Source organism: Alistipes dispar (genome assembly GCF_006542685.1).
GTDB lineage: Bacteria > Bacteroidota > Bacteroidia > Bacteroidales > Rikenellaceae > Alistipes > Alistipes dispar.
Map to the genome: position 1 here is coordinate 1 of NZ_AP019736.1, position 228,190 is coordinate 228,190.

At 54.2% G+C, this 228,190-nt stretch carries 244 protein-coding genes, 1 tRNA gene, 2 pseudogenes and 2 riboswitches (1 of these 249 cut by a window edge); of the genes and pseudogenes, 106 read left to right on the top strand and 141 right to left on the bottom strand.

Features of this window, described 5'->3' with window-relative positions:
• The 14 genes from dnaA (at position 1) to FME97_RS00065 (ending at position 13,924) form a co-directional block, all read left to right on the top strand.
• Positions 1–1,410, top strand: a complete 1,410-nt coding sequence (gene dnaA, locus FME97_RS00005) for a chromosomal replication initiator protein DnaA (protein WP_141427364.1) — start codon at positions 1–3, stop codon at positions 1,408–1,410.
• An 80-nt stretch (positions 1,411–1,490) separates the two neighbouring features.
• Positions 1,491–2,441, top strand: coding sequence for an alpha/beta hydrolase family protein (locus FME97_RS00010; RefSeq protein WP_141427365.1), 951 nt, complete (start codon positions 1,491–1,493; stop codon positions 2,439–2,441).
• Position 2,442: 1 nt separating this feature from the next.
• On the top strand, positions 2,443–3,342 hold the full coding sequence (locus tag FME97_RS00015) for a helix-turn-helix transcriptional regulator (protein WP_141427366.1): 900 nt from the start codon (positions 2,443–2,445) through the stop codon (positions 3,340–3,342).
• Between the two features lie 155 nt (positions 3,343–3,497).
• Positions 3,498–3,710 carry a hypothetical protein gene (locus tag FME97_RS00020; RefSeq protein WP_141427367.1) on the top strand — a complete coding sequence of 71 codons (213 nt, stop codon included), beginning with the start codon at positions 3,498–3,500 and terminating at the stop codon, positions 3,708–3,710.
• A gap of 79 nt (positions 3,711–3,789) precedes the next feature.
• A complete protein-coding gene (gene bcp, locus FME97_RS00025; RefSeq protein WP_141427368.1) occupies positions 3,790–4,251 on the top strand; it encodes a thioredoxin-dependent thiol peroxidase in 462 nt (153 codons plus the stop codon).
• A gap of 9 nt (positions 4,252–4,260) precedes the next feature.
• Positions 4,261–4,725 carry a hypothetical protein gene (locus FME97_RS00030; protein ID WP_141427369.1) on the top strand — a complete coding sequence of 155 codons (465 nt, stop codon included), beginning with the start codon at positions 4,261–4,263 and terminating at the stop codon, positions 4,723–4,725.
• Between the two features lie 81 nt (positions 4,726–4,806).
• Positions 4,807–5,820, top strand: a complete 1,014-nt coding sequence (recA, locus tag FME97_RS00035) for a recombinase RecA (RefSeq protein ID WP_141427370.1) — start codon at positions 4,807–4,809, stop codon at positions 5,818–5,820.
• A gap of 3 nt (positions 5,821–5,823) precedes the next feature.
• Entirely contained in the window at positions 5,824–8,040 is a 2,217-nt protein-coding gene (locus FME97_RS00040) for a RelA/SpoT family protein (RefSeq protein ID WP_141427372.1), read from the top strand.
• Between the two features lie 529 nt (positions 8,041–8,569).
• Positions 8,570–8,713: a hypothetical protein gene (locus FME97_RS12365; RefSeq protein WP_162502035.1), complete on the top strand. Its 144-nt coding sequence runs from the start codon at positions 8,570–8,572 to the stop codon at positions 8,711–8,713.
• 420 nt (positions 8,714–9,133) lie between these two features.
• Positions 9,134–9,520 carry an HIT family protein gene (locus FME97_RS00045; protein WP_141427374.1) on the top strand — a complete coding sequence of 129 codons (387 nt, stop codon included), beginning with the start codon at positions 9,134–9,136 and terminating at the stop codon, positions 9,518–9,520.
• Positions 9,521–10,180: 660 nt separating this feature from the next.
• Positions 10,181–10,648: a helix-turn-helix domain-containing protein gene (locus FME97_RS00050; protein ID WP_141427375.1), complete on the top strand. Its 468-nt coding sequence runs from the start codon at positions 10,181–10,183 to the stop codon at positions 10,646–10,648.
• A 794-nt stretch (positions 10,649–11,442) separates the two neighbouring features.
• A complete protein-coding gene (locus FME97_RS00055; protein ID WP_141427377.1) occupies positions 11,443–12,300 on the top strand; it encodes a metal ABC transporter solute-binding protein, Zn/Mn family in 858 nt (285 codons plus the stop codon).
• Complete coding sequence (locus tag FME97_RS00060) at positions 12,297–13,067, top strand: metal ABC transporter ATP-binding protein (RefSeq protein ID WP_141427378.1); 771 nt, start codon at positions 12,297–12,299, stop codon at positions 13,065–13,067. Before FME97_RS00055 ends, FME97_RS00060 begins: the two co-directional genes overlap by 4 nt.
• A 242-nt stretch (positions 13,068–13,309) precedes the next feature.
• The gene (locus FME97_RS00065) at positions 13,310–13,924 is read left to right on the top strand and encodes a DUF4251 domain-containing protein (RefSeq protein ID WP_141427380.1); all 615 of its coding nucleotides are present in this window, start codon (positions 13,310–13,312) and stop codon (positions 13,922–13,924) included.
• Between the two features lie 169 nt (positions 13,925–14,093).
• On the opposite strand, the gene FME97_RS00070 is transcribed toward FME97_RS00065, so the two are convergent.
• A complete protein-coding gene (locus FME97_RS00070) occupies positions 14,094–14,384 on the bottom strand; it encodes a hypothetical protein (RefSeq protein WP_141427381.1) in 291 nt (96 codons plus the stop codon).
• Positions 14,385–14,880: 496 nt separating this feature from the next.
• Between FME97_RS00070 and hisG the strand changes: the two genes are divergently transcribed.
• The 8 genes from hisG to hisIE are packed head-to-tail and all read left to right on the top strand — an operon-like array spanning position 14,881 to position 21,921.
• Positions 14,881–15,732, top strand: a complete 852-nt coding sequence (gene hisG, locus FME97_RS00075) for an ATP phosphoribosyltransferase (protein ID WP_141427383.1) — start codon at positions 14,881–14,883, stop codon at positions 15,730–15,732.
• 17 nt (positions 15,733–15,749) lie between these two features.
• Positions 15,750–17,042, top strand: a complete 1,293-nt coding sequence (gene hisD / locus FME97_RS00080; RefSeq protein ID WP_141427385.1) for a histidinol dehydrogenase — start codon at positions 15,750–15,752, stop codon at positions 17,040–17,042.
• The gene (gene hisC / locus FME97_RS00085; protein ID WP_141427386.1) at positions 17,039–18,088 is read left to right on the top strand and encodes a histidinol-phosphate transaminase; all 1,050 of its coding nucleotides are present in this window, start codon (positions 17,039–17,041) and stop codon (positions 18,086–18,088) included. The genes hisD and hisC overlap by 4 nt, the downstream gene beginning before the upstream one ends.
• Positions 18,085–19,212 carry a bifunctional histidinol-phosphatase/imidazoleglycerol-phosphate dehydratase HisB gene (hisB, locus tag FME97_RS00090; RefSeq protein ID WP_141427388.1) on the top strand — a complete coding sequence of 376 codons (1,128 nt, stop codon included), beginning with the start codon at positions 18,085–18,087 and terminating at the stop codon, positions 19,210–19,212. Before hisC ends, hisB begins: the two co-directional genes overlap by 4 nt.
• Positions 19,209–19,808 carry an imidazole glycerol phosphate synthase subunit HisH gene (gene hisH, locus FME97_RS00095; protein ID WP_141427390.1) on the top strand — a complete coding sequence of 200 codons (600 nt, stop codon included), beginning with the start codon at positions 19,209–19,211 and terminating at the stop codon, positions 19,806–19,808. The genes hisB and hisH overlap by 4 nt, the downstream gene beginning before the upstream one ends.
• Before the next feature lie 13 nt (positions 19,809–19,821).
• Positions 19,822–20,550 carry a 1-(5-phosphoribosyl)-5-[(5-phosphoribosylamino)methylideneamino]imidazole-4-carboxamide isomerase gene (gene hisA, locus FME97_RS00100; RefSeq protein WP_141427392.1) on the top strand — a complete coding sequence of 243 codons (729 nt, stop codon included), beginning with the start codon at positions 19,822–19,824 and terminating at the stop codon, positions 20,548–20,550.
• Positions 20,532–21,284, top strand: coding sequence for an imidazole glycerol phosphate synthase subunit HisF (gene hisF, locus FME97_RS00105; RefSeq protein ID WP_141427393.1), 753 nt, complete (start codon positions 20,532–20,534; stop codon positions 21,282–21,284). Before hisA ends, hisF begins: the two co-directional genes overlap by 19 nt.
• Before the next feature lie 16 nt (positions 21,285–21,300).
• The gene (gene hisIE / locus FME97_RS00110; protein WP_141427395.1) at positions 21,301–21,921 is read left to right on the top strand and encodes a bifunctional phosphoribosyl-AMP cyclohydrolase/phosphoribosyl-ATP diphosphatase HisIE; all 621 of its coding nucleotides are present in this window, start codon (positions 21,301–21,303) and stop codon (positions 21,919–21,921) included.
• Positions 21,922–22,062: 141 nt separating this feature from the next.
• Here the strand turns inward: hisIE and argS are convergent, their stop codons facing one another.
• Positions 22,063–23,853 (bottom strand): arginine--tRNA ligase, encoded by a 1,791-nt coding sequence (argS, locus tag FME97_RS00115; RefSeq protein ID WP_141427397.1) that lies wholly within the window; start codon positions 23,851–23,853, stop codon positions 22,063–22,065.
• Between the two features lie 209 nt (positions 23,854–24,062).
• On the opposite strand from argS, the gene FME97_RS00120 reads away from it, so the two are divergent.
• Positions 24,063–25,349: a hemolysin family protein gene (locus FME97_RS00120; protein ID WP_141427398.1), complete on the top strand. Its 1,287-nt coding sequence runs from the start codon at positions 24,063–24,065 to the stop codon at positions 25,347–25,349.
• Entirely contained in the window at positions 25,346–26,368 is a 1,023-nt protein-coding gene (gene dusB / locus FME97_RS00125; RefSeq protein WP_141427401.1) for a tRNA dihydrouridine synthase DusB, read from the top strand. The genes FME97_RS00120 and dusB overlap by 4 nt, the downstream gene beginning before the upstream one ends.
• A gap of 57 nt (positions 26,369–26,425) precedes the next feature.
• On the opposite strand, the gene FME97_RS00130 is transcribed toward dusB, so the two are convergent.
• The 3 genes from FME97_RS00130 to FME97_RS00140 form a co-directional block, all read right to left on the bottom strand.
• Positions 26,426–26,914 (bottom strand): methylglyoxal synthase, encoded by a 489-nt coding sequence (locus FME97_RS00130; protein WP_141427403.1) that lies wholly within the window; start codon positions 26,912–26,914, stop codon positions 26,426–26,428.
• A gap of 86 nt (positions 26,915–27,000) precedes the next feature.
• A complete protein-coding gene (locus FME97_RS00135; RefSeq protein WP_141427404.1) occupies positions 27,001–27,405 on the bottom strand; it encodes a DUF5606 family protein in 405 nt (134 codons plus the stop codon).
• 27 nt (positions 27,406–27,432) lie between these two features.
• Complete coding sequence (locus FME97_RS00140) at positions 27,433–28,371, bottom strand: mechanosensitive ion channel family protein (RefSeq protein ID WP_141427406.1); 939 nt, start codon at positions 28,369–28,371, stop codon at positions 27,433–27,435.
• Positions 28,372–28,477: 106 nt separating this feature from the next.
• On the opposite strand from FME97_RS00140, the gene serB reads away from it, so the two are divergent.
• The 3 genes from serB to FME97_RS00155 are packed head-to-tail and all read left to right on the top strand — an operon-like array spanning position 28,478 to position 31,237.
• Complete coding sequence (serB, locus tag FME97_RS00145; protein ID WP_141427407.1) at positions 28,478–29,701, top strand: phosphoserine phosphatase SerB; 1,224 nt, start codon at positions 28,478–28,480, stop codon at positions 29,699–29,701.
• Entirely contained in the window at positions 29,698–30,468 is a 771-nt protein-coding gene (locus FME97_RS00150; protein WP_141427409.1) for a DUF5689 domain-containing protein, read from the top strand. Before serB ends, FME97_RS00150 begins: the two co-directional genes overlap by 4 nt.
• Complete coding sequence (locus FME97_RS00155) at positions 30,443–31,237, top strand: DUF5689 domain-containing protein (RefSeq protein ID WP_141427410.1); 795 nt, start codon at positions 30,443–30,445, stop codon at positions 31,235–31,237. The genes FME97_RS00150 and FME97_RS00155 overlap by 26 nt, the downstream gene beginning before the upstream one ends.
• Before the next feature lie 55 nt (positions 31,238–31,292).
• Here FME97_RS00155 and obgE read toward each other — a convergent pair whose 3' ends face one another.
• The 5 genes from obgE to FME97_RS00180 form a co-directional block, all read right to left on the bottom strand.
• On the bottom strand, positions 31,293–32,306 hold the full coding sequence (gene obgE, locus FME97_RS00160; protein ID WP_141427412.1) for a GTPase ObgE: 1,014 nt from the start codon (positions 32,304–32,306) through the stop codon (positions 31,293–31,295).
• 211 nt (positions 32,307–32,517) lie between these two features.
• Positions 32,518–33,624, bottom strand: coding sequence for an alanine dehydrogenase (gene ald / locus FME97_RS00165; RefSeq protein WP_141427414.1), 1,107 nt, complete (start codon positions 33,622–33,624; stop codon positions 32,518–32,520).
• Between the two features lie 89 nt (positions 33,625–33,713).
• Positions 33,714–36,137, bottom strand: a complete 2,424-nt coding sequence (locus FME97_RS00170) for a TonB-dependent receptor (RefSeq protein ID WP_141427416.1) — start codon at positions 36,135–36,137, stop codon at positions 33,714–33,716.
• Between the two features lie 114 nt (positions 36,138–36,251).
• Positions 36,252–37,703, bottom strand: a complete 1,452-nt coding sequence (locus FME97_RS00175) for an aminoacyl-histidine dipeptidase (protein WP_141427418.1) — start codon at positions 37,701–37,703, stop codon at positions 36,252–36,254.
• 295 nt (positions 37,704–37,998) lie between these two features.
• Positions 37,999–39,501 (bottom strand): glutamine synthetase family protein, encoded by a 1,503-nt coding sequence (locus FME97_RS00180; protein ID WP_141427419.1) that lies wholly within the window; start codon positions 39,499–39,501, stop codon positions 37,999–38,001.
• Between the two features lie 232 nt (positions 39,502–39,733).
• Here FME97_RS00180 and ispF point away from each other — a divergent pair, with 232 nt between their 5' ends.
• The gene (gene ispF, locus FME97_RS00185) at positions 39,734–40,213 is read left to right on the top strand and encodes a 2-C-methyl-D-erythritol 2,4-cyclodiphosphate synthase (protein WP_141427421.1); all 480 of its coding nucleotides are present in this window, start codon (positions 39,734–39,736) and stop codon (positions 40,211–40,213) included.
• A 99-nt stretch (positions 40,214–40,312) separates the two neighbouring features.
• Here the strand turns inward: ispF and FME97_RS00190 are convergent, their stop codons facing one another.
• The 3 genes from FME97_RS00190 to FME97_RS00200 form a co-directional block, all read right to left on the bottom strand.
• Positions 40,313–40,855 (bottom strand): DUF4251 domain-containing protein, encoded by a 543-nt coding sequence (locus FME97_RS00190; protein ID WP_141427423.1) that lies wholly within the window; start codon positions 40,853–40,855, stop codon positions 40,313–40,315.
• A gap of 51 nt (positions 40,856–40,906) precedes the next feature.
• Positions 40,907–43,723: an excinuclease ABC subunit UvrA gene (uvrA, locus tag FME97_RS00195; RefSeq protein WP_141427424.1), complete on the bottom strand. Its 2,817-nt coding sequence runs from the start codon at positions 43,721–43,723 to the stop codon at positions 40,907–40,909.
• A gap of 107 nt (positions 43,724–43,830) precedes the next feature.
• A complete protein-coding gene (locus FME97_RS00200; protein ID WP_141427426.1) occupies positions 43,831–44,595 on the bottom strand; it encodes a nitrilase-related carbon-nitrogen hydrolase in 765 nt (254 codons plus the stop codon).
• A gap of 184 nt (positions 44,596–44,779) precedes the next feature.
• Here FME97_RS00200 and FME97_RS00205 point away from each other — a divergent pair, with 184 nt between their 5' ends.
• Entirely contained in the window at positions 44,780–45,622 is an 843-nt protein-coding gene (locus FME97_RS00205) for a CvfB family protein (protein WP_141427428.1), read from the top strand.
• On the top strand, positions 45,615–46,379 hold the full coding sequence (locus tag FME97_RS00210) for a class I SAM-dependent methyltransferase (protein ID WP_141427429.1): 765 nt from the start codon (positions 45,615–45,617) through the stop codon (positions 46,377–46,379). The genes FME97_RS00205 and FME97_RS00210 overlap by 8 nt, the downstream gene beginning before the upstream one ends.
• Positions 46,380–46,597: 218 nt before the next feature.
• Here the strand turns inward: FME97_RS00210 and FME97_RS00215 are convergent, their stop codons facing one another.
• Positions 46,598–48,616 (bottom strand): hypothetical protein, encoded by a 2,019-nt coding sequence (locus FME97_RS00215; protein WP_141427430.1) that lies wholly within the window; start codon positions 48,614–48,616, stop codon positions 46,598–46,600.
• Positions 48,617–48,619: 3 nt separating this feature from the next.
• Between FME97_RS00215 and FME97_RS00220 the strand changes: the two genes are divergently transcribed.
• The 5 genes from FME97_RS00220 (at position 48,620) to FME97_RS00235 (ending at position 51,640) form a co-directional block, all read left to right on the top strand.
• Positions 48,620–48,847, top strand: a complete 228-nt coding sequence (locus tag FME97_RS00220) for a hypothetical protein (RefSeq protein ID WP_141427432.1) — start codon at positions 48,620–48,622, stop codon at positions 48,845–48,847.
• Positions 48,848–48,996: 149 nt separating this feature from the next.
• Positions 48,997–49,218, top strand: coding sequence for a DUF2795 domain-containing protein (locus FME97_RS00225; protein WP_019150042.1), 222 nt, complete (start codon positions 48,997–48,999; stop codon positions 49,216–49,218).
• Between the two features lie 53 nt (positions 49,219–49,271).
• Positions 49,272–49,430 carry a hypothetical protein gene (locus tag FME97_RS12370; protein ID WP_162502038.1) on the top strand — a complete coding sequence of 53 codons (159 nt, stop codon included), beginning with the start codon at positions 49,272–49,274 and terminating at the stop codon, positions 49,428–49,430.
• Between the two features lies 1 nt (position 49,431).
• Positions 49,432–50,637: a DUF3987 domain-containing protein gene (locus FME97_RS00230; RefSeq protein WP_232522898.1), complete on the top strand. Its 1,206-nt coding sequence runs from the start codon at positions 49,432–49,434 to the stop codon at positions 50,635–50,637.
• 220 nt (positions 50,638–50,857) lie between these two features.
• On the top strand, positions 50,858–51,640 hold the full coding sequence (locus tag FME97_RS00235; protein ID WP_232522899.1) for a hypothetical protein: 783 nt from the start codon (positions 50,858–50,860) through the stop codon (positions 51,638–51,640).
• 662 nt (positions 51,641–52,302) lie between these two features.
• Here the strand turns inward: FME97_RS00235 and FME97_RS00240 are convergent.
• From FME97_RS00240 to FME97_RS12480, 67 genes are all read right to left on the bottom strand, one after another.
• Positions 52,303–52,506: a hypothetical protein gene (locus tag FME97_RS00240; RefSeq protein WP_004303920.1), complete on the bottom strand. Its 204-nt coding sequence runs from the start codon at positions 52,504–52,506 to the stop codon at positions 52,303–52,305.
• A 10-nt stretch (positions 52,507–52,516) separates the two neighbouring features.
• Complete coding sequence (locus FME97_RS00245) at positions 52,517–52,915, bottom strand: ribonuclease H family protein (RefSeq protein WP_055205351.1); 399 nt, start codon at positions 52,913–52,915, stop codon at positions 52,517–52,519.
• Positions 52,912–53,442 carry a hypothetical protein gene (locus FME97_RS00250; RefSeq protein ID WP_055205352.1) on the bottom strand — a complete coding sequence of 177 codons (531 nt, stop codon included), beginning with the start codon at positions 53,440–53,442 and terminating at the stop codon, positions 52,912–52,914. The genes FME97_RS00245 and FME97_RS00250 overlap by 4 nt, the downstream gene beginning before the upstream one ends.
• A 162-nt stretch (positions 53,443–53,604) precedes the next feature.
• A complete protein-coding gene (locus tag FME97_RS00255) occupies positions 53,605–54,261 on the bottom strand; it encodes a hypothetical protein (RefSeq protein ID WP_055205353.1) in 657 nt (218 codons plus the stop codon).
• Complete coding sequence (locus tag FME97_RS00260) at positions 54,233–54,556, bottom strand: MutS N-terminal domain-containing protein (RefSeq protein WP_004293682.1); 324 nt, start codon at positions 54,554–54,556, stop codon at positions 54,233–54,235. The genes FME97_RS00255 and FME97_RS00260 overlap by 29 nt, the downstream gene beginning before the upstream one ends.
• A gap of 154 nt (positions 54,557–54,710) precedes the next feature.
• Entirely contained in the window at positions 54,711–55,121 is a 411-nt protein-coding gene (locus FME97_RS00265) for a hypothetical protein (RefSeq protein ID WP_118160638.1), read from the bottom strand.
• Positions 55,122–55,134: 13 nt separating this feature from the next.
• Entirely contained in the window at positions 55,135–55,443 is a 309-nt protein-coding gene (locus tag FME97_RS00270; protein ID WP_008143065.1) for an LPD28 domain-containing protein, read from the bottom strand.
• A gap of 22 nt (positions 55,444–55,465) precedes the next feature.
• Positions 55,466–56,122 (bottom strand): hypothetical protein, encoded by a 657-nt coding sequence (locus FME97_RS00275; protein ID WP_055205356.1) that lies wholly within the window; start codon positions 56,120–56,122, stop codon positions 55,466–55,468.
• A 3-nt stretch (positions 56,123–56,125) separates the two neighbouring features.
• Positions 56,126–56,461 carry a helix-turn-helix domain-containing protein gene (locus tag FME97_RS00280; protein WP_055205357.1) on the bottom strand — a complete coding sequence of 112 codons (336 nt, stop codon included), beginning with the start codon at positions 56,459–56,461 and terminating at the stop codon, positions 56,126–56,128.
• Positions 56,437–57,030 (bottom strand): hypothetical protein, encoded by a 594-nt coding sequence (locus FME97_RS00285; protein ID WP_055205358.1) that lies wholly within the window; start codon positions 57,028–57,030, stop codon positions 56,437–56,439. Before FME97_RS00285 ends, FME97_RS00280 begins: the two co-directional genes overlap by 25 nt.
• 12 nt (positions 57,031–57,042) lie before the next feature.
• Positions 57,043–57,549 carry a hypothetical protein gene (locus tag FME97_RS00290; protein WP_004322683.1) on the bottom strand — a complete coding sequence of 169 codons (507 nt, stop codon included), beginning with the start codon at positions 57,547–57,549 and terminating at the stop codon, positions 57,043–57,045.
• Between the two features lie 22 nt (positions 57,550–57,571).
• On the bottom strand, positions 57,572–58,018 hold the full coding sequence (locus FME97_RS00295) for a hypothetical protein (RefSeq protein WP_141427434.1): 447 nt from the start codon (positions 58,016–58,018) through the stop codon (positions 57,572–57,574).
• 38 nt (positions 58,019–58,056) lie between these two features.
• Complete coding sequence (locus tag FME97_RS00300) at positions 58,057–58,533, bottom strand: MutS N-terminal domain-containing protein (protein ID WP_008143055.1); 477 nt, start codon at positions 58,531–58,533, stop codon at positions 58,057–58,059.
• A gap of 101 nt (positions 58,534–58,634) precedes the next feature.
• Complete coding sequence (locus tag FME97_RS00305) at positions 58,635–59,537, bottom strand: hypothetical protein (protein ID WP_141427436.1); 903 nt, start codon at positions 59,535–59,537, stop codon at positions 58,635–58,637.
• 20 nt (positions 59,538–59,557) lie between these two features.
• Positions 59,558–60,262, bottom strand: a complete 705-nt coding sequence (locus FME97_RS00310) for a radical SAM protein (RefSeq protein WP_141427438.1) — start codon at positions 60,260–60,262, stop codon at positions 59,558–59,560.
• Positions 60,263–60,270: 8 nt separating this feature from the next.
• Positions 60,271–60,753: a hypothetical protein gene (locus FME97_RS00315; RefSeq protein ID WP_055205363.1), complete on the bottom strand. Its 483-nt coding sequence runs from the start codon at positions 60,751–60,753 to the stop codon at positions 60,271–60,273.
• Between the two features lie 37 nt (positions 60,754–60,790).
• A complete protein-coding gene (locus tag FME97_RS00320; RefSeq protein ID WP_118132329.1) occupies positions 60,791–61,006 on the bottom strand; it encodes a hypothetical protein in 216 nt (71 codons plus the stop codon).
• Between the two features lie 12 nt (positions 61,007–61,018).
• Positions 61,019–61,444 carry a hypothetical protein gene (locus FME97_RS00325; RefSeq protein WP_141427439.1) on the bottom strand — a complete coding sequence of 142 codons (426 nt, stop codon included), beginning with the start codon at positions 61,442–61,444 and terminating at the stop codon, positions 61,019–61,021.
• On the bottom strand, positions 61,401–61,697 hold the full coding sequence (locus FME97_RS00330) for a hypothetical protein (protein WP_232522900.1): 297 nt from the start codon (positions 61,695–61,697) through the stop codon (positions 61,401–61,403). The genes FME97_RS00325 and FME97_RS00330 overlap by 44 nt, the downstream gene beginning before the upstream one ends.
• Positions 61,678–61,857 (bottom strand): hypothetical protein, encoded by a 180-nt coding sequence (locus FME97_RS00335; RefSeq protein WP_055205367.1) that lies wholly within the window; start codon positions 61,855–61,857, stop codon positions 61,678–61,680. The genes FME97_RS00330 and FME97_RS00335 overlap by 20 nt, the downstream gene beginning before the upstream one ends.
• 34 nt (positions 61,858–61,891) lie before the next feature.
• Complete coding sequence (locus FME97_RS00340) at positions 61,892–62,410, bottom strand: hypothetical protein (protein WP_055205368.1); 519 nt, start codon at positions 62,408–62,410, stop codon at positions 61,892–61,894.
• A gap of 32 nt (positions 62,411–62,442) precedes the next feature.
• Positions 62,443–62,862, bottom strand: a complete 420-nt coding sequence (locus FME97_RS00345; RefSeq protein ID WP_232522901.1) for a hypothetical protein — start codon at positions 62,860–62,862, stop codon at positions 62,443–62,445.
• Positions 62,863–62,881: 19 nt separating this feature from the next.
• Entirely contained in the window at positions 62,882–63,178 is a 297-nt protein-coding gene (locus tag FME97_RS00350) for a hypothetical protein (RefSeq protein ID WP_055205370.1), read from the bottom strand.
• Positions 63,179–63,190: 12 nt separating this feature from the next.
• Positions 63,191–63,535: a hypothetical protein gene (locus tag FME97_RS00355; protein ID WP_055205371.1), complete on the bottom strand. Its 345-nt coding sequence runs from the start codon at positions 63,533–63,535 to the stop codon at positions 63,191–63,193.
• The gene (locus tag FME97_RS00360) at positions 63,532–64,203 is read right to left on the bottom strand and encodes a hypothetical protein (RefSeq protein ID WP_055205372.1); all 672 of its coding nucleotides are present in this window, start codon (positions 64,201–64,203) and stop codon (positions 63,532–63,534) included. Before FME97_RS00360 ends, FME97_RS00355 begins: the two co-directional genes overlap by 4 nt.
• A 139-nt stretch (positions 64,204–64,342) precedes the next feature.
• A complete protein-coding gene (locus FME97_RS00365; RefSeq protein WP_055205373.1) occupies positions 64,343–65,215 on the bottom strand; it encodes a DpnD/PcfM family protein in 873 nt (290 codons plus the stop codon).
• Positions 65,212–67,116, bottom strand: coding sequence for a hypothetical protein (locus FME97_RS00370; RefSeq protein WP_055205374.1), 1,905 nt, complete (start codon positions 67,114–67,116; stop codon positions 65,212–65,214). Before FME97_RS00370 ends, FME97_RS00365 begins: the two co-directional genes overlap by 4 nt.
• A complete protein-coding gene (locus FME97_RS00375) occupies positions 67,103–67,693 on the bottom strand; it encodes a hypothetical protein (RefSeq protein WP_032534407.1) in 591 nt (196 codons plus the stop codon). The genes FME97_RS00370 and FME97_RS00375 overlap by 14 nt, the downstream gene beginning before the upstream one ends.
• Positions 67,694–67,823: 130 nt before the next feature.
• The gene (locus tag FME97_RS00380) at positions 67,824–68,492 is read right to left on the bottom strand and encodes a hypothetical protein (RefSeq protein WP_055205375.1); all 669 of its coding nucleotides are present in this window, start codon (positions 68,490–68,492) and stop codon (positions 67,824–67,826) included.
• Positions 68,493–68,573: 81 nt separating this feature from the next.
• Positions 68,574–69,164, bottom strand: a complete 591-nt coding sequence (locus tag FME97_RS00385; protein ID WP_055205376.1) for a tyrosine-type recombinase/integrase — start codon at positions 69,162–69,164, stop codon at positions 68,574–68,576.
• A gap of 11 nt (positions 69,165–69,175) precedes the next feature.
• Positions 69,176–70,075, bottom strand: coding sequence for a hypothetical protein (locus FME97_RS00390; protein ID WP_055205377.1), 900 nt, complete (start codon positions 70,073–70,075; stop codon positions 69,176–69,178).
• A 69-nt stretch (positions 70,076–70,144) separates the two neighbouring features.
• Positions 70,145–70,903: a hypothetical protein gene (locus FME97_RS00395; protein WP_225982484.1), complete on the bottom strand. Its 759-nt coding sequence runs from the start codon at positions 70,901–70,903 to the stop codon at positions 70,145–70,147.
• A 15-nt stretch (positions 70,904–70,918) separates the two neighbouring features.
• Entirely contained in the window at positions 70,919–71,731 is an 813-nt protein-coding gene (locus FME97_RS00400) for a hypothetical protein (RefSeq protein WP_055205379.1), read from the bottom strand.
• Between the two features lie 27 nt (positions 71,732–71,758).
• Positions 71,759–71,968 (bottom strand): hypothetical protein, encoded by a 210-nt coding sequence (locus FME97_RS00405; protein ID WP_055205380.1) that lies wholly within the window; start codon positions 71,966–71,968, stop codon positions 71,759–71,761.
• A 14-nt stretch (positions 71,969–71,982) separates the two neighbouring features.
• Positions 71,983–72,519 carry a hypothetical protein gene (locus tag FME97_RS00410; protein WP_055205381.1) on the bottom strand — a complete coding sequence of 179 codons (537 nt, stop codon included), beginning with the start codon at positions 72,517–72,519 and terminating at the stop codon, positions 71,983–71,985.
• Positions 72,520–72,521: 2 nt separating this feature from the next.
• A complete protein-coding gene (locus FME97_RS00415) occupies positions 72,522–73,544 on the bottom strand; it encodes a hypothetical protein (protein ID WP_055205382.1) in 1,023 nt (340 codons plus the stop codon).
• A 58-nt stretch (positions 73,545–73,602) separates the two neighbouring features.
• Entirely contained in the window at positions 73,603–73,812 is a 210-nt protein-coding gene (locus FME97_RS00420; RefSeq protein WP_055205383.1) for a hypothetical protein, read from the bottom strand.
• A gap of 231 nt (positions 73,813–74,043) precedes the next feature.
• Complete coding sequence (locus tag FME97_RS00430; protein ID WP_055205385.1) at positions 74,044–74,307, bottom strand: hypothetical protein; 264 nt, start codon at positions 74,305–74,307, stop codon at positions 74,044–74,046.
• Positions 74,308–74,315: 8 nt separating this feature from the next.
• Entirely contained in the window at positions 74,316–75,251 is a 936-nt protein-coding gene (locus FME97_RS00435) for a hypothetical protein (RefSeq protein WP_055205386.1), read from the bottom strand.
• 3 nt (positions 75,252–75,254) lie between these two features.
• A complete protein-coding gene (locus FME97_RS00440; protein ID WP_055205387.1) occupies positions 75,255–75,470 on the bottom strand; it encodes a hypothetical protein in 216 nt (71 codons plus the stop codon).
• 33 nt (positions 75,471–75,503) lie between these two features.
• Positions 75,504–76,088 carry a hypothetical protein gene (locus FME97_RS00445; protein WP_118132328.1) on the bottom strand — a complete coding sequence of 195 codons (585 nt, stop codon included), beginning with the start codon at positions 76,086–76,088 and terminating at the stop codon, positions 75,504–75,506.
• Entirely contained in the window at positions 76,075–76,593 is a 519-nt protein-coding gene (locus FME97_RS00450; RefSeq protein WP_055205389.1) for a hypothetical protein, read from the bottom strand. The genes FME97_RS00445 and FME97_RS00450 overlap by 14 nt, the downstream gene beginning before the upstream one ends.
• 1 nt (position 76,594) lies before the next feature.
• Positions 76,595–77,320 (bottom strand): hypothetical protein, encoded by a 726-nt coding sequence (locus FME97_RS00455; RefSeq protein ID WP_055205390.1) that lies wholly within the window; start codon positions 77,318–77,320, stop codon positions 76,595–76,597.
• Between the two features lie 13 nt (positions 77,321–77,333).
• Positions 77,334–77,621: a hypothetical protein gene (locus FME97_RS00460; RefSeq protein WP_055205391.1), complete on the bottom strand. Its 288-nt coding sequence runs from the start codon at positions 77,619–77,621 to the stop codon at positions 77,334–77,336.
• Positions 77,622–77,633: 12 nt separating this feature from the next.
• Positions 77,634–77,813: a hypothetical protein gene (locus FME97_RS00465; protein WP_081032621.1), complete on the bottom strand. Its 180-nt coding sequence runs from the start codon at positions 77,811–77,813 to the stop codon at positions 77,634–77,636.
• Complete coding sequence (locus FME97_RS00470; RefSeq protein ID WP_081032622.1) at positions 77,788–77,973, bottom strand: hypothetical protein; 186 nt, start codon at positions 77,971–77,973, stop codon at positions 77,788–77,790. Before FME97_RS00470 ends, FME97_RS00465 begins: the two co-directional genes overlap by 26 nt.
• Positions 77,974–78,172: 199 nt before the next feature.
• A complete protein-coding gene (locus tag FME97_RS00475) occupies positions 78,173–79,264 on the bottom strand; it encodes a hypothetical protein (RefSeq protein WP_055205392.1) in 1,092 nt (363 codons plus the stop codon).
• A 12-nt stretch (positions 79,265–79,276) separates the two neighbouring features.
• On the bottom strand, positions 79,277–79,738 hold the full coding sequence (locus FME97_RS00480) for a hypothetical protein (protein ID WP_055205393.1): 462 nt from the start codon (positions 79,736–79,738) through the stop codon (positions 79,277–79,279).
• Between the two features lie 856 nt (positions 79,739–80,594).
• Complete coding sequence (locus FME97_RS00485) at positions 80,595–81,857, bottom strand: RNA-directed DNA polymerase (protein WP_055205394.1); 1,263 nt, start codon at positions 81,855–81,857, stop codon at positions 80,595–80,597.
• On the bottom strand, positions 81,850–82,500 hold the full coding sequence (locus tag FME97_RS00490) for a hypothetical protein (protein WP_055205395.1): 651 nt from the start codon (positions 82,498–82,500) through the stop codon (positions 81,850–81,852). Before FME97_RS00490 ends, FME97_RS00485 begins: the two co-directional genes overlap by 8 nt.
• Before the next feature lie 35 nt (positions 82,501–82,535).
• Complete coding sequence (locus FME97_RS00495) at positions 82,536–83,177, bottom strand: hypothetical protein (protein WP_055205396.1); 642 nt, start codon at positions 83,175–83,177, stop codon at positions 82,536–82,538.
• Between the two features lie 27 nt (positions 83,178–83,204).
• Positions 83,205–83,426, bottom strand: a complete 222-nt coding sequence (locus FME97_RS00500; RefSeq protein ID WP_055205397.1) for a hypothetical protein — start codon at positions 83,424–83,426, stop codon at positions 83,205–83,207.
• A 12-nt stretch (positions 83,427–83,438) separates the two neighbouring features.
• Complete coding sequence (locus FME97_RS00505; protein ID WP_055205398.1) at positions 83,439–83,777, bottom strand: hypothetical protein; 339 nt, start codon at positions 83,775–83,777, stop codon at positions 83,439–83,441.
• Between the two features lie 2 nt (positions 83,778–83,779).
• Positions 83,780–84,103, bottom strand: coding sequence for a hypothetical protein (locus FME97_RS00510; RefSeq protein ID WP_055205399.1), 324 nt, complete (start codon positions 84,101–84,103; stop codon positions 83,780–83,782).
• Positions 84,104–84,108: 5 nt separating this feature from the next.
• The gene (locus FME97_RS00515; protein WP_055205400.1) at positions 84,109–84,588 is read right to left on the bottom strand and encodes a hypothetical protein; all 480 of its coding nucleotides are present in this window, start codon (positions 84,586–84,588) and stop codon (positions 84,109–84,111) included.
• Between the two features lie 4 nt (positions 84,589–84,592).
• A complete protein-coding gene (locus FME97_RS00520) occupies positions 84,593–84,868 on the bottom strand; it encodes a DUF3846 domain-containing protein (protein WP_055205401.1) in 276 nt (91 codons plus the stop codon).
• Positions 84,865–85,113, bottom strand: a complete 249-nt coding sequence (locus FME97_RS00525; RefSeq protein WP_055205402.1) for a hypothetical protein — start codon at positions 85,111–85,113, stop codon at positions 84,865–84,867. Before FME97_RS00525 ends, FME97_RS00520 begins: the two co-directional genes overlap by 4 nt.
• 2 nt (positions 85,114–85,115) lie before the next feature.
• Positions 85,116–86,006 carry a hypothetical protein gene (locus FME97_RS00530; RefSeq protein WP_055205403.1) on the bottom strand — a complete coding sequence of 297 codons (891 nt, stop codon included), beginning with the start codon at positions 86,004–86,006 and terminating at the stop codon, positions 85,116–85,118.
• 10 nt (positions 86,007–86,016) lie between these two features.
• Entirely contained in the window at positions 86,017–87,114 is a 1,098-nt protein-coding gene (locus FME97_RS00535; protein ID WP_055205404.1) for a hypothetical protein, read from the bottom strand.
• A 40-nt stretch (positions 87,115–87,154) separates the two neighbouring features.
• Entirely contained in the window at positions 87,155–87,664 is a 510-nt protein-coding gene (locus FME97_RS00540; RefSeq protein ID WP_232522902.1) for a hypothetical protein, read from the bottom strand.
• A 23-nt stretch (positions 87,665–87,687) separates the two neighbouring features.
• Positions 87,688–87,927 (bottom strand): hypothetical protein, encoded by a 240-nt coding sequence (locus FME97_RS00545; RefSeq protein ID WP_055205406.1) that lies wholly within the window; start codon positions 87,925–87,927, stop codon positions 87,688–87,690.
• Positions 87,928–87,931: 4 nt separating this feature from the next.
• On the bottom strand, positions 87,932–88,144 hold the full coding sequence (locus FME97_RS00550; protein WP_055205407.1) for a hypothetical protein: 213 nt from the start codon (positions 88,142–88,144) through the stop codon (positions 87,932–87,934).
• 149 nt (positions 88,145–88,293) lie between these two features.
• Complete coding sequence (locus tag FME97_RS00555) at positions 88,294–88,551, bottom strand: hypothetical protein (RefSeq protein WP_055205408.1); 258 nt, start codon at positions 88,549–88,551, stop codon at positions 88,294–88,296.
• A 16-nt stretch (positions 88,552–88,567) separates the two neighbouring features.
• Positions 88,568–88,960, bottom strand: a complete 393-nt coding sequence (locus FME97_RS00560) for a hypothetical protein (protein WP_055205409.1) — start codon at positions 88,958–88,960, stop codon at positions 88,568–88,570.
• 270 nt (positions 88,961–89,230) lie between these two features.
• Positions 89,231–89,500, bottom strand: a complete 270-nt coding sequence (locus tag FME97_RS00565; protein WP_055205427.1) for a hypothetical protein — start codon at positions 89,498–89,500, stop codon at positions 89,231–89,233.
• 167 nt (positions 89,501–89,667) lie between these two features.
• Positions 89,668–90,240, bottom strand: coding sequence for a hypothetical protein (locus tag FME97_RS00570; protein ID WP_004303961.1), 573 nt, complete (start codon positions 90,238–90,240; stop codon positions 89,668–89,670).
• A gap of 669 nt (positions 90,241–90,909) precedes the next feature.
• Positions 90,910–91,125: a hypothetical protein gene (locus FME97_RS12480; RefSeq protein WP_232522903.1), complete on the bottom strand. Its 216-nt coding sequence runs from the start codon at positions 91,123–91,125 to the stop codon at positions 90,910–90,912.
• A gap of 1,009 nt (positions 91,126–92,134) precedes the next feature.
• On the opposite strand from FME97_RS12480, the gene FME97_RS00585 reads away from it, so the two are divergent.
• The 3 genes from FME97_RS00585 (at position 92,135) to FME97_RS00595 (ending at position 95,315) form a co-directional block, all read left to right on the top strand.
• On the top strand, positions 92,135–92,926 hold the full coding sequence (locus FME97_RS00585; RefSeq protein ID WP_004293621.1) for a hypothetical protein: 792 nt from the start codon (positions 92,135–92,137) through the stop codon (positions 92,924–92,926).
• A 534-nt stretch (positions 92,927–93,460) separates the two neighbouring features.
• On the top strand, positions 93,461–94,708 hold the full coding sequence (locus FME97_RS00590) for an AAA family ATPase (protein WP_004293619.1): 1,248 nt from the start codon (positions 93,461–93,463) through the stop codon (positions 94,706–94,708).
• Positions 94,683–95,315, top strand: a complete 633-nt coding sequence (locus FME97_RS00595) for an RloB family protein (protein ID WP_004293618.1) — start codon at positions 94,683–94,685, stop codon at positions 95,313–95,315. Before FME97_RS00590 ends, FME97_RS00595 begins: the two co-directional genes overlap by 26 nt.
• Before the next feature lie 151 nt (positions 95,316–95,466).
• Here FME97_RS00595 and FME97_RS00600 read toward each other — a convergent pair whose 3' ends face one another.
• The 6 genes from FME97_RS00600 to FME97_RS00625 all read right to left on the bottom strand — a co-directional run bounded on the left by FME97_RS00600 (position 95,467) and on the right by FME97_RS00625 (position 98,654).
• Positions 95,467–95,910, bottom strand: a complete 444-nt coding sequence (locus tag FME97_RS00600) for a hypothetical protein (RefSeq protein WP_004293617.1) — start codon at positions 95,908–95,910, stop codon at positions 95,467–95,469.
• Positions 95,897–96,136: a hypothetical protein gene (locus tag FME97_RS00605; RefSeq protein ID WP_004293616.1), complete on the bottom strand. Its 240-nt coding sequence runs from the start codon at positions 96,134–96,136 to the stop codon at positions 95,897–95,899. The genes FME97_RS00600 and FME97_RS00605 overlap by 14 nt, the downstream gene beginning before the upstream one ends.
• 156 nt (positions 96,137–96,292) lie before the next feature.
• Entirely contained in the window at positions 96,293–96,730 is a 438-nt protein-coding gene (locus FME97_RS12685; protein WP_004293615.1) for a hypothetical protein, read from the bottom strand.
• Between the two features lie 2 nt (positions 96,731–96,732).
• Entirely contained in the window at positions 96,733–97,866 is a 1,134-nt protein-coding gene (locus FME97_RS00615) for a phage antirepressor KilAC domain-containing protein (protein WP_004303966.1), read from the bottom strand.
• Positions 97,853–98,191 carry a hypothetical protein gene (locus FME97_RS00620; protein ID WP_004303967.1) on the bottom strand — a complete coding sequence of 113 codons (339 nt, stop codon included), beginning with the start codon at positions 98,189–98,191 and terminating at the stop codon, positions 97,853–97,855. The genes FME97_RS00615 and FME97_RS00620 overlap by 14 nt, the downstream gene beginning before the upstream one ends.
• A 10-nt stretch (positions 98,192–98,201) precedes the next feature.
• Positions 98,202–98,654 (bottom strand): hypothetical protein, encoded by a 453-nt coding sequence (locus tag FME97_RS00625; RefSeq protein WP_004293612.1) that lies wholly within the window; start codon positions 98,652–98,654, stop codon positions 98,202–98,204.
• Between the two features lie 288 nt (positions 98,655–98,942).
• Between FME97_RS00625 and FME97_RS00630 the strand changes: the two genes are divergently transcribed.
• From FME97_RS00630 to FME97_RS00675, 10 genes are all read left to right on the top strand, one after another.
• Positions 98,943–100,265 (top strand): phage portal protein family protein, encoded by a 1,323-nt coding sequence (locus FME97_RS00630; RefSeq protein ID WP_008142945.1) that lies wholly within the window; start codon positions 98,943–98,945, stop codon positions 100,263–100,265.
• A 224-nt stretch (positions 100,266–100,489) separates the two neighbouring features.
• Positions 100,490–101,125, top strand: coding sequence for a phage minor head protein (locus FME97_RS00635; protein WP_141427443.1), 636 nt, complete (start codon positions 100,490–100,492; stop codon positions 101,123–101,125).
• Entirely contained in the window at positions 101,106–101,684 is a 579-nt protein-coding gene (locus tag FME97_RS12675) for a hypothetical protein (protein WP_008860784.1), read from the top strand. Before FME97_RS00635 ends, FME97_RS12675 begins: the two co-directional genes overlap by 20 nt.
• Positions 101,681–102,385, top strand: coding sequence for a hypothetical protein (locus FME97_RS00645; RefSeq protein WP_004293608.1), 705 nt, complete (start codon positions 101,681–101,683; stop codon positions 102,383–102,385). Before FME97_RS12675 ends, FME97_RS00645 begins: the two co-directional genes overlap by 4 nt.
• A 283-nt stretch (positions 102,386–102,668) precedes the next feature.
• The gene (locus FME97_RS00650; protein ID WP_004293607.1) at positions 102,669–103,907 is read left to right on the top strand and encodes a Clp protease ClpP; all 1,239 of its coding nucleotides are present in this window, start codon (positions 102,669–102,671) and stop codon (positions 103,905–103,907) included.
• A 126-nt stretch (positions 103,908–104,033) separates the two neighbouring features.
• The gene (locus FME97_RS00655) at positions 104,034–105,083 is read left to right on the top strand and encodes a hypothetical protein (RefSeq protein ID WP_004293606.1); all 1,050 of its coding nucleotides are present in this window, start codon (positions 104,034–104,036) and stop codon (positions 105,081–105,083) included.
• A gap of 75 nt (positions 105,084–105,158) precedes the next feature.
• Positions 105,159–105,506 carry a hypothetical protein gene (locus FME97_RS00660; RefSeq protein WP_004293605.1) on the top strand — a complete coding sequence of 116 codons (348 nt, stop codon included), beginning with the start codon at positions 105,159–105,161 and terminating at the stop codon, positions 105,504–105,506.
• Complete coding sequence (locus tag FME97_RS00665; RefSeq protein ID WP_004303973.1) at positions 105,506–106,858, top strand: DUF2586 family protein; 1,353 nt, start codon at positions 105,506–105,508, stop codon at positions 106,856–106,858. The genes FME97_RS00660 and FME97_RS00665 overlap by 1 nt, the downstream gene beginning before the upstream one ends.
• Positions 106,859–106,861: 3 nt before the next feature.
• Positions 106,862–107,317 (top strand): hypothetical protein, encoded by a 456-nt coding sequence (locus FME97_RS00670; protein WP_004293603.1) that lies wholly within the window; start codon positions 106,862–106,864, stop codon positions 107,315–107,317.
• Positions 107,318–107,323: 6 nt separating this feature from the next.
• Entirely contained in the window at positions 107,324–107,815 is a 492-nt protein-coding gene (locus FME97_RS00675) for a DNA N-6-adenine-methyltransferase (RefSeq protein WP_004293602.1), read from the top strand.
• A gap of 84 nt (positions 107,816–107,899) precedes the next feature.
• On the opposite strand, the gene FME97_RS00680 is transcribed toward FME97_RS00675, so the two are convergent.
• The 3 genes from FME97_RS00680 to FME97_RS00690 are packed head-to-tail and all read right to left on the bottom strand — an operon-like array spanning position 107,900 to position 110,420.
• Positions 107,900–108,664, bottom strand: coding sequence for a metallophosphoesterase (locus FME97_RS00680; protein WP_004293601.1), 765 nt, complete (start codon positions 108,662–108,664; stop codon positions 107,900–107,902).
• Positions 108,661–109,443: a hypothetical protein gene (locus FME97_RS00685; RefSeq protein WP_004293600.1), complete on the bottom strand. Its 783-nt coding sequence runs from the start codon at positions 109,441–109,443 to the stop codon at positions 108,661–108,663. The genes FME97_RS00680 and FME97_RS00685 overlap by 4 nt, the downstream gene beginning before the upstream one ends.
• On the bottom strand, positions 109,437–110,420 hold the full coding sequence (locus FME97_RS00690; protein ID WP_004293599.1) for a hypothetical protein: 984 nt from the start codon (positions 110,418–110,420) through the stop codon (positions 109,437–109,439). The genes FME97_RS00685 and FME97_RS00690 overlap by 7 nt, the downstream gene beginning before the upstream one ends.
• Before the next feature lie 218 nt (positions 110,421–110,638).
• Here FME97_RS00690 and FME97_RS00695 point away from each other — a divergent pair, with 218 nt between their 5' ends.
• The 5 genes from FME97_RS00695 to FME97_RS00715 all read left to right on the top strand — a co-directional run bounded on the left by FME97_RS00695 (position 110,639) and on the right by FME97_RS00715 (position 117,434).
• The gene (locus tag FME97_RS00695; protein WP_008860783.1) at positions 110,639–110,995 is read left to right on the top strand and encodes a hypothetical protein; all 357 of its coding nucleotides are present in this window, start codon (positions 110,639–110,641) and stop codon (positions 110,993–110,995) included.
• 11 nt (positions 110,996–111,006) lie between these two features.
• Complete coding sequence (locus FME97_RS00700; protein ID WP_004293597.1) at positions 111,007–111,192, top strand: hypothetical protein; 186 nt, start codon at positions 111,007–111,009, stop codon at positions 111,190–111,192.
• 93 nt (positions 111,193–111,285) lie between these two features.
• Positions 111,286–115,128, top strand: coding sequence for a phage tail tape measure protein (locus tag FME97_RS00705; protein ID WP_117974407.1), 3,843 nt, complete (start codon positions 111,286–111,288; stop codon positions 115,126–115,128).
• A gap of 12 nt (positions 115,129–115,140) precedes the next feature.
• Entirely contained in the window at positions 115,141–116,118 is a 978-nt protein-coding gene (locus tag FME97_RS00710) for a DUF6046 domain-containing protein (protein WP_004293595.1), read from the top strand.
• A complete protein-coding gene (locus FME97_RS00715) occupies positions 116,109–117,434 on the top strand; it encodes a hypothetical protein (RefSeq protein ID WP_117974409.1) in 1,326 nt (441 codons plus the stop codon). The genes FME97_RS00710 and FME97_RS00715 overlap by 10 nt, the downstream gene beginning before the upstream one ends.
• Positions 117,435–117,638: 204 nt before the next feature.
• On the opposite strand, the gene FME97_RS00720 is transcribed toward FME97_RS00715, so the two are convergent.
• The gene (locus FME97_RS00720) at positions 117,639–119,429 is read right to left on the bottom strand and encodes a DUF262 domain-containing protein (RefSeq protein WP_198418188.1); all 1,791 of its coding nucleotides are present in this window, start codon (positions 119,427–119,429) and stop codon (positions 117,639–117,641) included.
• Between the two features lie 71 nt (positions 119,430–119,500).
• On the opposite strand from FME97_RS00720, the gene FME97_RS00725 reads away from it, so the two are divergent.
• Genes FME97_RS00725 through FME97_RS00740 form a run of 4 tightly spaced genes read left to right on the top strand, consistent with a single transcriptional unit; the run spans position 119,501 to position 125,665 of the window.
• Positions 119,501–120,391 (top strand): hypothetical protein, encoded by an 891-nt coding sequence (locus FME97_RS00725; RefSeq protein ID WP_117974413.1) that lies wholly within the window; start codon positions 119,501–119,503, stop codon positions 120,389–120,391.
• Positions 120,388–122,076 carry a hypothetical protein gene (locus FME97_RS00730; protein WP_117974415.1) on the top strand — a complete coding sequence of 563 codons (1,689 nt, stop codon included), beginning with the start codon at positions 120,388–120,390 and terminating at the stop codon, positions 122,074–122,076. The genes FME97_RS00725 and FME97_RS00730 overlap by 4 nt, the downstream gene beginning before the upstream one ends.
• A 3-nt stretch (positions 122,077–122,079) precedes the next feature.
• Complete coding sequence (locus tag FME97_RS00735) at positions 122,080–124,350, top strand: hypothetical protein (RefSeq protein WP_117974417.1); 2,271 nt, start codon at positions 122,080–122,082, stop codon at positions 124,348–124,350.
• Between the two features lie 4 nt (positions 124,351–124,354).
• Complete coding sequence (locus FME97_RS00740; RefSeq protein ID WP_117974419.1) at positions 124,355–125,665, top strand: hypothetical protein; 1,311 nt, start codon at positions 124,355–124,357, stop codon at positions 125,663–125,665.
• 85 nt (positions 125,666–125,750) lie between these two features.
• Here the strand turns inward: FME97_RS00740 and FME97_RS00745 are convergent, their stop codons facing one another.
• The 9 genes from FME97_RS00745 to FME97_RS00785 form a co-directional block, all read right to left on the bottom strand.
• Entirely contained in the window at positions 125,751–126,515 is a 765-nt protein-coding gene (locus FME97_RS00745; RefSeq protein ID WP_004293588.1) for an ABC transporter ATP-binding protein, read from the bottom strand.
• The gene (locus tag FME97_RS00750; RefSeq protein ID WP_004293587.1) at positions 126,512–127,492 is read right to left on the bottom strand and encodes a FecCD family ABC transporter permease; all 981 of its coding nucleotides are present in this window, start codon (positions 127,490–127,492) and stop codon (positions 126,512–126,514) included. The genes FME97_RS00745 and FME97_RS00750 overlap by 4 nt, the downstream gene beginning before the upstream one ends.
• On the bottom strand, positions 127,493–128,632 hold the full coding sequence (locus FME97_RS00755) for an ABC transporter substrate-binding protein (protein WP_004293586.1): 1,140 nt from the start codon (positions 128,630–128,632) through the stop codon (positions 127,493–127,495). It abuts the gene before it with no gap.
• A gap of 24 nt (positions 128,633–128,656) precedes the next feature.
• Positions 128,657–130,714 (bottom strand): TonB-dependent receptor, encoded by a 2,058-nt coding sequence (locus FME97_RS00760; RefSeq protein WP_004293585.1) that lies wholly within the window; start codon positions 130,712–130,714, stop codon positions 128,657–128,659.
• Positions 130,711–131,208, bottom strand: coding sequence for a transposase (locus tag FME97_RS00765; RefSeq protein ID WP_004303978.1), 498 nt, complete (start codon positions 131,206–131,208; stop codon positions 130,711–130,713). Before FME97_RS00765 ends, FME97_RS00760 begins: the two co-directional genes overlap by 4 nt.
• Complete coding sequence (locus FME97_RS00770) at positions 131,208–132,278, bottom strand: glutaminyl-peptide cyclotransferase (protein WP_004293583.1); 1,071 nt, start codon at positions 132,276–132,278, stop codon at positions 131,208–131,210. The genes FME97_RS00765 and FME97_RS00770 overlap by 1 nt, the downstream gene beginning before the upstream one ends.
• Positions 132,279–132,349: 71 nt before the next feature.
• Positions 132,350–134,476 (bottom strand): receptor L domain-containing protein, encoded by a 2,127-nt coding sequence (locus FME97_RS00775; RefSeq protein ID WP_004303979.1) that lies wholly within the window; start codon positions 134,474–134,476, stop codon positions 132,350–132,352.
• Between the two features lies 1 nt (position 134,477).
• Positions 134,478–136,286 (bottom strand): PKD-like domain-containing protein, encoded by a 1,809-nt coding sequence (locus tag FME97_RS00780; protein WP_004293581.1) that lies wholly within the window; start codon positions 136,284–136,286, stop codon positions 134,478–134,480.
• A 53-nt stretch (positions 136,287–136,339) separates the two neighbouring features.
• Positions 136,340–137,299 (bottom strand): DUF4465 domain-containing protein, encoded by a 960-nt coding sequence (locus tag FME97_RS00785; protein WP_004293580.1) that lies wholly within the window; start codon positions 137,297–137,299, stop codon positions 136,340–136,342.
• 157 nt (positions 137,300–137,456) lie between these two features.
• Positions 137,457–137,644: riboswitch (cobalamin riboswitch) on the bottom strand.
• A gap of 91 nt (positions 137,645–137,735) precedes the next feature.
• Here FME97_RS00785 and FME97_RS00790 point away from each other — a divergent pair.
• The 29 genes from FME97_RS00790 to FME97_RS00925 all read left to right on the top strand — a co-directional run bounded on the left by FME97_RS00790 (position 137,736) and on the right by FME97_RS00925 (position 167,421).
• Positions 137,736–142,505 (top strand): hypothetical protein, encoded by a 4,770-nt coding sequence (locus FME97_RS00790; RefSeq protein ID WP_141427445.1) that lies wholly within the window; start codon positions 137,736–137,738, stop codon positions 142,503–142,505.
• A gap of 51 nt (positions 142,506–142,556) precedes the next feature.
• Positions 142,557–142,844 (top strand): hypothetical protein, encoded by a 288-nt coding sequence (locus FME97_RS00795; RefSeq protein WP_004293578.1) that lies wholly within the window; start codon positions 142,557–142,559, stop codon positions 142,842–142,844.
• A 5-nt stretch (positions 142,845–142,849) separates the two neighbouring features.
• Complete coding sequence (locus FME97_RS00800) at positions 142,850–143,173, top strand: hypothetical protein (RefSeq protein WP_004293577.1); 324 nt, start codon at positions 142,850–142,852, stop codon at positions 143,171–143,173.
• 110 nt (positions 143,174–143,283) lie between these two features.
• Positions 143,284–143,961 (top strand): hypothetical protein, encoded by a 678-nt coding sequence (locus FME97_RS00805; RefSeq protein ID WP_004293576.1) that lies wholly within the window; start codon positions 143,284–143,286, stop codon positions 143,959–143,961.
• Positions 143,954–144,886 carry a hypothetical protein gene (locus FME97_RS00810; RefSeq protein WP_004293575.1) on the top strand — a complete coding sequence of 311 codons (933 nt, stop codon included), beginning with the start codon at positions 143,954–143,956 and terminating at the stop codon, positions 144,884–144,886. The genes FME97_RS00805 and FME97_RS00810 overlap by 8 nt, the downstream gene beginning before the upstream one ends.
• Positions 144,883–145,776 carry a hypothetical protein gene (locus FME97_RS00815; RefSeq protein WP_004293574.1) on the top strand — a complete coding sequence of 298 codons (894 nt, stop codon included), beginning with the start codon at positions 144,883–144,885 and terminating at the stop codon, positions 145,774–145,776. The genes FME97_RS00810 and FME97_RS00815 overlap by 4 nt, the downstream gene beginning before the upstream one ends.
• Positions 145,766–146,326, top strand: a complete 561-nt coding sequence (locus tag FME97_RS00820) for a hypothetical protein (protein WP_117974423.1) — start codon at positions 145,766–145,768, stop codon at positions 146,324–146,326. The genes FME97_RS00815 and FME97_RS00820 overlap by 11 nt, the downstream gene beginning before the upstream one ends.
• Positions 146,327–146,332: 6 nt before the next feature.
• Positions 146,333–148,915 (top strand): hypothetical protein, encoded by a 2,583-nt coding sequence (locus FME97_RS00825; RefSeq protein WP_117974425.1) that lies wholly within the window; start codon positions 146,333–146,335, stop codon positions 148,913–148,915.
• Positions 148,916–148,917: 2 nt separating this feature from the next.
• Positions 148,918–149,130, top strand: coding sequence for a hypothetical protein (locus FME97_RS12485; RefSeq protein WP_191835317.1), 213 nt, complete (start codon positions 148,918–148,920; stop codon positions 149,128–149,130).
• Positions 149,131–149,164: 34 nt separating this feature from the next.
• Complete coding sequence (locus FME97_RS12490) at positions 149,165–149,524, top strand: hypothetical protein (protein ID WP_224241394.1); 360 nt, start codon at positions 149,165–149,167, stop codon at positions 149,522–149,524.
• Between the two features lie 281 nt (positions 149,525–149,805).
• The gene (locus FME97_RS00835; protein ID WP_004293566.1) at positions 149,806–151,065 is read left to right on the top strand and encodes a hypothetical protein; all 1,260 of its coding nucleotides are present in this window, start codon (positions 149,806–149,808) and stop codon (positions 151,063–151,065) included.
• A gap of 74 nt (positions 151,066–151,139) precedes the next feature.
• Positions 151,140–152,207, top strand: coding sequence for a metallophosphoesterase family protein (locus tag FME97_RS00840; protein ID WP_004293565.1), 1,068 nt, complete (start codon positions 151,140–151,142; stop codon positions 152,205–152,207).
• Positions 152,195–154,519: an AAA family ATPase gene (locus FME97_RS00845; protein ID WP_117974427.1), complete on the top strand. Its 2,325-nt coding sequence runs from the start codon at positions 152,195–152,197 to the stop codon at positions 154,517–154,519. Before FME97_RS00840 ends, FME97_RS00845 begins: the two co-directional genes overlap by 13 nt.
• A complete protein-coding gene (locus FME97_RS00850; RefSeq protein ID WP_004293563.1) occupies positions 154,494–154,979 on the top strand; it encodes a crossover junction endodeoxyribonuclease RuvC in 486 nt (161 codons plus the stop codon). The genes FME97_RS00845 and FME97_RS00850 overlap by 26 nt, the downstream gene beginning before the upstream one ends.
• A 144-nt stretch (positions 154,980–155,123) precedes the next feature.
• Entirely contained in the window at positions 155,124–155,726 is a 603-nt protein-coding gene (locus tag FME97_RS00855) for an RNA polymerase sigma factor (protein ID WP_004322848.1), read from the top strand.
• Positions 155,704–156,321: a hypothetical protein gene (locus FME97_RS00860; RefSeq protein WP_008672745.1), complete on the top strand. Its 618-nt coding sequence runs from the start codon at positions 155,704–155,706 to the stop codon at positions 156,319–156,321. Before FME97_RS00855 ends, FME97_RS00860 begins: the two co-directional genes overlap by 23 nt.
• The gene (locus FME97_RS00865) at positions 156,318–157,673 is read left to right on the top strand and encodes a DnaB-like helicase C-terminal domain-containing protein (protein ID WP_004293560.1); all 1,356 of its coding nucleotides are present in this window, start codon (positions 156,318–156,320) and stop codon (positions 157,671–157,673) included. Before FME97_RS00860 ends, FME97_RS00865 begins: the two co-directional genes overlap by 4 nt.
• Positions 157,674–158,307: 634 nt before the next feature.
• Positions 158,308–159,348, top strand: coding sequence for a toprim domain-containing protein (locus tag FME97_RS00875; RefSeq protein WP_004293559.1), 1,041 nt, complete (start codon positions 158,308–158,310; stop codon positions 159,346–159,348).
• A complete protein-coding gene (locus FME97_RS00880; RefSeq protein WP_004293558.1) occupies positions 159,345–161,102 on the top strand; it encodes a PHP domain-containing protein in 1,758 nt (585 codons plus the stop codon). Before FME97_RS00875 ends, FME97_RS00880 begins: the two co-directional genes overlap by 4 nt.
• 73 nt (positions 161,103–161,175) lie before the next feature.
• The gene (locus FME97_RS00885; RefSeq protein WP_229119263.1) at positions 161,176–161,835 is read left to right on the top strand and encodes a DNA-methyltransferase; all 660 of its coding nucleotides are present in this window, start codon (positions 161,176–161,178) and stop codon (positions 161,833–161,835) included.
• Entirely contained in the window at positions 161,828–162,370 is a 543-nt protein-coding gene (locus FME97_RS00890; protein ID WP_004322855.1) for an HNH endonuclease, read from the top strand. The genes FME97_RS00885 and FME97_RS00890 overlap by 8 nt, the downstream gene beginning before the upstream one ends.
• Positions 162,367–164,544 (top strand): helix-hairpin-helix domain-containing protein, encoded by a 2,178-nt coding sequence (locus FME97_RS00895; protein WP_009316564.1) that lies wholly within the window; start codon positions 162,367–162,369, stop codon positions 164,542–164,544. The genes FME97_RS00890 and FME97_RS00895 overlap by 4 nt, the downstream gene beginning before the upstream one ends.
• Before the next feature lie 6 nt (positions 164,545–164,550).
• Positions 164,551–165,318, top strand: coding sequence for a 3'-5' exonuclease (locus FME97_RS00900; protein WP_008860772.1), 768 nt, complete (start codon positions 164,551–164,553; stop codon positions 165,316–165,318).
• Entirely contained in the window at positions 165,315–165,674 is a 360-nt protein-coding gene (locus FME97_RS00905) for a hypothetical protein (RefSeq protein ID WP_009316565.1), read from the top strand. The genes FME97_RS00900 and FME97_RS00905 overlap by 4 nt, the downstream gene beginning before the upstream one ends.
• Positions 165,643–166,164, top strand: coding sequence for a hypothetical protein (locus FME97_RS00910; RefSeq protein ID WP_009316566.1), 522 nt, complete (start codon positions 165,643–165,645; stop codon positions 166,162–166,164). Before FME97_RS00905 ends, FME97_RS00910 begins: the two co-directional genes overlap by 32 nt.
• Positions 166,145–166,303 (top strand): hypothetical protein, encoded by a 159-nt coding sequence (locus FME97_RS12435; protein ID WP_008860769.1) that lies wholly within the window; start codon positions 166,145–166,147, stop codon positions 166,301–166,303. The genes FME97_RS00910 and FME97_RS12435 overlap by 20 nt, the downstream gene beginning before the upstream one ends.
• 3 nt (positions 166,304–166,306) lie before the next feature.
• Positions 166,307–166,606: a hypothetical protein gene (locus tag FME97_RS00915; RefSeq protein ID WP_004322861.1), complete on the top strand. Its 300-nt coding sequence runs from the start codon at positions 166,307–166,309 to the stop codon at positions 166,604–166,606.
• Positions 166,607–166,628: 22 nt separating this feature from the next.
• Positions 166,629–166,835: a hypothetical protein gene (locus FME97_RS00920; protein ID WP_008860768.1), complete on the top strand. Its 207-nt coding sequence runs from the start codon at positions 166,629–166,631 to the stop codon at positions 166,833–166,835.
• Complete coding sequence (locus FME97_RS00925) at positions 166,828–167,421, top strand: DUF6549 family protein (RefSeq protein WP_008860767.1); 594 nt, start codon at positions 166,828–166,830, stop codon at positions 167,419–167,421. The genes FME97_RS00920 and FME97_RS00925 overlap by 8 nt, the downstream gene beginning before the upstream one ends.
• 553 nt (positions 167,422–167,974) lie before the next feature.
• On the opposite strand, the gene FME97_RS00935 is transcribed toward FME97_RS00925, so the two are convergent.
• A complete protein-coding gene (locus FME97_RS00935; RefSeq protein WP_018665654.1) occupies positions 167,975–168,271 on the bottom strand; it encodes a WG repeat-containing protein in 297 nt (98 codons plus the stop codon).
• 104 nt (positions 168,272–168,375) lie between these two features.
• On the bottom strand, positions 168,376–168,771 hold the full coding sequence (locus FME97_RS00940; protein WP_009316570.1) for a hypothetical protein: 396 nt from the start codon (positions 168,769–168,771) through the stop codon (positions 168,376–168,378).
• Between the two features lie 135 nt (positions 168,772–168,906).
• Between FME97_RS00940 and FME97_RS00945 the strand changes: the two genes are divergently transcribed.
• From FME97_RS00945 to FME97_RS00955, 3 genes are read left to right on the top strand one after another with little or no spacing between them, the layout of a single operon-like run.
• The gene (locus tag FME97_RS00945; RefSeq protein WP_141427447.1) at positions 168,907–169,515 is read left to right on the top strand and encodes a DUF4948 family protein; all 609 of its coding nucleotides are present in this window, start codon (positions 168,907–168,909) and stop codon (positions 169,513–169,515) included.
• 10 nt (positions 169,516–169,525) lie between these two features.
• Positions 169,526–169,807 carry an Imm17 family immunity protein gene (locus FME97_RS00950; RefSeq protein ID WP_009316572.1) on the top strand — a complete coding sequence of 94 codons (282 nt, stop codon included), beginning with the start codon at positions 169,526–169,528 and terminating at the stop codon, positions 169,805–169,807.
• 4 nt (positions 169,808–169,811) lie between these two features.
• Positions 169,812–170,207: a hypothetical protein gene (locus tag FME97_RS00955; RefSeq protein WP_018665652.1), complete on the top strand. Its 396-nt coding sequence runs from the start codon at positions 169,812–169,814 to the stop codon at positions 170,205–170,207.
• Here FME97_RS00955 and FME97_RS00960 read toward each other — a convergent pair.
• Both FME97_RS00960 and FME97_RS00965 read right to left on the bottom strand, forming a co-directional pair.
• Entirely contained in the window at positions 170,191–170,607 is a 417-nt protein-coding gene (locus FME97_RS00960; protein ID WP_009316573.1) for a hypothetical protein, read from the bottom strand. The genes FME97_RS00955 and FME97_RS00960 overlap by 17 nt on opposite strands.
• 13 nt (positions 170,608–170,620) lie before the next feature.
• A complete protein-coding gene (locus FME97_RS00965) occupies positions 170,621–171,451 on the bottom strand; it encodes a hypothetical protein (protein ID WP_009316574.1) in 831 nt (276 codons plus the stop codon).
• A gap of 274 nt (positions 171,452–171,725) precedes the next feature.
• Between FME97_RS00965 and FME97_RS00970 the strand changes: the two are divergent.
• Together FME97_RS00970 and FME97_RS00975 are read left to right on the top strand one after the other, a co-directional pair.
• A pseudogene (locus FME97_RS00970) lies at positions 171,726–172,486 on the top strand (ParA family protein).
• Between the two features lie 4 nt (positions 172,487–172,490).
• On the top strand, positions 172,491–172,748 hold the full coding sequence (locus tag FME97_RS00975; RefSeq protein ID WP_004328504.1) for a hypothetical protein: 258 nt from the start codon (positions 172,491–172,493) through the stop codon (positions 172,746–172,748).
• Positions 172,749–172,936: 188 nt separating this feature from the next.
• Here FME97_RS00975 and FME97_RS00980 read toward each other — a convergent pair whose 3' ends face one another.
• From FME97_RS00980 to FME97_RS00990, 3 genes are read right to left on the bottom strand one after another with little or no spacing between them, the layout of a single operon-like run.
• A complete protein-coding gene (locus FME97_RS00980) occupies positions 172,937–174,058 on the bottom strand; it encodes a fimbrillin family protein (RefSeq protein ID WP_141427448.1) in 1,122 nt (373 codons plus the stop codon).
• 45 nt (positions 174,059–174,103) lie between these two features.
• Positions 174,104–175,024, bottom strand: coding sequence for a DUF5119 domain-containing protein (locus tag FME97_RS00985; protein ID WP_004328506.1), 921 nt, complete (start codon positions 175,022–175,024; stop codon positions 174,104–174,106).
• Positions 175,021–176,250: a DUF3575 domain-containing protein gene (locus tag FME97_RS00990; RefSeq protein WP_141427450.1), complete on the bottom strand. Its 1,230-nt coding sequence runs from the start codon at positions 176,248–176,250 to the stop codon at positions 175,021–175,023. Before FME97_RS00990 ends, FME97_RS00985 begins: the two co-directional genes overlap by 4 nt.
• 294 nt (positions 176,251–176,544) lie before the next feature.
• Here FME97_RS00990 and FME97_RS00995 point away from each other — a divergent pair, with 294 nt between their 5' ends.
• Entirely contained in the window at positions 176,545–177,603 is a 1,059-nt protein-coding gene (locus FME97_RS00995; RefSeq protein WP_018665648.1) for a helix-turn-helix domain-containing protein, read from the top strand.
• Between the two features lie 218 nt (positions 177,604–177,821).
• Here the strand turns inward: FME97_RS00995 and FME97_RS01000 are convergent.
• From FME97_RS01000 to FME97_RS01095, 19 genes and pseudogenes are all read right to left on the bottom strand, one after another.
• Positions 177,822–179,026 (bottom strand): annotated as a pseudogene (locus FME97_RS01000) (IS256 family transposase).
• A gap of 466 nt (positions 179,027–179,492) precedes the next feature.
• Positions 179,493–179,939, bottom strand: coding sequence for a hypothetical protein (locus FME97_RS01005; protein WP_232522904.1), 447 nt, complete (start codon positions 179,937–179,939; stop codon positions 179,493–179,495).
• A 73-nt stretch (positions 179,940–180,012) separates the two neighbouring features.
• Positions 180,013–181,131 (bottom strand): tyrosine-type recombinase/integrase, encoded by a 1,119-nt coding sequence (locus FME97_RS01010; RefSeq protein WP_004328538.1) that lies wholly within the window; start codon positions 181,129–181,131, stop codon positions 180,013–180,015.
• Between the two features lie 12 nt (positions 181,132–181,143).
• Positions 181,144–181,968 (bottom strand): toxin-antitoxin system YwqK family antitoxin, encoded by an 825-nt coding sequence (locus tag FME97_RS01015; RefSeq protein WP_004328539.1) that lies wholly within the window; start codon positions 181,966–181,968, stop codon positions 181,144–181,146.
• Positions 181,965–182,720: a DUF4261 domain-containing protein gene (locus tag FME97_RS01020; RefSeq protein WP_004328540.1), complete on the bottom strand. Its 756-nt coding sequence runs from the start codon at positions 182,718–182,720 to the stop codon at positions 181,965–181,967. The genes FME97_RS01015 and FME97_RS01020 overlap by 4 nt, the downstream gene beginning before the upstream one ends.
• Before the next feature lie 145 nt (positions 182,721–182,865).
• Positions 182,866–183,786 carry a hypothetical protein gene (locus FME97_RS01025; protein WP_004328541.1) on the bottom strand — a complete coding sequence of 307 codons (921 nt, stop codon included), beginning with the start codon at positions 183,784–183,786 and terminating at the stop codon, positions 182,866–182,868.
• Positions 183,787–183,836: 50 nt separating this feature from the next.
• Positions 183,837–184,103, bottom strand: coding sequence for an immunity 17 family protein (locus FME97_RS01030; RefSeq protein WP_004328542.1), 267 nt, complete (start codon positions 184,101–184,103; stop codon positions 183,837–183,839).
• Positions 184,104–184,114: 11 nt separating this feature from the next.
• On the bottom strand, positions 184,115–184,573 hold the full coding sequence (locus FME97_RS01035) for a hypothetical protein (protein WP_004328543.1): 459 nt from the start codon (positions 184,571–184,573) through the stop codon (positions 184,115–184,117).
• 35 nt (positions 184,574–184,608) lie between these two features.
• The gene (locus FME97_RS01040; RefSeq protein ID WP_004328544.1) at positions 184,609–185,262 is read right to left on the bottom strand and encodes a hypothetical protein; all 654 of its coding nucleotides are present in this window, start codon (positions 185,260–185,262) and stop codon (positions 184,609–184,611) included.
• Between the two features lie 37 nt (positions 185,263–185,299).
• Positions 185,300–186,328, bottom strand: a complete 1,029-nt coding sequence (locus FME97_RS01045) for a DUF3137 domain-containing protein (protein ID WP_004328545.1) — start codon at positions 186,326–186,328, stop codon at positions 185,300–185,302.
• Positions 186,329–186,331: 3 nt separating this feature from the next.
• Positions 186,332–186,892 carry a LemA family protein gene (locus tag FME97_RS01050; RefSeq protein WP_004328546.1) on the bottom strand — a complete coding sequence of 187 codons (561 nt, stop codon included), beginning with the start codon at positions 186,890–186,892 and terminating at the stop codon, positions 186,332–186,334.
• A gap of 14 nt (positions 186,893–186,906) precedes the next feature.
• Positions 186,907–187,614 (bottom strand): hypothetical protein, encoded by a 708-nt coding sequence (locus FME97_RS01055; RefSeq protein WP_004328547.1) that lies wholly within the window; start codon positions 187,612–187,614, stop codon positions 186,907–186,909.
• A 46-nt stretch (positions 187,615–187,660) separates the two neighbouring features.
• Positions 187,661–188,689, bottom strand: a complete 1,029-nt coding sequence (locus FME97_RS01060) for a DUF1266 domain-containing protein (protein WP_004328548.1) — start codon at positions 188,687–188,689, stop codon at positions 187,661–187,663.
• 41 nt (positions 188,690–188,730) lie between these two features.
• Positions 188,731–189,702 (bottom strand): ankyrin repeat domain-containing protein, encoded by a 972-nt coding sequence (locus FME97_RS01065; RefSeq protein ID WP_004328549.1) that lies wholly within the window; start codon positions 189,700–189,702, stop codon positions 188,731–188,733.
• A 10-nt stretch (positions 189,703–189,712) separates the two neighbouring features.
• Positions 189,713–191,272 carry an ankyrin repeat domain-containing protein gene (locus FME97_RS01070; RefSeq protein WP_004328550.1) on the bottom strand — a complete coding sequence of 520 codons (1,560 nt, stop codon included), beginning with the start codon at positions 191,270–191,272 and terminating at the stop codon, positions 189,713–189,715.
• On the bottom strand, positions 191,269–191,718 hold the full coding sequence (locus tag FME97_RS01075; RefSeq protein ID WP_040293443.1) for a hypothetical protein: 450 nt from the start codon (positions 191,716–191,718) through the stop codon (positions 191,269–191,271). The genes FME97_RS01070 and FME97_RS01075 overlap by 4 nt, the downstream gene beginning before the upstream one ends.
• A 1,016-nt stretch (positions 191,719–192,734) precedes the next feature.
• On the bottom strand, positions 192,735–193,754 hold the full coding sequence (locus FME97_RS01085; RefSeq protein ID WP_004328553.1) for a hypothetical protein: 1,020 nt from the start codon (positions 193,752–193,754) through the stop codon (positions 192,735–192,737).
• A 15-nt stretch (positions 193,755–193,769) separates the two neighbouring features.
• The gene (locus FME97_RS01090) at positions 193,770–195,359 is read right to left on the bottom strand and encodes a phage terminase large subunit (RefSeq protein WP_004303996.1); all 1,590 of its coding nucleotides are present in this window, start codon (positions 195,357–195,359) and stop codon (positions 193,770–193,772) included.
• Between the two features lie 5 nt (positions 195,360–195,364).
• Positions 195,365–195,799, bottom strand: coding sequence for a DUF5675 family protein (locus tag FME97_RS01095; RefSeq protein ID WP_009316602.1), 435 nt, complete (start codon positions 195,797–195,799; stop codon positions 195,365–195,367).
• Positions 195,800–195,935: 136 nt separating this feature from the next.
• Here FME97_RS01095 and FME97_RS01100 point away from each other — a divergent pair, with 136 nt between their 5' ends.
• Positions 195,936–196,217, top strand: coding sequence for an HU family DNA-binding protein (locus tag FME97_RS01100; RefSeq protein ID WP_008142902.1), 282 nt, complete (start codon positions 195,936–195,938; stop codon positions 196,215–196,217).
• A gap of 23 nt (positions 196,218–196,240) precedes the next feature.
• Here FME97_RS01100 and FME97_RS01105 read toward each other — a convergent pair whose 3' ends face one another.
• The 7 genes from FME97_RS01105 to FME97_RS01135 form a co-directional block, all read right to left on the bottom strand.
• Positions 196,241–196,477, bottom strand: coding sequence for a hypothetical protein (locus FME97_RS01105; protein ID WP_009316603.1), 237 nt, complete (start codon positions 196,475–196,477; stop codon positions 196,241–196,243).
• Positions 196,478–196,773: 296 nt separating this feature from the next.
• On the bottom strand, positions 196,774–196,950 hold the full coding sequence (locus FME97_RS01110; RefSeq protein WP_009316604.1) for a histone H1: 177 nt from the start codon (positions 196,948–196,950) through the stop codon (positions 196,774–196,776).
• A 178-nt stretch (positions 196,951–197,128) separates the two neighbouring features.
• Positions 197,129–198,406, bottom strand: coding sequence for a phage integrase SAM-like domain-containing protein (locus FME97_RS01115; RefSeq protein WP_004293508.1), 1,278 nt, complete (start codon positions 198,404–198,406; stop codon positions 197,129–197,131).
• A 180-nt stretch (positions 198,407–198,586) separates the two neighbouring features.
• Positions 198,587–201,838, bottom strand: coding sequence for a type I restriction enzyme subunit R domain-containing protein (locus FME97_RS01120; RefSeq protein WP_141427452.1), 3,252 nt, complete (start codon positions 201,836–201,838; stop codon positions 198,587–198,589).
• Positions 201,839–201,852: 14 nt separating this feature from the next.
• Entirely contained in the window at positions 201,853–203,169 is a 1,317-nt protein-coding gene (locus FME97_RS01125; protein WP_141427454.1) for a restriction endonuclease subunit S, read from the bottom strand.
• Positions 203,166–205,082: an HsdM family class I SAM-dependent methyltransferase gene (locus FME97_RS01130; RefSeq protein WP_232522906.1), complete on the bottom strand. Its 1,917-nt coding sequence runs from the start codon at positions 205,080–205,082 to the stop codon at positions 203,166–203,168. The genes FME97_RS01125 and FME97_RS01130 overlap by 4 nt, the downstream gene beginning before the upstream one ends.
• Positions 205,083–205,183: 101 nt before the next feature.
• Positions 205,184–205,387, bottom strand: a complete 204-nt coding sequence (locus FME97_RS01135; protein ID WP_141427458.1) for a helix-turn-helix domain-containing protein — start codon at positions 205,385–205,387, stop codon at positions 205,184–205,186.
• Positions 205,388–205,539: 152 nt separating this feature from the next.
• Here FME97_RS01135 and FME97_RS01140 point away from each other — a divergent pair, with 152 nt between their 5' ends.
• The 3 genes from FME97_RS01140 (at position 205,540) to FME97_RS01150 (ending at position 208,852) form a co-directional block, all read left to right on the top strand.
• Positions 205,540–206,382, top strand: a complete 843-nt coding sequence (locus FME97_RS01140; protein WP_141427459.1) for a P-loop NTPase family protein — start codon at positions 205,540–205,542, stop codon at positions 206,380–206,382.
• A 570-nt stretch (positions 206,383–206,952) separates the two neighbouring features.
• Positions 206,953–207,690 (top strand): ATP-binding protein, encoded by a 738-nt coding sequence (locus FME97_RS12495; RefSeq protein ID WP_232522907.1) that lies wholly within the window; start codon positions 206,953–206,955, stop codon positions 207,688–207,690.
• 238 nt (positions 207,691–207,928) lie between these two features.
• On the top strand, positions 207,929–208,852 hold the full coding sequence (locus tag FME97_RS01150; protein WP_141427461.1) for a hypothetical protein: 924 nt from the start codon (positions 207,929–207,931) through the stop codon (positions 208,850–208,852).
• Between the two features lie 337 nt (positions 208,853–209,189).
• Here FME97_RS01150 and FME97_RS01155 read toward each other — a convergent pair whose 3' ends face one another.
• The 3 genes from FME97_RS01155 to FME97_RS01165 are packed head-to-tail and all read right to left on the bottom strand — an operon-like array spanning position 209,190 to position 211,529.
• Positions 209,190–209,741: a cob(I)yrinic acid a,c-diamide adenosyltransferase gene (locus tag FME97_RS01155; protein ID WP_141427463.1), complete on the bottom strand. Its 552-nt coding sequence runs from the start codon at positions 209,739–209,741 to the stop codon at positions 209,190–209,192.
• Positions 209,738–210,250 (bottom strand): hypothetical protein, encoded by a 513-nt coding sequence (locus FME97_RS01160; protein WP_141427465.1) that lies wholly within the window; start codon positions 210,248–210,250, stop codon positions 209,738–209,740. Before FME97_RS01160 ends, FME97_RS01155 begins: the two co-directional genes overlap by 4 nt.
• A 7-nt stretch (positions 210,251–210,257) precedes the next feature.
• A complete protein-coding gene (locus FME97_RS01165; RefSeq protein WP_141427466.1) occupies positions 210,258–211,529 on the bottom strand; it encodes a BaiN/RdsA family NAD(P)/FAD-dependent oxidoreductase in 1,272 nt (423 codons plus the stop codon).
• A gap of 143 nt (positions 211,530–211,672) precedes the next feature.
• Here FME97_RS01165 and FME97_RS01170 point away from each other — a divergent pair, with 143 nt between their 5' ends.
• The 3 genes from FME97_RS01170 (at position 211,673) to yajC (ending at position 213,471) form a co-directional block, all read left to right on the top strand.
• Positions 211,673–212,608 carry a transcription antitermination protein NusB gene (locus FME97_RS01170; protein WP_141427468.1) on the top strand — a complete coding sequence of 312 codons (936 nt, stop codon included), beginning with the start codon at positions 211,673–211,675 and terminating at the stop codon, positions 212,606–212,608.
• An 11-nt stretch (positions 212,609–212,619) separates the two neighbouring features.
• A complete protein-coding gene (locus FME97_RS01175) occupies positions 212,620–213,072 on the top strand; it encodes a DUF1573 domain-containing protein (RefSeq protein WP_141427470.1) in 453 nt (150 codons plus the stop codon).
• A gap of 75 nt (positions 213,073–213,147) precedes the next feature.
• The gene (gene yajC, locus FME97_RS01180; RefSeq protein WP_162852156.1) at positions 213,148–213,471 is read left to right on the top strand and encodes a preprotein translocase subunit YajC; all 324 of its coding nucleotides are present in this window, start codon (positions 213,148–213,150) and stop codon (positions 213,469–213,471) included.
• Positions 213,472–213,546: 75 nt separating this feature from the next.
• Here the strand turns inward: yajC and nrdG are convergent, their stop codons facing one another.
• Both nrdG and FME97_RS01190 read right to left on the bottom strand, forming a co-directional pair.
• The gene (gene nrdG, locus FME97_RS01185) at positions 213,547–214,032 is read right to left on the bottom strand and encodes an anaerobic ribonucleoside-triphosphate reductase activating protein (RefSeq protein ID WP_141427472.1); all 486 of its coding nucleotides are present in this window, start codon (positions 214,030–214,032) and stop codon (positions 213,547–213,549) included.
• A gap of 254 nt (positions 214,033–214,286) precedes the next feature.
• Positions 214,287–216,674 carry an anaerobic ribonucleoside triphosphate reductase gene (locus FME97_RS01190; RefSeq protein ID WP_141427474.1) on the bottom strand — a complete coding sequence of 796 codons (2,388 nt, stop codon included), beginning with the start codon at positions 216,672–216,674 and terminating at the stop codon, positions 214,287–214,289.
• Positions 216,675–216,724: 50 nt separating this feature from the next.
• A riboswitch (cobalamin riboswitch) is annotated at positions 216,725–216,924 on the bottom strand.
• A 119-nt stretch (positions 216,925–217,043) separates the two neighbouring features.
• Here FME97_RS01190 and FME97_RS01195 point away from each other — a divergent pair.
• The 3 genes from FME97_RS01195 to FME97_RS01205 all read left to right on the top strand — a co-directional run bounded on the left by FME97_RS01195 (position 217,044) and on the right by FME97_RS01205 (position 218,056).
• Positions 217,044–217,292: a TIGR03905 family TSCPD domain-containing protein gene (locus tag FME97_RS01195; protein WP_141427476.1), complete on the top strand. Its 249-nt coding sequence runs from the start codon at positions 217,044–217,046 to the stop codon at positions 217,290–217,292.
• An 84-nt stretch (positions 217,293–217,376) separates the two neighbouring features.
• A complete protein-coding gene (locus FME97_RS01200; protein ID WP_141427478.1) occupies positions 217,377–217,634 on the top strand; it encodes a GlsB/YeaQ/YmgE family stress response membrane protein in 258 nt (85 codons plus the stop codon).
• Positions 217,635–217,985: 351 nt separating this feature from the next.
• Positions 217,986–218,056, top strand: a tRNA-Gln gene (locus tag FME97_RS01205).
• Positions 218,057–218,202: 146 nt separating this feature from the next.
• Here the strand turns inward: FME97_RS01205 and FME97_RS01210 are convergent.
• Entirely contained in the window at positions 218,203–218,577 is a 375-nt protein-coding gene (locus FME97_RS01210; RefSeq protein ID WP_141427480.1) for a thioesterase family protein, read from the bottom strand.
• Between the two features lie 129 nt (positions 218,578–218,706).
• Between FME97_RS01210 and FME97_RS01215 the strand changes: the two genes are divergently transcribed.
• Positions 218,707–219,282, top strand: coding sequence for a DUF4294 domain-containing protein (locus FME97_RS01215; RefSeq protein WP_141427481.1), 576 nt, complete (start codon positions 218,707–218,709; stop codon positions 219,280–219,282).
• A gap of 5 nt (positions 219,283–219,287) precedes the next feature.
• Here the strand turns inward: FME97_RS01215 and FME97_RS01220 are convergent, their stop codons facing one another.
• Together FME97_RS01220 and FME97_RS01225 are read right to left on the bottom strand one after the other, a co-directional pair.
• A complete protein-coding gene (locus FME97_RS01220) occupies positions 219,288–220,013 on the bottom strand; it encodes a hypothetical protein (RefSeq protein ID WP_141427483.1) in 726 nt (241 codons plus the stop codon).
• Between the two features lie 128 nt (positions 220,014–220,141).
• On the bottom strand, positions 220,142–222,493 hold the full coding sequence (locus FME97_RS01225; RefSeq protein WP_141427485.1) for an alpha-N-acetylglucosaminidase TIM-barrel domain-containing protein: 2,352 nt from the start codon (positions 222,491–222,493) through the stop codon (positions 220,142–220,144).
• Between the two features lie 293 nt (positions 222,494–222,786).
• On the opposite strand from FME97_RS01225, the gene ffh reads away from it, so the two are divergent.
• The 3 genes from ffh to era form a co-directional block, all read left to right on the top strand.
• The gene (gene ffh / locus FME97_RS01230; protein WP_141427487.1) at positions 222,787–224,109 is read left to right on the top strand and encodes a signal recognition particle protein; all 1,323 of its coding nucleotides are present in this window, start codon (positions 222,787–222,789) and stop codon (positions 224,107–224,109) included.
• Between the two features lie 161 nt (positions 224,110–224,270).
• On the top strand, positions 224,271–227,684 hold the full coding sequence (locus FME97_RS01235) for a DUF5689 domain-containing protein (RefSeq protein ID WP_162502040.1): 3,414 nt from the start codon (positions 224,271–224,273) through the stop codon (positions 227,682–227,684).
• A 211-nt stretch (positions 227,685–227,895) separates the two neighbouring features.
• Positions 227,896–228,190: the 5' end (the start) of a GTPase Era gene (gene era / locus FME97_RS01240; RefSeq protein ID WP_141427491.1), read on the top strand. 587 nt of this gene lie beyond the right edge of the window; 295 of the gene's 882 nt are visible here — the first part of the coding sequence; it begins with the start codon at positions 227,896–227,898; its stop codon lies off the right edge, out of view.

Sequence of the window (228,190 nt, forward strand, 5' to 3'; positions counted from 1 at the left end):
ATGCTGAATAACACGCAGACATACAGCGATATGTGGCAGAACTGCCTCGATCGGATCAAGGCGCAGACCTCGGCCGAAGAGTTCGAGAAGTGGTTCCAGCCCATCGTTCCGCTCGAATTCGACGGCACGACGCTCCGCCTGCGCGTTCCCAACGAAAGCTACGTGCGCCAGATCGAAAAGAACTACATCCCGTTCCTCAGGCCGATCATCTCGCAGCTCTACGGGCAGCAGACACGGCTCCACTACGCCGTGCCGCGCGCCGCGCAGCCGGTTCCCGTGGCGGCGGAGGCCGACACGACGGCCATCTCGCGCTTCAACACGCAGACGAACACCGCAAATATAAAGAATCCGTTCGTGATTCCGGGACTCAAGCGCATCGTAATCGACCCGCAACTGAACCCGAACCTCACCTTCGCCACCTTCATCGAGGGCGAATGCAACCGGCTGGCCCGCTCGGCGGGCATGTCGGTGGCCGTCACGCCGGGCAACAACCCCTTCAACCCCCTCTACATATACGGGGACTCGGGGCTGGGAAAAACCCACATCGTGCAGTCGATCGGCCACGAGGTGCGGCAGCGGCATCCCGAGTTGCAGGTGCTCTACGTCTCGATGAACAAGTTCCAGGCGCAGTTCCAGACCGCCTACAAGAACGGCGAGATACCCGACTTCATCCACTTCTACCAGATGATCGACGTGCTGATTATCGACGACATCCAGGAACTGACCGGAAAGACGGGTACGCAGAACGCCTTCTTCAATATCTTCAACCACCTGCAACTGGCCGGCAAGCAGTTGATCCTCACCTCGGACAAGCCGCCCGTGGAGCTGAAGGACATCGAGCAGCGGCTGCTCACGCGCTTCAAGTGGGGGCTTTCGGCGCAGCTCAATACGCCGGACTACGAGACGAAGCTGAAGATCATCCGCGCCAAGGCGCAGAAACTCGGCGCACAGATCTCGGACGACGTGGCGGTGTACCTCGCCGACAACATCTCGGCCAACGTGCGGGAGATCGAGGGCGCGCTGTCATCGCTCGTGGCGAACGCCTCGTTCCTCGGCCGCAAGATCACCACGTCGCTGGCCAAGGAGATACTGAAGGTCTATGTACAGCTCTACCAGAAGGAGATCACCATCGACCACATCATCGAGGTCGTATGCGACTACCTGAACCTCGACTTCGCGCGCTTCAACTCCACGGAGCGCACGCGTGAAATCGCCCAGGCGCGGCAGATCGCCATGTATCTGGCCAAGCAGCACACCAAGGCACCGCTGACGACCATCGGCGCGGCCATCGGAGGGCGCAACCACGCCACGGTGCTCCACTCGTGCAAAGCCGTCTCGAACCTGCTGGAGACCGACAAGGCGTTCCGCCGCCAGGTCGAGGAGATCGAAAAGAAGGTGCTCGCCCAATAACAGGGCATACATAGCGTCAGTACAAACAGAAGATCGTGACAAACAATGTCACGATTTTTCGTATATTTGCAAGAAACGGTATGAAATCGTTCGTCATTCTTTTGATCGCTTTATTTTCAGGAATCGGGAACTGCCATGCAATCATTCCGGATACCGTATATATTAGGAAGCCGGAAAGCATGGGGCTGATATATAAAAATTTAGAAGTCATCACAAACGACGGGTACAAAATCGAAACCTGGTTTTTCCCCGCACAAAGCCCGCTGTCCGAGGGTGAGCTGCGGGATCTGAACGGAAACCGCCGAACCTACGAAACGCAGGACGAGACAAAGCGCCCGACCATAATCGTATGCAATGGCGATGCAGGCAACATGTCTTACTTCCAACTTTATCTGGCGAAGAGCTGGACTTCCCGAGGGTTCAATGTCGTCACTTTCGACTGGCGCGGATTCGGCAAAAGCTCACCCTTTGCAATGGATCGCAACTACCTGTGTTATACGGAAATGCTGGAAGATTACCGGGCTGTCGTACGAACCACCTCCGAACAGGAGGAGGTCTTGAACGGAGCGATAGCCGTCGTCGGCTGGTCGACAGGCGCCTATCTGTCCATGATTACGGCCTACACCGACGATCTGGTGAATGCGTTCGTCGGCCGTTCCCTTCCGACCGATTTCGACGATTTCATCCCTTTGGTCATGAAGTACAAAAACAAGACCCGCAATGAATTGCTGGTCCCGGAGGATTTTCCGACCGAACTGATGCCCGTACATATTGCTCCGGAATTCGGAAAACCTCTTTTCCTGATCGTAGGCGAGAACGATTTCCGCACTCCCGTCTGGATGAGCAGGAAAATAATCGAATCCGTGCCCGGAACGACTCCCAAAGAGTTGATGATCGTAGAAAATGCCGCTCACGGCGGAAAGGAAGACCCGATACTGATCGCATTCGACGACTTCATAAAAAGAACATCCGATTTTCTTATGGCCAATTTACGACCTCTGCACGGTAAACAGCCGTCTGCCACCGAATAATATGGACCAACCCAAACTGGAACGCCTGCTGCGGCTCATGAAGCTGCTCACGGCCAACACGACCTACAACGTGGACCAGCTGGCCGAGCGGCTCCGCATGTCGCGCCGCACGATCTACCGCTATATCGACACATTCCGCGAGGCGGGATTCGTCATCAAGAAGTCGGGCGACTGCATCCGACTCGACAAGGAGTCGCCGCACTTCCGCGACATCTCGCAACTGGTGCACTTCACCGAGGAGGAGGCCGTGATCCTCAAGAACGCCATCGAGAGCATCGACGACTCGAACCTGCTGAAACAGAACCTCAAGCGCAAACTCTGCTCGGTTTACGACAACAAGACGCTGGCCGACACGGTCGTGCGCGGCCGGAACGCCCCGAACATCCGCCGCCTGATCGAGGCCATCGAGGAGCGGCGGCAGGTCGTCCTGCACGGCTACCGGTCGGCGCACGGCGGGGAGGTACGCGACCGCCGGGTGGAACCTTTCGCCTTCACGACGAACTACGTGCAGGTGTGGTGCTACGACCCCGAAAGCGGTTCGAACAAGCTCTTCAAGACCCTGCGTATCGGCGAGGTCGAGCCGACCGAGACTCCGTGGGAACACGCCGGAGAGCACGCCGAAGGATTCATCGACGCATTCCGCATGCACGGCGAACGACGCATCCGCGTACGGCTGGAGATGGGGCTGCTGGCCTGCAACCTGTTGTGCGAGGAGTATCCGCTCGCCGAACGCGATATTCGCCCGGCAGGCCGGGGACGGTGGCTGCTGGACACCGAGGTGGCCGGCATGGCGGGCGTGGGGCGCTTCGTCGTGGGACTGCTCGACGACATCCGCATCATCGACTCCCCCGAACTGACCGACTACCTCCGGAACTACCTCCGCCAGCACGCCCTGCGGTAGGCTACCCGGAAAACGGCGGCCCGGACGGAATAAGAGACTCCGGGCGGTCCGCCCCGGAAATCGGCGGCCATTTTTTGCAAAAAAATCGAACCGTGTCAAAAGCTGACACAAACAAGCCGTTCCTTTGTACCGTGAACCTAAAAAAACAGTAGAGTATGGGAACAGCTTACAAAATCCGCTGCAAACATTGCGGCGCCCGGTTCGACCACTACATGCAGCCCGGTTACGGCATCCTACCCGCGTGCGTGGGCTGCGGCGAGACGGTCGAAACCGAAACGGCCATCCGCTGCCCGGCCTGCCGCCGCAGGCTCAACGCCACGCAGGAGGAGTTCAACCGACAGATCGAAGTGACCTACCAATGGGACTGACCTGCAAAAAAACAGCCCCGAAACGCGGAAATCCGGGGAAAATCGCTATCTTTGAAAGGTAAATTCATTTTTCGGAACGATGACACATTTGCAGGAGGGAGACATGGCTCCCGATTTCAGGTCCACGACGCAGGACGGCATGCCGCTGACACTCGCCGATCTCCGGGGACAGCGCACGATTCTCTACTTCTACCCGAAGGACAACACCTCGGGCTGCACGCTCGAGGCCCAGAGTCTGCGCGACGGCAGGGAGGAGCTGGCCCGGATGGGATTCCGCATCGTCGGCGTGAGCCCCGACAGCGAACGGTCGCACCGGAACTTCTGCGCCAAGCACGACCTGAACTTCACGCTGCTGGCCGACACCGACCACTCGGTCTGCGAAGCCTACGGCGTGTGGGCCGAGAAATCCATGTACGGCCGCAAATACATGGGGGTCCTGCGCACGACGTTCGTCATCGACGCCGAAGGTCGGATCGAACGGATTTTCACGAAGGTGGACACCAAGAACCACTACCGGCAAATCCTCGACGCATACGAATAGAGAGGAACTATGAAACGTCCGAACCGCATCGCGCTGCTGCTCGCAGGTCTGCTGCCGGCTCTCGCCGGGCGGACCCAGGAGCTCCCGGGCTGCATGACACCGGGGGTGCGGGCCGAAATGCGGGTCTTCCTCTACGGAAGAAGCGCTTTCGAACCGGCCCGGCCCGACGTGGGATGGATACGCGAGGAACTCGACCCGGTTCAGCGTGAACGCAGGCATCTGGAGCGTATGATGCGCTCCCGGGCCAGAGAGCGGGCGCTGGAGGCAGTCGAAGGGGCGGAGCGGTCCGCCGCGCCCGCCGACCCGTCGGTCGCGATCGGCGAATGGCGCGTAAGCGTCGGCAACAACGGCAACTGGAGCCCCTATCCGGACCGGGCGCTGGACGCACGGGCCATCCGTTACCCGATGCGCGACATCCGCGAACTGGACCGGGCGAAAAAGGCAGGGCCGCCCCGGCCCGCACCGCCGAAATAGCGGAACAGGAGAGGGAACGCCCGATGCGGCGCCCCGAACGGAACAAAAGAAAAAACGATAAAAAAAGGAACAACAACATCCATGGCAGAAAAAGTACAGGTGAACCCGGACAAGCTCAAAGTCTTGAACGCGGTGATGGAGAAGATCGAGAAGGACTTCGGCAAGGGGTCGATCATGCGCATGAACAGCACGGAAGTCAATGACATTCCGGTGATCCCCACGGGGTCGATCACCCTCGACATGGCCCTCGGCGTCGGCGGCTACCCCAAAGGCCGCGTCATCGAGATCTACGGCCCCGAATCGTCGGGCAAGACCACGCTGGCGATCCACGCCATCGCCGAGGCGCAGAAGGCGGGCGGCATCGCGGCCTTCATCGACGCCGAACACGCCTTCGACAGCTTCTATGCCCAGAAACTGGGCGTGGACGTGGACAACCTGCTCATCTCGCAGCCCGACAACGGCGAACAGGCACTCGAAATCGCCGACTCGCTGATCCGCTCGAGCGCCATCGACATCATCGTCATCGACTCGGTGGCGGCCCTCACGCCCAAAGCCGAAATCGAGGGCGAGATGGGCGACGCGAAGATGGGCCTCCAGGCGCGTCTCATGTCGCAGGCCCTGCGCAAGCTCACCTCGAGCATTTCGAAGACCAAGACCGTCTGCATATTCATCAACCAGCTGCGCGACAAAATCGGCATCGTCTACGGCAACCCCGAGACCACGACCGGCGGCAACGCGCTGAAATTCTACGCTTCGGTGCGCATCGACATCCGCCGCATGTCGGTCATCAAGGACGGCGAGGAGCAGCTCGGAACCCGCACGAAGGTCAAGGTCGTGAAGAACAAGGTGGCGCCTCCGTTCAAACGTGCGGAGTTCGACATCATGTTCGGCGAGGGCATCTCGAAGATCGGCGAAATCATCGACCTCGGCGTGGATTACGGCGTACTGAAGAAAGCCGGGTCGTGGTTCTCCTACGGCGACAGAAAGATCGGCCAGGGCCGCGACGCCGTGAAGGAGCTGCTGAAAAACGATGCGGCGCTGGCCGCGGAGATCGAAGAGAAGGTCCGCGAGGCGATGAAGAACCAAAAACAGTAGCCTATGGGATATACTGCCGAGGATGAAGCCCTGATCCGGGAAAAATGGGACGACCTGTTGTTCTCGTGCACGAAAATCTGCAAGAACGACGAGGACTGGAATTTCATCAAACGGGCGTTTTTCCTGGCCAAGGAGGCACACGAGGGGGTACGGCGCCGCTCCGGCGAACCGTATCTCCTGCATCCCATTGCAGTAGCCAAAATCGTCATCGACGAGATCGGGCTGGGCGTGAAGTCGGTCGTCGCGGCGCTGCTGCACGACGTCGTGGAGGACACGGAGTACACCGTGGAGGACATGGAGCGCATCTTCGGCCCCAAGATCGCCTCGATGGTGGACGGACTGACGAAGATGGCCGGCGTGTTCAACGCCGACACCTCCGAGCAGGCCGAATACTTCCGCAAGGTGCTCCTCACGCTTTCGGACGACGTGCGGGTGATCCTCATCAAGATCGCCGACCGGCTGCACAACATGCGCACGCTGGGGTCGATGCCCATGAACAAGCAGATCAAGATCACGGGCGAGACGATCTACCTCTTCGCGCCGCTGGCCTACCGGCTGGGCCTCTATTCGATCAAGAGCGAGCTGGAGGACCTCTGCATGAAGTACCGCTTCCCGCAGCAGTACGCCGAAATCACGCAGAAGTTGCAGGAGAGCGAGGCGTCGCGCCGGGAGTTCATCGACAAATTCAGCGCCCCGATCGTCGCCGCGCTCAACCGCGACAACTTCAACTACGAGATTTCGGGCCGCGTAAAGAGCGTCTATTCGATCTGGTCGAAGATGCAGCGCAAGCAAATCCCCTTCGAGGAGATCTACGACCTGTTCGCCGTGCGCATCGTCTTCAAGCCGCTGCCGTTCCCCTCGGAAAAGACGCAGTGCTGGCAGATTTACTCCACGATCACCGATATCTACACCCCCAAGCCCGACCGGCTGCGCGACTGGATTTCGATGCCCAAGGCCAACGGCTACGAAGCGCTGCACTCGACGGTGATGGGGCCCGACGGCGTATGGGTCGAAGTGCAGATCCGCACGCAGCGCATGGAGGACATCGCCGAACGGGGATTCGCCGCGCACTGGAAATACAAGCACGCCACCATTTCGCAGGACGAGGACGAATTCGACAAGTGGCTCAAGCAGATACGGGCGGCGCTGAACAGTCCGACGGAAAACGCCGTGGACTTCCTCGATAACTTCAAATTATCGCTATATACTTCTGAAATAGTAGTATTTACACCGAAAGGAGAATCCCGTAAGATGCCTTTCGGCGCCACGGCGCTGGATTTCGCCTACGACATCCACTCGAAGATCGGCAACAGTGCCATCAGCGCCAAGATCAACCACAAGCTCGAACCGATCACCACGCAGATCAACAGCGGCGACCAGATCGAGATCATAACGGCCGATACGGCCCGTCCGAAACCCGAATGGCTGGACATCGTCACGACGGCGAAGGCGAAATCGGCCATCAAGAGCTTCCTCAAACGCGAACGGCAGAACAATATCGAGCGGGGCATGCAACTGCTCGAGGAGAAGATGAAATCGCTCAATATCCAGCTCAGCGGCAGGGTATTGCGCAAGATCGTCCCGATCTACGAGAGTAACAACAAAGAGGAGCTGTACAGCAAGATCGGCGCGGGAATCGTCTCGCTGGACGATCTGGACAAGGTCCTGAAGGTCAATTCGAAGAGCAAGATACTCAAGTTCTGGACGCTCTTCATCCCCCAGAAAAAAGAGGAGGAGGGCGACGACACGGGCGAGATCGCGCCGCCGGCACAGCCGAAAGAGCCGGCCGACGAACCGCAGTTCGAGATCGCGGAGTGCTGCAAACCGATTCCCGGCGACAAGGTCGTGGGGTATCGCAATCCGGTGACGGGAAAAATCATCGTCCACAAGGCCACGTGCGACGAACTGAACCGGCTGGCCGCGCAATACGGGAAAAACATCGTCAAGGAGGAGATCAAATGGTCGCAGCACAAGGCCATGTCGTACCTCGTCACGACCGAGTTGCGCGGCATCGACCGCCAGGGGCTGCTGCTCGACCTGGCGAAGGTGGTCAGCGACGATTTCAACATCAACATCCGCGAAGTGAACATCCACAGCCACGACGGCATCTTCGAAGGCAGCGTCAGCCTGTATGTCAAGGACGCGGAGAGCCTGAATGCCGTAATGGACAAACTTCGAAAGATCAAAGGAATAGACAGCATTAAACGAACTATCAGTTAAGGTCATGGAAGACTTCTCGACGATTCTGTGGATCCTGGTGATCGCCGCGGCTTCGCTGTTGTCGCAAGGCCGCAAGGCACGGTCCGGAAAGACATCGCGCAAACCGGGACCGGCGACGGACGACACTGCGCCGCATCCGACGCCTACGACACGTCCCGAATGGCCCGGAATCCCCGGATTTCCGAAGATTCCGGGTTTCCCGGAAGGCAAGATGCACGACGGAGAAACCCGGAAAGCCGCGGCGGAAAGCGCTCCGGAGGCTCCGGCACGCCGTGTCGTCTCCGGTCCGGAAAGCCGCGAAAAGCCTTTCTCCAAGCCGAAAACGACCGAAAGAGCACCCGGCACGGATCAGCCCGAAACCAGAGAAACAACTGTTTTTCCGGCAGATGCGGCCTCAGCGCGGAAGCGGCGGGACGAGAGTGCCCAAAGGCGGCAAGTCGCGGAACAGCGACGGATTCCGACCGTACAGCCCGCTCCGGAGACGGTCTTCGGACTTCCGGCGACAGGGCGCACGGCCTCTGCAACGATCATGCAGGGTTCGATCGGTTCGGACGACAGCCCGTGCGTCGCGAACCGGACGGAAGAGGAGCCGGCGGCCGGAATAGCCGCGGATTTCGATCTGCGCAGGGCCGTGATCTACGCCGAGATACTCAAACCGAAATTCGAAGAATAACCGTCCGGACAACCCCGACAAGGGCCAGAGGAAACGCTCAGACAGCTCGGTATCCGAGCCCGACGGATCCGAACCGGGCATGGAAATATGCGAACGTTCCGGATAAAACAGGTACAGGTAAAGGATAGACAGGACGAAGATGGACTGTCAGCCCCGGACGACACCCGAAGGAGCCGCGAATCGCCGCCTACGATCTCCGGAGGATCAGACGAACGCTCGGAATCCAGCGCAAACCGGGGAACGGTGTTCATGCCCGCCGGGGAAACCTGCAATCCGGCGCATCGCCCCGGAAAGATCCCCCTGCGTTCAGTTCGCGGCACTCGCACCGAACGAAAGCGGCCTGTATCATCGGAGACGCATATCGACCGGAAAAAGCCGCGGAACGAATCGCAACGACACAACCTTATAAAATCAAAAGAGATGGCATCCATTTTTTCACGCATCATCGCAGGGGAAATTCCTTCCTACAAAGTCGCAGAGGATGAAAACTACTATGCATTCCTCGACATCAATCCGCTTACGAAAGGACACACGCTCGTGGTTCCGAAACAGGAAGTGGACTATATTTTCGACCTCGACGACCGGACGCTGGCCGGCATGATGGTATTCGCCAAGCAGGTGGCGGCCCGAATCAAGCGCGAAATAGCGTGCGCAAGGGTAGCCGTAGTCGTATTGGGCATGGAAGTACCTCATGCGCACATCCATCTGATCCCGATTCAGAGCGAAAACGACGTGGATTTTCACCGGGAAAAGCTCCGGCTGACACCGGAAGAATTCCGGGAAATCGCCGAAAAGCTGGCCCGGTAAACCGGAATTTACAAAAATACAATTCATTTTTTATCAGGCATATAGTGGGTTATCAACACTATATGCCTGCTTTTTTATTTAACATAATATAAGCTACGGAAAATAGATCCGAAAAAAGAAGCCAATCGTAATTCGAAATACCGGAAAATTATCGGAAAATCGACCGGATAGGGTAGATTATTTCCATTTGTAAACACCGGCAAAGTGTATCCACTCTGCATTATGTTACAAATGTAAATACAATTCGATTGTCTATGCCTGTTAATATATAAATATGGAAAATACACATCACTTGCCGATAAATAGCTTTTTACCGCCACACAAGCAGAAGTCAAAATAATTAACAAATAATATTAACTACTTAAATACCAATAGTTATACAAATCATATAAAGTAATACAACAGCAATAGGCAATAAAATCAACCGAATAACGGCAGGGGATTCTTCGAGCAGGATAAATAACACGCAAACACTAAATATACCAGACATTTAAATTTATTTATATCTATCTATACTTTATATAAGTGACTCCGGCGACTTTTAACCATATCCGAATGATTACACTTGTAAACTTTTTCAACACTTATTAACATTTTACAAATAGAAAAATTCCTTGTTTTACAAAAGAAAAATATTTATTTTTGTAAAAAATTAGGCCGATGAGGGAAAAATTGCTCGATTTGATGAAAAACGAAGGGCTGAAACCGAGCCAGCTCGCGGAGACACTCGGAATCAACCCAGCCGGAATTTCGCATATCCTCGCCGGACGGAACAAGCCGGGGTTCGACCTGTTGCAAAAAATTCTCCGCCGGTTTCCCCGGATCAACCCCGACTGGCTGCTGCTCGACGCTCCGCAGATGTACCGGGAACAAATCCCGGGAAACCCGACGCAGTCCCAATCGGCTGTTCCGGAAAACGAACCGACGGGCGGATTGTTCGGACAACCGGCGACGGAACCGGGCCGGCCGGGAATCTCCCCGACATCGGTTACGGAACGTCCGGAAAGTCCGCGAACGCTCACGGAGCTGCTAGTCGGAAAAAAAGCGGGCGTCTCGGTGACGCGAATCGTCCTGTTTTACGACGACCAAACCTTCGAAAGTTATACGCCCGAGAAGACGATGAAATAATTTTTCCGGGACAGTCTCCGGAATATCGCAGGCACGAGGCGATAAAATACGATAAGGAAGCTCGCAGCCGACGAATTCGCAGCACGGTCATAACCCGGCCGGATACCCGGAAAATCGCATATAGCGGATTCGTATCTCCGAAAATTACGGTCGCCGCATGGATTCGCTCCGGGGATATCATCCGGAATCGCCGCAGTTAGGAAGCAATCCAACAAAATCCGAAAACCATACGACCGACAGATGCCGACGGAAAATCCCGGAAAACATTCCGCCGCGGCAGTCCGGCCCGCATCGGTTTATTAGGCTTAAAGACGTCAAAGGGCAGATATCAATACAAAGATAAAGATATAAATGAATTAATATTTATATTATGTTAAATAATAGGTCGTATCATCCGAATCTTCCAAATATCTATGCAAATTATTACTTTTGTACATTTATATGAGCGTTCGACCGACATCTCGACAGTATTTGCGTTGCATTCCGCCGCATGGCATTTCGCCTCACGGCCGTTTGAATGCCGACCGGAAATCCGCAAACCGCACGCGGTGCGTACGACGACATCCGAAGACTCCGGCCAATCCGCAGCAAGTCGCATTCCGGCGCTTGTGCTGCCGTTCATTCGCGGCCGGTATCGGAAGAAGCGTACGGACGAAGGCCGTTCGGAATCGGGACGATGGCAACCGCCGATCGGAAAATCCAAACCGGGCTTCGGGATAACCGCCCTTCGGTCCGCAAGCGGAAAGACAGGGAGCACCACCCTGCCGCATAAATTAATAAACTATTGGTTAACAATGAATAAGGCTATTTTCAGCTTACTTATCGCAGGATTCCTGAGCGCCTGTTCGCCGCAACCGGCATCGCAGGAAAAGACGCTGTACGTGTCGATTCTGCCGATACGCAGTCTCGTCAAGGAGATCGTGGGCGAAGATTTCCGGATCGAAGTGCTCGTCCCGCCCGGAGCGAGCCCCGAAACGTTCGAACCGACACCCAGACAATTCATCGGACTGAACGAGGCCCAGCTCGTTTTCAACGTGGGTCTTCTCGAGTTCGAGACGGCTCTGCTGGACAAAATCGAAGACCGCACGAAGATCGTGGACCTGAGCCGCGGCATCGTACGGATCGAGGGCTCGTGTGCGCATGCCGGCAGGAACGGCAGCGACCATGCCCACGGGGTCGATCCGCACGTGTGGACTTCGCCGCGGGCCCTGCAACGGATGGCGGAGAATGCCTACGAGGCTATTCACGCCCGCTGGCCCGACTCGGCGAAGTACACGGCCAACCATGCACGGCTGCAGGAGGAGTTGCGGCAGCTCGACCTCCGCACGGCGGAAAAGATAGCCCGCAGCGGCATTCGCTATTTCATCATCTACCACCCCGCCCTGACCTACTACGCCCGCGACTACGGGCTGCGGCAGGAGGCCGTCGAGGCCGACGGCAAGGAGCCATCGGCCAAACGGCTGACGGCGCTCATCCGGCAGGCCCGGAAGGACGGCATCGGCCGGATCCTCTACCAGAACCAGTTCCCCGTGTCGGTCGTGGAGACCATCGCCCGCGACATCGGCGCCGAGTGCACGGAGATCGACCCGCTGCGCGAGGATGCGATCGCCAACATAGATTCGATCACCGATTTAATAGTCCGGCCGCAATGACACTGATAACACTGCGCGACGTAGGCGTCGCATACGACGGGTACGAAGCCCTCGAGCACGTCGATCTGGAGATCGGGGAGCACGACTTCCTGGGCGTCATCGGTCCGAACGGAGGCGGCAAAACGACGCTCGTGAAGGCCATTCTGGGAACGATACCCCACTCGGGAACGATCCGCTACGCTCCCGAGCTGTTCCGCGGCGGAGAGCGGCTGATCGGATACATGCCCCAGATTTCGGATTTCGACCGCGCCTTCCCGATCTCGATGCAGGAAGTCGTGCTCTCCGGGCTGCAGGGACGCCGCGGATTCCGCTCGCGCTACACGAAGGAGGACCGGGCGAAGGCAACGGCCCTGCTCGAAGAGGCCGGGATCGCCGACACGGCCCGCAAACCGATAGGCGAAGTGTCGGGAGGGCAGATGCAGCGGGCGCTGTTGTGCCGGGCCGTAATCGCCGACCCGAAACTGCTGATTCTGGACGAACCGGCGAACTTCGTGGACAACCGTTTCGAAAAGGAACTGTACCGCACGCTGCAGGAACTCAATCGGCGCATGGCCGTCGTCATCGTCTCGCACGACATCGGAACGATCACCAGCGTCGTGAAGGAGATCGTCTGCGTCAATCGCCGCGCACACCGTCACCGCTCGAATATACTGACCGAGGAGCAGTTACGCAACTACGACTGCCCGATCCAGCTCGTATCGCACGGCCATATCCCCCATACCGTGCTGGAGCACCACCCGGGCGACGGGTGCTGCGACGGCGAATGATCCGCGACGACGACGCCCGCCCCGCACGGGACAGCCGGCGCGGAAATGTCCCGGACGAGTGCCTACGGACTCCCGTATGGCACGGCCGGCGCGTTCCGGAACGGTTATTTTTCCGAACGGCACAATAACGATAGGGCCGAAAACGTTTCAATATAAACGCAATCAGCCCGATATGCATCGAAACGCCCCCGTTGGACGGATTCTTGCAGGAGTTGAAGCGACAAACGAAAAAATAAAAAACCATGATCCGATTCCTATTAACGATAGTCGTGCTGTTCGCGGGCATGACGGCCGAGGCGCAGCAGTCCACGGTCAAACGCATCTATCCCAAACAGGAGCAGAAAAGCGAAAACAGAAGCGAACGCAGAAAGGCAGAGCGTAAACAGCGCCAGTCCGAAAAATTCATCCAGGCGGAGATCGACTCGATCAACTACGCGAACGCCCTTCAGGCGCTCGAAAACCTCGATTTCGTGCTGGAGGCCGACCAACTGGTGTTCAAACGCGGAATGAGCGTGTTCGTCTCCACCACGACCAATTTCATCTCGGTGCAGAACGACAAGGCCGTCGTGCAGATCGCGCCGTTCAACGCCGGCGGAGGCCCGAACGGCGTGGGCGGCATCACGGTGGAGGGACTGGCGTCGAATATCCAGATCAAGACCGACAAACGGGGAACCTCCTACTTCTCGATGAGCGTCATGGGCAAGGGCATTTCAGCCACGGTGTCCATCACGCTGCCGAAGGGGACGGACCAGGCCTCGGTGACGGTCAATCCCAACTTCCACTCCAACCGGATCACGCTCAACGGAACGCTGATGCCGGCTGAAAAATCCCGTGTATTCCAGGGAATCACCTTCTGATCCCGCCCTGGCCGAAGCGGACGGAAGGGGCCTCTTCCGCGCACGAAACGAAAACCGCTGCGATCGTTCGGATCGCAGCGGTTTGTCATTGCGGATACGAGACCGCCTTTCCACGACAGTCTCCCCCGCCCCGCGGGAGGAATCCGCACGACGGCAGGGCGCGCCTACCCTACTTCTTCTGCTCGTTGATGGCGCTCAGCTTCTCGAAGAGCTTCCCGAAGGCATCGGCCATTTCGGCGCGCAGTGCGGCGTAATGCTTGCGCACGAGCGAACGGTTATGCGGTTCGGCGGGATTCATCGCTTTGGAGAACAGATCGTTGCGCAGAGCCACGGCCTCCTGCATCACTTCGAAGATCTCCTTCTCTTTCGAAGGCTGGAAGCAGATAGCCATATCGCAATCGAAAACGACCTCCTCGAGGCGGTAGTCGATCTCTTTTTTCAGGTAACGTAAATTTGCCATATTAAAAATAGGTATTGGAATTTTCTGCAGACAAAGATAGGAAAACGTTTCCTTATTACCAAACGCCCGGCACGGGAAATCGCCCGAAGCGTCCCGATCGGAACGGCGTAGGAAACTGAACGGCGGCCGGAGCGGACGGAACAGACCGCAGGCGGCGGCCGGACCCGGGAAAGGCCTCGCGGCCGCGACAGCCGCACCGATCCCCTCCGGAATCCGGGCCGGGAAACCGGGAAAAAGACATCCGGATACGATTTTCCGGCCCGGAATTTTGCATTTTCCGGAAAAATCCCTACATTTGTATAAATGATTAACCGCAACCATATCCATCGTCATCACCACCATTTCCGCAATCCGGCAAAGGGGCAGACGACTATGTATATGTATCGCAGATAGACCGAATCAATCCGTACACAATACACACGAGCTCACCCTCTGCGGGATGAGCTCTTTTTTTGTTCATCGCCGCCGGAGAGTGTCCTAAAAACACCGAAAGAACATGCTGAAAATCGCCATCCAGGCCAAAGGCCGGCTCAATGAACAGAGCCTCGAACTGCTCTCCGAAGCGGGTATCCGGGTCGCCGAGAGCAAACGCAAACTGATTTCCCGTGCGGAAGGGTTTCCGCTCGAAGTCCTCTACCTGCGCGACGACGACATCCCGCAGGCCGTCTCGATGGGGGTCGCCGATCTGGGCATCGTGGGGCTGAACGAGGTGGCCGAAAAGGGCTTCGCGGTCGAACAGCTCATGGACCTCGGCTTCGGAGGCTGCCGCCTCTCGCTGGCCGTCCCTCGGACGGCGGACTACGAAGGGCCCGACTTCTTCCGCGGCAAGCGCGTGGCGACCTCCTACCCCAACATCCTCGCCCGCTATTTCGCGGAAAAGGGAATCGAGGCCGACATCCACACCATCGAAGGCTCGGTAGAAATCGCCCCGGCCGTGGGCATGTCCGACGCCATCTTCGACATCGTATCGTCGGGCGGCACGCTCATCTCGAACGGTCTTACGGAGGTCGAGAAGGTCTTCTTCTCGGAGGCGGTGCTCATCGCCGCACCCGACCTCGACCGGGCGAAACGCACGGAGGTCGGGCAGCTCACCTTCCGCTTCAATTCGATCCTCGACAGCCGCGACATGAAATACGTGCTGATGAACCTGCCCCAGGAGCGGCTCGACGAGGCCATCCGGATACTGCCCGGCATGCGCAGTCCGACGGTGCTGCCGCTGGCCCAGGAGGGCTGGTGCTCGATCCACGCCGTGATCGACAAGGCGCAGCTATGGGAACGCATCGAGCGGCTCAAGGCCATCGGTGCCGAAGGCATCCTGATCCTCTCTCTCGAAAACATGATCCGCTGAAACAAACCGCAGAAACGATGGAAATACTGAAGATTTACGACAATCCCGCCCGGCCGCAATGGGCGGACCTCACCCGACGCTGTACCCGGCAGGAGGACGAAATCGCCGAACAGGTCGCCGGCATCCTCGCCCAGGTGCGCGAAGGAGGCGACGAGGCGCTCCGCCGCATCGTCCGCCGCATCGAGGGCCGCACGCCCGAGGCATTCGAAATTCCGGCCGACATCCGCCGCAAGGCTGCGGAGGCGGTCTCCGACGACCTGAAAAAGGCGCTCGCCGCGGCCAAAGCCAACATCGAGGCCTTCCACCGCGCCCAGTTGCCGCAGGAGGTGCGCATCGAGACGATGCCCGGTGTCCGCTGCATGCAGCGCGCCATGCCGATCCGCCGCGTGGGGCTGTACGTCCCGGGCGGCCAGGCGCCGCTCTTCTCCACGGTGCTGATGCTCGCCGTCCCGGCACGGGTCGCCGGATGCGGAGAGGTGATCCTCTGCACGCCGGCCTCGCGCGAAGGGGCCGTCGCCCCGGAGATACTCTACGCCGCCGACCTCTGCGGCGTGGACCGCATATTCGCCGTGGGAGGCGCGCAGGCCGTGGCCGCCATGGCCTACGGCACGGAGAGCATTCCGCGGGTGGACAAGATCTTCGGTCCGGGCAACCGCTATGTCACCCGGGCCAAGCAACTGGTCGCAGGCGACACGGTGGCCGTGGACCTTCCGGCCGGCCCTTCGGAGGTGCTGGTGCTCCTCGACGACGACGCATCGCCCGCCTTCGCCGCCGCCGACCTCCTCTCGCAGGCCGAGCACGGGGGCGACAGTCAGGCCATGCTGGTCTGCGCCTCCGAAACCTTCGCGCGGCGCGTGCAACTCGCCGTCGAAGAGCAATTGCAGCGCCTCGGACGGGGAGCGGTCATCCGCGAGGCGCTCCGCACGAGCCGGATCGTGGTGCTCGGCGACCGGGAGGAGCGCATCGCCTTCGCCGACGCCTACGCCCCCGAGCACCTGATCGTGGCGATGCGCGACCCGTGGGAGGCCGCCGGGCGGATCGCCGCGGGCAGCGTGTTCGTAGGTCCCTGGTCGCCCGAAAGCGCCGGGGACTACGCCTCGGGAACGAACCACACGCTGCCCACGGGCGGCTGGGCGAGGGCCTGCAGCGGCGTGAACACCGACGCATTCCTGCGCAAGATCACCTATCAGGAGCTCACGCGCGAAGGGCTCGGGCGTCTCGCGCCGACGATCGTCGCCATGGCCGAAGCCGAAGGGCTCGGGGCACACGCCGCAGCGGTGCGCATCCGGATGAAAGGAGGTGCGCTATGAGACCCCTCGAAGAGTTGGTGCGCCCCAACATCCGGGCATTGCGCCCCTACTCCACGGCCCGCGACGAGTACGCCGGAGGCGAATGCGCCGGGAGTGCCGTCCAGACCTGGCTCGACGCCAATGAAAATCCCTTCGAGAACGGCATCAACCGCTACCCCGACCCGCACCAGCGGCGGCTCAAGCGGCAGATCGCCGCGCTGAAAGGCATCGGCGAGGAGCGGATTTTCCTCGGCAACGGCAGCGACGAGGCGATCGACCTGGCCTACCGTATCTTCTGCGTCCCGGGACGCGACAACGCCGTGTCGATCTCCCCCACTTACGGCATGTACCGCGTGGCGGCCGACACGAACGACGTGGAGCTGCGCGAAGTGCCGCTCGGCGAGGGGTTCTCGCTGCCGGTCGAGGCGCTGCTCGCCGCTGCGGACGAGCGCACGAAACTCCTGTGGCTCTGCTCGCCGAACAACCCCACGGGCAACGCCTTTCCCGAAGGGGAGATCGAACGACTGCTCGCCGGATTCGACGGGATGGTGGTGCTCGACGAAGCCTACATCGACTTCGCCGACGGACCGGGATTCCTGCCGCGCCTCGCGGAGTTTCCGAACCTGATCGTCCTGCAGACCTGCTCGAAAGCCTGGGGCATGGCGGGCCTGCGTCTCGGGCTGGCCTTCGCCTCGGAACCCGTCGCGGAACTTTTCGCAAGGGTCAAATACCCCTACAACATCAACACCCTCGCACAGGAGGCGGCCTCCGAACGGCTCGCATGGGACATCGCCGGGCAGACCGCCCTGATCCGCAGCGAACGCGCCGCCGTGGCCGAAGCCCTCGCCGGGGCCGCCTGCATCGAACGCGTCTACCCCTCCGAGGCCAACTTCCTGCTGGTACGCACGCCGGACCCGGACCGTCTCTACGACACCCTGATCGGAGCGGGCATCATCGTCCGCAACCGCTCGCGCATCCCGGGATGCGCCGGATGCCTGCGCATCACCGTCGGAACCCCCGGGGAGAACGCCCGGCTCATCGAAACCGTCAAAAATTTCAGACCATGAAAAAAGCCCTCTTCATCGACCGCGACGGCACGATCGTCGCCGAACCCGCGGACCAGCAGATCGACAGCCTCGGGAAGCTGGAGTTCGTACCCGGCGCCATCTCGGCGCTGAAGGCCCTCGCCGGGCTCGATTTCGAGCTGGTGCTGGCCTCGAATCAGGACGGGCTGGGAACCGACGCCTTTCCCGAAGCGGCGTTCCTGCCCGCACACGAAAAGATGCTCTCGACGCTCCGCGGCGAAGGGATCGAATTCGCCGACCAGTTGATCGACCGCACGTTCGAGCGCGACGGAGCCCCCACGCGAAAGCCCCGCACGGGCCTGTTCGGCAACTACCTCGGCGGCGGATACGACCTGGCCGCGAGCTACGTCATCGGCGACCGCGCGACCGACATCCTGCTGGCCCGCAACCTCGGGGCGCGGGGCATCCTGCTCGCCCCGCGCGGGGAGGGCGAACGGCTGCTGCGCGAAGCGGGGGCCGCGGAGGCCTGCGCACTCGTCACCGACTCGTGGGAGGAGATCGCCGAGTACATCCGCCGCGGAGAGCGGCGGGTCGAGGTACGGCGCGAAACGCGCGAGACGCGGATCGCCGTGCGCCTCGACCTCGACGGACGCGGGGCGTCCGGCTGCCGGATCTCGACGGGGCTGCGTTTTCTGGACCACATGCTCGAACAGATCGTCCACCACGGCGGCGTGGCGCTGGACGTGGAGGCCCGGGGCGACCTCGACGTGGACGAACACCACACGGCGGAGGACGTGGCCATCGCGCTGGGCGAGGCGATCGACCGCGCGCTGGGCTCCAAGGCGGGCATCGCACGCTACGGATTCGCCCTGCCGATGGACGACTGCCGGGCGCTGGTGCTCCTCGACTTCGGCGGACGCATCGACTTCGAATGGGACGCGGAATTCCGCCGCGAACGCATCGGCGACATGCCCACCGAACTGTTCAGCCACTTCTTCCGCTCGCTCTGCTGCGCCGCGCGGTGCAACCTCCAGATCGCGGCCCGCGGCGGAAACGAACACCACAAGGCCGAAGCGATCTTCAAGGCCTTCGCCCGCGCCCTGCGGATGGCCGTGGCCCGGCAGGGATTCGGATACGACATACCCAGCAGCAAAGGAGTCCTATGATAGCGGTGGTCGATTACGATACGGGTAACCTGCGCTCGGTGGCCGAAGCGCTGCGACGTGCAGGCGCGGAGTTCCGCCTCACGGCCGACCAAAGGCTGCTGCGCGAAGCGGAAAGGGTGATCCTCCCCGGAGTCGGCGAGGCATCGTCCGCCATGCAAAGGCTCCGCGAACGGGAGCTCGACCGGGTGATTCCCTCGCTCGCGCAGCCCGTGCTGGGCATCTGCATCGGGATGCAGCTCATGTGCCTTTCGAGCGAGGAGGGCGACACCCGCTGCATGGGCATCTTCCCGGCACGGGTGCGGCGGCTGCCCGCCGCCGCGCCGGACGGCGGACGGATCAAGGTCCCCCACGTGGGCTGGGACACGCTCTCCGGCCTGCGGTCGCCGCTGTTCGACGGGCTGGACGAGGGGGCGTATGTCTATTACGTACACTCGTTCGCCGCGGAACCCTGCGCGGAGACCGTCGCCGTGACCGACTACGGCGGGCCGTTCAGCGCGGCACTCGCGTGCGGCAACTTCTTCGGCGTGCAGTTCCACCCCGAAAAGAGCGGGGAGACGGGTGCGCGCATACTTCGCAATTTTCTGAACATGAAATGAAACGACTTTACGCATGATCGAAATGATTCCCGCAACGGACCTCATCGGCGGCCGCTGCGTCCGCCTCACGCAAGGCGACTATACGAGCCGGAAAACCTACTACCGCGACCCGCTCGAAGCGGCGCTGCGCTTCGAAGAGGCGGGCGCACGCCGCCTACACATGGTCGATCTCGACGGCGCGAAGGCCGCCGAACCGCAAAACCTGGCGGTATTGGAACGCATCGCCGCGAAAACCTCGCTCGAGGTGCAGTACGGCGGCGGCATCAAGAGCCGCGCAGCGCTGCGCAGCGTCTTCGACGCCGGGGCGCGCCGGGCCGTCTGCGGTAGCGTCGCGGTGCGCGAACCGGAGCTGTTCGCCCGGTGGATCGCGGAGTTCGGCCCCGAACGCCTGATCCTCGGGGCCGACGTCCGCGACGGCGTCGTGGCGATCCAGGGCTGGACGGAGCGTTCGGAACGCACGGCGCCCGAGCTGATCGAAACGTTCCTGCCGGCGGGGCTCAGGCAGGTCGTCTGCACGGACATCTCGCGCGACGGAATGCTCTGCGGCCCGGCAGTCGCCCTCTACGCCGACCTGCAGAGGCGGTTCCCGCAGGTCGAAATCACCGTCAGCGGCGGCGTCTCGTCGCCGGACGACATCGCGCGGCTGGAGCGCGAAGGGCTGCGCAGCGTCATCGTCGGCAAAGCCCTCTACGAAGGCCGCATCACCCTCGAAAAACCCGGACCATGCTCGCCAAACGCATAATCCCCTGCCTCGACATCCGCGACGGCCAGACCGTCAAGGGAATCAACTTCACCGCACTGCGGCAGGTCGGGGACCCCGTGGAGCTGGGGGCGAAATACGCCGCCGAAGGGGCCGACGAACTGGTGTATCTCGACATCAGCGCCTCGGAGGAGGGACGCCGCACCTTCACGGGACTGGTATCGCGCATCGCCGCGCGGATCGACATCCCTTTCACCGTCGGGGGCGGCATCGCGTCGGCCGAAGACGCCGCCCGGCTGCTCGACGCCGGAGCGGACAAGGTGTCGCTCAACAGCGCGGCCGTCGCGAATCCGGCGCTCATCGACCTGCTGGCGGCCCGGTACGGGTCGCAGTTCGTCGTGGCGGCGATCGACGCCCGGAAGACCGGCGAACGCTGGCAGGTGACGACCCACGGCGGCAAGCGGGCCACGGAACGCGAACTGTTCGAATGGGCCCGGGAGGTCGCCGACCGGGGCGCCGGAGAGATTCTCTTCACCTCGATGGACCACGACGGCACGCGGAACGGCTATCCGTGCGACCTGTTCGCCCGACTGGCCGAACTGCCGATCCCGGTCATCGCCTCGGGCGGCGCGGGATGCGTCGGGCATATCGCCGACGTGCTGACGCGCGGCAGAGCCGACGCGGCACTGGCGGCCAGCATCTTCCACTACGGGGAAATCCCGATTCCCGTCCTCAAGCGCGAGTTGAGGAAAATGAATATAAACGTCAGACTATAAACAAAACAGAGAAAACATGAAAATCACAGCGAAACCCTTTTCGGAACTCGATGCCGAAAAGCTCCCCGACGGGCTCGTTCCCGCCGTCATTCAGGACGACCGCACCCTGCAGGTGCTCATGCTGGGCTACATGAACCGCGAAGCCTATGAGAAAAGCCTCGCCGAAGGACGCGTCACCTTTTACAGCCGCACGCGCCGCCGCCTTTGGACGAAGGGCGAGACGAGCGGCAACTGGCTCGACATCGTTTCCGTGGCGGCGGACTGCGACAACGACACGCTGCTCATAAGGGTCATCCCCCACGGCCCGACCTGCCATACGGGGTCGAAAAGCTGTTTCGGAGCGGCCCTGCCCGAAACGGAAGGGTTCATCCGCTACCTGCAAAGCGTCATCCGCGGCCGGCACGCCGAAATGCCCGAAGGCTCCTACACCTCGAAACTCTTCACGCGCGGTGTGAACAAGATCGCCCAGAAGGTCGGCGAGGAGGCCGTGGAGACGGTGATCGAGGCCGTAGCGAAGAATCGCGAGGCGATGATCTACGAAGCCTCGGACCTCATATACCACCTGCTCGTGCTGCTCGAAGCCACCGGGTGCTCGATCGCGGACCTCGAGAAGGAACTGGCGCGCAGACATGCCTGAAGAACGCCCGCCGGAATCGGAAGGACGGACCGGAAAGACCCGAACGCCAAACGGCCCCGGAAAGGCCCGCAGCCGGACGAAAAACGCCCCTGCCGCATTGCACGGCAGGGGCGTTCGTTCGCGTCCCCGGAAGCGGTCCGATCACATGCGTTCGGGGACGTCGATGCCCAGCAGGCGCATGCCGCTGCGAATGACGCGGGCGACCTGCCCGGCCAGCCGCAGACGCATCCGGCGCACGGCGGGGTTCTCCTCCCGGAGAATCGAATGATCGTGGTAGTAGCCGTTGAAGGTCTTGGCCAGTTCGTAAACATAGGCTCCGACGATCGAAGGGGCGAAACTGTCGCCCGCGGCCTTCACCACGGCAGGGTATTCCGTCAGCGATTTGACGAGGGCGATCTCCTCCGGCAGGTAGTCCGCGGCGGCTCCGTCGCCGTCGCCCTCAAGACCGATGCCCGCCTCGGCGGCCTTGCGCAGCACGGAACGGATGCGTGCATGGGTGTACTGGATGAAAGGGCCCGTATTGCCGTTGAAGTCGATCGACTCGCGCGGGTCGAAGAGCATCGTCTTCCTGGGATCGACCTTGAGGATGAAGTACTTCAGCGCCCCGAGGCCCACCATCGCCGAAACGGCATCGGCCTCCTCCTCCGTGCAGCCGTCCAGCTTGCCCAGTTCGGCCGACATCTCGCGCGCGGTCTGCACCATCGCGGCGATCAGGTCGTCGGCATCGACCACCGTGCCCTCGCGCGACTTCATCTTGCCCTCGGGCAGCTCGACCATACCGTAGGAGAGGTGCGTGATATGATCGCTCCACTCGGCGTAGCCCAGCTTCTTGAGAACCAGTTTCAACACCTGGAAGTGGTAGTTCTGCTCGTTGCCCACGACATAGATCATGTCGTCGAGCCGGTTGTCCTCGAAACGGCGGTAGGCCGTACCGAGGTCCTGCGTCATGTAAACCGACGTGCCGTCGCCGCGCAGCAGCAGCTTCTCGTCCAGCCCGTCGCCCGTGAGGTCGATCCACACCGAATTGTCCGGGCGGCGGTAGAAGACGCCCTTGACAAGGCCCTCCTCGACGAGCGACTTGCCCAGCAGGTAGGTCTGCGACTCGTAGTAAACCTTGTCGAAATCGACCCCCAATGCCTTGTAGGTCACGTCGAAGCCCTCGTAAACCCAACCGTTCATCGTCTCCCAGAGCGAATAGACCTCCGGATCCTTCGCCTCCCAGCGGCGCAACATCTCCTGCGCCTCGCGCATGATCGGCGCATTCCGCTTGGCCTCGTCCTCCGACTGCCCGGCGGCCACGAGTTCCCTGACCTGCTCCTTGTAGTGCTTGTCGAACTCGACGTAGTACTTGCCTACGAGGTGGTCGCCCTTCATGCCCGACGAGGCGGGGGTCTCGCCGCCGCCGTAGAGTTTCCACGCCAGCATCGACTTGCAGATATGGATGCCGCGGTCGTTCACCAGGTTGGCCTTGATGACCGTGTGGCCGTTGGCCGCGAGGATCTGCGCCACGGAGTAGCCCAGCAGGTTATTGCGGATATGGCCCAGGTGCAACGGCTTGTTGGTGTTGGGCGACGAGTACTCGATCATCACGGTGCGACCCGTCGGCGCAGCCTGGCCGAAATGGTCGTCGGCGGCGATCTCCTCGAAGCGGGCCGCCCAGAACGCGCCGTCGAGCGAGAGGTTCAGGAATCCCTTGATGACGTTGAACGACGCGATCTCCGGCACGTGGGCCGTCATGTATTCGCCTATCTCGGTCGCAGTGGCCTCGGGCGACTTGCGGCTGCGGCGCAGCAGCGGAAAGGTCACGAGGGTATAGTCGCCCTCGAATTCCCTGCGGGTTTTCTGAATCTGCAACTGCTCGCCCGAAAGCTCGCCGTAAAGCGCCTCCACCGAACGGCGGACCGCATCCGAGATAAAGGTTTCGATATTCATTGTGTGCTCTGCGATTTTTCGCCTGCAAATTTAGCGATTTTCGACGAATAATCAATTCCCGGGGGCGGGAATCTCCCCAATATCGGAAAACATTGCCTATCTTTGCGGAAAATAACCCGCGCGATGCGGGCGGCAGGCCCCGGCCGGGCCGTATCCGTCCCTTCGGAACCGCCGCCGTCCGCCGCCGGAAAACGACCAACACTCGTCAGATGGAAATACTGATCATTCTGTTACTGATCCTGCTGAACGGCCTGTTCGCCATGTCGGAAATCGCCTTCATCTCGGCGCGCCGTTCGAACCTCGAAATGCAGGCCCGGCAGGGCAGCGCGTCGGCGCGGCAGGCGCTCAAACTCGCCCGGGACCCGGACCGGTTCCTCTCGACCATCCAGATCGGCATCACGCTGATCGGCATCCTCACGGGTATCTACTCGGGCGATGCGCTGGCCGGCAAGGCGGGCGCGGAGCTGGCGCGGCTGGGTATTCCGATCGCCACGGCCACCCTCGCGGCGCAGTTCGCCATCGTCATCGTCGTCACCTACCTCACGCTCATCTTCGGCGAGCTGGTTCCCAAACGGATCGGCATGAACGCCGCCGAACGCATGGCCAAGATCATGGCCCGCCCGATGCGGCTGCTCGCGGCCGCGGCCTCGCCGTTCGTCTGGCTGCTCTCCAAGAGCACGGCAGGCGTGACCCGCCTGCTCGGACTGCGCGAGGCCGAAACGAAGGTCACCGAGGCGGAAATCCGCTCGATCATCCAGGAGGGGGCCGAGGACGGCGAGGTGCAGCAGGTCGAACAGCAGATCGTCGGCCGGGTCTTCTCGCTGGGCGACCGCACGGTGGAGTCGATCATGACCCACCGCAGCGAAATGGTGTGGCTCGACGCGGCGATGAGCGCGCAGCAGATCCGCGAGAAGGTCGCCGCCGAGCCGCACAACCGCTACCCGGTGGGAGACGGAACGCTCGACAGACTGCTCGGCGTGGTTTACCTAAAGGACCTGTTCGTACACCTCCCCGACGAAGGGTTCGACCTGCGCGCGCTGATCGAGCCGGCCAAGTTCTTCCACGAGGGTTTCGAGGTTTACAATGCCCTCGAACAGTTGCGCAACGAACAGTTGGGATACGGCATCATCTGCGACGAATTCGGCGTGACGCGCGGCATCATCACCTTGCGCGACATCTTCGAGGCGCTCGTGGGCGAGCTGCCCGAGCAGAGCGAGGAGCCGGACATCGTTCCGCGCGAGGACGGCAGTTGCCTGGTGGACGGGCAATGCCCGTTCTACGACTTCCTGCTCCACTTCGGTGCCGAGGAGGAGCACCCCACCAACGCCTACAACACCGTCAGCGGCCTGATCCTCGATCAACTGAAGCACATCCCGACAACCGGAGAGCGGCTGCAATGGGGCGGTTTCGGATTCGAGATCGTGGACATGGACGGCGCACGCATCGACAAAATACTCATCACGCGCATCCCGGAAGACCCGGCACAAGAGGTATGAAAATAGCGGACATCGAATTGGGCGAGAAGCCGCTTCTGCTGGCTCCGATGGAGGACGTGACGGACCCGTCGTTCCGTTACATGTGCAAACGGTTCGGGGCCGACGTGGTTTACACGGAGTTCATCTCCTCGGACGGTCTGATCCGCGACGCGGCCAAATCGCTCCGCAAGCTCGAGATCGACGAGGCGGAACGCCCCGTGGGCATCCAGATTTACGGCCACCTCGTCGAACCGATGGTCGAGGCGGCGCGGATGGCCGAAGCGGCCGGGCCGGACATCATCGACATCAACTTCGGCTGCCCGGTGAAGAAGATCGCCGGACGGGGAGCCGGATCGGGCATGATGCGCGACGTGCCGCTGATGGTCGAAATGACGCGGCGGATCGTCGGGGCGGTGAACAAACCCGTGACGGTGAAAACACGCCTCGGATGGGACGACGAGTCGAAAAATATCGAGGAGATCGCCCTCCGCCTGCAGGACACGGGCATCGCCGCGCTGACGATTCACGGCCGCACGCGCGCACAGATGTACCGAGGCGAAGCGGACTGGACGCTGATCGGCCGGGTGAAGAACAACCCGCAGATACGCATTCCGATCATCGGCAACGGCGACGTGGATTCGGGACCGAAGGCGGCCGAAATGTTCGAACGCTACGGCGTGGACGGCGTGATGATCGGCCGCGCGACCTACGGCCGGCCGTGGATCTTCCGCGAGGTGAAGCACTTCCTCCGGACGGGCGAGGTGCTGCCCCAGCCGTCGGTCGCGGAGCGGGTGGAGATCGCCCGGGAGCACCTGGGCAAGTCGCTCGAGGTCAAAGGCCCGCACGTGGGGATTCTGGAAATGCGCCGCCACCTGACCAACTACTTCAAGGGGCTGCCCGATTTCAAGGCCACGCGCCTCAAACTCGTGACGTCGCTCGATCCCGACGAACTCTACTCCACGCTCGACTTCATCGCCGAGCGCTGGGGAGACTTCGACCTCTCGGGCACGGTCCCCGCGCCGCTGTCGCACGACCTCTGACAGCGGGGAACCGCAGCCAGACAGGGAGAGGCGGCGGTAACGGCCGTATTCATGCCGCTACTTCAGCACGCGCTCGATATAAGCCTTGTAATCTTTGACCACCGGCTCGTAGCCGTCATCCTCGAACAGCGGCGAGGAGATCAGGAAGTCGGCCGAAGAGCGGTTGATGGCCGTGGGAACGTTGTAGAGCGTCGCCAGGCGCAGCAGCGCCTTGACATCGACATCGTGCGGCTGAGCCGACATGGGGTCCCAGAAAAAAATCAGCGCGTTGATCCTGCCGTCGGCGATGAGCGATCCGAGCTGCTGATCGCCGCCCAGCGGGCCCGACTTGAGCAGCGTAATGCGCAGGTCGGGATGCGGTCCGTCGGCCTCGTCGTGCTCCCTGCGGTGATCGCGGAGCGTCTTCTCGACCATCTTGCCCGTCGTACCGGTGCATATCAGATGGTGCGGACTGAGTTTCGCGCAGTTCCAATCGACCCATTCGGCCAGGTCGCGCTTCATGTTGTCGTGGGCCACCAGAGCCAGCGCTTTGATCTTCTGTTCCATATCGTCGTTTCTTCATGAAAGGGTCCGCGGACCCTCCCGTTTCCGTAAAAAACCGGCCCCCTTACGAGAGGCCGGGCATAGGTCCGCTACTCCTCCTCGGCGGGAAGACGGAATTCCGTGAAACCGGCTCCAATGAGGATGTTGAACCACGCGAAGCACTTCTTCATGTCCGAGACATGCACCCTGTCGCGGTCGTACTCGGGGAGTACCTCGGCGAAGAAGGCCCTGAGCTTCTCGGGAGCCTCCTTGGGGCTGACGGCCTCCTTCCCGCCCGTATGGGCGTAGAGGCGGGTGAACACCTCGGCGAGCGGAATGTCGTCGCCCTCGGTGAACATCGAAATCTCCGAGAGGGCGCTCACACGGGCGTTCGCCGCGGCGTTCATGCGCCGGCCGTCGAGCAGCGACTCGACGATCACGCCGCGCGTGGACTGCGCCACATATTTATAAAGTCCGGGCTGCCCCGAAATGGCCAGAATCTCTTTCAGTTCCATAATCGTATGAATATCTTTGGGTTAAGGTTATTCGTTCTTCACATGCACGTCCATCTGCGGGAAGGGGAAGTTGATTCCCGCGGCTGGCAGCTCCTTGTAGAACCGCTCGTTGTACTCGAAAAAGACGTCCCAGAAATCGGTGTTCTTCGTCCACACGCGCACGGTGAGGTTCACCGAGCTGTCGGCCAGCGCCGAGACCCACACCACCGGCTCGGCCGGTTCGCGCAACACGCGGGGATCGGCCGCAAGCATGCCGAGGATGGTCCTGCGGGCCGTGTCCACGTCGTCGCCGTAGGAAATGCCCACGGTCCAGTCCACGCGGCGCACGTCGGCCGTCGAATAGTTGTCGATGATGGCCGTGGCGATGGAGTTGTTGGGAATGTAGATCGTCTGGTTGTCCACGGTCGTGATGACCGTCGAGAAGAGCTTGATCTCGCGGACCGTGCCCGACTGTCCCTGCGCCGAAATGTAGTCGCCGATGCGGTAGGGCTTCATCAGCAGGATCATCACCCCGCCGGCGAAGTTCTGCGCCGTACCGCTCAGGGCCATGCCGATAGCCAGCGTGGCGGCCGAGAAGACGGCGATGAGCGACGTGACGTTCACGCCCAGCGTGGAGACCACGATGAGCACCAGCAACAGCGTGAAGACCACGCGGACCGTATTGCGGAGGAACGAACGCAGCGACACGTCCACCCTGCGCCGCTCGCAGACGGCATCGAGAAGGTGTATGATCCGCCGCACGATCCAGCGTCCGACGAAGTAGATAGCCAGCGCGATGAGGACCTTGATGAGAATCCACACCGACTCGGAGAGCAGGTTTTGCAGCAGTTGGTCCACGTCGAGGTTGGCCAGCTTGCGGACCGTTTCGGCGAAATTGGCCTTCTGCACGCTGTCGGGGACCATCAGGGGAGCCGACTTGTCCGCCTCGGCGAAAAGGGCGAACAGGATGCCGTCGAGAAAATTCATAATTCCGTTCCTTAGAAGTTTGCCATGCAAAAATAGCCAAAAAAAAGAGAAGTTTATTAACTTTGTCCATATTCTTGCAGAAGAGGACCGAAATACACCACCGAAGATGCGAAACGACGTAGAAATCATTCAGATCAACATATCCGGGGAGGACAAGCCCGGCATGACCTCGTCGCTGACCGAGATTCTGGCGCGCTACGACGCCTTCATCCTCGACATCGGCCAGGCCAACATCCACCAGTCGCTGACGCTCGGCATCCTGATACGGACCACGGCCGACAAGTCGGGCAACATCATGAAGGAGTTGCTGTTCAAAGCCTCGGAGCTGGGCGTGATGATCCGATTCGCCCCGATCGCCGAACGCCGCTACGAGGACTGGGTGAGCCGGCAGGGCAAGAACCGCTACATCATCACGCTGCTGGGACGCACCGTGACGGCGCGCCACATCGCCGAGGTGACGAAAACCGTGGCCGAACACGGGCTCAACATCGACGCCATCAAACGCCTGACAGGGCGCGTACCCCTGCGCGAGGACGACCGCACGGCGCGGTCGTGCATCGAGCTTTCGGTGCGCGGGTCGCTCACCGACGAGGAGCGCGCCGCGATGCAGGAGCGGTTCATGAATCTCTCGGAGCTGGGGCTCGACGTCTCGTTCCAGCGCGACGACATCTACCGCCGCAGCCGGAGGCTGATCTGCTTCGACATGGATTCGACGCTCATCGAGACCGAAGTGATCGACGAGCTGGCCGACCGGGCCGGCGTCGGAGCCGAGGTGCGCGAAATCACCGAACGCGCCATGCGGGGCGAAATCGACTTCCGCGAGAGTTTCACCCAGCGTGTGGCGCTGCTCAGGGGGCTGGACGTCGCGGTGATGGAGGAGATCGCCCGCTCGCTGCCCATCACCGAGGGACTGGAACGCATGATGACCATTCTCAAGCGCGTGGGCTACAAGACGGCGATCCTTTCGGGCGGATTCACCTATTTCGGCAACTACCTGCGGCAGAGGTACGGCTTCGACTACGTTTACGCCAACGAGCTGGAGGTCGAGAACGGACGCCTGACGGGCCGTTACGCGGGCGAAATCGTGGACGGACGCCGCAAGGCCGAGCTGCTGCGTCTGCTGTGTCAGTTCGAGGAGATCAACCTCGCGCAGGCGGTGGCCGTGGGCGACGGGGCCAACGACCTGCCGATGCTCAGCCTCGCGGGACTGGGGATCGCCTTCCACGCCAAGCCCAAGGTGAAGGCCACGGCCCGGCAGTCGATCTCGACGATCGGACTGGACGGCATCCTCTATTTCCTCGGACTCAAGGATTCGCGCATCGAGCAATGATACGGCGTGCAACGGTTCTCGGAGCGCTGCTGTCGCTGGCGGCGGGCTGCTGCGACTCCTCGTTCGGGGAGCCGGACGACGGCGCGCAGCCGCCCCCGCGGACCGAAACCATCGCCGCGCTGCGCGCACTCTACGCCGGGGAGACCTTCCCCGTGACGGGCGACATCACGGTCGAAGGCACGGTGACGAGCAGCGACCGGGCGCGCAACTTCTACCGCTCCCTCTGCATCGAGGACGGGAATGCGGCGATCGAGGTCATGGCAGGCATAGACCAGCTTCATAACGACTACCCCGCGGGCTGCCGCGTGACGCTGCGGCTCGAAGGGCTCGCCGTGGGCGAAAGCCGCGGCGTACTGCAAGCCGGACGGCTGCCCGACCCCGGAAGCGGCTATGCGACGGATTACATCGGATCGAAGCCCGCGCTCGACGCCGCGCTGATCCGTCACGGAGAGACGTTGCGGGAACTCGAACCCGCGAGGCTCCGGATCGCGGAGCTGACGCCGGATCGCTGCGGAACGCTGGTGCGTATCGACCGCCTTATCTACCGTCCCGAAGACCTTTCGGGTTCGACCTGGTCCGGATACAAACGCTTCGCCGACGACGAGGGCGCGGAAATCTACACCTACGTCCGTACCTATGCGCGTTTCGCGGACGAGGAAGTGCCCGCGGGGCAGGTGTCGCTCACAGGGATTCTCCAGCGCGACGAGACGGGCGGAGGCCGTTACATACTCAAACTGCGCGATGAGACGGACTGCCGGACACTTTGAAGCGCTGCTCGCCGTATGCGCGGCGGCGCTCGCTGCCGGATGCGACGAGGCCACGCATCCCGCGCCCCGCGAGGAGCAGCGGGCGACGAACTCCGTGGCCTATCTCAAGTCGCTCTGCGACGGAAGGAACAGCATCGTCGTGACGCAGGAGATCACGGTGCAGGGCTACGTCGCGGCGAACGACCGCTACGGCGAATTCACCAAATCGCTGGTGATCGAGGATGCGACGGGCGGAATCACCGTCGCCGCAAACCTCGAATCGGTGGCGGACGTCTGTCCGTTCGGCTACGTGGCGACGCTGCGTTGCCACGGTCTCGTGCTGTGCGACTACGGCGGGAAGATCCAGATCGGGGTCGCCCCCGAAGGCAGCGGCGCAGGCCGTATTCCGGCGGAGGATTTCGCCCGCTACGTCAGTATCCGGATGCCGGAGGCGGACGAGGGGCTGCGGGCCGAAGCCGTCACGATCGACCGGATCGCGGAACGGCATATCGACACCCGCGTCCGGATCGACGGCGTGCATTTTCCGCAGGCGGGCGCGAAATGGTGCGACACCGACCCGCAGACGGGCCGGAGCGTGACCACCGAGCGTACGCTCGCCGACGACGAGGGGCACACCCTGCCCGTGCGAACCGCCGGGACCTGCACCTACGCTAAAGAGCCCGTACCGGCGGGCACGGGCTCGATATACGGCGTAATCGACTATTTCGACGGAAAATACACGCTGCGCGTCACCAACCGCGACATCCTGTTTCCGGAGAACGGTCTCTGACGTGAGGGACGGGGCCGGCGAATATATCGCCTCCGGCAGGACGGGCTCCGGCGGATCAGCGCTGGAGCGCCTCCCAGAGCATATCCTTCAGCTTCCGGATATTCAGCCCCGACACCGAGGAGATGAACACCGCCGGAACGCCCTCGGGCAGGTGCGCGCGCATCTCGCGGATCAGCCCCTCGTCCAGCATGTCGCACTTGGTGACGGCCAGCAGCCGCTCCTTGTCGAGCAGCTCGGGATTGTACTGCGTGAGCTCCCCGAGCAGAATGTCGTAGTCGCGGCGGATGTCGTCGCTGTCGGCAGGAATCATGAACAGCAGCACCGAATTGCGCTCGATATGGCGCAGGAAGCGCGTGCCGAGGCCGCGGCCTTCGTGCGCCCCCTCGATGATGCCCGGAATGTCGGCCATGACGAACGAACGGCCGTCGCGGACCTCCACGATACCCAGATTGGGCTCGAGCGTCGTGAAGGCGTAGTTGGCGATCTTCGGCTTCGCGGCCGAGACGACCGACAGCAGCGTGGATTTGCCCGCATTGGGGAAGCCCACCAGCCCCACGTCGGCCAGCACCTTCAGTTCGAGAATGAAAGCGCCCTCCTCGCCCTCCTCGCCCGGCTGGGCGTAACGCGGCGTCTGGTTCGTGGCGCTCCTGAAGTGCCAGTTGCCCAGACCGCCCCGGCCGCCCCGGAGCAGCACGAGCCGTTCGCCGTCGGAGGTCACCTCGCCCACGGGTTCGGTGGTCGTCGTGCCGTCCTCCAGCTCCACGACCCGCCGTGCGACCGTACCCAGCGGCACGGGAATCACAATGTCCCGCGCATCCCGGCCCGACGAGCGGGCGCCCGATCCGTTCTGCCCGTCTTCGGCGAACTGGTGGCGCTGGTACTTGAGGTGGATCAGCGTCCAGTACTGCCTGTCGCCCTGCAAGACGATGCTGCCGCCCTTGCCGCCGTCGCCGCCGTCCGGACCGCCGAAAGCCACGAACTTCTCGCGGCGGAAATGCGCCGAGCCGGCCCCGCCGTGACCCGAGCGGGCGAAAATCTTCACGTAATCTACGAAGTTGGAACTTGCCATAACGGTTTTCTTTTCAAGGGGCAAAGATAGTGCAAAGCGGGCGCTGCGGCAAATTTATTTGATGCGGCGCAGAACAAAACGCCCCGCACCGGTTCCGCATCCGGCGTACCGGGACGGATTCCGGGAAAAACCGGACCCGGAGCGGCAGACGGCACGTCCCGCCGCAGGCGACGGCTGCGACGGGACGTTTTCCAGGACGCTCCCCGGAAGATCAGAGCGCCAGCGGCTCGTACTCCAGTCCCCACGCCTCGGCCACGGGACGATAGACCACCCGGCCCTCGACGATGTTCAGACCGAGCGCCAGCTCGGGATTCTCCTTCGCGGCGCGGCGCCATCCCTTGTCGGCCAACTGGAGGGCATAGGGCAGCGTGGCGTTCGTGAGCGCGAGGGTCGAAGTGCGCGGCACGGCGCCCGGAATGTTCGCCACGCAATAGTGCAGGATACCGTCCACGTAATAGACGGGATCCTCGTGCGTCGTCGGATGCGACGTCTCGAAACAGCCGCCCTGGTCGATGGCCACGTCCACCATCACCGTTCCGGGTTCCATCTCGCGCAGCATCTCCCGCGTGACGAGTTTCGGCGCCTTCGCACCGGGAATCAGCACCGAGCCGATCACCAGATCGGCGTGTCTGAGCTCCTCGCGGATGTTGTATTCCGAGGACATGAGCGTCTTGACGTTGCGCGGCATCACGTCGGCCAGGTAGGTGAGCCGTTGCAGCGAAATGTCGCAGATCGTCACGTCGGCGCCCGTTCCGGCGGCCGTGCGGGCCGCGGCCGTACCGACCACGCCGGCTCCGATGACGAAGACCTTGGCGGGTTTCACGCCCGGAACGCCGCCCAGCAGCACGCCCTTGCCGCCGCGCGGCTTCTCGAGGAAATAGCGTCCCTCCTGCGTGGCCATGCGCCCCGCCACCTCGGACATGGGAATGAGCAGCGGCAGCGAACGGTCGGCCCGTTCGACCGTCTCGTAGGCGCAGCAGACCGCCCCGCTGTCGATCATCGCATGGGTCAGCGCCTCGCAACTGGCGAAGTGGAAATAGGTGAAGACGAGCTGCCCCCGGCGGATGAGCCTGTACTCGGGAGCGATCGGCTCCTTGACCTTGACGATCATCTCGGCCGTGGCGTAGATCTCCTCGATCGTGGGGAGGATACGGGCGCCGACCGCCTCGTAGGCGCTGTCGGGGAAACCGCTGTTCTCGCCGGCCGAAGCCTGCACGAAGACGTCGTGTCCCCGTTTGACGAACTCCTGCACGCCGGCGGGAGTGAGGCCGACGCGATTTTCGTTGTTCTTGATCTCTTTTGGAATGCCGATAATCATAACGCGGGATATTTTAAAGGTTTTTCACCTTCCAAAATACGCATTTTGTATCGAAATGCAAAAAAACCGAACGATTTTTTACCCTCCGGTCAGAAACGGTAAGAGACCGTAAGGTAGAACGAACGCGGCCAGGCGTACGTCCGGCGCGAAGCGTGGGGCATCCACTCCGTCGCGTCGCCCGAACGGATGCGCCGCACGCGCAGCGACTCGTAGCCGTTGTAAACCGTGTCCCGCCCGCCCGTGAGGTTGCGCAGCAGCAGCGAAGCGGTCAGCCGCGAACGGTCGAAATAGAAGGTTCTGAACAACGACGCATCGAGCGTGAAGGCGTCGGCGAGGCGTTCCTGACGGGTGAAGGCGTCGAACGCCTCGGGCGTGAGCGCGGCCTGTCCGGCGATGCGGTCCGTGCGGCGGAGAGGCATCGGCTCGACGTAGCGTCCGCCGGCATAGCCTGCCGACAGACGGCCGCCCCACCCTTTCGGACCGAAGTAGGAAACCCCGGCCGTGGCCGCGGTCTGGGGCGTTCCGCCCACCGCGCAGCCGGCCATACGCCCTGCGGCGTGCGTCAGAACCGCCGTGTTGTCCACGTCGGAGAGGACCGTGAGGAGCGGATCGCGGATATGGCGGTAGCGGCCCGCCGAAGCGGCCAGCGCAAGGCTCCAGCGGTAGGAAAGGCGCACCTCGGCGGCAGCCTCGATCCCCAGGCAGAGACGGCCGATCCCCGCAACGGACATGTCGCAGAAGAGCGCCGCCAGATCGTCGTAATAGCGCCGTGTCTCCAGACCGTCGAACACGGCGACGGCGAAGGCCGTGATGCGCATGTCGAGCGAAGGCCCCGTGCGGCGCCACGACGCTTCGGCGGCGAAGGTGCGCTCGGGCGACGGATCATCGACGATGCGGTTGTTGTAGGAAAGCTGGTAGAAAAGCGCTTCGGAGAGCGGCGGTTCGGCTCCGGCCATGACGGCGGCCTCGAGGTAGCTGCGCGGGGAGAAGGACCAGCCGGCGAGCGCCTTCAGCCGCCACGGGGCGAAACGGACCGTGCGCGAAGGTCCGTAGGAGAGCGCCCCGGGGAAGAGTTCCTTCTCGTAGAACCCCCGCCGCCGGACGGCGGCGGCGCCCAACTCGGCGCAGAGATCGAAGCGGAAACGGTCGGAGCGGTATTCGGCGCAGAACCGCGCCCGGATTTCGCGCGAACGGATCGCATAGTCGTAACCGAAGCGGTCGCCCTCGCGGATCGTGCGGTCGGGATGGCGCAGATCGTTCTGGAGCAGGTTGCTGTACGTGTCGTCGTCCACCAGGTAACGGTCGATATCCGTCACGTAACCGGCCCCGAGCAGGTCGCGCATCTGCCGGTAGGAACGGGTTCGGTCGCTGCGCAGCGACACCCCGCAGCGGAGCGTCAGGCGGGAATCCGTGCGGACCGAAAAGGCGGCGTCGAGGCAGAGACGCACGGGCCGCTCCACCCGGTCGTCGAGCGCATAGACCGCATGACCGCCCTGCATCCGGTTGCGGCGAATCAGCTCGTCCCAGTCGATCTGCGTATAGCGCGGGTCGCGCGTGAGCCACGCCCGCTCGGTTTCGAGATCGTCCGTGTAGCTCGGCAGGTAACGGTAGTTGTCGGGCATCGGGGTGCGGGCGTCGTACCAGTCGAGCATGCTGTAACGCGCGACGCCCGCTTCGGCCCCGAGGCGGAGCGAGAGCGAGGCCGCCTCCGAGAGCGGCACGGCGTAGTCGGCGACGAGGAGCGGCAGCGTCTCGCGCCGCACGCGCGAATTGCGCACCCGCCCGTCCTGATAGCCCCACGCCGGATTGTAGAGCCGGTCGCCCGTCAGCGTGAAAGCCTCCTCCGAGGAGGAAAGACGCGTGCCCCGCACCGAGGGCGGGACGATACAGACCAGCGACAAGGCGTGCTCCCCGCCGAAACGGCGGAAGAGCCGCAGTCCGACGGTCAGGGCATTGGTGAAGACGCCCTCGACGTGCATGTCGCGTCCCGTGCGGGCATCCAGCGCCAACGAGGCGCGCCACCCCCGCCCCAGATGCGCCGAGGCGGCGACCTTCGCCCCCGCGAGGTAATTGCGGTCGGTCAGCCGCACCGACGCCAGAAAGGGCTGCAACGGCTCCCCGGCGGAAAAGCCGACGAGACGGACGCCGCCCGCACCGCCCGACTCGCCGGGCGGCGGCACGAGTCCGGCGTAACGGATCTCCTCCGCACCCAGCAGCCGCAAGGCCGGAAGATAACGGTACGACAGGTCCATGCCCGCGAAGGAGATGCGCCCGGCGCGGCGTTCCAGCCCGCGGCGCTTGAAGGCCACCTGCGGCAGGTTGAAGTCCGTCTGCTCGCCGTAGAGGTCGGCGGCGGACTGGACGGCGCGGTAGAAAAGGGTCGAATCGGTCACGAGCAGTTCCCGCCGCTCCTCGCGTTCGGCATAGGGATAGTACTCGTCGTCGGGATACTGTGCCGCAGCCGTTCCGCCCGACAGCAGGAAAACGACGAGACAGAAGAGACTTTTCGGCATACGATCAGGTCCTTTTGCACTACAAATATAGCAAAAATTCCGGGAGTGCCAAACGCGAAAGCGGCGTGCGACAAACGGTTTGTCGCACGCCGCTCCGAACGGAATGCCGCCGGATCAGAGGCTACGCAGCGTCTCCAGCAGCAGCTCCCAAAACCTGGGGACCGTGGCGATTTCGAGCCGCTCGTCGGGCGAATGGACGCCGCGCAGGGTCGGCCCGAAGGAGACCATTTCCAGACGGGGATATTTTTCGAGGAAAAGCCCGCATTCCAGCCCGGCGTGAATCGCACGGACCCTGGGCTTCGTGCCGAACAGCCGTTCGTAGGCGCCGGCGGTCACCTCCAGCAGGTGCGACGCGGGGTCGGGCTCCCAGCCCGGATAGCCGTCCGAATGGACGACCTCGGCCCCGGCCAGCGCGAAGACCGCCTCGACGCTCCGCATGACACAGAGCTTGGCGCTCTCGACCGAGGAACGCTGCGACGAGGTGACGACGATGCGGTCCTCGCCCTCGAACTTCACCGAGGCGAGATTCGTGGAGGTCTCGACCAGCCCCGGCACGGCGAACGACATTTCCACGACGCCGTTCGGCACGCCCGCGAGCGCATAGACCAGCCCCCGCTGCGTCGCGGCGTCGATGACCGACGCGGGGCGCTCCGTCTCCGAAAAGTCGATCCTAAACGACGGCTCGCGCAGGCGGAATTCGGCTCCGAGGTCGGCGGCGAACCGCTCGCAGAAGGCGGCGAACCCGGCCTTGCGGCCGGCCGGCACGCCGAAGACGGCCCATGCCTCGCGCGGAATGGCATTGCGGAGATTGCCGCCGTCGAAACGGCTCAGCCGCAGGTCGAACTCCTGCATCGCGGCCCACAGGAAACGCGCCACGACCTTGTTCGAATTGACGCGGCCCTTGTCGATGTCGTCGCCCGAATGGCCGCCCTGCAATCCCGAGACCCCGACGCGGAAATAGGCGTAGTCGGCAGGTGCCGCCCCGGCCGTGTAACGGAACGTGGCGAGGGTGTCGATGCCGCCGGCGCAGCCGATGAACAACTCGCCCTCGTCCTCCGAATCGAGGTTCAGAAGGTATTTGCCCGTGAGCATCCCCTCCCCCAGTCCGAAGGCTCCGGTGAGCCCCGTCTCCTCATCGACGGTGAAGAGTGCCTCCAGCGGCCCGTGCTGCGCCGCGGGGTCGAGCAGCACGGCCAATGCGGCGGCCATGCCGATGCCGCAGTCGGCGCCGAGCGTCGTTCCTTCGGCCTTCACCCACCCGCCGTCGATGCGCGTGCGGATGGCGTCGCGTTCGAAGTCGAACACGACGTCCGAACGCTTCTCGCAGACCATGTCCATGTGCGATTGCAGGATCACGCCCGGACGGTCCTCGTAACCCGGGGTGGCGGGCTTGCGCATCACGACGTTGCCCGTGGCGTCCTTACTGTATTCGATGCCGTGCTTCTCGGCGAACGCGACGAGAAATTCGATGATCCTGCCCTCTTTCTTCGAAGGGCGCGGAACCCGCGTGATGGCATCGAACTGCTCCCAGACGATGCGGGGTTCCAGCGAGGTGATTGCTGACATACTATAAAAATGTTAGAGTTACACTTATTTTCCTCAATCTATGCAACGCCCTTACGCCGCCGTGCGAATCCGGACAGCCGCGATTCGCCGCCCGCGACGGCACGCACAAGTCCGACTCGGCCCTGAATCCCCGCCCCGGGCGGAGGCTTTCGCAACGAAAGCGCAACAAAACGGGACGCCCGGCCGGCGATCCGGAAACGCACCGCACGTGCGGATACGCCCCATCGGGCGGAAAGCCGGGACAGTCCCGGGATTCCACCCGTAAAGGTACGGATTTCGGACGGAAAAACTGCGGTCAGCCGCAATAAAAATAGGTTTCGACCAGCTTGCGGACCTTCTCTTCGTCCCCGGCCAGCTCCCGCCGCAGGTCGGCGTCTCGGAAAGCCGCGAGGCGTGCGACGAGTCCGTCGATCAGGCGCGGCGAGAAGACGCCGTGGCGCTCGTAAACGGCCCGGTGCTCCTCCAGCCGCCGCGCCGACTCCTCGCACGAGGCGGGAAGCCGGTTCAGCCGCGCCAGCACCTTCCGATGCCGCTCGTCGAAGATATTGACGTCCACATAGCGGTCGCGGGCGTACTGCGTGCCGTTCTCCATCTCGAAGCCGTGGCGCGCAGCGACGGCCAGTCCGGCCAGCAGCAGGTAGATGTCAGCCGAGCCGTCGGGACAGCGGAACTCGACGGTCTGCTTGAGGTTCACGTCCGGCGTCGCGGGCCGCTCCAGCGGATTGGCGTCGCAGGCCATGCGGCCCGCCCCTGCGCTCCAGCCCAGCGGCACGCGCACGAGCACCGAGCGGTTGCGGTCGCCCCAGCAGATATTCGTGGGCGCCTCCTGATGCGGAACGAGCCGGAAATAGGAGGTGGGATTGGTGTTGCCGAAGGCGGTCAGCGAAGGAGCCAGCCAGAGGTAGCCCGCGATGGCCTTCAGAGCCTCGTCCGACAGCGAGCCGTCCGGCCCCACCATCGCGTTGCGCTCCCCGCGCATCAGACGCGTGTGGACATGCAGACCGCTGCCGGCCTTGCCCGCAGTGATCTTCGGCGCGAACGTCACGTCCACGCCGTACTCGCAGGCCAGCGTGCGGATGATCCATTTGGCCACCACGAGCTGATCGGCGGCGGACTCGAGGTCCGTGGGAAGGAATTCGATCTCGTTCTGCTCGTACATGCGGTCGCCCTGCGTGAAGTTCCCCACCTCGGAGTGACCGTACTTGATCTCGCCGCCCGCCTGGGCGATGTATTTCATGGCCTGCGCACGGAACGCGGCGCCCTTGTTGAAGGGCGTCGATTCGTGGTAGCCCCGCTGGTCGGCGGCCAGAAAAAGATCCTGTTTCGGCGAGACGACGTAGAACTCCAGCTCGCCCATCACGTGAAAGTCCAGCCCGGTCGCGCGCCGCAGCTCCTCGTGCGCACGGCGGAGGGTCTGCTCGGGAGCCATGTCGAGCGGTTCGCCGTCCTTCGTGTAGTAGCTGCACAGGATGTCCACGGCGGGAATCCCGCCGAAGGGATTGCGGAACGCCGTGCGGTATCGCGGCACGACGTACAGGTCGCTCGCCCCGGCCTCGATGTAGGGAAAGAGGCTCGACCCGTCCACGCGTTCGCCGCACGTGAGGATGCTCTCCAGGTAATCCTCGTCGTTGACGACGAAGTTGAGCGTCTTCAGGCGGCCGTCGGCCCCCGGATAACGCAGGTTGATCATTTCGATTCCGTTCTCCCGGACATACCGGACGATGTCCGAACGGGTGAAAGCTGCCCGGGGCTTTCCGAGAAAGCGCACCAGCGGGTCGGGATTGAGCGTCGTGTTCATAATATTTCGAAAGTTTAAGGTTCGTTTTTCCGCCGATCCGGAAGCGAATCGCACCTAAAGATACGAAAATAAAACACAAACGGCAAAATCCGGACGGAAAATTTCCGGCGGACTTGGCAAAAAGGCGGGAGAGCGTTATCTTTGTATGTCAAGAAAAGCCGCCCGGTGCGGTCCGACGTTCCCGGAAGAGAGGACGCGCGGGCACGCCGGCGGTGCGAAAAACCTCCGACACATGGATTTCAGAATAGGACACGGATACGACGTGCACGCCCTCGAAGAGGGGCTGCATCTGGTGTTGGGCGGGGTCGAAATCCCCCACACGAAGGGGTGCGTGGCGCATTCGGACGGCGACGTGGCGATACACGCCGTGTGCGACGCGCTGCTGGGTGCGGCGGCGCTGGGCGATATCGGGCTGCACTTCCCCGACACGTCGGCCGACTTCAAGGGCATCGACTCGAAAATTCTGCTGCGCCGCGTGGCGGAGCTGCTGCGCCGCGAGGGATACGAGATCGGCAACGTGGACTGCACGATCCGGATGCAGCGCCCCAAACTGCGTCCCCATATCGACGCCATGCGCGCGGCGATGGCCGAAGCGATGGGCGTGGAGACGGACCGCGTGTCGGTCAAGGCGACGACGACCGAACGGCTCGGGTTCGAAGGCCGGGAGGAGGGCGTGTCGGTCTCGGCCGTGGCGCTGATCTACCGGGAATAACCGCTCGCCGGAAAACGGACGGACCGCTCCCGGCCGCATGAGCTGCCGGAAACGGTCGCCGAAGGAGGGTCCGCGGTCGCCGCGGGAAAGCACAGTCCGCTAATAGAACTGCGAAATCGTGCCCGTATATTGCACGGGATTGTACCACGGATTGGTGATCGTCAGGTTCGCCCCGCCCGTGCGCGAGAAGATCTCGAGGGTGAAGGTATAGGTCGAGGCCGAGAAGAGCGAGGTCGAGAAGCTGACCATCCACCCCTCCTGGGTCTGTTCGGTGGTGTAGCCCTGCAGATCGGAAACCGTGTAGTTGATGATCGTGACGTAGTAGGGAGCCACATACCCTTTTATATAAGGCAGGCAGATGTCGGCCGTGCCGTCCCAGATGCCGAGGCTGAACTCGGGATTCATGATCTGGCGCAGGGGCCCCGCCGGCTGGCGCTGCATCGACTGCGGATTGAACTGGAAGTTGCGCGACTGCACGAGCGAATCCATGAACTGTTCGTAGTTGGCGATCCGCTCCGCACGCCGTTTCTCGCGCACTTCGCGGCGCTCCTGTTTCGGAGAGAGCACCTTTTTCTGTCCGATGACGGTGACGGCCGCCGCACACATCAGCAGCCCGAGTACGATGATGACTGTTTTTTTCATAGCACATAAGATTTGTTACGGCTATGAAAGCAAAATCGGGGCCAGCGGAGGCTAAAGACCTAATTTTTCGAGAAATCGGCCCGTATGGCTCTCCGGACAGCGCGCCACCTCGTGCGGCGTGCCGCAGGCGACGATCCGGCCCCCGGCCGCCCCGCCCTCGGGGCCCATGTCGATCAGATGGTCGGCGACCTTGATGACGTCGAGGTTGTGCTCGATGACGATGACCGTGTTGCCGCGGTCCACGAGTTTGTCGAGCACCTCCAGCAGCAGGCGGATGTCCTCGAAATGCAGTCCCGTGGTCGGCTCGTCCAGAATGTAGAGCGTGCGGCCCGTGTCGCGCTTCGAAAGCTCCGAGGCGAGCTTGATGCGCTGGCTTTCGCCGCCCGAAAGGGTCGTACAGGGCTGCCCGAGCGTCAGATAGCCCAACCCCACCTCCTGAATCGCGCGCAACTTCTGGTGGATGGCGGGAATGTTTTCGAAGAATTCCACGGCCATATTGACCGTCATGTTCAGCACGTCGTCGATATTCTTTCCCTTGTACTTCACCTCGAGCGTCTCGCGGTTGTAACGGTGGCCGCCGCACGCCTTGCAGCGCACATAGACGTCCGGCAGGAAATTCATCTCGATCGTCTGCACGCCCGCGCCGCGGCACTCCTCGCAGCGTCCGCCCTTGACGTTGAACGAGAAGCGTCCCGCCTTGAACCCGCGGATCTGGGCGTCGGGGGTCATCTCGAACAGCTTGCGGATATCGGAGAAGACGTTCGAATAGGTCGCCGGATTCGACCGCGGAGAACGTCCGATGGGCGACTGGTCCACGACGACGAGCTTGTCGATATGCTCGATGCCCTCGACCGAATCGTATTCGAGCGGCTGGTCGAAGGAGCGGTAGAGCGCCTTCGAGAGAATCGGCCGCAGCGTCTCGTTCACGAGCGTCGATTTGCCCGAACCGCTCACGCCGGTGACGCAGACGAGTTTTCCCAGCGGGAACTCGACCGTGACGTTCTTGAGGTTATTGCCCCGCGCACCGCGGAGGACGATGCGCCCGCCCGTGCCGGGACGCAGATGCGCGGGAATCTCGATCCGCCGCCGGCCCGTCAGGTAGTCGGCCGTGACGGTCCCCGACTTCAGGATGTCGTCGAAAGTGCCTGCGGCGACGATTTCGCCGCCCCTGCGGCCCGCGCGGGGGCCGACATCGACGATGAAATCGGCGGCGCGCATCATGTCCTCGTCGTGCTCGACGACGATCACCGAGTTGCCTGCGTCGCGCAGCTCCTCGAGGCTGCGGATCAGCCGCCGGTTGTCGCGCTGGTGCAGCCCGATCGAAGGCTCGTCGAGAATGTAGAGCACATTGACCAGCTTCGAACCGATCTGCGTAGCCAGCCGGATGCGCTGGCTCTCGCCGCCCGAAAGCGAACGCGACGAGCGCGACAGCGACAGGTAGCCCAACCCCACGTCCATCAGAAAGCGCAGCCGCTCGCGGATCTCCTTGACGACTTCCTGCGCGATACGCCACTCCTTCTCGGTCATCCGCTCCCCGATACCGGCCACCCACTCCGAAAAATCGGCGATCGACATGGCCGACACTTCGGCGATATTCTTTCCGTCGATGCGGAACTGCAAGGCCTCCTTCCGCAGGCGCGAACCGCCGCAGACGGAGCACTTGCGGTAGATGAGGAACTGGTCGCGCCACTTCTGGCCGCGCTTCGAGTCCTCGTCCTCCGTGCGGCCGATGTACTCGGCGACGCCCTCCCACTGCAGGAACTGCCGCCCGCCCGAGGAGCTGAACTCCGAAAGATCGACCGTCAGCGGCTCCGAATCGCCGTACAGCACGGCGTTCAACCCCTCTTCGGAGAAACTCGACACGGGATCGTCGAGCGTGAAGTCATAACGGCGGCCCAGCATCTCCAGCATGGCGAAGAGCAGGTTGTTGCGGTACTTGCCCAGCGGCTCCACGGCCCCTTCGCGCAGCGACAGCCCCGGATCGGGGACGATCTTCTCCAAGTCGAAGACCGCCTCCTCGCCCAGGCCGTTGCAATGGGGACAGGCGCCCTTCGGAGAGTTGAACGAGAAGGTGTGCGGCGCGGGGTCCTCGAAAGCGATGCCCGTCGAAGGACACATCAGGTGGCGCGAATAGAAACGCTGCTGCTCCGTCCCGTAGTCATAGACGGCCATCGTGCCCTTGCCCTGCCGCATGGCCTCGCGGAGCGAGGTCATAAGCCGCTCGGCCGACTCCCCGCCCACGACGAGCCGGTCCACCACCAGGTCGATCGTATGGATCTTGTAGCGGTCCAGTCGCATCCCGGCCGAGATTTCGCGTATCTCGCCGTCGATGCGCGCATAGATGTAACCCTTTCTGGCCAGGGTCTCGAACAGCTCGCGGTAGTGGCCCTTGCGGCCCTTCACCACGGGCGCCATGACGGCGATGCGCCGCCCGGCGAAGCCCGAGAGGATCAGCTCGGCGATCCGCTCGTCGGTGTAGTGCACCATCTCCTCGCCCGTGACGGGCGAATAGGCGCGCGAGGCGCGGGCGTAGAGCAGACGCAGGAAATCGTTGATCTCGGTGACGGTCCCCACCGTCGAGCGGGGATTCTTGTTGGTCGTCTTCTGTTCGATGGCCACCACGGGGCTCAACCCCGTGATCTTATCCACGTCGGGGCGCTCCATCGTCCCGACGAACTGCCGGGCGTAGGTCGAAAGGGTCTCCATGTAGCGGCGCTGCCCCTCGGCATAGATCGTATCGAAGGCCAGCGAAGATTTTCCCGAGCCCGAAAGGCCCGTGATGACCACCAGCTTGCGGCGCGGAATCTCGAGGTCCACGTTCTTGAGGTTATGGACCCGGGCGCCGTATATCTTAATCGTGTCTTCCATCGTTCGGCAAAAAGGACGTCCCGGAGGCGTGCTTCATCGGATCGCGGCCGCCGGGCGCGAATCGGGCCGTAAAGATACGACATTCGGAGCGGAAAAACAAAGCCCCGCTATCCGAGAACGAACTCGTCGGCGTCGCGTCCGGCGGGAAACGCCTCCCGGAACTCCCCGGCTGCGGCTGGGTCGAACGCACCCGTCAGCGTGCACGTCTCCGCACCGGCCTCGGCGAGGGTCCGGCCCCGGAAATCGACGAGTGCGGAATCCCCCGCGTAATGCGCCGCCGGATCGCATCCCACGCGGTTCGCGGCGGCGACGAAGCATTGGTTCTCGATCGCCCGGGCCCGCAGCAGCGTCCGCCACGCGTCGCGCCGCGACGCGGGCCACGAAGCGCAGCAGAGGATGGCGTCGTAGTCCCCGCGACAGCGGCTCCAGACGGGGAAGCGCAGGTCATAGCAGACGAGCAGCAGAAAGCGCACGCCCCGGTAGCGAACCACGACGCGGCGCTCGCCGGGAAGGTAACCGCGCGCCTCGCCGCCGGGCGAGAAGAGGTGACGCTTGTCGTAATGGGTCGTCCGTCCCGAAGGCTCGACGAAATACATGCGGTTGCGGAAACCCTCCGGCGCGGCCACGGCGACGCTGCCGGCGACGGCGCAGCCGCACCGTGCGGCCCAGCGGCGCATGGCGCCGAGGATCGCACCGCCCTCCGCCGGTTCGGCCACGGCGGCCGGATCCGTGCAGAACCCCGTGGCGAACATCTCGGGCAGCAACGCCACATCGGCCCCCGAGGAGGCTACGAGGTCTCCGGCGCGCGCGAGGTTCCGGGCGGGCTGCGCCCACTCCGGGTCGGTCTGAAGAACGGCGATTCTGAGGTCCATACGCTTTCCGTGCTGCGTCCGGACACGCCTTTCCGGAAGGACGACACGGCCGGACCGTGTAAAAATAGCGTTTTTCCGCATAAAAGCCAAACTTTCCGGCCGGCCGGACTCCCCGGACCGCCGGGACGTTTGGATTCGGAGGAAATAAAACGTACTTTTGCAGCGAATCGAAAAAGCAAACGAGATGCTCAAAGCCGGACGCACCCAGACACTCACCGTAAGCCGCACGACGGAACACGGAATCTACCTCGCGGACGAGGAGCAGGCCGAAGTGCTGCTCCCGAACCGCTATACGTCGCTCGCGGACAAGGTCGGCGACCGCAAGGAGGTCTTCGTTTACCACGACTCGGAGGACCGGCTGGTGGCCACGACCGAACAGCCGCTGCTGCGCGTCGGCGAGGCGGGATACCTGCGCGTGGTGGACAAGACGGCGCACGGGGCGTTCCTCGACTGGGGACTGCACGGAAAGGACCTCTTCCTGCCCAACCGCAACCAGCAGGGAGGCATCCTCATCGGGCACAGTTATGTGGTTTATCTCTACGAGGACAACGTCACGGGCCGCTGCGTGGCCACGACCAAGCTCAAGAGCTTCGTGAACAACGCCCCGATCACCGTCGCCGAGCGGCAGCGGGTGACGCTGCTCGTCGCCTCGGAGAGCGAGATCGGCTACCGCGTGATCGTCGAGAACCGCCACTGGGGCATGCTCTACCGCAACCAGCTTTTCCGCCCGGTGGCCGTGGGCGACCGCCTGACGGGCTACGTGCGCCGCATCACCGGGGACAACCGGATCGACGTGAGCCTCCAGCAGACCGGATACGCACAGGTGCGGGACACGGCCGGGGAGCTGCTGCAACTGCTGCGCGACAACGGCGGCTTCCTGCCCCTGAACGACGACAGCTCGCCCGAAGAGATCGCCCGGCTCACGCGGACGAGCAAGAAGGTTTTCAAACGGTCACTGGGCGTGCTGCTCAAAAGCGGCGAGGCGGAGACGACGCCCGAGGGCATGAAACTGCGGAACAATGGCTAAGATCAACACGGCGGAACGGGTCTCGCGCGAGGCTTCGGACAACTTCGTATTCCAGCGCTCGCTGCTGGCCTACCATGCGGCGGCGGAGCGCATAGCCGGCGACGTGCTCGAGATCGGCACGGGCTCGGGCTACGGCATCGAGGTCGTGGCGCCGCACGCACGCCGCTTCACCACCATCGACAAGCACATCCCGCCGCAGGAGCTGCTCGCACGGACGGACGTCGCATTCCGGCAGGCCGTCGTGCCTCCCCTCCCTTTCGCCGACGCGTCGTTCGACTGGGTCATCACGTTCCAGGTGATCGAGCACATCCGCCGCGACGGGGAGTTCGTGCGGGAGATTCACCGCGTGCTGAGGCCCGGCGGGCAACTGATCGTCACCACGCCCAATGCCCCGATGTCGCTCACGCGCAACCCGTGGCACGTGCGGGAATATACGGCCGGAGAGCTGCGCACGCTGCTCGGAGAAAGTTTCGCTGCGGTCGAGACGCTCGGCGTCTTCGGAAACGCGAAGGCGATGGCCTACTACGAGGAAAACCGCCGCAGCGTGCAGCGCCTCCTGCGCTTCGACCCGCTGGACCTTCAGCACCGCCTGCCGCGCCGCCTGCTGCAACTCCCCTACGATCTGCTCAACCGCATCAACCGCCGCCGGCTGCTCGCGCGCAACACCGACCTCACGACGTCGATCCGCATGGACGACTACCGCATCGGTCCCGTCGGCGAAGGGTGCTTCGACCTCTTCTACATCGCCCGGAAATAGTTCCGGAACGGATACGATACGCCCCTGCCGCACATCGGATGCGGCAGGGGCGAACCATTTTAATTAAGAAGGGCCCGGGAACGCCGCCGGAAAGCAGTCCGCCCTCCGCACAGCGGTCCGACGAACGGGGCGAACCGGAATACGGGGCTTCACGGACGAAACGCCCCCAAGAGGATGTCCTGCAAGGCACGCACCGGGAGATCGTCCGCAGCAGAGGGTCAGTCGAGCGAGACGTGCAGGGTACGTCCGTCGCGGATTGTCCTGCGGCAGACCACCCGGTCGCCCGCCGTGACACGGACCTCCAGGCCCTTGTCCGCACGGGCCACCTCGACATCGAAGCAGGAACCGAACGCACGGATATTCCTCAGGCTCATCCGCTCCCACTTCGCGGGCAGGCGGGGCGTGAGATCGAAGGAGCGCAGACCGGTCGGACGGATGCCGAAGACGCCCTCGGTGAGAATCCGGCAGTAAAGCCCGCTCTCGGCCGAAAGGTGCCGCTGTCCGCCTTCGGGCCACGCCTCGATGGCATAGGGCACGTGGTCGCCCAACAACCGCCGCGCGGAATAGAACGACAGGTAGTCGGTGGTCTTCCCGGTCTCGCCGCAGGCATAGGCGCCGCGCAGGGCATAGAGGGTCGCACGGTCCCAGAAGGTCTTGTCGCCCGACTGGGTCAGCAGCCCGTTTTCGGTCCACAGGGCCGGAGAGAAGAGCGCCCGCACGGTCTCTTCGCTCCGTGTGTCGATCCCTACGGTGAGGGGAATGCAGATCCATGCCCGGAGCCGGTCGTTCCCCTCATAGTAACGGTAGGTGTCGAAACCCTCGACCCGGGCGCCGAAATGCCGTTCGATGGCCTCGCGCAAGGCGGCGGCTTCGCGGCGGTAGGCGGCGGTCTGCGCGGCGGGCTTATGCAGCTCGCGCCCCAGCATGGAGGCCGAAAGCAGGGCGTCGTAGTAGAGCGAGGAGGTGCAGAGGTTGGCGTCGCCGGCGGGGAAACGCCCCTCCAGCTCGTCGGAATCGGAAGCCACCACCCCGTCCGGCGTCAACTGCCGGCGGCAATATTCCAGACACCACTCCACGAGCGGCCACAGCTCCCCGGCCTCCCGCCTGTCGCCGCGGGCCAGCGCATAGCGCGAAGCGCCGTAGGCGATCATGGCCGCATCGCCGCGGTCCCCGGCGCCGTTCCAGATGCCGGTCCCTTCGGCGATGACCGAACTCGGCACGGGCCGGAAACCGGGATTCATGTACCGGGCGAAGTGCCCGAAGGAGCAGAGCGCCGAACGGTTGCCGTTCTCATACCCCAGATAGGGAAAGAAGGGATTGATGTACTCGGCCTGGTCGTTGGCCCAGATCGCCGCATAGTAGCGTTCGCCGCCGGGTCCGTGCATCAGGCCGCCGCGCGTGGCATAGATGCTCTCCGCCGCGCGGATTTTCGCAAAGGCGAACATCGCATCGACGACCGGATCGGGCGTGTCGAGCACCAGGTCCTCCTGCAGACGGGCGATCAGACCGCGCCGCGCCGCGAGTTCCGTGTCCATATCCAGCGAAGAGGGCCGCTCCCCGGCCTTCCGTCCGCCGAAGAAGGCGCCGAAGGCGACCTCCTCCTGCGGCGCGAGCGTCAGGGTCGTATCTCCCCGGATTTCGGCGACCAGCTCGTAGCTTCCCTCCACGCCCTTGTCCGCACGGGTACGGATCACCGACCGCGCCGCGGGAATCTCGACGAGGACGGGAGCGGAACCGCCGTTCCTCAGCACGTACTTCTCACAATAGACCGGGGCATCGACCGAAGGAAAGAGCACCCGGGTCAGCGAAAGGGGCTGTCCTCCGGCGCTCTCCCAGTCGCTCTCGACGGTCAGCGTCCCGTCGAACCGGATACGCCGCACGCGCTCCCCGCGCAACTCCTCGCCGTCAGCCTCGATCATCGCGGGAACATCCCACGCGAAACGCCGCATCAGCGAGGCGTGCGTATTGTTGGGTACGGTGCGCAGCATCGGCCAGACGACATTGCGGTTCAACCGGAATCCGCCGTCGGCGTCCACGCCGTAACGCACTACGACAGAGACCCGCAGACCGCTCATTTCGAGGTGGTCCCGGTGCGCATCGCCCTCCCGGACGATCCATTCGATGGCCGGATTTCCGTCCGGAGCGATCCGCCAGCGGGTCCCCTGCGGTCCGTCCGCAGCGAAGAGCGCGGAAGCGCACAGCAGAGAGACGACGGCGGTAAAACAGTTTTTCTTCATAACATGAAAGTCTTTTCAGTATTTTCGGCATTTTTCGATTCGCAACCAGCCGACGACGACCGCAACGGCCGCCGGACAGCGAACAGACGCGAACGAAGTAAAATTAGGCAAAATTTCAGTTCGAAACAACCTTCCGGCTCCTTTTTTTCGATTTTCGTCCCGAAACCCGGCCGCCTGAGCTTTCCGCGCAAGCCGGCAACAGCGCACGACAAACCGCAACAAACTGATTAAAAACCACTTGACGTATAATATTTCATGTCACATCATTTTTTCTTTGTTTTTATTGTTTTTTTTATATTTTTGCAAGTCGATCCTGCCGGAGGAAGCAAGGACCTCCGAGCATAATCGACTGAAAAACCGAAACTTAAAAACTTTATACTATGTATTGGACACTTGAACTGGCATCGAAACTCGAAGATGCTCCCTGGCCTGCCACGAAAGAAGAGCTGATCGACTACGCCGTGCGGTCGGGAGCGCCGCTCGAAGTGCTCGAGAACTTGCAGGAGATAGAGGACGAAGGCGAAATCTACGAATCCATCGAAGATATCTGGCCCGACTACCCTTCCAAAGACGATTTTTTCTTCAATGAGGAGGAATATTGATAGCTTTCGAGTAAACCAAATCGTTAATTATCAGCGCGATAAACAATGAAAATTTGTTTGTCGCGCTGTTTTTATGGCTTCATACGGTGCGAGTTGCGGTCAGTTACGGCAGCGAATACAAACGTTTCAACCAGCGTCTGTTGGCCCGTGTCGAACGGATCGACAGCCAGTTTGCGGAGTGTAACGAGTTGAATCCGACAGATTACGGCTGAGGTGGTAGCAGGCTTCCTTGCGGACGAGGCGCTTGCCTCGTCCGGAAACCGGCGCGGCGGTGAGGCGGAGGATTGTACGCTGCTCCGGAAGCCGCAACTGGTAACGACCGTCATCTCGGACTTCACGCCCGAGGCGATGATGAGCATCCACCAGTACAACCCGCGCGGCATTGCGCTGGTAGTCGATGAGATTCGGGCGCTGTTCAACTCCGTGAAACGCTACAACAACCGGAACAACCTCATCGAAAACTTGCTGACGGCCTACAGCGGCCAGCCGTTGAAGGTAATCCGCAAGTCGGAAGCCCGGCCGATCCTTATCAAGAATCCGTGCATCAACATCATCGGTTCGGCGCAGACCAATCTGCTGTCGGAGATCTTCCGGGCCGAATACATGGCAAACGGACTGCTCGACCGCTTTCTGTTCGTCTATCCGAAAGACCGGAGGATCTCGGGCTGGAAGCGCGACGACGGCACCATTGCGCGGCCGGATCTTGTCGGACAATGGCGGGAGGTGCTGAACAGAATCGTGAGCCTCCCGTATCCGACGGGTGTTGTGCTGAATATGGCCGACGACGCGGAGGAGTATTTCTACAACTGGTACAACGGCATCATCGAGGAGGTGAACGCCATCGAGGACGATGCGGAGGTGGAGAGCCGCAAGATGAAACTCAACGGCAATGCTGCCCGGCTCTCGCTGGTATTCCTGGCGTTGAAATGGGCGACGGACGGAGGCGGTATGCAATGCGTTGACCTCGAATCCGTACAGGCGGCCATTCGGATGATCGGCTATTATGAGGAGACTTATCGGAGGATTCAGGAGCTGATTGTCACAAGCAATATCGGCGAGTCCAAAGAGGCGTGGTCGTCGCTGTTGGGCGATACCTTCACGGCAGGCAATGCGATCGTCGCGGGAAAGCGGGTCGGGCTGTCGAGGCGCTCTGTCTATTATGCCTTGAAGCTGTTGTGCTGCCAGCCGAATCCCCTCCTGGAGAAGATCGACCACGGAACATATAGCAAACTCCGTCCGAACAAAGTGGCTGCACCTTGCACTATTGCACTTTCGGACGGCGAAACGAGCGGGGGCAGAGCCGGTCGTTGTATCTTACCCCAGTCGACGAACGTGAAACGCCTCATTCCGATCCCTCTCCAGCGGTGCCCTGAAATCGAACTATGGACAAAAGACGTTTATGACTGGTGCGCCCGATGATACGGGCAGGAGACCATCATCGGCTTTCAGGTTCATCTCAACGAGAGCAGTCCGCATATCCATGCCTTGATCGTTCCCGTCGGATAACGTGCCAAAAGCGGACGCGAATGTGTCATGTGGTCGGCGAAGTTCGGGAAGAACCGCTTCGAGTATGGCCGGATCCTTCGGGAGATGCACACCTCGCTCTACGAGGAGGTTGGCAGTAAATACGGACTTGAACGTGGCGACAGTATTGAAGGCCGGAACGTTAGCCATCTTAATAAACGCGACTACATCCGTAAAACTGACTCACGAGGCAAAACAGGCCGAGAAAGCGGTCAAAGGGCTTCAGTCTATGATACGGAGACTGGAAACACAGATTTTAAACCATAAATCGCAGCTCGATGAAGTCGAAGAGAAACTAGCGTCCGGAAGAATAACGCTCGACAAATACGACGCCCGGAAAACCGATCTTCTGAAACTCATTGCCGAGTACCAGACGAAGCTGGACGACAAGGCCGGTAAACTTCAGGCGAAAGAGCAGGAGCTGGACAGAATGACACGCGATATGGAGCGTGTCGGACGGATTGCACAACCGTTCCGCAACCACCAGATAGACTTCGACCTGCCAAGAATTGCCTCCAAGCCTCCGATGTTCGGAGTGGATAAATGGCTCGACGAGCAGAACCGGTCTATCGCCAACCGATTCGTGAAGATTGTCCGCCAGATTGAAGCGTTGTATCGGAAGGATGCCGAGCAACAGGTGCAGGCTGTGCAGCGAAATGCTTTGGTGGATTATCAGGAGCTTAAACGGCTGCAACAGGAGAATATGAGGCTTACGGATCTCAACGGGAACCAGACTGCACCGATGCAGGAGTTTATCGACCAGATGGCGGAGCCGTCTGTCCGGGAGCGGATCTTCTCCATCGCAGATGCGTTGATTGGAGGACAGCCTGTCGCTGTATCATCCGGCGGAGGCGGTGGCAACTCCGACTCCTACCTTCCTTCGCTGGGACGGGCGTAGGCCAGATGAGGAGGAAGAGGCGTATTGGAGAAGATGCTTACTATATGCTATCCGAATAGTCAACAATCAATCCAAGAAGTCTATACGCAGATAAGAAGTCTATCCGAGATGAATAAAAGGGGACTGCCAACTAAAGCGTATTTGTAAAGTTAATACATTCTTTACTAAACACACCTTAGTTTACAGTCTCATCCATTGACTATCTTGTTCTTGAAGTCTTCAAGAAACATCTCCTTGTTCTCGTCAATAAGTTTCTTTATCTTGACATCTTCAGCCTGTCGAAGAAAGCGGCGAATCGAGAGGGCAAACTTTTTTTGTTTGATAATTGATTGATAACCAGTAGTTAGTTTCGCTTAAAAAAGCCAATCTCTACTTATAAGCATACATAGAGGTTTTCAATAACCAACTGATACTGAAGACAAAAGTATATAAAAAAGTCGGATTGTAAAACACTGGAAAAGAACCTTCTTTTATCAATCAAGGAAATCAAAAAGTGTATAGAGCAAAGTGGCGCATGTATGGTATAGATAATTCCGTACATGCGCCACTTTCTTAATCATCTGATTTGCATTGATTTACATTAATTGTTATTATATACTATCATTTGGTACTGATAAGCATTAATTTGGTTTGTGGAGTGTATTATTGTCCACCTAAAAAAATCAAGAATATCTCCTTGAAACGGGTTTGACGAGCAGGTCGATGTGCTCGTGTTCAAGGATATGTTCCATTGCCTTGTATATGGGCATCTTTTCGATACCGGCAATCTTCAGGGCTTCCATCTTGATGGTATTCTCGATGAGCAGCAGGTAGTCTTCCTCCTTCAACTCGACATATTTCTGTGACTGTGATTTTAATTTTGCCATATTGATGTTGTTATTTGTTTCCGAAGTCGGCAGGAATTTCACCCCACAGGCGGTTGTCCCAGTGCAGCACTTCGACGTCCTTGATTCTTGCCTCCATCACTTTGAGGAATATCTCCGCTTTCTGCAATGCCGGGCATCTGCGTGAAGAGGCTGTCTGTTTGTTACGATACCACGTGATGGCTGTAATGCTGTCCGAGTAGATTGTTCGCGGACTTTCCGGATGTTCCATGACATATCTGACCGCCTCGACAATGCCGAGAAACTCCCCGATATTGTTCGTCCAGTTACCGATAGCTTTGGAAAAGAGTTCTTTTCCTGAAGAGAGGTCGACAGCCCGGAAGTGTGTCAACCTCTCTTTTGCAGAATGGGCACCGTCGGTCGCAATACCCACGACCGGTTTTTCTTTCATTGAATTCCTCCCTGATGTCTGTCTCCCGTATAGATGAACCCGTCGGATTCCATACGTCGTACCAGAGCACGCGCCTGATTCAGATAGTCGGTGATGACACCTTCCTTGTACTTGATATCCTTGCGTCCCTTGAGGATTTCCAGCACACCGTCTATCGTGCGGCTCATCGCGCTCTTGCCGTCTTTCGGGTCGAAGAAAATCTTTTTGTTGCCGAACGTCACGGTTACTTGATACAATGTCTTCGGGACGATCACTGTTTCCACATGCGCCTGAAATAACACGGGGGTAGCGGCAACGACTACATACCCGTTGGCTTTGTGCATGGGTTTCAACTCTACCGAGTATAGTATGTTTGGCTCGAGAGTTCCTTTCAGGTCTTCCGAAAGGACACAAATCTGCTTGCCGAATCTTGAGTCTTCACGGACTCCCATCAATTTACGTGTCTTGGAATGGCGCGAAACGAACCCTATCAGTTCGCCCGTCTCTTCCGATCTCGCAAACTTCAGTTGCGATTTTTCCGATGTCATATTACTGTTCTTTCATATTCAATCTATTGCTTTCAATTGACAATCTGTTTTCAATGGGTCACTTTTCCATACAAATATATGCCAATTTTTCACGCCAACAAAACGTTTTAGTTATTAATTTTCAGATGGTTATGCGTAATATATATAGAGAAAAGGCTGCATTCAGTACAGCCTTTCCTCCTCTGTAAAATGGCTGAAACGCTCGTCAGTATCAGAAGTTTGCAGTAGATAACGGCATTTCCAATAACGGTAAATCCGCCTTCCGTTGGGTATACAGTGATTTATATCGTCGGCATTCAGATATTGGTTCCCTTGTTCCGTACCGTGGTGCATCCATGTGGCGCACCCGGGCAGGTCCGGGTTGTTCCGGACATAGAAGTCCATTTTCTCTTTACCGGCGACAAAGATGTTGTGTATCCGTACGTCCTTATCGATAGGAAACCGGTAGGCGTACAACGCGAAGTCACAGATGTCGGTTTCCAGCAGGTTGCCGCCAAAGTGTTCGGGAGCTTTCCGTTTCAGGTTCTCGAACCCCTCCAGAATACCCGGCCTGTCGCATATCTCGGCAAACCTTTCATCCGTTACCGGCGCAGCCGTCGCATAAACCACCCGAAAACCATTATCCGTACTGTCCAGTACCATGACATGCGCGACTATCCCCGGTGATTTGTTGATACTTTCGTCAATGCTGTCCGAGTCCGTGGTCAGACAGCATTTCAGCGTTCCGATGATTAATACCGCTACCACCAACAGTGTCCAAGGACCTATTGCTGCCGCTATCAATACCAATTCATCGGCCCGTTTCCGTATTTGTTTCATTGATTTTGAGAATGTGGCGGCCGGATACCCCCCGGACCTCGGACACACATACCTTGCATCCTGCATCCAGCAACCGGTTTCTACATTCTTCCAAGGCGGCGTCGGAAATCCTGATGGCAGGTATACCCGCCGCCGTCATCTTGAACCGGGGCACTTCCGTGATCCGGGTAATCGTTTCGGCATCATCAAAATACGCCTCGAATGAATCTCCGACATGGAAAAGGATGATGGTTTCCACGCCATGCCTTTCCTTCATGCCGCCGTAACAGCGGCGAATAATCTCTTCCTTTTTCATATCAAATAGATATATTAGGTTTGATGTCAGCCAAACATGAAAGTGCCTGTAATCCGTTCAACTGCCGGGCTTTCGTCCGAAATACATATACAGACTTTCTTCATCTGACAAATATACAATAAATTACGGAACGACCCATGTCTATTGCATGAAACTATCCTTTCATCTTCACCTCCCTTCTTTCAAATTGTTCGCGGATGATTTCAACGAGTTGTCCGATGCTGTCGATTTTTTGACTCTTACCGCAGGCTTTGCCATGGAACAATGGCGTGAAGTACAGGTTAAAATCCTCATTGATGGAAAAACCTCCCACGAGGACGATACCCGCCTTGATACGGTAATACTCGCCGTACATAGCGTAATCATCCGTAGTTTTGGTGAACCCGTACTCCGGCAACAAGTCCGGCAAAGTGTCCAGGATCGGCCGGATGACATCCTTGAGAAAATTCGGGGTCTCAACTTCCTTTTTCCGTTTCCGACCTTTTCTGCCGGTTCCGTTATCGTCTTGCAGGTAATGGGCATCGAAACGATCCCGATACCTTTCTGTCAGTTCCTTAATATCCATATCCTTTATACATTTAATTGTTTTCCTCAAGCCACTCTTCCAGTGTCATGGAGTCCTCGAAACCGTATTCGTCAATCTGTACATAGCCGTCCTTTTCCGTGATAAACTCTTTCCTGGTCAGGATGGTTCCGCCATGATTTACCATCACCGTCGGTTCGATGGTCGCCAGACGGTCCCCGTCATCCGACTCCCGGATATCGTATGCGTACAGTCCCTCCGGAACGGCATTCCGGTCAATCCGCATATCCGTAAACAATGCAGGCGTGTCATTGATGGTCATAGACTCAAAGGTCTCGTTGCCAATGTTTTCTTTTGTAATCATATTTATTGATTCAAATAGTTTATTATTCCTGCTTGGGAAGTTCAATGGCTCTTACCCAATTGTTCCGGTCATCAAAACATTCATCATTGATGTTGGCCGTAAATTCCAGCGGTGTCATCTTCTCAACCCGCGTGGCGGGGTTATTTTCGTAATCACCGATGATTTTCCCGGCCGGAGCGTCACGGTCAAATTCGTCCAGCGGGAAAGAGAATATCCATATTTCCCGGTCTTTATCTTCCCCGAGAAACGCCTTGAGGTTGTCTGTATAAGCCAGGCATTTGTCCCACGAGGCTTCCACGAATGAAATGATTTCCTCTTCCGGTTTGCCGGTACGGTCTTTCAGGAATGCAACGGCATTCCCTTTCCAGATATCCTGCTCGACACAGAGTTCCAGATAACGTTCCCAGACTGTCACCAGCCAGTCCATGTTGATCTCATGCAGGTGGCGGCAGGTGAAACGCTCCCGGCTTTCCGCGTTGTAAAGCGTGCAGCTTCCGTCCGTGCGTATCTCCTCCAACCGGTACATGGTGTATACCGGTATCCCGTGGCCATACCCGTCTTCCCCTTCCTCCTCGACATATACCGTATGGGGTAACATATTTTCCGGCATTTTCGGTATCGCGCACAGGTTGGCTATAACTTCCTGTTCCAACGCTTTTTGTTTCTCCTGTACTCTCATTGTCTATACATCTTTTAATATGATTTTACCTTCTTGAAATAATCTCTGTTTGTAACGGCGGTGGTTGCGTATATTTTCGGTATGTTTCTTCCGGTCATATTTATACAAGCCTTTTGCCTTGTTCTCTTTCAGCAGTTCCTTGTTCCGCTCTTCGCTTTCTGGGTTCACGATGAAGGTTATCAGCCTGCGGCTGACACCGTATTCCCGGGCAAGCTGGCGCTGGCTGACAGCTTCTGTCATGTAACGGTGGAAAATTTCAGCCTTCTGAAAAGGAGTGAGCTTCTGCCTGCGGTCATATTGTGTCCCGCTGATGATTATTCCCGAGCTTTTGTATGGCATGGTGAAGTCTGTTTTTCGTTTGTGGTCCATGAATGGTAGATGCGTTGTTTGTCATCTAAGGAGAGCAGAAACCAGCGGCTATAAATCCGTTCCAGCGTTTCGGTGTCGTGCCCGTATATCGGTCCCAGTTCGTTTGCAAACATCGCCGCTACCTTCAGTCTCCTGGTATCGGACAGCTTCTCCCACCAGCGGCAAATGGCCTTGTACTGCTTCACGTCCGTTACAAGGTCCGGAACCGGAGCGGAGGAGATATATCCCGCCTCTTCGCCGCACGGTGCCTGCCAGAACCCCTGTTCGCAAAGTGCGCGTTGCTCGTCACAAACCCGTTCTGCAAAGGATTTGAGTGCCATTTGGAATATCTTTCTTTCCAGTTCCTTACGTTCCATGGACAGTTCATGCACACCCACGTTCAGCCCGTGCTTATTGCGTTCATCCGGGGAAAGTTTGTTGTTCAAGGCTTTCCTGACCAGTTCCAGCCGTTCTTTCAGAGGGCCGTATTCGTTGTTATCTAAATACCGGTTAAACAGTTCCTGTTCGTTTCCGGGCAGTATGAATATATTTTCCATCATGCATCATTTAAGTTATCGGATGTGAATAGGATATATCGCAGTGGATAGCGGGTGTCGGGGTGCGGAAATAGCCACGAGATCCCGTGCCGTCAAGGGACGCAGAAAAACGGCATCGAACTCCTGGGTATCGTCTTCACGGATATCTCGGACTTCAATGGTCCATGTGCCTTCATAGCGGCACCAGGCAATCACCTCCAAAATCATTTCCTTTCTGTAGTCAGCCGGTCCGTCCCCGAAACTTTCACGTATCCGCTTAATTGCATCGTCTGTCAGCCGGACAAATTCCCCTTTGCGGAACGGAGCTTCCGGCGTAACGGCAGGAGCCAGCATCTGCCAGTCTTCATGTCCGTCCAGGTCTTCCACGGCCATTGCGTAGGCTTTGTATTCAGCTTCGGTCTCGAAATGTCGGGTTATCACATATCCCCCGGATTCGGCCGTGCTCTCCACCGACGGGATATCCCCGGTTTCCCTGTATATGCTCACAGTATCCTTACCGAGTAGAACTTTTACTGTTATCATTATTGCAGATGGTGTGGTTTTATTATAAATGGAACTCCACGTCTTCCTCCTCGAACTCCGTGTCATGATCCTCGTTGTACTCCTCGACGGTCGAACCAGGGACATAGGTCTCTCCGCCAATCCCATAACGTCCGGCATCGAGCAGTTTCCGAAGGGTTTCGGTGTCCCCGTTTAGAATCCTTTCGATCTCCTCCCGGCTGCCCCGGACGCTAACTCCGAGACGCAGCCAGAGATTTTCCTCTCTCGAGGTGTCCGCCTCTTCCGACCGGTGGCGTATGATATGATAATCACTCCATCCGTCGGCATCGTTTACCCCGGCGATGTAGGCATTGTACTCCGCCTCAGTCTCGAACTCTTTCTCGTCCACGACGCCCCCGTTATCCGCCAGCCATTCTTCAGAAGGCAGTTCATTGTTCTCTTCATATTCCCGTACGGCGTCCTCGCCGAAAATCGTTGTTATCTTTATCATGTGTCTTTGGGTTTTGAATATTTGTTATTTAATGGTTATCAAACTCGTTTGCCCGAACCGGTTTGATTCGGTTCGCAGACAGCCACCCGGTTTCCGGCGCGTATCAGTTTGGGGAGATACACGTCCAGGTCACGAAAAGAAAACCGCAGTTCCTTGACGCCTTTCCCTTGCCCGTCGACGCGTTCGGCGGTGGCAATGCCCAAAATGCCGGAAGCGGCGATGGCATCATCCTCATACAATTCACAAGATTCCCCGTTTCGGAAAATGTACAGGGCATCCGGGTGCGCCGCTTTCATCTCGCGGTATTTTCCCATCATGTCGGAAACTCCCGGGACATTTCCGTTCCCCGTTACATTCCGGGTCTTCAGTAGGTTCCTCGTGGCGTCGATGTCGATGAAATTCGTCCAGCCGGCTTTATGAAGTTCGACAGCAGCTTCCCGCAGGGATACCTTCCCGTTCTCGACCTCCTCTTTCAGGGATTCGAGAATGTTCTTGATTTTATAATCATTCATCATATTTTTTATTCTTTGGTTACATTGTTACTTGTTCCGACGGTATTCCGGTCAAGGGGAAAGCACCCGTGGCCTCCGGTAACCCGTCGATACACTGCCCGTCGTCAGGATTTCCCCGACAGGTAATGCCCGATGGACTTGTAACGGTTAGGAATGTTCGCGTTCTCGTTGAAACCGTTCAGGCAGTGGAGCAAGGCATCTTCGAGCGTGACATAACGACGGTCGAAAGTTTGGATATTATCCAGACAATAAGCATTTACAGCGTATTTGAAAGGCGCATACATTCTTTCATTCTCCCGCTTTAGAATGACGAACCAGTCGAAATAGAGTTTCAAGCGGAAACCGTCGCTCTCGCCGACTTTCATCAGCCGCTCTTCGTCGAGGAGCCTTTGCACGAGTGCGGCATCGAGCTGACGGGTATACTCCCTGTACGCCTTGATACGGGCCGTGTAAGCTGCGGCATATTGTTCGATGTCTGTTTCTTTCAGCCGATGTTCCGCCGGGTAAAAGTCCAGCACCTCTTTCGTCGTGACGGGAATTTTCAGGTCGTCCACCCCGATCTCGTAGGTCTTGTTTTCCAACACGTCGTGGAACTCGAACCCTTGAATTCCCATGAGGGTAAATTCTCGCGTCGGGTCAGGGAGCGCAAGTGATTTGAGCTCTTCGAGGTCGCGGCACACGGCCACGACCGGATACTTCTCGACCACGTCTGACGGGCCTCCGATGCGGATATACGCCTTTTCACACCCGTCGTAATCACCATGCCGGACAATGTCGCAGCAGGTGTAGTTGGGGGCGGCACGATGCCGCGCCGTATATTCCGTCCAAAGCTTGTCCAGCCCGGCTTTTACTTCGTCAGGGTCGGTCAGGGCAACGTTGCCGCACTGGCTGCACCGGCCGTCCGACAAGGCGTTGCGGGTAAATTCGAGGAACTGTCTGGTGTTCGGGTCGATGACGGCGGTACATTTCACTCCAGTGCCGCCGCAGATACTGCATACGATTGACATAAGTTTTTTGATTTGTGTATTTATTCGTACAATCTTTCTTTTTGACGCTTTTTCAAGGTCATCCGGAGATATTGCATCAGTTTCCCGCAGGGACACAGGGCATGTTCCCGTTGGCGGGCATAACTCAGGTCCCCGTTGGAGAGAACCATGCCTTCAGCATTGAGACAGAGGTCGCCGTAAACGTAGTTCTCCTCCGTAAGATAAATCCCATGAACAGGGTTCGGAAACCCCTCCGTGCTGCGGCCTTCCCGGAAAAGGAAGATACGCTCGGCCTGTCCCCGGACTCCGAAAAAGGGATACGGGGAAAGTGCCGCGAGCGTGGCGGCATGCTCTGCCGGATCATGGAAGCGGTCGTCGCTCATTTCGAGCATGTGGCCGGAGTCCTGTTCCTTTTCCTCCTGGTACTCGTACAGTGCGGCGCAGGCTTCTATGAATTCCTCCGAACGGGATGTGGCAGAGCCGTTGGTTACGATATAAAAGTCATTGACAGTAATACCGTAGGCGCGTACCCGTTCGAGGATATGGCGGATGGCCCGGACGTTAAGCGACGGCTCGCCGCCCGTGATGTTGAAATGGTGAATATGCCTGACATGCCGCAGCAGGTTGCTTATATGTTTCAAAGGGATATCCACGGATTCGGCATCTCCCCGCATGCAATGGGTACAGCGCATGTTGCAACGTCGGGTAATCTCGATACAAAGATTTTTAATATAGAGTTCTTTCATAAGACGTCTTATAGATTTTCGACCAATTCACAGAAAGCCTCAAAGAGTGCCCCGGTGTGTAAATCCTTGGCCGGAACCTTGCGGATATCCCCGCTTTCGTAATCCAGTTCGGCATACAATTCACCGTTGTCCATCGTAAAACCGTAAACGCAGCAGGGGTCATGGTCCTCGTCGCAAACCTGTACGGAATACCCCTCGACGGAAAACTCCCCGTCATCGAAACGGGAGACGATTTTCCGCATCAGTTCCAGCATGTCTTTTTCCAGCATACGGTAATGCTGGCCCAGTTTGTCAAGCTGCAACCGGTCTTCTTCCGATACCGGACAGGTAATCTCCACGTGTTCCGACGGCAACTCGAAAGTCTCCTTTCCGTCACCTATTTTCACGATATTTTTAACGTAATCTACGGCAAGTACATCGTACTCGCCGGATTTTTCTCGGGCGGGATCGTCCCACCACACTTTTTGTCCTTTTTTGATGGTCGTTGTCATTTGATATTCTATTATTCTTGTTCCTGAAATGAATTCCTTACAGGATTTCAAGTTCGGCCGCGTAGACTTCCGCCTCACTTACCCCGTCACCGATCAGGATGATGCGGTCGTCGAATTCCTCCAGAACTTCCAAATCTTCGTCTGTGAGGTCCGCATATTTCTCTTCAAAGGCATCATAGACCTTGTATTCCCCGGAAGTTTCACCGGCAGGGTCATTCCAGAAGACTTTTTGTCCTTTTTCAAATTTTCTCATTGCCCCGGTATTTCAATCAAAGTAAACGGAGTCCCATTCCGTCCAGTAACACTCTCCATCCGCTTCGTCCGCGTGGCTCAGGTCTTCGTCCATCTGTGCCTTGTCCCCGTGGTAAAGGGCGAGCGCGCACTCGTCGGAACAGGCGAATTCCCCGCCCAGATAATATCCTTCTTTCATGGGTTTCCCGCAATGGTCGCAGCGGCGGACATTCTCATCGTCAGGTTCAGGTGTTACCGCCACAATCCCGTCCGCCGTTTCCGCAACGATATCCGGACCAAGCGGTTCGCCAAGCGGGGACAAAGGATCGACCGCAACGTTTTCAGGTCCGCGCAGGGCCGGTTCCATAGCTGTAATCTCATCTTTGCCCTGTCCCTTCCGGAAATCAAGGCTGCTTTCATAATGACCTGCAAGTATTGTCCTCCGGGTATCTTTGTTCATAGTTCTGAATTTTTGCCCGTTTTACAATTTTTATATTGTCATAGCCGCTCTGCCTCAATTCATCCAGCAGGCCGGCATATTCCTTCCCCGTTGCCGGTTTGGTCGTGGCGATGACATGGCTGTAATCCGCCGAGCCATGCTGGCCGACGTGCATGTAGGAGGTTGTCTCACCCCACCGTCCGCTCCACGGTATGTCCGGGAACAGGGCGATGACCTGTCCGTCGGGATAGCGTCTAAAGACCACCTTCGTCATTTTGCCCGCAGATTTCCGTGTCGATTTCATAATCCCCGTAGTTTTTGAATTCATAGTCCACTTCGCTGATAATTTCGTCAACCTCTTCGTCCGTTATCTCATCGGCCTTCGGGTTGTCGATATCGAGCCGTACGGTCAGGTAAATGGTTCTTGTTGCCATAATATCATACATTTTTTAGTGTAACAAAGCCGGCCTATGACGGACCGACGGTATATTTCTCTATCAGCCGCTTCCGGTACGCCTTGTCTTTTCCGGCGGCAAGGCTTGCCAGTTTGCGGATATTCCGGTTGGCTTTTTCCGCGACCTGCTCCACTGTCGGTCCGGGAGTCATGAAATCACGGCATCCGGCACCGCAATACCGCTGCTTCCCCTTGACCGTCCTGCCACAGGCCGGACACCGGTGCTTGCCGTCACGCTCCAGCACTTCCAGAATATTGGCATGAATGCCTTTCCACCATTCAATACGGTCTATGTCATAATCGTAGACGGTTATCGTGTTCCCGAAACTGCGGGCTTCGACCTCAACGGCAATGCCCTCATCTTCAAGGCAAACCTTCAATACCGGGTCTTCGTGAGGCTCACAGTGCCTGTCATACCAGATGATATAGGTGGGATCGTCCAGTTCGTCAGGCTCTCCCAGACAGAGTTCCGTAAGGCCGTTGTTCACGAGAATGTTGCGGATGGCGTCTTGTAAATCTTTGATACAGTCCATTGATATTTCGTTTTATGGTTGTTCCTCATTCGTCAGTTCATCTCCGAAGCGTGGCCGACGAACTGGAAGATATCGGCGTATTGTTCGCTGTAGATATAGAATCCGTCCCGTTTTTCCCCGGTCTCCGCATCTATTCCGTCAGCAAGGAGATATTCCCCGTCATCCGTCAGGTAGACATCGGTAAGCTTGATACGGGGCGTGTCGTGCTTCCCGTACAAGGTTGTCGTGACGGGGAAGTTGTTGTCATCGAGTTCCTCCTCTTCTGTAAGGCCGAGTGATACGCGGCCATATTGTGCCAGGAACTCCAGCATGAATTTCAGTATGGCTTGCTCGGCCTCGTGCAGCCGTTCGTCGATAAAGGCGTACTGGGTGGCGAACAGGTGCAGCTTGTCGGCACTCATTTTGTTCGGAGCTTTACCCGGCTCCGCATTGTCTTTCTGTATTTTATCCATATCTGTCATAATATTGGTTTCATGTTTCCAGTGGGGTGAAGGAGACGGTCAGTATCACTTTCTCGTCACCCAGGTTGAACACTTTCAGGCAGTCGTTACTGATAGTCCTTTTCAGGATGTCTCCCCGGTATCGGGAATTGCGTACCTTGAAGGTAAAATCATCAATGAACGAGCTGATGCAATGAAGCACGTGACCGAATTCTTCCTTGCCGTAGGGCTGGGAGAAGTATGCTTTTATGTGCATTCTCAAACTCAGGATGTAGTTCGAGGTCCTGCTTCCGGTCGGTCCGGTCAACACTATTTTATATTTTTCCATAGCCTGTCTGTTTTAATCGTCATACCAGCCCTCGATCTCATCGAAATAGCCGTTCGAGTCCCATTCTTCCAGCAAGGTGGTCGGGTACGTCCATTCAAGGCTGTAAAACAGATCCTGGCACACCTCTTCATTACCCTTGCACAGGGCGAGCAGTGAGTTATGCGTGAAACAGCCGTCACTGCTCGCCGGCACACGCCACCCCTCATGGTCTTCCGCCGCGTATTCAGGTACATAGCACACTTCATCGGGGCGGTTGAGAAAGGCATCCTCATTCTTGTAGATGTTTCCTTCCCCTCCGTATTCCAGTTCATAGAACACACCTTCCGGCGTTTCTATCCTGTTGCCAATCTCTATCATAGCGTTACCGTTTCGTGGGTATATATAATCACCATCCGGGAGGAGAGCACCTTGTCGCGTACCGTGGGGTTGGCGATTGCCCAATCGGAATGGAAATGCATGTCCGGAATGGATGCGGTGTCCACAATATCGCCCCCGTTTTCCAAATGGAGATAATCCGGCTGATACAGGTCGCAAAGGAATTTGCCGTCCGTATCGCTGATGGCGTATATCTTGCCGTCGAGTGCGGCCGTCATCTCCTCCTCGCTGCGGTAGACCAACAGGTATTTACAGCCGGTCTTCATCTCTTCCGCAATCCGCTTATGCAGTTCTTCAGGAGATAATTCACGCAGTCTTGACACGACCGCCCCGATACTTTCCACGGCATCGTAGCTGTCCAAGGCATCATGGCAGGTCGTTTCAAACTCCTCTTTCGGACGACCCGCAAAATTGATGGTACGGACTTCCTGCCCGTGCCCGCCGAGCAGGTAAAAGGGCGTACCGTTCCATTGTTCCTTTCTGACAGAGAGCGGCCGGGAGCATTCCCGTGTCTGCCGGTTCACAACGGCATACAGTTCCAGACTTTCCCCGCATTCCATACGCAGGATATGCCGGGCGAACTCCGTAAATGTCATGATTTTGATTCCTTCCCCGTTCGCCGTGAAGAAATCCTGTCTTGTCTGTTTCATAAATCCGTTTTTTTAAGAGTAGGTAATCGTTTTGTATAAGGGGTGGAATACTCACCTCGTTTTGAAAAAAAGACCGCCGCAGCCGTAGCCGCGACGGCCCGTCATCATTATGGCATGTGATGAACAGGTTCTATTTTCGTTATTCGGCCTCGTAGTACGGTACGCCGTGCCTTACCACTGCTTTTTCCATTTCTTCCCACCAGATTTCACTATGGCGGTCATTGTCAAAATCTATGGGCTTTCTTGTGCCGAGCCGCAGCCGGTCCCGTGTCTCCATTTCCGTTTCGTACACAATCTGTTCCATCTCTTCGTCCGTAACATGGTAGGTATCGAACGGCTCCGGCAGAGATTCCAACTCCCTGCGTGACAGCTCGGATTGCCCGCAGGTGAAAACCTTGTCATAGAAAGCGTCATCTTTCGGCGGCAGTTCGGGTTCCTGTTCCGGCAGCACATCCAGATAATCCGACTCGTACAGGTAGTTTTCGTCGCGCCCCTTCGTCTGCCGGTTGTTCTTGAACTCTTCCAGATCACTTTCCGTCAGGCGGAATTCCTTCTTCTTACGCCGCAGGTACTCCATCATGTTTTCGAGGGAGGAGAACGGGGCTATGAGCTCCATGGAAGAACGGTTGTGCCAGCCATCGCTCCGGTACAGCAGGTAGACCTGTGGGCGGTTCCGGGCCGCCTCCTTACGGTATTCGCCGAACTCATACAGGGCGTTGTCGAAACTTCCGAATGCCAGCCGGACTTTGTCTTCGACGGATATGGACTCCCGGCATTCCTCGAAACGGCGTTGCACGTATCCGATGAAATCCACGTCTTCCAGAGTCTCCATGACCGTGATGTCATCAGTCGAGAGCGCGATGTCAGCTCCTGCGAAATTGTCGGCTGACAGCACGTGTTTCTCTTCATTGTATTCGTCTTCCGCCCTGCAGACGGCCAGACCGGGCGTTTCCGCCTTGATCTCCACGACCTTACGGAGCGTCTCTTCGATAGCTATCCGGTATTTTTTCATTGTATGATGTTTATTTGTTTCAGTTCACGTTTGTAGTTTCTCAATGACGGCTTGTGCCCTTTCTCCCTTACGATCTGGCGCATCTGTGCAAAGGTGTATGCCTTCTCCATGTCCAGACCGTAGTCCGTGGCGAATGCCGTCATTCCGATATAGCAGAAGCCGAACTTCCGGTGCAGCATGTCGGCCGTATAAGGAGTCATGTCTTCCGCCAGGGTTACGGGGACAGCCATTCCCCGGATCTTGAACTTCAAGCCCTCGATAAGGGTTCCGCAGTTGTCGCTGTGGTAGGTCAGGTCCCTGCGGCGGGCGCAGTAACCGATGGTCTCGCCCATGAAGGTGTTGCGGAAGATTTCCGTACGGTTCAGGTCCTTCAACTTCTCGACACCGTAATAGCAGACCGCCTGTACGGCTTTCAACGCTTTGTCCACACGAGGCTTGACAAAGCGGGGGTCGTTTTCCGCCACGATCTTTTCCAGCCACGTGCGGTGGAAGGTTCCGACAGGCACGTCGAATACCTTCTCCGGCGTGCAGTATTTCGAATCCGACCGCGTCATCATCAGATGTGCCGAGGACGGCTCGTATTGTTCTTTCAGGTAAAAAGCCAGACAAGTATTGCCGACTTTGCAGTAAGTATAGTCGTCACGGCTGTTTTTCAGCGACAGCATCGTGATTTCCCCGCCGTAGAACTTCTCGGGCAGTCCGGTCTGTCGGCAGAACTCCGTGAGGAAATGTCCGGGGATGGCATGTGCATAACTGTGCTCCCGGTAGCACTCCTTCGCCATTTGCGGGGTGATGAACCGTTTGGCAAAGTCACAGATATGGTAATGACCGTAATCATACGCCGCTTGCGTATTCGCGGAGGTCTGGAACTTTTTGGGCATCTGGCGGAACCAGCGGAAACACGTCCCGTGCTCCATGCAGTAGTCGACAAATTCCCGCGTCCATACATTTTCAGGAAATTCGGGACAGTTGCCGTTTCTTCGGACGAACGCCTTGCATACTTCCGTCGTGAGCAGGGATTGTTCAGTTTCCCCGTCGATATAGCAGTTCGTCTCCCGTTTGCTGTTATCGATGGCAATGACCAGTCTTTCCGGTGTCTTGAACCGCTTCGGCAACTCCCCGAACATGTAAGGGTGTTTCTCCATCAGCCGGTCCGCCAGCATGTCGTCCAGATATACCGACAACGGCTTGAAAAACTGGGGGTCTGTGATGAAGTTTTTCCCTTCGGTCGAACAGACAGCCGCATGGAGAATCTCATAGGAATAGAACCGGGCGGGAACAAGCGAGAGGTCATGTTCCGCCATCTTGTGGTAGTATGCCGCAGTCTTGAAACGGGACGGCACGACGGCATCGGTAACCGTGCTCAATATTTTCATCCCGTCGAGCATCCCGTAATAGAACTCTTGAGTCTTTACCTCAACGGGGACATATCCGAGGATAAGACCCGTTTTCATGACGGCGTCTGTCCTGCTGTCCGTGTAATACGGGTCGTAAATATAGCTGCGCAAGGCCAGGTATGCCAGTTGCGCGTCCCAAAGGCGTTCAGGTATGAAGGCGAGAATGTCGAAATCCCCGCGTCCGTTTTGGATGACCGCTTCTGCCATTTCTCGGGTAACCATTGCTTCGGGAACAGCCGTGATATTCTTCGGTTTTTTGCGCGTGGCGTAGTCACAGACTGCTCCCGAACGGTATGCCTCCGGGATATTGCGCAACTCGAAGCTGTGCCAGCTCTCCGTGCTGCCCGCGATGATTCGTTCTATACGTTCGGGTGTGAGGAAACGTCCCGGAATATGGCTCAGTACCTCTATTTCCTTGCTTTCGACGGCTGCTTCCACGATCTCTTCCGTGAACAGGTGTTCCGGCAGCCATTCTATGGCCGATACGATGTTATTGTGCCGCATACAATTTCTTTTTAAGGTTGGACGAACGGACGATTCTCACAAGGCGGCACCCCCGGTAGACATAGAGTATCCTGGATTCCCGTTCGGCGAGTTCCTCAAGTCCCTGCCAGTGCTGCGGTGTATTTATCTTTTCGAGTCGGACATGGTTGTTCACATACACCGTGATCGGTTTCATGCTGTCATGGGAGGGCGTATCTTCGACGAAGAGCGGCAGTTCACAGTGTTCTCCCTTGTCCATGACATGCCATCTGCCGTTATCGAACAGGAGGCACGTGTCCTCCATGCGGCCGAAAATGTCTGCGTTGTCCGCGATGCGTGATGCGGATTGCCGCGGTGTTTCCCGTCCGTCACGGATCTTTGAAAAACAGTGGACGGTATCGCCGGTTCCTGTCCATTTTCCATAGGGTGACGGTCCCAGTTTTTGTATGTCGCCCAGCGACAGCAGGGCATCTACCCGTCTGTCATTGGGATAGAACACCCGGAGTTTCCTCACAAGGTCTTTTGAAAGCGTCTCATGGAGCGCCTTGATGTGCCGGACACTGCCGTCCGGCAACAGTTTTCCGATTTGTATGCTCATAATAGTGCTATCTCTTGTTGTTGAAGTATAGCCGGGTCGTCCTTCTTTCGATTGACAGTCCGGCTTGAAAATTATGATTTACAGAAGTCTTCGGACTGGTATCCGGACATGTCCGGTCCGGAACCGCGTGTCATTCCGTCCTGTCGTCTTCCCGTCTTTTCATTTTCAGTTCCCTGCCGGTTGCCGTGCGGCAGAGCGGCAGTTTTCCGGAAGCGGTTTGCTTGCATCCCTCGACGAGCCGTCCTTCGGACACCATTTTCCCGTACGTTTCCCTGATATAGCGGTATGCCGGGGAGGTGTTCGAATAAACGGACTCCTCACGGAGTGTCTTGACACGCAGCTTTTCGACGAGTATTTCCAGCACCTGCTCCCGGCTCTTGTACAGGTTACGGCGCTTGGTGCGGAAGGCGTCGAGAAAGACACCCCCGATAGTCATGTCATGAGTCTCGTGGTAATACGCGAGTTCTTCCTCCTCCGTCAGGTCGAGAATCTCGCCGTAAGTGTCAGTACGCAGGTACTGGAAGGTCGTTCCTTGTGCCAGAATCTTCTCGATAAGCTCCATGTGCTCTTTAAGAACAGGACCCGATAACGATTGGGGATGACAGTACAGGCATGTCTTTCCGAGGTACACCTCGGGACAACCGTCTTTGTATTTGTTTTCCTTGATGCTGAACCCTGTTTCCGTGAAAAGGCGCTTTACCTCGTCGAAGAAGCGTCCGGCTTTCTCTTCCGGCATGCGACCGCCGTCATAGCCGGATTCGATGCGGAAGTATGTGTCGATATATATCGGTGTGTCCATTTTCAGTTCTAGTTTTGATATGTTATATAAAGCATAGCCCGGAACCTCCCGTTCGGGTTCCGGGCATCGTTGAAAATATTCTCATAGACGTATGGAATCGAACACTTTGTCGATGTCCTCCTGTGCCAGCCCGATGTAGCGCCGGGTGGTTTCCAGATTGGAGTGCCGGAATATCTGGTTGAGCAGGATCAGGCCCTCGGCCGAACGTCCCATCAGCTCGTAGACGTACCGTCCGAAAGTCTTGCGGAATGTATGCGTGGAGAATGCCCTGATCGGCAGCCTGTACCTCACCCGGAATGTCTTGAGCAGGCTGTTGATGTATTCCAGCGAGTAAGGTTTCCCGGTACGCGGGCTGAGGAAGATGTACTGTTCGGGGTCGGGTCGCCCGAGCATCTCGTACAGGAAACGGTTCTTCTCCTGCACGTCCCTGTTGAACTTGATCAGGCGGTTTTTCTTTGTTTTCTGCTCGACGCGGGTCATGGCGCTTTTCCCCAGGATGTCTTTCCAGCGCAGGGGTCTCACGTCGGAGGCCCTGCATGCCGTGCAGAACGACAGCCAGCAGTATGCCTCCCACAGGTATAGCCCGTCCTTTTCCAGCTCTTGCAGCAGGCGGTAATACTCCGCGATGGGCAGGTAGTCGGCTGTCGTCAGTTGTCCCTTGATTCTTGTCATGCGGCAGCCTTTTAAGATTCCGGCAACCCTTCCGAGAGCATCAGCTCGGCCAGTGCTCCGTTCTGGGGGATCATGGCCGGGATGTCCGTACGTCCGGGCTTGTAGATTTCGGTTGCCACGTTATAGATATCCCACGCCGTGAGCGTCTTCTTCTCTTCGGCGAGTTTGAGCAGGTCCTCGGTGAAGACCGATATTTGCGACTGGTTCAGGGGATAGGTCTCCACCTTGGACGAGAGACGCTTGTCGGAACTGTCATGCGATACGCGCAATGCTGTCAGCAATCCGATGTAGGCGTACATCTCCACCGGGGATATTACCTTCGCTTTCAGGCGGCGGATACGTTCCCTGTCCTCATTCATCTGTACCTCGAAATTGGAGAGCCAGCCGTCCACGCGGTCGAAGAGCTGCCCGGTGGTCACCTTGTCCTTCCCGTAATTCGACACACTGCGCTCGGGGGAAAGGATGCACTGGTTGTGGCACACCCTGACGCACGGGCCGATGGCTGCCTGGATGCCGTCCTGGTGGAAGGCGATGACAAGCGTCGTGGTCAGCTCGTCCGTTTCCCATTCCTTGATGCGGATGGTCGTGTAGACGCGGCGCAGGATATGCGCCTCGACGGCCATCGCCCCGTACTTCTGTTCCACCTGGGGTAGGACGACCACGCCGGGCTGTGCCTTGTTCTTGTTCTGGGCGGCGAAGATTTCCTCCACCTCGTAGTTCAGGTTGTGTTTCTGGCAGATGCCCGCCATGCGCTCTATCACCTCGTAATGGTAGATTCCCTTGAGCGGGTTACCGTAGATGTCATTCTCCTTGTGTGTGCGCCGGAGCGTGTCGAGCGTCATCACCTCGACGTTGTTGTTCTGGAAATCGAACTGCACGGGGGCAGCCGTTGTTGCTAATGCTGTTGCCATAATGATTGGTGTTAAAAAGTTATACAATAAGAAAGGCGGTGGACTGTTGTCCATCGCCTTCCAAAGAGTTCATTTTGCGGTTTCAGGCAGGTAACACCTGCATATCAGGTCCGTGATACTCGGGTAATACGCATTGCCATAAGTTCCGTATGGTCCGAAACGGGCAAGGAAGCGGAAGTAAAAATCTACCGGACGCCGGTAGCTCGTCTGTATTTTGGTTTTCAGCAGGCGGTAGGCGTACCCGTCAGAATTTTCCACCTTGACCTTGCGCCCGTTGAAATAGTAGTTTCCCTCCTCATCGGAAGAAAACGACACCTCTTCCTTTGCCGGACGGTCGTCGGCAACGACCCGGAAGAAGTCTCCCGGGGAGCGGCAATCCTGGTATTCTACCGGAATCGCGTCGCCCGCTTTCAGTTTCCCGTCGAGCTTGTCGAGCAGAGCATTGATAGCCGGCGTGTAGATATTCTCTGACCGGAAACATCTTGTGTTGCGCCAATATTTCTCGAAAAGAGTGCCGGTGTCAAGCAGCAGGGCGAGAGTCTCCCGGGCTGTCTGGGGCTTTCCGACCAGATACGGGATATATTCGGTCGCCAGTACGGCAAGCGAAAGGTACTCCTCCGGTTGCGGATCTTTTTCCTGGTGCAGGTTGCAGTGCCTCTCGAGCAGGGAGTCGATGTCGGCTTCCCGCAAGCTATCGTCCGTCCATGCCAGGCAACCTTCTTTCTTGCAGGCGGGGCATTTATCCGCGCCGTGCGGCAGGAGCATCACCTTGCCGCAATCGGAGCAGGTGACGAAATCACCGCTGATTGCATATACGTCTACTGTCATTGTTTTCTCCATCCCTTAATCCTCCACGTAAGGCCATTCAAGGTGGCAGCCGTTGCATACAGCCACGCCCTCGCCACTCAGAATGTCAATATCTGTGCCCCCGCATTCGGGGCATACCGGTGCCTTTTTCTTGTCCGTTCGTCGATTTGTCACTTCTTCCGTCAGAAGCAGCGGCACCCAGTATGCCGATGTTCCGAAATCCCGTATCCCGTTTTCATCCTGTATGGGTTCACAGCCCTTCGTCCCCATGTATTTCTGGGAGTCCGGCCAGCATGCGGCCCGGTAGCACTTCTCCCGCTCGGGAGATTTGCCGGTATGGCGGATATAGTCTTCCTCGGGCACGTAAAGCGCCCCGTTGTCCCCGCTTTCCCATGCCGGGTAACCGGTTCCTTCCTCCTCGAAAGGGGCGCTGTCCTCGGGAAATTCCACGAGCACATACAGTTTGTCATCCCATGCCAGGGAACACTCGCCGCAGTGGAACCGGCTTTCGTGAATATCATAACGGATATTTTCCGAATTGCATTTCGGACAGATAATGTCTTTGATTTTTACTTTCGGGAAACCCAGGATTTCTCCGGCGATAATTTCCATGCTGAGCCAGAACAACTGTTCATGGTAATCGTTCGCCATCTTTTTCGCCAGGTTCTGCATGTCGTCATCGCTGATCCTTTTTACATCGAAACCTTTCCCTTCCAGGTCATCGCGGTGGACGGACGTGATGGGGAAATCCCCGGCGTTCAGCTCCCGGATAAATTGTTTTTCCTCTTCTGTCGGTTCAGGTAAGTTGTTGAAATATTCCCTGAGCCGTTGATAAAGTTCTCTTACCATAATTATGTTCCTGTTTTTAATCTAATATCAACCAGTCGAGGACCAGTAGTTCCGGTCCATGATTTTTTCAAGTTCGAGGTCGGAACGTTCTTTCCAGAGGTCGAAGTCGTCAAGTAGCTCCGTTCCGTCCTCTAGAGAAAGTACCGTATCCTCATTGTCCGACAGATAGTCTTGTATGTCATATCCGGACGGATTACGGTTTTCCCGGATGATTTCTTCCGCTGTTTCCTTGTCCATTCGGCTGCCATTTTTCAGTTCGCCGGTATTGTGACCGGATTCATTTGTTTAGTCTTTTCCCTGTAAAACCTGTCGATGGCAAGGAAGTAGTCCTCCGCATCCCAATCAGTGCCCGCATGTCCGGTCTCGAATTCCTCCGCCCACCGGATGATCTCGGCATTGACGGCACGGGAATCCATATCTTCCCATAGATTGTCCGCTCCGGCATTGTAGGCAAGGTCCACGACTGCCTCCTGCAACTTGTTGTAGCCGTTACACTCCCTGCCGTTGGAACGCAGCCATAAGTCCACGTCGACGGCATCCTCTTCCGTTGTCCCGTTGTGCAGGCACAGGCACTGCCCGTTGCCGTTATGGCATACGAGGACCGGCCGTTTGGTGTCGGGGCATATCCGCACCAGCAGTTCATTGGGGGCAAGTGTTTCCGTATCACGCCCCTTGAGCATCGTAGGAAGTGCCTGGCTGACCAGGCTCAGGATTTCCTGCTCCTCCTTTGTCCCGGACGGCTTGGAAGCCAACAGGTTCTGTATGCTTTTAAGAAGATTGTAGATCATAGTCAGCAGTTGTTATGTTCTTTCCAGATTTTACGTTTCTCGTCGTAGCCCTTGTTTTCCCACCATTCATTGCAGGTTTCGGCAAACCCCTGACGGTTGTCTCCGGCCGGACACTTGTCCTGACGGCAACCCGTGATCTGTTCCATTTGATTTGCGTCCAACGAGTCCCACCATTCCTGCATGCGCTCCTTGAACTCTTTTAAAGTACAGAATGGCTGATGGTCCTCGCATTCGTCGCACCAGTTGTCATAGCGGTCGATACCCGTGGTACCGATGAATGTACGGGCATTAGGATCCACCCATGCCTGGGTCTGTATATTGTCTGAACCGCACTCCTCGCATACGACAATCTCGTTGTCATTGACATCAGCGGAGATAAACCCGTGCTCTTCCAGCCAGTGGGCAATCTCAAGCAGTCCCTCGGTCTGTACCTGTCCGATGGGCTCATCGAAATCCTCGCCGGCTTCACCGTTGAGCGTGCAGAGCAGTTTGCCGTTCCCGTCGATGAAAAGTTCATAAACGGTCGCACTTTCATAACCGCCGTATCCGTAAAAAGCGGAATTGTGGACCACCACTATCGGGGAGGTTTCATACTCCGGTGATTCCGCCTCCCGGTAATGTACGCCGCGGTTGCGGTAGAACGTGCCGATGATGTTGTTCTCCTTCTCCACGGCATCGCGGATTTTCTCCATAAGTGATTTTCTGATGGAGATGATACTGAGGTGCGCATAATCCTTACGGAGGCGTCTGTACACTTCCTGCTCGAAGTTGCCTCGAACAGAGTCGAAAGGGGATACGCCGACGTTCTCCCGGATGTATTTGTCCTCGTCGAAGTTGTAGCGCCGGCAGACAATGTCCTTGACGCGACGGAATTCCTCCCCGCCAAATTTGAGGATGCTGTTTTCGCCTAACGAAGTCGGAAAATAGCAGCAGGGCATGTGCGCTGTCATTTCACGGTAAAGTGCGTCATCGTCTTCCGGAAAGGCTCCGCCTGTTTCCGGCTTTGTGTTTTTTTCCTGTTCCATGTCGCTTGTTTTTTATCTGTAGTTGACAAATTCCGGTTTGTCGCCCGTTGCGGGGCAGTCACCATATTCTTATGTCATAATCTTTGAAATAGTATTCCAACTCTTTTAATCCTTCCAAAGAGTGCAGCTTGTTCTTTCCGGTCACTTCGATGTCGACGGATACTGCATTTTCATCTTTGATGTCTACTTTGGCATTGTCAAACACGCATCTTACATATTCTTCAATGCATGAGGCAGACAGGCCGTTTTTTACAATATTAAGTACCATATTATTTATTGTCCATTAAATGTTTGCCACGTCCATAAACCGGGCACCGCTTGCGGTATCTGCATTCGCCCCGGGCCGCGTCGGTATGCGCCCGGTGCCATTCATCCCAGCTCTTCACTCCATTGTCTGTAAGGAATATGATCAGTTGCATGCAGCAGAAACCGCGTTCCTCTCGTTTCCGGTCATGAAGGTTGGCCAGCCTGTTGTCCTTGAATCTCATTTGGAGGATTATTACAAGGAAATTATTTCCACGATGGCACGGATCGTGTCATCCTCGAAATATCCCAGCGGGATTACCGCACAAGGAATACAGTCTTTTGAAAGCATGATATCAGGAATATACACGTTCTTTTCCGCATCAAAGATGACGGGCTTGCCCGCATCATCGGTCAGGTCCCATTTACCACCGTTGTGTTTCAGCTGCCCCATGACATAGCCGAGCATCTCGGATACTTCGGCATTTTCTTCTGGTTTAATCGTTTTACTTATTTCCATATCAATATTTATTGTTTTTTCGCTTTTAGCATTTGTTCTCTCATGACAAGCAGTATTGCCTCGATACCGCGGATGCTTTTCCCGTTCTCTTTCAGTTTGTAATAGTAGGCGTTCGCTTCGTTGTAGTCTTCCCGTGCCTTGCGCAACCTGCATTCCTTGGCGTCACGGACCTGTTCATGGGACAGGTCGTAACCGATGAACTCGTCCATGAAACAGGAAACCGTACGCCCGAAGTAGTGGTCCGTGCGGGTTTCCACCGCAGTACGGATGATGTCGTCGCACCGCCTGCCGAGTGTCCGGAGCACGTCGCTGATATGCCGGTCATGGTACTCGTAACCGAAGAAACGGATATACCACTCGTGTTCCTGCCGGTTTGTCTTCCCCGCGTAATACTCGTACCATCGGGCGTCGCACTTGGTGTGCCTCTGGGTAACTTTGAATATGGCGTACTCTTCACCAATCCATGTAAAACGTGAGAGTATCTCGCTCGCTTCTTCCTCATAGTAGCTATCCCGCCAATTCAATTCTTCGGTCTGGCTGAGCGGGAGGAATGACTGTTTGGTGATCCACTGCCCGAAACCTTTGCGTGTTACATGCGGAAGCCCTTTCACGACCTTGTCCCATGCCTTGTCGCATGCCTCGTCCAGTGAAGGGAAACTTTCGGGAAAGCGTTCCCTGTCCGTGCCGTCTCGCAACACCTCGTTCCAATCCTTGTTGCAGACAATGAGGGTGAGGTCCTCCCTCACATGGCAGTCGCGTTCGCAATAGCCGTAGGGAGCATCGCAGAGCGTGTACCACTCCTTCGGTCCATAACCGTCGTCACGTCCCAGATAGCGTCTGGGCTTACCCTTCTCTGTCTGTACCTCCCACACTTCCGTGCAGTTTCCGCGGTCGATATGGTGCAGGCGTACCTTAATTTCCTTATAATCCCGTTTTTCTTCCATACTTCATTTATTTTTAGGGTGGCCTGTCTTTTTCTTTTCGAGAATCCGGTAGATTTCTTCAAGGTCATGCTCATTGTCTATCGGTTGCCCGTATTCCGTATCCACGATGACCACCCCGGCGTTGGCGAGGTGGCATTCCGCTACTTTTTTGTCATAACCGCTCCATTCGGGATCAATTTCTGTTACCGTATTGAATTCAAGTCCGTATGATGTCTTCATTGTATTTCCAGTTATTATGCGTATTTTTCTATTTTATGCTGCCGTTTTGTTCAGCCCGTCGATGATATGCCTGCATTCGGCTTCCAGTTCTTCCAGACAGTCCGTACCGTAGAATCCCCAACAACTGTCCAGTTCATTGTCATCGTCACTTTCCGGTGTTATGCAGTATCCGAAGACCTCTCCGGCGTAGTAGTTGTCAAGGGTCCTGATTTCCTCTTGCAGGTATCCCTCGATCCGCTTCCTGCGCTCCGCGGTGATGTTCTTCCACCCGTATTCCCGGCGTACCTTGTCCAGCGGCACGGCGATGATGCCGAAGAATCCGGAGTCCCACGGACAACTGAACGGTGATGTGGATACCGTAATGCCGCCATGGTCGTAGAGATAGACCGGCAGGGCGATATATTCCTTCAGGAACGATTCCCGGAAATTTCCGATATGCCCTTCAAAAAACTTGTCGATATCGAAGTGGTCATCGAACTCCTTCTCCGGGCGGTAGCGACGGTGTGCCGTATAAAGTGTACCGAGATTGTCATACGCTTCACGCGGGCTTCGGGCGTCATCATTATAGTAGATGTTGATGTGATACCCGTTATATTCGATTTGTTTATACAGGTTCATCCGTTTGGGTATTTAATTCCGTTATTTGTTCGTTTACTTTGTCCACCAGTGTGTCCACACTCTCCACGGGAGCGCTGACATTGTTCATGCCGTTGATTTCACCGAGCGTACCCGGAGCGAAGCGGTGTGTGACTTCCCCGGTGTCATAACTGAGGACACCGCCGTCGAATGTGAAAGTCAGGCCGACGGTCTCATTGTTCCGGGTCTTCCCGTAAACGGAACATGCCGCTCTCAGCCCATGGGTGTGCAGGTTTTCGGCATCCCATGTCACTTCCGGGGTGAGGCGTGCCACTTCCAGCATGAGGGGAGCCACGATTTCCTTCGTCCACCATGGCCTTTCGATACGGTTCTGTTGCTCTGACAGCCGCATGATCCGCTTTTCGTGCCAGGCGATTTTCCGGCGGGCCGCGTCAATCTTTCCTTGCAGTCCATCCTGCTGCTTCCTGTACCTGTCTATCTTGTGCAAATAGTCCGAGATGCATTTTCTTACTATGTCCGTTTCCATTTCAAGTCCTGTTACAGAGTTGTACAAATTGTTCCGTAATCTCGTCCCGCTCGAACTCGTCGCAGTTCAGGTCGAAGAATATGCCCGAAGCCGCGAGCATGTCACGGGCTTCCCCGTAGGTGATGTCGCGCCTGTGCCGGTATCTGTCCACCATGTCCCGATGTTCGGCTTCCGCCCGGTCGTGCAGCCTCTTTTTATACTGCCTGTACCATGCGGGGAACTGTTCCCTGGAAACCATATGTTCCAGCTGCAAGTCCCGGTATCTGCCCGGCGCCAGCAGGATGTGGCTGTCAATGTAGGACTTCGCCTCGGCTATGATCCCCTCCCTGGTGAAGGGACGGTGGGAACGTGCCGTGAAATGCACCCATCCGTCATGCAGCGGGTGTTCGATTTCAATCTGCACACCCTGCCTCCTGACATGCACCACGATATAGGCGGTCTGGCCGGGGAACCTATCGTCCTTGAGGCTCACTTCCCGGCAGGACGGCGGGTCAACATGGATGTAGTGGTCCTGCCTTGCACCCCCGAGGAACCTTTCAAGCTGCCGCATCGACTGGCAGTAGATGAATGTCCCCACGCGGCACTGGCCGCGGCGGATGTCGCCGTAATAGTACTTCCTTGCCCTTGCTCCGGTAATGCGGGACTCGTCCGATGCCTCGAAATAGCTCCGGTAGGTATCGTCCGTACGACAGAAGTCATATATTTCCTGAAAAGTCCTTGTTCTCATTTGTTACTTTTTTTTATGTATTGTCTTCTTCCGGCGGGGGAAATTCCCCCGTCCTGTAAAATATCTCTCCGAGACGGTCCGCCTGTTCCGCCAGGCCTCTCTTCCGGACAGCCGACACGGCATCGCGTGCGGCCTTCTCGTACATGCCCAGCAGTACCGCCTCGGGCAGGCGTTTCGTCCGCCACACCTCCTGTGCGGTGGCGAGCATCCCCACCTCGCAGCCCAGATGGGCGGCTGTGAGGATAATGACGGCATTGCCGATAAAGTTCGGTATGCGTTCTTCCTGTTGTTCTCCTTTCATTGTTCCGTGCCTTTAATCCGTTTCGAACTCGTCTTCATAGACCTCGATCTCCTTCCCGCTCTCGCAGATGCGTACCAGCCAGGTGTACTGGAACCGTTCCACCAGCTCTATGCGGCGATAGCCCTTGTAGGGCACTTTCAGCGTTGCAATGTCTCCCGGTTCCATGTCAGGCGGGTATTTCAAACTGGACATGGAAATGGAACTCGCTTATCAGGCTGCGGATGTACGGAACTGATTTCGGGTCCTCCCCGTAAGGATAGAAGATGGTCCGGCAGCGTGTCAGGCACCGGATGCCCTGCCTCCGTAACCGGTGCAGCAGGTAGGCCCTGCGTCGTAGTTGTTTCCTGCTCATGATATAAAAGTTTTAGTTATGGATTAGAATAGAGGTGTGATTGCCTCCGCGGGGCATTTCTTTATCGTTTTCGATGCGGACACTTCGGGAAGGATGCTCATCTTGTGTTCACAGAGATGAGCATCGTGTACCGAAGTGAATGCTGATTTTATCGGCCCCTCACACCGTGCCGCCTGCCATGCGGTCAGAAAAAGGTCTGCTATTTTTTGCGCCACTCCGCCATCTTCTTCCTGATGTCGATATCGTTGTCCGCCAGCATCTTTTTCAGGACTGCCAGCAACCGCCAGCCCTCGCCGTCCTTGTACTCTTCCGCCTTGGCCGACAGGAAAGCCAGCGACTGGTACTTGTCCAGACGTCTTCTCCGGTCATTGACAGCCGTGCAACCGTGGAAACGGATCAGGTTCTGCATGGTGAAGAATGCGCCGGCACCCTTGTAGGCATTTACCCATTCCTTGCACTGGGGCGTGTCGTAGGGCATCCTGACACGCAGTTTGTTGAACTTTCTTGTGGCGGCGTGCAACCGGACGGCGTCCTTCGCGCTGCGGATGCCGTGTACGGCCGTTTGCAGCGGGTGGTAAACCTTGGTTTCCAGGTCCTCCACGAAAATGTCACGGCTGCCGACACGCTTGTAGGGAATGCCCTTGCATTTCTTGACCTTCTGGGAGGCGATGTGTTCCTTGAGGCGTTTCACGTAATTTTCAGCCATCGCCGCAATAACCCCGGCATTGAACCAGCGGTTACGGTCGGCGAAGTTCTCCGGATCGTGCCCCTCCATCCTCATCTGGGCATGCAGCTCGTCCAGCACCATCTTCCACTGGTACTCGTAGCCCAGACGGTGGATCATTTCCGTCACGCCCACCGGCTTGCCGGAACGGTAGTCCGTGCAGGTCATCATATGGAACATCTGCGCCATGACCCAGCGACGGAACAGGCGGCGGTTCGGGACATCGCCCTGGCCGGTGATTTGTCTGAAAATCGGATCGTCATCATCCAGCATGGTCAGCAGCCCGTCCTTGTTGGAGGCGACGCACTCGCCGCCGTTGGCACCCTGCATGGCGAAGAGATGGCTCACATCCACGCCGGCCGCACGGAGCGCCTCGATACGTTCTTTCGCCGTCCTGGGCACTTTTGTCTTCCCGGAGGACGGCGCATCCTGCCCGGCCACTGCCGGGTATACGGTTCCCAGACCGGAGTCTTTTCCGACAACGGTCGCCACTACTGTCTTTTCCTTGTCCGCGATGGCGAACTCTGTCCCGCAGCCGGGACACAAGATTTTTGTCTTTGGTTTCATACTGATTGTTATTTAATGATTGTTGTCCGGTTCCACCCATTCCCGGAGTATCACCAGGTCCCTGTCAGTCCTGCTCTGCCAGAACCAGTGTCCCATCGTCTCGGGATTCCACCTGAAACCTCCCAGTATTTGGCACAGGAGGTACAGTTCCAGCTCGGCTTGCGCCTTGTCCCGGCGTTCACCGTAGAGCATGTCCCCGTCATCGAGGTCTTTCTCCTGCAATGCCTTGAAATACCGGCGTGGCCTGCTTTCGCTGCGCTCCGAGGGCACGGAGTGTTTGTAACGGCGGTACAGTTCCTCCATTTTCGCGAAGAACTCGTTCTCCGTCGAGGGAGGGATTCCCAATTCCCTGTCGCACTTGCCATCCCGTATGATGTATGTACCGTTGATTTTCAGGCTCCGCCGGCGGAAGTCTATCTTGAATTTCGCACCGTTATCGACTGCCCGGACGGTTTCTTGGTATATGGTGTTCATATTCTATTTATGATTTCAAATTATTTGCATTCAAATCGATGGCGCATTACTGTATTGTTCCGATGAATACAGTGTGTCCGTATCCTGAAGCTGGGAATGTCCCAGCCTCAGGGTACTGTACGTACACTGTAGGTTGAATACGATTCCTCGTGCAATATCCGGTTGCGCTACCGTCTTGTCGGTCTCATTCAGGCCGGCACATGGCTTTAACCGCTTGATACGTGCAGCTCTTTCCGCTGGCCCGTGACGCTCATCCGGGTGATAGCCTGGATGGAGGAATTGGCCGCAGGTTATAGAGCTGCACCGTTGAAATCCTGACCTTGACCGACTTCCCCCGTGCTGGGCGTGGTTCTCGAATATGCCGGCACATGACTTTATGCTGTCGATGTCTCCCGTGCAGGAAGCCTTGTGGCGGCGTCGTATGACGTTAGGGATACGACGCCGCGACGGAGGCTTATCAGGACACGGGACGTTGAATGCAATTCCCCGAACCACGTTTCTGTGCTGAAAGAAGGAAAGCTCTCATAATACCGGCACATGGCTTTACGTTTCCGATGTTGCCCGCGTATGCGTCTTCTGCGGAGTCCGAAGGCGATGGTCAGTCGCCTTCAGACTCGGGAAGAAGATGTTTGGACGCGGGATATTCAAACCTATTCCTTGAACTTTCCCGGTGTGCTCCGTGACAGACAACGGGCAGGCGGCACATGGCTTTATCTGTCAGATATTTACAGGTGTGAACCAGAGCTGGCTGGATTCACCGGTTGTTAGACCGGTGAATACGTGACGGTTCTGGTATGCAATGCCTGTAACATTGAATCCTGCCCCATGTCCGTCCGCCGTGTGCCCGGCATATGGTCTACAGCGAGGCTGCCAGTGTGTTGTAGGCCGCCCGGCTGGTCAGAAGGGCGTTGCGCATACAGCCGACAGTCAGGTAGCCCGGTATGTCCCGGCCTGTCTTGCCGCGGTTGGCCTTCACGTTGCGCCCCCGTCCCCGGACGATGCAGCCGTCCGGTCTGGTCCGGACATATCCCAGGCCGCCGATCTTGCACCTGCCCGTCTGAACGGCTCTGAGGCAGTCCATGACAAACTTGTTCAGTTCGTCAAGGTCATTCTTCACGTTGCAGACCGGCAACACCTGTGTCGCCCAGCTGAACTCGCCCTTGTACAGGTAACGGTTCACGGCGTTCACGGCTTTTGCCAGTGTCGTGCCCCGGCAGCGGATTGTCCGCCGTTCGATCTCGTGTTGGAAGGTCTTGATGCGGGATGACGAGAGCGAGACCATGCCGCCCTTGATGCTGAAGCCTAAAAACTTGAACCAGGCATCGGCTGTCAGGTATTCCACTTTCTTGGGATTGAGCCTCATGGATTTCTCTTCCAGACGCTTTTGGAGCGTGGCCATCGCCTTTTCGTAGTCCTCGCCGATAAAAAGCATGTCGTCGGAATACCGGACATAATAGCCGTTCATTTGTGACAGTTCCGCGTCCAGATCGTAGAGCAGCACATCCGCCAGCCAGCTTGCCACGGCGCAACCCTGTTTCAAGGACTGATACCTGCTTTGCAGCCGGTTGTCCCCGTCGAAATAGAGGTCGGAATGGTAATATTTCCTGAGTACGTCTATCAGGGCGGACTGTCCGTGTCTGGCCTCCACCTTGTCGAACGCCTCGTCGATGAACCGTATCGGAACACTGTCGAAGTATTTGGAAAGGTCGGACTTCCAGCCCGGACAGCCGCTCCCGGAGGCTTCTGACATCCGGCGGCTGGCCTCCGCAACCACTTTGCCGCACCCGATACCGGTCTGGTAGGACTTGCACGAGGGGTGCAGCATCTCCGGCATCAGTTCGAAGAGCAGGTCGTTGGCGATGCCCAGTACCACACGGTCCATCGGCTCGTTCACGTACACCGTGCGGAACTCACCGTTGTCCTTGGGTATCTGCGCCGTGTGGGGAGGGGAAATCTCGTATTTTCCCCGGCGCATGGCACCGGCCATTGCCAGCAGGGTACGTTCATCGGCCAGCCGGATAAGCTGGTCCTTGCGGATATCCTTGCCGACCCCTTTCTCGATTGCCTTCGTCCACCGGCCGATGTCGAAGAACATCTGTAATATCTTGTCTTCATTCATGGCACTCAAAACTTTTTTGGGAAAGGATAAAATTCAGGATGTCCATGCCGGATTCTACGTCACATTCCTGCCCGTACTCCTCGCCCGTGTAGTAACTGTAACCCATGATGAAGATTTTCCCGTCTTTCCGGAGCGACGCGTTCGTGATGACCAGTTCCACGGGGTCACGGTCCACGACATGGAGATAGGTCGAGGATTGTTCGCCGTTGTCATCAAGGCTGCCGCCACACTCGGAAAGCAGCTCCACGGACAGGGCGTAACATCTTTCGTTCAGGGCTTTCTCCGCCACGTGATGGCTGTTCATCTCTTCCGTAAGTGTCCGGATGCGGTCACCGCGTCTCTGCTCGGGAACCGGTTCGAAAGCGGCTTCGAACATCCAGGCGGGCATCCATTCGCGGAAGACGGCAGGCCCCAACCGGCATATGCAGACTTCGTCGCTCTCTTTCTCCGCCTTCGGGATATCCACGCCCGAGGCTCGTGCTGCCGCCACGCTCATGCGCTCGAAACCGCCGAGGCAGGAAGGCGCAGATTTTAAACGGTAGGGACGGATGTTCCCCACGGGGACACCCATTGACATGAGTAGCATCCCCTTGAAAGTGTCGGCAACAGGAGTGCCTTGCCGTTTGTTCGTTCTTTTATTCATGTTTTTCTTGTTTTTTGTTCGTACATTATGGTTTCTCACGCGTCCTCCGCAAGGGCCACAAGCCGCTCTTCCGGCAGCAGGAACTCCTCGTCCGTGAAGTAATAACAGATTTTCCGGTCCACGGTCTCCGCCTCGTCCGATATGGGAACGCCGTCTTTTCCGACCAGCGCGTCTTGCAGGCCCGTTACAGAGACCAGGGTTTTGTATTCCCCGTCCGTTCCACGGAACAGGGTCAGTTCCCGGGCGAAATATTCCTTGTCGTCCCACGTGACGATCTCAAACATTTCCGCCGTTTCCGGAAACAGGCGGCACAGGACCGGAAACAGTTTGCAGGCCTTGCTCCGGAGCATCAGGAAGACACATTCCATCAGGCACAGTCCGGTTTCTTTGAGCATGGGCAGCAATACGTCCGTGCCTGCTCCGTTCGCCTCTGCCACTATCAGGGCTTTCCAGTATCCTTCCTGGAATGAGTCCGTCCAGGGGATGAGTTCGGCGGCCCTGACGGAATAGGAAACCGCGATTTCTTCCGGGTTGTCCTCGTCCGTGGGGATCAGTTCTATTCTCGTGTCATCTTCGGCAGGCTCCTTTACCGGCAGGCAGACCTTCATTTTCCGGAACGTGTCCCCGTCCGCCCAGTTGACAAAACCGCCGAATCTTATAAAATCATATCTGCTCATTTGTCATTATTGTTTTCGTTGTTTACTTTACAGTTCTTCCGGCTCTCCATCGTTGATACTCCGGTAGAAACGGTCTCCGTCCGCCCATTTCCTGGCGGCGACAGCCAGCTCGAACGCCTCTTCTATGGAAAGGCCGTCGGCGGGAAGGGCGGCAAGGAGTTCTCCCATGCATACGTCGTTTCCATGATATTCGGCCTTTATACGGTCAAGCGTGACCTTGTTACCGGTTTGTTGCATTTCATTTTCCATCTTTTCTTTGTTTTATTGTTCATCTTTCCAAATGCAGGCATTATAAGAGCAGCCTTCGCCATCCGTATATACGCCATGTTTCACGACGGCTTCTGAAAAATCACTGACTTGCTCGTTGTAAAGCCGGATGACGGTTTTCTTCCCGAGGCTTTTTACATAATCCTCTGCGTAGCGTCCGAACTCTCCGGTGGCAGGATTGTAGAAATCGTACCTTGCACTTCCATAGACAAGGCAGCTGTTGATCATCTCCCTGCATGCAAGTTCCTTTTCCTGCCGGCGTTGCCTTGCATTTTTGGGTTCCCAAAAACCGGGAAGCGCTCTTTTGGCTGTTTCAATCTGTTTTCCTGTCATGTTCAAAAAAGTTCTGTTTTCCAAAATCCGTAATCGGACCCGTCGCCGGGATGAGCACCGAAATAGTGCCCCTCCGGGGAGTGGCTGTCGAGCGTGTCGAACAGCGATTCCAGCAGTCCGGCCGCCTCGTCGCTGTTCCACCATTCAGCATCCTTGTCCTCTTTGGCATGGGCGGGGACGGCATCCATCACCTGCACGTACTCCGGCGTGTCACGGACAACATCCATGAATGCCGGAATCAGGTCCTGCGTGCGCATCGTGCCGTGGGAGATGCTCTCTCCCGGTACGGCATGGATGCGGTTTTGTGTCCTCTCGTCTATGAACATGGCGTTTAGATAAAGGGCAGACGGGTATCTTCCAGCATGGAGGCCAGCGTTTGACACATCTCGTATGAAGCACGGTTGCGGTCGTCAATGCAGCGTGGATCACGCCCTGCCATAGCGGTAATGGAAGCCTTCACCGTCCTGAAAAAGGTTTGTTCCAGTGTCTTGTGGAAATAAGGAAGCGCCTGGGCGAAACGTTCGGGCTTGAAGCCGAAATCGTTCATGGCGTATTCCAATTGCTTGGCCGCCTTGTACTCGCGGCTGTTCTCCAGGCTTTCCGGAATATCGCCGAACTGTGCGGCCCGGAGCTGGCGTTCCAGTTCGATGACCGCCACCGAAAGCAACAGCTTGATGGCTTCCGGGTTGCCGATACCGTGTTTCTGCCCGTCAGCGGTATGGAACTCGATCAGGTTTACACTGCCATTCTCTTGTAATTCTTCGTAGCGCGCGAGGGTTTCGCTGAGCGCTTTTGCTTTCTCTTTATCCATAATTTTATCTGATTTGATTGTTATTGCACACAAGTACGTCCCCGACGATGAAGTCTTTCGACGCCGGGTGATGAGCACGGAATATCCTGCTCGCTTCAAGATTGAGGGACAGGGGGATAAGTTTGCCTTCCTCGTTGACGACCATTGTCGTGTTCCCGTCCAGTTCCACCAGTTCGATGTAACCGCCGACAATCGCCTGCATCTCCTTCAGCGTGAAGTCTGAACCGTTGGCAGGCTGCACGGGTTGGCGTGTTCCGTCCGTTTTGATGATTTCTGTCATTGTCGTTCAGGATTATGTTCTTTGCAGAGTTCGATATGATATTTTCTTTCGGCAAGGAGCCGTTTGTATTTTTCCGGGCTTTCCTCCTTACGCACCGTCGTAGGATTCCCACAGGCAAAGTGTTCCACCATCACGCAGCCGCAGGAGTGTGTGATCTTGATGGAAGTACTGAGGTTTTCTATCTTTGCGCCCTCCTTGGGCACGGCATCACTTTCGATGATGCGCAATTTGTCGAGTGTATCCATGATTATTCTCCCTGCTTTTCCCTGTGCCACGCGTGATACCGCTTCACGGTACGCAGCTGGTTAATGATATGGCTGAAAAGCTCGCGTGAATAGATGCGGTAATGGAACACGGCCGAATACTCGCATACATTGCCGTGAAAGTCCACGTGGGAGCGGTCATCCGCGAAGTCGAACAACTCGCCCTGGATTTCCAGCGTGTATTTGTTTTGCTGCAGCCAGTCGAAAAACTCGAAAATGTCCTTCTTTTGGGAGTAGAAAGTGCAGTATTCGTAGCGGTTTCCGCGCAGGTTCCGCAGCAATGCCGCCATCTCGTCCCGTTCCCGGCGGTCGTCAAATTCGGATCCCGTCCGCGTGGCGAGGTTCTTCAAAAAATACATTTTACCCCCATACCTGAAATGGTACGGTATGTAAGTGACCGTTTTTTTGTACCAACTGACATATTTGACAAAGGACGCTTCCTTGACGATGGCGGGACGGCGGTCCGCCTTCTCCATATGTTCCCGTATCTGACGGGAGATTCCCGCATTGGAAAGGCGTATGGAGCGTTCAGCTTGGAAGAACCGCCCCCGCGAGCGGAAGCAGAACGGATACAGGTCGCCGTAATAAGGTTCCCCGACAAAGAACCAGCCGCTTCCCATGCGTGCCGGCGGCAGGCATTCGAAAAGCTCATAGTAGCGTTCTTCCGTGATTTCCTGGAAAGGCCGGCTGAGTGCCAGGGTATAACGTTTCGCAAGCAGGGATATGCGTCCCGGTGACACGGCGACCAAGTGTGGGTTCTTCTCCCTTTCGCGCAGTTCTTCCAGTGTCTCGCCGCCGTAATCGCTGTGCCGGTCATCCGACATTGACGTGAAGCATGCCCCGTCGAAATAGCGTGAATCGATGATGTATCTCATGGGCACTGGATTAAATGGTTATCTTCAACACCTGACCGGCGGCATATTCGGCATTGCGGGTGAGCTGGCGCTGCCATGCCTGGTTGCGTGGCGCCCACTTGAAAGCGTTACGCTTCAAGGTCGTACGCATATCGGTATCGGGTATTTTGTCGAAGAGGATTTGCAGGCGGTCTTCTTCGAAGTTGTAGACCACCTTGCCGCCATCGAACGGAATCTCACGATTTTCACGGCTTGCCCGTTCCTGCTGCTTTTCCCGCACCTTGCGGACGAGTTCGGGATACTTGAAGATTGAATGGCGTGCCGTGACGACAGGTTTCTTGACTTTGTCGTTCCACTCTCGCAGACGAGCGACGGCACGGTCGATGATTTCCACGTTGCCATGGTTGACATAGGTGGAGAGTCGCCCGGCGAGGTTGCTGACGAAGAGAGCCTGGCTATAGCCTCGTGCCGTACCCGTATCGATACCGTGAATGGTCGAGGCGGCATCGTCGATAAAGGCTTTGACCTTCTGCCACTCCTCCTCGAGACGCTGTTCTTCGGGCTTGGCCGCTTCGGTAGCCTTGCGAATCGCTTCGAGTGCACGTTCTCGCCATTCCCGGAACGCCGTGACGCTCTTGGCGTGGCTGTTGCAGGCCTTTTCGTTGCGGCCCGTGTTGAAGCGTGCAGGTCCCGTAATCATCGCGCTGGCACAACGGCTGTTGGCGGCGATCATGGCAGAAAAATAGCGTTTGTAGTTTTCCATGTAACGTTCCCGCTGCCCCTCGGGCATCGACTGCAAATCCCCGTGCAGTTCCTTTTCGTGCGAGGCGATGTCTGACTCACCCCGCTCGTCGGGTGAGAAGGAGGTGAGGTTGTAGGAGCTGCACGCCTGCTTGAAATATTCTTCCAGATAGCCCGGGTGCGCCACTTCCACAACTTCCCAGTCCTTGAAGTCCGCTGGGGCGAGGATTTCTTCCCTGCCCGGATTCCCTACAAGATGGGAATAGCTGCAATACCCGTGTCTCTTTCCCCTGAAAAGAAACGCTACCGGTTCGCTTTCCGGGGCATCCACACGCCGCACCATGGTCACACGATGGGCATTTTCCTTTGTCAATAATGTTGTTTCCATACCTTTCTTCTTGATTTCGTTATTTGATTGTTTCCGATTTTTATTGTTGCTTCATCCGGGCGGCATGGTCCATTACAGAGGCGAACCCCACCTCGATACCTATCTGGTATCCGCCCTTGATGGTCGATTCCAGCTCCGCCTCGCTTTCGATCAGGGATTCCGAATCATCGGCATAAAGCCTGTACAGGGAGAATACGTCTGCCTCCCATAGCTTCCGGGCATTTTCCGCCGATACAAGCAGCCACACGAAACCGTCCTCACGGGTTACCTTGACGGCGGCTTCGCTATGGCTCAGAGTCCGCCACTCCTTGATGTCCAGTGCCACCCTCCACACGATATACATCAGCGCATCGTGGCGGCTTTTAATATCAGGGGAATCGCACAGGCGGCTGGCCACATCTTTGAGTGTCCGGAAAGAGTCCGCCATGAACTGCTCCACGACATACGGCTTTTCGGCAATGGCGGAACAGGCATCGTCCGCCCTGCCTGATTCCGGCACGGCCTGAATATCCTCCTCTTCAAGGAAGATTTCACGGTGCAGGTAGTCCAAGTAGTAATATGATTTCATTCCGCTTATTCTTTGGGGGTGAAAGTGATTCTCGTGTGCCCGTCATAACCGAAGGACGGTTTCAGGCCGAAGGCTTCGGCATCACTGCTGATGCAGCAGATGTCCCAAATCTCCAACCCTCCGGCGCAGGTTATGACGGTATTGTTTTCAGATATTTGCGGCGACTTGTCTTTCAATGCAGCCCCGCCGCAGATACCGCGTAGAATAACACCACGCTGATGGGTGGTGAGTCCTTTCGTTTCCATAGACCTAATCTTTTGCTTTTACACCGAACATGTTCTCCATTGTACTGGCGAGGGCTTCCTTGAAACCGTCGCTTACGCCCCAGTATTCAAGTAACCCGTTGCCGATGATCTGCATCTGTTCGTCGGTGGGCATATCGCCGTCATACCCGTATTCCTTGAGCAGGGCACGGCTGATGATGACACCTTTTACCTCGTTGATTTTATGTTTCTCTTCCATAGCCGTCAATACATTTTTACCCGCAGACCAGATATCTGCTTTCTCGTTATTTCTGTCATTTTCTTTATCCGTTTATAAAAGCATAGGGGCATTCCGCCCCCATAGTTGTTATTAATTCATATTATTTTGCATGAATTTTTCCGGAACACCTATCCGGCATAGATGTACTTGAGCTTGGGCACTCCGTTCTGGAGCACGGTGAAGGCGTTTTCTTCCACCTGCACGTCCTTTGCCTTTGGCCACCATAACCACGAGAGTTTCCCGTCGGGTTTGAGGAATGCCACGGCATTGCCCTGCACTTTCCCGACCTCACGCACGCCGAGGTCTTTTCCGCCCTCGAACAGCCGGACACACCGCCACTTCGAGCCAAGCGTCATTTTCCGTTTCACGTCTGCTAATGTTCTCATACTCATTGCGTTTTTATTATTGCATATAAATTCTGCATTTCCGGTTGCACCGTCTCAGGCTGTCCGCCGAGAGCGGATAACTGCGGTTCAGATGGTCGGGAAACCCTTCTCGGAACATTAGCTCCGCCGTGGCGTACTCCTTGCACCATTTCCGCCGACGTCTCCCACGGGCAGGTCTCGTTTCCGGCATCCGCCTTTTCGGAGATTTCGGCACACGCCATTTCCCACCGACAAACACCGCTTCATATTCCCGTTGCAACACGCCGCTGCAATACGCCGCCACGCTGACAGCGGGCACACTTCCGAGCTGTCCCGTCGCGGCAAGGCTGTCAAGCGTATCGGTGGCAGCCTTGAAACTGGCAAAGCACCCGTAACCGCGGGTGCGCTTTGCGTCAAACACTTCTATCATATTTATTTGTTTTATTATTGGCACATCCGTTCTCCGCTTCCCCGCATAGGATAACAGCGGAAGCACGGCAGGCGGTTCCGCAGAACGCCAGACCGTGCTTAACCGTGTTATATACAAGGTAGGCACAACGCCTCACGGCGCAAGGAAGTCATATCGGAGGGAATTTTAGAAAAGTGCGGGCATTTCAGGGTGCAATCCTGACACAGTGTATATCAATGCCCGAAAAAGCGCGCACGCCCCGCAGTTTCCGCAGCACGTGTGCGCGTCATGTTACTCGCCATCGTCCCCACTGTCAATTCCGGCGGTGATGTTGCATATCTCCTGCAATGCCGATTCTATCTGCACAAGGTCGTCGATGTCGAACTTCACGGCATCGCAGTCCTTCTCCCACACTTGGCGGGCTATGAAGACGGCATCATGCAGCAACCGCTCGGACTCTTCCAGAGCGGTTTTCAGGTCGTCCACGGTGTACTCCCCGTCCTGCGGCGGAGGTACAGTCCCGGCACCGTTTTTTGCCGGGAAATTCTTTTCACTTATCACGTTACAGTTGCTTTCGCCCGAAATGAAAAGCGCGTATCCGTGGCATACGCCACAAGAACACGCACTTACGACGGCAGATACGAAAAGGGCAGGCAGTCCCACACGTTCAGCGGGCTGCCTGCCGTCCTTTTGCCTTTTTCGGGCAGGTTTCAGTTACTCCGTTGCCCTTATGCCGCCTTTTTGCTTTCGTCGGCAACCGTTCCGGCAGGTTGTTCCGCCACCTTTTCAGCCTTGCCGGTCTTGGTCGTTTTCTCGGCAGGCTTTTCAAGGTTGGCGAGGTTCGGGGCGAAATTCATGGCATTGCGGATAGCCTTTGCAGCGGCATGGATTGTCTTTTGGAAATCACGGTTTGACTTCTCGAGGTCTACTTTGGTCGGCACAAGACCGATACGCGCCCAAACGCTGTCGGTAAGGTCGTACTTCTTGATACGGTTTCCCGACTTCTCGCAGATGATGATTTCCGCAGGGGTTGTGGCACGGAATTTCGAGCGTATGCCGTCGGCATCGGCACGCAGTTTCTTTTCCTCCGCAATGGTGTGCCACATAGTTGCGACCATGTTTTTAATCACACGGAAAATCTCGTTGTCCGACTTGTCGGCAGGCTCAAAGTCCGCACCGAAAAAGTGCTGTGCCGTCTGCACGAGTTCACCGTCCTTGTTGGTAGAGTTGTAAACCAACATGATACCTGCAAACGAACCGATGTTTGCATACTGTTCCTTGTTCAATTTAGAAGTTGCCATAATGATAAAATTTTAGAAACACTGCGCAAAATCACGCATTGCGGGCACTCGGGGAGTCGAACCCCGAACTCTGCACCATAGCGCAAAGTGTGGCATTTCCTGCCACGCGCCCAAAAATTTGCCGTGCATTTCACCCTGCACGGCAAAATTTTTCGTAACTTTGTCGCACTAAAAACGTACCCCATAGCAGGCTATCCAAATGAGCGTATTTTCGGCATATCGTGTATCGGCTTACTCACGTTTCATTCGTGTCGTGGCTCTGCGCTGCTTTACTCCAATTTCGGCAAGACGCTTCTCTGGCACGTCCCGGATCTTTCCCAATCCGGCAGCTAACTGTAAGGTGAGGCATTTAAGCGTTACCACCGAGCTGGGTATTGGGTATAGCATTGGCATATACATTTACCAGCGTCCTCTATGCGGATAGTTTTTACCGCTATCGTGCATTTTATTCCGAGCGCACAAGGGCGCAATTATGGCATTATTTTTACACGTCCTTTTTCCATACAACTCTCGCACTCCCAAATTTGCGTGCTTTGTGTATGCGGTCTAAAAACACGTTTTTAGCCGTTCCAACTTGCTACATTGGTTTGTAGTCCTGCTCGGTGTGGTTATTTAACACCCTATTTAATCGCTCCAAAGCGAACAAGCGAATTTTTGATTTTCCAAGCCTCAAAAATAGGTTTCCCACAAAAAGGGCTTTTTGTTTCTCGCTCTCGGCGGTTTGGTTTGTCTGTTTCTTAAATCTGTTTTTTTACTATCTATTTTTTTATTCGTTTTTCTCCGTACTTGTTTGCCGTTTGTTTGGCTTTCGAGTACATGACTATTATAAAACCGTTTTTCAGAACTGCAAAACTTTTTGAGAAAAAAATTTTTGGAACGTTCCAAAAACAGCCTTTTTGCGAATATGGAACGCACGCGCGCGAAGAGGATTTATAAACAACTGAATATCAATCAAATAGAAAAATTGATTTTCTTTGAAAAAATTTTTTTCCTTTGCAAAAATCAAAAAAGCCCCGTTTCAATGTATGTATAAAATCAAAATCAGTTTTGTCTATTGATTATCAAATTATTAGCTGCTTAAAACGGATAAAATAGGACTGAAAAGATTTTTTTACTTTCAATTTGTAAGCAAAGATAATGTAAAAGACGTTTTTAGGCTTACTTTATACAAAAGTAAACCTAATAAATTATTGATATTCAATGGTGTAATAAAAATAAAAAGATTAGGGAGGGTGTACCCTCGGGTGCGGATTCGGTCTCTGTCCTCGGGCCGTTTTTTCAAGTCCGGTTTTCCAAAATGGCTCAAAATGCGGCTTTCGGATTGAAACTGTAAGCAGGTATCAAAAAATATACAGTAAAGTACTTGTATTTATCATGGTTGCTTAAGGTGCTGGTGTTCACCATGTCCCATATTTTTGAAATATTCTCATTTGTGGATGCCTGTCCTTTCAATTTTCACGGGTGTACAGACTTTCTGCACGATTTCCGGGTTCCGGCTTGAAGTTGTTTTTTAGATACGCTGAAAACGCATCAAAAAATATATAGAGACACGTCGGTATATTGACTGTTCTTAACCGGATTGGACGACGGAAAAGGAGGATGTGTATTCCTGTCATTCAGTATGTTCGGATATGCTTTTCACAATCGGACAATCTTGTAATGTTTTGTTCCTTAATCATATAGAATATACAGAACGAAGCTATCCACATGGATTCCGACTTATTTGTACGGTTTTTGTGACTTTATACAGGAAACCGTGGAAATGCAGAAGAAATGGGGTTCAGTCACCTGCCTTTTTGGTGAATTATACGTATATTTGCCGTATTGTATCCACTTATGTATGAAGTATGGCATTTTGCTGTTACAGGAAATATCTGGATAAAGAATCGAAAGAATGGAATCATATCATAAGAAGAAAATCGGGAGTATTCCGAAAGACAGCACGGGTGGGTCGTCCATTCGCAAGGGAATGGTCGTCTTCAACGGTGGGACATCGGAAACCGGACTTGTGGGAGATGTCACGGGTAATTGCGTGTCGGTTCCGGTAAGGATGACTGCGGGCAGAGAACTCGTTACCGATGACGCGGTCATGTTTCTGAATGATTGCCGGGAAGCGAGCGCAGAGCAAAAGATTGCCCTCCAACGCCTGCTGAACGAAGGCCATCTTGCATGGGACAAGCGCCGGGGTGTATGTTCGGAATCTCTCTATGCTCCCAAAGACGGACAGTTGGTAAAACTCAGTATCCTGGATGAGCATGTAATACTGGGGGCTTTCAAGGAAATCGACGCAAAAGGACGTGTTGTGCTGTATTGCCTGCTGGACGAAGACGGGAGCCTGCGCTATTCCCTGCATGAAACAGTCGGGTACGCGGTGAATCTCCAGATACTGCCTATCGGAACCAGTGGCCGTAGCAGGCTTTCCGATGCTCTACGCCAGAAAGGGCTTGCATGGAACGGACGGCTGAAGGAACTCGAACGGCTGGCAACACGTGTCAGACGCGGTGACAAGTACTATTACCTGAATGACATACTGGAAATCCGTGAATGCAGGGACAACAACAGGCCGGCGGACAGGAAACGGTTGGAATGCGGGAACTATTTCATGGAGCGGAGGGATGCCGAACTGGTACGTGACTGCGTGCGCTCTGTCGTAAGGCTGAACCGCGACAAGGATGCCAGACGGTAAGAGGGTGACGGTATAAGGTATTCGTTCTGTTTCTCTCTCTTGTATCTGGGGAGGAAGTGGTCCTTTAATCCTCATCTTATCCGTTTTCAACACTTTCCGATTCAAAAAAACAAAAAAACAGACGGCGTGCCGTCTGTCATGATTTGTTTCTTTTTTGGTATCTTTTTTCTTTGCGTCAAAGAAAAAAGTACATCTTTCTTCTTTCTTCTTGTATAATACTACTTATAGTATTGTTGCTACATTTGTAACACCCCTCCTGTCAGATACACGGTACATTTGTACCACATTGAGGGGAAAGATGTGGCGAATTTCGCGTCTTTCCACCCAAATTCCACTATCGGGAGCATGAATCGCAAGCCGATGTTGCCGCTTCGGAAAATTGCAGTCGCCTTTTGCAGGGCAGCATTGCAAGAACGAAAACGGTCTGATTTTCACGTGCAGGAAAATAACCGCAAAAAGAGATCCGATAAAACATCTATATATGAAAAATATCCCCTATATTTGCATGAAATTTACATATAACTGCGATATAATATGATTATTCAGTTCACAGTCGAAAATTTCCTTTCGTTCAAGGAGCCGGCGACCTTGTCTTTGGCTGCTTCCGCGCTGAAAGAAAAACAGACCCGGTCCGATGAGATTGTTTTTGAGCTTGAAGGTACGAACCTCTCTTTGCTGAAGAGTGCGGTCATCTACGGGGCCAATGCCAGCGGGAAATCGAATCTGGTCAAAGCACTCGATTTCTTCAAATGGTTTGTCATCAATTCCTCCAAAGGCGTGCAGTCCGGCGAAAGCATACGGGTGGAAAGTTTCCGTCTCAACCGGAGGACGGAACAGGAGCCCAGTTATTTTGAGGCGGTCTTTGCCGACGAAACGGTCCAATACCGCTATGGGTTCGAAGTCGATGAAAAACGTGTACACCGGGAGTGGCTTTATCAAAAGGGCAACAAGCGCAAGGCAAAGGAGGTGGAACTGTTCCTGCGTGACGGCGATGAGTATGAACTGCATCCCAAATTTTCGGTCGGCAAAGAGGTTGTCGCCAAAAAAATGGTGCGCGACAATGCGCTGCTTCTTTCCGTGGCAGCACAGTTCAACGAAAGCGTCTCGGTGGAAATCATGGGATGGTTGGCCAACACCACGATTGTTCTTGGCAGCAGCGACGAGCGGATTTGGGAAATGGCGATAGCCCAGATCGATGATCCGTCCATGAAAAGGCGTATTGTGGAGTTTGCCCGGTTTGCAGACTTCGGAATCGACGACATACGCAAGGTTGACAATACAGTCATCAGTTCACACCAGCAATATGACGAGGAGGGCAACGCCACGAAGACGGTCACTTTCCCGTTCCGCGTAAACGAGTCGGAGGGTACGATCAAATACTTCTCGCTGGCTTATCCTATAATCGACGCGTTGGATCATGGCAAAAGGCTGGTTGTCGACGAGTTCGACTCGAAAATGCACCCTCTGTTGACCAGTCGCATCATCGGGCTGTTCAATTCCAGAGTGACAAATCCCAGGAATGCACAGTTGATTTTCACGACACATGACACCAACCTGCTTAATGCAAGCCTGTTCCGCAGGGATCAGATCTGGTTTACACAGAAAGATTCGTTTGGAGCCTCGGAACTCTATTCGTTGGCGGAATACAAGGTTCGCAACAGTGCACCTTTCGAAAAGGAGTACCTGATGGGGAAATATGGCGGTATCCCTGTCATCGGCCAGTTTGAACGGTTATTTGACCTGAGGGAGGAAGAATATGGCAGCACGGACGAACAAGCGTGATCCACGCGCGGCACGGACACTCAGGCGTATCAGTTTTGTCCGTGAGGTCAAACAATCCTTCCTGATCATCTGCGAGGGGGTAAATACGGAACCGGATTATTTCAATGCATTTCGCCTGACTTCCGCCAATATTAAAGCGGTAGGCCAGGGACTCAATACGGTAGGTCTTGTCCAAAAGGCTTTACGGATGAAAGAAGAAGAGCGGAAGAAAGGACGCGAGTATGACCAGTGCTGGGTGGTATTTGACAAGGATGACTTTCCCGATCGGGATTTCAACCGGGCTATCGGTATGGCGGAAGCCGGTGGCATGAGGGTGGCATACAGCAACCAGGCTTTCGAGTATTGGTTCTTGCTGCACTATAACCTGGTACAAGGCCCGATGCACAGAAATCAATATGAAACAAAGCTATCCGGCTTGTTGGGCTTCTCCTACAACAAGGAAGCCGGTACAGGCGGTCGTGTTTTCAGGGAGCTGGGCGGTAAACAGGCTCAGGCCATCACGAACGCAAAAGCCGTATTGCGCCGAATGGAGGGAATACCGCCGGCACAGGCGGAATCTTCGACAACGGTGCATCTTCTTGTGGAAGAACTGAATAAGTATATTTAGCATATTCTGTCGTTTGCCCGGATAATATTGTACCCGGCTACCACCTCCTTCCGGTTTTATCGGATTTTATGTCGCAAAAACACAAAAACAGACGGCAAATCACAACGATGCCGTCTGTTTTTATTCATTTACGTTCCGTGGACAGATACGCTCAAACTTTTCGGTGTCTCTCTTTCCATTGGCTGACCTCTTCGTCAGAGACGGATGCCACGGTCCTTTTTTCCACATCGAACATCCGATGACAGAATGCCCTGGTAGAAAAAGGATTTCCAAGTTCCGCCAATATCCCTACAAGCCGGTTGTAGGAATCCATGTGCCACAGGTAATCGTACATCCCGCTGACCGGCACCCGTTCAAGCAATCCCATACGCGTTGTCTTTTCCACGCACTTGTCGAAAATCCGCGAACCCATCTCCATGTTCTCCATGTAGTACCGCTTGCTGCGCAAGGTGTCGTAACCTTTTTCACGCAGGCGTGTACGGTCTGCCATGTACAGCATGAAGATGACCTCTTCCGGGGTGAACGCGCCGACCAGCCCGGTGAAGCATTTCATAAACGGTATCACGTGTTGCCTTTTGTCGTCATTCCCTTTCATGTCCGTTTTCGCGTTCGTTCGTCCGTAATGTTTCCGCTTCCCCGTCATCCTTAATCGACGGATTGACATAGAACTGGCATATCCTGCCGTTTATCATCGGTTTATACACGGCGTATCCCAGTTTTTTGGCGTAACGCCCCACGGATACGCGGTTGGCGAACTTGCCGGTATGTTCCGTCAGGTGTTCCGACATCTCCCCGACGGTCATTCTGCTTTTCAGTTTCATATCATTCGCGTTTAAATGTTTTCCTGATAAAGGATAGCCGCGACTAATACGAACTGTTTGCAAATGGTATGAATTAATAAGAGGCGGTTCCATGAAATCGGCAAAGGAGGAATCAACCGGTTATACTGATACTTCATTCATGAAACCGTCCCTCATCTATTTTCCCATTATCCGGACAATCTCCCGTATCGTGTCGAAGTTCCGCTCGTCCAGCCATTCTTTGGCCACGTTCCACGAGAGCGACATTCCGAACTTCAGGTTCTCCATGGTGATGGTATGGTGCGACAACCTGCCTTCAGTGGGCTTGAGCCCTGCCGCATGCAGTTCACACAGTCCGTCCTGAAAGAACGTGCACCCGCCTGCTTCCTGTTTCGCCTGTACCATCGGCACGATATACGGGATTTTTCCTAACAGCAGGCCTACCGCCCACCGAGTGGGTGCAAGACGCTCCCTGTATCCGGCTTTCAGCAACCGGAGGATGTCTTCCGGCGTACCGAGGCACGGTATCCGGCATTGCTGCCTGCACAGACGGCAACGGCACTCTACCGGCCGTCTTCCTGTCTTGCGGATGATCCGCTGTAATGCCGTTTCCATCGCTATGCACCCGGTGGGCAGTATTCAGGGTTCCTCTTGCGCCACAGTTCTATGATACACTCCCGTCCGGCCTGTGTCCATCGTTTGGTGGATCCGAAAGTATATACCTTGCCCCGGCTGTTCTCCCACGTGTAAGGCACATCGCATTGCCAGGCCCGGCAGGAAGGAAAGACCACCCATTGCCGCTTCTCGTACTTGCAGATGCCCTCTTCGGCAAGGAACTGGTGCAACTGTCGCGGCGATATGCCGAGTTCGTCAGCGATGCGCGTGCTCTTGAACCAGTCCCTGTTCTCGATAAACTCCTCGTAGAATACGATTTTCGGCAGGGATTCACTCACCACCTTCCGCAGTTCCAGAATCAGTCTCGTCGCCGATTCCATATCCTGCGGCATGGGACAATCCATACAGGGCAGACCGGGTGCCGCCACCCTGGGGCGTTCGCGTACGATTGTCTTCCCTCGTTTCACGGAGAGTTTGCCGATAGCCTCGCCCAACCATTCCGCCAAAGACAGGTCAGGGGCGATCCATCTGGCCAACGGTATGACAAGCGGTGATTCCAACCAGGTCGCACCGTGCCCCCGCCCCCGTGTGGTGAAGACTTGCGACTCGTATTTCCCGGTATGTCCGTTGCCGGCCATTTCCCTGCGGAGCATATCCGTGGAAGCGATGCGTAGCCATTCAGACGGGATTTTCCCGAAGTGCATCGTGATCTGCGTGGCGTTGACCATCAGCTTGTCGCCGACACGCCGGAACGTGACGGGGAACCCTTCCTCGAAGTGCATGACGATGTCGTCCTGCGGGACGGCGTGCAGCTCCCCGGCTTCCAGTTCCAGAAGCTTGTTGCCCCACACTTCCAATTCATCAAGCAGGTCACGGGGTATAATAGTCTCCTTGCGTACCAGTTGTAAAAGCCGGCGCATATCGATGGGACGGAAACCCCACTGTTCCCTGCCGTTTTTCCGGAAACTGATTTTCAATGCCGTCGGGCAAACACGGGCGATGGCGCCGTTTTCAAGCAGTTCGTCCCGCTTGAGTATATCGCATATATCCACGGCGCAGATATGGAGCTGGCCGTTATGGTTCCGGGAAACCCTTATGTTCCAGTCCCGGAACGGAACATTCCTATTTTCCCTCATAGGTATTTCCTCCTTTCTTTTGGTTATCAGACTTACGTTTGTTTTCAAGCAAGGCTCTCTTATGTGCCATCTTGCGCACCGGATAGTACGTGCGTTTCTCGCCGCAAAGGGCGTCATAATCTTTCAGCATCAGTGTGCCGAGGTCGGCCAGCTCGATTTCCACATCCGGATGCAGATGCCTGAAATAGAGTCCGCCGCTGCATACATACTTGCCCGTGCAACAGAATGAGATAGCCTGCAAGTTGCCTTTTGTCAATTCCGCCGCGCTGTGCAGCGAGCGCGTGACCGCTACAAGAACCTGTGCCCCGTTGAAGATGAGCACCATCTTGGGTCGTTTAAATGTGCTGCGTCTCATGTTGTTCTAAAATTTGCGTTAATTCCTCCTTTGTAAATCTAAGACCGGCAGCCTGTACCAGCCAAGTGTCTGAAACCGTAAATCCACCGGACAGCAGTTCGTCCACGCGCTCCAGAAGGTAGACACCGAACGCGGGATCGATGTAAACGACAAATAATAGAGCCAGACATTCATCAATTAACAGGTGTCCCGACGCCTCGTCACGGATGATCATCTTTTCCCTGTCTATTCCGTAGGCGTCTGCCAACGCCGTTGCCCAGTGATGGAAAGCGACACGGAAATCACGGACATTATGCCGGCGTGCATCTCCTTTGGCCTGGATGAAGCGTGTCGCGTCGAAATAGACCGGTCCGTCTTCCCGTAACGTTCCGAAAAGCAGATCGGGGAACTCCCTGTACCGGATTATCCGGCAGGGAATCTTTTCTTCTTTCATGTTCTCTTTTTCATTGTTCTTGGATTTGTATCTAACGTGGTGCAAAGATATATCTTTTTAATATGAAATACACTATAAATATATACATAAATTACACTTTTAATAAATTGTTAATCACTGATAATAAGATATTTACAACATAAATAAAACCGAAATATCTATATATTTAAGTTGTATATTTCGGTTTGTAAATCAAGCATTAAGAGTCCCGTTCTCCATATATTCTTTTAGCCGTAAAAACCTCTCTTGAGGATTGTCTCTACTCTTTGAACAAGAAACAAAAAAATTATGGCTACATCGGACAAATCATTTAACGGGGAACTCTTGGAGAGTATTTTTAAGACCTCCAAAAAGACAATTCAGGAGTATGTCCGCGAAATCGAGCGCAACAACCGCTACCGTTCATGCCGTCAGGATACCGGCTCGGGATATATTCTCGATGACCGCGCCCGGCTCATTGACCTGTATGAAGCCTGCCTGCAACAGGACGCTCATATACGTTCCGTTGTCGAGACACTGGAAAGCCAGATTCTCGGCGACCGCTATATGCTTGCCCGTGTAAACGAAAAGGGAAAATACATCAAGGACGTGGCGAACTCCCTGAAGATACAGGGTTCGCAGTTCGACAAGATAATCAAGGGCATAGTGGAATCCAAGCTCTACGGGTACACCCTGCTTGAAATCATGCCGCATACTGACCCCAGAACGGGCAGGCTGGCGGAAGTCAACATCATCGAACGGCGTAATGTGTTGCCGGACCAGAAAACGGTACTGAAGCGGCAGGGACTGTGGGAGCCGCATTGGGATTTACATGACCCGGCATATTACCGTTGTTATGTACTGGTAAACTCCGGCGACTTGGGACTTTTTTCCGCCACGACCCCTTTGATACTGGCCAAGAAATTCACGGTGGCCAACTATGTGAACTTTTCCCATACTTACGGACAGCCGATTATCCACGGAAAGACGGTCAGCGAGAGCAACGCCGACCGCAAGAGGCTGGCTAACGAGATAGCCAACGCGGCACAGAACAAGGTGGTGGTTACCGGCATTGAGGACGAGGTCGATATCAAGACATTCACCATGTCCAACTCGGAAAAGATATATACCGGGCTTATCGAGTTTGTGAACAAGGAAGTTGCCAACCTCGTGCTCGGCTCCGAGTCGATGGCCGGAGGGATGCAGTCGTACGTGGGTTCCACGAAAGCACACCAGGACATTTTCCGCGACCGTATCGAAGTCTACCGTCGGTATATCGAAAACGTCATGAACGAGGAGATAATCCCCCGCCTGGTGGCTATCGGGTATATCCCCGGAGGATTGGAGTTCCGGTATTCGAACCGGATAGAGATGAGCAACGAGGACCGCATCAAGCTCTATTCGCTGATCACGGACAAATATGAAGTGGCGGCCGATGAGATCGAGAAAGAGTTCGGTATCAATGTGGGCCGGCAGCTCAATGTTATCCCGGGATTAGGTTTCGGAGCCGAAGGCGGCTCATCCGGTCTCAGCCACAACGACCGGGGCATCATGTCGGACGAGGAGTATTTCCGGCGTTACGGACGCCCCCGGGGGGCGAAGGTCGGAAATTTTCTGCGGGGAGCGGAATAGAAGCCCGTCTTCCGCTCCCGGACAACGCTCCGTTCAGGGCTGTCAGGGCATCTGCAACCACGGAATCCGATACGGAAAAGGAGTATCGTGTCATTTTCGATGCATTCCGCAGGCTGATCCTCTATTGGGAGAACAGCGCGGAACGTCTCGACATTATAGAGGACATCATCACCCTGCGTGCCTCTTTCCTCATAGACCGTGCGCTGACAGGTCTGCGAATCGACATGGACCGGGCATTGGAGATACTGAAAAATCACAACTCCTTTACAACAGAGAGGGAACGGCAGCAGCGTGACATCCTGATTGCAGCTATAGACAACCTGGTGGATTTTGCCGCGGCAGAGGAGTATGCCATGCTCGGGGAACTGCCCGAGACAGCGGATGAACAGGACATGGAAGCACACGAAAAGATATGCCGCAGGTATAACCTCGTCCATGCGGAGGAAGAGAACAACCAGGTATTCTTCGCGGCCTCGATGGCCGCATGGTGGATGGCGGTGGATATGGATACCGTGCTTACCTACATGACACAAGGCGATGAACGGGTACGTGCCTGGCATCTTTCATTGGAAGGGATTTCCTTCCGCAAATCCGAGTTTCCTCCGGAGCTGATACCGCCGATCGAATGGGGATGCCGCTGCTTTCTGGTCGCGGAGGGGTTCGCCGCTGTCCGGGCGGCTTTGCCGGATAAGGGAGACTATCTGGAAAAGGTGGATCCGGTCTTCCGGGAGAGCCTGGCAACCGGCGGGCGTATCTTTTCCGATGCGCACCGCTATTTCTCCGTCCCGCTTCCGGGTTACATGAATGATATTGTGAAACGCATTAAAGGAAAGTTCGCCTATGCCCAAGATAACGCTTGATGAGTTTTGCAGCCACTGGGTAAGCAGGACCAGTACGCGCGTCATGGCCAGCCGGCTGGAGTTCAACGTATTCGACTTCGCAACTGCTGCCGGTGACTATACCAGGCAGCAGTTCGTGTCCTCATTCGCTTCGGGGGGATTCAACGGTAGCAAATGGGCGCCTCGTACCTCCAAATGGGGAAAGAGGTTCACCCATCCTCTCATGAACGATACGGGGACTCTGGCCCGGAGCATACAGTCGGAAGCCGGCCGGACAGACATAGTGGGACGGCGTTCGGACCGTACGCGCATCTTCCGGAAAGGCGCCAGGTATTGCATGTGGACTACGGAAAAGAGCTTTCCAGTCAAGGGCAAGCGGGGACGCAGCAAGGAGCGTTACGGGCATTATGCCGCCATACACAATACCGATCCGAAGTTCGGGCTGTACACGGTAAACCAGTATTCCACGCGCCGTCCCGTACACCGGCAGTTCATCGGATTCTCACCGAAGACGGACGACTATATCGCCGCCCATTTCATAGATATGATTTTTAAAGGATTTCCACACCAGCCGTTATGATAAAAGACAAACACCCAGCACCACAGCCCGCACAACCGTCGGCACCGGCGGAGAGCCTGCCTGAAGAAGTTTCCGCGAACCCTTTCGTGGAGATATACCGGGCCGTTAAGCGGGCTGTCCTGACCCTGCGGGAGAATCCGGACGACCCGTTGTCGCCGCCCCTGTTCAAAACCGTCGCTATCGACAACGGCCAGTTCGCCCGCATTGTCCGTGACGATAACACGGAGTATGAGACTGTGTTCCCTGCCGTGTTCATCCACTTTATCAACGTGAGGTACCTGGTACAGCAACAGCGTATCGGTGAGGGACGCGCCACCATGCGCGTGCGGTTTATCTTGAATACGCTCAACAATGCGGACGAAGACAAGGAATGCGAGGCGTTTCTGGTCTTCCAGCGGCTCAATGTAGCCATACAGGATGCCAAGAACCATGAGCCGGCGCTGAGCGAGCGGTGCAACCTGACCTATTTCGACATGCCGCTTTCAACCAATATGTTGCAGGCGTACTGGATAGACTACGAGGTATGGTTCAGGGAATCTTCCGCGTGGAAATACAGGGACTGGGTAAAAAGGTATGTGGTCATGCCCCCGTTCACCCAACACAGCGATGCGCCGCAACATGACAGCGGCGGACACGGCTTCCATCCGCGTCCGGAACATGACGAAGTATCTGGTTTTTCGGATACCGGATCGGAAAATTGAAATCCATGCAGGAGATTTATCCGCACTGCGTATAAACAGACATGAATCAGCAGATAATACAAGACTCATGATACATTTTCTGTACTTGCTGAATTTAGAATGTTCAGCATGCCGGTCTTGATACAAATAGTTGCAACCGGTCTGTAATTTGAACAATCTATTATACTGTAAAGATAATCGCATTTCCATAAATGGATGGATTCTCATATTTCCACTTCCATAAATAGCAGTGCAAAACCTTTTCTTTTTCCACCGCCTACTCTTGTTCAAATAACCCTTGCATATGGATATGAACACACTTCAATATGTCGTCGGAGAGGCGAAGGCAGGCCAGCCGGCTGTTATCCGTTTCTTCGGTCGCGTGACGGAAGAGACGACCTCACGTTTCAATGACGAGTTCGACTTTTTGGAAAATATCATCCGTCCCTCCTGTATCCGCGTGTTGATCAACTCGGAGGGCGGCAGTGTCCTTTACGGCATGTCCACCTATTCCACCATCGCCAATGCCACGGTGGATACGGAATGTATCATCGAAGGGGTCGCGGCATCGATGGCCTCCATCATCTGGGCGGCGGGCAAGCGTTCTCTCATGCGTGATTATGCCATACTGATGATTCATAACCCGATGTTGCCGGACGATGACGGAGGGGAACCGTCGGACATGGTAACGGCTTTTACCAAACAGATCGAGACGATTTACCGGAAACGGTTCGGCCTGAAAGCGGAGCATGTGCGGGCCATCATGGACGGACAGGCAGGAAAGGACGGGACCTATTTCGACGCACAGGCTGCCGTCAAGGCCGGCATCATACCTGCGGAGCATGTCATCCATACCTCGAAGCAGCTTTGCCGTAAAGTGCATGACGAGATAGAAGGATTGACCGATACGGCCGCCATCCAGGAACTGATGAGCCGTGTCAGCGCGGGAAATAAACCTTTCAAAGGCATTGAACCTACTCTTACAGAAACGGAAAACGATATGGCAAACGAAAACAAGACACAAGGCTTTGAGTACGGGGCGATTGCAGCCTCGCTGGGCATGAAGGACGGTGAGGTCAAGGACGTGATGGCACGTATCTCTGAACTGGCCGCGATGGAACCCAAATACAGAGAAATACAGAAATCACTGAGCGACGCGCAGACCGTCATCGCCGGAAAAGACGCCTCCATCCGGAACTTGCAGACAGACCTGGCCGCAGCGACGGCACGCCTTTCCGCCTACGAGCAGAAAGAGAAGGACGAGCAGGCTTCCCGTATCGAGACATTGGTGGAGAATGCCATTGCAGAAGGCAAGATTGACCGTGAGGCGAAAACGCAGTGGGTGGAGATGGCCGGTTCCAACTTCGAGTTGGCGGAAAGCACGCTGGCTTCCATTCCCGCGCGGGAGAAAATCTCGAAGGAAATCGCCGATGACCCTGCCAACATCCAGGCCACGGCGGAAGCGACAAAGACCGCCGAACAGCTGATGGCCGAGAAGGTGGCGGAAGTGGTCGGTGCGGATTTCAAGTTCCGAAAGCTCTGACAGACTATCCGCGGGCGTCCGCCCGATTTTAACTGACATGCCGGAGACCGCAGTGTCTCGCGCGGAAACAGCAGGTATCCGCCAGTCGGCCGAGTTTCATTCTTCAACGGAAAACTTAAAACGACAATGGCTGATACAGTAAACTTTCTTCAAAACGGGTATAGCGGCGAAGTACTTGAGGACTTGCTGACCTATACCGTGCAGGGCAATGATACGGTCCGCGAGGGACTGATTCATATCAAGACGGGCATCCAGCACCGCTATACGCTTCCTGCCATCAAGCTGGGCAACATTATCCAGGACAACGTGCCGACCCCACAACCCATCCACGGAGCCAAGGGCGATGACGGCACGAACGAGTACCAGTTCACCGAACGCCATCTTGAGCCGTCCGATTTTATGGTCTATCTCGAGTTTAACCCGAGGGACTACGAGAAGTACTGGCGTTTCGCGCAGCCGGAAGGCAATCTCGTGTTCCGCGAGCTCGACCCGAAAATCCAGGCGACGATGCTCCGTCTCCTTATGGACAAGAAAAACGAGTATATCGGAAACGCCATCTGGACTTCCGCCCGCGGAGGAGAGACGGTGGCCAAGATTACCGCACCGGAAGGCTGCACGAAAATCGGAGCCAACAAGGAGAAATATTTTGACGGGGTCATCAAACGGATCCTCGACAATGTGAACTCCTCCGATGCCGAGGTGGTTGCCGGAGGGCAGTGCATCATTTCGGGAACGACCGAGCTGACGGACGGGGCCGCGGTGGAGGCGGCGCTCTATGCGATGTGGAGGAAATGTCCGAAGCAGATCCGAAAGAAGACATCTCTGACCTTTGTGGTCGGATGGGACGCCTGGGACGCGTATGACCAATATATCTCGGACAAGCAGGTCAAGTATTCCGAGAATACCGAGGTCAACCGCTATCGCTTCAAGGGCAAGCGCATCGTCCCGGTCGTGGGAATCCCCGAACACACGATGGTGCTCGGCGAGTTCTCCACCGGCATGGACTCCAACCTGTGGATGGGGGTGGATTACGCGAACGACACGGACATCCTGAAAATCGACCGTCTGCAGGCCAACTCCGAGCTGTTCTTTTTCCAGATGCGCATGAAAATGGACGTGAACATCGTCCGCCCGGCGGAGATCGTGGTCCATACCGCCTACAAGAAGAGCGAATAACACACCTTTCTTCATTCTCAATATCCACCCGGGGAGCGGAGGCAAGGCCCCGTTCCCCATTTTCATTCTACTGTTATGGCAAAGAAAATCAACACGGAGGAAACTCCGCAGACAGACAACAATAATATTCCTGCACCGGAGGCTCAGGCGGTGCCCGTTCCGGAAACGGCATCGGAAAACCTCGGGACAGGCGGCGAGACTGAAGACAGGCTGCCGGCCAAGACCGCGGGGAAAGGGAATGCAGGGTCGGAGGAGACGACAGAGCCTCACATCCTGTCCCTGTTGAAAAAGTTCCCGGCATATCCGTCGCTGTACATCGACACGCACGGAGGAACCTATGCGCCGGACACGGCGGCCGCCATCAGGGGCAAGGCCGTACTCTACAGGAATCCTTTCTACAACGAACTTAAAAAGAAATCATAATGGCACTCGGTAATGTATTTATCAAGGATGTGGACGGCAATATTCCTTACGATACCGGCTCGTCGGGCGAGAAGGTGACGGGACTGCTGTTCGACGTGTCCCTCCAGCCGACGCTTTTCACGGAGGGGTATGGTAAAACCAATGAGACCAGGCTCAAGCCTGGCGATGTCTGCTACATCACCTCGTTCAAGTCCGCCGTGAACGACTTCGGTATCATCGAACGTGTGGAGGCAACCGACGAGGAGGAGATGAATGTCAATTTCCTGCACGGCATCCCGGCATACCATATCCGTGAATTTTTCCGCATGTCCGGCAATCCGGGCGGTTCAGGAAAACTCTACGTGATGTTCGCGGACTGTTCGGCGAACTGGGATGCGCTGGAAATCATGCAGCGTGCTGCCGGGGGTATGATCAACCAGATAGGCATATGGACGGAACAGCCGCTGTGGAAAGCGAACGGCGCATCGGAACAATACAACCTCAATCTGGTAAAGGGGCTCAACGACGTGGCCGTGGGGCTTGCGGAGCAGAACCAGCCGCTCTCGCTCATCCTTTCCGCCAATCCTTCCAATACGGGGGCGGATACGACTGAGGGGCGTCAGATTGACCTGAATAAAATACCTTCATGCATCTGTGAATCAAGCCGTATCAGCTGTATATTCGGCCAGGCGCATCACGAAAAGATCTCCACGATGCAGATGTGCAACAGGAACCATACGCCCGTGGGATTTTTGGGAGCGGTTATGGGAGCCATAGCAAAGGCCAACGTGCACGAATCCATCGCATGGGTCAAGCAGTTCAATCTCTTCGCGGACGATTTCCAGGAAATAGAGTTGGGGTTCGGGGACATCAACCTCGACGAGGCAGAGGAGAACTTCCTCAGCCTGAACCGGTACGAGTCACTCTCCCCGTCACTGCTGGACGAACTCGACGATAAGGGGTATATTTTTCCCATCAAGTATGCCGGCCGCGAGAACGGGATCTACATCTCGAAAGACCAGACATGCTCACATGGGGATTTCCGTACCATTGCCCGGAACCGCACCATCAACAAGAGCCGCCGTGCCGTGCGTGCAGCCCTGCTGCCGTATGTGAACTCACCGCTGATGGTCAATCCTTCAACCGGGTTCCTCGCCCCGTCGAAGATTACAGCTTTCAAGACACTCATCGGGGATATACTGGCCAAGATGCAGGCGGCGCAGGAAATTTCAGGATACGCCGTCACTATCGACCCGAACCAGAACGTGTTGGTGGACGACACGCTGCGCATCTCCTATGTCCTTGTCCCGGTGGGCGTGGCCGTGAAGATTTATGTAGAGGAAGGACTGTCATTAACCGCAAATAAGACATAGCATATGGCAATAATCAACAATGTAGCATACTCGTGGTCGATGATAACCCTGTCATCGACCGCCCTGGGAATCGATGAAGGTTCCACGACCCTTGAAGGCGTGTCGGCCATCAAATGGTCGAAGAAGCGCAAGGTCGAAAGTAACTACGGCATGGGAGGACGGCCGGTGTCGAGGGGGTTCGGGAACATTACCTATACGGCGAGCATCACGATGGACTATGCCACGCAACAGCTGTTGCGTTCGGTGTACGGCTCGCTGCTCGAAATCGGCGAGTTCGACCTGATTATCAGCTTTGCCAACCCGATGGCCGGCGAGGACTGGACAACGACGACCGTAACGCTCAAAGGTTGCATCTTCACGGAGGATTGTCTCGAGTCACAGCAGGATGATACCAATATCACCCATGAATTCGATCTCAACCCGTTCGATATCCAAATCGGCTCGGGTGATACAATCTAAGCTGTCATGGATGTAACTTTCGAGGGGAAATCTTCTACCGGAAAGAACGAATGGCTCACGCCTCCCTGCCTGCTTCGGAGGCTGGGGCCGTTCGATTTGGATCCGTGTTCGCCCGTAAACCGCCCATGGGATACGGCGCGACATCACTATACCATTGAGGATGACGGCCTGCAACAACCCTGGTTCGGACGTGTGTTCTGCAATCCTCCCTATGACACTGCACTGATTGTCCGGTTTATCCGCAGGTGTGTCGAACACAGGAATGCCGTCGCGCTCACTTTTGCCCGCACGGACACGCGCCTGTTCCACGAACTGATATTCCCAAACGCCGATTCAATACTCTTTATCAAGGGACGGCTCAGTTTTTACCATGTTACGGGGGAACAGGGTGGTACGGCCGGAGCGCCGTCATGCCTGATCGCCTTCAACAAAGAAAATACCGCGGTTCTGGAAACATGCGGTATCGACGGGAAGTTGGTGAAGCCACGACTTCAATAGTCAACCATAAATTTGTTACATAATAACCCGTCTGTTTGCCGGATATTGACCTTGGCTGACAGACGGGATTTATGTATGGCAGACTTAAATCGAAATATGCGCTTCCTTATCGAATGACGTATGCTCGTTACTGAACACATAGCCCAACTGGTTGCATATGCACCGGGTGTTTCCGATGACCTTATTGATATTGCGGTGCGAGTGGCCATATATCCAGTATTCAATCGGGCTGTCTGCAATGAAACCGCCAAGCTCCACGGTAAATGCCCCATTGAGCGGACTGCCCTTGAACTCCGGCGCCATCAGTTCGAATGACGGTACATGATGAGTGGCGACAATGAGATGTCTGGCAGTACTTTGTTTTACGCTCTGTTCCAGAAAACGGAAACAGCGCGAATGTTCGTCATTGAACCTTGTCCAGTCCAGCGGTTCGCTGCCGTAACGCATCCTGCGGAAATCTGTGATGGCTGCCTCAGTTTCATAGGCATCCTGCAACAGGATATGTGACCACAGTGTGGTAGCGATCAATTCTATATCGTTACCCAATGGGATAACGGCATTATAGTGGCAGGTGATGTTTTCCCTGATTTTGAGCGACCAGCCGTTATACAGCTTGTCTATGTCGAACATCTTGTAAAACTCGTGGTTTCCGGGAACCACGATGACCCGGCTGTAATTTCCGGAAGCCCAGTCCCAGAACGGATGTCTGGAGTAGTTCTCATCTCCGATATATCCTATATCTCCGGCAAGGACAAGCACTTCTCCGGCAACAGCCAGCGGGTTGTGCTTCAAAAAACTGCTGTTCTCCCGAAACTCGAGATGCAGGTCGGATGCGTATTGGATTCTCATTGTTGTGTTATGAAATTGGCTTCAAGTTGTTCCAATAACTGTTCTCCGGAAATGCTTTTAAGTCCTGCCGATTTGAAAAAATCAGAGTTTGGCACTTCTTCTTTGACAGCCAGGCAAAACCTGTCAACATCTTGTTTAAGCGAATCAGGAACTTCGTAGGTGTCGGCAGGAGCAAGCATGGCAACCAGCCGGAATACATCTTTCTTGTGCTTGACGATATGTTTGCTGTCCACTTGTTCTCCATTGCTTTTCCGCTCGGTCATTTCTAAATAGGCCCTGCATTTCAGACAGATAAGACTTTCAATGTTCGCAATATGTACGCCCTCCTCCAACGTGCTGTGTTCAATGGTATAATTATAATAGTCATCATCCATCAAAATGGCTGACAGACTTGACAGGTCATCATCAACCGGAATGGGGGTAATGTGGGCATCGTCCGGGAATTTGACAACCCCGATATTTCGTGAAAAGAGTTCTATCTGATACGGGAAATCCGGATTTCCCGGTTCCTTGAACCTGTAATATTCATGCCTGCATTCCCCGTTCCCGGTTCCCTTATTCCTTTGTCTGTACCCTGCGGTTTTTACAAACTCCCAGAATTTTGCAGCAAAATCCGAAGACAGCGCCTCCACAATCAGTATAATGTCTATGTCCTTGGTCGCCCTTGGAGTTTGTGCATATATTTCTTCATGCATTTCACAGGCAGTACCACCTATGATGACATAGTTTCCTTCATATCCGGTGAAAAACTCCCTGAATTTATCAATTCCTCTTACCATATCATATTATTTATCATAGTTTCCAATTCTATTTGAATGCGTTCATCATCCATATCCTTCATGGCCAGAAATAAAGACAATTTGTCTACAATGCCGTTTTTTGAGAAAAAACATGGATTGTAACGCCATATCTCTATGCGGGTCTCGCCATATTCCTTGTCTGTCCGGATTTGCAACCGTCGAGCTTCTTCTTTTGCAATGGCATAAGTGTCATTTTTTTCCTTGTTCAGCATTGAATATTCCGACAAGGCATTTACTCCACTAATACAAAATACTTCATCAGGCAGACTATCGGTATATACAATCCGCTCGATGGGGTTCGCCAGGAACGGCAACATCCTGTCCCATAATTCACGCTTTTTGAACTGAAATATCATACTCTTTGTCTTGCCGCCGGATAAAGCGATAACTTCTTTATCTTTCAGCCATCTGACCGCCCGGTTTACATTGGCATACGACACGTTGAAAAGATCTGCAATATCATAAGTTCCTTTCCCTTCGAGAGACTTTACTTCAAGATGATAAAGGATTATGCATTGGGCAATTGCAGGAATCTGCGTTTCTTCACCTCCCCCGATATTATTTTTATGCGGTTTCAAATCTATCAACAAATCCGGTATGAACATTTGCTTTTGCGGTATGATGAAATTTACACGATGTCTGACAAGACGCCGTACATTATAGGCCGCCACTGTACGCAATACAAATATTACCGGGCATTGGGCTTTTCGCTCAACCAGTTCTTTTTGTTTCCGCATCTGCCCCGGAGTATATGCAGAACTGTCTGCACTATACAGAAGAACTACGTCATGCCCCAACAAGTTAGCCGTACAAAATGTATAACCGGCAGTAATATTGGCTGGGAATGTATGCAAGACATCCTTTTCGACCGGCCTGATGTCCGCCCTCAAATCAAGCAATTCAGCGATGTACCGGCTTGTCACATCTATAAAATCATCTATTTTGCACATAATCATTTATGTTTGAGAATATGCAAAATTAACGATTATATACTATATATCAAAGAAATATATGAAATATATTCAGCGAAATTTCCTTTAAAGACTGATCTGGGAATATCAGGAGCAAAGAAGTTTTTTGTATAACATATGGATTACAAGTGAATAAGAACCGTGTCTTCAACCTTTCCACGATTCTTTGTCCTACTCTTTCGGTGAATCAAAACAAATTCGATATGGACGAAAAAATGCTTTCATTGGAACAGGAGATCAAGATCAAGGAAAAAGCCCTCAAACTGAAAGAGGAGAAGAAACTCCGCAAGATTTGTCCGATGGTCGTTTTCGGAGACACCGCAAACGGCGAGAAAGAGATTTATGTGGCCTACATGTCCGAACCGAGCTTTCCGCAGTTCAGCAAATTCATGGCCGCTTCCAAAAAGGACGAGGTAATCGCCATGCGCACGTTGGCCCGCGACTGCTTCGTGGACGGAGATAAGGAACTCGTGGACGACGAGTCGCTCTTCCTGTTCGGTCTGATGGGACAGCTTTCCGAGCTGATCACCACCCGCCAGAGTGTCCTGGTAAACTTATAAGCCGGTGGGTAGTGACCGACGAGCAGCGCATCCGCCAGCGGATGATCTATGTCCGCCACTACTTTCCCGGCGTCAACCTCGACACGATTTCCGACGAGGAGTTCGCGATGCTTTCCGAAGAGGCGTTGTGGCTGCACGAGCAGATGCTCATCAGCCGTATGCCCGTTCCGATGTCATTGCCGGAGAGGACTCCTTGACCTGCCGCCGTAAGCTTCCGGTTTGCGGCGGCCTTCGTTTCATAATCTCCGCCCTTGCGGAAAGACTATTCTTTTAACGCAGTACCCATTACCATGGCTCAGGAACAGAACTATCAGGTCAACTACTCCATCAACGTGGATGCCTCTCAGGGCACCAAGCAGGTTATCGCCTTCGGTGAGGCGGTAGGCAAGCTGGTACAGGCGAAAGCGTCCCTGACTCCGGCCGTCACGAACATCAAGAATATGATGGACGAGATAGACCGCGTGTTCCGCACCAAGAACGGCAAGAAACGTAATTTCGATTACCGCCTGACCATCGATACGAAAAAAAGCGAAGAGAAGCTGGAACGTATCAAGGGGTTACTCACGGATATTTCCACGCTTTCCAAAGGCATCAGCCTGACCATCAATGCCGGTCAGGCTTTGGACAGCAAGAAAATCAAGGCCAACGCCAAAAGCCTTTACGAGAAAAAGGCTGCCGAGATGCGCAAAGCGGAGATCGAAAAGAATGCCGCCTCGTCCGTTGGCACGATGGCAGACGCGCAGAAACGCATTACCAAAGCCATCGGGAAAATCAACTCCGCCCTGGTTTCCATGGAACGTGACCGGGAACTGCAAATCAAGACCGGGACGGCGGAAAACAGGTTGCAGCAGATACTTTCCCTATTGGGTCGTATCAAAAGTGCTTCTGTCATTTCTTTCAACATGCAGGGAGGCATACCATCCGAAGGACTCACACCTTCCGTTCCGGTGCCATATGCTCCGCAGGCCTTCGTAATGCCCGAAAAGGCCCGGCAAAAACTGATGGAACGGCTTTATGCAGGACAGCAGCTGCATCGCCAGAAACTGGTCCACGCGGAGGAGCTCTTTACCGCAGACCAGCGCCGTAAGGCGGCTCTGGCAGAAACCGCCGCGGCGGAAAAGCGGCGTGCCGATGAAGCGCGGGCTAAAGAACGGGAGTGCAAGAATGCCGCCCGTGCTGCGGAGAAAATACGCCGGCAGGCAGAACAGGCACGCCGTAAGGCAGAAACGGAACGTATAAAGGCCGAGCAGGCTGCAAGACGGCAGGAACAGCGCAATGCGATGCAGTCCGTCAGGCTCATGCAGCGGGAACATACTGCAGCCGGTACGCTCTACCGCAGTAAACGCCGTGCCGCCATCAACCGTATCCAGTATTCGAAAGCGCCGTCACTCAGGAACCTCCCGTTCGCTTCGATGCTCAATGCCTATATGGGTTACAGCCTGATCCGTTCGGAACTGACGAAGGCCATCGACTATTCCAACATCATGGAATCGGCACATTCCATCCTCCGTGTGGCGGACAGCGACCTCAAGACATTCGAGACCCGTTTTGACAGTATGGCCCGTCATGTCCGTAAAATCGGCATCGACACGAAATACACAGCCGTGGAGATTGCCGGTGCCGTCAAATACCTGTCGATGGCGGGCATGAATATCGAGACAATCAACAAGTCCATCCGCCCGATCACGAACCTGGCACTTATCGGTGACAACGACGTGTCGTATATCGCCGACCTGGCCACGAACATCATGGCCGGTTATGATATCCATAACGACAGCATGGACAGCGTGGCGGACATTATCTCCTCCACCATTTCCCGCTCGAATGTGAATATCGTGGAGATGGCGGAGTCATACAAGATGGCTGCCGGTTACCTGCGTATGGCGGGCGTGGACTTCACGGAAAGCAGTGCCGCCATCGGTCTTTTGGGCAATATGGGTCTGAAGGGAACGCTGGCGGGAACCTCGTTGCGTGCTCTTTCCACACGTTTTGCCAAACCTACCAAGGAGGCACAGGAAGTTCTGGACCGCCTGGGCATCCGGTTCACGGAAATGCGCGACATCGAGGGGGTGCAGGTCGAGAAACTCCGTCCTATAGCGGACATTTTCGAGGAATTGAACAAGAAGGGCGCGTCGATGGCGGATGTCCAGGCAATCTTCGGGAAAATTGGCGGTAACGCGGCGATGATGTTCCTGAAGAACTACGACAAACTACGAGAACTGACTTCATATAACCGGGGGTCCCAGGGCGTTTCCTCAGAACTGGCATTGGTAAAGCAGAATACGACCAAGGGATTGTGGGCGCAGGTGACCTCCCAGCTGACCGAAGGGTTCATGCAGGCATACGAGGTGTTGGAACCCTCTATCCGCACTGTGCTCCGCACTTTTCTGGCAAAGTTCAAGGCTCCGGAATTTACCCGTGGCCTGGTGTCCATCGGGAATGCCTTGTTGGACATCTTCACCGTGATCGGCAATATCGGCGCATGGGTGACCCGCAATTTCCATTGGATAGACCCGCTTGTCTTTACAGGCGTTGTCGCGACCCGGCTGTTCAAGGTGGCGGGAGCCCTGACGAATATCGGCATCGCCATGGGGTTTATCGGCAAACAGTCTGCGGCCACGACATCAATCAGTGCCGTGCAGGGGCTGCTGGGGGCGGGTGGTATCGGTAAGGTTTCGTTTGCCCAGAAGCGGGCCATCGTGTCGGCCATGCAGTCCGCAGGCGTGGCGGGACGGGGAGCGATGAACCGCGCCTTGATGGCCGGGGGCGGTGTCATCGGAGCCAAAGGAGTCCTGCAGTCGCTGTTTGCCACACAGGTGGCTACCGGCAGCGGACTGACCGGTGCTGCCGCCTCGTTGAGTGCCATCAGTACAGGCGCGGTTGCCGCCACGGCAGGTATAGCCGCATTGGTCGGGACTTTGGGATGGGTGGCTTACAAGACCTGGAAGATAAAGGAGGCGAAGGATGCCGTACTGGAAGAGATCGAATCGAACCGCAAGTACCGTTATCCGTCCATAGAGGCACTTTACTCCTCCCTGAGCGAGACCTATAACATGGCTGTCAAGACAAAGCGTGCCGTGGACGAGGTCGTTGCCGGCAAAAGTATCGAAGAGGCTTCGGGACATAAAATCGGAGCCTTCACATCCAACTGGTGGGCCGGGTTCTTGGGGGAATTTGCCATCGCTTCATCTGAGGGGATGGTATCGCGAGACCATGTGTATAACATGGACAAAGCCCGTCAGGATGACATAAGGGATGCGCTTGTCACCCTTGCCAAACGCGACAGCCAGACACGTATCGATGCCGCGTACGCCGAGTTCGGGAAGATGGGTACGGTATTGGAAGTGGACGCTTTCCTCAAGACGGTAAAGGAGCGTTTCGGGCAACAGGAGAAGGATCTCGACAAGTCTTTGTGGCGTATGCAGGATGGCAAGGCCGTCTATGTGAATGATATCGGGGACAGGTCGGAAGCGGTTGCCGCCCGCACATACGACTATGCCCGGTACATGAACACGCAGACCGTTCCGGAGATTGTGCGTGCCGCCACCGCTTATCGGAATGCCATATCGAGTGCCGCCAATGCGCATGAGCTGATGCGTAAGGGAGGGTTCGACTTTGACCAGTTCAGGGCCTGGGGATTCGAGCAGGACGAAAACGGGCTATGGAAACAGCGGGCACTGGGGCAGAACGCCACCGATGCGCAGCGTATAGACAACATCGCGCATCGCAAGCTGGCACATACGACACTCGTGAAGTTCTTTTCATCGCTCCGGCAGACTTTCGGAGGTTCGGCGGAGGCAGCCGAGAACATCCTCCGCGTGGCGGGCTTCACTCCCGACCAGTACGGCAACGAACCGGATTCCAACGATACACGTCCGTTTGCTGCCAACCCGATTACCAACACGCATCTGGATGACGGAGGGGCCGGCGGCAACTATTCCGGCACGGGGCGGTTGTCCTCGGCGGCACCTAAACAGGTCATCGTGAACATAGAGAGCCTGCTCAGTGTCAGGACCATCGACCTGATGAAGTCGAAGGAGGGGCAGACGGAAGAGATACAGAACCTGAAAGAACAACTGGCACAGGCGCTCATCGATGTCGTGCATGACTTCGATGCCTCCTGGAACGCATAAAATGAAAGGATTATGGGAAGACTGATACAAATCGCGGCCTCGACTTTGTTGAGCGGAGGCATACTCAACCACGGTTCGCTTGGCGGATACATCAGCAACGCCACGCGTCTGGCGTTGGGCATGGGGCTTGCCGAATTGCAGGACGGGCAGGTACATTACTTCTCCAGGCACCATGACCTGCTCAAACGGGCAGCCATACAGGTTGCCTCGCAGACGGCTTACGGGTTGCTACGTTCCTATCCCCGATACCTCAAATACTGGGAACAGCAGGTGCGGGACAAATATCTTCAGACACAGTCGCAGTCCAGCCTTGCGAACAAGACCGGACAGTACTACCAGCTCATCAGGGAACAGCAGGCGGTGGCGCAGAAGAAAAACCATATCGATTCCATCGTCGGCCGGACAGTGGCGGATTTTCTGGAACTGTCCATATCAGAGGAGGGGAAGTATTATGACAACAGCGAGTGCAAGGTTTTGCCGAACAGCCGGTATGGACTGGTGACATTCGTGGACCTGGGACCGCAGGTACAGGTCAGCAGCCGGAACAATATCCTGCTGACCCGGGTACAGGGGCGGGACTATACCCGCAAGGAATATATATCCGGGGGTGACCTCGAGATTACCATCAACGGCAAGATCACCTCCAAATACCCGGACGTGTATCCCGAGGCGGAAGTGTCCAAGTTTATCAGGCTGGTACAATACAAGGGTGTCATCGATTGCGACAACACGGTATTGCGCCAGTTCAACATTTCACGGTTGATTATACAGGGCTATACCTTACAGCCTACGGATTGCCGGAACGTGCAGCCGTATTCGCTGAACTGTGTCGCCGTGGAGCCATCGGAAGCCGTGGAACTGAAACTGGCGGAACAGGAAAAGGTGGACACGGCCATCAAGCACACGAACAAGTGGATCAAGTATGTTAAATTCGGTACGGAGGTCATCGACCCCGCCTCGTTGCTTAAACTGACACGTTTATGGGTATAGCTGCAATGGATATCCTCTGCTGTCGCATCACCATCGGGGATGCCGACCCATCCAATCCGATGAGGATACAGAACGGCGTGGAGATTACGGAAGTCCAGTCGCTCGAAATCAACGAGAGTTACAAGAAGCTGATCGGAACGGCCAAAGTGATATTCCCGAAAGGGTCGGTATGCCGCTCCACGATTATCGGGAACGTGACATTGGAGGGCAAGGACGTGTCGAGGATAACGACGGAGGTGATGCAGGACGGTGTCATCATCGAGAAACGCAGCGCGCAGCGTCTGGTTGACGAGACGACATTCAAGGTCGGACAGCGCATCAATATCAAGCTGGGCTACAACGGCGTGCTGAAAAATATGTTCGACGGATACATTACCGGATACAATTCGGACAGCACGCTGGAAATCCAGTGTGAGAATATGGCCTACAAACTCAAACTGAAACAGGCACCTCATTTCGAGACCCCGGCGAAAGGGACGACGGTGAACGAGGTGCTGGAAGGCAAGTATAATATCCTGAAAGATACCGGCTTCAGGATACACTCGGATACGAAGCGGTTTGAGATACATATCGGCAAGGTAAAGGTCACGGACAACTTCACGGTAGCGGATATCCTTTCCGAATGGTCGAAGTACAAGGTCTACTGCTTTTTGAAATACGATGCCGATGATGACGGGGCCATGCCGTCCATTGCCGTCGGGCGTCCTTATTCGTCCAGCAAGGCTCAGCCGGTATTCCCGGAGGACGAATCGACAGGACCGTACAGGATATACTTCAACGAGCATGTGGCGCAGAGCAACCTGAAAGTGGTCAAGACCGATCCGAAGTTTTTGGCGGTGACGGGCAAGGCACTCGGGACGGATGAAAAATTCTTTGAGGTGACAGTACGCATGAATCCTGAATACGACCCGGAGATGCCGGGCAGCAAGGAGTTTCAGACGGTCAATGCCACGCAGATTTCAAAAAAGACGCACAAGGTAACTGGCAACACGACGGCATCGGGAGCGAAGACCAGGACCAAGGTGGATTTATCCACATATACCATCGTACCATATATGTCACCTCATGTCGGAATCAATTCCGACCGGCTTGTAGAAGAGACGACGGAATACTTTCGGAATTACAATCTGAACGGAATCACCGGCAATGTGACAGTATTCGGGGATTTCGGACTGTCTCCTGCCGTACAGGTGGAACTGATCGACTACCGTAATCCTTCCAAGAACGGCGTATACCTCGTGGAGGAGGTAACGACAACTTTCGGAGTGGGTGGATACAGACAACAGCTGGGCATTCCGTACAGGATTCGCAAATGACCATATTGTTTATTAATGGACATTCTTTCCTTCCAGAAAATACCCGAAAAGGAAAAACGGCATTCCGTGCCGCTCCAAGGAACATCACTGCTTTTTATTCATAATTAATCCACTGCATTTTTACAAATCCATGTCTTTAAAAATATTTTACAACAGGGGCGTTTCGGCAGGAAGAATAATATCTGCAAATACCTTTGATATAAATCAGTTAATCATCTTTTTGATTCTCTGAACCAGTATGGTCTTTCGTTTTTCTACAAAATCAGAAAAATTAGACAATGAAAGATCCGTATCCGGAATAAGGTGGTCCTCCATGAATTTCTGCATGTCCTTGTTCCGGGTCTGTTCACTAACCCACTTGTCCAATGGCTTGGCGTTTTTAGACTCGTTCTCATTGGCATCGAGCATCTGCAGGTTTAGGATGGAATTGTAGACCTGCCAACCATATTTTTCCTTGTCTTTCTCTTCCAGATCATTGTATGCAGAGGCTGGGTGCAGGTGGTCCTGATGGAAATTATTGTTCCTGTAATCAAGATTCGGATACAGCATGGCCAATATTGGGAAACTATATCGTGAGTCTTTCTGGCTGTAAAGCAAGTCTTCTATAAAATCGTCACCTACATCCGACAGTTTCTTGATTTCAGAGTTTATTTCTGCTGCCGGGAACAATGTCACGGTTTCTTTTATATAACAGCCGGTGATGTCTGTAGTATATGCCCTTCTTGACTGTGCAAGAACGGAATCAGCACTTGCTCCGAATGCCCTGCGGAGCAGAATTGAGAACAACCATTTTTTTATGATTTCACAATCCTCTCTATTTCCCATCTTTTTGTAAAAATCCTGATATATGTCCTTGTGGTAAAGATAATATAGTATGGGCATGGCGGCATTATATGAAGTCATTGTGAAATCCGTCAGTCCGAAAGATCTCAGCAAGTCGAACAGGTTTGAAACAGCATCCCTGATCCTAGTCCAATTATTTTCCACCAGTTCAATAAAACTCAGATTGAAACTTGTTATAAGGGAACGCACATCTTTATGATATAAGTACAGGAACGATTTCAATATGAAATCGTGAGATATATTAAATCCTTTAGAACGTATGTGCTCAACCAGATTCTTGATTTCTGTCTTTGCGTCCATCTGTTTACAATTGGCAATGGCGATGGACATCAGAATATCCGAAAAACTTAATGCAGTACCCCCGGAATTGATTCGAATAAAAATATTCACAGCTTTGTCAGGTTTCTGTTCATCCTCCTCGTAAAAATTTATATTGAGCTTGGTATGAATGACATTGTCCAACAGTCTCAGTAGTCTTTTGGATTCTTTGTCTATGTTATTGTCCTCGGCAAATTCATCGATGCCATAATTGTAATCCTGATGCAAAGCCAAAATCTTGCCTACACGGAACCATTTTTCACTAGACTTGTCAATAAATAAATCTTTTTCTTTGGATATGTTCTTGTCAACAAAGGAAAAGATGAACTCCCTGTCACTTTCCTCCTGTGTGTATTTACGGGATATATTGAGATATAGATGCCGGGTAGGAAAATTAGATTCAGAATAATCCCAACGTTTCCTATAATCTTTGTACGCATAGCTGCCGCACAGACCGATATATAATGATGTCAATCTCTGTTGTCCGTCCAATATTGCATAAAAATCGTTGATATTGTCCGTAGGAATCGGATCGTTGCATATCCGATGATACTGTATGAAAGCTGATAGAAACTTATAAAACCGGAAATCTGTTTTTGTGCCTCCTTTTACCTTCCAAAACAACATGGAACTGATTGGATAGCCTTTCATCAGAGAATCAAACAACTTTTCTATCTGTTCTGCCGACCATACAAAATCTCTCTGAAAAGCCGGCAATAGGTATTCATTCCGGTGGATACGTTCTATAGCCTGCGCTATCGTTATTGGTGATTGGAAACCTGCCATACTACTAATCAAGTGTTTTTTTACAAAGATAGAAAATTCTAATTTCATGTTTAATTTTTGAAGAAGGAAAATGCAAACCTGAATATATTCCAACGACCTATTCTTCTATAAAAAAATCAATGTCTTCAGATAAGTCGAATCAGTTGCTTATCCGTGAGGCTATCCGCAAGATAGCCTTGGGGCGGAGTATGGAGCGTATCAATCTGGCTCCCGGAGGCATGTCCGGTATCGGGACGGCCCGCATGATACACGGCTATGTCGCTAAGATACACGATAACCCCTCGGACGAGGAGTTTTCCGACTACGGCGGTACCATTGATGTCGGCGAGTACCCGGACGAGACGGCCTCCGCCGAACCAGTCATCCATAAAGGCGTGCTGCTCTCGGCCGCCACCAACAGCGAAGGCGGCTTCCTGATCGTACCTGCACTCTTTTCCGACGTGACCATCTTCATGGATGCCGCCACCCGCTATGCCTATGTGGTTAACTTCTCCCATGTGGATATCCTGCGGCTCAATGCCCGCACGGAAACCGTCATCGGCGTGACCGAAATGGAGGAGCTGGATCCGGAAAACGACTCCTCCCCGGACTACGACGAACTGGAAACCACCGGTAACGAGACCTCCACCCGCTATACGCCGACTGCCGTCACAACAACCGTCAGGAATGACAAGGACAAGGAAGCGACAACCGTTATCGATGCGGAAAGCATCACGCATACGGTGGACAAGTCTGAAGTCAGACAGACAGCAGATAAAGTGGTACAAAAGGTCAATTCCACGACCGTTGCCGTTGCCGACAACAAGGTGACGCTCGGTGACGAAAATGCCACCGAGCCGCTGGTTCTAGGTAATGAGCTTGCCCGGCTGATGCTCGACTTCCTGACAGAATGTTCGAAAATCATGACCCCCACACTGATGGGCACGATGTCGCCGATCAATATGCCGAACTTCATCTCGCTGACATCACGTATCCAGAATTTTCTTTCCAAGACCAGCTACACCAAATGAGCGTACAACTGCATCCCGATATAGAAACCCTCGACAAGGAGAGCCTGTGCTATTCCATCTATGCACAGCTGTACCATAACTTTTTCAATGCCCAGCAGAAAAAGGACGACGAGCATCCTTACGGCATCGAGGAAGGCGACGAGACCAGTCTGAGACTGAAGAATACCGCTTACGGTTTTGCATCCGCCATTGCCGGAGCCGTTGCGGGAGAGGGCGGTTCCGGAAGTGGCGGTTTGCTGTTGGATTACCTGAAGAAATCGGGCGGTGACATGACCGGCAGGCTCAGTGCCAATTACGGTTTCGAAGCCGGCATTGGAAACACCCGTATCCTGGAAACCTATTCGCAGGACATTACCGATCCGGAAGGTGTGGTAACTGCCGTCGAGTACGGTATCAGGATTACCGGCAACCTGAAAGTCGGGGGTGACAGCCTGCATATCGGCGGCAGGCAGTTGCTCCGTTACGACGCGGACAAGGCCACCGCTACAATCAATGCCTCCCATATAGACTTTCTGGATGCGACGGTACATTCCAAAGGGGCATGGATTATCGGGGACGAGGATACAGGAATATTCATCTCCCCGACACGGCTGGCCGTGGGCGGGCAGGATGTCTACCATCGTGGCAACGCCAATACGGACACGGCGGATTGGACGATGCGGGACGGCATGGTGAGACGGAATCTGACGGTGCGAGGGAGTACGGTCATGGACGGCGGACTGAAAGCCTTGCAAGGCGTGGAACTGGGCGACAAAGGGAAATGTCTGCTTTCGTTTTCGGAAGAGGATGTCGCGCTCGGCGGATTCCTCTCGTTCCTGGACGGGTTCGGCATCCGGATCAGAGATGTTCCCGTACTACTCCGTACCGACAAGGACAAGATACAGTTCGGGAGTATCGGCGGTGACCTTCTTTTAGGCGGCGACCATACCCCGAAGATACGCCTGTTCTCCGGCATATCGGACGTGGACGGCGAGTGCCTGATGCTTTCCCCTTACGGAAAGGCGTGTTTTCCGGGCTCGCTGACTGTCCGCCACAACTACGGCGCCGACCTGCTCTCCTCATACCGGGTAGACACTTCCGATGAAGGTATCGTTATCCACAAGCGCCTGCGAATGGGCACGGCAGAGGGATTCATGCTCACAGGCGACAGGGAGCGCGTATCGCTTTCTTCCGAGGTAATCTACGAGGAAGAAGGCAAAAGGACGGCTATCCCTCACAGCACGGATTTTTCACACCGTCCGTCCGTGAGCTGTTATGCCCCGCAGAACCGTCACAGCGAATCATTCCATATCTGCACCGATGCCGATTTCCTTACGGTCGGCGTTCCGTTGGAAGCAGCCGGGCATATCGGAATCCATGCGTCGCCCACCCGGATTACTGACAGAACCCTATACTTGACAGAGGCGTTACGCCTGCAAGCGGTGGAGGACGGTATCCGGCATTACGGAAACAGCGTCTTTACCGGGGCGCTCTCTTCGGAGTTCTTTTCCCCGGGCCTTTCCGGAAGCGGATGGGCTGTCCGCCGGAACCGGACGACAGGAGGCGTCTCCGCCACATTCGACGAGGTGGTGGCCCGCCGTAAGTTCCGCGCCTATGAGTTCGAGGTCAAAAAGACTTCGGTAACCAACGGTTCCTTCTGGATCAGCGACAGCTGTTCGGGAGACACCGTGGAAAAACTGTCATAATCCATGTCCGTATTCCGTTATCCGACATACAAGATCCGTATCGCCCCCGACTCGCAGAAGACACAGGGACTGCAAGCCGGGGATATCATCCGCAGGCAATATGCCGAACGGGAGCGTACCGTCTATTCGCTGATGTGCGTGACAGAAACCGGAACGGAGCTTGTCGGAGACAAGGACGCTCCTTATTTCATCGGGGCATTGCTGGACGGGGACGAACCGCAGGGCGGTGAACTGCTGGACTTCGTGCGGATTACCAACCTGTTCGATACGGCACGCAGCGGAGCCTTGTACCTGACGGCTTCTGACAGCGATTCACCCTATATGGATGTCATCGACGGCATGGCGACCGAACGCTCCCTGTGCTATCCCGTCATGGACGGAGGCATGGCGGGAGTGCCGGACAAGTCCAGATACGCCGTTTATGGCAGCATGCTGCAAACGGAATACCTGGATGCCGATTCGGAAGCGACACGCGTTGTCCGCATCATCCGCAATGCGGAACCGGCAGGAAACGCTTCCTTCGGGCTGATGCTGACATTGGAAGAACCGGTCGGATACCCGGAGCGCCTGCTGGTATCGTTCAAGGTCAGGTCTTCCAAAACATCAGGTTCCGTACCGATCCGGTTCGGCTATACGAACCGTGAAAAGACGGATGCGGAAGATGAAATCTCCATCGGCCGGGAATGGAAGTACAAGTTATGGGTCATCACCGTGGATTACCCGGCACAGTACAGCCGGAGCCTGTTTCTTGAGCTGACATCAAGCCTGGCCTCCGAGGGGGACTGGTGCGAGGCCGCCGACCTGAACATTGTCCGTCTTGCCTCCGTATCCGCTTTCAGCGAGGCGAGCAAGGCCCGTGTGGGAAAGGTCAGCGGCATCATCGATCCGGTCTTCGGCATGTTGGATGGTTACGGGGCCTATTTCCAGAATCTCTATGCCACACGCAATGTCAATATAGCCGGCACGCTTACCGCGGGAGACGAGAACGGTTTTTCAAGCACGTTTTATGTGGGCAAAATCCACAAGAATGTCATACCCGACAGCCTGTCCTGCCGGTTCAGCCATTCGGAAGAGCTGGATGAAACATCTCCCGCCGGACTCGGGCGGTGTGTACGGATAGCCGGAGACAGTCTTCTTGGTGCGCAAAGTGCCGCCTGGCGGGAGGCTCATACAGGAGTCTGTTATTGTTTCTCAGTCTGGATAAAAGCGGAAGATACGGCAGCCATCCGGTTCTATCAAGATGAGCACCTTGTCGGTGATCGGACGGTGGCTGCCGGTAAAGGATGGGTCCGTTATAATGTCCCGTTCCTCATACGCGGGTCAGATTCCCCCGTCATGTATCTCGGCATTGCCGCTTCCGTCCCCCTGTCGTTGTCCGCCCCTCAATTGGAGGCCGGAAAGAACGTGACCCCCTATCAGGCGACCGATGAAGCCTTGTCCTACACGGACGATTACGGTGCCTGGTTCAACAAGGGAGGTATCGGGGGTACCATACAGAATCCCCTGTTGCGGCTGAACGAAGACGGCTCGATCGCTTCACGGGACGGTTCTTTCGTCATCAATCCGGACGGGACGGGCCATTTCGCCTCGGGACGGTTCAAGTGGGGCAAGGATACCATCGAACTGCGCGGTGTGACCATCCGTTGGGAAGACCTCGATGAGGAGGCGCAGGAACTGCTCAAGCCCCGTTCCGTCTCCCTGACAGGCGGCACGGCGTTCCATTTCAAGGACGAGCTTTCAGGCGCATGCGAGCCGGAGAATATCCCGCTTGTGGCGACCGAATACAATTTCGAGCCGGAAAGCCGGCAGTGGGAATACCTTGCCGCTGACGGCATATGGAAAGATGCCGGATGCAATGCCGCCGTGTTTGAAATGACACCCTTGTTTCATGGCTGGGAAGGACGCGACGTGCTGACCCTCCGCTACACGGCAACATACCGTAATGAAAAAATCAGTGCGGCTCATACCTTTTTCAAACTTTACGACGGATTGCCCTCCTATACTGTTTATGTGGAGTCTGAAAACGGCACGACATTCCGCAACGGAATCGTCTCGACGGTACTCCGTGCCAGGGTATACAGGGGAGGCGAAGAAATCACGCCGCTCATTCCCGACGGCAATTTCCGCTGGATACGGACGAGCCGCGATACGGAGAACGACAGGATATGGAACGCCGCACCGCGTTACGGCAGGGAGATAGAGATAACCGGCGGGGACGTGTGGCGCAAAGCTGTTTTCGACTGTGAAGTGAATATATCAACAACATTACAATAAGCATATGGCAATTAAAGTAGCACGCGGACAAGTCACCATCATCGACCAGAATGATGCTGTCTCCTTACAGGCGTTTATCGGTTCCTCGCAACCGCTGACCCAGGTGTTCAACAAGGATACCGGCGCGTATGCCCCCTCGTGGGCGGCATCCCCGTACCTGATATTGACCCCTTCTCTGTTTGTCAGCGGCAAGGCGGCCGTAGACCAGATCTCATCCGTCGGCAACGCGGCGACATTGACAGCCGGTGTCAAGAGCGGTTCCGCCAAATGGTACAAGGACGGCACGGTCATAACTTCCGGACAGGACAGCTGTACGATCGGCGCCGCTTCCGCCAAATACGCCCTGACCGTCAAGGCCAACCACATGACCGTTTCCGCCCCGCAGGTACGGTATACTTTCGAGGCAATCTACATCGATGCCAACGGGCTGGAGATTCCTTTCCGTGCGGAGGTACAGTTCACCCAGCACCTGAACGCCGGAGCGATGATCGCCGCCGTGGCGTATGCACCCGACGGCATCGTATTCAAGAACGACGAGGTGGCGACGCTCAGGGCGCATTGCGACCTGTGGCGCGGAGCCTCTATCGACACGACGAACGTCACCTACGCGTGGGGCATCAAGGATTCGGCGGTATTCGCGGGCACGACACTGACAGCTGCCGCGGCAGCCGGAGCCACGACCATAACGGTCGCTTCGGTAATGAACATGGAGGCGGGAGGCAGGATAACCATAGGATCGGCACAGTACACCATTTCGGCAGTCAACGCCTCCACGAAGGTCGTGACGCTGACCTCCGCACTGAGTGCCGCAGCCGCATCGGGAGCCGCCGTTTCGTGTCCCTACTACAACTCCATGCTGGGTGCCGGCTGGGCATGCCTTACCTCGACCAATCCTCGGGGCGTGACGGCAGGCTGGACGACAAACGAAATCACGATTACGGCAGATGCCGTTCTCAACTTCGAGACCTTCAAGTGCGCCATCAAGGATACGGACACCTCGGCGGGCAACGCCTCGGCGAACAAGGTCGTCTGCGACATCATCTCCTTCACGGATATGTCCGACCCCATCACGGTTGATCTGGTCAGCCAGAAGGGGTTCACCATCAAGAACAACGGCAATGACGTGGATGCCAAAGCCGTGTTATACAGGGGCGGTGAGGAAATCGACACGGGCGGGACAGCTTATACCTATACATGGAAACTGTGGAACTCTGCCGGGACTTCCGTCGTGAAGACCTACACGGGAAAATCCATCACGGTCTCGAAAGCCGATGTGACGGGGAAAGGCGTGCTGATGTGCGAGGTATCGAAATAAACGACATGTCTTACAACGAATACGAGGGTGCCAAATACTTTTTGGGACACCCTCATTGCGTCTGACGTGTTTCCCGACAGGAAAGTCAGTCTCTTGGCATGGATTTCACGATCCCGCTCACGGGGTCGAATTGTACGGCGGCATTGTTGAACAGCCGCTCGATATGCCCGCTGCGGATCATTTCGGAGGTCGGCAGACAGTGAAGGACGGGCGTATCGATAAGGGCTATTCTGTCACTCAGCGAGAGGGCTATATCCAGTTCGTGAGTGGAGAACAGAATGCATTTGCCCTCAGCATGCGCTAACCGTGCGAGCAGGGAACACAATTCGTAACGGTTGGGCATGTCAAGAAACGAGGTCGGCTCGTCCAACAGGATGACGGGCGTTTCCTGAGCCAGAGCACGGGCTATCATAATGCGCTGGCATTCACCGTCCGACATCTTATCCATCGTGCGGCCGGCATACGCCTCCATTCCGACCGAAGAGAGCGACCGCATGACGATTTCCCTATCTTGAGGCTGCATGCGGCCGATCCAGTTGGTGTAAGGGGCGCGGCCGATAGCCACGACATCCTCGCACCGCAGGTTGGCGATGCGTGTGCGCTCGGTCGTGACAAATGCCAGTTGCCTTGCCTTCTCCGGAGTTCTCATGTTTGCGATACAATGTCCGTCGAGCAGGATTTTACCGCAATAATTATGATTCAGTCCGGCTATGGCACGGAGAAGTGTAGATTTCCCCGTGCCGTTCCTGCCAATAAGGGCAGTCAGCTGTCCTCTTTTGAAAGAGGCATCGACCTTATCGAGAAGCCTCTTCTCTGCGTAGCCTATGGAAAAATCGCACAGTTCTATCATACCGTCATCGATTTATTGCGTAAAACCACCCATACGACTATCGGGATTCCCAGCAGTGCGGTAATGGCATTTACGGGCAAAGTGAACATTTTGGAAACGATATCGCAAAGAAGCAATACCGCCGCCCCCGAGAGAAGGGTTCCCGGCAGGAGCACGCGGTGGTCGGCCTCGCGGAAGAGCATCCGCGCGACGTGAGGCATGGCAAGACCGATGAAGCCGATCGGGCCGCAGAAAGCCGTTACCGTGCCGGCCAGCAGCGTCGTCGAGAGAAACAGCAGACCGCGCGAACGGCGGATATTCAGTCCCATCGTTACGGCATATTCCTCGCCGAAGAGCAGGAGGTTGAGCGGTTTGATCGTCCATACGGCCAGCAGCAACCCGACGATGACCGACGGAAGGAGGATGGCGAGCTGCGGCACCGTCACGTCGCCGAGCGACCCCATCGTCCAGATGACGAACGCCTTTAACGCCTCCTCTTTGCTCAGATATTGCAATATCTGCACGACAGCGCTCACGCCTGACGAGAACATCATACCCAAAATCAATATCACCATAATGTCCTTTATGCGGTGTCCGACGGCAGCGATTACGAGCAGCACGACGGCCGCACCCAGCCAAGCCGCTCCGGCGATGCCTATCGACGAGCCGACGCCTGCCAGCACCACGAGCGCCACGCCGAGGCTTGCACCCGAGCTGATGCCCAGCACGTAGGGGCCGGCCAGCGGATTGCGGAACAATGTCTGCATCTGCAAGCCGCTGACCGATAGCGCCGCCCCGGCCAGCAGAGCCACAACCGCCTTTATCAGCCGTATGTTCAGTACGATTTTCGCCGTAGTCCGCGGGCAGTCGCCGCCCGTCAGGGCCGCCCATACGTCGCCGACGGGAATGCGAACCGCGCCCACAGCCAAATCCAACAGGAAGAGGCCGACCGTAAGCACGGACAACGCGGTGAACAGGATGACGGGGCGTGAACGCATCTATTTCAGTTGTTTGTAGTATACGAAATCTTCTTCGACCAACTCGGGGTGGAATATCTTCACGAGGTCGCGCAGAAGAAGGTCGGGATTCACGACGGCCGATTCGTAGTAGTCGTTGCCTCCGGCGGCATTGGTGCGGGCGTTGTTGTTATAGACATAGCCGTTTCGGACGCAGCGGGTATCGGCGAACTTCGGGCAGGCGGCTTTCAGTTCGTCGAGTGTGTTCGCCATGCCGACGTTCAGCCACATATCGGCCTCCGAAGCGAGCAGGTATGCCTCCTCCAAGTCGATAGGCGTCGAAGAGTTGCCCGTGTTCTTCTTGTAGATGTAGTCGCCTCCGGCGTCGGTAATCAGCCGCACGGCATAGTTTTCCGTCGAGGGCATGAACCACGAATCGCCGTAGGGCGTATTGAGCATGACCGACGGGGCATCGAGAACGGCACCGGACACTTTCTGTTTCAGCGCATTGTATCGGATCGGAATATCCGCGAATACCTTTTCGCCCTTCGCGCGTTTCCCGACGACCTCCGAAAGCGCCACCAGCCATTCGGCTTTGCCCAGCGGAGATTCTTCGAGATAATCGCCGACATACATGAACGGGATGCCGAGCTCCTTGAGTTTGCTCTCCATCGCACTGGCCCCGTTCACGCCGAAAAGCAGCACAAGGTCAGGGTCGAGCGACAACAGAAGTTCATAATTGATATTTCCCTCGTAACCCACGTCGCCGATGCTGTCGCGGCGTGCCTGAATGTCGGGATTGGAGATATAGTCGAGTCCCGAAACGCCGACCACACGTGCCGTCTCGCCGATGGCGTCGAGCATGGCGATATGGGTCGAGGACATCGCCACGATGCGCTGCGCATCCCCTTCGAGGACCTGCCCGTCGAAACCCTCGGGAACGGGTTCCCCGTTACGGGAGATGAACAACCGGGTGGTGACGCTATCCGCGCCCTGCCACGGATTCATGACGGAAACCAGCACGCTCTGTCTGCCGTCTGCTCTTTCAATCTTGAATCCCGAGGCATATTCGGGAGCGTAAAGCTGTTTGTTGAAATCGGCAAGTTGGGAACTCTTGCCACGACAGCCTGCAAATGCCAGCGCAAGCAGCACCATCAGGCTCAAATTCTTTAATACTTTCATATCATTACCTTATTTACGTTTACATTATTTTCTGCTTTTCCCGAATTTCGGGGTGATGCCGATGAAGAACTCGAAGTTGATGCCGGGCATAGGACGCGACAGCACCGAGAGATAGTCCTCGTTGAACAGGTTATTGACGGCAAGTTTCAACTGTACATCCAGCGGTTTGAACGACAGCATTTTCTCCAGTGAGATATTGCTCATGAAATACCGGGGCAGGTGGCCTGTCAGCGTGTAATCGTTGCTCGACATGGTGAAACGTTCCGAGTAGTAAGCCCACTTGTAGAGGAACGCCCACGTCCGCCATGACAGCCGTCCTGTCAGCGAGGCGGAGTGCTCCGGCACGTAAGGCAGTTGTTTTCCCACCGACTGGTCGGCGGGCGACATCTTTTCGCCCTCGTTGATGGAGGGGGTCCACGAATAGGAACCGTTCAGGTCTATCAGCCAGTCCTTTGCCGGCTGCACGGCAAGGTTGGCCTTCACTTCGACACCGTAGGCATGGACTTTCTTCACGTTGCGCGGCGAGAAGAACCCCTTGGTCGTCGGCAGCCAGATGATCCAGTCGTCGATGTAGGAGTCGAACCAGCTTGCGCTGCCGCCCAGTTTATATACCCCCTTTTTGCCGACATCGAAACTCACTCCGGCGTCATAGCTGAAGCCGTGTTCGTTTTTAAGGTCGGGGTTGCCGCCCGGCAGAAAGTAGAGGTCGTTCAAAGTCGGAAAACGATAGTTGCGCGATACGGAGGCTTTCACCATCACGTTCCCTTTGCGCGAAATCAGTCCGTCGATGAAGAATGCCGGGATGAGCGGAGCCCATTTGTCGCCCGACATCTCCTCGCGCAAGACCAGCGACAAGCCCAACGGCTCGACAGGCTGCCATTTGGCCGATACAGAACCGGAGAGCTCGACACGCCCCTTGTCATATCCGACGACGGCTTTGTTGCCATCCTGAAGGATGATGTTCTTGTCTTCGCTGCGCACGAGATGCTGGTACACGGATACGTTCGAGGTGAAGAACCATTTCCTGCCGGGCGAGTATTCCGCTTCCGCCTGTCCGTAGAACGTGTTTATCTTGCTCCGCGAACGGGTCATGGAGGCCCAGTTGTCCGGCGCCACCTCACGACGGTAGTCGTAGGCCATCCACGTATGGATATAACCGCCTTTCACGCCGACTTTCCATTTCTCTTTGATATGGTCCCATGACAGGACACCACGAAACGTCTGCTCCCGCTGGCGGTTCTCGAAGGCGGTCTCATCGCCGTAATCGGTCGTGAGCATCGGCAGTTCCCGGTTGGAGTTGATATACCATGCGTTCAACCCGAAACGGTCGCCTTTCAGGGTGTTGTAATATACCTCCTGCAACAGGTGCAGGTCCTTGAACGAACCCGATCGGTTGCGTTCCTTGGGATGATACTGTCCGATGATGTTCTTCTCCTCGTCGTAGATATTTATCTTCTTGTCGTGGTTGGTGTACTTGTAATCGTTGGGCGACGACGAATAGACCGCGCGGGTCGAGACCTGCCATCGGTCGCTGCCGTAGGTGAAGCGGGCGAACTCGTCGAACGTGCGGAACGACCCGATGCCCTGCACGTATTGGGCATGGAAGCCCTCGCCGACCTGCGGCGTAGTACCGAGTTTGACAAGTCCGCCGAGTCCGCCGCCCGTTTCATTCACCGACGACGTGCCATGAAGCAGCGAGGCCTGATCTATGAAGTAGGACGGTATGGTGGAAAAGTCGGTCATACCCAGCATGGGATTGTTGATGCGCATGCCGTTCCACGTCACCTGCGTGTGGCTGGGCGACGTGCCGCGGAAAGCAACGGTGGAGAGCGTGGCGCGTCCGTAACTCTTGACGAACACGGACGAATTGAACGTCAGAATGTCGGCCATCGATAAGGCAATGTTCTCTTTCAGTGCGAGCGAGTCGAACTTCGTCTTCTGCACGCCGATTTCTTTCATCGGGCGTTTGCCCCACACCGTGACCTCGTCTATCTGGTGGATGCGTCGTGTGATTCCCTGCGCGGACAATACGGACGGACAGACGAGCAGTAGCGAGAAAAGTATGTATTTCGTATAAATCATTTGATTCCGTTTTTAGGGTGGGTATTCGCGGAAAAATGTACCGTGGAGGATGCCGGCACGGACGTTTGATGCGGGTCGAACCCATTCTCTTCAAGCAGTTGTCCGTATTCTTCCTCGAACGAGATCTCCTGATGGATTGTATGCTGCTCCTCGATGTGCCGTCTGAGCCGGTGAAGGTCGCTGAACGACACGCTGAACGAGTCGAATCCGGCAGCCCAACCGGAGAAGTCGGCATATTCCGGGGTTTTCTGGTATACCGTTCCCGTGGCGCCTTTCACCTTGTTCACGATCTTGCTGAAATCCCCGGAATTCGGAATCTCGACAAGTACATGCACGTGGTTGAGAAAGGCATTGGCGGCATGTACGCGGCAACCTTTCCCTGTAAAAATCCGTGTCATCCGCTCGAGCATCAATCCTTTTCCCGTTGTCGGAATCGTCATCTTGCGTCCTTTGGTAACGAAGATGAGATGGTATAGGTGTCGTATCCTGCCCATCACTTCCAACAAAATGCGCCGGGGATTATCCCGACATAGAATTCATCGATCAGTTCACCTTCGGACGAGTAGCGGTAGACAATGCCCTGCTGCTGGTAGTCGATGGCATCGGCCACGTAGACATCGCCACGCACGGGGTCGACGGTCAGGCCGTAATAAATCGTACCGCTGTATTCGAGGAACGGGCGCACGGGAACACGTTCCGCATCCACGTCCATCGACCATATGTCCTTGTTGATCCAGTAGAGCTTGTCGCCCGTACCGTTGAGCTGCACCTCCGAAGGCCAGTCGCCCATCTTGAACTTGAACTGCTTCTCTACGGTGAACGTCTCGGCATCGATGCGGTAGAGAGACGGGGCTTCGTAGCCGTAGGGCGAACCCTCGTACCCACCGTCGGTGATCGTCCACATCTTGTGGTTCTTGTCCATTACCAGCGAGGTGGGCTGGATGCCGACTTTCAGTTCTTCTACCACCTGATCCGTTTCGGTATCGATCTTGATGATGCGGTTTTGGTACGACCAGCAGTTGCAATAGACATATTTGCCATACTGCACCATCTGCTCCGTGGAGCCGCTTTCCATCGTCATGTCCGGCACCTGGATGTAACCGGTGATTTCATATTTCTTGGGGTTGATGATGAAGATGCGGTTGTCCCACAATTGGGTGACATAGGCTTTCTCGTCGCTGAGGAAATGGATATAGCGCGGCGAAGTCAGGTTCGTGATACGGCCCACCTCTTTGAACGTATTGAGGTCGATGGCGAAAATCACGTGGGAATTGTTCACCACGACCCAGCCCTTATTGTCGTGGATGCACATCGATTGCGCCACGTCGCCCAGCTTCATGCCGTTGGCACGGAAGAACACTTCATTCTGCACCTGTTGGGTTTCGGGGTCGTAGTACGACAACGTGGCATTGCCGTACTGGAAGTTGCCCTCGTTGGTGATGAACAACCCGGCTCCGGTAGCGTTGAAATCTTCCACCGCATCTCCGTAGTCCCACTCCATGCAGCCCGCCAGCAACAGCGGCAACCCGCATAGAAGAATGATATGTCGTATCAGATGTTTCATTGGCTTGTTATAAACGGGAAAGAGTACCGGTCTTTCGGCCAGTACCCTGTTCCCTTGTAAAATAATGGGTGTTACTGCTGGGTATAGCGACCGGCTTGCATATCCTCGTAGGTGGGGTTATAACCGCAATTGGTTACAAGCCAGTCTTCTTTCTTGATTTGCTCTTCTTCTACAAAAGATTTGAAGAACGTATAATCAACAAACCGTGTCAACCGGATAAATCGAACTCCTGAGAGTTTTGTTAAAGTTGGCATATTGAAAGTCGTAAGCGATGCTGCATTTGCAGCACAAAGTGTTCCATCAATGGCCTGCAATTTGGGGCATGAAATAGTTTTTACGGCACGAACAGTCATACCAACACCCCCGACATGTTCCAATGACGGAAATGTAAAATCTTTATTTGATGCCATAAAATCTAAAGAACCATATAAAATATTATTAATCACCCCTTCTTTGATATATTGAGGATTGCTTGAACAACCGACTGACTTTAAATTCGTAAAATCATAATCATAGTTAGAAACAGCGTTCAGATTACCGATAATACATAACTGACCTCCGACAATTTCCAATTTCGGGAACGAGATATTGTTTGCCATTGTAGTTTCGATGCTTAAATATCCATCTACACTTACCAAGTTAGGGGCTGAAACGCCTTTTTTTGAACCTCTTATAATTTCCATATTCCCGTAAACTCGTTCAAATTGGAATACAGGATCTGTTGTCATATTGCTAGAATACTTAAAATTCTTAATACTCTTAAAATTCAATTCTGGATCTATTCCAACACTTGAACCGGTAATACCGCTCGGAGCTAGAAACATGCTAACTTGCGACATATCCTCTTTTGTGATAATTTTTGAGAATATAGTCCCGTCTGTAATAGAAATTAAAGGTTCGTTATCCTCAAAAGGTACAAAATTTACTTTGCTCAAATCTAAAATTCGATCAGAACACTCCAATAAACGCAGCAAGGTCAGTCCTCCGAGTTGTTCTAATTTACTCCAATCCGGCAATTTTTTCAAGACTTGGAATTTAGATATTGTCAATGTGCCTTTAACAATCGACAAGTTAGACAGTCCATCTATTTCTTGTAATTTATTATTTCCCGTAGATGTAAAAGCATCGGACGCAATATAACTGGAAACGAGATTAAGGTCGCCGTTTACTACCGATAATTCCGGCAATGAAAGGGTCTCCAACGGAATCGGTATAGAAGCAAAATCCACACTTCCAACTTCTTGTAATTTCGGAAATTCCAAAGAAATCATTTTGCCTAAATTATTAACCCCTAAGCGACCGTTTACTTTTGTCAATTCAGGAATTCTCAAAGATGTGATTTCTCCTCCTGGTTCTCCGTCACTTGTCAGACACTGGAGATCAAAATCCTTTACGACAGTGGTTAATTTAGGGAATTCAAAACTTTGTAGAGATGAAGTCCTGAATATTATATTTCCATCAATCGTTTCAAGGTTGTCGAATTGCACATATGCTACTTGATTGTTGCAGACAACGATGTCGCCAGTAATATGCTGCAAAGATCTCATACTGACCATCTGCAATTTACTGTTGGTCGCAAAGGCAGTTTCAGTTCCTATTTGCAAACCTCCAATTGAAGTGATATTATCAAGTCCCGTAAGATCTTGTCCAACATAACTTTTCCGAATGATGATGTTTCCTTCGACTTCCTTCAATATTTTTAATGCGGCGATATCCGACAATTCTTCTGCATCCTCAGCATCCGACCCGATAATCAAATCACCTTTGATAACCGTTACGTCCGTATCAATGAAAGCCGTAACATCCGCTGTTGTCTTCAATTCCACATCCCCTTCATAGCGAATCTCGTCTTTAATGACTTTATATGTATAATCATTCGCTTCTCCATTGTAAGAGGTTACACGAAACGTTCGTTCCGTATCCCAGTCAGTAATGCTTGCCGGATCGGGAATAATTGTTGCCGAGGATGTGTATTTGAATTCGACTTGAGCATTATTTAACGAAACAGTATATGGAACTGTTATGGTAATTATATTGTCAATTATTTCCGCTGTATAGGATTGACTTGCCACAGTCATCACGACTGATGTGATAAAATTGTCATCGGCATCAGCAGGACTTTCTGGAGTCTGATTATCTTCTGAACATGATAAAAAAAGAAATGGGGCAATGAATAGTAAAAGCCAAAACTGTCTCATATTATTGATTATTAGTTATTGATAAGTCTTCAAATGAAAATACTTCTGTGGATATCTCTCCAAGCCAACCACTTTTCGATAATACTCCACACTGAACTTTGATAAAGTCTATATATTGCAATTTTACTGGAGTCCCGTCATGATATATTGCATTGGCTATTTTGAATCCGTTGCGCTGACCGCTACCATCAATGACATTTCCTCCTACCAGATTATCTGAACCCATATTATCCACATACCCCCACTCATAAGCGTTATTCGCCCAATATCCTGTAACGGGATCTTGATTGTTGCGAGGAGTCAGACGCGTCCCATATAATGTATAGCTATCTTCTTTAATCCAATTGGGATAATAATATTCTTGGCCATGGTATGCATTCATATCGACAGAACCTGAATTACCTTCACTATCTACCCACGGAGTATGTGCTCTGGGTGCAGGTCTATAGTAAGTTACTTCGTAGTCTTGTATTGTACCATCGATGCCGGTTTCAGATCCTTTTAATTCATACCATTCATCGTCTGGCTGGCCATTGCCATTTATATCTTGCATTACCCAAACAATGCCCGGCTCATTTGAGCCACCGCTCGAACTGTTAAAAGCATTTCCTTGTATTGCAAAATCGTATTCTCGGCCACTCGGAGCAATACTATGGTCAAAACCGATGATGATATAACCACCGAAAGATCCCAGTGAAACATGCGCTTTTTTGTTCAATCGTTTCGTTGCATACTCTATGGCTTGTTGGGGCGTCGTTTCATTTCCTATAAATCCGGTATTTTGGGATAACTCATTAATAAACTGTCCGGGAGCAGGAATGAATTCATAAACCTTATCCCAAATACCTGAACTTGTCGCTGTCGCTTGCCGATAGCGTTCTTGTTCCGTTTTTTCTTCACAAATAACCTTAACTGTCGTTGTAATTGAAGTATTACTACGTGTTATGTTACGTGAAAGTGGCTGTGTGTTGGGCATTTTTTCTGTAACAGTAACAGCAACGAAATATTCTCCAGGAGTCGTCGGCGTGAATTTAAAAACCCTGTCGGTAGCGGCTTCCATAATTTTTCCATTGACCTGCCATTGATACTGTGGATAATCGAAATATTCCAGCAAAGGCCGCAAATATACAGGACGCCCTGCAAAAGTATAACGATCCGTAGAAGTTTGTGTATAGGATGGTGTCGGAAACCGTACGGAATAAGGCATTGTTTCCACAACTTCTACGTCGAAATCACGGATTGTTTCTCCGTCTATATTGGATGCCCGGATTGTTATCGAATATGTACCGAGTTCTTTTTCGTGAAACGTATATGCTTTTTCTGTTCCGACGATTTCTCCATCGCGTACCCATTCAATTCTAAAATTTTCAAGATCGTCATGTTGAATATCTGGAGATAAAATATAATCCGTGTTTTGAGGCACTTTTAATCCTTTAGAGGGGATTATGATTGAAATTGTAGGTGGAGTTAACTCCAATACTTCTACTTTTAACTCTTCTTCCGCATAACCCTCTGGTGTATCAACTCGCAATTTGATATATAGATGTTGTTCCTGATTCCATGTATACTTCAATATTGATTCAGATGAAAGAAGTTTTCCATCTACTGTCCATGCATAAAGTGCATTATTCGCATATTTATATGTCGGGGCAATTGTCAGTTCACGCCCAACTTTGATAGTGTAAATGCCAGTCTCACTATCGAGTTCAATTATAGGAGCTTGTTTTATTTCTTCAGTAATTACATCGTTCTTATTACAGCTTGTAATAAAAAACAAAAGTACAAGAATACTAAATATGAAAGCCTTCATAATAAAAAGGGCATAGAACTGAAATCAGTTCTATGCCAAACTATATTAAATTGTTATTCTATTGTAACGTCGTCTATACAAAGATACGCCGGAGTATTGAGTCCATATATAGGATCGACATCAGATCCTTCAAAATTGAATTTTACACTTTGCACATCCGCTACATTAATATCCCAATATGTCCATGTAGTTACGGGGGACACTGTTGGTTTATCATATCGGTAGTCGGCCAACAATTTCGATACAGTGGTGATCAAATTTCCATCTACGTCATAACATTCGATGTTGACTTGGAAATATCCTATATTGTTGCCGTCAGAATCTTTCAGATTACTCAACGGTGTTGCAACACCCGATGTTCCGAACTGATTACCATTTATAATCACACCATAGGTATATGCTGTGTTACAATACCATAAACCCTTGAATTTGCGAGGGGAGTCAAAATAGAATTCAGGTTTGGCCATCCACTCCGTATTTCCGAAATCAGAGTAGCCGTATACAACAGCAAAATTGGAACCGCTGTGACCTGCCCCTGTATTGGCCCCATCTGTGGATGCTGTATTATAGACACTACATTGATTCTCCCAAGTATACCACCAATTAGTTCCAGAAGTCTTGCCGGCAGCAGAATCAGAACGATAATTGTATTTCGACAACGCAATGGCACCACTGGAAAATTCAGTATACGCTCCATAAGAATTGGTTACAGTATTCATGTCGGAGACAAACACAAAATCGGGATCGTATATTTCCCTGATTTGGTTCTCTGCAGTATATCCATAAAGCGTGTAGTAGTTCTCTGCTTTAGGCGAAACCGCCATGAATGTTTCATCGAAGTCATCGAATGTAATGGTTGTAGTGCCATCATCATTAAAGTTGGCTCGGGTTTCGGGAGTTACTGAATCAGTTTGAGGATTCATCAAAAAGTCATCGTCTGAATTACAGCCGGTGAACAGGGCGGTTGCCGTCAACAGGAAAGCTCCCGCCAGAAAGCGTAAATTTCTTTTCATAGCTTACTTGTTTTTTAATAAAACATATTTTTAACAAACACAAAAAATCCCGTTCGCGCAGGTTTACACGAACGGGATTATGTTTGTCTTCAAATATGAGAATGACTCCTACGGCATTCCGTATCTGATCGCAACCCGATTTTCTCCCGCGGGTGTAAATCCTTTTCCGGTCATGGCAGGTCTTCTGACTCGTCCCAGTCGTCGCGCCTTCCCAGCATTACACCAGTGGCAGGTTGCGGCAACCTTGAGGGGACTTACAGCAGCGGGTACTGTCCCGGATTCTCACCGGATTCCCTTTTCATCCGTGGCGGCGAACCGCCCGGAACCATTTCCAATTACAAAAATACAAATATTTTTTATAATAATATCATTTACACGAAAAAAAATCCGCAACCTGCCGGAATCATTCCGCACTATACTTTCAGAAAAAGGTTTCATGGCAAAGATTCTCATCGCCCGGGGACAGGCGACCATCTATGTCCAGAAGGACGGGTATACCATAACCCAGTCTTTGGGTGAATACGTGTTCCCCGCGGATGACACGGGGAAGATTCTCTCGTCCGTCACTCTCACCTCGACCGTACGGGTGATGTGCGGGGACGAGGAACTCACGGCCTTTACCATCGGTGCGGTGGGTAAGCCGGCGGGATTCTCATCCGTTACCGTCAATAACGGCACGAAGACCTTAACCTACGTTATCACCGCCGGTACGACGACCCTCGCCGACCACGGAACAATAGATATTCCCGTGACAATTTCCGGTATTGTCTATCATCTGTCGTTCGTCTGGTCGAAAGCCAAGGCGGGTATCCCGGGCAAGGACGGGGTCGATGCCGACATGCTCGACTGGGTCAAGGAGTGGAATACGGGTAAGACGCTCATCAACGGCAACACGGTCATCACCCCCAAACTCTTTGCGGGCACGAAAAACAGCGACGGCACCGTCTCCGGGATAGCCATAGGCTCGTTTACACTCAATACGAAGACCTCCTCGGGAACGATCGCCGCAGAGGCGGTAAACGGCATCTATGGATTTAGGGATGGCTACAAAACCTTCTATGTAGATAACGGCGGTAACGCCCAGTTGGGTTATGGCGACCAGTATGTCAGGTATAACGCCACGACAGGCATGGTCGAGTTCGGCAGCGGAGTGAGTCTGAACTGGGTCGGTGCGACCTACATCGACAAGGACGGCGTCTTTACCGGAACACTCTCGGCCGATACGATTAAGACGATTTCCATCAGTGCTTCCCAGATCACATCGGGGATTATCGCTGCGGCACGCATCGACACGGCGGCGTTGAAAGCCTCCTTGATTACCGCCGGAAACATCGAAGCTCTGACCTTGAACGTTACAAAAGGGAAAATCGGCGGCTGGACGGTGGATGCCGACTCCCTTTACCGGGGTACGAAGAACAACACTGTGGGGAGCTGCACCTCTGCCGCAGGTAGCATTACGCTCGGCTCGAACGGTATCCGGGGCTATAAATGGCGGCTGGATGCCTCGGGAGCCGGAGCGGTCGCGGGCGGCAACATCGCGTGGGACGCTTCGGGCAACGTCACGTTCGCCTCGACGGTCAGTGCCTTGTGGACGGCACCTATCGGCTCCCTCACCACGGCTTTGGGCGGCAGCGGCTATCCCAAGCTGACGAAGATCACGGCCGACGGAATCTATACCGGCAGTATCACCGCCTCGCAGATTACCGCAGGAACCATCTCCGCCGACCGCATAGCGGCAGGCAGTATAGCGGCCTCGAAGCTCGATGCCGCCAGCATCAGGTCCTCCATCATCAACACGGACTATATCAACGGCCTGAGCTGTACCTTCACCAAAGGAAAAATCGGCGGCTGGATGATCGGGGCTTCGGCCCTCACTGCCACGCATATCTCGATAGACAGCGGCAACAGACGCATCGCGGTGTACGGGGCCAATTCGGGTGTCGCTAGCGGGCAGCGGGTGCAGCTCTACTACAACAGCGACACGGACTTCGGGCTCTATACCACGGACAGTGCAGGGTACTGCGTGGCACAGCTGGGTTCGAGCAACAGCATAGCCGGCTGGACGATCGACACGACTTCCATTCGCAAGGGCAACGTGTCGCTGGGCAGCGACGGCTCGATCATCAACTCCACGAAATGGAAACTGAACAACGACGGTTCGGGGCAGATCGCCTCGGGCAACATTGCATGGGACACTGCCGGGAACGTTACGTTCGGGGCTTCCGTATCGCTGCAATGGAAGAACGACATCGAAGCGGCCAAGGTTACGAACTTCGGCTATCGATATTACAAGAAACTCATCATCAACGGCGACGAAGCGACCTATTATCCAGTCGTTTTCAAAGGTGGCGACCAGAACATCAAACGTACCATTCTCGTCCGTCGGGGATATGCCGAGCAGGCTCCGGTCTCGTGGAACACATCCACGCACAAAGGAGGTCTGATCGTACTTATCAAAACCAACTTCGGCGGTTGGGGTGGCATTGCCTATTCATGGGATATCTATGACCTTTCCGAGACCTACTGCCGGATGTTCGCCGGGGCGCAGCTGTGCGGCAACTACTGCATGTTCGCCGTCTTCCTGCGTGGCGGCGGCGATACGGGTGCCGTGTACCACCTCTACTCCGACCAGCCGATAGAGAGCAGCAGTTATAGTCCTTCGCCGATTCCGGCAGCTCCGCAAATCGCTTACGGCAACGACCTTATCTTCCAGAGCGGTTCCACACAAGCCTATGCCCCCGCGCCGCGCACCCTCACGGCTGCCGTCGAGGAGGAGATCCGCCGCCATCGGTTCATTGCTCTGGCGCAAAGCACGGACAGCACGCTTGCGGCACACCCGCTGACCTATATCGGCTCGACAGGGATTTACACGGGCACCCTTACCGCGGCGCAGGTCAACGCCGTGGCGATCGATGCCGGCAGTATCAAGACGGGAACACTTTCGGCAGACCGTATCGCCGCGGGCAGCATCAGCGCCTCGAAACTCGATGCCGTGGGTATCAAGTCGTCCATTATCAATACCGATTACATCAACGGTCTCAGCTGCACGTTCACGAAGGGCAAGATCGGCGGTTTCTCCATCGGCAGTGACAACATGACCATAGGGAACGTCGGAGCTGTGGGTGCCATCCCGTTGCAAATCCGTTCCGCCTCCACGGGCAGCGGTTACTGGTACACGGGAGCCTACAAGCCGCTGGGTATATGCCTTACGTGGTATCAGAGCAGCAATGCAGGGCATATCGTCCTCGGGCAGGTGGCGGCATCCGGCAACAGTGTCAAGACCGGATTCATAGGTCTTCAGATGATGTCATGGGACAATCTGGAATACTTCTGCCTCTCGGTGAACTATACCAAAAGCGGCAGCAAGGAGGTATACAACCGTATCGCGGGGTGGGCCTTCGACCACAACCATATCTGGAAAAACAACATCTCGCTGGGCAGCGACGGATCTATCGCCAACTCCACGAAATGGAGTCTGAACAACGACGGGTCTGGGCACATAGCCTCGGGTAATATCTCATGGAATGCCGCCGGCACGGTTACCTTTGCCGCATCCGTATCCGCCCAGTGGACTACGGGCATCACGACGGCGCAGGAACTCGCTTCGGCCATGGCGTTCGGGAAGATGCTCTACCGCGACCCGACTTTCTGGAACGGAAACAACGGTGTCGTGGTTTACAACAACTCCCAGAACGGTATGGTGACCGTTACCCGGCAGCAGGATGCCACGGCACCCAATGACAGCAAGTATGTCCTGAAAATCCAGACCAGCGGCAGTGCCAGCCCTCGCAACGGAGGCTTCTATTTCGGGGCGAAATGCGGTTACCGCAAGGTGCTCGTCGCCCGCATTATCGCCAAGATCCCCGCCGGCAGAAATCTCTGTTGGGCGACGAACAGCGTCGGCACGGGAGGTTCGCACCGGTGGCTTACGTCGAACGCCGGCACGGGCGACTGGAAAGAATACGTCTACAAGGTCGTGTGCGGCACCGCCGATTTTTCCAGCACCCATTTCTTCTACGTGGACGGCACGCAGGGGACTTCCGATACGCCTGTCATCTGGTATGTGGCCTATGCCACGGTCTTCGACCTTACCTCCACGGAGAAATACACGACCACCATCGATGCCAACGGCATTTACACGGGAACCGTACGCGCCAACCAGATTATCGTGGATTCCGCCCTGACTGTCGGAGGGAGCAGCTATAACGGCAGCATCTCCGTCAAGGATGCGAACAATAGCGTAAAGGTCACGCTGGACAGGAACGGTATCACGGCCGTGAGCGGCAAGATCGGCGGCTGGATTCTCGGAACAAGCGCCCTGACCGCTTCGGCTCCGGCCTCGGGGCACCGCATCGTTATGGGGGCTTCAGGATATATTTACCACGACAACCCTTCCACCGGAGTAAACTATTGGGCGCTGAACACGGACGGTTCCGCCACGTTCGGGTGCGGGAAAATCTCCTTTGCCAATGACGGATCGGGTTATCTGGCCAACCAGAATATCAAATGGGACGCCTCGGGAAATGTCACGATGACGGGCACCATCAACGCCAATGCCGGCACCATCGGGGGATTCGTCATCGGTCAGGGGCGCATCGGCTCGACGGCGACAGGAACCGGCTCAGGCGGCGGCCTTGCCATCTACGACGACCTGTTCCGCGTGGGGGACACCATTTCGTATGTCCTGTTCGGCAGCAACACCATACCGGCATCCGCCGGCGGATCATGTGCCACCGGACGTATTGTGAACAACAAGGTGAACAGCATCTTTAATAACAACTACGGGCTTTATATCGATGTCAAAAACGGTAACCGTAACTACGGAATATGGTCCAATGCCTCTGTTATAGCCCCTGCCTGCATCGGCAACAAGATCAAGAATGTCTATTTCACAGGCAGCGGTTACACGATCGATTTCTCGCAGTTCAACATCTTTTTCGTTTATGCCAACCAGAAGTACAGCGTGACCCTGCCGTCGGCATCGTCCGTGGCCACCATGTTCGGTTACTCGACTCTGCCGTCGGACTTCGCCTGCATATTTACCCTAATTTACAACTACAACTGGGGGAATAGCCTTGTATTCACCAATATCCGTAACCACAACGGGGATCTTGCCAGTTACACGTTAGCCAAGGGAGACTCCATTACGGTATTGTGCGCCAATTACCCCTCGTTCCATTACCAGATATTAAATCACTCTTATTAAAAACTTTTCTGCTGGGAATATCCCTACACTTAATAAAAACAGAAGCGAATTATGAACATCACCAACGTAACGGTAACCAAGGTTGCCGAAGAGAGCACGGAGAATGCCGACTACCAGTTGGAATATTCCATCGTCAATGACGCGCTGACCCGCGTCCACGCCTCCATCCGCAAGAAGGATACGGATGGCTCGGGGAACGCTCCGCAGATAGGTATCATCTACATGGAACAAGGCGTTATTTCATGCAACATTCCTATGGGAGAGCCGCTTGCACCCCTGTTTCATGATTTCGATACCATGATCGACGAAATAAAAAAGAGTAACGTACAAAATGCATAAATAATATGGAACTGTCAGTCAAAGACCGCCTTTACCTGCCGTCCTTTTTGCCGGCACGGGGCAACTTCAAGGACTTCAACCTCAAAAAAGAGATTCTGCGCAAGATCGCCATTCCGGACGAGGAGCGCAAAGCCATCGGTCTTCACGAGAATGCCGAGGACAAGCGCATCGAATGGGATGTGGAGAAGGAGAAACCGCTTGCCGTGGAGTTCTCGGGGGACGAGATGGAGTATCTCCGGAAAGCCTGCGAACGCATCTCGGACGAGGAGCTTCCGGACGATATGTGGGCTACCGTGTCGCGCATCTACGATTTCATTCAGGAGAAGTAAACCATCCTTTCTTTCTGCCGCTACTCTTTTGAAAAGAGTGCCCGGTCGTACTCTGATGTATGGTCGGGCTTTTTGTTGAAGTATCGTTCATGGCAAGACAGGACATAACAATGGACGCCGAATACGGTGAGGTGGAGACTTCCGGCAATATCGCCGGCAAGAGTTTCTACGACTTCCGCCTGCTCGATGCCGTCGCGGGTGCGGACAACGACACCTTCCGCTACGGAGAGATTACCGTCCCCGTCGGCTTCGTGTACACGTATAACGACGGCAAAGGGTTCCATGTCAGGATTCCCTATACGCCCGACATGCGCCGCCTGACGGTCCGTCTGGTTATGGAAAGCGGTTCGGGCGGCACGGAGTACCTGAGAAATCCTGCGACGGGCAAACATTGGTTTCCCGTCGTGGCGGAGACGGAAGCCGGCACGGCCGATATCGCCCTGGCCGCATTTTTCTCCCTCAATGAGAAGGGAGTCTACAACCTGCTGTCACGGGACGGTTACCTTGCCGTGTACAGCGGCTCAGAGACCGACTTCGAAATAGGAGCCGCCAAAGCCCAGAACGAGACGTTTCTGCTGAAAGCTTCAGCCGGAAATCTCTACCAACATTCTACGACAGGTGTCGGCCTCGTCGACTACCTGCATTCGAGTCTGGAAAACAACGGTCTTGCCGCCAAACTGCAGTCGGAATTCCTGTCGGACAAGGTCGTCATCAAGAATGCCTATATGGATTCTGCCACGGGAGAGCTGCTTTTAGAAACCGAGGAAAAGGAGGAGAACGATGGGTAAGTACAGGGTCGTAGCCGGACAGAATATCTACGATGTGGCCCTGTACCTGTACGGCAGCATCGAGGGAGTCGTGGATTTGCTCATCAACAACCCCGATCTCTCCTTCGCCACGACATTGACTGCCGGCCGGGAACTTGTCTACACGGACGATTTCGTTATCCGCGCCGATGTAGTCGCCTATAACGGGTTGCACGGCATCGTCCCCGCTAACGGTGAACGGCATGTCTATCCCAAAACGTTCACCTTGCCGCTTGCTGTCGTCCTCACGCTCGCTGCCGGGATCATCACCGTGCAGTGTGCCGTTTCCGGTGCGGGACAGCTGGAAATCGACTGGGGCGACAACAGCGACACCGAGACCGTCCTCCTCGCGGACACGCCGCAGCTGCTCACCCATACCTTCGACAACAAAGTCAGGGACAGGCGTCGTATCCGTTGGTTTACCGATGCCTGCTTCCGGAGTATCGACTGGAGCGGGCTCAAACCGCGGTCGTTGGTACTGGTGCAGACACTGCCGGTGGAGGAGCTGACGCTCACGCACGCCACACTCTCCTTGGAGAGCCTGCGGCTGCTTTCCGGAACCTACAGCCTGAACCTGTCGAATTGCGCGTTGGCCGATCTTGCACCGCTTGCCGAATGCCGGGAACTGATGACACTCGACCTCTCCGCCGCCCGACTGAAACCGACAGTCATAGATCATTACCTGACAACCCTTGTGGAACATTACGGCGACCGACGGAATTGCACGGTCATTTTACCTACAGCCCCGACGGGAACCTATCGGGAGCCGGACCGGGATACCGAAACGGGGCGCTACCGTATCGCCTCGGGCATGGAAGCCGTATGGGTCATCCTGCACGAGGAGGCCTGGAATGAGGGTGGCGCGTGGAAATTCATTATCGACGATATAACCTATACAGTGGAATGAGCCGGACGATTAAGGAGATATACAATGAAGCCGTGCAGGAACGCAACCGGCGGCTGGAACTGACGGAGTTCGCCAGCGACTCGAAGCTGTCTGTCATGAACGGTATCCTATGGACCGTAGCCGCTGTCATCTACAGTTTCGAGACGCTGCTTGATGTCTTCGCGGTGGATATCTCGGAAGCCATCAACAACCGGATCAACGGCACGCCGGACTACTACGCCAATGCGCTGCTGCAATACCAGCAGGGCGACGAGCTGACCGTCCGCGAGGACGGACTGGCTTTCGGGTATGCCCAGGTCGATGAGACCAAACGCATCATTACGCAGGTCTCCTATGTGGAGAGCACGGACGACAGCAACCTCGACAGCAAGCTGGTACTGAAAATCGCTACCGGCACGAAAGGACATCTGGAAGCTATTCCCGCCGAGGAGCTGGTGCCCATCAATGCCTATATCGGCAAGCTGAAATTCGCCGGCACACGCATCGAGGTCATCTCGACCAAAGGCGACGTGCTGGTGCCGCGTCTTACGGTCTTCTACGATGGTGCCGTTCCCGAGGCGGAGATGTACGACAGCATCGAGACCCGTATCCGGGACTACATTATGGGCATCGACTTCGACGCTGCGGTCTATGTCTCCCGCCTGACGGATGCCATACGCCGTGCCGAACACGTTACAGACGTCTATATCGACGAGACGGCAATCCCCGAGCAGGGCGTGTTTATTGCTTGCCACGATACGGACGGGCAAATCCAGCCCCTGCAACGTGTCGGCCGCATGACATACACCGCCTCGGGCTACCTGAAAGAGTCCTCGCGCAAGGACGAGGAGTCGGAACTGCCGACCTTCCGGGAAGCCATCACGCTCAAAGTCGAAAACCATGAGATATAAGCTGCCCATAGACCGTTCGGTGAACCGGCTCGTGCCGCACTACCTGTCGGGACGGCGGTTCATCCTCTTCGTGCAGAGCTGCCTCTATCCCTTGCAAAGCCTGAACGAACGGTTCCGTACGTTTGCACGGGAACGGCATATCGAGGCGCGCATGACCTCGCAGGTCATCTACTTCGAGTGGTATTTGAACTACAAATTCGGAAAGTACCTCAAAGACGACAGAGACCGTATCTTCATCCGGGAGAGCGAAAGCATCGGCGTGGATCTTTACCACGAGTATGCCCAGTACCAGCGGCCCTGTACCGTATGGTATAACGGTGAGGAGATCACGGCCACGGACGAGGCGGAACTTCCGCGTCCGTTTTACCGGCTCGCCGAAGAGAAACCAATCAACAAGGTCAGTTTCATGGTCTGCGTGCCGCCGGTCGCGATACCCGCGAGGGAGTTCGTCTACATGCTGTCGTACGTGGTGAACCGTTATAAGATTGCAGGCAAGACCTATCTGATAAAAATCGATAGTGAAGAATATGAACCCAATCACAATGCATAGAATAAGATGAAAGAATATGTAGCCGAAACCGGCGGACGTTATACCTATTCGGACGACATCCTGAACTTGCAGGAGCTTACCCTGAGCCTGAGTGCCATCTTCGACGGCTGCTCGGACTTCATCATCTCCGGATGCGAGATCGAGGGTCCCCGCGTCTCCCCGGGTTATGTCTGGCTCGGCGGAAAGGTACGCCGTTTCGACGGCTGCGCCGATGCTGTCTATCCCTATTATATATACGAAATCAACCGGCATGAATCGGTGGTCTACGCCAATGAGGTCAACAAGCGCGGGCGTACCTGTTATCTCTGTGCCGGAGCCAAGGCTGTCCCGGATACGGTCGATCCGGTTACTGACAAACTGCCGGCGGCCATCGAGGTGACGGAGAGCTATGCACCCCGGTTCATCGACAAGTTCTTCGGCCGCTATGCTGTCCTGCTCGATACACCTTTTGCCCGGCAGACCGTCAAGAAGGATCTGGTGCTGGCCGGAACGTTCACCGGGCAGAAAGAAATCAGCTCCAAGACCGCCGTCTCCGTCAGCGGCGGGAACGGCTACATGCTCAAAGGCATCGTCAAGGCGGACGGCCATGCCGCCATCGGTGCCTACCTGCACGGTCTGCTTGTCAACGAGATTGTCATCCGGACGGACGGCACGTTCAGTTTCATGAAACAAGGCAAGGAACTGGCCAGGGTTACGGAAGACGGCATATCCTGCGGTACTTCGCTGAATGAAAACGCCCGGATCGGGGCTGTCCGCATCAAGGGATACGACATCTATAACACCTCGGATGTGACGGATGAGGGTTGTATCCGTATCAATTACCACGGCACGGAGGGCGGCGGAACAAAATACCGTGACTTTGCCGTGCATGACGGAAAAGCCTGCACCACACCTGTTTTGAAAGTCATCGGGCGTACCGCCACCCTGCAGGTCGGCGGACTGCTCTCCCTGCAAAGCACCGGACGGGGTATCGATATTCAGAATACCGCCTATACGAAAGACAATGCCAGGCTGACAAACCTGATTACCTGGCGCGACAGTGCCGCCGCGCTGCTCGCCACCGTCGGCTTCGACACCGCTGACAGTTTCCGTTTTGCGCTGAGGAACGCTCTGGGCGACATCGTGCTTGCCCCTTTGGGAGCGGTGGATGTGCTCGGTACGCTTAAAATCAACGGAAAATCCGTGTCCGACACCTATGTGACCGTCAGGGCCTTTACGGAGGCGATGGGAAAGAAAGTGGATGTGGTAGAAGGCAAACAGCTCTCTACCGAAGACTTCACGACCGAATACAGGAAGAAACTGGCGGCTATCACTACCGGAGAACTGACGGAGGGCGACGAAGGTTATGTCACATCGGGAACCGTCGCGGCGGCTTTGAAAATGAAACTCTCCGCCGACGGGAACCTTTCCGATGTCATGGACAAGGCTGCCGCCCGGAAGAATATCGATGTCTATTCCAAAGCGGAAGCCGGGGAGGTATTTCTGGAAATCTCCGAAGGATTGAAGGAGCTGGTGCGCCTGACGGCGGACGAGATCAGCGGGCTGACGGCAGAGGAAGCCGCCGAACTGAAAGCAAAGCGGCAGGCGGCCGTCAGGGATACCCTCGATGCCGAAAAGAAAGGTACCGGGGAGCTGAAACTGGCCAAGACCTCGAACCTGTCCGACCTTCCGGACAAGGGCAAGGCACGCAAGAACCTCGAAGTCTATTCCACGGCCGAGATAGACCGGATGATGGACGGCAAGCTCGGGACTGACTCCGCTTACGAGGGCATTGTCTTCACACCCGAACTCAGGGACAAACTGCTGGAAATCAAGACCGGTTCGTTCGCCTACATAGATGAAGGCGGCATTTCGCACGCACAGGTCGAGGGATACGTGATGACCTCGCAGGTTGTCAGGGAACTCAAGAAAAAGGCGGAACGGCTGATGGGCGGCTACAACGCTTCCGAAAAGGATACCATCGCCACCAACCTGAACCTGTATACCAAGGCCGGGGCGGACGCCCGCTTCGCCGCGCTTGAAAACCTGTTCCAGGATTACATCGACTTTTTGACCGGGCAAGGAAAATCCCCCATGGAAGCCCGGCAGCTCCTGCGGAACAAGTTGGACGTGCTGTCCAAAGACGAAATCGTCAAGGACTACCTGCGCAAGGACGGCAAACTTTCCGACCTGTCCTTGCCGACAGCGGAGGCGAAACGGCAGGCCTGCCGCGCTATCGGAGCCGCCTATGCGGAAGAATACCAGCCCCTGCTGGCGGATACGGGATGGATGCACATGGAGAACAGCGGCTCGGGAACAGATACCCAGGGGCTGTTTATCCGCCAGATCGGGAATATCGTGTCCATACAGGGGTATATCAATACCGCACGCAGGGACGGCAGCAACTGGGGCGGCATCGTTGCCGTCATCCCGAACAAGATACAGCCCCCGAGATACAGCGTGCGCTGCAGCGCCGCTGACTGGAACGATGACCACAAGTACAACCGGGGCTCCTCGTTCACCATCTACGGCGGTTCGCGCAGGATACAGCTTTACGAGCGCGGTATGTACAATGTCAATGTAGAACTCAACTTCACCTATTTTGTATAGTCATGAAACATAAACTCAATGTAAACGGCGATATTGAAAGCCGCCGGAGGATTGCGGAGCGCAGGAACGTTCCCGTCCGTGAAACCGTACAGCAAACCATTCAACCGCAACATCATGAAACAGAAGAAAATCAGGCGGCAGCCGCAGAAGAAACCGTCTCCCCGGCAGCAGAAGCCCCGAAAGCGAGAAGACGGAAGACCGCAGGGGACGCTTAAGCGCTTTCCTTTCGACGAGACACGGATAGGCTTCATGCTCCGGTATGAGATGCCGGTAGTCTATCATCTGCTCCGCAGGTTATGCGCCACGCAGCAGCCCTTCGAGCCGGACTGGCAGGTCATACGGTCGGTGGCGGAGGCATCGAAAGACCCTTCCTGCGGCAAGGCGAAGTTCCGCCGCTACCTGGACGAGTACCGCCGGGACGGGGTCTATTGCCGGCGCGGGAAACGGCTCACGCCGGAGCGCAAAGCCTACTATGAAGGCATATGCCGCCGCAAGAGAGAAGAGTATATCCGCCGGAACCGCAGGAGGCTGCTTGCCGAAGCGCGGAACGCGCCGGGCGGCGACAGACTGCTCGGGGAGATTAAAAGCATTCTTAAAATGAAACGGTAATGCGCTGAAGGACAATGCCGGTGAGAAACATTCATGTACATGTATGGCTGTTCCGGGTAATTTGCCTAATTTTGTATTCCACGGTCGCTGCAAGACCTTTCCATATTGTCAAATGAGTATCCTCTTTCGGGATACGGTCAGCGAGACATCCTCTCCCAATTTTATCAGTTGAACGCGGACGGTGCAACCGAACCCGTCCGTCCTGTTACCAGTTTCTTTGCGATGCGGGTATACCGTGTCGCATTCTTCGGGCATTTTTAAATCCATAAAACAAAGCGTTTATGCAAGAAGAAGAAAAGAACAACGGCATGGAAGGCATGTCTGTCGAGGAAATGTTCCTCGGCGTTCAGGAATCTTATCAGGAGGCACAGTTGCGTGCCCAGGAGGAGAACAGGGCGTTCGCCCGTACGGAGTTCTTCCGCATGGACAAGTTCGGGACTTACCGTCTCCGTATCCTGCCCATCGCTCCCAATCCGGACGGCTCGCCGACACGTCCGGGCTATGAGTATCCCGTCCACCAGCTGCTTCTGGAGCTGGAGAAACCCGCTACGGGGAACAAGCCCCAGAAGATGTATGTCACTGTCACCCGCGCTACCGATGCCGGATATAGCGTTGATCCCATCGAGACTTACCGCCGCATGGCCGTCGAAGCCGCAAAAGAGGACGGGGACGACAAACTGGCGGAAAAGATTGCCGGGGGCTCGTTCGGAGGCGGTCTGAAATACAGTTACGGCCACTGTCTCTATGTATTCGACCTGGGTGAACGAGCCAAAGGCGTGCAGATGATGACCCTTTCCCATGCCCAGTTCAAGGATCTGGATGAGAGGAAGTTCAAGCTGTGGAGCAAGAAACTGGCCAAGAATCCGTCTTACCCGTGCCCGATTTCCTCGGTGTATGACGCCTATCCGGTGGAGATTGAAAAGCGCAAGAACGGAGCCAAGACCGAGTATGTCATTTCCATTGACAACGAATCGGAACCGGTACCGTTGACCAAGGAGGAGCTGACCGCCCTGATGGGTGCGCCGCGTATCCCGGAAATCATCTACCGCTACACCCGTTATCATCTGGGAGCCACCGTCGAGTTCCTCAAACAGTGCGACGGTATCTACGGCATGTCGCTCATGGAGACGGATGAAATGAAGACGGTCATCGACACGCTGGACGGTGAACTGCCCAAGGAGGATATATCCGCGTTCTCGTTCGACCGCCGTACGAAAGATAACAGAGAAAACGGGCGTGAAGGTGGAGGCATCTCGCTGGACGACCTTTTCGAACGTTATGACGAGCTTCAGCGGCAGGAACTCGGTGAGAAGACCGAGGAAGGCCAGGAGCTGCGTGCGATGATCCGCGGCTACATCGAGCAGGAAGGGCTCTCCGTGCGTGTTACACGCTCCACGAGCAACCGGGAACTACTCGACCTGATCGAAAGCGAGATGGAGGGTCCGAAGCCCAGTGACGAACCGGAGGATGTCCCCGGGGAGGAAGAAGAGCAGCCGGAGGAAACGGAAGAGCGTGCCGGGCGTCCCCGCCACCGCAGATAAGCCTTTCACAAGTTCTTGAATTCTAATCCGACGGGAGGCATCCGGGCCTCCCGTCCTAATCACAATCACTTAGTATGAAAGAGAACAAACCCTGCCTTTTGTTATTGAATGACATCCACATCTCGAAAGACAACATCCCTGCATTCCAGGCCAACTGGCAGGAGGCCATGGGAATTTGCAGGGAACGGGATATCCGGGAAGTGGTTGTCGGAGGAGACCTGTTCTTTTCCCGTGCCGCCCAGACACTCGATGTCCTGCTGGCCGTCAGGGATATGCTTGTATCCGCCGCGGACCATGACATTCATGTCACGCTGGCGGAAGGGAACCACGACAAGGTGAACCAGGAATCCCTGCGCGGATATTGTCATGTCTTCGACCGGCATCCGAATGTGACTGTCGTGGATGAGTACCTGACCCTGTGCCGCCCGGAATGGAAGTTCGCGCTCCATGTAATGAGCTATTTTCCGGAAGACGGCTCTTTTGCCGAAAGGCTCGGACGATTGGCTGCGGAAGCGCTTTCCGGAGAACCGGAGCACTTCCTCTACATCCATGAGGGTATCAACGGGGCATTGGCACAGCCTTCGGAAAAGGAACTGCCTGCCAGGATATTCTCTCCTTTCGACAAGGTCTTTGTCGGCCATTACCACAACCGTACCGTCATTCCGGGGACGGGAATCGAATATATCGGTTCCTCGCGCCAGCATAACTTCGGGGAGGACGAGGAGAAAGGATACACGGTGCTGTATACGGACGGCACGTACGAGTTTGTCAAGAACCGCGTGAACATGCGGTACCGTGTCATGGATATGCCGGCGGAACGTGCCGGGTTGCACCTGATGGACGAGCTGCGTGAAATGGAGGCCGATGGTCGCTACAAGGTCAAGGTGCGTGTCCATGCACCTGCCGCCGCGATGAAATCGGTGGACAAAGCCGCCTTGCTGGAAGCCGGAGCGGCGAAGGTAGAACTGGTTGCCGATGACGAGCAGCTGCCGGAGGCGGTATCCTCTTCGCTCTTCGAGAAATTCGACAGCCGCCGCATCCGGGAAACCTACGAGGACTTCTGCCGGGAGAAACAGATCGAGGATGTGTCGATGGGATTGGAGTATTTATCTAGAATAGAAAACAGATCATGTGGAAATTAAAGACGATAGAAGCCGAAAATCTCTGCGCCTTCCGTTCGCTGTCCTACATGCTGCGGCAAGGCGTGACGACATTGATTTTCGGCGATAACCGGGACAATGAGTCCCAGCAGTCGAACGGGGCCGGCAAGTCTGCCCTGTTGGAATGCATTGCCGTGGGTATCACGGGCAGCCCGCTTAGAAAGATACGCTCGGAGGAGATTATCAACGATGCAGCGGAAGAATGCCGTATCGCTTTGCGTTTCATCAACGATTCCGCCGCCGAGGAACTGCTCGTCAACCGCCGTATCCCGCGCAAGGGGGCTTCCTCTGTCAGCTGTACGCTTTACCGTGGCGGCAAGCAGGTGGTAACCGATGAAGCGGTACAGCCTTCGGTGGATGCCTATAACCGGTATATTCTTGACAAACTGGGTATCACACGCGACGAGCTGCTCAACAATTTCATCCTTTCCAAATACCGGTATGAGGATTTCCTCTCGTCATCGGACAAGGAGAAGAAAGAGGTCATCAACCGCTTTTCCAACGGTATTCTGGTGGATGAAGCCATCGCCAAAGTGGAGGAAGACATCGTGCCGCTCTCTGAAAAGAAACGGCAGGTGGAACTGGAACTGGCCGGGTTGGACGGGCGTATCGGGATGTTACAGGAGCAGATACGCAAGGAGGAGGAAGCCGGAGCCGAGCGGGGGCGTACCCGTGTGGAACGTATCATGGGACTGGAAACGGCCATAGCGGCCAAGAGGGAGCAGATCCGTACCGGGCACGAGAACGTGGACAGGCTTGAGGAACAGCTTGCCGGAGTGCAGCGGGCGGACGAGGCTTTGCAGGAACTGGAAGCCGGAGATACCGCATTGGAAGCATGTCTGGAAAAGATAGCGGAAATGATGTCCCTCTTTCCCGATGCCCGGCAGACGGACTGGGACAAGGTCATTGCCGAAAAGAAAGGACGGTTACAGACCGCCACAGAGCGGCTGAAGGATTGCGATGCCATCTTGAAGCAGGCGGAACAGGAACTGAAAAACAGGACTGACGGCTGGGAACAGTTCAAGAAGGAGTATGCCGCATTCTGTGAGGCATACAGGGATCAGTCCGATACGACTGCGGAGAGACTGCGGGAAATCGACATCCGTCTGCGCGACCTGTCCGGCAGCATCGAGGAACTGCGTCATAAACGGCGTATCGTTTCTGCCGGTATTGACGGCCTCTCGAACAAACTGGCCGGCTCCATCACCTGTCCTTTCTGCGGGCATGAGTTTCTGGTGGCAGAACCACAGTTCGACATCGAGGCCGGCATGAAGGAACTGAAGCTCCGTCAACGGCAGCTCACGGAAATCAACGGCCGTATCGATGAGAAGCAGGAGGAGACGGATGCCGTGGAGTTGCAGCAGAACCGGCTGAACCATGAGCGCCGGATATTGGAAGGCAGACGCACCGGATGGGAGGAGCAGCTGGCCGGGCACGAACGGGCCATCAGGAATGCCACCCGCCACGTGGAAGAGGTGGAAAGCGGGCATAAACGCATCGCTTCCGAAATTACCGCCCTGCAAAGTGAAATCGAAGGTGTCCGCCGCAAGGTATTCGACGAGGTGTTCGGATTCATAGACGAGCGCAATGCCGCACTGAACCGCGGCATACGGGTAGGCAAGGAAGATATACAGGCTGCGGCCTGCGCCATCGACACTTTGCAGGCCACGATCCGGGAGCTGGATGAGGCGGCTTCACCCGACCTCATACAATCGCTCAAGGACACTCTCCGTGAAACGCGCGGGAAGTCCAGCGAGGCGGCAGGGCGCAAGACGGCCGTCGATGCCCGGGTCCGTGCCCTGGAGATACAGCGGGAACGGTTCGTGCAGTTCAAGACCTATCTGGCCAACACGAAAATCGAGGCGCTCAGCCGTATCACCAACGAGTTCCTGCAAGACATCGGCAGCGACATCCGTATCCGCTTCGACGGGTATACCGTCCTCAAGAGTGGTAAGGTAAGGGAGAAAATCTCCATCTCACTGCTGCGCGACGGCATGGACTGCGGCTCGTTCGGCAAGTTTTCGGCAGGCGAAGCCGCCCGTGTGAATTTGGCGACCATCCTTGCCATGCAGAAACTCGTGAACAGCAACTGCGACGGGGACAAGGGACTGGATCTGCTCGTGCTGGACGAGATACTCGAGGCGGTCGATGAAGCGGGGCTGGCCTCCATGTTCGAGGCGCTGAACTCGCTCGGCGGTACCGTGCTGGTAGTCTCGCACGGGAATGTGGCTGAAGGGTATCCGCATAAACTGGTAATCGTGAAAGAGAATGGCGAATCGAGACTCGGAGAATAGCGTACTGACCCGGGAGCAGGTACTGGCGCTGGACATCGCCACGCATACCGGATACTTCTCCCTGCATGAGGCCGGGACATGGAACTTCACCGAAAGCAAACGGCGCAACGGCAACAAGATGCACGGCGCTTTCAGGACTACGCTGCTCTCGCTGCTCCGTCGTTACGGCATCCGCCGCGTCGTGGCCGAGGATGTGAGCGTGAACCGCCATTTCTACGACATGCGGCGGCTCTCGGAACTCAGGGGTATCCTGCTCGAAGTGTGCGATGAACTGGATATCCCGGAACCGGAGTTCGTCAACCCGGCTGTCCTCAAGAAATGGGCGACGGGAGACGGACACGCCACCAAGACGCAGATGGTCGCGGCCTGCAAGGACAGATACGGTATTGTCCCGGTGGATGACAATGCGGCGGATGCCTGCCACCTCTTCTACTATTACATCCGCAGGCACAGGCTGTGACAAGCCGACAACGGTTTGGATTTTTTCCGGGCGGCGGTAATGCTGCCGCCCGTTTTTTCAATTGACGCTCACGGTAGCTGACAGATTAGGACATGAGATTCATTATCAACCTTTTCAGTCAGTGGAAACGTGGAAAAGAAAGATGTGTTTATTGCGGTTCTCCAGCCTGAAGACGAATCCGCGAGACAGAGGGCGGAACTTCTCAGAAAATATGTGATGCCGCACAAGAATCTGATATACAGCATTTGTATCAAATATACCTATAACCAGGAGGACATCGAGGACAACTACCTCGAGGCGTTGGCCAACTTCTTCAAGTATATGGACAGTTATGACCCGGCCCGTCCGGTAAAGACCTGGATCTATGCCGTGACCAAACGGCTTGTGGCGGACCTGAACAACCGCAACAGGAACCGCATGCCCCCGGACGACAATATCGACATTTCGGAAATATCCTCTTCGCTGTCGGATGAGGACGAACCGTCGGGAAACAGCATGGGGATGGACAACTACCGCGAGTTCTATAACGATGACATCCTCTGGGCACTGGACCGGCTCAAACCGATTTACCGGGAAGCCCTGCTCTTGCAGCAGGCTGGTTACAAACTCGGGGAAATCATGGAAATCACCTATAACAACGGTACTTTGCAGACCAGGAACGTAGAAACGGTAAAAAGCCGCATCTTCCTAGCCAAGACGCAGCTGCGCAAACTATTGACACGCGATGGAGAGAAAAGAATGGATTGACGGATGCCGGAGGCTCTTTACACGGCTGGTCCGCACCACGGTGTGGGCGGATTTTGTGTTCCCTACCGGCGGCAAGTCGGACAGGCAGCTCGGGATGTGTTTCGACGGCTTGTGCCGGGAGGTCGTCTCCGTCAGTGCGGAACGCCTGTCCGACTTCTGTATCTGCCAGACATATGCCATTTCCGGATATGATACCGCGTATCGCAGGAAATGGAACGTCTCCCATTCATTCGGAAAGAAAGCCATCGGCCGCTATCTCCGCTCGGGAAAGGAACGCCGCTACCGGGAGGACCGGTGGCTGAAGAGTTTCGGGCTGTCACGGCATGATTTGGCGCGGGCAGTGGAAGACCGCCGCAGCCATCCGTTCGGGCGTTTTATTTATCCGGAATACGAGGAGACGACCAAGCGGCGACTGCTCTCCACCGAAGCGGGATATCTCGTCTGTGCGCTCTCCACGCTGATGTGGACGCCTTTCTCCCCGTCATGCTCAAAATGTGCGAAAGCGGAGCCATGCCGCAGAAGGACACAGGCGCGCTATCCGGAACTGTACCGTATCCGCTGTGAGGCGTGGCGGAAAAAGGAGGCGAAGCCATGAGTGCCGTCAATCCGCTCAGTGCCGAGTTCCTGTATGAACTCTATGCCACGGCGCTCAGACAGGAACCGTTGTGTGCTGTCCTAGCCCGGCATATGCGTAAGGAATACCTGCCGGACCGTTCGTTCCAGCAGGTACAGGAGGCGATAGCCGTACACTTCAAGACATACAAGACACCGCCGTCGTATGCCGTGCTGGCACAGACCTTCCATGAGGATTACGACGCCATCGAGCTGATAGACACTTTCCGGGAGTATGACGAGGGACAGAGTGCCGAGGTGATGACCGACATGCTGGAGTCCTACATCAAGGGGGTCCGGTTGCAGTCGGTCTATGCGGAGGTCGGGAAACTGTATAACGAGAACAAACAGGACAAGGCGGAGAAGACTCTTCGGGAATATGCCGAGTGGCTGGCAGGGTTCACGCTGAAGAGTTCCTCGTTCGTCGATGTGGCCGCGACTTTCAAGGAGCGTTTCGAGAGGAACCGCCGGCGCGAGGAGGAAGAGGAACGCTCGGCCGCCCCTCGTGTGTCCCGCTTCTACATCCCGTATCTGGATGCGCTCAATGCCGGACGTAACCTGCGAGGTCAGCTGACCTGTTTCCTGGCCAGCACAGGCGTGGGAAAGTCGCACATCGCCAAATGGATCGGTGTCAGGGCGGACATCGATGACGGGCTGCATGTGCTGCATTTCCAGCTGGAAGGTTCGGAAGAAGAGGCGTTGAACGCCTATTCCGGCGGACTGATTTCCAGGAACGCCTACTATTACGAGCGGGGAAAGATTTCGGATACGGAGATGAGACATCTGGAAAAACTGGTCGCCTCGTATGCCGGAAGCATCACGGTGCGCAGTTACCCGCGTTTCAATGCCCAGGTCTCGACACTCGACATCAAGAACGGCATTTCGGAATACAGGAAGCTCAAAGGATATAATCCGGACATCGTGATTGTGGATTCGATGGACTTGCTGACGGATGCCAACCGCCGTTCATGGGGAGCCGACCATGAACGGGCGAAGCGTATCGCGGTGGCTAATGACCTGAAGGACCTGGCGGCGGACGAAAAGGTATGGATGGTGGTGACTTACCAGTCTACCATCGAAGACCGGGAGTGGCTGAATGACGAGCGGAACGTGCTGACCGAGTACAACTGTTCGGAGGCCAAAGGTCTGGCCCGCCCGTGCACGCACCTTGTTTCGCTCAACCAGTCATCGGCTGAAAGAAAGGAGAACGTTATGCGCCTGCACGTGGCCAAAAGCCGGTTCTTCAAGAAAGGAGACACTATCAGGATTGCCACCGACTACGACAATGAGGTGTTCTATGACGGGCAGAGGACACTGAATCTGAACAGGGAATAAAAAGCCATCGATCCGGATGCGGCGTGTCGGTGGCTTTTTGACTTGTAACGACTGGAATGTTGAGAATATATGGCAGCTTACATGCGTAAAACCAATTCCGGACAGATACGATTTTTATTGTATGCCCTTTGTATTCCGCCATATCGTCCGTTCCCCATGTTATCAACAGCAGGTTTTCACATTTCAATTCCTCTGCCGCCTCCAAGACTTTCAGTTTCCGCTCACGGGTCTTGGCGTTCGAGATATCATACGACCTTTGTTCGAGGAAAGTTCGAATGACCTCGCAAATACAAATCCGTTATTTGTAGTAATTGGAAAACGATACTTTTCATTCAGTATGTTTATTGTACTGCACAAAAAATACGCTTTTTTTATGTAGAGAGTGATCATTTTAGAAAAGTACATCTCTACACCTGATAATCAGCCAATGCTGATTATCAATCTCCTTATTTATATATTGTTTTATCGATTAGACAAAAGCAGTCATTTTTTGTCCAGCCGGGAAGACAATTTCTCTTTTCCTTTGGGTGGAAAGACCTTCCATGATTCTGCCGGTCTATTTTTATTGGGCTAATCCGGATTCTTTTTCCAAACATTTCAAACCAACCTGTAGCGGTCACGACTATACCTTAATATGGAACTGTCGGTACAGGAATATCAATATCTGGTTTCGGAGATAACCCGCGAGACGGGTGCCAAACGGGACGGGAGCGGTAAGAACCTTATCGTTCCGCGCTGCCCGTTCTGCGGAAAGTCGGGCGGTAAGTTCGGTATCTACATCGGCAAGGCGACTGCCCACCGCCGGCCTTTCATGGCCCACTGCTTCTCCTGCGGGGCATCCACCCGTACATTGGAGCAACTTCTGGCGGCTATCGGTCGCATGGACCTGATGGTTTTGCAGACAGCTGACATTGCCGCACCGTTGAACCTGCACCTGCTGGAGAAGGACGAGGCGGAAGAAATAGACGACGAACTGGTGCCGGTCGAATTGCCGGACTTTTACAAGCGCACTTTCCGGCATCCGTATTTGCAGCGGCGCGGCTTCTGTTTCGACGATTACGAGTATTTCCCGGTCGGGATAACCGGCAGGCTCAATCCGCGCTACGCGGACTATGTCGTCTTTCCGGTCATCGATGACTGTACGGTTGTCGGCTATGTCTCCCGCCATACCTGGCCGAAAGAGGATATAGACGCCCACAACCGCAAGACCAGACATAGCGGCGGGTACAAGATCCTGCGTTACCGGAACTCCACGGAAAACGACTTTTCCAGACTCCTTTATAACTACGATGCCGTCCGTATGGATGAAACCGATACGGTCATCCTCGCGGAAGGTATTTTCGATGTCATCGCCCTGACCCGCAGACTCGAACTCTATGACAATTCCCATGTCGCAGCCGTGGCCACTTTCGGAAAGAAAATATCCGATGTACAGATCTACAAGCTGCAATCGAAAGGCGTCAGAACCGTAGTCATCGGTTACGATGGTGATGCCGTCGAGTCGGTAAAGCGGACGGCTGAACGGCTGAAACCCTATTTCGAGGTTTTCATCGCGGACATTGCTGATGCCGCCAAAGACTGGGACGAACTCACGGAAGCGGAAATCTACGGGATTTTCGCCTGCCGCCTGCTGTCCGTCCTTGAATACAAACTCAAAAAAGTACAGGAAAGATGATACAGGAACTTTTCTCATGGCTCGATGCACAACGGATAACCTATATCCCGGTCGATACGGAAGTGGTGGATATTCCCGGCTTCGGGCGGCTTTTCACGGCCGACCTGTCGGGAGTGGAATCCATCTTCCGCGGCGACGGGGACAAGCTCGTGTTCAACCTGATGGAAAGTCCGGATGTGCTGATGGAAGAAGGAATCTTCCATGTGGCCTTCCCGTTCGGCAGGAACTGGTACTACTATGACCTGCGGGAAGAATTCCGTTTCAACCTGCTGAAATATATCGGCCGGCCCAAGCCTCCGGTACATGATGTACCTTTCGTGAACCTCGGCATCCATACCTCCTACGAGCTGCTGAACGCCTGCTGCTCGCCGGAAGATTTGTGCCGCAAGGCGAAATGGCTCGGGCATACGGCTGTCGGCATCTGCGACCGCAATACAATGGCCGCCACGCTGAACCTTCAGAAGGAGTGCGCCAATACCGGGCTGAAACATATATTCGGCTACTCGCTGACAATGATGCACGAAGAAGAACGTGTCGGGCTGAAGATTTATGCCTTGGATAACGAGGGGCTGCATAATCTGCTGCGCATCCAACGGGCCGTCATGGTCGATTCGGAAGACAACACCCTCCGCTATGAACAGCTGCTGATGTATGCCGCAGGTTGTGTGGTGGTTTTCGCCATCCGTTCCGTCTACTGGATGGCCGGACACCCCAAACAGGTGAAGCGTATCCGGAAAGGTGCCGAAGCGGTCTATTACCAGGTCGACGCCAACGAATACAAGGCGGACCGCATCGACAGGGAGCAACTAGAAGCCCTGAAATATTATTTCGGCAACTGTTATGATGCCGACACGGATTCATTTACAGTAGAACCAGTCCTGATTCCGGACTGCTACTACATGGACAAGGACGATGCAGGGTACAGAATCGTGGTGAACAAGATTGCCACGGGAGCCGCCCATGAACAGAGCGATGACCAGTATTTCAAGACAGCGGATGAATTGTATGACACGCTCCGTCCTCTGTTCTCCGGGCAATGGGACTTCGATTCCCTGTTTAGGCGCATGTGCCGTCCCACGGTGGAGATTGCCGGACGTGCGGACGCCTCATTCGAGACCGGGCGAATGTTCATGCCGGAATACCGTATGCGACCGGAAGAGCGGGAACGGTATGGTGACCGCCGTACGATGTTCCTCCGACTGCTTGACGACGGGCTGGACCGGAAAGTGCCGGAACCGGAGCGGGAACGCTATCGGGAACGGCTGGACGAGGAAGTCTATATCATTGAATCGACCGACAATGTGGACTATTTCCTGGTGCAGTGGGATATGGTGCGGGAGGCGCACCGGAGAGGCATCGCAACTGGTATAGGTCGCGGTTCCGCCGGGGGCTCGCTGGTTTCCTACTTGCTTGGCATAACCTCCATCGACCCGCTGAAATACGACCTTATCTTCTCGCGCTTCCTCGTGCCGGAACGCTGCGGGCTCAGCTGGAAAGACGAACTGACGGTGCTTGCCCCGGACATCACACTCGGCAAGGGCGAACGCTATGTGGAGATGGAATCTGAAGGCAAGACTTACCGTCTGTGCACGGATGCCCGGATGCGGGTAATCCGTAACGGAGAAGAGCGGACGATATACGCAGATGAATTGATGTGTGGCGACGAAATCCTTTTTGACCGCCGAGATTGCTTGTGGAACCTAAAGGAACTCGAAACCCATGAATCCGACCTACGAACACCACCGTCCCTATGACGGTTGCGACCTTTACCGGGGCGATGCACTCGATGTGCTGCCCCTGCTGGCTGAAGAAGGCATCACTGCCGACATGGTATTGTCAGACCCTCCATACGGTACGACACATTGTCGATGGGACGCCGTGATAGACATCCCCGGGATGTGGAATGCTGTACAGGGCATATCCAGACCTGACACTCCCGTACTGCTGTTCTGCCAGCATCCTTTTACGAGCCTGCTGGGCAGCTCCAATCTCCGCAGGCTGCGGTATGCCTGGGTATGGGAGAAGACGCAGGCGACAGGCTTCCTAAACGCCAGGCGTATGCCGATGAAGGCGCACGAGGACATTCTGGTCTTTTACGACAGGTTGCCGAAGTATCATCCGATCAAGACGGACGGGCACAAGCGCAAGGTCGTGATGGCCGAACATCAGCGGAAATGCGATGCCGGCGAGATATACCGGAAGCACGATAATTTCCGGGATTACATATCCACGGAACGCTATCCGCGCAGTGTGCTGAAATTCAAGACGGACAAGCAGCTCTCCTGCCTGCACGCGACACAGAAACCTGTCGCCCTGCTGGAATACCTGATACGCACCTACACCGACGAAGGAGACATCGTCCTCGACTTTGCGATGGGCAGCGGCAGTACAGCCGTGGCCTGCCGGAATACGGGACGCCGGTTCATCGGCGTGGAGATAGACCTGGGAATTTTTCAGACAGCACTAAACCGTATAACCCATGGCTGACACCCGGGAAATCTGGGTGGATATCAAGAACTATGAAGGAAAGTACAAGATCAGCAACCTCGGGCGTGTCAAGAGTCTGGAACGGCAAGTTTCGCATGACGGTATCACCTGGACACAACCCGAACGTATCATGTGTCATTGGTGTGGGACGACTTCGCTCTATGACTGTGTCCGACTCTACAAGGGCGGTGTCGGAAAGAAGTTCTCCGTGCACCGTCTGGTGGCACAGCACTTCCTGCCCGACTGGAATCCGGGACTGGAGGTGAACCATATCGACGGGAACCGCGACAACAACCGTGCGGATAACCTGGAAATGTGTACGCACCAGCGGAATATGGAACATGCCATAGCGGGTGGCCTCAAACGGGATTACGGCGAGAAAAGCGTGAACGCCAAACTGACCAACGGGCAGGCGGAAGAGATACGGGTGAGGTATTCCTCCGGCCAGGCTTCCCAGAACAGCCTGGCAAAACAGTACGGTGTCAGCCGCCAGACGGTAAGCGCGATAATACGATACAAGAAATATATCAGATGAAAGTAACACATATAAGAATCAGGAAAGCAGACGGACCGCTGACGGTCATGGATGCCTTTGTGGACAAAGGACTGACAGAAGGCGGCCACGCTTCGCTGCCGGACATAGATGTCGACTATGCCTCCGACCGGCGGCAGGAGATCAAGGATTACCTGGAAGAACGGTACAACGCGGACGGCCGCCAGCGTGTCTTTTCCGCCGGCACCTTTACCACGATGAAACTGAAAGCCGCCTTGAAGGACGTGGCACGCGTACACCGCGTGCCTCACTCCATCGTGAACTATATTACCGCCATGATAGATGACGGCACGGACTGGACAGGACTGTTCAGACAGGCTGCCTTCAACAGAAAACTTCGGGACTTTATCCAGACCTATCCGCTGGTCATCGAGGACGTGCAAGGATTGCTCGGACAGCCCAAAGCGGCCTCCATACACGCCTCGGCCATCGTTGTCACACCGGACACGCGGGACGGCAGGCCCGCCGAATGCTTCGATTTCCTGCCGGTCCGTAAGATGGACGGGGCACTGGTATCGGAGTTCGACGGCTATTCGGTCGATGAGATCGGATTGTTGAAGGAGGATGTGCTGGCGACAAAGGAACTTGCCAAACTGAGTGCCGTCATCGCGTTGGTCAACCGGAATTTCGGGCAGGAACTTACTATCGGGCGTATTACGCAGGATATGCTGGAAGACGGGAAGACCTACCGACTGCTCTCGGACGGCAACACGCAGAATGTGTTCCAGTTCTCTTCGCCGGGCATTACCCGGTTTATCCAGGATGTACAGCCGGAGTGTATCGAGGACCTGATCGCCATCAATGCCCTGTACCGTCCCGCCACACTCGACATCGGTGCCACCGATGATTATGTCCGTTTCAGGCGTGGCGAAGTGGCCCCGGTCTATAACTACGGCTGTTATGAAGCAACGAAGAACACTTTCGGAATCATGGTCTACCAGGAGCAGTTCATGTCCGTTGCTCATACGCTCGGGGGATTCGACCTCGGGAAGACCGACTATCTGCGCAAGGCCATAGGAAAGAAGAAAGCCGACCTGATGGCCACGCTGAAGGCGGATTTCATTGCCGGAGCCGTCGGGAACGGATGCCCGGACTATGAGGCGGAGGAAATCTGGCACAAGATAGAGGTAGCCGGGAAATATTCGTTCAACCGTTCCCATGCCGCGGCATACGCCCTTACAGCCTATTGCGGGGCATGGCTCAAGGCCAATTACCCCTCGGCATTCTACACGGTGGCATTGCAATGGGCGGACGACAAGGAGATTCCTTCGTTGATGGCGGAGATGGAACGCTGCTCGTCGGCCAAGATCGTGCCGCCGGACATCAACCGCTCCGGGACGGAGTTCTTCACCGACTATGCCACCGATGAAATCTTCTGGTCGCTTACCCGTATCAAACAGGTCGGTGTCAAGACAGTGGAATACATCGTCACGGAACGCGACCGGGGCGGGGCATATACCGGTATCGAGAACTTCATCCACCGCATATTCCGTTACAAACTCAAGAAATACAGTTACTGGGACGACCCCGACAACGCGGAAGAGGCCGTGAAAGTCCCCGTGAACGCCCGGCATGTCAAGCACATGATCCTTGCCGGATGCTTCGACCGTATCGAAAAAGTCGGGGCGGTTACCGAACGCTGCGCGCTGCTCGAACGCGCAGCACGGGAACTGGGATTCTCCCTTTCTGAAAAAGACTTCCCGCAGGACATGCGCGGGCGGCATTTCTTCTGGTCGCAGCAGCAGATTGCCGTGTCGGGCATAGGCAGCATCGATTATCGCCGCATCTTCAACAATTCGGAAGCCCGCAGGCAGGTCAAGGGAAAAGCCTCTTACCTGACCCTGGACGAGGTGGCACGGGACGAGAACGACGGCAGGCGTGCGACTGTCTGCGCCACGGTGGTGGATGTAACCGAACATACCTACAAGGACAGGGAGACGGGAAGCCGGAAGCGTTTCGCCAAGCTGACACTCTCCCAGAACAACCGTCTGGCGGAATGTGTATGCTGGAACGACTATTACATGGAACACCACACCGTGATCCAGTCGCTCAAAGACCGGGTGGTCATCCTCACTGCCGTCATCCGTTACAGCGACTACAACGGATGCAATACATTACAGACCTATAGGAACTCATTGTTATTCATTCAATCCTGAAAAGATATGGCACCCAAGACAGAACAGAAGATATATGTAGGCATCGGGCTGGACTTCGAGACCGGAGGGCTGGACTGCCGTGAATGCGCCTGTACACAGATCGCCCTGCAAGCCGTCCGTTTCGACACATGGCAGGTATTCGACCGCTATCAGGCGTATATCGCCCCCTACGGGAAACAGGACGCGGGGCTTCCCCGACGCAAGGTGTTGCGTACCCGCCATGAACAGGCGAAAGAACCGGAATATGTCCCGATGAAGTACGAACAGACGGCATTGGACTATTCCGCCATTACCATGGAGATGCTGCGCACACAGGGTGTGGACATGAAGAAAGTCGCCGGAGAAGTCATCGCCTTCGCCAAACGCAGCACCCTCTCGAAGGGCTATCAGTGCAAGCCCGTGCTGGTCGGACAGAACATCGCTTTCGATATCGGATTCCTGCAACAGCTGATGAACTATGCCGGACTGGCCGCCGAGTTTGAAAAGACCTTTTCCGGTACCAAGGACTATTACGGCAACTTCCAGCCGCACTACATCGACACGCTTGTCATGGGACGGTTGGCTTTTGCCGCTGATCCGGAGGTTACTTCGTATAAACTGGAACTGGTAGCCTCAAAATTGGGGGTGGAACTGGACGATGCCCACGATGCGGCTGCGGATGTGACGGCCACGCTTGACATCCTGGGGGTCTATACCTCCCGTCTGCGCCAGACGGAAGGGGCGGCAATCGCTACACAGAAGAAAGAGAAAACCCGTAAATATTTCAAGATATGAGTATGGACACGAATAAGGAAGCCCAAGGCATTGACCGGGAACAGATTCCCGAGACCATTACATTCCGTACGGCGGACCGGATGACCTACGGGGCGCTGGGCTATGACGGGAACGAACTGATGGCGTTCATATCGGGCTACGACCTGGAAATCAAGTTCAACCTGCGGCTCATCAACTCGCTAGCGGATGCGGAGGCGTGTGCCGATGCGTTGGCCCAGGTATTCTATGACGCATTAATGGAGCAGTTGCTCAATGAAAAGGCGGATTTTGTAAAACCTCCGGGATACAAACCCGCTACTCTTTCAGAAAAGGAAGGAAGAACCGATGTCAGACAAGATAACGAACACGCAGGATAGGCCGGAAGAGAAACCGCTCACGGAGCAGGAGCTGCAATTCTGCAACCTCTATGTGAACGGCGGGCTGGAATATGCCGGACGGCCGAAAAAATGCTTTGTGGAGGTATTCGGTGAGGATACGGTGAAGAACCCGTATGCTTCGGCCAATTACCTGATGAACAAACCGCATGTGCTGGCACATATCAAGGCATTGCTCTCCTCGGAACGGTTCGAGATGGAGACGATGGCTGTAAAGCTGCAGGTGACCGAGACTCTCAAGGCAATCATGGACGAGACGGCCACTTCGGACTATACAGACCGTTTCGGTGTGCCGCTCTCTCCGGCACCGCTCAGGGCCGTGTCGGTCAATGCCGCCAAGGCGCTGATGGATATCTTCCCCATCAGGCACAAGGAGGAGAACCGCCTGCGTATCGAAGGCAGCGACGGCAATGTTATCTTCAATGTAATCGTACCCCAAAATCCTGTAAAAGATGGCGAAGCGGAAACGTAAAATCACTAAGGAAGAAATCGCCTGGTGGGTCTATCTGGCGATGATGATCGCGCTTGTCATCTATGGGTTCCGGGATAGTGCGGCAGCCGAGACTCTGCTGAGGGCTATCAGGGACGCATTCTCACTTTTAATGGAATAAGATATGGAACAACTCAAAGAATTTGTAATGAAGTACTTCAAGATCATTGTCGTGGTACTCTCGTTCTCGCTGACACTGTACATACAGCATGTCAACAACACCGCCCAAATTGCAGAACTGGAAACCAAATGTATCGGTTTGGAAGTGGAAATCAAGAACCAGTATGACCGTATCAACGCCATGAAGCTGGACAAGTCCGTGTTCGAGGCAACCATGATGCAGCTCAACACGGTACAGAATGACCTGCACGAAATCCGTGCCGATATCCGTGAACTTCTCAAATGTCAGGGAACGCACAAGTAAAAACATCATGGAAAGACCAGTTATGAAAAAGAATGCATACGTTACCATCATCGCTTCGCCTGAACTCTCCGAAATGAGGTTGGACGAACTGGTCGGTCGCCGTGGACTGGTCGTTGAAGACCTCCCGCAGAACCGAAAAAAGAACCGGGGCGGCCTTGTATTGTTGGAAGAAATCTATATGGATGAATTTCTGTGGTTCATCCCCGAAGAATCAGTATCATATGAGTAGATTAAACAGAATACTTCTGGCAACGGTGTTGCTGCTCTGTAGCATCCTCTGGCTGCAGCACCGGCGGACAATACGCCTCACGGAAGAACGCGACCGATTCCGCATGAACAGCACCGCACTGCTTTCCGATGTGAAGCGGATGCAGATCGATTCAGCGACGATGGTCCTCGATGCCAAGGCATTGCGGCTGACTATAGATGAGTATAAAGAGTTCCGTGCCAAGGATGCCGAGACCATCGAAAGGCTAGGCGTGAAAATCAGGAACCTCGAAGTGGCTGCACGGCATGAAGTCGAAGTGAAAGCCCCGATAGATGCCGCCATCCGTGACACGCTCATTATCCGTGATACCGTTCCACTGCTGCGGCAGAAGGTGGAGATGGTTACACCGTATATCCAACTTACCGGGTTGATCGAGAACAAACGGCTCAAAGGCGACATCAAAGTTCCGGTAACCCTCAATCAGGCGGTTTGGGTAGAATACAAGGGATGGTGGTTCTGGAAGCGTGTAAAGGCTATCCATCAGTCCATTTCCAGTGACAACCCGTATGTGGAAATCAGGTATTCGGAATATATACGCATACAGTGAAAGAACATGTGTCTTTTATATGTGAAAAGTTCCTGTGACGCCGGTGCGCCAAGGGACTTTTTGCTTTTAGATGTGTTAAAGGCAGATGAATATTCATGCAATGGTTTCCCCGGGATTAGTTTTCAGGTGAAAAATTAAATAACAGATATATTCATGGCAACAATAAAAGTTAAATTCCGTGCCTCTTCCGTCGAGATGAAGGAAGGCTCGCTCTACTATCAAGTGATTCACAACCGTCTGGCAAGACAAGTACATACCGGCTACAAGCTTTTTCCCTCGGAATGGGATGCCGGCATTTCCGAGATCGTGATGGATTCCGGCACGGAAGGGGGGGCGCAGGAATTACCTGCTCTCCGTGAAGACTGCCCTAGCAGAAAACTTGTCCCGTTTGAGAAGCATCATCGCACAGCAGGGATGTTTTTAGAAAGCCTTTCAAGCTCCCGTCCGTGTTTCGAAACGATAAATATCTATGTATCTGACGCATGTATTGTCTCGTTCATCCATAAACCCAAATCGGTTTCCCTTGCGGCATTTTCAAGTCTCTCAAGTAAGACTATTGTTGTCTGTTTTCTTCACTTCTATTCCCTTTCTTGTCGATGTAATACCATTCGTCGCTTTTCCAATAGTGGTATTCTCCGTCCGAACCCGGCACTTCTTTCATTTCTCCCTTGTCGGTTACTTTTGCCTTGCCGTTCTCGAATGGGAAGCCGAAGGCGAAGCGGGGCTTGATGACCGTCCTGCCGCTTTCGTCCGCGTACCCGATACGCCCTCGCTTGTCCACGATACGGTACAATCCCTCGCTGACATAATCGTTGCCATTGTCACATTGAAACACGCCGTAGTGTTTCATGGAACTGCAACCGCATAATAACATTATCACAATTATCGTTGGAATTTTGCTCATTGTCTAAATTTTAAAATATCAGAACCATAAACTATTACCATTCTTCCCGCTCATTGATACACAAAGAAAAGCCAATAGGCTATGCCCAAATTAATCAGAAACAGACCAAGCGGCAATAGTAACTGAAGCCAGAAATAGTTTTTATCCTTTCTTTCAGGATAAAGGCGGTAATAGGCACGCTCCCGCGCTTTGGTAAAGTACTTCTTTTCAATCTTTGAATACACCTCTACTGCTGCCCAGACCAAGCCGACAGACAAAGCTGACGGCAGCCACAACGGTATTACCCAGTATAGGAATCTTATTATAAGAAGCGAAGGGACAACAGCGAAAACCCACAAGAAGATAGCATCCAACGGCATAGACCACCTGTTGTGGATGCGTCGTATGCGACCCGCATAATACAGGTGGTCTATTATGCTGAACTTATATTTCCGTTTGAAAGCCATAGCTGATTTCCATTTTTACAAAAATACTGTTTTTACGGCAGACAAAGAGCATCCGGCACATTGTTTTTCGGCATAACGTGGTGATTGAGTGGACGAAAAACATTATTTTTGCGTTCGGAATCACGATTATCGGCTATGGCGAGTAGATTTCTGCAAGTATTATTGTCGGCAACTGTAGTGGCTTTCATTACCGTAGGGTGTGGCAACAGAGGTTTCAATCCTCCGTCTGACGAGGATATGATTCATAATTTCTATGCCCATGAAGATGCGTTTAATGAAATAACCGAAATTCTGTTGAATTGCCCGTATGGCGACATTTACCCTCCGTTCTATCCAATCGGGAGCGCAACGGATTCATTGTGTTTGTCAAGTCTTGGCAATGAAAAATGCACGCGTCTTGATTCCCTGCTTGCATCGGTGGGTGGTAGGAGATTGTATTTCAAAAGCCGGCATACTTTGTGGCAGATTGAACATGGCGATTTTAGCTCAATTCCTCCCATTGAGGAACTGCCCGACACCATTGTTCCAAGCATCTCTATCATTTACTATTCTGCCGGTTGGTCTGTCGGGCCGAGTGTGGACAAGCAGTATGCTTACAGGTTCGCGGAGGACTCAACCTATGCGGTCAATTGGGAACTGAACGACCTGATTGAGCTTGTTAGGAATGATCCGGATGCACCGGGCGGTATGGCATCAAGACACATTGAGGGCGATTGGTATATTGAATTATGGTATGACAAATGATAATTATGCAATGAAAGTTACCGATATATACGAAGCTATGAACAGCAAGGCGGAAGCGTTTTTCGAGTGGTTGCAGGCTCACCCTAAATACGGGTTGCTGTTTGGTGTCGGGTTGCTTGCCCTATGGCTTGCAGGGTTGCTGTTCCGTTGGAAATGGGCATGTGAGTGGCAGTTTCATGGAAAGCTATGGTTCTTTGATGATTGCAAACCCGAAACACGCCGACGGATTAAGATAGTGCTGGTCAGCGTTCTGATTATCCTCATATTGGTCGATTTCTTTGTATGGAGGTGAGAGCATGGATAAAGACAATCGCAAATACCGGTTCTGCTTCATCGACTATATGTGGTATGTAGCCGAAAAATGGAGCGAGCGAGAGCATAACAATCTCAATGGGAGAATGTTGCTTTTCCTATGCTGGCTGTTTGCCATAACCATACCGCTTGGAATACCGCTACTATTTCGCCTTTTCAGTTGGATAATTGCTTTTGCCATAGTAATGATTCTTTGCTTTCTTCCCGACTTATTTTGCCAGCTCCGTTACACAGCCGGGCGGCGTGAAGCGCTCCGTAAATATTACGGAAAGATGAAACACTCCGGCAGGAAGCTCGCCAAAATAGTCCTTATCGTCATCGCCCTGACCGTAGCGAATTTCCCACTAATGTTTCACTTCGGATTTATACATTGGGCATGACAATGCCTGCCACTACCGCCACTGCAATGACAACGGCATAGTACACCTCTATCGCCTTTTTCCAATATAGAGGACGCAAATCAAGTTCTTCTCGGATTTCCATTCTCCAATCAGAAGGTTTGAACTGAAATCCGGAGATGCACCATGCTGCGACAACCGCCCATCCGATCAATATGCCGGTAACTATTTTCTGACCGTTATTCGGGTCGTCTTTTAGCGTAAGTAATGCCACCAAAATTAATGAGAGATAGGGAAGTCCAATTATCCCACCAGCCCGACGCTCCACCCAATCATGCCCCCCTTTCCTTCGCAGCATATCGTAGGCAAGGATGTATGCGGTTTTATGTATCATCGCAATCAAGCGAAATAAATGAGGTCTTCCTGTTTCTGCTCTTTTCATACTTTTGTAGGTTTTAAAATTCCGTATCTTCCGTCCATTCCAGAGAGTCCACCGGACAAAGCCCGGTGTTTCTCACCTCGTACCACCCGGTCAGCAGTACCCTTATGCTGTCCGGCGTATATCCCTTGACCCATGTACATTCGACAAACTTCTGGCTGCCGTCTTGGATTTCATCAAAGGTGGCATGGTTCAATAGCCCTACACGGAACTCTCCTCCCATATCTTCCTCCCTTACCTGCATGACATAGACCGGTTGCCCGTATCGGGATGTGCGACCGTCCTGATTAATCAGATATTGCAAGGCTTCGCTGGGTACTTCCTGACGGGCTCCTACCGTGATATGCAGCGCAAGGTAATCCCTCCACCTTTGCGGAACTTCCGTCCGTGTGTTCTCCACCGGCTCCGCCTTGCGCCCGTCTATCCGCATCAGTGTGCTTGGCAACAGGTACATTTCGGCAATCATCAGAAAGCCGAGGGAGAACAGGAAGAAGTAACATCTGAAGGGGCTGAACCTGCGTCCCTCATAGTGCTGCATGACCGCTTCCCTTCGTGAAAACGGGTATATCCGACCATTCGATAGATAGTGGAGAATTGCGACGATTCCGGCTATCATGGCGACTGTAAACCACTCAAATACCGTGGAGTCGAAAAGGAAATGAGCGGTTGTAAGGAAGATCGGCTCATAGATAAATATCATGATGCAAAGCATCAGCATGGACTCCCCGTCGGGGCGTCTTGGCTCGCCCTTGTAATGCCTCTGTGCCATTTCTCCCAACCAGAACAGGTAGTCGAAGAAATAATAGCGCCGTTGTCGTTCTTGCTCCTTATAGTCCCGTTTCTTCATTCTAAATATAATATTTGGTGGCTAACCGACCTTTAGGGGAGGTTACGCCGTTTGCTATCTACCGTTGTTTGATTTCTTTCGTTTAATATGTCTTTGATTAATTCCGGTACAGAAACAAAACGTACCGAAAGACGGAAACAGGATTTATTTCGGTACGCTTCCCCGATCGGCACAAAAAACACGCAAAAAACGAAAAATACTACTTTTAGTATTTTAGTATATTAGTATTTTAACTATATTTGCGGACATGACAACCATTTAAAAAACTGAATTTATGAGCAAAGCAAAAGTAATCTCCGTATTGAATCACAAGGGGGGAGTAGGAAAGACCACAACCACGATCAACCTGGGCGGCGCGTTACGTCAAAAAGGGTACAAGGTTCTTTTGATCGACCTTGACGGGCAGGCCAACCTGACCGAATCGCTGGGCTTCTCCGCGGAGCTTCCCCAAACGATCTACGGCGCGATGAAAGGCGAATACGACCTGCCGATCTACGAGCATAAGGACGGTCTTAGCGTCGTTCCCTCCTGCCTGGATCTCTCGGCCGTTGAAACGGAGTTAATCAACGAGGCCGGGCGGGAACTTATCTTAGCCCACCTTATCAAGGGCCAAAAGGAAAAATTCGATTATATCCTGATCGACTGCCCCCCCCCTCGCTGTCGCTGCTCACGCTTAACGCACTGACGGCCTCGGATCGGTTGATTATCCCGGTTCAGGCTCAATTCCTGGCAATGCGTGGAATGGCCAAACTTATGCAGGTCGTCCACAAGGTGCAGCAACGTTTGAACTCGGATCTTTCGATCGCCGGGGTCCTGATAACCCAGTACGACGGAAGAAAGAACCTGAACAAGAGCGTTTCGGAACTGGTACAGGAAACATTCCAGGGCAAAGTGTTCAGCACCCATATACGCAACGCCATTACGCTGGCCGAAGCCCCGACACAAGGGCAGGATATTTTTCACTATGCCCCAAAATCTGCCGGGGCAGAGGACTACGAGAAGGTATGTAACGAACTGCTAACAGAAATAAAGTAACCATATGGCAAAGAAGAACGATTTAAAAAACAGTATGTCGGCCGGGCTGACCGGGGGATTAGACAGCCTGACCCAATCCACGGCCGGGCAAAAAGAGGCTCAAAAGCCGAAGAAAGCGAAAACCGTGCATTGTAATTTTGTCATGGACGAAACCTATCACCAGAACTTAAAGCTGATCGCGATCCGCAAAGGCGATTCGCTAAAATCGGTATTGCAAGAGGCTATATCTGACTACTTGGATAAAAACAGTTCCCTGCTATAACAGCGTATCGGGAATATACAGGGCAAACACTCCACAAAAGAAATTCTCCAGGAAAAAGGTACGCAAAAAGCACCCCTACACATCAAAAAGTATATTGAAAATGCGATTCCCTATAAAAAACCCGTTGGCAGGGTTAATCTTGCGTATGTTTAACCTGCCAACGGGTACGATATTAATAAACGTTTGGATTAAGGTTGGACGTTTACGTCTTTATCTGCATCAACCCAGCCTGTTGTCTCTGCATCAAACTGGATCGGATTCAACACAGCCTCTCCCTGATCATCATAACCACCACCGAAAATCAACGTGTAGATATGACGCTTGCCCTGTTCCCATGTATCTCCGAACGGAACATAAATTGTTTTGTATTCGCTTGCTGAACCCAACAGATAAGCTCCGGACTGCCGGATTTTGCAGGCGATCTCCAGATAACATTGCTTCGCATTATCGGCCTCCAACTTGCTTTTGGTGGCTGTTTCGGAAACTTTCCAAGCAGTCAGCTCCTGTGGTATATTCAGCATAGGAGTATTTGTGGTAATATCGGTAGCTTCGGTATTGCTATTGACCGTGATGTTTGCGTTTTTCACTACGGTAAATGCGTGTGGAAATGCTAAATCAGACGAACTCCAACTTCCCGTTCCATCGGCTGCCGCAGGCAATGTGAAGGCGCCGGCAAATTTGAAATTATGAATCTTGATCACGTCGATGTCCACCTGCATGTTATCGTATTGGGTCTTTGCTTTGAATACGACCTGTGACAGAATATGTTTGAAATTAAATTTCACTATTCCGTTGTTCATGTCTTTTGTCTGGCCTTTGGCCATGGCATACATCACGTCGTAGTTTGCATGAGTAGTACCGCTTCCATACTCATCCATGCAGGTATAACTTATCTTTTGGACATCCTTGGTGGCTTCCCAACTATAAAACATCATCATGTCTTCACTAACCGTTCCGGGATTGAACGCGTAAAAGTCCAAAGCCTCGGTAGGCCAATAACGAAGGTCGTTCGCATCGTCATAATCCCACTTACCATTTTTGTACACGATCTTCACTCCGTCATGTCCAAAATCCGTGTCTACCTTTCCCATGAAGGCAGTACCATCCGTCGTAAAAGCGAACACGTCGAAATCGGTGCTCGTCAAGTTGTCGGGGGTAGTAGGGATAGCCCTCGTTTCCGCCGCATTACTTAACACGTTAAAACCAATCGCATTCCGTGAGGAGGTTTCCACATTCGCAATCTCCTCGTCTGAGCAACCCATGAGTAGAGCTCCAAAGATTGCCCAAAGCATTACTGTACTTTTTTTCATAAATAAAAACAATTTAAATTGATACATATAATTAACAAACTCGTATTACAACACTATATCCATATTCACATCATCCCAATCATCAACGTCCACATCAAATCCCGCACCGTCACTTCCCGGCTCGGATGGTACCTCATAATCAAAATTCAACACCAGATGCACATCACCGACATGCCCCGCTACCGGGACATCATGCACTTGGTCGCTCACGTCCTGTTCCAATACAGACATGCTGCCGGAACGGTTCTTGAGATACAGCCGGAAAACATTGGGCTCTCCTTCAAGTGCGGAATGTCCAAACGTATAGAATCCGCCTATAATCTGATTCCGTGAAACCATTCCATCAAAGAGCAGGCTCTCCGAAAGACCGGCGGGCAAACTGTCGCCGGACATGTTAAGCGAGCCGGACATGCCGGAAAGAGCAGCCCGCAAATCCGCCACCCTATCCAGTCCCCGAAGACCGTTCACCTCATACGTGTAGTGACATACCATGTTTACGGGAGTTAGCCGTACTATCTCCGCGCTTCCTCCCGGAATGTCCTTGAGGATAACTCTGTCTATATGGTCGCCACACAGCCAGGGTGGGGTGACAGCCATTGTCCGGTTATCCGGCGACTGAACATCACGCGTATCGGCAGTAAAAAGCGTGTAACTGCCGTTTTCTTTCCAAACCATCCCGTCGGTATCGTAGTTGAAGCAAATTACCCGGTAATCATTCTCGGGGAGCTCCACTTCCCCATCCTCTCCTCCGGGGAAATCAAATATCCACGTGTTGCTTTCATCGTCGGTCGGATAAAATACGACCCTCATGCCTTCAGGCTTGTCATGATTGGAAATCTTGGTCCAGTCGAATACTACCCGCACCTTGGCAAAGTGCGGATGATCGTAACATAAATCCTTATGCTCACAAGCCGTCAGTCCTATCCATAAAAATATGAACACCAGACAAAAGCGTATCCGTATCACTGCCTGCCTCCTTTCTTCTCGTTGTAGTTGCCACGGCCGATCAACCACACCAAAGAGATACCCGCCTTGGTCGGGCCGAACCAGCGGCGGTTTTTAGTGGTCTGCCATACATAGTGACCGTCCAAAGGGATGTACTCCTTGTACGATCCTCCAAGGTAGCCGATTCCCAACGTGAAATCCACATTGAACCGATGTCCCACAGGTAACGAGTAGCCGTAAGCCACGCCTCCCCCGTAACTCCATTTATCCCCCAAGTAACCTTTCCCACCCAATTCGAAATCATAGGTGACGATCTGCCCGTACAATCCGACATGATGCCCGGAAAACGGTTTTTCCACCGCTCTCCGACCGAACCAGCGGCGCAACTCCACATCTCCCCCATAGATACGCCAATAATTATGCTTCCGATCACTTTTCCACCAGGCATACATCCAATTCCCGGCCACAGACCAGTTCTTCCCCAAACAGAACTCAACCCCGATGTCAGGTATCAAAACAGCGTCATAAAGCAAGTTTGTTTTCACCGCCATGCAAAACGGCCGTTTCTTTACCGGAGCTATGACGGTAACGGTATCACGGATGCACAACGTATCACGTGTATGTATATATACCGTATCTCTGACGGGATTTATCGGATCACTATCATAGCATATTTTCACCATCGACGAACGAAGTTTCGGAAAATGGAATTTATACAAATATGAGTATGGCCTCCCCCCTTTCAGTCTTTTCAGTTCTCCCCCCAAATAAGGGCTGTCCTGGTTTTCCAAACGGACGATCTTCTCCAACAAACGAAGGACATCCTCCCTCTCCGGAACATTCACATCCGCTCTCACCATCGTTATAAGTCCGTTCCAGTCGCTTCCCGAAAAATGAAAATCCCTCTCCAATACCGGAATCTTTATATAAGGTGATATATACCGCCACAAAACCTCTGCTCGTTTTTCAGACAGCCTTCCATTCAACAGCCCCCCTCCTTCCGGGGAAGCTCCTCCTATTATTTGAATTTTCCTGACAAGACGGACGGAGTCGTTCAATGCGGAACAGATTTTAGCAAACCGCTCCATCTCGTTCCCATTGTCAAGTAAACATGTATCTATATTTACCTTTCCTTGATGAAAATAGATCCTTACCGAATCACGCTTCTCCTGAGCGGATATTTCTCCGCTTATACTCAACACGAGCACGAACAATACACATTTAATATAAAAACCTCTTTTCGTCATTTAATCATTTGTTAATATGACAATCCAAACCCAGGCTTTTACACCCCCTTGAATTTCGACCGCAAAAATACACACTTATAAACCAGCTTCCAAAGCAAAAAACAAACATTTTAAACTTATAAATACTTAAAAAGACAACCACACAACAACTACAACACTTACCACAGCAGCCAATCATGCTTACACAACAACTAAAAATACTTAACATCATAAAGAAAAGTACTTAAACATACAAAAAAACAGTTATCTTTGCAAGAAACATCATACTTAATAACACTTAAAACAATAAAATACATGATATTCAGCACAAAAGCCGCCTCTTTTCTAAGTTCAATAAAAACTCAAACTTACGACAAAAAAGAAAGAGAAATGATAATAACGTATCAACAAAAACGAGTCTTTCATCTATCCCTGCTCATGCTGGTCTTATGCGCACCCATATACATATATTCAGTTCCATTTCCCAATGAACAGTTTTATTATATTAACAGCGTATTATTCCTGTTTATCATTATGTGCACTCTCGCTTATTTTAAAAAGAGAGTAAATCTGACCACGACCTTTTCCATTATACTGATAGCCATACATATCGAGATTTTTATCGAAATAATTTATTGCTCAATATGTAGCGGATATGAATATAGTTATCAAAGAGCATTGATAATGAGTAACATTACTATCTCTCTCTTATTTACCATGCTTTCCATCTGTGCCTATATGAGTAATATCTCCATCCTATTGTCCTCCCTTACCATAGCTTCCTATACAATCTGCACACTTATCACCGACGAACCGTTCCTATACAGTTATCTGCCTTTGATCATCATCATATACACCATGATCCCCTTATTAGGAAGATCCTTACACAGTAATATCAGCAGCTTGCTAAAAAGTAGCAACTTGCTAAAAGAGGAAGAGGAAATGCTTTTGAAACGTCTCCAAATGAAAAAGGAAGAACTATTCGCGTTCGCCGAGTTGTTAAGCGAGAATAACCCGGAAGAAAAGACAAGCTCCCTGTTAAACATAATAGGGGAACAATCCAAAGAAAATCTTTTTACAGCCCTTGCCGCATACCAGAAAAAGGAAAAAAGTAAACTTGATACAATCAGGAGAATATATCCCAATTTATCCCCGTCCGAATTAAACATCTGCCGTTTAATACTGCAAGACAAGACCGTCAGCCAAATATGCGAATTATTACATCGGAGTAGCGGAAACATAACCAGCCAACGAGCGAACATACGTGCCAAACTCGGACTGAAAAAAAGCGACAATTTAAAAGAAGCATTACAAGAACGCATGAGGCTGTATGAAGAAGAACACCGGCAAGAGGACTTTTCAGCCATGCGTTAGGGATTGCAGAGTAAAGCCCACAGCCTTTAGGCGAGGACTTGAAACGTAAAGCCCGACCGTCCCACGGGAACGCCCAAAAGAAAAAAAATCCCCCGAACATTCATCCGGGGGTAGTGTAAACTGAACTGTGTCACGGCTCTGTTTTTTATTCTTTCCCTCTTATTTGTGTGCAGATTTCACATCTGCATACAAATAAGAGGAGCCTTTCACAAGCAAAGTTACATAATCTTGAACCTATCACCAAATTTTATGGCAAGTTGCTGTGATATCAGTGCCCAATTAGACAGTGGCATAGTCCATTTCCCACTAATGTCTCGATAGGCAAGATACACAAGCTTTTCAAGTGCGGTGTCTGACGGGAACACACCTTTGTTCTTCGTTACTTTACGCACCTGACGATGATAGCCCTCAACCGTATTGGTTGTGTAGATAAGTTTGCGGATTGCAGGAGTATACTGAAAATATTCCGTAAGACGCTCCCAGTTGTCGCGCCAGGATTTGATTACTATGGGGTACATCTCACCCCATTTTCATCAACCATGTCAAGCTGTGCTAATGCAGAATCCTTGCTTACAGCACCATATACGGTCTTGAGATCCTTCAGAAACTCTTTCTGATGCTTGCTTCCTACATACTTGATTGAGTTACGGATTTGGTGGACTACACATAGCTGAACGGAGGTTTCCGGGAATACACTTTGGATGGCATCAGGGAATCCCTTAAGACCGTCTACGCAACAAATCAGAATATCACGTACACCACGGTTCTGAAGGTCGGTCATAACATCAAGCCAGAAGTTAGCACCCTCACTCTCAGATATATACATACCAAGAAGATCCTTGTGACCAGACTTGTTTACACCTAGGACATTGTATATTGCACGAGTGACTGCACGACCCTTATCGTCTTTTACCTTGTAGTGAATGGCGTCAAGCCAGCAAATGGCATAGACGGGGTCAAGCATACGGGACTTCCAGGCTGTTATTTCGGGAATAACTCGGTCGGTTATAGCACTGATGGTTTCTGCTGAAAGGGTTGTGTTAAACTCACGCTCAAAGTACTTGCTTATATCACGAGTGCTTGTACCAAGAGCATACATGTTGATGATTTGATCTGCCATACCTTCAGCAAGAATTGTCTCACGTTTCTTAACTGTCTCCGGTTTAAAAGAACCGTCACGGTCACGAGGGGTTTCGACTATCACCTCTCCATACTTTGTCTGTACGGTCTTGCTCATCTTGCCGTTACGACGATTGCCAGAACTGCAGTCAACGCTATTAAGGTGAGCATCCATCTCACCTTCTAAGGCTGCGTTTAGGATACGTTCTAGCATAGGAGCCAAAGCTCCGTCTTTACCGAAGAGTGCTTCACCGCTACGCAGCTGCTGGGCTGCTTTCTTGTAGTCTATTTCCAAATTGGCCATATTATAAAAACTGTGTTAAACTATTATTATTATAGCCTGACACAGTTTATTTTACACTCTCGAACGGGGCATTGAAAGCACTCTTGGAGTTTTTCATTTGTCAACAGGTTATTATCTTTGGATAGGTAGCTTTTTGACTTTGCTATTGGGCGAAATCGCATTGTTTGTATTAAAAAACAAAATAGGATGACTCACTATAATCTACTTCGTATTTTTCCATAAATGCAATCCTTGCCAAAAAGCAGTTTGTTCGGGTGGTTGTTTGGGCGTTCCCCCTTCGGGTCGGGCTTTCCGCTACAAGTCCTCGCTATGCTGTGGCTTTTCCCCTGCAATCCCTAACGTGGGTGAAAGGGTTTTCACTATCTTGCGCTTGCACTTTGACACACGGGGCTTCGGCTGTTCGCCGAAACTTCCCGCGCCCCGTCCCGCCCGAAAGAGTTCCCCGGCGTTTGTCCGGCAGCCGACATTATTCAAGGTAGTATTCTATAATATCTTTTATCAGTAGCTCTTCTCCTTGTTTCCATAATTTCCAGCCTTGTTCACTCTTTATTGTATCGCCTTGTACCTCAAACGGTTTTCGGACTTCTGTATTGTCCTTGAAGCAGACTACCGTCACCATGCGAAGATAGTCTTCCCAAGAGATATAGTAGGTGTCAAAGTCATGCGTTCTTTTCGCTGGAATACCATTTATCCGCATGAGGCTGCGGTTGCGTTGCATCCTGTTTCCATGCATCATAATCTGCCCAGATGAACAGTTGATCCATGCCGTTTTTCCGCTTTCCTCGTTCAGTACAATTTCAGCCCTTCCCGCCATTAAGCCCAACACTCTAAAACGGAGCATGGGAAAAGTGTAGATCAGACTTGCCGTCTCTTCTAAGTATTCATGTATGTTGCTTCCGGATCTCCATGCCAAGGGCATTAACGTATCTGATTCCGAAGAGTAACGTTATACTATCAGCCGATTTGGCTGTTATTTTCTTTAAGTATCAGACCTCGTCTTCCTCCATCAACAGATCGTCCAACGGGCTTTTGATATTGCTTTTGAAAGTGTCGGCTATGTGGACATACCTTTCCGTTGTCTTGATGTTGTTATGTCCCATAAGCTCTTTCACAATCTTGATGTCGATTCCCTGCTCCAGCAAGTGGGTGGCGAACGAATGGCGCAGCAGGTGCGGGTAAATCCGTTTCGTGATTCCCGCTTCCCGAGCCGCAGCCTTCAACCGTTTCGACACGATACTCTCGGTAAAAGGTTCGCCCGGTCTGTGTTCAAAGAGCCACACTTTCGGTTTGTATAGTCTGTTATATTCCGTCAGCTTTTTCATCAACGGTTTTGACAGCAGGGTGTAGCGGTCCTTCTTGCCCTTTCCCTGACGCACCCGTATCAGGGAGCGGGGTTCGTTGATGTCGCCGGGTTTCAGTTCCAGCAGTTCGCTGATGCGCAACCCTGCGGAGTAGAGTATGGAGAACATACAGAAGAAACGCAGGTCTGTCACTGTCACGTCGAGTATTTTCTTTATTTCCTCCTTGCTCAACACGTCGGGCAGCGTCTTCTCCCGTTTGGCACGGTTCACCTTGTAACACCGCCGTTCCTGACCGAGAACTTTCTCGTAATAGAACTTGATGGCGTTGATACGCTGGTTTTGCTGGCAGGAGGATATGTTTTTCTCATGGATGAGATACAGCAGGTAGTCGTTTATCTCGCCGGGAGTAACCGTTTCAATCTTACGCCCCTCGAAATATTGTTGGAAATCGCGGAAATAGGAGGTATATACCCTTACGGTATGGTCACTGTAACGCACTTGCTGGAGTTTTTCCAGATAACCTTCCGGCAGTGGCGGCCGTTTGTCTTCCTCTTTACGGGGTGCGGTTTCCTTGATGGCGGAATAGTCTATAAACGCCATTTTCACATAGCGGTCGAAGAACTCGGCAAGCACGAAATTCTCTGCCGGTAGATAAGCTCTGCCACCGACAAGCAGTACGTTTTCTTCCTTCGACAGCGACAAGCGGATGTCATTGTCATTACCGAAAGTCACTTCGACAAATTCTCTCCCGTTTCTTACCACAGGAGAAAGTTTGATTTTGGGTTTTGGAGTATATATTTCCATGTTTTTTAAATTTTACCGGTCCCACTCGTTCAGGATTTCTCCGCTTATGATATCATATCGTATCCAGTGTCCCGTCTCGCGTCCCTCGGTGTATTCGCCTTGGACTGCGATATCGTCCCGGTCGATTTCTTTCCACGAACCGTGCTTGTAGCCGTTCTTGTACGAGCCGGATTTGTAGGCGTACAGCTTGCCATGTAGGTGGGCCGTGTATTCGTAGGGGCCGTCCAGTTCGCCGTTCTTATAGTGGCTGACGGTTTTGCTGACCCATCTCTCGGTGGTATCCTCGCTGATTTTCCATTGTTTTCCCTCTTTCCGGTCGTCGGTATAGTTTGCCTCGTAGATCTGCTTGCCGCTTTTCGGGTCAAAGCGTTGTTCCTTGCCGTTCCGCTTGCCCTGCCTATATTCCTGAACCATGTCCGGCTTCCCGTCGCTGAACCATGTCCTTACCGTACCGTCTATCTTCCCGTACTGCATGGGTGCTTCCCGTTGCGGTGTCTTTCCGTTCTGATGATAGGAAACGAACAGACCATGCCGTCTGCCGTCGGTATACTTGCCCTTTTCCCGCAGGCTGCCGTTGCGGAAACGCCTGTACTCGCCCTGCATAACCCCTTTGGAAAAATGCACTATTTCCTCATCCTGCCCCCGCAAGATACGGAATTTGCCCGATAGCGGACGTTTTCCGCCCTTCAGATAATGGACGACTGTTCCATGCTGTTCGTCCGTGGTGGTTCGCAAGTCACCGGATTCCACGATCCGCTGTGCGAAGGCAGAACAACACAGCAGCGTGAGAACGATGGCCGCAAGCATTTTTCTTATGTTTCCCTTTGCCTTTCTCATTCGTCCGGATATTCAAGTTTCAATGTCATGCCGTCCAAAGCGATGCCTTCGCTAAGCGTGATGGCAAGTTTCTGTTCTTCGGAGAATCCTATGGTTTCCCCGTCCTGCAAGGTGACATCATCCGACAGGATATAATGCACGATGTCCATTAGGAAATCACGGATGTCACTCAGATCGGCAGGGGCATACACTTCGATTTCCTCTTTCCCGAATTTTCTCAGTCCGTAGGTATAGATGCCGGGGATTCCTTTCTGTGTGCGGTAGATGCCGAACCATACCCAGTCCATGACGGGCAGTTCATCTTCTTGCAGGAGTGCGGCCATATCCCTGTAAAATTCGGGTTGGAACACCATACCGTCGGTATATACCGCTGTAGCGTAGGACTGTTTCAGGCAGGAAGACGTGGCTCTGGTGAACAGTTTGGCTCTCTCCAGCAGGTTGGATTGGTCTCCGGTCACGGATACGAGGATATGTGCCTCGTGTTGTCGTGCCACTTCTGTTGCATCTTTCCACAGGTAGTTGCCCTGTGCATAGTGTTCCGCTTCTCCGTTGGGTACGGGACCGGGCATGATGGCTATTGCCAATGTCATGCCGCTGAACATTCCGACAAGTACGTCACCGTTGTCGTCGTCATCGGTAAGGACGATTCCCCAGTCTTCCTCGAAGTCATGGATGAACTGTTTCTTGTCCCATTGATTTTGTGAAAGCAACACGGACGAGACAAAGCATCCTTTGATATTATCCTTTTCCATATAGTTCTTTCTTTTTGAGTCGTCAATTATTGAAGATTCTTGCGCAAGATAGGTATTTTACCCTGATTCCTTGGTACTTTCATCTGTTAATATACGATAAATGCAGGCCCTGCCTGTGACTTTACAGATAAAGGTTGCGCTCCGTTCAATAGATGCGCACATACTGTACTTCCCCGTCAAGCAGTTCAACATAGCGGTTGTCGGAAAAGCGCAATGTCTCCAGAGTCCTGCCTTCCTTCTTGACTTCCGATTTGTGGTATGGTTCGCCCCATGCGGCGATGACCATTTCCCTCGTCATGCCGGTATCGACCTTGCGGAAGGCAATCAGCTTCCCGTATTTCTCGCCGTACCGTTTTTCCAGCTGGCCGATACGTGCCGTGCTTACAAACTCGTACACCTCGTCACCGCCTATAGGAAATGCTTCCACACGGACACCGTCAGCACCTTCCATCAGCAGAAACGCCCCGTCACTGTTCATCTTCAGGCCGATGTCCACACAACGGTACTCCGCACCTTCAGCCGGGGTGATTACCTGACCGTCCTCGGTCTCGACGGCCTTGGCAAGTGACAGGAATGTCTGTCCGACAAAGCGTTTCAGTTTCTCATAATACCCTATACAGGTCATGCTCAGCGGATACCTGAATGGGTTGTAATACATCTCATCACCGCTTTCTTTTTCACGGAGCAGCAGGCAGCATCCAGCCGACAGGTAGTCTGTCTTTGTCCAGACCTTCACTACCTCGTAATATTTCCCCACCACCTCTTTAGAAGGGGTGGTACTGATGTTGACCGCCTTGTACACCGTTCGGTCATCCCCGGTAAGGAAATTGACCGTATAGAAAGCATCCCAGTAGCCGTTCCTGTCATTTTTTACCCCATGCATGTACAGGGTCTGTCCCGGAAGGGAAGTGAAACTCCGCTTCTCCACGTTCGTCAGGCTGTCATAGGGGTGGGCATTTGTCACCGTGTACTCTTTCAGTCCATCGTTCTTGGGAACGATGTTAAGCTGTGCATGGGCATACATCACCGTGCACAGGAAGAAGGTTATAATTGGAATTGTTTTCATACTCAATCACTTTTTAAGTTTACAGGTGGCATCCGGGAAAGAGCACTCAGCTATTTGCCGGAAATAGAGAACAGGTACAGAGACAGTCCTATCCCGACGGCAAGAATCACTCCCAGCCAGAACCGGAAAGTTTTCGGACCGAGCAGATTCATCCAGAAGTTACCTCCTGTACTACCCGGACGGGAATACGTCCACTTCCAGCCACAGATGACACCGACAAGCCATATCAGAAGCAGGCCCGCCACGACCAGATAGCCGTAGCGGGGTTCCTGCTGTATCAGATTCGGAAAATCCTTTATTTTATCCAACCATTCCATATCTCACCGGTTTATTTTTTCAAGAGCGCCGCAAATTCTTTAAGCTGTGGCAGTCCGTCAAAGAAATCAACGTCAAATTTGGCCGTTGAGCCGTTGGCGAGGGTGATTGTCAGAATACCATTGTCGTAATTGTAGTTTGAACTGGATATTTCCGACAATGTAAAAGAACACATCTCAACATTTCCTTTCACGATGACCGGGTATGTCACCTTATCGCCGTCAACCGTGATGATACAGCTTTTGGCAGCCAACTTGCGGGCCTTATGTATCTTCCGCCAGGCTCTGAACAGCATGTACAGTCCGACAAGGGCAAGGATGATGGCTGTTGGTAACGGTCCGAGGATGCGAAGTGTACCGACTTTTATACCGAAAGGATAAACTACCGGTACTATTATCAGTCCGGCACCGACAAGGATTTCAGTCAGATTGTCCTTGATGGACGATTTGGAAGAATAATTGAATGTAGCCATATTCGGATATTAGTGAAGTTATTCGTTCGGTGATATTATTTTATGAAAAAGTACCAGATAAGCAGAGCCGCGGTGATGATTATGGACAGGACCGTCATGGCCGACCTGTATTTTTCGACAGCAGGCGATTCCTGCGGAGCTTCAAATTCCAGTATCGTAGGTGCTTGGCCTATCGCGCTATTAGGAATAGCCTCTATCTTGAACTCGTTGGGCTGTTTTTCAATGCCGATCAAGGCATAGGCACAATCAAGCTGATTGGCCTTTCTTGGCGAGAATACCGATTTGCTGAACAGGATGACGCCGTCATAATGATCGCTTATTTCCATTACCGAATCCATATCCCGTTGTCCTGTCAGTATATGACGGCCTGTATCAGGATCTACTATGTAATAGTCATAGCCACAGGACTGTACGGAATCATAACGGATTTCACCGATTTCCAGCGTATCCACTTCAGCCTTGATGCTCTGAAGGGTGGCCTCGTCAATTTCAGTCCCTTTCAACGGGCAGGCATACAGGCAATAGCGGCTGTCTTCGTGCATCACGGTTCTGATGGGATAGAGGTTTACTACTTTGCGGTTTTCCAGTTTGAGGTATGTCTTAGACAATTTGCCGATTGCTTTCCCGTTATAACCGGCCGGAACAGCACCTCCTTCAAGAATGGCTGACAGATTTTTAAGTTCGCTCATGTTGTAATTCTTTTTATTCGTTTTCGATTATTGTTGATTATTTGATTCCATTTTCTACAGTGAGACAGAAGTTCACCTCCCTGTACAGTTGTTCCAGCAGATGTTCGTCATCCAGCGACTTCCTGCCGGGACGTAAGAAACCGTCCGGAGTGTCGGATGCGTAGTAGAACATGTTCCCGTTGAAGGAGAGCATCAGGTCACGGCTGAAGGATTTCCGCAGGGCGGTCAGCTTCCGCATCATCGCCGGGGTGAGCACCATGCGGGCTTCCACCTCGTCATCCGCGTACACGGCAAAATGCCTCTCGAACTCCGGGTCTTCCAAATGTACGAATTTTGCCCCGTACTTTTCCTTCATTCCCTGGATTGTTTGCGCCAGGTAGCCGATTTTGTTTTCCAGATGGTCGGGCAGCAGCATCACGTAGCCCCTGAAGGTGCGGTTCAGCTTGCAGCACCCGAACATGCCCCTGAAACTGTGCATCGTGCTCTCTATCCTGACTCCGAATATCGGACGGATAAAATACTGGTACGGCACTTCAAGGAAGTTGAAGGCCGAGAAATCTTTCGAATTGGCTGAAGTCACACCGGCATCCACGACAGTCATCATGTCATTTCCGACGGGAATGTCAAGACGGCCGTAACAGGTCGAACTTACCGAATTGCCCGATGACAATGCCGTTCCGAACAGGCGGCTGTCCGCAAAGACTTTCGGCTGTATGGAACCGGAAGGATTGTACCTTGCTCCCGGGAACAGCAGGTAGATGATGTGGGCCATCGTGTAGGTTTCCCTCTTGTTCAGCGCGGCAAAACATTTCATGAATGCGAAATGAAGTACAAAAAATACGGCAAAGCCTATCATGAGGTATTTTCCCGTGGTGACGGAAGTCTCATAGTCAGTACGGTCCACGAGGAATCCGCCGAAGATACAGAAACCGAACCACACGACGGTACACAGATAGACAATGGAGGTCAGGATGCGGAACACAATCCGGAGCATCCTGATACGGGACATCTCTTTCTTCATGTGAAGGGAAATGCCCTTGAAATCTATATTCTGACTTTCTTCCATGCTTTACTTGAATAATTCTCCCACTTTCACTTCCTTGATCTCACTTTCCGGGAACTCTATCAACTCCTGCTGCTCATGCTTGCGCCAGGATGCGATTATCGACGACGGAAACATTTCAATGTAATTGTTATAATCGGTAGCAGCGGCATTGTAGGTGCGCCGGATTGCCTGCAGCTCATTCTCCATGTCCTCGATCTGGACCTGAAGATGAAGGAACTGCTGGTTCGCCTTCAGCTCCGGGTAGTCTTCCACCGCCACATTCAGTCTTGACAGAAGCGAGGACATTTCCGTACCGCTTTTTATCTGCTCGGACTCTGTAGCGTTCGAAGCCCTTGACCGCAAATCGGCAATGCGGATGAGAATCTCATTCTCGTGCCCCATGTATGCCTTTACGGATGCGACAAGATTGGGGATCAGGTCATTCCTCTGTTTGAGGACCACGCAGATACCACTTCTGCATTGCTTGACCCGGTTCTTCTTTGCAATAAGGCTGTTGTTAGTGAATACTGCCCATAAAATAATTATGAGCAGTACCACGATAATACATATAACGGCTATAATCATATTTTCAGATGGATTTAGACATACAATTCAGCCGGTATGACTCTGATTGTCCCTTCCCAGTAGAAGTGGGGGACGATGCCGTCTGAAGGAAGATAGCCTTGGGGAAGTTCCTTGTAATAAAGGACAAGTTTCCTTACTTCCACATCGGCGCCTTCCACGATTTCACCACTCAGTTTCACGGTTGACCAGCAGTCCTCCTCCTTGGCAAGACTGACTACGCCCTCACATCCGGGAGCTACCGGCTGCCTGCCTTCACACATGTTGCGCAGCTTTTCCATCACTCTCTTCAGCCATTCCATATCGTTCATGTGTCCCTTGTCCAGTGCGTATATGCCAATACCATGGAAAGAGTCGTCCTTGTGCTTCACGCCTTTCCACGCCTCTGCCGGGGCACTGACAATCCCCGCGTAAACGATATATCCTTCCGTGAATTTTCTCAACCACTTGCTTTTGCCCAGCCATGGTGCCTTTCCTGCAAGTTTCTTGAAGAACTCGGTCTCAGAACTGCGTGGCGTCTGCATGTACGGTTTCATCTTGTCAAGCTGTGTCGGGTTCTTGTACAGTTCCCTGTCTCGCTTGGCTTCTTCGGCCTCCTTTGCACGCCGTGCGGCCAGTTTCTCCCTGTATTTACTTACGTCAAGACCTTGTGCTTCCATTTGGTCAAGATCATTCTCTGTCATGGTTTTCTCCCATTCTGTTGCTGCATTTTTGAAAAGTGCCATAATCGTAAAACTTTTAAGATATTGTTGATTCTATTTTTTTTGGATTCTACCATTCGATTGCCTTCCAAGGGGAATCTTCTTTATTGAGAAGCGCTCCCACGACTTCATCCGCAGTCTCGTAGTCATCTGTTTCGCCTCTCCATATTCCGCGTCCCACGGCAAAGCTGTTGCCGTATTCTTCCCATGAACTGAAGGATTCCTTGGCTATGCCGGCAGTGGTTCTGATGGCTTCCCACATTTCGTCTTCATTGATGTAGCCGCAGATGAAAGCCCAACGGGCCATGTTCACGGCACGTACAAGGTCCCATGCCAGCACGGTTTCGGGCAGGTCCGCTTCCGTCGTTTCATTTACTCCCATTACAAATTCAGCTATCGTGAACGCATCGCCGATCTTGCTGTCCTCGTCCGCCTTTTCTTCCTCGGTGATGGCCTCGATTCCACGCTGGCGGATTTCAGCCAAGGCCGGATCCGCACCGGCATGTTGGCCTTCGTTCAGCAGCCATGAGATGGTCTCCAGGGCACTCTTCCTGTCAGTAACTTCCCACCATTCCTCAAGCATTTCCTTAAGGGTGTCCGTGCCTGCTGTACTTTCAAGGGAGTCCACGTTGTCATCGTTGTATAGGAACAGAGGTGCCCCATAAGCCAGAAGTTTGTTCTGTTCAGGTGTCAGGCTGTTGTCGCCCTTGCGGGTGATTTCCCAACCTGCATATACGTCAAAACCGTCCGAGAAATCCGGTAAACCTTCCGGCATGAATCCGGCATTCATTGCCTGCTGCATCATGTTCCCTGCGAACTCGATGTTTTTGCTGTAGGTCTCCATTATCGCCTCGGGATCCTGGGCGGATTCTGCCATCATCTTTGCCTGGTATGCCTGTGCCTCCGCAACTCCCGGGAACATCTCGGCCGAGTCCTGCATCAGCTTTTCATGCATCTTCATCAGGTCGGTGCCTTCAAATCCGGGTACGTTGCCATACAAGGCTTGCGCCTGTTCCAGTGCTGCTTTCATGGCCTGAGCCTGTGCTTCTCTTGCGATTTCCTCGGGTGTCTGAGGTGTCTTCTTGGTTTCTTCTGCCATATCTTTCTAATATTAAATTTGTTAATGAATATCTTACCTGTTTATTCCGCTCCGTTTTCAAGAAGTTTTTCCACGATTTCGTTGAAGCCGCGCTCTCCTGCATAGTACAGGGCGGTGTGCTGGAGGTTGTCTGAGATGCTAACATTCGCGTGAAATTCAAGCAGGACGGACACAAAATCGTTGTGGCCCTCCTTGGCTGCAAGAATAAGCGGGGTTTCCCCGTTGTCATTCTGTGCGTCAACCGCAGCTTTGGCCTTCAGCAGAGCCTCGCCTATAAAGCGGTTACCTGAAATGGCCGCGTAATGTATCGGGGCATTGCCGCTCAGCATAGCTTTGCCGGGATCGGCTCCGGCCCCGAGAAGAAGGTTGACCATGACAAGATTCCCCTGCATACAGGCGAGTATCAGCGGAGTCTCTCCGCCGTCATTCGTCGAGTCAAGCATGGACTTGTCTGACAGGAGCAGCGTGCGGACAATTTCACCCTGTCCGTTATACACGGCCTGATGAAGCGGGGTGTTGCCACGTGCATCCCGGTCATTCCCGCACGAGAGTCGGGCGACCACTTCCCGCAGCCCGTGGGCTGTGGCATAGTCGATGGCCTTGTGGCCGGAGGCATCGGCGACCTCCGTATCGGCTCCCTGATCCATCAGGAAAAGGGCGGCATCTGTACGCTTGTTGTCAAGCAGGCATATCAGCGGGGTTCGTCCTTCATTGTCCGTCACGTTGATGTCGGCCCCCTTCTGGAGCAGCTTCCCGAGGATTTCCTTGTTGCCGCTCCGTGCCGCCGCGTGGAGCGGGCTTTCGGAACGGTTGTTGATACATGACGCGTCGGCATCGTTGTCAAGAAGCAGAGCCACTATGTCCCTGTAGCCTTTCTGACAGGCATAATAAAGAGCAGTGTTTCCTTCCTGATCCCTTTTGTTGATGTCAATTCCTCCCTTTTTCAGGAATATCTGGACAATGCTTTTCTGCCCGTTTCGGCAAGCATTGAGAAATGTCTGGTTGTTGTCCATATATCTTTGTTTAAGAATATTTCAATAATAGTCTTACGAGATTGTCATTGTTGTAGTCTGCCGCCACGTCCATGGCCGTTTTGCCTTCATTGTTTACGGCATTTACGTCAGGCAGCTTGAAGTCCAGCAGGAGTTCAATCGCTTTCTGTGCTATGCTGTCACGGCAACATGCCGCCACATAATGCAGGAGGGTGTTTCCCCGGTTGTCCGTCTTGTTCACGTCAGCTCCGGCTTCGAGAAGCTTTTCGAGGATTTCCGTGGGGTCGTCAGAACCGGCTGACCAGCCGTAAGGCACATATTTTTCGTTCGCCTTATGACCACCGAAGAGAATCATCATGGGAGTTTGGCCGGAAAGATTGGCGGCGTTGGGGTCGGCCTTTCCCTTGAGCAGCCAACCGAATGCCGTTTTACCCAACCTGTAGCCGGTATGGCGGCAGGAAAGGGCAAGTGCCGTGTTGCCTTCCGTATCAACAGGAAGCTCGGGATTCCAGCCTTTTTCCTTCATCAGGTCAAGCAGCCCCTTGTAAACCTCGGTATCCTTGCAGAAATAGTCCTTACTCACCCATACCGAAAAAGCCGTCTCTTCATTCGGGAAACGGTAATTCGGATTCGCTCCGCCGTTCAGAATCATGGCCGGAGCATCCTGTATGCTGTCAAACCAACTGAACGCACAAGCGAGGGGCGACTTGCCTTCAAAGTCATACATATCCTTGTGCTCGCACACCGTCTGCAGGTCTGCACCCGAACGCAGAATGGCATCCAGCGCCTCCATATCCTTCATGTACATAGCCTGGAATATGTCCATGTTGCCGTGCAAGGTCGAAAGTTCGTCAACATTGGGGTCGCTTCCGGAAAGGAAGGCCGCGATCTTCATCGCCTTGTTCTCTATGGCGGCATCCCAGGCTGTCTTTCCACTGTTTGACTTGTCTTCCGGATCGGCCTTGTCTTCTTCAACAAGCCTTCTGGCAAGTCGGTAGGCGACTTCGCCATCATCCTCCAGCCTTGCAATCCTGCTCCTGATTTCCTCTATCTTGTTTTCGGGGTAACTGTATTGTACGGATTCGTCCAGTTCCTTTTTCGCGAACCGGATATCCCTTCTGATGTCGCCTGAAGCGGCACAAAAACCGAAAAGCACGTTCTCGCCGTTAAGGTCGGTTGAGTTGACGCGTGCTCCGGAATTTATGATCGCTTCCGCCATCTTGAAATGACGGTTCCTTACGCACTCGATAAGGGCCGTCGTATTCTTGGCCGAACGCGGTATATTCGCTCCATGTTCCATGAGCATGACAGCTATTTCTTTCAGTTTGTCTTCATCTGCACGGCCGGCACTGGTTCTGCCGAGGATATGAATCGGGGTGGAACCGTTTGCATCCTTCGTGTTGGGTTCGGCATCACGTTCAAGAAGTATCTTGACCCCCTCCGCGTCTCCATACTGGCAGGCAAGATGCAACGGAGAACGGTCTTCGTACTGTTCGTCGCTGTCATCGACGGGCACTTCTCTGAGCGCCTGATGAATTGCATCCTTCGGCTGACTTGTCGAATAAAGTCTGTATATGTCACTGTATTTCATGGTTGTATGTTTTTTATCAGTTCTTCAATGTGTTGATATTTATTGCCCAAACGGGCGTGGATAGTCCGCACCTCCGTGTGCAGGTGCAGTCTGGCCGACACTTTCGCTTTCAGCCTCAACAGTTGTACGGCGGCGAGGTTATCGGGAGCATCCTCCGGCATGGGACAACCGGCAGGGCTTTTTTCGTATTCCCAGCGGAGGACGGCTTCCGGCAGGTTTTCCGGCAGACGTTCCGTTAACGGTGGCAGCAGCCTCTCCGCTTCCAACAGCAGGGAACGGCAGTCATTATACAGAGAAAGGTAGTAGCAGCATAACGCCTTGTTGTAAAGTGTCGGCAGGTCAGACTTTCCTGCCTGCGTGAAACAGGAGAAGGCAAAGGCATATTCGCCACTTACCATATAGGTAATACCTGCGGAGAAAAGTTCTTTTTTCTGGGATTCAGGCATGGTTTGTTTATTTCCATATATTCCAATCATAGATACTTAAACACTAAAAGAGATTTCAGACTGTTATGGGTGGAAACAAAAAACCGACGATATTCGGGCGCAGAGAACGCTCCCCAGTACCGTCGGACCATAAAAATATCCTGCCTTTTTTGAGACAATATGGCAGAGGATGAGTATTTATAGGAACTTTTGTCGTAAGACAAGGATAACCCCGGATAATTGATTCCGGTAATCCATTGTAAATTAAATATTTTATTATATATTGACGCGCGATAATTGTGTGTGTTTACACGAATTTTCCACACTGCCAAATTATCAATACACTTTTTAAGGGAATATGTAAGGTAACTAATGCACACAAGAAAAACGTCCGCTTTATGCGAAGCTTCGCTCAAACAAATATCATTTGTTAAAATCGAGCGACATTTTACAATGTATCCATTGTCATACATATCAGTTTATTAGAGTGAATACTTCTTCAAATACAAAATTAGAAAAATGTTTTGTTCTGCAATGAAATAACCGACACTTTTTTCAGGGAAAAATAAAAATGGCTTTATTATAATTGCCTTGTACCATAGAAAACGGGCAGAGAGCATGCAGTTGCTCATCTGCCCGTCCTGTAGGGAGAACCGTTTCATGCCGCTATCGGATTCACTTTCAATGTAGTCTGAAAGATGAACGCCTCTACTTTCATGTTGATTATGAAACATTGTTGGTGTGCGTGATAAGACTTCATGCCTTATTCAAACCTAAATCCAACGGGCACAAAAACAAGTAAGTAATTATTCAATGTCTTGAGATCATTAAATACCGCAAAGGCAGTAAGGAATATAGCAGATTGGATTATTCTAAAAGGCCAAATTTATATCTTCTTTTGGCGGCATATTACAAGGAACTTGCCACCCGATCAGGGGGGCTCTTGTGGAAACGGAACTAACAAACAAGCAGTAATTTCGTTTCTTGTTCATGGTAAAGACTACGACAACAAATCCGGTAGCGGTATTTACTGTTATTTAGGTCAGCCACGGGTTTCGATACGGGTCATAATCTGTTTGGAAAGTAGCCAGTTGCCAATCGGTAACCGGCTTTTTCGTGTCATCGACTTTACGGGGGATTTGTGGATTAAGTCGCAATTTGGCGGCATCATTAAGCCATTTCATGCTATCCTCGTAATCGCGCATACGGACAACACTGACATTATTCGGGGCAATGAGTTTCGTGAGCTCGTAGATAGCCAATCGAACCATATGCTTCTTGAGGTTGTAGTTTCGTGGATCGTGTAATGATAGGTTTAGACCGACTTGCGGCGTGTCCGCGTTCACATCCGTTTCCGGGTAAAATACCCGTCCGTCATAAACTACATATTCGTGTTCCGACAATTCGTAGGCATTGTATGATGAATCGTAATCGGCTATGGCTCCCCAACAGTCGGACACCATAGGGTCAAGATTGCAATCGAAACAGTCAAGCGTCATCAAAGTATAGAACGCCCCTTCATATTCAACGACTGACCACAGAGGATACTCGACAGGCTGCCATAACGTGACTTCCGTCTCGATCCAACCGCCGACCATCGGGATACGGATATCATCGAACTTGTACCCGTTTTCGGCAAGGCAAATATAGACAACACCGTTGTAGTTTACTTTATCACCCGGATAATAGGTGTTGAACTGGGAATAATTTACAACTTGTCCCGCATCGACGTGGATATCGGAACACTCTTCCCAATAGATTGCCGTTGCCGGCTTGCGATAGCCGCTGACGGAGCGTGTCACCTCATGGATTTGTCCCTCGAAATAGACATGCACACCCACGGGATAGGTAATTCGACGGTCGTATTCGGCGATATATTTTCCTTTTGCAAGTTCCTTTTCAATCTCGTAGTTCTCCGACAAATATTCCACAATGCTCATCTCCGCCGATTCTTCCGCCTGGATGAATCGTGCATCATTGCCCCGCGTGAGTTGTGCTAGTGCTTCCGGAGTAATTATCCCAAGATAGTCGTCATTATTGAGAAACCGTCTGTACATATCCTTGTTCCGTTATTAGTATGAAAATCCTTCCTGAATTACCGATGTGGAGACCACATACCCGTTCCCGTCGCCTCCGCTCTTGAACTTGTACCAGCTGTCGCGCAGGTAGTAACAGAGCAGGTAGTCAAGGCAGTCGGACAAGTGCCCGTACCGTTCATATTTGACACCGGTTTTCGGGTCGGTGGTCTTCTGTTTGCTCTTGGTACCGTCCTCGTTACGAAGCTGGTAAATCAGATCCTGGGTAAGTTTGCGACATTTGATATCGATTTGTATCTCCCAGCCTTCATAGCCCCCGAATACCTCGTTGACGAACTCGCACCGTGTAGCCTGCGGAGGCTGCTTGCGTAACAGCTTTACCTTCGGTCGCAGGATTCCTCTGCCGAAAGTGTCCGTGATGATGGTATAGTTGTTGATGCCGTCCTCGTTGGTGGTGGAGCGTTGTAACCCGGAAGGGTCACCGGTCACATCCACTCCGCCGATATGCTTGTCCCGGTAAAGTTTTAAGCGTACTTTCCGTGCCAACGCAGGTGTGTTGTTCTCCTTTTCCTCCGGCTTGCCGAGTATCTCTTCCAGTATATAGACCTTCCTGTTTTCATAGTCTATTTGTGCGGAGAGCACCGACATTTGGGGGGCAACATTGAAGTCCCACACCGTGATGAGCGGCTTGGTCGGATCGTATGCTTTTTCTTTCAGTCCGGTAACGAGATGCCGGGAGCCGTCGAAACTGTTATAAATCGCCATATCGTTGGCTTCCACGAAATCCCAGTTGCCATAGAGCAGGCGTTCCTTTGTCGCCTGATCCCGGATCTTGTTCAGGGCCGCCTCGTACACCTGACGGAAAGCGATATTCGGGTTGTCAAACACGGAAAAAGGTATATACGCTTCACCCTCGCGGCAGATGACCTTGTCTCCGTTTTCGTCCTGCACGAAGCGGGAACGCACCCAGTTAATCGTCGGATTGGTGGTGAGCAGCATTCTCGGAGTCTTGAATGTCTCATGGGTTCTCCAGCGGAGACGGGAGAACAGCACTTCGACGGCCCGTTCCGAGATTTCCGACACCTCGTCCACCATGGCGATGGTGTATTCCGAAGAGCCGAAACGCTCGAAGTTGGGGTCGCTGGGGATATCCGCCATCTCCTTCATGATGATGACCGAGTCATTCCAGAATGTGAGCGTGCCTTCGAGGTTGTTTATCTTGTAGTTTGTATCCTCTTTCAGTCCCCAATCCTTCAGAATCGACTTGATGGTATTCCATGTCGATTCCTTCAACGACTTGAGTGTCTTACGGGCCACCACCGCACGGATATTCTCGAACCGAATACATGAAGACACCAGCCAAACGCTGCCGATATACGATTTTCCGCCGCCGGCCGCTCCGCCTCCCAGTATCAGCTGCGGCAGGTTCTGCGACTTGCAATGCCTGCATTGAGGCCTGTACTGAGGGTTGCCTTGCTGGTCATAACCGATAAGGATTTGCTCGATCTCCCCGCCACAATGGGGACAATAGTTCGGTTGCAACAGTTTCCAGAGTTCATACTGCCGTGGGGACGGTTTGAACTCGATGCGCAGGTTTCTGGGTGGTTTGAGCCTGTTGACCGCCATTCGATTTATATAATCTGAATGGTTATGTCCCTTTCGGACTCGAGCATGGCATACAGTTTTTGGAATGTAGTACGGGATTCCAAAACTTTTCCCTTGACCGTATTCTTTCCCACGATGATACAACCGGCGGAATCTCCCTCGGTGTTGCCTGAATGGATCAGGATGCCGAGGAAATGAGGTACATCGTGCAGATATGGCATTTTTTTCTTGTACTTGGGGCTGTACTGAAGGGTAACTTTATAAGTCCCGGCAGGAATGGCGGTCTTGGAATAGACCTTTTCCTTGCAGGTACAGGAACGGCCGCGAGGAGTATCCGGACAGGTTGCCGGAAGTTCCCTCACGGCATCTTCGATGGTATTACAGAAAAATTTGCCGTCGATGGACAGGTCGCCTATGGTATAGGTCTGACCTTTGAATTTGCGGTTGAGTGTCAGCTTCATACTTCGATACTATTTGTATCGAAAGAGTAGAGACGGACGCCGGCTAATGTTTATTATATGTGTTTGTAAAAGGAGGATATTTCAGGAAATGATGTATCTTTGTGAACGGATTGACAGTATTTAATCAAGAGTTAATATGACAAAAGCGGATATCGTCAGGGAAATAGCAACGCAGACCGGTCTGGAGAAGCAGGTCGTGTTACAAGTTGTCGAAGGATTCATGGATAGCGTAAAGTCTTCCATGATAAACGGCGAGGAGGTTTATCTTCGCGGCTTCGGTTCTTTTATCATCAAACACCGTGCGGAAAAGACAGCACGCAACATAAGCAGGAATACCACGATAATAGTGCCTGCCCACAATATCCCGGCATTCAAGCCGTCAAAAGCCTTTGCAGGAAGGATGAAATCAGACAAATAAGGTGATTATATGCAACAGGAGCGTTATTCAGATGCTCCTGTTACTTTATACAGGGCAACGAGGTTGGTATTGTCCGATTGGAACAGGAAACGGCCGTTGCTTAAAAGGCATTCGTGGATGGTGTTGTCATTAGGATCCGACTCCAATAAAGCCCCCGCCTTGTTTTCATCGATAAGCAGCATTTCTATGCCTTGTACGGTGGCGGCAGTTGCATCAGCAGGAATTTTCAAAAGTTCATCCATCAGATTCATGTCGTTCATAATATCTCCGTATTTGGCTTGAGTCCCGTCAAGCATTCAATGTACCAAGACCAAAAAGCGTGGGACATAACCCGTAGCACCGAGGTTCTGGTAAACCTATCCGCAAACAAGTTAAGCCCACGCAAAAGCATAGGCGAAAACTGTTTGTCCTGCGGATAAGTGAAATTTACCAGATTTCGGTGCATGACAAAAGCTAACGCTTTCCGTATTTTATTATGTCGTTCTGCCAATATGGTTTTTATGCCGCATCTGCAGAAGAACCGGCCATTATGTGATAACGACCGGACGTGTAAAGGTTATTTTTTAGACTCTTCCAAGGAAAGCTTACGAAACTCTTTCATCAGTTTTTCCAGTTCCAACGAGGTCTTACGGGCACGGGTCCCTGCGGCCTTGTTGCCTTTTTCAATCTGAAGTGCCGCATCCGTGGAGAATGTAGCATATACTTCCTGTATTTTTGAAACCAATTCTTTCATATAAATTCTATTTAAGTTATTGACCACAAAGGTAATGAAAATAATCGAGAATAAGAGCGATTTTGTCAATATTGCAAATATCACATTGGTAATCAATGACTTTTAACAGCCATTACACCGTATGATTTATCCATCAGAGAAATTATCAAGGTGTTTACAACTTTATGGATATGTCTGGTCAGAACATTTCTTCCATCTGCCGCTTGATTTCTTCCCGCTTTGTATTCTTGTAGTAATGCTTATAGATGGTCAATGGGCTGTTACCAGCCATCTCTGCAACCACATACGGATTATTACCGGCATCTACCATCTTCGATATGAAAGAGCCACGGGCGGAATACCATGTGATGTTTTCTTTAATGCGCAACATCTTGCATGCTTTCGTCAAGGTTTGTGAAAGGCGTGTGGAAATTTGCTTGACACGTGTAGTCTTCTTGGAAGTGGTCGTGTGTTTATGAGTAAAAACAGGAAATACATAATTTCCATAACTTTGCCCACGGTATTTATTCATGATGGCTTTTGCTTTACTGAGTAATTCCGGTTTGGCTGTTTTGGGAAACTTGATACGTTCATAGACGATGCGGTCTTCCTGGACCAAATCCCATGTCAGGTTACATACATCGACATTCGCCATACCTCCGGTATAGTAGCTGAACAGGAACAAATCAAGATGCAACTGCTCTTTTTTCGTAAACAAGGTACGGTCAACATTTGCGATTTTAGCTATGACTGTTTCCGGAACTGCTCTTGAAGTGGTTTCCGGCCAATTAATATCATCACCGAGACAGAGGAAGTTATCCATATTCACCCCGTACATCTCTTTCTTTTCTGCCTGCCTGCATACGGCACGGAGCAACCTTAGTTTGTGTGTAAGTCCGGCCTTGTTGCCATTTCTGATACCTCTTTCTTTAAGCCAAAACGCAAAGTCAAGAAGAAACTCTTCTGTAATATCCGTAAAGAAATAAGAGGAAAAGGCTTTTTCATATTTTTCCTTTGTAAACGCCTGCAGTTCACGCTTGAGATAGACATACCGTTTAGCATTGGTCGTGCTGTCGACAATCTGACCGTTCTTGATGCGTTTCTTGTTTTTGAATGTCTCTTCAAGATAATCGATCATCTGCTGGACACTCTTTACTTTGACCTCGGGTTTGGCCGCCTTGATTTCATCGAAGCAATGTGATAGCTGGACGGGCGACCAGTTCCTGCCTTCCATCTCCCAGGTATCGGCGACATGCAGATATTTGGTTCGCAAATCGAAAAGCAGTTTGTTCTTGGTAGTGGCCTCCGCACTCCCTACACGGAAACTCTGAGACTTGACATCCCAGTCTTTTAATAGCCCTGTGATGTTTATAACCTTCGGCACACGGGCGTAACCGGTCTTGAAGAAAATTATCTCCAGCTTGACCATCTTGGTGTCTTTCGGGTTCTGCTTACCCCTGATGTTAATCGTGTACATAGACTGATAACGAGTTAGTTAATGACTTATTATTAATTCGCATTAGTAGGAATCAATTGGTATTAATTAACCTACATAGAAACCTACATGAAAAGAGTAGTTTCCTTAGCGAAATAATGTTTATACGGATAAATCCGTACTTGTGTCATTTACTAACTCGTTATCAATCAACTATTTTCCCTAATCACAAAAGTTGTGTCCGAAAAAAGGGTGTGCCAGTTTATTGTACTCTTTTTCTATTTCATCACGCGAAAAATTCGGACTGCGTAACATTGCCATAAACCGTCCGTCGGACTTTAGAAACTTATAAAATTCGTTTGTCCTCGCAAAGTAGAATTGTATCTCTTGCTCTCTTTCCTGTTCGGTTGCGTTTAGTCGGGCAAGAATGTCGAATATCGATGCCAACCCGCCTCTGTTCTCTCCCGTATTTTTCTTGCTTTTAGGGTTTGCGGGGTCGTCGTCCGGCTCCTGTAGCTCTTCTATCTCAACTTCATCACTCACGAGCAAACCAATTTCTCCATCGAATGTAGTGTGTATTGAGCCGATAGAGTCTTGCGGCTCAAATAAAGATCGATAAATATTGCAGTATCGCTGCCAGAAATCAATAAATACGGCATCCTTAAATTGAACATCCAATTCGATTACACCTTGCAAAAGGACTAGCAGAGAGTTGTACCGCCCGATAGTTTTGCGCAGTGCTTTTGCTGGATCATCGTCGCTTGTGGAGGCCGTTTCCTCACTATGTGCTTTAAGATCTTGCGTGTATTGTGTATGCGCCTCCATTACATTCTTAATCCACGCTCGAATGTCGGCGTCCATATCAAGACATAGTTGAGCATTACCCTCTGCATTGTTGACAGAAGATCTATATCGCTCGAACCACTTGATGTAAATCGGTTGTGATAATAATTCTCGATACAGCTCCTGAATAATCGCCTTTTCACGAAGCGGGTCAAAGTCCGTGATAACCATACCACAGAACTTGGCAAAAGCATCCCGAATATTTTTTTCGTTGACGTTGCCGAATGAGAAGTCTATAATATGGCACTCTTCTTTGTACTTGGCCTTGCGATTTACGCGCGAGATTGTCTGAATGGCATTAATGTCCCGAATCTCCTTGTCAAGAAACAGGGTGTGTAGCTTGGGCTCATCAAAACCCGTTTGCAGCTTATCAACAACAATGATAAGCCCGTTTTTTGCCGTCTTGAAGTTGTCTATCACCTTATCCTCAGCCACACCGCCGTTCATCGACGAACATTTCTCATACTTTTGATTGTCGGAGTAGACGATAGTAACAGGGGCATCGGCATATTTAGCAAAAGTTCCCGATGCTGTCTTTTCCGAGATCAACCGACGAATGATTTTATAGTACTGAATAGCAATAGGAATAGAGCTAACCGCAAGCATGGCTTTTCCCGTGCCACGAATTTTTCCGTAAACCAGAGAAAGCAGACGATTGACCACGAACTCGGCAATTGCTTTCATTCGGTCCGGGTTTTCGTATATTTGTTTTCTGGCGAACGATACCCGTTCCTCCTGCCCCGAATTCATCGCTGCCGTTATAGCCTGCATAACGCCATTGGGGAGTTCAAAATACATTTTTGCAGACACGGGAATAATATGCTTCGTCGGATCAAGAATGTAACCGTCGGCTATGGCTTCCTTCATGGTGTATGAATCGAATGGCCTCCATAGCTGATTAAAATTGGTGCTTCTGTGAAATTCACCAAAGCGGGCCAACACTCGGTCGCTGGGAGTTGCCGTGAAACCGACAATCAGATTTTTCTTTGTAAAACCCCTCGTGATAAATCCTCCGTTCTCATCGAAGATATCCTGCAGCTCATCAAAAGCCGAATACATCTCCTGATGAACATCATCGGTGTTTGAGCGGTGTACCTCATCAATAAGAAAAGCCACGCGCATATTCTTGAAATCCTTGCCAGCTTTTTCGATGGCTTTCTTGAGTTCCCAGAATTTCTGAATATTTACGACGATGATACGGCGTTTGTCGCTCAACGCCTTCACAAAGGTGTCTTGGTCGGTCGCCTCTACGAACATGGCCTTGTCGATGTTCATGTTGAGTATCATCGAGTCGAGCTGGTCACGCAATTGCAGGCGATCGACAACGAGCAGAATCTTGTTATAAACCCATTCGCCTTTGTAGCGCAGGTCTTTGAGTTGTAGAGCTGTCCAACCTATTATGTTGCTTTTCCCGAATCCGGCCGCATATTGCAGCAAGAGCGAATAGACATATTTGTTGTTGCAATAACTGTCTCTCTCGGCAACTACGCGGTCTATCAGGTCCTGTGGTGCGTTGAGCGCTTGCAGTTCAGCCCGCAGTCGGTTGATAAAATACAAGGGCTCATTTTCGTGGTCCAGGAATTCCTGGACACGCTCCATGATTCGGTCGCAACCGAATTTCTGCTTCGGACGCGGACATATCAGACGACCTGTTTTGTCCTTATACTCCTTTTTCTGTACTTTATGGCCATTCACAACAGACGTTACGGTCTTATAGGTGTATGCCATGAAGTTGTAGTAGAGTATCTCCTTCTCGATCATCTTCTTGGAGTAGAGCGAACGCATTGCCTCTTCGAAGCGAACGCGCGGATCGGTTGCTTCCACTTGCTTTATGGGGAGGGGCTTGAATACCTTCTCCACCACCGGACGGAAAGAAGAAATCGAGATGGTGTTGTCTTGAAAACCTCGCTTTGCTTCATCAAAGAACTGTCCCGGATCCCGCAGTATATATGTGTCCGTGATGTCCGTGGTTACGAGATGAATCGATTTCTCAAACGGCCGGAGCATACGACGGCAAAGCGTTTGCGCTACATCGTTTCCATTGGCAATTTTGGTATATTCCCATACGGCTTCAAGGTAATCGGTAATGATTTTGTTCCTGCCGTTCGTTTTTGCGGTCTGATTGGTGAAGTTGCTCTTCAACTCGGCATAACCGAGAAAAATGCCGTTGACAAAGAACGACAGGTCGGGACGAAATGCAAATATCTTTTTGGCGTCGTGGTGGAACGAATAGCTCATCTCCTCGACGGCCGCAAATATGTTTTTGTTGAAGTCCTCGTCTCCGCGCAACTCCGAACCACTGACATAAATAAGTTGCAGAATTTCGCCTTCGAATGTAATGGTTCGGTTTTTATTCAGGAAGATAGCCACGTTGGCACTCGCCTCAATCTTCTCGCGAATCATATCCATAATGGCCCGAAGCAATTTTTGCTCGTCGCCATTGTATTCACTCTTTTTGAGCAGATTATTCCAGGCCTTGCGCGAATTCTCTTTCAAGAACTCGTACAGATTGGCCGGAATAAACAAATCGGGCGAAACGGCATTATTCTTTATTTCACGAAAACCAAGACCATCTGCACGGCGGCAGAAGAAGTCCATTACATACTCACTTTGCAACTCAAGTTCGGTCATAATCCAATATAGTTTTAGGAGTGCGATTCCGTATCGATGGCTCGCTGGCCGGTTACTACTTCATTTATCAGGGAGCGTTTCAGCTCCTTCAGACGCTCTACTTCGGTATTTATCTTTTCAAGGATGGCATCAATCTTTGCGCACTTCTCATCCAGATATGCAGCAATCTCTTTTTGTTCTTCAATTGGAGGAAATACAACCTTCATGTCTTTTATTGTCCTATAATTTAAAGATTGGCGCATTCCTCCACCAAGTTTGTAAAAAACCTTTTTTATATCATACGAGTGTAGCATGTAGAACGCGAATTTGGGCAATGTCTTTTTATTCCCTTGTACACAAGTATAGGCTGATGTAATAATCCCTTCTTCATTAACTAAACCGACTCTCAAGCTTTTATGGTCATTTTGTAAATCAGTAAAACGAAAAACTATATTACCTGGTTCTACGATTTGATAAGTCTCAAATGATGCTGGCAAAAGGCCATCGCAAGAGTCTATATTTTTACGAATAATTTTCCCAAAACTCAAGGAGAGAAGGTTTTGATGATTCACCCCTTTGTTTGAGATATTATGTTCCGCAAAAAAATATGCAAATCGCGATATTGTCCAATGTACAGGAATATCTCCAACCCATTCAATAGTAGATGGTTTTAATAAAACATTGGGATTCAATCCACGGGTGACGGCGCGGTTGATCAGGGAGCGACGAAGTCGGCTGTAAGCATCGGCTTTGCGCTCTAACAGTTCTATTTTTCGACCAATCTTCTCACACTCCTTATCCAAATATGCCGCAATTGCCTCCTGCTCCTTAATTGGTGGTACAACAATAAAAGCTTGTTTCAGTATTCCTTGCGTTATCGAATATAATTTTACGCTTTTAACTTTTTTGCGAATCTGAGAACGCCACTGATCGCTCATAAATAAATATGCGAAGTATTTACCGCAACCTAACCCTTCATTTCGTAAAAGAATTGTGTGGTATCCAGCGTATAAATCAATAGGCTCGTTAATATAAATGCAATTACCACATCCTTTCAAATCTTCAGATGTATCTGCGAATATAAAATCGCCCTGTTTAACTTTAGACGACAATTTATCATTAACCAACGAATCGGGAATAAATCTGATTAGTTCGTGATTTATTTGGGTCGTTGGGTTGTTTTTAGCATGGATTTGGCCATAACTAAGAACGGCATTCCCGCAATCTACAAGATTGGCTTTTGTAAAAGTGATACCAGTATTTGTTGATGTATAATCTTTTAATCTACACATCTCCCAATGAGCGGGGACTGATTCTAACCAACTCATTTCAGAAACACGACACTTTTTCATAAGCCAAGTTCCTTCTCAAGATTTGCGATTACCTTGTCAATATCCGAAATTTCGGCAAGGATGGAATCCACCGGTTCAACGGTCTCGGGAATATAGAATTCCTTGTTGAAGTTCACCTCGACACCCACGACATTCTCGCCAATCGTATAAGGCTTGTAGATATAGCGTTGAAGAAAATCGCCGATGCCTTGTTCATTGACCTCGGGGTCGGGATCGAACGGAATAATCTCTGAGTCCTTGGTCGTACAATCGACAATTTTGGCAGAAATGGTATGCTCTTCCCGGCGTTTATTATAGCCGAGCTGTACATTGATAGCACCATTGCCCAGACACTCATGCTCTCCGGCGTAGGTAGTGCGCATGATTTCGTTGTTTTCTTTATCCACCCAATAGATAAAGTCCGGACAAACAAGAACTGTCGAGATTTTTATTCCAAGATTTCGCAGCATGGAATCCCGGAATTGTATCTCCTCGGCATCAATATCGCGAGGCCATACCCAGCACCCATCTAAATTGCAGTACGAAATATCCTTGACATTGTATGGCTTTCCTTCCGTGTGGAGGGTCTGGCTGATATGGCGTCCTTCGCTGTCGATTTCGGTAAGAACGACAGACTGCTTGTTGAAATAGAAATGCCATTTATCGTAAACTTTAGCAATGTCGCAATCCTTGAATTCAACCAGTGCGCGGACAATGGCTGCACGATGCTCGGGGTTCATCTCTTTACGTTTCGAACCTTTGTTTTTCTTCAACGGTTGCCAAAGATCGGCGGCATTGATAAGGATTACCTTGTCTTTACGCTCGGTCGGTTTGTTCTTGTTGAGAATCCACAAATAGGTGACGATGCCCGTATTGAAGAACTCGTCGGACGGCATCTGAATAATAGCCTCAACCCAATTGTTGTCGAAAAGATATTTGCGGATATTGCTCTCGCCGCTGCCGGCATCACCGCTGAACAGCGACGAGCCGTTGTTTACTTCTACGACAATGCCTTTATCTTCGTGCAGATGCCATGCGTTGTGCTGCAAGAAGAGCATTTGCCCGTCGCTCACGGAAGGCAAGAATGGGAACTGCCCGGTCTGGTCGTCGCGGATCTCTTTCTCATAACCTTTCCACGGTATTCCGTAGGGAGGATTGGCGATGACAACATCGAACTCTTTGCCTTTGAAAGGCAATGAGGTAAGGGTATTGCCATATTTTATTTTGGTATTCTCGCGGAACAACGATTCAATCTTCGCCAATGCGTATAGCGCATCGTTCCAGTCGCAACCGTGAGCGGCTATATATTTGTAGCCAGCCTTATCGCGCAAACGGTCCACAACACCGAACAGCAGGTTGGCTCCACCGCACGTCGGGTCGTATATATGTACAAAATCATCGGTAGAGATGTCGATCTTCGCCGCAACGATTTCGGCAATCAATGAAATAATATCTTCCGGGGTGTACTGCTCTCCGGCCGTCTCTGCCGATATGTCGGCCCATTTGCGTTTGATATGCTCCTCGAGAGTGGTTATTTCCGAGTTGTTGTAGCGAGAAAGGTCTATTTGAGACCATTGGGTGATATATTGCATCAGAATGCCTTTCTTCCGCAACTCGGCAACCATGCCGTCCAGATTGAGGTATTTGCTGTCGTCCGTACCACGTTCGATGCCGAGCAGTTCTTTGAGCGTTCCGTCAAAGCCTGCCAGATAGCTTCGGAAATCCTGCTCAAATGTCTTGTCGTTATTGCAAATAGCCGACAGGGTTTTGCCTTCGCGCACGATATAGTCGTTATACCCACACTCCCGGTCTCGGAAAGCCTCGATAAATTCCTGCAAGTTGTTCTCGCGGGTCAGGCTCTCGGAGGCTTCAATATCTGCCATTTCATTTCGCATACGCCCTTCGAGCATGATGAGAGCGAAGAATGGCATCATGTAATCGGAAAATTTACTTTGTTTGATTCCCGATGATATGAGTAAATCGGCGCACGACCAAATGTCGGATTCGTATGATAATATATCTTTCATAATTCTATCTATCGTTCTTCTTTATCTGTGATCAGGCCTTTCAAGTCGACTTGCAGGATGACGGCTATTTGCTGAAGAGTCTCCAGGTTGGGCTGAATCCTATTGCAGGCGTAGGCATTAACCATGCTGAAGCTCTTGTTAAGCTGCGTTACCAGCCATGTCTGAGAGCTACCTTTCTCTGCCAGAACGGCTTTTATCCTATTTAATTTCATATTATGCCTTGATTGAATAGCACAAATATAGGGAATTATATTCGATATGCTGATTGGTTTCGTTATCTTTGTCTAGATTGGCTTTATGAATCTCTCTTTCGTTAATGGTAAAAATTAGTTATTCCACAAAAATCATTTAACTTGATTTAAAAATGTTGAAGTTAATAGCAATCAAACCTCTTGATGGATGCTGTGCATCTGTCTGTAAATGCTTAATTATAGGTAAGATATACTATTTCTGCAATGATTATTATATCACAGAAGATGGCATTGAGCTTCGAGATGAATATGTAAAATTATTTCCAAAAGATTTTTTCTCTTTAGGGACAAAACATACATTGCAGCAGATAAATATTTCCGCTATAGTGGGAATGAATGGTGATGGTAAGAGTACACTCGTTGAATTAGTAATGCGTTTGATTAACAACTGCGCAAAGCATTATCGGCTGACGGATCGAGATAACTTATTACGTATTGAAGGTGTAAAGGCTGAATTGTATTATCAAATTGATGAGATTGTTTATTGTATTAGGGAAACAAAGAAAGATCGCTATACAAGTCTGCTGAAATATGCAGATATGAGTAATTCAGCAGCTCGTCAATGGGACAAGCTAATGATCCCCGTAAAGGGTGTTATCCGAAGAAATGAGCTATTCTATACCATAGTGTCTAATTACTCTTTGTATGCATATAATACAAAAGATTTTAGGGCAGAATGGGATAATCGAGTACAATCAAAAGAGGAAAGTAAGAAATGCTGGTTATATTATTTATTTCATAAAAACGATGGCTATAGGACTCCTATAACTATTCATCCTTATAGATATGAAGGGAATATTGATATCAATCGGGAAACCGAATTGACAATGCAAAGATTGATGGCTTTATATATTCAAGAGCCTAATCCTAACGATAATAAAGGTTCTTTTAGAAGAATAGGAAATAAGGATGCAGAATTTCTGAAGTTGACTGATGTGGGATATTCGAAACTCTAAGAGGTGAGCGTCTGTCAATATTTTAAAGATAATAAATCTATTTCATCCCTATCAAAATATATCAACCAAATAGAAGATATAATTAGAAACTATGACGACATAAAAACCGAGAATTTACATGACAACACTTTGGAGATAATTGAAAAAAGTCTTGATTTATTAGTTGGGGCAGGAGATGCGTCGTATAGAAGATTTTTGGATGAATTTTACGGTTGGCTTGGTCATAAACGTGGTGTATATTCGAGCAAAAGCGACCTAAGGCAGTTCCTAAATGCGCTTAAAAAATTCAATGATCATACTGATAGTGATTCTACATTTAATAGATTCGCAAAAAAATATAAAAAATACGATAAACTAAATGTCCAACAATTGAAAAGGCTTCGGTTTATCTATAATGTCATGCAATGCTAGGGTTTTCCCACCGATATTCTTACTAATAAGTATGAGCAACTAAACGAAGTTGAGCGTTGTCAGCATTATATTATATATAAAACGATAAGTATTTGCGCAATCTATCCTGAATATCGAGACTTTATTGATAATAAAGATGCAGGTTGGAATAATATTGGATTGATATTTAATGATTCTGTTATTGATGAGATCGTAAGACAGATAAAAGCTGATCAAACGCATGTTACATTAAAATTACGCCAGTGCTTAAATTTTATTGACCAACTGAAAGGGAGTGGTAATAATATTTTCGAAAGTCTTTCCAAGATAAAATCCCGACAAGAATTAAAAACTGAATTTGGAGATAGTTTTGTGATAAGTTTCGATGATTTAAAATTACATTATAAGCAAGATGTTTTCCCTTTAGATTTGCTGCCGCCCCCTATTTATAAGGCAGAAATTCTATTTTATTCTGAACAAAGTAAAAGTGTATATATTCCATATAATTATTTAAGTTCTGGAGAAAAGCAGTTATTAAATAATTTTGGCGCATTAATTTATCATTTGAGGAATATCGATTCTGTGGCGGATAATGGAAGACTATATGAAAATGTAAATGTGATTCTTGAAGAAATAGAGTTGTATTTCCATCCTGAATATCAACGAATGATAGTAAAAGTGTTATTGGAAAAATTGCAATCGATAGTTTTCAAACATATCAAAAGAGTTAATACCACGTTTGTAACACATTCTCCATTCATTTTGTCAGATATTCCTCTGTGCAATGTGTTGTTTCTAAAAAACGGAAAACCAGCAATGGAAAAAAATGCAAGAAAATGCTTTTGGAGCAAATATTCATGGATTATTAAAGAATGGGGTTTTCCTGCCGTCTTTACCGATGGGAGAATTTGCTTATGATAAGATTAACGAACTCTTTGAAAAACTCAATGGATATAAGTTAAATCCGAATGATCTGGAGCAAAAGGATTGGTTCTACTCGAACATCATGAGAGTTGGAGAACCATACCTAAGAGAACAGCTAATGAAATTGTATAATATGCATTATTCAGCTTGTGAACGATGATAGATATTAAGAGAGGAAGATATGTAAATTCAATTGCAGAAGAATGGCTTGGTTGGGTAAAGAAATTTTTTCATGATCCCAGTCGTCCATACATCGAGTTATCTTCAAAAAAGAGACGATATTTTGATTCATATGCTCACAAGTTGGAATATGAATGTTTACACCAGGTGTTTTTATACTAAAAATAAAAGACACAGAAAAGCTTGTGTAAAGAAACTGTATTATTGGTGGAAACATCTTGATACGATAATATTAGCGAATCCCAATGCTATTATTGATGCGCAAAAAAAAATATGGGATAAGAAAAAAATAGGGGAAATCAGATTACTTAGGTTTTTGTCATCTATATTTGTTGCTTATTACGAGAAAATATCAATCAAATATGGACACTGTTTAGTTAACAAATTAAATATCAAGACTTGTCCGTACTGTAACCGACAATTTATTTACACTTTTAAGGGACGAGTAGAAGAAAGACCGGAGCTTGATCATTTTTATTCAAAAACTGATTATCCAATTTATTGCTTGTCGTTTTATAATCTTATTCCAGCTTGCCATGCATGCAATCATGTGAAATTAGACAAAAAAATAGGTCTAAATCCTTATAGCGGAACCTTTAAAAGAAAATTTATCATAACTGATAAAGATGAGAATCATCTAACTAAATCTCAAATCTACAAATTAACAGAAAAGGAAATCAAATTGGATTTTACAGGGAATGATCCTAATGAAGAATTGAATGATAAAGTTTTAGGAATAATAGATGTATATAATAAACACACTGATTATGTAAAAAAATTAATTGACAAATCCAAGGCTTATGATATGCATGCAATGAAAGCATTGGTGGAAAGTTTTCAAGGTGTAGGATACCATCCCCGTCAAGTCTATGATTTTGTATGGGGAAGACATCTTATGAATGCCGAATATGAAGATAGACCTCTATCAAAATTAACCAAAGATATTTTAGATTTGATAGATATCAAAAGAAGGTGATGAATCTGAATAAGTGAATTATTTTGTTTGTCCTCCATTTCCTCCCATCGCCTCAGCCCGTCTCAGACGGTGCGGTTTGTTTGCACAAAATTCATTGATTATTGTATAATATATTGATAATCAATATATAAATTTCTTCAACGAGGAGGAGTATTGATCGTCCGATATACTTCACGGGTTATTCCATCTGACAGAAGCAGTCCGAAATCGGACTGCTTCTGTCGATACGGGAGAGACGAGAGAACGAAGCGCCCGATTTCCGTGTACGGGGAAACCTGGCGCACGGGAAAACCCGGCGCGGATGACGCTACATGCTGCGGCCGAAACGGGATTCGCGTCAGGGAATCCACAGGGTCTCCCGCACGTCGTAATACGCCGTGAGTGTACGACCCAGCAGATAAAAATAATCCGACAGGCGGTTGAGCCAGACGAGCGCCGTGGAATCCACGCCGTATTTCGCATCGGCGCGCAGCGCGGCCCGCTCGGCGCGGCGGCAGACCGTGCGGCAGACATGGCACAGCGACACGGCCGTGTCGCCGCCGGGCACGGTGAACTTGTCGATCGGCTTCAGGGCCACCTGCATCGTGTCGATGCGGCTTTCGAGCCACGAAACCGCTTCGGGAGCCAGCGGGGAGACCTTGTCGCTTCCGGCCTCTCCCGTGGCGAGCAGCGCCTCGACCGACATGAGCCGCGAGAGAATGCGGTTCAGATCCTCCACATACGCCGCCAGCGCGGCATCCCCGCGGATGCGGTCGGTCAGCAGCGCCGCGAAAGCCGACAGCTCGTCCACCGATCCGTACGCCTCGACCCGCTCGTCGGTCTTGAACACCCGTTCGCCGCCGATCAGCGAGGTCATTCCCTTGTCCCCTGTTTTCGTATAGACTTTCATATCCGGAAATGTTGTTTCGGTAAATAATTGTGGAACAGCAGCAGATAACCGCGGTTATCCACCGATGTCGAACGGTGCGCCGCGACCAGCTGCCGGCACAATGCCTGCCGCTCGCAGCCGTCGTAAGGCGCCAGCACCGCCACGGTACGCCCCGCAGCGGCAGCCTCCCGGACGAGCCCGAGCGTCTCCTGACGTCCCAGACCGCGTGTGGCGACGCAAAATTCCGCATCCGCCCGGTCCAGTCCGAAAGTCGCATAGCCGCAATGGATCGCCAGGTTCTGTAGTTGCACGGCCCGGCGGCGGCTGACGCCCGCCTCCAGCAGCGCCCCGTAAAGCGCCCGGTCGCCCGGCAGCAGCTCGCGCCGCATGAATACCTCCCGGACGATAGTATAGACGAACGGCGAATGCACGCCATGGCCACGGAAATAACGCGCCCGCGACAGCCGGTTGCGCAGCTCGGCCATCCGGCCCGACAGCCGCAGTCCGATGGGATGTCCGCCCGGTTTCATCGCCGCCTCACTTTTTCAGCATGCCGGCCAGCCGCCCCGTCGAGAAGGCGATCTGAAGGTTGTAACCGCCCGTATTGGCATCGAGATCGAGCACCTCGCCCGCGAAATAGAGCCCGCGGACCCGGCGCGACTCCATCGTCTCGGGATTCACCTCGTCACAGCGCACGCCGCCGGCCGTCATCACGGCATATTCGAAGGGCGCGTAATCCGTCACGGGGAAGGTCAGTCCCTTGAGCGTGCGGATCAGCCGCACAATCTCCGCCTCGGAGAGCTTCGAAACGTATGTCTTCGAGTGAATATCCAATTCCTGCGCCAGAGGCAGCACCATCGGACGGGGAACCAGCTTGCGCAGCAACTCGCCGAAAAACTCCGTCGGCTCCATCGCGGCCAGCTCGCGGGCGATGCGGTCGCGCAGCACCTCCTCCGTGAGCGCGGGCTTCAGATCGACGACGATCTTCACCCTCCGGCCTTCGATGAGCGCATCCACCGCATCGCGGCTCATGCGGAGCGCCACGGCGCCCTCGATGCCGCGCTCCGAGAATCCCAGCTCGCCGAACTCCTCGCGCACGGGAGCGTCGTCGATCCACAACGTCGCGCGGACATTGCGCAGCAACAGGCGGTCGAGCTGACGGACCCGCGGATGGGACGAGACGAGCGGCGTGAGCGACGGCCGCAGCGGCTCGATCGTATGTCCCAGATCGGCGGCGAACGCATACCCGTCGCCTGTCGAACCGGTCGCCGGATAGGAGACGCCGCCCGTGGCGAGGATGACCTGCGGACACTCCTCCTTGCGTTCGAAGCCCCGCTTGTTGACGTATTTCACGCCGAAGACCCGGCCGCCGAGAGTCAGAATCCCCGTAACGCGCGTGTCGTAGAGAATCTTCACCCCGTTGTCCACGCAAAAGCCCAGCAGGGCGTTGGCGATGTCCCACGCCTTGCCGCTGTGGGGAAAGACGCGTTCGCCGCGCTCGATGTCGAGCCGGACGCCCTGCCGCTCGAAGAAACGGATGGCCGCGCGGTTGTTGAAGGCGGCGAAGGCCGGGGCGAAAAACGCGGCGTTCGTGCGCACCTGCGCGGCGAACTCCTCCGCCGGCCGGGCGTTCGTCACGTTGCAGCGCCCCTTTCCCGTGATGCGGACCTTGCGGCCCGACTTCTCCATCTTTTCGAGCAGCAGCACGCGGCAGCCCCGCTGCGCCGCCGTGCCCGCGGCCATCATGCCCGCGGCTCCCGCCCCCACGACGACGACGTCGTAGGGCCGTATCTCTTCCGTTCGTTCCATAACGGATGCAAAGATAAGGATTTATTCGGTTCCGGGGACGAAAACTCCGCCAGGAAAGCGCCCGTGCGGGGAAAAATCGGTTTTCGCTTGATTTTCCGCCCGGCATGCACTATCTTTGCAGCCGCAAAATCGTTCTATAAGATATGTTGAGCAGAAGATTACTCCGCATCAAGGTCGTCAAGGCGCTGTTCGCCCACCTCAAGTCGGGAGCCGACAACATGATCGCCTCGGAAAAGACACTGATGGCATCCGTAGACAAGGCCTACGACCTCTATTTCCAGATTCTGACCCTCCCCGTGGAGATCGCGCGCTATGCGCAGCAGCGTCAGGAGTTGGCCAAGCAGAAGAAACTGCCGACATTCGAAGACCTGAATCCCAACACCAAATTCGTCGAGAACGGCGTCATCCGCATCATCGCGAACAGCGACGCGGTGAACGACCACACGGCCGCACGCAAACTGGGCTGGACACGGTATCCCGAACTGATCCGCACGCTCTACGGACAGCTCACCGAAAGCGACTACTACAAGGAATACATGCAGCGCGAGGAACGGTCGTTCGACGACGACCGGCGGCTGGTCGAGGACTTCTTCAAGGAGTTGCAGAGCTACGAGGCGCTGGACGACGCGCTCGAGGAGATGTCGATTCTCTGGAACGACGACCTGCCCTATATCGTCATGATGATCCTGCGGACGCTCTCGAACCTGCGCCCGTCGCACACCGACCTGAAGGTCCCGCCGAAGTTCAAGAGCGCCGAAGACCCCGAATTCGTGAAGACGCTCTTCGAGAAGACGCTCGTGAATTACGACTCCTACCAGGACTATATCGAACGCTACACCTCGAACTGGGACGTGGAGCGCATCGTGTTCATGGACAACCTGATCCTCGCCACGGCGATGGCCGAGCTGATCTCGTTCCCGTCGATTCCCGTGAAGGTGACGCTCGACGAATGGATCGAAATCTCGAAGTATTACTCCACGCCGGGCAGCAGCACCTTCATCAACGGCGTGCTGGACAAGATCGTGGAATCGCTCACGGCCGAAGGCCGCATCAGGAAGGCCGGCCGCGGGCTGATCTGACCCTCCCCGCCATGCGCCGCACCGCACCGCTTCTGCTTACGGCCGCCTTGCTCTGCTCGTGCGACGGCCCCGCTTCCCGTCCGCAGGCCGGTTCGGACCGGGCCGAAGCGGTCCGGTCCGGGGAACGGAAAGGCCGGATCGTCTCCCTTTCGGACGTGTTTTTCGAACGGGGCGGGACGGACACCGTCCGCTTCGGCCGCCTCCGGTCGGGCGAAACGGCCGTCGTGCGCTTCTGGATAGCCAACGATTCGCCGCAGACGACGGCCATCCTCTCCTACGACCGCAACTGCGGCTGCACGACGCTGAAATTCAACTCCGAACCGATCGCACCGGGGGATGCGCAGCGAGTCGAAATGAGCTTCGATTCGCGGGGCACGCGGGGCTGGCAGCTCAAAACGCTCGACGTGACGCTGGCCGGAGCGCAGCGCCCGCTGCGGCTTTACGCCGAAGCGGAGGTGGAGTGAGGGCTTGCAGATTCGCCGATATTTCGTATATTTGCCGTGCTGAACCGAACAAACACTTAAAAAGCGAATAAGATTATGATCGATTTTCTTCAGGCAGCGGCGCCCGCACAACCTCAGCCGGGCTTCATGCAACAGTACAGCTTCATCATTATGATCGGCCTCATGGTGCTGGTCCTCTGGCTCTTCATGTGGCGGCCCGAAGCCAAGCGCCGCAAGCAGATGCAGGCGTTCCGCGACGGGCTGAAAAAGGGCGACAAGATCATCACGGCCGGAGGCATCTACGGCACAGTGAAGGAGGTCAAGGAGACCACCCTGCTGATCGAGGTGGACGGCAACGTGACGCTGCGCATCGACAAGAACATGGTCGTGGCCGACAATTCGGACCTCCAGCGCCAGTAGAGGCCGCGCATCATACGAAAAAGAGCTGCAAGGATTTGCAGCTCTTTTTTTCATATCCGTCACCGGAAACGGAGGTCAGCCGAACAGATGCAGCGCCGCGACGTCGATGAGCCGCTGGTTGCGGCTGCCCCGGAAATCGAGCGACAGGTCGCGCAGCGCCTCGACGTAGCGGCCGTCCACCAGCGTGTCGATCCAGCGCAGGCACTCCCGGCGCGCCGGGTCCGCGAGGCACTCCTCGAGCGTATAGCCCGTATAGCACCAGACATTCTGCCCCGTGCGCTCCCGCACCCGGCGCAGAAAGGCCGCCATCGCCGCGGGATGCAGCAGCGGATCGCCGCCGCTGACGGTCACACCGTCCAGAATCGGGTTCGCCGCGATCGCGTCGCAGATCCGCTCCGTCCACTCCGCGGTCAGCGGTTCGCCGCCCAGCGGATCGTGGCTCTGCGGATTGTGACACCCGGGACAACAGTGCGCACACCCCGCGAAATAGATCGCGTAGCGCAGGCCGTAGCCATCAGAGATGGTTTCGGGATAAATGGCCAGGATGCGGAGTGGTTCCATCGGCAAAACAGGGTCAGATATACATTTCCTGCGGAGACGATTTAGGAATTCGGACGGAGCCGTCTGCGGCACGCGCCGTCCCCGGCGCGGGTTGCACATGCGCCAAACATGTCCGCCCCTGCCGGAGTGTCCCGAACAGAAGAGCCCCCGCCAAGACGGGGGTTTGGTGGTGGGTCGCACTTGCAAACACGGCCGAAGGCCGTAAAGAAGCGAGGGCGGAAAGTGAAACGACAGACATAATCGCCAAAAGCGGATTATCTGTGTTTTACCCGGTCGCGCTCCTCGGCCTGCTTCGCGGAGTTCCACGATTCGAGACTGCCCGTCAGGTAGCCCGTGATGCGGCGCATGCGCGAGATGTTGTCCGAACCGCAGACGGGACATTTCGAGTAGATCACCCCGCGGTAACCGCACTTGCGGCAGGTGTCGATCGGATGGTTGATCGACCCGTAGCCGATGCCCGAATCCTGCATCACCTTGACGATCTTGAGAATCGCCACGGGATTCTTCTTCGCTTCGCCGTCCAGCTCGACATAGGTGATATGGCCGCCGCGCGTGATGGCGTGGAACGGCGCCTCGAGGCGGATCTTCTCGACGATCGACACCGGTTCGCGGACATCCACATGGAACGAATTGACGTAGTAGTCGCGGTCGGTGACGCCCGGAATCTCGCCGTAACGCTTGCGGTCCATGCGCGTGAAGCGGCCGCTCAGCCCCTCGGCCGGGGTCGCCAGCACGGAGTAGTTGAGTCCGTAGCGGGCCTTGTACTCCTCGACCACGCGGTTCATCGTCAGAACGGCATCGTAAAGCGTCTGCCACGCCTCCTTCGAGGTGGCGTGCCCCTCGCCGTAGATGGCCACCATCGCGTTGTGGCCGCCGATGAAGCCGATGCCCAGCGTGCCGTGCTTCAGCACGTCGCCCACCTCGTCGTTGGGTTGCAGCGCGCCGCCGCCCTTCCAGACATCGTTCGACATCATGAACGGGAACTGCCGCGCGAGGGCCGTGCGCTGGAACTGGTAGCGCTCGTAGAGCTGCTCGGCGATCATCGAGGCCGTCTTGCGAACCGATTCGAGGAAGATCTCGCGCGCCTCCTTGCGGATGGCGTGCTTGTTGCCGTCGGGAATCAGGTCCGAAGCCTCACGCACCGCCTCGATGGCCAGCCGCGGCAGGTTCATCGAGGTGAACGAGAGGTTGCCGCGGCCCCACGAGGTCTTCTCGCCGTGCAGGTCCTCGAAGACGCGCGTGCGGCAGCCCATCGTGGCCACCTCGTAGCGGAAGCGGTCCGGGTCGTCGATGCGCCACTTCTCATGGCGGTTGAACGGCGCGTCGAGGAACATGAAGTTGGGGAACAGCGCCACCGAGGTCGTGCGGCACGCCTCGACGAGCAGGTCGAAATTCGGCGTCCGGAACCGGATTTCGCCCGCCAGCGCCTTGTCGAAATCCCGGACGGCCGCCCGATAGTCTTCCTCGCACCACGAAACGCCCTCCTTGACCTTGAAAATCTGAATCGGGAAGACGGGCACTTCGCCGTGCCCCAGCCCCTCGACCGTGGCGGAGAGCAGTTCGCGGATCACCATGCGCCCCTCGGGCGAAAAGTCCGTGCCGTAGTTCACCGAACTGAAAACCACCTGATTGCCGCCGCGAGAGTGCATCGTATTGAGGTTGTGGATGAATCCCTCCATCGCCTGATGCGTCTCCTTGCGCGTGGCCTTGTAGGACTGTTCCCAGATACCGCGCAGCTCCTTGTCCGAAAGGCCGATCCCCGCATCGGCGAGGGCCCCGCCCAGCGCGGCGATCCGCTCGTCGGAGAGCTCGATCGTCGGGAGATGTTCGGCGCAGAGTGTTTTGAGCCGTCCGCGGTCCGGCTCCCCGGCCCCTCTGAGCACGCAAAGGAACGACACCGTATCGACGACATGCTTGCGGAAGGTCTTCAGTACGCCCGGAGCCATGAAACGGTCGAAGGCCGGAATCGACTGCCCGCCGTGCTGTTCGTTCTGGTTGGTCTGGAAGACGATCGTGGCCAGTGTGGCGTAGCTCTGGATCGACTGCGGCGTGCGCACCGAACCGTTCTTGGTGGAGAAGCCGCGCCGATAGATGTCCTCCAGATCGTACTGGATGCAGGTCGTGGTCTTCGTGGGATAGTAGTCCAGGTCGTGAATATGTATGTCGCCATCGCGGTGAGCGCGGCCGTGGCGCACGCCCACGAGGTACTTCAGCGCATAGTCCTTCGTGATCTCCGAAGCGAAGGTCATCATCTGCCCGGCGGGCGTGTGCGACGACATGTTGGCGTTCGAGAGGTTGATGTCGTTCTTCTCCACCGTCACGATTCCGTCCATGACCCCCTTGATCGACGAACGGCGGTCGCGCTCGACGTTGCGCCACTCGCGGTAGATGATATAGCGTTTGGCGATCGAGGGATTGAGGCGCATCAGCCGCTCCTCGACCATGTCCTGAATCTCCTCGACCGAAATCTCGTTCTTCGAAATCGCTCCGGCGACCTCCGCCGCCACACGGGCGATGGTCTGCTCCTCGTCCGTGATGCCGCCCGCACGGTAGGCTTTCGTGATGGCGCGGACGATCTTCTCCAGCGAGAAAGGCTCCGTCTTGCCATCACGTTTGATGATGGAAATCTGTGCGTAATCCATTGTAAACGAATATATGTGTTTCACAATAGGCCCCGTTTCCCCGCAGGACCGGACATTGCTGCGCGGAGGCAGGTCTTCTGACTCGCGCCGATCCGCAGACGCCTTCCCGCTCCCCGCAGGGAACAGTGGCTCGAGACGTGTCTGCGGCCTATGACGCTTACAGCAGCGGGAACTGTCCGGGATTCGCACCCGGTTCCCTCTTATCCCTCCGTCCGGCGGACGAAGGGAAACCTCCGCAAGGACAAAGGTCCGCAGAATCCGGAGCAATTCAAAGCCCCCGGCACAGAAGTTTTCAACATTTTGTGAAAGATTCCGCCCGTCTTCCCCCGCATTGCGCTATCTTTGCGCCGCAAACGACAATTACGACTCATGATCCGGAAAATATCCTACACCTGCCGGGGAACCTGCTCCCGGCAAATCGACATCGAACTCGACGGAGAGACGATCCGCAGCGTCGTCTTCACGGGCGGCTGCCACGGCAACACGCAGGGCATCGCGGCGCTCGTCAGCGGCATGCGGGCCGAAGAGGCCATCGCACGGCTCGAAGGCATCGACTGCCGCGGCAAGGGAACTTCGTGCCCCGATCAGTTGGCCTGCGCGCTGAAAACGGCGCGCTGACGCGGCGGACGCGCACCGCGGCCCGGAACCGCAGGCGGGTACGGATTTTGCACTCGGTCTTCACGTCACAAAAAACGAAAGACTATGTATTTCCTATGGTATCTGCTTATCGGGCTGGCGGCCGGATGGATCGCCAACCTGCTGGTCAAGGGCAGCGGCTCGGGCCTTATCGTCAATCTGATCGTCGGACTCATCGGCGGCGTGCTGGGAGGCTGGCTGCTCTCGCTCTTCGGACTCGTGGCGGCGGGCACGCTGGGCAGTCTCGTCACGGCCGTCATCGGGGCGATCGTGCTGCTCTGGATCGCAGCGCTCGTCTCGCACCGTAAAGCGCGCAAGGCATGAGACCGCGGCGCGACGACCGGGAGGCGCCGGGAGACGACGGAGCTCCTCGCCGGACGCATCGACGACGCGACGTCGTGCGGACCGGCCGCACCGGAGCACGTGCCGGACGGCCGGGACCCGGAAAGGAATCCGGACGGGAGGCGGGGACGCCGCAGTCCGGAGCGCACCGCGGCGATCCGCCGCGGAATTTCCTCTCCGGAGAGACCCGCGGCTCCGGAGAGACCCGCGGCCGGACGATCCGGAAAATGCGGCGGACGACAGACAATCAGCCAGCGTAAAAGATAATCTGCCCGCACAAAATTGGATATTGGGATTTTTTACGTATCTTTGTGCCGCTTTCGAGCGAATGTTTGAGCTGTGGTGTAATGGTAACACAGCAGATTTTGGTTCTGTCGTTCTGGGTTCGAATCCCGGCAGCTCAACACGAAAGGGAGAGGTCCGCGAGGACTTCTCCCTTTCGCATTTCCGCACGTAACCGGCGGCCGCCCCGCCCTTTCCGCGGAGGACGGGGAAGCCTCCGCGGAAAGGGCGGCGGGAAACCGCTCCGGATCCCGAGGATCCGGCCGGGTCACTTCACCCTGGACATGAATTTCGCGCGGTCCACCACAAAACGCACGTGAACCCCCTCGCCGATCATTCCTTCGGCATCGCGGGCCCCGACGTTGAAGGTCAGCTTGCGCCCCTCCGCCTCAGCGAGGATGGCCGTGGCCGTGATCTCGGCCCCGAGCCCCGAGGGCTTGATATGGGTCACGTTCATCTCGGCGCCCACGGTGGTCGCCCCTTCGGGCAGCGCGGCGGCCACGGCCCGCATCGCGGCGTTCTCCATGAGGGCCACCATCGCGGGGGTGGCGAATACTTCGAGGTCGCCCGAACCCATCGCAACGGCCGTATTGCCGGCCGTTACGGTCGTCGTGCTCCGGGCGGAAAGTCCCTTTTCCAACATACGCTCTCTCTTTTCGGTGTTACGTCAAACGATTTTTGAATTACCTTTGCCTCCGAACCGTATCCGCTCCGGCGGCGCCCTGTGCATTCGGGATGCGCAGGATGCGCAAAGGTAACGATTTTTCCGATCATGAAGAAACGGCTGGCCCTTCTCCTCGTCGCATGCACGGCAGCGCTCTCCGGAGCGCTGGCGCAGGGCGGCCGCGGCTTCCTCAGACAGGAGTGGATCGTCGAACGGGGCGACTCGATCCCGCTCGTGCACATCCTTCCGGTCTGTATCTTCGACCGTCCGGCGGACCTGCGCCGATATCAGAAACTGGTGCGGGCCGTCAAACGCGTCTATCCCGTGGCCAGGGCCGCCCGCGCCAAGATGGCCGAAATGGAGGGCGAACTGCTCCGCCTGCCGGACAGAAAGGCGCAGAAAGCCTATATCCGGGAGGTCTATCGCCAGATCAAGGAGGAATACACCCCCGTGGCCAAACACATGACCCGCACCGAAGGGCGCGTGCTGCTCAAGCTCATCGACCGCGAGACGGACTATACGGCCTACGAGGTGCTGCGCGAATTCCGCGGCGGATTCGTGGCCGGATTCTGGCAGGGCGTGTCGCGCATCTTCGGACAGAACCTCAAGTCGGAGTACGACAAGGAGGGTGAGGACCGGATCATCGAGCAGATCGTCGTCTATTACGAAGCCGGACTGCTGTAAAACAGTCAGAACGTCAGGGCAAGGCCGCCGCTGAGGCCGACAAACGAGCGGTGCGGCGGACCAAGCACCCGGTCAGGGCGCGGTATCCCCTCATCGAAACTGCGCGTCAGGTAGTAATGGTAGGTGAAGTCGATGAATAGACGGACACGGCCGATCGGCAGATTCAACCGTCCTCCCGCATCCGCCGTACAGACAAATCGTTGCCGGATGTCATACAAGCCCTCGTCCTGCGAATGGATCGGGCCGAAGAGCAGGCCGGGCGTCAGGCCCGCATGCAGTTCGAACACCGAAGGAACCTCCGGCACGAAGGTTTCGAAAAGGATCCGGCCGACGGAGGGGGCCGCCATATCACGGTCCGGATACCAGGTCCCGTTGTAATAACAGCCGTCGGGCGATGAGGTCGGCATGCGCCGCACGCCCGAGCGCCAGGAGAACTGCAACGGAACAGAGGCGTACTGTCCGTCGTGCAGGGGCGAGGTAAAGAGGTTGAGCCCCGTACGCAGGCCGATGTTGCGGTAGTTGTAGGCGGCAAAATCCATGGCCGCATACTGCATGGCCTGACCGGGAGCACCCGAACCGACGCCGATCTGCACCCCGTAGCGCAGGCCGATCTCCTTGTTACGGACCCGCTTTCTCACGAAGGCGGGATCCGGAGCGGATTCGGAGACAGGCTGCGCATGGAGCGCAACAAAGGCGAGACATCCGGCAAGGGCGGTCGTTAGTCGTTCCATGTTCGGCATTCGGGCAAATGCGGTATTTCCGGCAAATATAGCCTTTTCGGGTCAATCTGCAAATCCGACGGCCGAAGATGCCGAAGATACGGCACAAAACGCCAAAGACAGCTCCTTCGAGAACGGGGCTACATGCGGCGCAGCCGGGCGGCGAGCGTCTCCATCTGGCGGCGGAACTCCGCTTCGGTGCGCGGACGGGGATTGCGCGGCGTCATTTCGCCGAGCGGTCTGGCATAGAACGCATCCACGATCGGCTGCATCTCCATCCGGACGGAGTCGTAGGTCAGCACGCGCTCCCGCGACTTCAGCTCCCGGTCGATCTCTTTCATATAGAGGTCGAACTCGGGCAGGTAGTAGTAGTCGAACAACTCGCTGATGTAGGTGCGGCAATAGCTGTTCTCGGCGTTGCCCTTGAGCGCCTGCTCGAAAGCGGGATTGATCGGAGCGCGGACCTCCTCGATCCGCCGCAGGGAGGAGAGCATCGAGTAGTCGTCGTGCAGGGCGAGCACGTCGCGCAGGGCGGCGAGCAGCATCCGGGCTTCGGAACCCGCACGGCGCACCTCGGCGGCCGTCACGTCGCCCCGCTCCCAAGCCTGCTGGGCAATGAGGTAGCGGTAGTACCGCACCGTGAAGAGACGGCTCACGACCGTGCGCGCGAGGTCGATGGCATCCCGATCGACGAAGGCGTCGCCCCGGCCGTAAGGCATGGCGGCGAGCGCATCCAGCACGTCGGAAGCGCCGGCCAGTTGCGGAGCGATCCGCTCCAACGTTCGCGCGAACGTCCCGACGGCGGCCGAATCGGGCTTGGCCTGCGCGATCTCGCGGATGTCGCGGAAGCGGAGCGGCAGCTCCTCGCACAACTCCGCGAGCGGCAGCGCGGCGCGCCACGCACGCTCCATCACGGCGGCGTGCCGGCCGTAACGGTCGCGGCAGAACTCCGGAAGCAGCTCCTCGGGGCGCATCGCGTCGGGCGACCAGGCATTGCGGGTGAAGAACTCCATAACGAGCGGATCGCTGTGCGAGGTCTCGGGCCAGAAGACGAAGCCCTTGCACATGGGGTCGGACGCCGCGACGGGCAGCCGTTCGGCGATCAGGTCGTAATAGCCGCGGATGTCGTTCTCCCACTCGTAGGCATGGAAAATGCCGAACGTATAGGGGAAGCGGCCCACCACGCCCCAGTTCGTGAAGTCGGTGTTGCTCTGGTTCGACGGCAGGTCGGAGGTGTAGTCCAGGATGATCGTCCGCGCGGGATCGAGCTGCGAAAGGAGCCGGCCGATCTCCTCCCCCTTCCATCCGGGCAGGTAGAAGTCCCACGAGGCGATCAGCACGGGCGCCGTGGGATAGTGTTCGCGGAGTTTCGCAAGGATGCGGCGGTAGGCGTAGAGCTTCATCTCCAGATTGTCCGAACGGTCCTCGAACACCTCGCGCTCGGCAATGCCGATCGTATGGAACATCTGCGGAGAGCCGTATGCGTCGATATGCGTCTGCGTGAGTTTCCAGTAGTTGTCCAGATTGCGGTCGTCGCGGATATCCCACACGGCATTGCAGGGATCGCCCACGTAGGCGCCGCCCGACTGGGGGCAGAACGAGGGGTTCTCCGCCTCGAGGAACGCCTTCGGCGTGCAACTGTACCAATGGGTCATCGTGCCCATGTCCTCGGGATGGATCAGCTCGCGCTCGGCGGCATAGCGCAGTATGTGGCGGCGCAGCTCGCCGCGGTATTCGAGCGGCCAGGCCGTCGTGCGGTCGTAGAACGACCGTGGCTTGGCCTCGGGAAGCGGCCCGTCCGCGGGCGGATAGGGCACGACATCGGGGAAGGCCTTCTGGAAAACGTCGTCCATGCCGATACGGAGCATGAAGAGGTTCAACCGCTTCTTGAGCATCCAGTCGATCTCACGCTCCCACTCCCGGGGCCCCCAGTGCTCGGCCTGAAAGCGGCCGAGGCTGCGGTGGGCGAAGTAGCGGAGTCCGCGGTAGTAGAAATGCGGCGTTTCGCGCACGTCGAGCCCCGTCATCGGAATCGTCTCCCGCGCGGGAATCACGTCCCCGTCCCAAAAATAGCGGCATCCGGCCTGCCGCTCGAAGAAGTCATAGACGGCATAGAGCGTCGCCCGGCCGTTGCCGCCGGCCAGAAAGAGCAGGTCGCGCTCCCCGTCGCGGGCCGACACGATACGGTAGGCGTCGCTTTCGGCTCCGAGGTCGAGCGGTGCGATCAGCCGCCGCTCGACGGCATCGCGGGTGAACCGATTGACGCAGTCGGAACCGATGACGACCATCGGAACGCCCTCCGCAGGCTCCTGCACGATCTCCAGCTCACGGCCCGTGACGGCGCGGTAAAAATCCCGGAACTCGTCGGCCGCATGACGATAGACCTTCGCGGCATTCCGGGGACAGAGTATCTTCCACTCCGGCCTCTCCTGCGCCGGGAGGCAGAGCGGCAGCGAAAATGCGAGGAAAAGGGAGAGAAACAGGTTCTTCATAGGTCGTTCGGATTTTCTATTCGGGCTCAAATTTAATAAATAAATTAACAATACAATGCATTCGATCGGAAAATATTTTACCACAAATCAATACCTCGATAAATCCACGGCATGCAAAACCGAAAACCGCGGGCCGTCGCAGACGAGCGGGAAGACGAATCGGACCGCCCGAACGGCGGGCGGACGCTGCGGAAGCGGGCTTTTCGCCCGCAAGGCACAAAAAAGTAGCAGGACAAAAGGTAATTCCGCCTTTTTTCGTATCTTTGCGCTCCGGAACAAGCAATCGACACCCTATGTTTGAAAACTTAACCGACAAACTCGAACGGTCATTCAAAATACTCAAGGGCGAGGGCCGCATCACGGAGATCAACGTCGCGGAGACGCTCAAGGAGATCCGCCGCGCGCTCATCGACGCCGACGTCAATTACAAGGTCGCCAAGACCTTCACCGACGAGGTGAAGCAGAAGGCGCTGGGCCAGGACGTGCTCAAGGCCGTCAAGCCGGGCCAGATGATGACCAAGATCGTGCGCGACTCGCTGGCCGAACTCATGGGCGGCACGGCCTCGGACATCCGGCTCGACGGCACGCCGGCCGTGGTGCTCATCGCGGGTCTGCAAGGTTCCGGCAAGACGACCTTCTCGGGCAAACTGGCTTCGTTCATCAAAAGCAGGAAGGGCCGGCAGGTGCTGCTGGTGGCCGGCGACATCTACCGCCCGGCGGCCATCGACCAGCTCAAGGTGCTCGGCAGCCAGATCGGCGTGGAGGTCTATACCGAGGAGGGCAACCGCAATCCGGTGGAGATCGCCGAGAATGCGATCCGTTACGCCCGGCAGAAGGCCTTCAACGTCGTAATCGTCGATACGGCGGGCCGTCTGGCCGTGGACGAGGCGATGATGCAGGAGATCACGGCCATCAAGGCCGCGGTGAAACCCTCGGAGACGCTCTTCGTCGTGGATGCCATGACGGGTCAGGACGCCGTGAACACGGCCCGGGAGTTCAACGACCGGCTCGATTTCGACGGCGTGGTGCTCACCAAGCTCGACGGCGACACGCGCGGCGGTGCGGCGATCTCGATCCGTTCGGTGGTGGACAAACCGCTCAAATTCATATCCAACGGCGAGAAGATGGACGCCCTGCAGGTGTTCCACCCGGAACGCATGGCCGACCGTATCCTCGGCATGGGCGACGTCGTGTCGCTCGTGGAACGCGCCCAGGAGCAGTTCGACGAGGAGGAGGCCCGCCGCCTGAAGAAGAAACTCGTCAAGAACCAGTTCAATTTCAACGATTTCATCGCCCAGATACAGCAGATCAAGAAGATGGGCAACCTGAAGGACCTCGCCTCGATGATCCCCGGCATGGGCAAGATGCTCAAGAACGTGGACATTCCGGACGACGTCTTCAAACAGACCGAGGCGATCATCTCGTCGATGACCCCCGCCGAACGCGAACACCCCGAGATCATCAACGCACGGCGGCGGGAGCGCATCGCCAAAGGCTCCGGGACGACGATGGCCGACGTGAACCGACTGATGAAGCAGTTCGAGGACACGCGCAAGATGATGAAGGCCGTGGCGGGCGGCAACATGAAGATGCCCAGAATACCGGGCCGGCGATAGCACCCGGCCCGACGCACGAATCCCACATTCCGGAAATGTGGGATTTATTGTGTGCGCTCCGCGGCGAATCTTCACGGATTCTTCACACCGCCTCGCGGAGGAAATGCGTACATTTGCAGCGACGGAAACAGAGACACTCCTTATTAACCAATTTTATAACCATGCAAAAATTCTGTTTTTGGAAACGGACGCTCCTCGCGGCTGTCATGCTGACGCTGGGAGCGGGTCTGGGTTCGTGTTCGGACGACGACACGAACGACGACACCACGATCCCGGAGATCGAGGTGACGCAATCGCTGCTCTTCGACTGCGCCGAGACGCAGACCAAAGAGCTCGAAATCAAACTCAACGGCAAGATCGACTGGAAGATCGAAACCAACGCCGACTGGATCGAAACCGCCCCCGCGAGCGGCAAGGGTTCGGCGACGGTGAAAGTGACCGTTCCCGCCAACGAAACGTCGCGCACGGGTGTCATCACGGTAACGGCCACGGGGTACATGGGCATCACCGACGAGGGCAAATGCACCGTGAAGCAGACCCCGGGCGGCGTGGACGAAGGCCCTGAGACGAACGTGGCCGAAATCCGCAGCCTCGTGCTGGAGAACGAGCCGGGCGGCGACGAAACCGACCTGTCCGACGAAATCCGGGCCAAGAGCCTGCAAGGTATCGTCGTATCGGACAAGGGGGGGGGAAACCAGCAGCCCTTCATCGTCAATATCGCCGATGACACGCAGGAGGGCGGAGCAGGCGTAGCACTGGAAATCAGCCAGAGCAACAACACCTTCGAGCCGGGCGACGTGATCGCGGTTTCGCTCTCGGACGCCACGGCGCAGCTCTTCAACGGTCTGCTCCAGATTTCGACCCACAACAAACCGGAGCTCGTCGAGCGCATCGAACCGCTCGATCCGGTAGTCATCACGGCCGACAAGATCGGAGCGTACGAATCGCAGTACGTGAAGATCGAGCACACGCAGCCCGAGGCAAGCGAATCGGGCACGTGGAACAGTTCGAGCAACAAGGGCAACGTCTCGATGGAGACCCTCGACGGCCAGTCGTATAAAATCCGCACCATACAGAACGCTTCGTTCGCCTCGGAACCCATTCCGACCGACAAAAGCGGCTCGATCGCCGGTATCGCCGGCATCTACAACACCACGTTGCAGCTCTCGCCCCGCAACATCGACGACATCCAGCTCACCGAAGAGCGTTTCACTGTGACGGGCTCCGACGCCACGCTCGAAGAGGTGCTCGCCGCCGAACCCGGATCGACCTTCTCGGTGAAAGAGGCCACGGTCATCGGCCACAACGAGCAGGGCGTGCTGCTCCAGCAGGGCGACGCCCGCATGTACGCGTTCAAGGGCGCGGCTCACGGGCTGGAGGACGGCGACATCGTGACCGTGACGGGCAAAACCGAAAGCCGCAACGGCCTGTTGCAGTTCGGCAAGGGCTGCTCGTTCGACAAGACGGGCCACGACGACAACCCGGCCCGACCCGAACCCGCCGTCTTCTCGGCAGCCGAAATCGAAGCCTACATGGATGCTCCCGAGGTGAAATACGTGACCTATACGGGCGTGGTGCTCGTGTCGGGCAACTACACCAACGTCGAAATCGAGGGGACCTCGGTCCAGGGAAGCCTCGACTACATGAGCGAAGACTTCAAAAAGAAATACAACAACCACGAGGTCGAGATCACCGGCTGGCTCTTCGGCTCCTACAAGAGCTACATGTACACCATCCCGGCAGAGGTCGAAGACCTGGGCGAATACGAGGAGGTGGTTCCCGAAGGGGCCATCTATTACAGCACGTTCGACAAGGAACTGGCCTCGCAGACCTACGGAACCGGTTCGTCGTGGCCCTACCTCGACCAGTTCGACGGATGGATCAACCACAAGGGTTCGGGCGCAAACGACGTGACCTACGACTTTAAGAGCATGTCGGTACGCGCCAACCAGTCCTCGAAGGGCGACCTTTCGCTCTACGACGGTTCGGGCAAGAACAACATCTTCTTCAGCACCGCACCCAACCATTTCACGATCGAAAAGATCGCCGTGACGGACCGCAACCTGCAGCTCTCGTTCGGCGCGCAGCGGTATGCGCAGGGCGCGTCCAACGCCTTCCTCAAATCCAACTTCGAGGTGCGCGTCTCGCAGGACGGCCAGACTTGGTCGCAGGCGCTCGAATACGACTTCGACGTGGCCGACGATCCGGGCCAGTGGCGTCTGGCCAAGGCCGACTTCACGCTGCCCGAAGGCGTATCGACGCTCTATATCAAATTCGTGGCCGTCACCAGCAGCGTGAACCGCATCGACGACGTGCTGCTCAAAGCCGGCAACGGCGGCCAGCAGATCGTTTTCGGCGGCAGCGAGGAGATCGAAAAATCCACGATCGCCGACGTGCTCGCCGCACCGACCGACAAGAAATACGCCATCGAGGGACAGGTGATCGCCACGCACACCAAAGGGTTCCTCGTAAAGGACGCCACGGGCACGATCCTCGTCTTCAAGAAGAACCACGGCACCGAAATCGGCGACAAGGTGGCCGTTACGGGCCCGACGACCGAATACGGCGGCATGAAGCAGTTCGACGAGACGAGCGAAATCGAGACGCTCGGCAAGGGCTCGTTCACGCAGCCCGCGCCCGATAAGTACTCGGCATCCGATTTCGACGCCTATGTGAAGAATCCCGCAATCCGGTACGTGGAGTACGTGGGTACGCTGACCTCCTACCGCGACGAAATCTACCAGATGCACTACAACGTGCTGGTAGATGGAACCGCCGTGCAGGGTTCGGTGCTCTACCCCAACGGCGACCTCAACGTGGAGGCGCTCGTGGACCGCGAAGTGAAGGTGACGGGATACGCCATCGGCGTCTCGGGATCGACGACCAAATACCTCAACACGATGACCGTATCGCTCGAAGCCACCGAACAGGAGACCATGCCCGACGAGAGTACGGCGCTGACGGTCAGGGAACTCAACGAGAAGCTCGCCTCGGCGACCGCAGGCGACAAGCTGAAAGACCTGGTGGCCGTAAAGGGTTACGTGGCGGCCAACAACGAGGGCGGCAACCTCTATCAGGTGATCTCGCTGGTGGACAACACGGGCGAAGCCAAGAGCGGCATCATCATCAAGGGAGAGGACCACACGGAAAAGACGCTGCCCGTGGGCACGAAGGTCGTGGTCAGCCTCCGGTATGCCGAATACGACAATTACCAGGGACTTCCGCAGTTGCTGAAGGCCACGGTATTCGCAACGGAGGAGAAGGCCGAAATGAAGGTCCCGGAGATCACCGACGCGGAAGCCGCCGATTACCTCGGCCAATACGTGACGGTGAAGAACCTGACGCCCGCCAAAGACGCTAAGACGTGGGTGGTGGACGGCAAGACCACGACGACCGACTTCACGGGCGAAACCGGCGAGACGATTCCCGCCCGCGTAACCCGCTACGCGGAGTTTGCAGACGAGAAGATCGCCCAGAAGACGGCGAACCTGACCGGCGTGATGGAGGTATATAAAGGAACCTACCAGCTCTATCCGACCAGCCGTGAGGACGTAGCCGGGTTCAGCGAGAAATAGCCCCGCACCGGGCGTACCGGGGAATGCCCCGCACGTCCGCCGAGTTCCGGCGGCCGTATGCAGCTACGAAGCTCATACGGCCGCTTTTTCATGCCCGGACGGTCGCCGGCGCCGCAATTTGTGCGGGCGAACGGGCAAATTATCCCCCGAAGCGTTTGCAGGGCTTTTATTTTATCGCTACCTTTGTCCGAATCATATCCCGAACAGCCCCATGCACAAATCCGGCTTCGTAAATATCATCGGCAACCCCAACGTCGGGAAATCGACGCTGATGAACGCCCTCGTCGGCGAACGGCTCTCGATCATCACCTCCAAGGCGCAGACCACGCGCCACCGCATCATGGGCATCGTCTCGGGCGACGACTTCCAGATCGTCTATTCCGACACGCCGGGCATCCTCAAACCCACGTACAAATTGCAGGAGTCGATGATGAAGTTCGTCACGGGCGCGCTGACCGACGCCGACGTGATACTCTACGTCACCGACACCGTCGAGCAGAGCGAAC

Bases quoted from the DNA above. Each gene is read 5' to 3' on its own strand.
- dnaA (WP_141427364.1), top strand. From the start codon at position 1: ATGCTGAATAACACGCAGACATACAGCGATATGTGGCAGAACTGCCTC.
- FME97_RS00010 (WP_141427365.1), top strand. From the start codon at position 1,491: ATGAAATCGTTCGTCATTCTTTTGATCGCTTTATTTTCAGGAATCGGG.
- FME97_RS00015 (WP_141427366.1), top strand. From the start codon at position 2,443: ATGGACCAACCCAAACTGGAACGCCTGCTGCGGCTCATGAAGCTGCTC.
- FME97_RS00020 (WP_141427367.1), top strand. From the start codon at position 3,498: ATGGGAACAGCTTACAAAATCCGCTGCAAACATTGCGGCGCCCGGTTC.
- bcp (WP_141427368.1), top strand. From the start codon at position 3,790: ATGACACATTTGCAGGAGGGAGACATGGCTCCCGATTTCAGGTCCACG.
- FME97_RS00030 (WP_141427369.1), top strand. From the start codon at position 4,261: ATGAAACGTCCGAACCGCATCGCGCTGCTGCTCGCAGGTCTGCTGCCG.
- recA (WP_141427370.1), top strand. From the start codon at position 4,807: ATGGCAGAAAAAGTACAGGTGAACCCGGACAAGCTCAAAGTCTTGAAC.
- FME97_RS00040 (WP_141427372.1), top strand. From the start codon at position 5,824: ATGGGATATACTGCCGAGGATGAAGCCCTGATCCGGGAAAAATGGGAC.
- FME97_RS12365 (WP_162502035.1), top strand. From the start codon at position 8,570: ATGCAGGGTTCGATCGGTTCGGACGACAGCCCGTGCGTCGCGAACCGG.
- FME97_RS00045 (WP_141427374.1), top strand. From the start codon at position 9,134: ATGGCATCCATTTTTTCACGCATCATCGCAGGGGAAATTCCTTCCTAC.
- FME97_RS00050 (WP_141427375.1), top strand. From the start codon at position 10,181: ATGAGGGAAAAATTGCTCGATTTGATGAAAAACGAAGGGCTGAAACCG.
- FME97_RS00055 (WP_141427377.1), top strand. From the start codon at position 11,443: ATGAATAAGGCTATTTTCAGCTTACTTATCGCAGGATTCCTGAGCGCC.
- FME97_RS00060 (WP_141427378.1), top strand. From the start codon at position 12,297: ATGACACTGATAACACTGCGCGACGTAGGCGTCGCATACGACGGGTAC.
- FME97_RS00065 (WP_141427380.1), top strand. From the start codon at position 13,310: ATGATCCGATTCCTATTAACGATAGTCGTGCTGTTCGCGGGCATGACG.
- FME97_RS00070 (WP_141427381.1), bottom strand. From the start codon at position 14,384: ATGGCAAATTTACGTTACCTGAAAAAAGAGATCGACTACCGCCTCGAG.
- hisG (WP_141427383.1), top strand. From the start codon at position 14,881: ATGCTGAAAATCGCCATCCAGGCCAAAGGCCGGCTCAATGAACAGAGC.
- hisD (WP_141427385.1), top strand. From the start codon at position 15,750: ATGGAAATACTGAAGATTTACGACAATCCCGCCCGGCCGCAATGGGCG.
- hisC (WP_141427386.1), top strand. From the start codon at position 17,039: ATGAGACCCCTCGAAGAGTTGGTGCGCCCCAACATCCGGGCATTGCGC.
- hisB (WP_141427388.1), top strand. From the start codon at position 18,085: ATGAAAAAAGCCCTCTTCATCGACCGCGACGGCACGATCGTCGCCGAA.
- hisH (WP_141427390.1), top strand. From the start codon at position 19,209: ATGATAGCGGTGGTCGATTACGATACGGGTAACCTGCGCTCGGTGGCC.
- hisA (WP_141427392.1), top strand. From the start codon at position 19,822: ATGATCGAAATGATTCCCGCAACGGACCTCATCGGCGGCCGCTGCGTC.
- hisF (WP_141427393.1), top strand. From the start codon at position 20,532: ATGCTCGCCAAACGCATAATCCCCTGCCTCGACATCCGCGACGGCCAG.
- hisIE (WP_141427395.1), top strand. From the start codon at position 21,301: ATGAAAATCACAGCGAAACCCTTTTCGGAACTCGATGCCGAAAAGCTC.
- argS (WP_141427397.1), bottom strand. From the start codon at position 23,853: ATGAATATCGAAACCTTTATCTCGGATGCGGTCCGCCGTTCGGTGGAG.
- FME97_RS00120 (WP_141427398.1), top strand. From the start codon at position 24,063: ATGGAAATACTGATCATTCTGTTACTGATCCTGCTGAACGGCCTGTTC.
- dusB (WP_141427401.1), top strand. From the start codon at position 25,346: ATGAAAATAGCGGACATCGAATTGGGCGAGAAGCCGCTTCTGCTGGCT.
- FME97_RS00130 (WP_141427403.1), bottom strand. From the start codon at position 26,914: ATGGAACAGAAGATCAAAGCGCTGGCTCTGGTGGCCCACGACAACATG.
- FME97_RS00135 (WP_141427404.1), bottom strand. From the start codon at position 27,405: ATGGAACTGAAAGAGATTCTGGCCATTTCGGGGCAGCCCGGACTTTAT.
- FME97_RS00140 (WP_141427406.1), bottom strand. From the start codon at position 28,371: ATGAATTTTCTCGACGGCATCCTGTTCGCCCTTTTCGCCGAGGCGGAC.
- serB (WP_141427407.1), top strand. From the start codon at position 28,478: ATGCGAAACGACGTAGAAATCATTCAGATCAACATATCCGGGGAGGAC.
- FME97_RS00150 (WP_141427409.1), top strand. From the start codon at position 29,698: ATGATACGGCGTGCAACGGTTCTCGGAGCGCTGCTGTCGCTGGCGGCG.
- FME97_RS00155 (WP_141427410.1), top strand. From the start codon at position 30,443: ATGAGACGGACTGCCGGACACTTTGAAGCGCTGCTCGCCGTATGCGCG.
- obgE (WP_141427412.1), bottom strand. From the start codon at position 32,306: ATGGCAAGTTCCAACTTCGTAGATTACGTGAAGATTTTCGCCCGCTCG.
- ald (WP_141427414.1), bottom strand. From the start codon at position 33,624: ATGATTATCGGCATTCCAAAAGAGATCAAGAACAACGAAAATCGCGTC.
- FME97_RS00170 (WP_141427416.1), bottom strand. From the start codon at position 36,137: ATGCCGAAAAGTCTCTTCTGTCTCGTCGTTTTCCTGCTGTCGGGCGGA.
- FME97_RS00175 (WP_141427418.1), bottom strand. From the start codon at position 37,703: ATGTCAGCAATCACCTCGCTGGAACCCCGCATCGTCTGGGAGCAGTTC.
- FME97_RS00180 (WP_141427419.1), bottom strand. From the start codon at position 39,501: ATGAACACGACGCTCAATCCCGACCCGCTGGTGCGCTTTCTCGGAAAG.
- ispF (WP_141427421.1), top strand. From the start codon at position 39,734: ATGGATTTCAGAATAGGACACGGATACGACGTGCACGCCCTCGAAGAG.
- FME97_RS00190 (WP_141427423.1), bottom strand. From the start codon at position 40,855: ATGAAAAAAACAGTCATCATCGTACTCGGGCTGCTGATGTGTGCGGCG.
- uvrA (WP_141427424.1), bottom strand. From the start codon at position 43,723: ATGGAAGACACGATTAAGATATACGGCGCCCGGGTCCATAACCTCAAG.
- FME97_RS00200 (WP_141427426.1), bottom strand. From the start codon at position 44,595: ATGGACCTCAGAATCGCCGTTCTTCAGACCGACCCGGAGTGGGCGCAG.
- FME97_RS00205 (WP_141427428.1), top strand. From the start codon at position 44,780: ATGCTCAAAGCCGGACGCACCCAGACACTCACCGTAAGCCGCACGACG.
- FME97_RS00210 (WP_141427429.1), top strand. From the start codon at position 45,615: ATGGCTAAGATCAACACGGCGGAACGGGTCTCGCGCGAGGCTTCGGAC.
- FME97_RS00215 (WP_141427430.1), bottom strand. From the start codon at position 48,616: ATGAAGAAAAACTGTTTTACCGCCGTCGTCTCTCTGCTGTGCGCTTCC.
- FME97_RS00220 (WP_141427432.1), top strand. From the start codon at position 48,620: ATGAAAGTCTTTTCAGTATTTTCGGCATTTTTCGATTCGCAACCAGCC.
- FME97_RS00225 (WP_019150042.1), top strand. From the start codon at position 48,997: ATGTATTGGACACTTGAACTGGCATCGAAACTCGAAGATGCTCCCTGG.
- FME97_RS00240 (WP_004303920.1), bottom strand. From the start codon at position 52,506: ATGGCAAAATTAAAATCACAGTCACAGAAATATGTCGAGTTGAAGGAG.
- FME97_RS00245 (WP_055205351.1), bottom strand. From the start codon at position 52,915: ATGAAAGAAAAACCGGTCGTGGGTATTGCGACCGACGGTGCCCATTCT.
- FME97_RS00250 (WP_055205352.1), bottom strand. From the start codon at position 53,442: ATGACATCGGAAAAATCGCAACTGAAGTTTGCGAGATCGGAAGAGACG.
- FME97_RS00255 (WP_055205353.1), bottom strand. From the start codon at position 54,261: ATGAAACAAATACGGAAACGGGCCGATGAATTGGTATTGATAGCGGCA.
- FME97_RS00260 (WP_004293682.1), bottom strand. From the start codon at position 54,556: ATGAAAAAGGAAGAGATTATTCGCCGCTGTTACGGCGGCATGAAGGAA.
- FME97_RS00265 (WP_118160638.1), bottom strand. From the start codon at position 55,121: ATGGATATTAAGGAACTGACAGAAAGGTATCGGGATCGTTTCGATGCC.
- FME97_RS00270 (WP_008143065.1), bottom strand. From the start codon at position 55,443: ATGATTACAAAAGAAAACATTGGCAACGAGACCTTTGAGTCTATGACC.
- FME97_RS00275 (WP_055205356.1), bottom strand. From the start codon at position 56,122: ATGAGAGTACAGGAGAAACAAAAAGCGTTGGAACAGGAAGTTATAGCC.
- FME97_RS00280 (WP_055205357.1), bottom strand. From the start codon at position 56,461: ATGCCATACAAAAGCTCGGGAATAATCATCAGCGGGACACAATATGAC.
- FME97_RS00285 (WP_055205358.1), bottom strand. From the start codon at position 57,030: ATGATGGAAAATATATTCATACTGCCCGGAAACGAACAGGAACTGTTT.
- FME97_RS00290 (WP_004322683.1), bottom strand. From the start codon at position 57,549: ATGATAACAGTAAAAGTTCTACTCGGTAAGGATACTGTGAGCATATAC.
- FME97_RS00295 (WP_141427434.1), bottom strand. From the start codon at position 58,018: ATGATAAAGATAACAACGATTTTCGGCGAGGACGCCGTACGGGAATAT.
- FME97_RS00300 (WP_008143055.1), bottom strand. From the start codon at position 58,533: ATGATGAATGATTATAAAATCAAGAACATTCTCGAATCCCTGAAAGAG.
- FME97_RS00305 (WP_141427436.1), bottom strand. From the start codon at position 59,537: ATGTCAATCGTATGCAGTATCTGCGGCGGCACTGGAGTGAAATGTACC.
- FME97_RS00310 (WP_141427438.1), bottom strand. From the start codon at position 60,262: ATGAAAGAACTCTATATTAAAAATCTTTGTATCGAGATTACCCGACGT.
- FME97_RS00315 (WP_055205363.1), bottom strand. From the start codon at position 60,753: ATGACAACGACCATCAAAAAAGGACAAAAAGTGTGGTGGGACGATCCC.
- FME97_RS00320 (WP_118132329.1), bottom strand. From the start codon at position 61,006: ATGAGAAAATTTGAAAAAGGACAAAAAGTCTTCTGGAATGACCCTGCC.
- FME97_RS00325 (WP_141427439.1), bottom strand. From the start codon at position 61,444: ATGAACAAAGATACCCGGAGGACAATACTTGCAGGTCATTATGAAAGC.
- FME97_RS00330 (WP_232522900.1), bottom strand. From the start codon at position 61,697: ATGACGAAGGTGGTCTTTAGACGCTATCCCGACGGACAGGTCATCGCC.
- FME97_RS00335 (WP_055205367.1), bottom strand. From the start codon at position 61,857: ATGGCAACAAGAACCATTTACCTGACCGTACGGCTCGATATCGACAAC.
- FME97_RS00340 (WP_055205368.1), bottom strand. From the start codon at position 62,410: ATGGACTGTATCAAAGATTTACAAGACGCCATCCGCAACATTCTCGTG.
- FME97_RS00345 (WP_232522901.1), bottom strand. From the start codon at position 62,862: ATGGATAAAATACAGAAAGACAATGCGGAGCCGGGTAAAGCTCCGAAC.
- FME97_RS00350 (WP_055205370.1), bottom strand. From the start codon at position 63,178: ATGGAAAAATATAAAATAGTGTTGACCGGACCGACCGGAAGCAGGACC.
- FME97_RS00355 (WP_055205371.1), bottom strand. From the start codon at position 63,535: ATGATAGAGATTGGCAACAGGATAGAAACGCCGGAAGGTGTGTTCTAT.
- FME97_RS00360 (WP_055205372.1), bottom strand. From the start codon at position 64,203: ATGAAACAGACAAGACAGGATTTCTTCACGGCGAACGGGGAAGGAATC.
- FME97_RS00365 (WP_055205373.1), bottom strand. From the start codon at position 65,215: ATGAAAAAATACCGGATAGCTATCGAAGAGACGCTCCGTAAGGTCGTG.
- FME97_RS00370 (WP_055205374.1), bottom strand. From the start codon at position 67,116: ATGCGGCACAATAACATCGTATCGGCCATAGAATGGCTGCCGGAACAC.
- FME97_RS00375 (WP_032534407.1), bottom strand. From the start codon at position 67,693: ATGAGCATACAAATCGGAAAACTGTTGCCGGACGGCAGTGTCCGGCAC.
- FME97_RS00380 (WP_055205375.1), bottom strand. From the start codon at position 68,492: ATGGACACACCGATATATATCGACACATACTTCCGCATCGAATCCGGC.
- FME97_RS00385 (WP_055205376.1), bottom strand. From the start codon at position 69,164: ATGACAAGAATCAAGGGACAACTGACGACAGCCGACTACCTGCCCATC.
- FME97_RS00390 (WP_055205377.1), bottom strand. From the start codon at position 70,075: ATGGCAACAGCATTAGCAACAACGGCTGCCCCCGTGCAGTTCGATTTC.
- FME97_RS00395 (WP_225982484.1), bottom strand. From the start codon at position 70,903: ATGACAGTAGACGTATATGCAATCAGCGGTGATTTCGTCACCTGCTCC.
- FME97_RS00400 (WP_055205379.1), bottom strand. From the start codon at position 71,731: ATGGTAAGAGAACTTTATCAACGGCTCAGGGAATATTTCAACAACTTA.
- FME97_RS00405 (WP_055205380.1), bottom strand. From the start codon at position 71,968: ATGGACAAGGAAACAGCGGAAGAAATCATCCGGGAAAACCGTAATCCG.
- FME97_RS00410 (WP_055205381.1), bottom strand. From the start codon at position 72,519: ATGATCTACAATCTTCTTAAAAGCATACAGAACCTGTTGGCTTCCAAG.
- FME97_RS00415 (WP_055205382.1), bottom strand. From the start codon at position 73,544: ATGGAACAGGAAAAAAACACAAAGCCGGAAACAGGCGGAGCCTTTCCG.
- FME97_RS00420 (WP_055205383.1), bottom strand. From the start codon at position 73,812: ATGGTACTTAATATTGTAAAAAACGGCCTGTCTGCCTCATGCATTGAA.
- FME97_RS00430 (WP_055205385.1), bottom strand. From the start codon at position 74,307: ATGGAAATAAGTAAAACGATTAAACCAGAAGAAAATGCCGAAGTATCC.
- FME97_RS00435 (WP_055205386.1), bottom strand. From the start codon at position 75,251: ATGGAAGAAAAACGGGATTATAAGGAAATTAAGGTACGCCTGCACCAT.
- FME97_RS00440 (WP_055205387.1), bottom strand. From the start codon at position 75,470: ATGAAGACATCATACGGACTTGAATTCAATACGGTAACAGAAATTGAT.
- FME97_RS00445 (WP_118132328.1), bottom strand. From the start codon at position 76,088: ATGAACCTGTATAAACAAATCGAATATAACGGGTATCACATCAACATC.
- FME97_RS00450 (WP_055205389.1), bottom strand. From the start codon at position 76,593: ATGGAAACGGACATAGTAAGAAAATGCATCTCGGACTATTTGCACAAG.
- FME97_RS00455 (WP_055205390.1), bottom strand. From the start codon at position 77,320: ATGAGAACAAGGACTTTTCAGGAAATATATGACTTCTGTCGTACGGAC.
- FME97_RS00460 (WP_055205391.1), bottom strand. From the start codon at position 77,621: ATGAAAGGAGAACAACAGGAAGAACGCATACCGAACTTTATCGGCAAT.
- FME97_RS00465 (WP_081032621.1), bottom strand. From the start codon at position 77,813: ATGTCCAGTTTGAAATACCCGCCTGACATGGAACCGGGAGACATTGCA.
- FME97_RS00470 (WP_081032622.1), bottom strand. From the start codon at position 77,973: ATGAGCAGGAAACAACTACGACGCAGGGCCTACCTGCTGCACCGGTTA.
- FME97_RS00475 (WP_055205392.1), bottom strand. From the start codon at position 79,264: ATGAAACCAAAGACAAAAATCTTGTGTCCCGGCTGCGGGACAGAGTTC.
- FME97_RS00480 (WP_055205393.1), bottom strand. From the start codon at position 79,738: ATGAACACCATATACCAAGAAACCGTCCGGGCAGTCGATAACGGTGCG.
- FME97_RS00485 (WP_055205394.1), bottom strand. From the start codon at position 81,857: ATGAATGAAGACAAGATATTACAGATGTTCTTCGACATCGGCCGGTGG.
- FME97_RS00490 (WP_055205395.1), bottom strand. From the start codon at position 82,500: ATGAATAAAAGAACGAACAAACGGCAAGGCACTCCTGTTGCCGACACT.
- FME97_RS00495 (WP_055205396.1), bottom strand. From the start codon at position 83,177: ATGAGCAGATATGATTTTATAAGATTCGGCGGTTTTGTCAACTGGGCG.
- FME97_RS00500 (WP_055205397.1), bottom strand. From the start codon at position 83,426: ATGGAAAATGAAATGCAACAAACCGGTAACAAGGTCACGCTTGACCGT.
- FME97_RS00505 (WP_055205398.1), bottom strand. From the start codon at position 83,777: ATGACAGGAAAACAGATTGAAACAGCCAAAAGAGCGCTTCCCGGTTTT.
- FME97_RS00510 (WP_055205399.1), bottom strand. From the start codon at position 84,103: ATGTTCATAGACGAGAGGACACAAAACCGCATCCATGCCGTACCGGGA.
- FME97_RS00515 (WP_055205400.1), bottom strand. From the start codon at position 84,588: ATGGATAAAGAGAAAGCAAAAGCGCTCAGCGAAACCCTCGCGCGCTAC.
- FME97_RS00520 (WP_055205401.1), bottom strand. From the start codon at position 84,868: ATGACAGAAATCATCAAAACGGACGGAACACGCCAACCCGTGCAGCCT.
- FME97_RS00525 (WP_055205402.1), bottom strand. From the start codon at position 85,113: ATGGATACACTCGACAAATTGCGCATCATCGAAAGTGATGCCGTGCCC.
- FME97_RS00530 (WP_055205403.1), bottom strand. From the start codon at position 86,006: ATGAGATACATCATCGATTCACGCTATTTCGACGGGGCATGCTTCACG.
- FME97_RS00535 (WP_055205404.1), bottom strand. From the start codon at position 87,114: ATGGAAACAACATTATTGACAAAGGAAAATGCCCATCGTGTGACCATG.
- FME97_RS00545 (WP_055205406.1), bottom strand. From the start codon at position 87,927: ATGGAAACGAAAGGACTCACCACCCATCAGCGTGGTGTTATTCTACGC.
- FME97_RS00550 (WP_055205407.1), bottom strand. From the start codon at position 88,144: ATGGAAGAGAAACATAAAATCAACGAGGTAAAAGGTGTCATCATCAGC.
- FME97_RS00555 (WP_055205408.1), bottom strand. From the start codon at position 88,551: ATGAGAACATTAGCAGACGTGAAACGGAAAATGACGCTTGGCTCGAAG.
- FME97_RS00560 (WP_055205409.1), bottom strand. From the start codon at position 88,960: ATGATAGAAGTGTTTGACGCAAAGCGCACCCGCGGTTACGGGTGCTTT.
- FME97_RS00570 (WP_004303961.1), bottom strand. From the start codon at position 90,240: ATGGCAACTTCTAAATTGAACAAGGAACAGTATGCAAACATCGGTTCG.
- FME97_RS00585 (WP_004293621.1), top strand. From the start codon at position 92,135: ATGGAATCATATCATAAGAAGAAAATCGGGAGTATTCCGAAAGACAGC.
- FME97_RS00590 (WP_004293619.1), top strand. From the start codon at position 93,461: ATGATTATTCAGTTCACAGTCGAAAATTTCCTTTCGTTCAAGGAGCCG.
- FME97_RS00595 (WP_004293618.1), top strand. From the start codon at position 94,683: ATGGCAGCACGGACGAACAAGCGTGATCCACGCGCGGCACGGACACTC.
- FME97_RS00600 (WP_004293617.1), bottom strand. From the start codon at position 95,910: ATGAAAGGGAATGACGACAAAAGGCAACACGTGATACCGTTTATGAAA.
- FME97_RS00605 (WP_004293616.1), bottom strand. From the start codon at position 96,136: ATGAAACTGAAAAGCAGAATGACCGTCGGGGAGATGTCGGAACACCTG.
- FME97_RS12685 (WP_004293615.1), bottom strand. From the start codon at position 96,730: ATGGAAACGGCATTACAGCGGATCATCCGCAAGACAGGAAGACGGCCG.
- FME97_RS00615 (WP_004303966.1), bottom strand. From the start codon at position 97,866: ATGAGGGAAAATAGGAATGTTCCGTTCCGGGACTGGAACATAAGGGTT.
- FME97_RS00620 (WP_004303967.1), bottom strand. From the start codon at position 98,191: ATGGTGCTCATCTTCAACGGGGCACAGGTTCTTGTAGCGGTCACGCGC.
- FME97_RS00625 (WP_004293612.1), bottom strand. From the start codon at position 98,654: ATGAAAGAAGAAAAGATTCCCTGCCGGATAATCCGGTACAGGGAGTTC.
- FME97_RS00630 (WP_008142945.1), top strand. From the start codon at position 98,943: ATGGCTACATCGGACAAATCATTTAACGGGGAACTCTTGGAGAGTATT.
- FME97_RS00635 (WP_141427443.1), top strand. From the start codon at position 100,490: ATGGACCGGGCATTGGAGATACTGAAAAATCACAACTCCTTTACAACA.
- FME97_RS12675 (WP_008860784.1), top strand. From the start codon at position 101,106: ATGCCCAAGATAACGCTTGATGAGTTTTGCAGCCACTGGGTAAGCAGG.
- FME97_RS00645 (WP_004293608.1), top strand. From the start codon at position 101,681: ATGATAAAAGACAAACACCCAGCACCACAGCCCGCACAACCGTCGGCA.
- FME97_RS00650 (WP_004293607.1), top strand. From the start codon at position 102,669: ATGGATATGAACACACTTCAATATGTCGTCGGAGAGGCGAAGGCAGGC.
- FME97_RS00655 (WP_004293606.1), top strand. From the start codon at position 104,034: ATGGCTGATACAGTAAACTTTCTTCAAAACGGGTATAGCGGCGAAGTA.
- FME97_RS00660 (WP_004293605.1), top strand. From the start codon at position 105,159: ATGGCAAAGAAAATCAACACGGAGGAAACTCCGCAGACAGACAACAAT.
- FME97_RS00665 (WP_004303973.1), top strand. From the start codon at position 105,506: ATGGCACTCGGTAATGTATTTATCAAGGATGTGGACGGCAATATTCCT.
- FME97_RS00670 (WP_004293603.1), top strand. From the start codon at position 106,862: ATGGCAATAATCAACAATGTAGCATACTCGTGGTCGATGATAACCCTG.
- FME97_RS00675 (WP_004293602.1), top strand. From the start codon at position 107,324: ATGGATGTAACTTTCGAGGGGAAATCTTCTACCGGAAAGAACGAATGG.
- FME97_RS00680 (WP_004293601.1), bottom strand. From the start codon at position 108,664: ATGAGAATCCAATACGCATCCGACCTGCATCTCGAGTTTCGGGAGAAC.
- FME97_RS00685 (WP_004293600.1), bottom strand. From the start codon at position 109,443: ATGGTAAGAGGAATTGATAAATTCAGGGAGTTTTTCACCGGATATGAA.
- FME97_RS00690 (WP_004293599.1), bottom strand. From the start codon at position 110,420: ATGATTATGTGCAAAATAGATGATTTTATAGATGTGACAAGCCGGTAC.
- FME97_RS00695 (WP_008860783.1), top strand. From the start codon at position 110,639: ATGGACGAAAAAATGCTTTCATTGGAACAGGAGATCAAGATCAAGGAA.
- FME97_RS00705 (WP_117974407.1), top strand. From the start codon at position 111,286: ATGGCTCAGGAACAGAACTATCAGGTCAACTACTCCATCAACGTGGAT.
- FME97_RS00710 (WP_004293595.1), top strand. From the start codon at position 115,141: ATGGGAAGACTGATACAAATCGCGGCCTCGACTTTGTTGAGCGGAGGC.
- FME97_RS00715 (WP_117974409.1), top strand. From the start codon at position 116,109: ATGGGTATAGCTGCAATGGATATCCTCTGCTGTCGCATCACCATCGGG.
- FME97_RS00720 (WP_198418188.1), bottom strand. From the start codon at position 119,429: ATGAAATTAGAATTTTCTATCTTTGTAAAAAAACACTTGATTAGTAGT.
- FME97_RS00725 (WP_117974413.1), top strand. From the start codon at position 119,501: ATGTCTTCAGATAAGTCGAATCAGTTGCTTATCCGTGAGGCTATCCGC.
- FME97_RS00730 (WP_117974415.1), top strand. From the start codon at position 120,388: ATGAGCGTACAACTGCATCCCGATATAGAAACCCTCGACAAGGAGAGC.
- FME97_RS00735 (WP_117974417.1), top strand. From the start codon at position 122,080: ATGTCCGTATTCCGTTATCCGACATACAAGATCCGTATCGCCCCCGAC.
- FME97_RS00740 (WP_117974419.1), top strand. From the start codon at position 124,355: ATGGCAATTAAAGTAGCACGCGGACAAGTCACCATCATCGACCAGAAT.
- FME97_RS00745 (WP_004293588.1), bottom strand. From the start codon at position 126,515: ATGATAGAACTGTGCGATTTTTCCATAGGCTACGCAGAGAAGAGGCTT.
- FME97_RS00750 (WP_004293587.1), bottom strand. From the start codon at position 127,492: ATGCGTTCACGCCCCGTCATCCTGTTCACCGCGTTGTCCGTGCTTACG.
- FME97_RS00755 (WP_004293586.1), bottom strand. From the start codon at position 128,632: ATGAAAGTATTAAAGAATTTGAGCCTGATGGTGCTGCTTGCGCTGGCA.
- FME97_RS00760 (WP_004293585.1), bottom strand. From the start codon at position 130,714: ATGATTTATACGAAATACATACTTTTCTCGCTACTGCTCGTCTGTCCG.
- FME97_RS00765 (WP_004303978.1), bottom strand. From the start codon at position 131,208: ATGGGCAGGATACGACACCTATACCATCTCATCTTCGTTACCAAAGGA.
- FME97_RS00770 (WP_004293583.1), bottom strand. From the start codon at position 132,278: ATGAAACATCTGATACGACATATCATTCTTCTATGCGGGTTGCCGCTG.
- FME97_RS00775 (WP_004303979.1), bottom strand. From the start codon at position 134,476: ATGAGACAGTTTTGGCTTTTACTATTCATTGCCCCATTTCTTTTTTTA.
- FME97_RS00780 (WP_004293581.1), bottom strand. From the start codon at position 136,286: ATGAAGGCTTTCATATTTAGTATTCTTGTACTTTTGTTTTTTATTACA.
- FME97_RS00785 (WP_004293580.1), bottom strand. From the start codon at position 137,299: ATGAAAAGAAATTTACGCTTTCTGGCGGGAGCTTTCCTGTTGACGGCA.
- FME97_RS00790 (WP_141427445.1), top strand. From the start codon at position 137,736: ATGGCAAAGATTCTCATCGCCCGGGGACAGGCGACCATCTATGTCCAG.
- FME97_RS00795 (WP_004293578.1), top strand. From the start codon at position 142,557: ATGAACATCACCAACGTAACGGTAACCAAGGTTGCCGAAGAGAGCACG.
- FME97_RS00800 (WP_004293577.1), top strand. From the start codon at position 142,850: ATGGAACTGTCAGTCAAAGACCGCCTTTACCTGCCGTCCTTTTTGCCG.
- FME97_RS00805 (WP_004293576.1), top strand. From the start codon at position 143,284: ATGGACGCCGAATACGGTGAGGTGGAGACTTCCGGCAATATCGCCGGC.
- FME97_RS00810 (WP_004293575.1), top strand. From the start codon at position 143,954: ATGGGTAAGTACAGGGTCGTAGCCGGACAGAATATCTACGATGTGGCC.
- FME97_RS00815 (WP_004293574.1), top strand. From the start codon at position 144,883: ATGAGCCGGACGATTAAGGAGATATACAATGAAGCCGTGCAGGAACGC.
- FME97_RS00820 (WP_117974423.1), top strand. From the start codon at position 145,766: ATGAGATATAAGCTGCCCATAGACCGTTCGGTGAACCGGCTCGTGCCG.
- FME97_RS00825 (WP_117974425.1), top strand. From the start codon at position 146,333: ATGAAAGAATATGTAGCCGAAACCGGCGGACGTTATACCTATTCGGAC.
- FME97_RS12485 (WP_191835317.1), top strand. From the start codon at position 148,918: ATGAAACATAAACTCAATGTAAACGGCGATATTGAAAGCCGCCGGAGG.
- FME97_RS12490 (WP_224241394.1), top strand. From the start codon at position 149,165: ATGCTCCGGTATGAGATGCCGGTAGTCTATCATCTGCTCCGCAGGTTA.
- FME97_RS00835 (WP_004293566.1), top strand. From the start codon at position 149,806: ATGCAAGAAGAAGAAAAGAACAACGGCATGGAAGGCATGTCTGTCGAG.
- FME97_RS00840 (WP_004293565.1), top strand. From the start codon at position 151,140: ATGAAAGAGAACAAACCCTGCCTTTTGTTATTGAATGACATCCACATC.
- FME97_RS00845 (WP_117974427.1), top strand. From the start codon at position 152,195: ATGTGGAAATTAAAGACGATAGAAGCCGAAAATCTCTGCGCCTTCCGT.
- FME97_RS00850 (WP_004293563.1), top strand. From the start codon at position 154,494: ATGGCGAATCGAGACTCGGAGAATAGCGTACTGACCCGGGAGCAGGTA.
- FME97_RS00860 (WP_008672745.1), top strand. From the start codon at position 155,704: ATGGAGAGAAAAGAATGGATTGACGGATGCCGGAGGCTCTTTACACGG.
- FME97_RS00865 (WP_004293560.1), top strand. From the start codon at position 156,318: ATGAGTGCCGTCAATCCGCTCAGTGCCGAGTTCCTGTATGAACTCTAT.
- FME97_RS00875 (WP_004293559.1), top strand. From the start codon at position 158,308: ATGGAACTGTCGGTACAGGAATATCAATATCTGGTTTCGGAGATAACC.
- FME97_RS00880 (WP_004293558.1), top strand. From the start codon at position 159,345: ATGATACAGGAACTTTTCTCATGGCTCGATGCACAACGGATAACCTAT.
- FME97_RS00885 (WP_229119263.1), top strand. From the start codon at position 161,176: ATGGTATTGTCAGACCCTCCATACGGTACGACACATTGTCGATGGGAC.
- FME97_RS00890 (WP_004322855.1), top strand. From the start codon at position 161,828: ATGGCTGACACCCGGGAAATCTGGGTGGATATCAAGAACTATGAAGGA.
- FME97_RS00895 (WP_009316564.1), top strand. From the start codon at position 162,367: ATGAAAGTAACACATATAAGAATCAGGAAAGCAGACGGACCGCTGACG.
- FME97_RS00900 (WP_008860772.1), top strand. From the start codon at position 164,551: ATGGCACCCAAGACAGAACAGAAGATATATGTAGGCATCGGGCTGGAC.
- FME97_RS00905 (WP_009316565.1), top strand. From the start codon at position 165,315: ATGAGTATGGACACGAATAAGGAAGCCCAAGGCATTGACCGGGAACAG.
- FME97_RS00910 (WP_009316566.1), top strand. From the start codon at position 165,643: ATGTCAGACAAGATAACGAACACGCAGGATAGGCCGGAAGAGAAACCG.
- FME97_RS12435 (WP_008860769.1), top strand. From the start codon at position 166,145: ATGGCGAAGCGGAAACGTAAAATCACTAAGGAAGAAATCGCCTGGTGG.
- FME97_RS00915 (WP_004322861.1), top strand. From the start codon at position 166,307: ATGGAACAACTCAAAGAATTTGTAATGAAGTACTTCAAGATCATTGTC.
- FME97_RS00920 (WP_008860768.1), top strand. From the start codon at position 166,629: ATGAAAAAGAATGCATACGTTACCATCATCGCTTCGCCTGAACTCTCC.
- FME97_RS00925 (WP_008860767.1), top strand. From the start codon at position 166,828: ATGAGTAGATTAAACAGAATACTTCTGGCAACGGTGTTGCTGCTCTGT.
- FME97_RS00935 (WP_018665654.1), bottom strand. From the start codon at position 168,271: ATGAAACACTACGGCGTGTTTCAATGTGACAATGGCAACGATTATGTC.
- FME97_RS00940 (WP_009316570.1), bottom strand. From the start codon at position 168,771: ATGGCTTTCAAACGGAAATATAAGTTCAGCATAATAGACCACCTGTAT.
- FME97_RS00945 (WP_141427447.1), top strand. From the start codon at position 168,907: ATGGCGAGTAGATTTCTGCAAGTATTATTGTCGGCAACTGTAGTGGCT.
- FME97_RS00950 (WP_009316572.1), top strand. From the start codon at position 169,526: ATGAAAGTTACCGATATATACGAAGCTATGAACAGCAAGGCGGAAGCG.
- FME97_RS00955 (WP_018665652.1), top strand. From the start codon at position 169,812: ATGGATAAAGACAATCGCAAATACCGGTTCTGCTTCATCGACTATATG.
- FME97_RS00960 (WP_009316573.1), bottom strand. From the start codon at position 170,607: ATGAAAAGAGCAGAAACAGGAAGACCTCATTTATTTCGCTTGATTGCG.
- FME97_RS00965 (WP_009316574.1), bottom strand. From the start codon at position 171,451: ATGAAGAAACGGGACTATAAGGAGCAAGAACGACAACGGCGCTATTAT.
- FME97_RS00975 (WP_004328504.1), top strand. From the start codon at position 172,491: ATGGCAAAGAAGAACGATTTAAAAAACAGTATGTCGGCCGGGCTGACC.
- FME97_RS00980 (WP_141427448.1), bottom strand. From the start codon at position 174,058: ATGAAAAAAAGTACAGTAATGCTTTGGGCAATCTTTGGAGCTCTACTC.
- FME97_RS00990 (WP_141427450.1), bottom strand. From the start codon at position 176,250: ATGACGAAAAGAGGTTTTTATATTAAATGTGTATTGTTCGTGCTCGTG.
- FME97_RS00995 (WP_018665648.1), top strand. From the start codon at position 176,545: ATGATATTCAGCACAAAAGCCGCCTCTTTTCTAAGTTCAATAAAAACT.
- FME97_RS01010 (WP_004328538.1), bottom strand. From the start codon at position 181,131: ATGGAAATATATACTCCAAAACCCAAAATCAAACTTTCTCCTGTGGTA.
- FME97_RS01015 (WP_004328539.1), bottom strand. From the start codon at position 181,968: ATGAGAAAGGCAAAGGGAAACATAAGAAAAATGCTTGCGGCCATCGTT.
- FME97_RS01020 (WP_004328540.1), bottom strand. From the start codon at position 182,720: ATGGAAAAGGATAATATCAAAGGATGCTTTGTCTCGTCCGTGTTGCTT.
- FME97_RS01025 (WP_004328541.1), bottom strand. From the start codon at position 183,786: ATGAAAACAATTCCAATTATAACCTTCTTCCTGTGCACGGTGATGTAT.
- FME97_RS01030 (WP_004328542.1), bottom strand. From the start codon at position 184,103: ATGGAATGGTTGGATAAAATAAAGGATTTTCCGAATCTGATACAGCAG.
- FME97_RS01035 (WP_004328543.1), bottom strand. From the start codon at position 184,573: ATGGCTACATTCAATTATTCTTCCAAATCGTCCATCAAGGACAATCTG.
- FME97_RS01040 (WP_004328544.1), bottom strand. From the start codon at position 185,262: ATGAGCGAACTTAAAAATCTGTCAGCCATTCTTGAAGGAGGTGCTGTT.
- FME97_RS01045 (WP_004328545.1), bottom strand. From the start codon at position 186,328: ATGGAAGAAAGTCAGAATATAGATTTCAAGGGCATTTCCCTTCACATG.
- FME97_RS01050 (WP_004328546.1), bottom strand. From the start codon at position 186,892: ATGATTATAGCCGTTATATGTATTATCGTGGTACTGCTCATAATTATT.
- FME97_RS01055 (WP_004328547.1), bottom strand. From the start codon at position 187,614: ATGGCACTTTTCAAAAATGCAGCAACAGAATGGGAGAAAACCATGACA.
- FME97_RS01060 (WP_004328548.1), bottom strand. From the start codon at position 188,689: ATGGCAGAAGAAACCAAGAAGACACCTCAGACACCCGAGGAAATCGCA.
- FME97_RS01065 (WP_004328549.1), bottom strand. From the start codon at position 189,702: ATGGACAACAACCAGACATTTCTCAATGCTTGCCGAAACGGGCAGAAA.
- FME97_RS01070 (WP_004328550.1), bottom strand. From the start codon at position 191,272: ATGAAATACAGTGACATATACAGACTTTATTCGACAAGTCAGCCGAAG.
- FME97_RS01075 (WP_040293443.1), bottom strand. From the start codon at position 191,718: ATGCCTGAATCCCAGAAAAAAGAACTTTTCTCCGCAGGTATTACCTAT.
- FME97_RS01085 (WP_004328553.1), bottom strand. From the start codon at position 193,754: ATGTACAGACGGTTTCTCAATAATGACGACTATCTTGGGATAATTACT.
- FME97_RS01090 (WP_004303996.1), bottom strand. From the start codon at position 195,359: ATGGCGGTCAACAGGCTCAAACCACCCAGAAACCTGCGCATCGAGTTC.
- FME97_RS01095 (WP_009316602.1), bottom strand. From the start codon at position 195,799: ATGAAGCTGACACTCAACCGCAAATTCAAAGGTCAGACCTATACCATA.
- FME97_RS01100 (WP_008142902.1), top strand. From the start codon at position 195,936: ATGACAAAAGCGGATATCGTCAGGGAAATAGCAACGCAGACCGGTCTG.
- FME97_RS01105 (WP_009316603.1), bottom strand. From the start codon at position 196,477: ATGAACGACATGAATCTGATGGATGAACTTTTGAAAATTCCTGCTGAT.
- FME97_RS01110 (WP_009316604.1), bottom strand. From the start codon at position 196,950: ATGAAAGAATTGGTTTCAAAAATACAGGAAGTATATGCTACATTCTCC.
- FME97_RS01115 (WP_004293508.1), bottom strand. From the start codon at position 198,406: ATGTACACGATTAACATCAGGGGTAAGCAGAACCCGAAAGACACCAAG.
- FME97_RS01120 (WP_141427452.1), bottom strand. From the start codon at position 201,838: ATGACCGAACTTGAGTTGCAAAGTGAGTATGTAATGGACTTCTTCTGC.
- FME97_RS01125 (WP_141427454.1), bottom strand. From the start codon at position 203,169: ATGAAAAAGTGTCGTGTTTCTGAAATGAGTTGGTTAGAATCAGTCCCC.
- FME97_RS01130 (WP_232522906.1), bottom strand. From the start codon at position 205,082: ATGATGCCATTCTTCGCTCTCATCATGCTCGAAGGGCGTATGCGAAAT.
- FME97_RS01135 (WP_141427458.1), bottom strand. From the start codon at position 205,387: ATGAAATTAAATAGGATAAAAGCCGTTCTGGCAGAGAAAGGTAGCTCT.
- FME97_RS01140 (WP_141427459.1), top strand. From the start codon at position 205,540: ATGTTGAAGTTAATAGCAATCAAACCTCTTGATGGATGCTGTGCATCT.
- FME97_RS01150 (WP_141427461.1), top strand. From the start codon at position 207,929: ATGATCCCAGTCGTCCATACATCGAGTTATCTTCAAAAAAGAGACGAT.
- FME97_RS01155 (WP_141427463.1), bottom strand. From the start codon at position 209,741: ATGAAAGTCTATACGAAAACAGGGGACAAGGGAATGACCTCGCTGATC.
- FME97_RS01160 (WP_141427465.1), bottom strand. From the start codon at position 210,250: ATGAAACCGGGCGGACATCCCATCGGACTGCGGCTGTCGGGCCGGATG.
- FME97_RS01165 (WP_141427466.1), bottom strand. From the start codon at position 211,529: ATGGAACGAACGGAAGAGATACGGCCCTACGACGTCGTCGTCGTGGGG.
- FME97_RS01170 (WP_141427468.1), top strand. From the start codon at position 211,673: ATGTTGAGCAGAAGATTACTCCGCATCAAGGTCGTCAAGGCGCTGTTC.
- FME97_RS01175 (WP_141427470.1), top strand. From the start codon at position 212,620: ATGCGCCGCACCGCACCGCTTCTGCTTACGGCCGCCTTGCTCTGCTCG.
- yajC (WP_162852156.1), top strand. From the start codon at position 213,148: ATGATCGATTTTCTTCAGGCAGCGGCGCCCGCACAACCTCAGCCGGGC.
- nrdG (WP_141427472.1), bottom strand. From the start codon at position 214,032: ATGGAACCACTCCGCATCCTGGCCATTTATCCCGAAACCATCTCTGAT.
- FME97_RS01190 (WP_141427474.1), bottom strand. From the start codon at position 216,674: ATGGATTACGCACAGATTTCCATCATCAAACGTGATGGCAAGACGGAG.
- FME97_RS01195 (WP_141427476.1), top strand. From the start codon at position 217,044: ATGATCCGGAAAATATCCTACACCTGCCGGGGAACCTGCTCCCGGCAA.
- FME97_RS01200 (WP_141427478.1), top strand. From the start codon at position 217,377: ATGTATTTCCTATGGTATCTGCTTATCGGGCTGGCGGCCGGATGGATC.
- FME97_RS01210 (WP_141427480.1), bottom strand. From the start codon at position 218,577: ATGTTGGAAAAGGGACTTTCCGCCCGGAGCACGACGACCGTAACGGCC.
- FME97_RS01215 (WP_141427481.1), top strand. From the start codon at position 218,707: ATGAAGAAACGGCTGGCCCTTCTCCTCGTCGCATGCACGGCAGCGCTC.
- FME97_RS01220 (WP_141427483.1), bottom strand. From the start codon at position 220,013: ATGGAACGACTAACGACCGCCCTTGCCGGATGTCTCGCCTTTGTTGCG.
- FME97_RS01225 (WP_141427485.1), bottom strand. From the start codon at position 222,493: ATGAAGAACCTGTTTCTCTCCCTTTTCCTCGCATTTTCGCTGCCGCTC.
- ffh (WP_141427487.1), top strand. From the start codon at position 222,787: ATGTTTGAAAACTTAACCGACAAACTCGAACGGTCATTCAAAATACTC.
- FME97_RS01235 (WP_162502040.1), top strand. From the start codon at position 224,271: ATGCAAAAATTCTGTTTTTGGAAACGGACGCTCCTCGCGGCTGTCATG.